This window comes from Microbacterium sp. KNMS (assembly GCF_053851835.1).
This window is the reverse complement of the sequence record NZ_JBSQBP010000004.1, coordinates 1-202,102: the sequence shown is the minus strand read 5'-3', so window position 1 is coordinate 202,102 and position 202,102 is coordinate 1. Positions and strand designations below refer to the sequence as shown.

Below are 202,102 nucleotides of genomic sequence, written 5' to 3'. Positions count from 1 at the left end.
GTCCGTGATGACATCTCGCGACACGACTCAAGAATCACCCAAAGGCTCCACACCCACATTCAGCAACACGGCCTAGCCTGTGGGCATGAGCAGGCATGACGGGCAGGATCCGCCCACGCCGCGTCCCTCCGCCGCACTCCAGCGCTGGGAGGCACTGGGCCTTGTGGAACATGCCGCGCTCGATCTCGCGGCGTTCGACCACATCGGCGTCGTGCACACAAGCTCGACCGCCGAGGAGATCATCGCTGATCTCAGGGGCGAATCGTGAGGGTCCGCCGCTCCTGCCCGAGCTGAGCGCGCTCAGCGGTCCGCGCGGACGAGCAGGTCCCCGATCTCGCAGTCGAGGGCCTGGCAGATGGCGATGAGGGTCGAGAAGCGGATGGCCCGGGCCTTGTCGTTTTTGAGGATCGACAGGTTGACGATGCTCACGCCGACGATCTCGCTCAGTCGTGTGAGTGTCATCTCCCGTTGGGCGAGGAGTTCGTCGAGTCGGCAGTGGACGCCGGTCTCCTCGTCGTCAGCAGCGGGCGTCACACGAGGCCTTCCGTGTCGCGCTGAAGCCGCTCGCCGACGGCGAAGGCGCGGGCGACCGCACCGAGCCCGAAGAAGAGGAACAGCTTCAGGAAGTCCATCGGCTCGTTGGCCGCGACGTATGCACCGTCACTGATCTGCTCGGTGGCGGCGGCTGTGATGTACGAGCGCAGGAACGACCCGGCGACGAGGTCGAGGCCGATGGCTCCCGCCATCACCACCAGCAGGACCGTGTTGTCGCGTGTGAAGGCCCTGCCGCGCGCGAGATTGAGGACGACGAATGCCGCGCATGCGAGCGCGCCGAGCAGGCTCAGCGCGTGGATCGATACCTCTGCGATCAGCGCTGAGTATGGCGCCGGCGGGAGCCCGCTCAGGGAGAGGATCGCGCGGTCCACCGAGACATCGACACCGGAGCCGCCGGGACCGAGCGGCAGCGTTGCGACTTCGCCGCTCAGCCGCACGGTGATCGGCACCTCTGAATTGGGGATGATCTGCGAGAGCCGGAGCACGGCGTCCACGACGACGCCGCATGCAAGTACGACGGCGAAGACGATGATCCACAGGAACGTCCAGCGATCGCTCTGCGGGAAGAGCTCAGGACGCGAGGTCGAGGCGCTCCTCACACGAGTCCTTCCGTATCGCGCTGAAGCCGCGCGCCGATCGTGAGTGCGGCAGCGAGGAGGAACAACAACGTCGGGGTCACCAGGGCGCCGGCGGGGAACTCGAACATGAGGATCGCGAAGCCGAAGTTGTGGAGCCCGAGTGCCTCGGTCGCGGCTGCCGCCGCGAGGCCGCGCAGGAGCGGCGTCAACAGGGCCGCCGCGAAGGACAGCAGTGCGGCGACGAGGGCGACAGTCGCCGTTCCGGGCAAGAGCGGGCGGTGGGAAGCGAAGCGCCGGCCAAGGATGAAGATGAGCACGCAGATCGCCAGAGCGGAGCTGGCCGAGAGAAGGACGCCGAGCGCGAGGGGGACGCGCACGGACCATGGGGCCCCGACGACCGTGACCTCAGCCTCCGTGAAGATCGAAGACGGCACCTGCTTGAGTCCGTCCTCGAAGAAGACCGCGTCGTCCGTGATCGGGACGTGCACCGGGATGGCGCGTGCAAAGACACCGTTCACAAGCTGCCAGATCGTCCAGACGATCGTGAGCGCGAGCGCACCCAAACTCAGCCAGGCGACCAACGAGATGGCCCGACGGTCTCCGCGCGTGATCGGAGAATGCGAGTTCGACGGCATTCTGACTTCCCCTCGTAACGAAAATCGATAACAACGATAGTCGTTAAGGTGGGTGGGATGTGCCAGAGGCGCGGCGTCATCGTGACCGTTCTGTGATGAGGGAGGGGCGGCATTTCGTCTCGGTCGCTTCGCTCCCTCGCTCAATGACCGGGAGAGGAGAGGCGCTCACTGGCGCAATGGCCGGGAGGTAAGAGACGCTCCCTCGCTCAATGCCCGGGAGAGGAGGGGCGCTCCTTCGCGCAATGACCGGGAGGTTGGTCAAGGCGCTATGCCCAGGGCGAACACGGCTCCTCGAGCGACGGGCGCTCGTTACGGTGGAACCACGACGCGTCGACCGTCCTTTATCGACGCGTCCTGGCCTCGGCCCTGAGGAGTGACATGTTCGAGAGATTCACCGACCGTGCCCGTCGTGTGGTCGTCCTCGCCCAAGAAGAGGCGAAGATGCTCAACCACAACTACATCGGCACCGAGCACATCCTGCTCGGGCTCATCCACGAGGGTGAGGGCGTCGCTGCCAAGGCGCTCGAATCGCTCGGCATCTCGCTCGACGCTGTGCGCGAGCAGGTGCAGGACATCATCGGCCAGGGGCAGCAGCAGCCGACGGGGCACATCCCGTTCACGCCGCGCGCCAAGAAGGTGCTCGAGCTGTCCCTGCGAGAGGCGCTGCAGCTCGGCCACAACTACATCGGCACCGAGCACATCCTTCTCGGCCTCATCCGCGAGGGCGAGGGCGTCGCGGCCCAGGTGCTCGTGAAGCTCGGTGCCGACCTCAACAAGGTGCGCCAGCAGGTCATCCAGCTGCTCTCCGGCTACCAGGGCAAGGAGCCCGTGGGCGTCGCGCCGAGCGGCCAGGAGTCGCAGCAGGCGGCACAGGGCGGCTCGCAGGTGCTCGACCAGTTCGGCCGCAACCTCACGCAGGCCGCGCGCGAGAACAAGCTCGACCCGGTCATCGGGCGCGAGAAGGAGATCGAGCGCGTCATGCAGATCCTGTCGCGCCGCTCGAAGAACAACCCCGTCCTCATCGGCGAGCCCGGCGTCGGCAAGACCGCCGTCGTCGAGGGCCTCGCGCAGGCGATCGTCAAGGGCGATGTGCCCGAGACGCTCAAGGACAAGCAGCTGTACTCGCTCGACCTCGGCTCGCTCATCGCCGGCTCGCGCTACCGCGGCGACTTCGAGGAGCGCCTGAAGAAGGTCACCAAGGAGATCCGCACGCGCGGCGACATCATCGTCTTCATCGACGAGATCCACACCCTCGTGGGTGCGGGCGCCGCCGAGGGCGCGATCGATGCGGCCTCGATCCTCAAGCCTCTCCTCGCACGCGGCGAGCTGCAGACGATCGGCGCCACGACGCTCGACGAGTACCGCAAGCACTTCGAGAAGGACGCGGCCCTCGAGCGTCGCTTCCAGCCCATCCAGGTCGCCGAGCCCTCGCTGCCGCACGCGATCAACATCCTCAAGGGCCTGCGCGACCGCTACGAGGCGCACCACAAGGTACAGATCACGGATGGCGCGATCGTCGCGGCCGCGAACCTCGCGGACCGCTACGTGAGCGACCGCTTCCTCCCGGACAAGGCCATCGACCTGATCGACGAGGCCGGCGCCCGCCTGCGCCTGTCGATCCTGTCGTCGCCGCCCGCTCTGCGCGAGTTCGACGAGAAGATCGCGAAGGTCCGCGAGGCCAAGGAGGCCGCGTCGGAGGAGCAGGACTTCGAGAAGGCCGCCGCCCTGCGCGACGAGGAGAAGGCGCTCCTGGGCGAGCGCCTGCGCCTCGAGAAGCAGTGGCGCTCGGGTGACGTCGCCGCGCACGCGGTCGTCGACGAGGGCCTGATCGCCGAGGTGCTGGCCCAGGCCACGGGCATCCCGGTGTTCAAGCTCACCGAGGAGGAGACCAGCCGCCTCGTCTTCATGGAGAAGGCGCTGCACCAGCGCGTCATCGGCCAGGAGGAGGCGATCGCGGCGCTGTCGAAGACCATCCGCCGTCAGCGCGCCGGCCTCAAGGACCCGAAGCGCCCCTCGGGCTCGTTCATCTTCGCCGGCCCCACGGGCGTCGGGAAGACCGAGCTCGCGAAGGCGCTCGCGGAGTTCCTCTTCGACGACGAGGGCGCGCTCATCTCGCTCGACATGTCGGAGTTCGGCGAGAAGCACACCGTCTCGCGTCTGTTCGGCGCCCCTCCCGGGTTCGTCGGCTTCGAGGAGGGCGGCCAGCTCACCGAGAAGGTCCGTCGCAAGCCGTTCTCGGTCGTGCTCTTCGACGAGATCGAGAAGGCGCACCCCGACATCTTCAACTCGCTCCTCCAGATCCTCGAGGAGGGACGTCTGACGGATGGCCAGGGCCGGGTCGTCGACTTCAAGAACACCGTGATCATCATGACGACGAACCTCGGCTCGTCGGCGATCGCAGGCGGTCCGGTCGGCTTCCAGGTCGAGGGCAACACCCAGACGACCTACGAGCGGATGAAGGGCAAGGTCGACGAGGAGCTCAAGCGCCACTTCAAGCCCGAGTTCCTCAACCGCGTCGACGACATCATCGTCTTCCCGCAGCTGTCGAAGGACGAGCTCATCCAGATCGTGGACCTGTTCACGAAGCGTCTGGCGGAGCGCCTGCTCGACCGCGACATGACGATCGAGCTGTCGCAGGCGGCCAAGGAGCGTCTCATCGAGGTCGGCTTCGACCCGGCGCTCGGCGCCCGTCCGCTGCGTCGCGCCATGCAGCGCGAGGTCGAGGACCGGCTGTCGGAGCAGCTGCTCAACGGCCAGCTCGAGTCGGGCCACCACATCAAGGTGGACCTCGTCGACGGTCAGTTCACGTTCCACAGTGCACCCCGCGGCGAGAAGGTCGCGGTCGGCGTGAACACGGGCGGCGACATCTCGGCCACGCCCGACCTCGCGGCGCTCGGCGACTGACGGAGACGACAAGGGGCGGAGCCTTCGGGCTCCGCCCCTTTCGCGTGCCCGCGGCGCGCTCAGCGGAGCCTGAGGTGCGCCGTCCTAGGGTGGGAGGATGACCGAGTTCACGGTGCGCGCGGCGCGAGCGGCCGACATGGAGCAGGTGCACCGGATGCTCGAGCCGTACGTCATGCGGCGGATCCTGCTCGGCAAGGACCTCGTCGTGCTCTACGAGGCGACGCAGGAGTTCCTCGTCGCGGAGGACGCGAGCGGGCGGGTCATCGGCTGCGGTGCACTCCACGTCATGTGGGAGGACCTCGGCGAGATCCGCACCCTCCTCGTGGAGGACGGATGGCTGCACCACGGCGTCGGCCGCGCCATCGTCGACGGGCTCGAGCGCAAGGCGCGCGAACTCGGCCTCACGCGCCTGTTCTGCCTGACCTTCGAGGTCGACTTCTTCCGCCGGCGCGGCTTCGAGCCGATCGGCGAGCAGGTCGTCTCGCCCGACGTGTACTCGCAGCTCGTGCGCAGCCCCGACGAGGGCGTCGCCGAGTTCCTCGACCTCGCCCATGTGAAGCCGAACACGCTCGGCAACACCCGGATGCTCAAGCACCTCTGAGAGGATGCACCCGTGAGCCAGCGTCGCCGCCCCTCGAAGGCCGTCTACCGACGGCGTCGTCTCATGGTGCTGCTGCTGGCCGTGCTCGTGATCGGCGGGATCGTCTGGTTCGCGATCGCGCAGCCCTGGCAGGCGCTGTTCGCGGGCCCCGCGGCGACTCCCGCCCCCGCGGCGACGACCGAGGCGCCCGCCGCCGCGACCGAGCCGAGCGAGGAGCCCACGCCGACATCGACGCCCACGCCGACCGAGCCCGCGGCACCGGGGGAGTGCGATCCTGCCAAGCTCGAGGTCGTCGGGCTCGCCGACCAGGGCGAGTACGCGGCCGACCAGCAGCCCCGCTTCTCGATCGAGCTCACGAACACGGGCGACGTCGACTGCGTGCTCAACGTCGGCACCACCACGCAGCGCTTCACGGTGACAAGCGGCGCCGACACGTGGTGGACCTCGACCGACTGCCAGAGCGAGCCGAGCGACATGGAGGTCACGCTCGCCGCGGGCCAGACGGTGACGAGCGCCGAGCCGGTCGTGTGGGACCGCACGCGGTCGAGCGTCGACACGTGCGACAGCGACGAGCGGCCGGCCGCTCCGGGCGGCGGCGCGTCGTACCACCTCGAGGTCGAGATCGCCGGAGTGACGTCGAAGCAGACGACCCAGTTCCTGCTGCGCTGAGGGTCTCGGGCGGACACGCCCGAGGCGCGGTGTCCCCCGAAAGGGGGACATACAGGACGAAGCGCGCCGCGTAAAGTCGTACGTGACTCCGAAGATGATCCCAGAGCTGTCCCCAGCAGCTCGCCGCACATCGTGTCCCCAGCACGGCGGCATCGAATATCGGAGGGATCAGGGCCCCTCACCTCCCGGAACCCCGGAGGCGAGGGGCCCCTCATTTACCCTCTCACGGCGCGGCTCCGTAGGGTGGAGGGCATGGCCTCCTCGAAGCGCAAGAAGTCCGTCGCGGCCGACCCCTCGGCGTTCCGCTCCGAGGCGCTCGCGCAGGCTCTCGAGAAGCAGGACATGGCGGCGGTCGCCCTCGCCCTCCGCAACGGCAACACCGTCGTGCCGCTGCTCTCGCCAGGGCCGAAGGACGACCCGCTCGACGGCGGCGAGGTGTGGACGTACCGCGACGCCAGCACGGGCCAGGTCGCGCTGCTGCTCTTCAGCGACGCCCGCCACAAGCCCGCGAACCTGCCGCCCGCGGTCGGCGTCTACTCGCCCGCCTGGCTGCGCGCGTTCCTCACGCAGCACCGCCGCACGATCACGTCGGTGTTCCTCGACATCGCGGGCCCGCACCCCATGCAGGCGACCCCCGACGACCTGCTCGCGGCTCTCGAGGCCTGAGCGGATGGCGCGGCGCGCCTGATCAGAAGTCGGCGAATCCCGTGTGCTGCGGGACGAGGTGCAGCGACCGCATGTCGTTGAGCGCCGACGTGAGCTTGCCCGAGCGGTCGTCGACCACGCGCGTGTAGCCGAGACGCGCCGCCTCGGCACGCCGCTGCGCGCCCTGCGTGACCGGACGCACGTCGCCCGCGAGGCTGAGCTCGCCGACGGCGGCCACGTTGCGGGCGATCGCATGGTTCCGCACCGATCCGGCCACGGCGATCGCGATCGCGAGATCGGCGGCGGGCTCGGTGAACTTCACACCGCCGACGGTCGACACGTACACGTCGAGCTCGCTCGTCTTGATGCCGGCGCGGCGCTCGAGCACGGCGAGCACCATGGCCACGCGCGACGGATCGACGCCGTGCACCACGCGACGCGGGTTGTTCGCCGACGTCGGAACGGTGAGCGCCTGCACCTCGACGGGGAGCGCCCGCCGCCCCTCGAGGGCGATCGAGATGCACGTGCCGGGCTCGGGGCTGCCCTGCGAGAGGAACAGCGCACTGGGATCGGGCACCTCCACGATGCCGTCGCCCGCCATCTCGAAGCACCCGACCTCGTCGGCCGCGCCGAAGCGGTTCTTGAGCGCGCGGATGAACCGCAGGCTCGTCTGCCGGTCGCCCTCGAAGTGGCACACGACGTCGACGAGGTGCTCGAGGAGGCGCGGGCCGGCGACCTGGCCGTCTTTCGTGACGTGCCCGACGAGGATGACGGGGAGGTCGCGCTCCTTCGCGACGCGGATGAGCGTCGACGCGACCTCGCGCACCTGCCCCGGCATGCCCGCCGCGCCGTCCGACAGGGACGACGAGATCGTCTGCACCGAGTCGATGATGACGAGCGCGGGCTGGACCGCGTCGATGTGCCCGAGGATCCGCGCGAGATCGGTCTCGCTCGCGAGGAACAGCTCGTCGTGCAGCGCACGGGTCCGCTCGGCGCGCAGGCGCACCTGCCCGGGCGACTCCTCGGCACTCACGTAGAGCACGCGGCGCCCCTCGCGCGCCGACTGCGCCGCGACCTCGAGCAGCAGGGTCGACTTGCCGACGCCGGGCTCGCCGGAGAGCAGGATGGCCGCGCCCGGCACGATGCCGCCGCCGAGCACGCGGTCGAACTCGCCGACGCCGCTCGCGCGGCGCGGCGTCTCGGCCGTGCTGATCGACGTGATCGGGCGCGCGGACGCGGTGGGGATCATCGGCGCGACGCGGCGGCCCGCGTCGGCGGGCGCCGCCGCCTCGGACACGGTGTTCCACTGCTGGCACTCGCCGCAGCGCCCGACCCACTTGGGGCTCGTCCAGCCGCACTCGCTGCAGACGTAGGCGGGCGGGGCGGGGCGCTTCGAGACCATGCTCCTCAGCGTACGAGGGGGCACCGACATCCGATCGATCGGCGCGTGCGGGAATCCCTACCGGATCGACAGACTTTACGCTGCATGAAGCGCGTCAGCGCCCATCGGCTCCGCCTGTGGTGGACTGGATCCATCGGCCCCCGAGCCGATGCCCTTGCCCTGTCCCGAGGAGACTCCCATGTCCCGATTCCCCCGCGCCGCGCTCGCCGCGGCATCCGTCGTCACGGCAGCAGCGCTTCTCGCCGGCTGCTCGGGCGGCACGGCCCCCACGGAGTCCGCCGGCTCTGGCGAGCCCCAGCAGGGCGGCACGCTCACGTACCTCGAGCCGCAGACGTGGCTCACCCTCTACCCGCCGGCCGGAGGCTTCTACCCCAACGGCGGCATCATCAACAACATCACCGACCGCCTGCTCTACCAGAACCCCGAGACGCTCGAGCTCGAGCCGTGGATCGCGGAGGACTGGGAGGTCAACGAGGACGCGACCGAGTACACCTTCACCCTGCGCGAGGGCGTGACGTACTCCGACGGTTCGCCGCTCGACGCCGAGAACGTCGTGCGCAACATCGACCTCTTCGGAAAGGGCGACCCCGACCGCGCCCTCACCGTGTCGGAGGCCATCAACAACTACGACCGCGGAGAGGTCGTCGACGAGCGCACGGTGAAGTTCCACTTCACGGCGCCCTCGCCCGGCTTCGCGCAGGCGGTCTCGACGATCAACTCGGGCCTGCTCTCGAACGAGACGCTCGAGCGCACGGGCGAGGAGTTCGGCCCGGGCAACGCGACCGAGATCATCGGCAGCGGCCCCTTCGTCGTCGCCGACGAGGAGATCGGCACCGAGATCTCGCTCGAGGCGCGCGAGGACTACGACTGGGCGCCTCCGTCGCTCGAGCACCAGGGCCGCGCGTACCTCGACGGCATCGACTACCTCGTCGTGCCCGAGGACAGCGTGCGCGTCGGCACCGTGACGGCTCAGCAGGCGCACATCGCCCGTCAGATCGAGGCGCCCGACGAGCCGCAGTTCGCCGCCGACGGCCTCTCGCTGCACGCCGCCGCGACGAACGGCGTCAACAACGGCCTCAGCTTCCGCTTCCGCGACCCGCTCCTCGAGGACATCCGCGTCCGCCAGGCGCTCATCGCGGGCATCGACCGCGAGGAGATCGTCGAGACGCTCTTCACGGACAGCTACCCGCTCGCGACCGGCGCGCTCGCCGAGACCGCGCTCGGCTACACCGACACCTCGGAGTACTACGAGTACGACCCCGAGAAGGCCGCCGACCTGCTCGACGAGGCGGGCTGGGAGCTCGGCTCCGACGGCGTCCGCGAGAACGACGGCGAGAAGCTCAGCCTCACGTTCAACGAGGCGCTCCCGCAGCCGCGCTCGAAGGAGGTCGTCACGCTCATCCAGCAGCAGCTGGGCGAGCTCGGCGTCGAGGTGAACCTCCTGCCGGGAGACCAGGCAGCGCAGGACGCCGCTCGCGGCGAGGTCGGCACGCTGCAGGTGTACCACTCGATGGTCGGCCGCGCCGACTTCGACGTCCTGAAGTCGCAGTACCACTCGGGCAACCGCAACACGCTGCTGAACGGCTACCCCGACGGCTCGGTCGGCGACGAGGAGCTCGACGCGCTCCTGCAGGAGATCGCCTCGAGCCCCACCGAGGAGGGCCGCGCCGAGGCGTCGGCCGCGGCGCAGCAGCGGATGGCCGAGCAGGCCTACATCCTGCCGATCTTCGAGGAGCCGCAGGTGTTCGGCTACGTCGACGCCGTGCAGGGCTTCCGCACCGAGTCGGTCGGGCGTCCGCTGTTCTACGACACGTGGCTCAGCAAGTAGTCCCTTGCTGACCTACGTCCTGCGACGCGCCGGGCAGGCGCTGCTGGTGCTCGTGCTCGCCTACACGGCGGCGTACGTGCTCCTCGCGGCCCTGCCCGGCGACGCCGTGCTCGCCCGGTACGGCAACCCCGACCTCGGCCTCACGCCCGAGCAGCTCGAGCAGATCCGCGCCGCGTACGGCGTGGACCGCCCGCTCGTCGTGCGCTACCTCGAGTCGGCCGCGGGCTTCCTCCGCGGCGACTTCGGCTTCTCGGTGCAGAGCGGCGCCGCCGTGTCCGACCTCATCGCCGTGAACCTGCCCGCGACGCTGACCCTCGCGGTGCTCGGGCTCGGCGCGGCCATCTTCCTCGCCGTCACGATCGCGTTCACGGCGACGTACGGCGGATGGCGGTGGCTGCGTCGCGCGTTCCGCTCGATCCCGCCGTTGTTCGTCTCGCTGCCGGTCTTCTGGGTGGGCATCATCCTCATCCAGATCTTCTCGTTCCAGCTCCGGCTCATCCCCGCGATCGGCGCCGACCCCGTCCAGTCGCTCATCCTGCCTGTCGCGACCCTCGCCATCCCGATCGCCGCGCCCCTCGCGCAGGTGCTCATGCGCAGCATCGACGAGGTGCGCGAGCGCCCGTTCGTGGCGGTGGTCCGCGCACGCGGGGCGAGCACGTCGTGGCTGCTCTGGCGCAACGTCGCCCGCAACGCGCTCCTGCCGACCCTCACGATGGCGGGGCTGCTGTTCGGCGAGCTCGTCGGCGGCGCGGTCGTCACCGAGACCGTGTTCGCCCGCAACGGCATCGGCCAGATCACGGCGCAGGCCGTCGCGAACCGCGACACCCCCGTCCTCCTCGCGGTCGTCGTCATCTCGACGGTCACGTTCGTCGTGATCAACCTCGTCGTCGACCTGCTGTACCCCGTGCTCGATGCGCGGCTGCGCACGCGCGCGTCGGCGCGCCCCGCGCGGAAGGGAGCCGTCCGATGACCGCCATCGCCCCCGGCCGCGCGCGCCGCGGCCTCGGCCGGTCGCTCGCGCGCCCCGGCTTCATCATCCCCGTCGTCGTCCTCGTCGTCGCGCTCGCCTGGGCGATCGCGCCCGGCCTCTTCACGGGCATCAGCCCGACCGACACGGTCGCACCGTCGCTGCAGGCGCCGAGCGCCGCGCACTGGTTCGGCACCGACGCCACGGGGCGGGATGTCTTCGCGCGCGTCGTGCACGGCGCCTCCCAGTCGATCAGCGGCGCGCTCATCGCGGTGCTCGTCGGCCTCGTCGTCGGCACCGCCCTCGGCGTCACCGCCGGCGCGACCGGCGGCGTCGTCGACGAGGTGCTCATGCGCATCGTCGACGTGCTGCTCGCCATCCCCGCGCTCCTGCTCTCGCTGAGCGTCGTCATCCTGCTCGGCTTCGGCACGACGAACGCCGCGATCGCCGTCGGCGTGACCTCGATCGCCGTGTTCGCGCGCCTCGCGCGGTCGGAGGTCGTGAGCGTGCGCGTGAGCGAGTTCGTCGAGGCCGCGTACGGCTCGGGCGGGACCTTCCTCAGCGTGCTGTGGCGGCACATCCTGCCCAACTCGCTCACGCCCGTGATCGCCCTCGCCGCGCTCCAGCTCGGCTCGGCCATCCTGCAGATCTCGACCCTCGGCTTCCTCGGGTACGGCGCCCCGCCGCCCACGCCCGAATGGGGTCTCCTCATCGCAGAGGGCCGCGACTACGTCGCGACCGCGTGGTGGCTGACCGTCCTGCCGGGCGCCGTCGTCGTCGCGGTCGTGCTCGCGACGAACCGGCTGAGCCAGGCCATCCGAGGAGGCGAGCCGGCATGACCGAACCGCTGCTGTCCATCCGCGACCTCGCCGTGCAGTACCGCACGGCGCACGGCCCGGTCGACGCCGTCCGCGGCGTCTCGTTCGACGTCGAGGCCGGCAAGGTCACGGCCCTCGTCGGCGAGTCGGGCTCGGGCAAGACGACCGTCGCCCAGTCGGTGATCGGCCTGCTCGCCTCGAACGGGCACGTCTCGCGCGGGAGCATCCGCCTCGCCGAGCGGTCGGAGGGCCCCACCGAGCTCGTCGGGCTGAGCGAGCGTCGGTGGCGCCATCTCCGCGGCCGCTGCATCGGGCTCATCCCGCAGGACCCGGGCAACTCGCTCAACCCCGTCGCGACGATCGGCGCGAGCGTCGGCGAGGCGCTGCGGATCCACGGCTGGCGCGACCGCCGCAAGATCGAGGCGCGCGTGCTCGACCTGCTCGAGCGCGTCGACATCGACGACCCGGAGACGCGTGCGCGCCAGTACCCGCATGAGCTGTCGGGAGGGATGCGCCAGCGCGTGCTCATCGCCGCCGCGCTCGCGCTCGAGCCCGAGCTCGTGATCGCCGACGAGCCGACGAGCGCGCTCGACGTGACCGTCCAGCGCACCGTCCTCGACCTGCTCGACCGTCTCCGGGAGGAGACGGGAACGGGCATCCTCTTCATCACGCACGACCTCGCCGTCGCGGCCGACCGCTCCGACGACATCGTCGTCATGCGCGGGGGAGAGGTGCAGGAGGAGGGGCCGTCGGCAGCCGTGCTCACGGCGCCGCAGTCGCCGTACACGCGCACGCTGCTCGCCGACGCGCCGTCGCTCGCGCAGGTCGTCGAGCGCACGCCGCCCGCGGTCGACCCCGGAGCGCGTCCGCTCGTCGAGGTGACCGGTCTCCGCCAGGAGTTCGCCCGCGGGGCGGGGCGGGCGCCGCTCGTCGCCGTCGACGACGTGTCGTTCGCGATCCCGAAGGGGACGACGCACGCGCTCGTCGGCGAGTCCGGGTCGGGCAAGACGACCACGGGGCGCAGCATCGCCGGCTTCAACCGCCCGACCGCGGGGACCATCCGCGTGGGCGACGTCGACGTGACCGCACTGCGGTCGGCGCGGGAGTTCCGCCGCACGACCCAGCTCGTCTACCAGAACCCGTACGGCTCGCTCGATCCGCGCCAGACGATCGCGAGCATCCTCGCCGAGCCGCTCGAGAACTTCGGCCTGGGCGACCGGGCGGAGCGCGCGGACCGCGTCGCGCACCACCTCGAGCTCGTCTCGCTCGCGCCGGAGATCGGACGCCGCCGGCCGCGCGAGCTCTCGGGCGGGCAGCGGCAGCGCATCGCGATCGCCAGGGCGCTCATCCTCGAGCCGGAGCTCGTCGTGCTCGACGAGGCCGTCTCAGCGCTCGATGTGACGGTGCAGGCGCAGATCCTGCGCCTGCTCGCGCGCCTGCAGAGCGAGCTCGGGCTCACCTACGTCTTCATCTCGCACGACCTCGCTGTCGTGCGGCAGATCGCCGACACCGTGTCGGTGCTGCAGCGGGGCCGGCAGGTCGAGCACGGCACGGCCCAGCAGGTGTTCGACGACCCGCAGGACCCGTACACACGGCAGCTGCTCGCCGCGATCCCCGGGACGACGTTCCGCGAGGCCGACGGGCACGCGCAGGAGGGAGCACGATGACCGGACCGCGTCTGGGATTCTTCTCGCGCCTTCTCGAGGAGGCGCCGGCGGCGGACCGCTATCGGTTCGCGCTCGAGCAGATCGCGCAGGCCGAGGAGTCCGGCTTCGCGTCGGCGTGGGTCGCGCAGCACCACTTCGGCGAGCACGAGGGCGGGCTCCCATCGCCGTTCGTTCTCCTCGCGGCGGCGGCCGAGCGCACGACGCGCATCGGCCTCGGCACGGCCGTCCTCACCCTGCCGATCGACGACCCGGTGCGCGCCGCCGAGGACGCGGCCGTGCTCGACCGTCTGAGCGACGGGCGCGTGCAGCTCGGCGTCGCCTCGGGCGGCACTCCGTCGTCGTTCGCCGCGTTCGGGCAGAACGCCGCGCGCCGCCGCGAGATCTTCGCGGACCACTTCGCCGTCCTCCTCGATGCGCTCGAGGGGCGCGGCATCCGCGGCACCGCGTCGCGCATGTACCCCGACGGCGGCGATCTCGCACGGCGCCTGTGGCAGGCGACGTTCTCGGTCGACGGAGGGCGCCGTGCCGGCGAGCGCGGCGACGGGCTCATGCTCTCGCGCACGCAGCCGCGCCCCGAGGGAGCGGCCGACGCGCCCCTGCACACGGTGCAGCTGCCGATCATCGAGGCGCACCGAGACGCGCTTCCCGACGGCGCGCCCGCGCGCGTCCTCGCGTCGCGCACGGCGGTCGTCGTCGACCCCGAGAACCGCACGCGCGTGCTCGAGCTCGCGCAGGATGGCCTGCGTCGGCTCGCCGAGACCATGTTCGGCCTCGACGCCGACCGGCTCGGGATCGACGAGCTCGTGCGCATCACCGACACCCACATCGGCACGGTCGACGAGGTCGTCGCGACGCTCGCGGCCGACGCGGCGATCTCCGCCGCGACCGATGTGTCGTTCCAGGTGCACTCGGTCGCGGCGCCCCACGAGCTCACGCTCCGCTCCCTCGAGCTGCTGGCGACCGAGGTCGCCCCGCGGCTCGGGTACGCGACCGGCGCCGACGCGGCGTCGTCGCTGCGCACCGCGCACCATCCGCTCGTCCCCGCAACCGAAGGAGCCTCATGAGCCAGAACGCGGACATCATCGATCTGCTCGCGGGCGTCGCCCCGGGCAGCGCGCTGTCGGCCATCCGAGACCAGCGCCCCCAGGCGCGCGAGAACGCGCAGCGCAGCTTCGAGGCGCTCCTCGAGCCGGCCGACCCCGGCGCGTTCCCGCTCTCAGAGCGCTACGCGGTCGCCGCCTTCGTCGCCCGCCTGCACGGCTTCGACGCCGCGACCGACTTCTACGCCGATGTGCTCGGCGACGAGGCGCCCGAGCTCGTCGCGCCGGTCGACGCGGCCGCCGCGAGCGGTGCGACGACGGGTCCGTACGGGGTCTACCGCGAGCCCGGTCTCGCTGGCGAGAGCCGCGAGGGGCTCGTCTGGACGGCCGACGCCGGAGCACTCGGCGAGCGGCTCGCCGCCGCGCTCACGCACGCGCACCTGCTCGTCTTCCGCCCGCGCGAGGCGCGGCCGGAGGCGCTCCAGGCGCTCGTCGACGCGGGCTGGAGCGCAGACGACATCGTCACGCTCTCGCAGCTCGTCGCCTTCCTGTCCTTCCAGCTCCGCGCGGCCTGGGGCCTGCGCGTCCTGGCCGCCCACCCCGCAGAAGGGAGCGTCGCATGAGCGAGCTCGTCACCGCGTACCCCGACCTCGCCCGCCCCGAGGCGTTCACGCAGCAGGGCCTCGGCTGGGTGCCGTGGCTCCTGCCCGTCGCCGAGGACGAGCTGACCGACGCGCAGCGTGAGGCGCTCATCGAGCCGGCGCGCGCGAAGATGCCCTACTTCCGGCTGCTTGCGCGCGATCCCGAGGCGCTCAGGGCCCGCACGCTGACCGACCTCGACATCTTCTTCAACGTCTCGAGCGGCGTCGGCCGAGCCGAGCGCGAGCTCGCGGCGGCCGCCACGTCGCGGCACAACGGCTGCGTGTTCTGCGCGCACGTGCACGCGGCAGCGGCGACGCGCGAGTCGGGCCGGGAGGACGACGTGCAGCGCCTCCTCGACGAGGGCGTCGGAGCCGATCTCGGCGACGACCCCTGGAACGCGATCGTCGCGTCGTCGGTCGCGCTCGCCGAGACGCCGCTCGCGTTCGACGGCGACGACGTCGCCCGCCTCCGCGAGGCCGGCCTCGACGACGCCGAGATCGTCGACGTGATCAACGGCGCCGCGTTCTTCAACTGGGCGAACCGGCTCATGCTGTCGCTCGGCGAGCCCGAGGTGCCGGCCCGACGTCGCGGCGGCGCATGAGCATCCCGCGGCTCCTCGACCACGTCGTGATCGCAGGACCCGATCTCGACGCGCTCGTGCGGTGGTTCGCGCAGGAGACCGGGGTGAGCGCCGCGCCCGGCGGTGTGCATCCCACGGGCACCGCGAACGCGCTCGTCGCCCTCACGGTCGCCGGAGAGCGCGGCCCGCAGTACATCGAGCTCATCGGCCCCGACCCCGATCGGAAGGACGCGGCGCTCCCGACGAAGTTCGGCATCGCGGGCCTCACCGCGCCGAGCGTGCAGACGTACGCCGTGCACCCCGACGACCTCGACGCGACGGTCGCCGCGGCGCGCGAGCGGGGGTACGACCCGGGCCCGATCGAGCCGCTGTCGCGGCGCACACCCGACGGGGAGCTCCTCGAATGGCGCCTCACGCGCGGCGAGGACGTCCGGCTGGACGTGCCGTTCCTCATCGACTGGGGCGCGACCGCGCAGCCCGGACTGTCGGCCATCCCCGCGATCGAGCTCGTCTCGCTCGTGCGCGTGGAGCCCGACCCCGCGCCCCTGCGCCGTGAGCTCGACGCCCTCGGCCTGGGCGATGGCGTCGCGGAGGTCGAGGAGGGCGCTCCTGCCGGCTATCGCCTCACGCTGCGCCGCGACGACGGGCGCGTGGTCGTTCTGTAGCGGGTGGTCCGCCGGGTTTCCCTCTCGCGCTGTGCGCCATAGTTTGTAAGACTATGGAACTAAGTACAGCGCTCCGCCGAGTGGGCGCCCGAGGCGAAGGAGCCGCATGACCGTCATCCCGCTGTCCGAATCCTGGACCGTGACCGCCCTCTCCGGCCCCGCGCCCGAGGGCGTCGCCGGCCGGGCCATCCCCGCGACCGTTCCGGGGTCGGTGCACCTCGATCTGCTGCGCGCGGGTCTCATCGACGAGCCGTTCGACGGCGACAACGAGACGACGCAGCAGTGGATCGGCGATGTCGACTGGCGCTTCGAGACGACGTTCCGGTGGCATGAGGACGGCTCGGAGCGCCGCGACCTCGTCGCCGAGGGTCTCGACACGCTCGCGACGATCACGCTCAACGGCGTCGAGATCGGCCGCACCGAGAACCAGCACCGCAGCTACCGCTTCGACATCGGCGCCGCGCTCGTCGAGGGCGAGAACGCGCTCCGGATCGACTTCGACGCGCCCGTGCCCGCCGCGCACGAGCGCTCGGAGCGGCACGGGGCACGCCCGCACGTGAACCACCATCCCTACAACGCGCTACGCAAGATGGGCAGCAGCTTCGGGTGGGACTGGGGCATCGACGTCGCGGCGTCCGGCATCTGGAAGCCGATCCGGATCGAGACGTGGGCGACCGCGCGCATCGCGTCCGTGCGCCCGCTCGTCGACGTCGAGGGCACGACCGGCGTGCTCGAGGCCCACGTCGCGATCGAGCGGGCCGACGGTCTCCGCCGTGGCCCGCTGCGGGTCGAGGTCGAGATCGCCGACCGCGTCGAGCAGGTCGAGGTCGCGCCGGGGGAGACCTCCGCACGCGTCCGCGTCGAGGTGCCCGACGCCGACCTGTGGTGGCCCCGCGGCCACGGCGCGCAGCCGCTCTACGACGTCGCCGTGCGCCTCGCGGATGTCGACGCGTGGCAGGGCCGGGTCGGCTTCCGCACCGTGCACGTCGACATCGCTCCCGATGAGGACGGCAGCCCGTTCGCCCTCCACGTGAACGGCCGGCTCATCCACGTGCGCGGCGCGAACTGGATCCCCGATCACGCGTTCCTCACCGAGGTCGACCGGGACCGGTACGCGCGCCGCATCGCCGACGCCACCGAGGCCAACATGAACCTCCTGCGGGTGTGGGGCGGCGGGATCTACGAGTCCGACGACTTCTACGACCTCTGCGACGAGCAGGGCGTGCTCGTCTGGCAGGACTTCCTCCTCGCGTGCGCCGCGTACGCCGAGGAGGAGTGGCTCTCGCGCGAGATCGAGGCAGAGGCGCGCGAGGCCATCACGCGCCTCTCGCCCCATCCGTCGCTCGTCATCTGGAACGGCAACAACGAGAACATCGTCGCCTACGCCGACTGGGGGTGGCGCTCGAAGCTCGGCGGACTCACGTGGGGCGAGGCGTACTACCGCCGGATGTTCCCCGCGCTCCTCGCGGAGCTCGACCCGACGCGCTTCTACTCCGCGGGCAGCCCGTACTCGTTCTCGTCGTACCTCAGCCCGAACCTCGACCAGTACGGCACCGTGCACATCTGGGACGTGTGGAACACCAAGGACTACGCCGCGTACCGCGAGTGGAAGCCGCGCTTCGTCGCCGAGTTCGGGTTCCAGGGTCCGCCCGCGTGGACGACGCTCACGGATGTCGTGCACGACGCGCCGCTCGACCCCCAGGGGGAGCAGATGCTCGTGCACCAGAAGGCGTGGCAGGGCAACATCAACCTCGAGCGCGGGTACGGGCCGCACCTGCCGGCCCCGAAGACGATCGACGACTGGCACTGGGCGACGCAGCTGAACCAGGCGGCCGCGCTGCGGTTCGGCATCTCGTACTTCCGGTCGCTCGCGCCGTACAACACCGGGACGATCGTGTGGCAGCTGAACGACGACTGGCCCGTCATCTCGTGGGCCGCCGTCGACTTCGCCGAGCGGCGCAAGCCGCTCTGGTACGCGCTCAAGGCCGTGTACGCGCCGCGGTTCGCCACGATCCAGCCGGCTGAAGACGGGCTCGCGGCGGTGCTCCTCAACGACGCCGACGAGGCGTGGAGCGGCGACCTCGTCGTGCGCCGGCTCGCGTTCGACGGCACCGTGCGGGCCGAGGCGGTCATCGCCGCCGAGGTCGAGGCGCGCGGTGCCGCCACGGTCGCCCTGCCGGCCGAGGTCGCGGCAGCGGACGACCCGACCGGCGAGGTGCTCGTCGTCGATGCGCCCGGCTTCGGGCGCGCGCTGCACGACTTCGCGGAGGTGGTGGAGCAGTCGCTCGATCGCGCGCCACTCGAGGTGCGCGCCGAGCGGGCGGATGGCGCGGTGCGGGTGCGCGTGACGGCCCGCTCGTACGTGCGCGACGTCTTCCTCCTGGCCGATCGCGGCCACCGCGATGCCGCCGTCGACACGGGGCTCGTGAGCCTGCTCCCCGGCGAGGAGCACGTCTTCACCGTGACCGGAGCGCCCGAGGATGTCGACCCGTCGGCGTTCACCGCTCCGCTCGTCCTCCGGCACGCGGGCGACCTCAGGGTCTGACACCGCGCCATCCCTCGCCCGCCCACGCCGCAGCTCCGCGGCGTGGGCGGGCTCTTTGTTCCATTCGTTACGAAACGCCCTTGACCGAGTTCGTTTCAGTGCGTAACAATGGTCGCAACGGGAGCCCGCCTCCCGGAACCCTGGTCTCCAGGGCTCGTCGACGCCGACGGCCTCCGCCGCGGCGTGAGGAAAGGACAACGATGTTTCTTCGCACAGCACGCGGACGCCGCGCCTCCCTGGCGCTCGCCGCAGGGGCCGCCGCCCTCGGCCTCGCCCTCACCGCCTGCGCGCCCTCGGGCGGCGCCTCGGGCTCCAACGGCGGCTCCGGCTCCGCCGACACCCTCGTCGCCTACACCGGCCAGTCCGGCGACTACCAGATCAACTTCAACCCGTTCTCGCCCTCGAAGATCGGCGGCCTCGGCACGATCTACGAATCCCTGTTCTTCGTCACCAACGCGAACACGAACGACTACGTGCCGCTGCTCGCGACCGAGTACGCCTGGAACGAGGACGGCACGCAGCTCGACATCACCCTCCGCGACGGCGTGACCTGGACCGACGGCGAGGCGTTCGACGCCGACGACGTCGTCTTCACCTTCGAGCTCATCCGCGACAACCCGGCGCTCAACACGGGCGGCTTCAACGGCGAGGTCACCAAGGTCGACACGACGCACGTCTCGATCGCGTTCCCCGAGCCCGCGTTCGTCACCGGCCCGGAGGTGCTCGGCAAGACCTTCATCGTGCCCGAGCACCTGTGGGGCGACGTCGACCCCACGACCGACGTCATGGCCGAGCCGGTCGGCACGGGGCCGTACGTCCTCGGCGAGTTCAAGCCGCAGGCGTTCACGCTCTCGGCCAACGAGGACTACTGGGGCGGCGCTCCCGCCGTGAAGAACGTCCGCTACCTTTCGCTGTCGGGCAACACGGCCGGCGCCGACGCGCTCGCCGCGGGCACGATCGACTGGCAGACGGGCCCCGTGCCCGACATCGAGAACGTGTCGGAGAACTACCCCGGCTACGAGGCGATCACGGTGCCCATGAACCAGATGGCGCTCCTGTCGTGCTCGAACGCCGACCTCGGCTGCGAGGGCCCGCAGACCGATCCGGCCGTCCGTCAGGCCATCTACTACGCCATGGACCGCGACCAGCTCAACGCCCTCGCGTTCCAGGGCACGGCGAGCGAGATGTCGCCGACGTTCGCCCTGCTTCCGGCGCAGGAGCAGTTCATCTCGGGGGAGATCGAGGAGAAGGTCGCGCCCGCGAAGGCCGACCTCGACAAGGTCGACGAGATCCTCACCGGCGCCGGCTACGAGAAGGGCTCGGACGGCATCTACGCGAAGGACGGCGTCAAGCTCGAGCTCACCGTCGAGGTCGTGACGGGCTGGACCGACTACATCACGGCGATCGACACGATGTCGCAGCAGCTGAAGGCGGCCGGCATCGGCCTCTCGGCCTCGCAGTCCTCGTGGAACGAGTGGACCGACAAGAAGAGCAAGGGCACGTACCAGCTCGCGATCGACTCGCTCGGCCAGGGCGCGGTGAGCGACCCGTACTACCTCTACAACAACTTCCTCTCCTCGGCGAACACCGCCGAGGTCGGCCAGGCGGCTCCCGTCAACGTGGCGCGCTTCAGCGACCCGGCCGTCGACGAGGCGCTCGCCGTCCTCAAGCGCACGAACCCGGACGACACCGCGACGCGGCAGGAGCAGTTCGACGTCATCCAGGCGGCGATCGTCGAGGACATGCCCTACATCCCGATCCTGACCGGCGGCACGACGAGCGAGTACAACGTCGAGAAGTTCAGCGGATGGCCGACCGAGGACGACCTGTACGCGTTCCCGGCCGTGTGGGCATCGCCCGACAACGCCGAGGTCTTCAAGGCCCTCGAGCCGACGGGCAAGTGACCGTGGCCGAGGAGGAGTTCGAGACGGGAGGCGCGACCTCATGAGCTATTTCCTGCGCAAGCTGGGCTTCTACCTCGTCGCCCTGTGGGCGGCGCTGACGCTCAACTTCCTCATCCCGAGGCTGCTCCCGGGCAACCCCGTCGACATCCTGCTCGCCAAGCTCCAGCAGCGCGGCGGCACGGTGACGGCGGAGACCCGGGCGGCCTACGAGCTCCTCCTCGGCGGCAACACGTCGGAGCCGCTCATCGTGCAGTACGGGAGCTACCTCGTGAACGTGCTGCGCGGCGACCTCGGCCTGTCGGTGACCTACTTCCCGGCGCCGGTCACGGAGGTCATCGGGCAGTCCCTGCCGTGGACGATCGCCCTCATCGGCATCGCGACGGTGCTCTCGTTCGTCATCGGCGTCGGCCTCGGCGCCCTCGTCGGGTGGAAGCCCGGCACGTGGCTCGACTCCCTCGTGCCGGCGACCACCCTGCTGGCCGCGGTGCCCTACTTCTGGCTCGCGCTCATCCTCGTCTACTTCTTCGCGACCCTGCTCGGGATGTTCCCCTCGCAGGGCGGGTACGACGTGGCGCTCAACCCGGGGTGGAGCGCCGAGTTCATCGGCTCCGCCGTCTACTACGGCTTCCTGCCGGCGCTGACGATCGTCATCGCCTCGCTGGGCGGATGGCTGCTGGGCATGCGCAACATGATGGTCTCGACCCTCTCGGAGGACTACATCCTCACGGCCCACGCGAAGGGCCTGCCGGCGTCGCGCATCCTGCGCAGCTACGCGGCGCGCAACGCCGTGCTGCCGTCGATCGCGGGCTTCGCGATCTCGCTCGGGTTCGTCGTCGGCGGGTCCGTCGTCACCGAGCAGGTGTTCTCGTACCCCGGGATCGGATCGAAGCTCCTGTCGGCGGTCACGAACAACGACTACGCGCTCATGCAGGGGCTGTTCCTCTTCATCACCCTCGCGGTGCTCGGCGCGAACCTCGTCGTGGACCTCTTCTACGGCCTCATCGACCCCCGCACGCGGGCCCGGAGCTGACATGACCAACATCGCCCCCAGGACAGAGCCCTCCGTCGCCGAGGCGACCGAGGCGATCGTCTCGCGCACCGCGCGCGAGCAGCGCGCCGACCGCGTGCGCCGCTCGCGCTCGGCGCTGCGGCAGATGCTCCCCACGATGACGCCCTGGCTCGCGCTCGGGCTCGCGCTCATCGGCGGCATCACCCTGTTCGGCCTCATCGCCCCCTTCTTCGTGGGCGACCCGAGCGCCATCCGCGACATCGGGCTCGCGCCGCCGTCGGCGGAGTTCCTCCTCGGCACGACCCAGACCGGCCAGGACGTCTTCGCCCAGCTCGCGATCGCGACGCGCGGGTCGCTCGAGATCGGCCTCATCGTCGGCGTGCTGGCGACCGTGCTGTCGGCCTTCTTCGGCATCCTCGGCGCGTACATCGGCGGGTTCGCCGACGAGGCCTTCTCGCTCTTCTCGAACGTGTTCCTCGTCATCCCCGGCCTCCCGCTCGTGATCGTCATCTCGGGCTTCGTGCCCGCCGAGGCGCGCGGCCTCTGGACGATCGCGGTCGTCCTCGCCGTGACGAGCTGGGCGGGGTCGGCGCGCGTCCTGCGGGCGCAGACCCTGTCCATCCGCAGTCGCGACTACGTCGCGGCGTCGAAGGTGGCCGGCGAGCGGGCGTGGCGCGTGATCGCGGTCGAGATCCTCCCGAACCTCCTGCCCGTGCTCGCGTCGCAATTCGTCTTCGCCGTCATCGCGGCGATCCTCGGCGAGGCCGGCCTGTCGTTCCTCGGCCTGGGCGCTTCGAACTCGTCGACGCTCGGCACCATGCTCTTCTACGCGCAGAACGGGTTCGCCCTGCCGCTGGGCGCCTGGTGGTGGTTCGTTCCGCCGGGCCTCGTCATCGCGCTGTTCGGGATGGGCCTGTCGCTCGTGAACTTCTCGATCGACGAGATCATCAACCCCAAGCTCAAGAACGTGCGCCTCCACGCGCGTCGCGAGCGTCGCGCGCGCCGTGAGGCCCGCAGGAAGGAGCGTGCGGCATGAGCGCGACGACAGCGCGCCGGCCCGTCCTCACCATCGACGACCTCTCGGTCGTGTACGAGGTGGAGCAGCCCGTGACGGCCGTGAAGGGCGCGTCGTTCGAGCTCGCGGCGGGGGAGATCCTCGGCCTCGCGGGCGAGTCGGGCTGCGGCAAGACGACCCTCGCGTACGCCGTGAACCGGCTGCACAAGCCGCCCGCCCGCATCGCGAGCGGCAGCATCGTCTTCCACGATCGCGAGGGCGGCGACGTCGATCTGCTCGCCCTCGCCGACGAGGAGCTGCGCGCCTTCCGCTGGTCGAAGCTCTCCATGGTGTTCCAGGGCGCGATGAACGCGCTCAACCCGGTCATCAGCATCCGCGCGCAGCTCGAGGACGTGCTCGTCGCGCACCGACCGCGGATGTCGAAGGCCGAGCGGCGCGAGCGCGCGGCGGATGTCCTGCGCCGCGTGGGCGTGGATCCGTCGCGCCTGACGTCGTTCCCGCACGAGCTCTCCGGCGGCATGCGCCAGCGGGTCATGATCGCGATGGCGATGATCCTCGAGCCCCAGGTCATGATCATGGACGAGCCCACGACGGCGCTCGACGTGGTCGTGCAGCGCGACATCCTGCGCGAGATCGTGCGCCTGCGCGACGAGCTGGGCTTCGCGGTGATCTTCATCACGCACGACCTGCCGCTGCTGCTCGAGATCAGCGACCGCATCGCGGTCATGCTGCGCGGGGAGATCGTCGAGCTGCGCGCGGCGGACGACATGTACCGCGATCCTCACCACGAGTACACGAGGAAGCTCCTCGGCTCGTTCCCCAGCCTCAGCGGGTCGCGCGGGGCGTTCATCCGATCCGGCGTCGACGAGTCGCCGGTCGCCGACGGAGCGGAGGCTCGAGCATGACCACGGTGCGCGTCACGGACCTCGTGAAGGAGTTCAGCGTGAGGGAGGGCCTGCGCCGCAGGCGGTTCCGCGCGGTCGACCGGGTCTCGTTCGAGCTCGTGCCCGGACGCACGGTCGCGCTCGTGGGGGAGTCGGGGTCGGGCAAGTCGACGATCGCGCGGATCCTCTCGAAGCTCGAGCACCCGACGTCGGGCGAGATCGACGTGCGGCAGGCGGATGGCCGACCGGTCGCCCCGGCCGAGTACCGGCGCCACGTGCAGATGGTCTTCCAGGATCCGTTCGCGTCGCTCAACCCGTTCCACTCGATCGAGCACCACATCGCGCGGCCGCTGCGGATCCACCGGCGCACGCGCGGCGCCGACGAGACGCACGAGCGCGTGATCGAGATGCTCGAGCGCGTGAACCTCGATGCGTCGTTCGCATCGCGTCGCCCGCACGAGCTCTCGGGCGGACAGCGGCAGCGCGTGGCGATCGCGCGGGCGCTGGCGCCCGGGGCGCAGGTCGTGCTCGCCGACGAGCCGGTGTCGATGCTCGACGTGTCGATCCGGCTCGGGGTGCTGAACCTCCTCGGCCGGCTGCAGCGCGAGGACGACCTCGCGGTGCTCTACATCACGCATGACCTCGCGACCGCACGGCACTTCTCCGACGAGATCCTCGTGCTGTACAAGGGGCGCGTCGTGGAGCGCGGCCCGGCCGACGCGGTCATCCTCGACCCGCAGCACGACTACACGCGCCTGCTCGCGATGGCCGCGCCCGACCCCGAGCGGGTGGGCAAGGTCGTGAGCGGCGAGGCGGCGCCCGACCGGGCGAAGCTCGACAACTCCGTGTGCTTCAACCACTTCACGGGCGAGTGGGAGGGCGCGCGCACCGCTCCCGCTAACGCGGCCTGATCCCGCCAGCATGTCTCGCTTTCCCTGGCTTTCCCGACCGGATGGCCGCGGCAAGCAGGCGGGGGCTAGGCGATCCAGACCTCGAGGACGCGCGCGGAGGGCTCGGACGTCGGGGCCGTCATCTCGAGGACGCCGGTCTCGGCATCCCAGGTCCACGACCATCCGCCCTCGCCCGACGGGAAGAACGGCGCGACCTCGAGGGCGCGTCCGCGCGCCCAGGGCAGCGACAGCCCTGCCGACGCGTCGCCGCGCCGCCGCCACACCGAGACGTAGGCGTGGCCGTCGAGCGCGAGGCCGAGGGAGACCCAGTCATCCTCCCACGCCGGGAGGCCGAGCGGCCAGATCGGCCGCCGCGACCGGATGTCGCCGAGCACGGCCTTGTGCGCCGCGACCGCATCGCGGACCGCCGCGCGCTCGTGCGGGGCCATCCGGTTGAGGTAGCCCGACAGGTACATGCGGCCGAGCACTCCGTTCACCAGCGCGAACGTGCGCTCCTCATCGGTCATCCCGGCCTGCGGGTAGGCCCAGTTGCCGGCCTGCTCGGGGAGGATGGATGCGGGCGCCGCCGCGGCGATCGACGCGTACGCCACGGGGTCCTGCTGGTCGGAGGTCGACTGCAGGTGCAGGCGCGAGAGCATCGCGTAGTCCATCCGCATGGCGCCCGACGCGCAGTTCTCGATGAGGAGATCCGGATGGCGCGCCTGCACGCCGTCGATCCAGTCGAGAACGGCGCGCGCGTGCTCGAGCAGTCCGTGCCCGGGCGCGAGGCCGTCGCGGTCGGTGCCGGGGCCCGTCATCGTGTTCTCGTCCATCTTGATGAACGCGACGCCGTACTCCCCGACGAGGCGGTCGACGACCGCGTCGAGGTGCGCGCGGGCGGCGGGGTGTCGCAGATCGAGCAGGTGCCGCCCGTGCTCGGCGATGCGCACGCCGCCGCGCGAGAAGAACGCGGCGTCGGGCAGCGTCTGCGCGAGCGGCGACCGCACGCCGATCACCTCGGGCTCGAGCCACAGGCCGGGGGTCATCCCGCGCGAGCGGATGTACGCGGTCGCCTCGCCGATGCCGCCCGGGAAGCGCGCGGTCGACGGCTCCCACGCGCCGACGCCGTCCCACCAGTGCCCGTCGGCGTACCAGCCGGCGTCGATGCAGAACGTGTCGGCTCCGGCCTCGGCCGCGGCGTCGATGAGCGGCAGGAGCTTCTCGGTCGTCGGGTCGCCCATGAGCGTGTTCATGTAGTCGTTGAAGACGAGGGGCAGCGCATCGTCGGCGTCGCGCGGGCGGCGGATGGCGCGGCGCTGGTCGGTGAGCGCCCGCAGCGCCGCCTCCACGCCGCCCTCGGCGACCGCGATCGACACCGGCGCGGAGGTGAACGTCTCCCCGTCGCGCAGCCGCACGGACCACTGGTGCTCCTGGTCCGTCGGGCCGGACAGCAGCAGGTAGGCGCCGTGCCCGTTCTCGCCGAGCTCGGCGACCCACGGTCCGTTGTGCTCGATCTGCCACGCGAGCGCGTAGTCATCGCGCGCGGACGCGATGACCCCCGTGGGCGCCTTCTCGCCGCTCGACCACGACCCGCGGTTGCCGAGCGCGAGGCGCGTGCGGGGCGGCTGGTGGTTGTGCGCGGCGCGGCCCACGTCGACGAGGCCCGCCTCGCGCAGCGGCTGCACGCGCCACCTGCTCTCGGCGATCCAGTCGCTGTCGGCGTGCGCGACGACGATGTCGTCGACGGATGCCGTGCGCGCGTCGGCGAGGAACGAGCCCGTCGCGAAGCTCGACACGAAGTCGACGACGAGGTCGCCGTCGACCGCGACCTCGGTCCACGCGCGCAGCGCCGGTGCGGACGCATGCGCCGCGAGCACGCTCGTGACGCGGAGCCCCCGCGACGCGTCCTCCTGTCGCACGCGCAGCTCGCGCCATCCGTCCTGCTCCGACTCCTCGTGGCCGACGTAGCGCAGCGCGCGCCCGATCACGGTGTCGACGTGACGGAAGCTGCCGGGGAACCGGCCGTGGCCGAACGCCGACAGCTCGACGAGAGGCTGCTCGCCGTGCCCCTCGGGCAGCACGGGAGCGGGCGCCGGAGACCCGGATGGCCGGATCGCGAGCACCGAGACGGGCCCGTCCTCGGGCAGGGCGAGGGCGACCTGGACGCGCTCGGCGCGCCAGTGCAGGGTCTCGGGCACGACGGATCCTCCGTGATCTCGGGTGTCGCGGCGGGGCGCTGCCGCGTGTGTACTGTGATCTTTCCAGCGCGGGTGGCCGAGCACAAGCGAGTATGTTCAGAAGGGTGACAAACATGGACGTCGAGGACACGGCGCTCGCGGGCGGCGAGATCGGCGAGATGTCGCCGGCGATGCGGGCGGCGCTTCTCGAGGTGCTCATCCACGGCGAGCTCCCGCGTGCCGAGATCGCGCGCCGCCTCCACCTCTCCCGCGCGAGTCTCACCCGTATCACGCGCTCCCTCGTCGACGCCGGGCTGCTCACGGAGGGCGGCACGCGCCTCATGGCGCAGACGGGGCGCCCGTCCGAGATGCTGCATCTGCGCGCGTCGGCTCGCCACTTCCTCGGGATCAAGCTCACCGGCGACACGCTCTACGCGGTCGTCACCGACCTCTCGGCGTCCGCCGTCGAGAGCACCGAGCGTCCGCTCGCATCGCGCGAGCCCGCGGATGTCGTCGCCGAGATCGCTGACGTGGCGCGCGGATACGCCGCGGACTACCCGACGCTGACGTCGGTGGGGATCGCGATCGCGGGCCGCGTGAGCCAGGCCGCGGACGGAGCGCTCGTCGAGCGGTCGTTCTTCCTCGACTGGACCGACGTGCCGCTCGGGGCGCTCGTGCGCGACGCGACCGGGCTTCCGTGCGCCGTGGAGAACGACGTGCAGGCGCTCACGGCGACCGAGCACTGGTTCGGGGCGGGCGCGGGCATCGACGACATGGTGCTCATCACGGTCGGCGCGGGGATCGGCTGCGGGCTGGTCGTGAACGGCCGGCCGGTCGACGGCGCGCACAATCGCGCGGGCCAGATCAGCCACCTCATCGTCGACGAGGCCGGGCCGCGGTGCGGCCTCGGCCACCGCGGCTGCGCGTCGAGCCTGCTCGTGAACAGCGCGATCGTGAACGCCTACCGACGCCCGGGTGTCGAGTACGAGGGTGTGGTCGAGGCCGCGCGCGCGGGCGACGAGCTCGCGCTCGCGGCGTTCGCCGACGCGGGTCGCGCGCTCGGCGTCATGATCGCGACGGTGGCGAGCCTCGTCGACCCCCAGAAGGTCGTCGTCACAGGAGACGGCATCGCCGTGGTCGAGCTCGCGGGCGACGCCCTGCGCGCCGCGCTTGACGAGAGGCTCGACAAGGACGCCGCTCCGGTCGATCTCGACGTGCGGACGTGGGACTTCTCGGAGTGGGCGCGCGCGGGGGCCGGGCTGGCCATCCGCGCACTTCTCGCGTGAGTGTTTGTTTCAGCATTTGACAAAGTGATCCCCACGCGGGAACCTGGTCTCTGACGATGCCGTCGAGACGGAGGCCCGCATGACCATCACCTCAGCTCCCGTGAGCGCACCCCCGCGCACGACCACGCTGTTCCGCGCCGCGGGCGCGGCGCTCATCGTGGCGTTCCGCGGCGAGGATCTTCCCGAGGTCCTCCACTGGGGCGCGGATCCGGGAGCGGTGGACGGGGCCGCGCTCGCCGCGCTGGACGCGGCGTCCGCACGTCAGATCACGGCGAGCGCACTCGACGAGGCGTGGCCGCTCACGGTGCTCCCGACCGAGCGCGACGGATGGCAGGGGCGCCCGGGCATCGCGGGCACGGTCGACGGCGCGCCGCTCCTGCCCGGGTGGCGCGTCGAGTCGGTCGAGAGCGATGACCGCGGCTTCGCGCTGCGCGCGCACGCCGACGGCCTCGTGCTCGAGAGCTCCCTGCGGTTCGACGCCGCGGGCATCCTGCGCGTCGACCACCGCGTCGAGAACGCGGGCGACGCCGTCGTCCAGCTGTCGGCCCTCGACGCGACGCTGCCGGTTCCCGCGCGAGCGAGCGAGCTGCTCGACCTCGCCGGCCGCTGGACGCGCGAGCGCTCGCCGCAGCGCCGCCCGGTCGCCATGGGCTCGCACGCCCGCGACTCGCGCCGCGGGCGGACCGGGCATGACGCCCCGACGCTGACCGTCGTGGGGACGCCCAGCTTCGACGACCGCACGGGCGAGGCGTGGGCCGTGCACCTGGCCTGGAGCGGCGACGCGGTGTACCGCACAGACCGCCTCGCCGAGGGGCGGAACGTGCTCGGAGCGGGCGAGCTGCTCCGCACGGGCGAGATCGTGCTCTCGGCGGGCGAGGCGTTCGCCGCGCCGACGGCCTGGTTCGCGTGGAGCGACCGCGGGCTCGACGGGATCTCCTCGCGCTTCCACCGCTCGCTGCGCGCGCGCCCCGGCCATCCGCGCGCGCCGCGACCGGTCGTGCTCAACACGTGGGAGGCGGTCTACTTCGACCACGAGCTCGAGCCGCTCATCGCGCTCGCGGATGCCGCTGCCGAGGTCGGCGTCGAGCGGTTCGTCCTCGACGACGGCTGGTTCCTGGCTCGGCGCAGCGACGGTGCGGGGCTCGGCGACTGGGCGGTCGATCCGGCCGTCTGGCCCGAGGGCCTGCACGCGCTCGTCGACCACGTGCGCGCTCGCGGCATGGGCTTCGGGCTGTGGGTCGAGCCCGAGATGGTCAACCCCGACTCCGATCTCGCCCGCGCGCACCCCGAGTGGGTGCTCGCGCCATCCGATCGCGCGACGCGCACCTGGCGTCACCAGCACGTGCTCGACGTCGCGCGCCCCGAGGTGGCCGAGTGGCTGCTCGCGACCCTCGGGGCCCTCCTCGACGAGTACCCGATCGAGTACCTCAAGTGGGATCACAACCGCGACCTGCTCGAGGCCGTGCACGCGGGGCGCGCGGGCGTCGACGCGCAGACGCGCGCCGTCTACGCGCTCCTCGACGAGCTGCGACGCCGCCATCCGCACGTCGAGATCGAGTCGTGCTCGTCGGGCGGCGCGCGCGTCGACCTCGGCATCATCGAGCGGACCGATCGCGTGTGGGCGTCGGACACGAACGACCCGCTCGAGCGCACGCGCATCCAGCGCTGGACCGAGCTGCTCTTGCCGCCCGAGCTCATCGGCAGCCACGTCGGCCCGACGCAGGCGCACACGACCGACCGCGTCACCGACCTGCGGTTCCGGATCGCGACGACGCTCTTCGCCTCGGCGGGCATCGAGGCCGACATCACGCGATTCACGGTCGACGAGCGCGCGCAGCTCGCCGAGTGGATCGCGGAGTACAAGCGCCTCCGCTCCCTCATGCACACGGGCGAGCTGCTGCACGACGCCGTCGCCGATGAGGGGGCCGCGCTCACGGGGGTCGTGTCGGAGGACCGCGCGCACGCGCTCTACCGCCTCACCCGCGAGGCGACGGGGGAGTGGGCCGTGCCGCCCGCACTGCGCCTCCCGGGTCTCGACCCGTCGCGGACCTATCGCGTCGAGGTCGTCCGCGCGCTCACGACGGGCCACCTGCTCGACATGCGGCCCGTGCCGTGGATCGCGGAGGGCTCGGTGACGCTGCCGGGCTCGCTGCTGTCGACGGTCGGCGTGCGCACGCCGCTGCTCGCCCCCGCGTCGGCGCTCGTGCTCGAGGCGACCGCGGTCGCGTGAGGCGCGCGGGAGGGGGAGCGGGTGGAGCGCGCGTCGCGGGTACGGTGAGCGGATGACCCGTGCGGAGATCGAGCGGCTGCGCGAGCGTGCGCGGGCGCTGCTTCCCGCGCACGTGCTCGACTACGTCGCGGCGACGGCGGATGGCTCGAGCGAGGCCGAGGCGGATCGCTGGGATGCCGTGCGGTTTCGTCCGACCGCACTGCGCGGCGAGCTGGATGCGCGGGTCGCGACGACCGTTCTCGGAACGCCTCTCGACCATCCGATCCTCGTCGCGCCGATGGCGCAGCAGGTCGCGGCGCATCCCGACGGCGAGATCGAGATGGCGCGCGCGGCCGCGGCGTCGGGCACCCTGATCGGCGTCTCGACGAACACGGCGATCCCGTTCGCGCGCATCGCCGCGCAGGGGGCGCCGTGGTGGTTCCAGACGTACCTGCTCGCCGAGCCCGCTCTGACCTGGGCGCTCGCCGAGCGCGCGGCGGAGGCCGGGGCCGCGGCGATCCTGCTCACCGTCGAGCTCACGGCGCTGCGCGTCGAGCCGCACGTCGAGCCGGCGAACTGGCCGGAGGGGCCGGCCCGCGCGCGGCTCGCGAACCTCACGGCTGACGAGCGTGCCCTGCTCGGCGACCGCCCAGCGCGCATTCCGGGCCTCGATGACATCGCTCGACTGCGCGACGTGACCGGCCTGCCCGTCGTCGTGAAGGGCGTGCTGCGCGGCGACGACGCGCGTCGTGCGGTCGACGCGGGCGCGGCGGGCGTCGTCGTCTCGACCCACGGGCACCGGCGACTCGCCGGCTCGATCTCGGCGGTCGACGCGCTCGGCGAGGTGGTCGAAGCGGTCGGCGCGGACGCCGAGGTGTCCGTCGACAGCGGCATCCGCGATGGGCGTCACGTGCTGGCGGCCCTGGCTCTCGGTGCGCGGGCCGTCTTCATCGGGCGCCCGGCCTGGTGGGCACTCGCGGCGGACGGGGCGGATGGCGTCGCGCGGCTGCTCGACGGGATGGCCGACGAGCTGCGGCTCGCGCTGCTCCAGGCCGGGGTTGCGACGGGTGCCGAGGCGAACGCCGCGCGACTCGCCCGGGTGACGGGATGGTGAACGCTCGATTCGCGTCTGGGGCGCAGTTGTCCTAAGCTTGTCCGCGGTGACGTGTCCGAGCGGCCGAAGGTGCAACTCTCGAAAAGTTGTGTAGGGTAACCCCCTACCGTGGGTTCAAATCCCACCGTCACCGCCATGCACAAGGCCCCGACTCCCCTGGAAGACACTAGGGGGTCGGGGCCTTTCGCTTGCCTGGGGCTCAAATGCGGGGGCTATCGGCCAAAAAGAGTGGATGGGTCGGGTGTGTCATCCGCGTCCTGCCCAGCCGGAGCGTCGCAGCGCTCGGCCGGGTCAGGCCTGCTGCAGTGCCGCGGGGACTCCGGAGCCGCCGTCGGAGGCGAGGGCCCCCGGGGCGGGGACCCGGGCGAGCCCCAGGTCGGTGACCTCGACCGTGCTGTGCTGGCTCTTCAAGGCGCACTGCAGAGCGGTGTCGAACTCGTCTTGGTCGCGAGAGGCGCAGTGCGCCATGTTGAAGCCGAGGTTCTCCCATGCCGTCACGGAGCGACCGGCACGGGCCCGTGGGACTCCCGGAGTGTCAGCACCGCGTCGAACTCCTGAGACGACACCGACATGCCGTCGATGAGCCTCAGCGCGGCCTTCGCGGCGGTGACACCGACGTCGTAGATCGGGTGGGTGATGCCGGTGAGCGGGGGATCGCTGATCCTCGCCCAAGGGGAATCGTCGAAGGCGATGACCGACAGATCGTGGGGCACGCGCAGTCCGCGCGCGCGCAGCGCGATCAGCACGTTGAGGGCGACGGTCGCGTCCGAGGCCAGCAGAGCCGTGGGCGGGTCGGCGAGGCCCAGGAGTTCGCCGACGATCGCGTCGGTGTCGGCCTCGCTGACCGCGTGGTAGCGGATCAGGTCGGGGTCGACAGGGATGCCGTTGGCCTGCAACGCGCCGACGAGGCCCGAGAGGCGGTCCGAGACCGACGAGACTGCAGTGTCGAGTCCGTTGAAGCGGTCGCCGTCGGTGGTCAGGGCCGAGATGAATGCGATGCGGCGGTGCCCGTGACCGATCAGCAGCTCGGCGGCCTGAGCCGCAGCCGGCGCGATGCGCACACGCACGCCGACCGACTCCAGGTCGTCGGCCCGGCGGTCGAGGAGCACCAGCGGTCGTGCGGCGTCGAGAACCGCGCGAAGGTGCTCGGTGTCGTACCCGGACGCGGGAGACACGATCATCGCATCGACGCGCTTGTCGAGGAAGAATCGCACGGCGTCGCGCTCGTCGTCCAACCGCTCGGAGGTGTTCGCCAGAACCACGTCGTAGCCAGCGGCCCTGGCCGTGTCGGAGATCCCGCGCAGCGCCACGCTGAAGTACGGGTTCTCGACATCGCCGACGACGACGCCGATCGTGCGCGACCGCCCCGTGTTCATGCTTCGGGCCAGTTCGTTCGGGCGGTAGCCGAGTTCCTCGGCTGCCGAGAGTACGCGATCCCGCACCTCGTCGCTCACGGCGCCGTACCCGCCGAGGGCGCGGGATGCCGTCGATTTGCCGACTCCTGCGCGGCGCGCCACGTCGGCGACCGTGGCCTGTCGGCGAAGCGGGATCGGTGTGGTCATGTGCCTTCCTCCGAAGCGCGATTGACAAGAAGTCAACCATACGATTACGGTCGTTGGGTCCGGTCCCAACGTAGCAGGTGGGTCCGGACCCAACGCCTCGATCGTGACCCGTGCGGTCAGGGGATCAGTTCAGAGAGGAACTTCATGAGCGCTTTCGGAATCCGGCGCGGCGCCCTCGCCGCAGCTGCCTTCATCATCGCCGTCGTCCTGACCGCGTGCTCTCCGAGCGCCGGCCCCGAAGGCGCATCGACCAAGGGGGGTGACGACAACCCGTACGGTCTGATCACTCCGGGACAGATCCGCGTCGCCAGCGTCGGCGACCTCAAGCCGTACGCCTTCACCGACGCGAACGGCGAGTTCACCGGCTTCGACGTCGAGCTCTTCACTGACGTCGCCGAGCGCATCGGATACGACGACGTCGTGTTCACCGGACAAGACTTCGCGGCGATCCTCCCGGCTGTCGCGAACGGCCAGTTCGACGTCGGCGTCGCGGCGATCGGCATCACCGACGAGCGCAAGGACACCGTCGACTTCTCCGACGGCTATCTCGCCGGGTTCCTCACAGTGCTCACCAAGCCCGACTCGGGGATCAAGGATGAGGGTGATCTCGCGGGCAGGCGCCTCGGCGTCGTGCAGGGCACGCTGCAGGAGGCATACGCCGTGAAGAACTTCCCCGACACCGAGCTCGTGCGCTTCCCCGACAACAACGCCGGTGTCTCCGGAGTTAACACAGGCAGCGTCGACGCGCACTTCCTCGACTACGAGTCGGCGAAGTCCTACGCCGAGCAGTACGGCCTCGAGGGTGTGATCGACATCCCGTCGTTCGATGCGCCGGCCGGCTTCGCCATCGCGCCGGGCAACGATGAGCTCCGTGAGGCGCTGAACGAGGCGCTGCGTGCGGCGATGGAGGACGGCACATGGAAGGAACTGCACGAGAAGTGGTTCCCGGGCTCGCCGATGCCCGAGCAGTACCTGCCCAGCGACGAGCAGGGCGAGGGCGAGTAAGCGCCCGACCCGGGTGCGGGGTCTCGCACACCGCAGACCCGGCACCCCGAATAGGAGACCCTCATGGACTGGCTCGACAACATCATCAAGACGTTCCTCGATTTCGACGCGATGCTGCAGGTGCTGCCGCAGCTGCTCGGAACGGGGCTGGTGAACACCCTGTTCATCTCGGTGTTCGCGACAGCGCTCGGCATCGTGATCGGCATGATCCTCGCCGTGATGGGCGTCGCCCGCACCGCATGGCTGCGCGTTCCCGCGCGCATCTACACCGATATCTTCCGCGGCCTGCCCGCGATCCTCACCATCCTGCTCATCGGCCAGGGCTTCGCCCGGATGAGCCAGCAGCTCTTCGGCCCGTCCCCGTATCCGCTCGGCATCCTGGCACTCAGCCTGATCGCCGGCGCCTACATCGGCGAGATCTTCCGTGCCGGCATCCAGGCTGTCGAGCGCGGCCAGCTCGAGGCCTGCCGCGCACTCGGCATGACCTACGGCTCCGCGATGCGACTCGTCGTGATTCCTCAGGGCGTCCGCCGGGTCCTTCCCGCACTGGTGAACCAGTTCATCGCGATCGTGAAGGACTCCTCGCTGGTGTACTTCCTCGGCCTGCTGGTGTCGGAGCGGGAACTCTTCCGCGTCGGCCAAGACGCCGCGGTACTCACCGGCAACCTCTCGCCGCTGGTCCTGGCAGGCGTCTTCTACCTGGTGATCACGGTTCCGCTGACGCACCTGGTCAACTACTTCGACAATCGGTTCCGCACCGGCCGCCGCAAGCCCACCCCGCCCAAGAGCGGCCTCGAAGAGGTCGCGGAGCAGTCCCTCAGCCCGGTCTACACCCGAGGAGAGAACACATGACGTACACCTCCCCCCAGCCCGTCACCGAGGGTCGCTTCTACGAGGGCTCTCGCCTGCAGGTCGAGAACCTCCAGATGGCGTACGGCGAGGTCGACGTCATCAAGGACGTGTCGATCTCGGTCGAGCCCGGCACGACCACCTGCATCATCGGACCCTCCGGCTCCGGCAAGTCCACGCTCCTGCGCGGCGTGAACCGTCTGCACGAGCCCAAGGGCGGCCGCGTGCTGCTCGCCGCCGACGACGCTCTCGCCCTCAAGCCCGACGTGCTGCGCCGCCGGGTCGGGCTCGTCTTCCAGCACTTCAACCTGTTCCCCGACCACACCGCCCTGCAGAACGTGGCGCTCGCACTGCGCAACGTGAAGCGGATGCCGAAGGGCGAGGCCGAGCGCATCGCACTCGCGCGACTCACCGAGGTGGGTCTGGCCGAACGCGCCGACCACCGCCCGCGGGACCTCTCTGGCGGCCAGCAGCAGCGTGTCGCGATCGCCCGCGCACTCGCCATGGAACCCGAGGTGATGCTCTTCGACGAGGCCACCAGTGCCCTCGACCCGGAGCTCGTCAAGGGCGTGCTCAATCTGATGGCCGAACTCGCGCAGCGAGGCATGACCATGCTCGTCGTCACACACGAGATGGGATTCGCCCGAAAGGTCGCCGACCAGGTCGTCTTCATGGACGAGGGGCGCGTCATCGAGGCCGGCACCCCTGAGCAGATCTTCGACGACCCGCAGAGCGACCGTCTGCGGCTGTTCCTCTCCGAGGTGCTCTGATGGCGGATGCCGTGAACACCCCGATCCGTACCGCGGTCGTCGGCTTCGGAGTGTCCGGACGGGTCTTCCACAGCCCGTTCCTGCAGGCCGACCCGGACTATTCACTGGACGTCATCGTCACCGGCGATGCAGACAGAGCGGCGGATGCCGCGGCACGCCACCCATCGGCATCCGTCGCCGCCTCCGTCGACGACATGCTCGAGCGCGCCTGCGACCTCGACCTCGTCGTGATCGGCACGCCGCCCGCGACCCATGCCGCCATCGCCACCGCGGCGCTGGACGCCGGCCTCGACGTCGTCGTGGACAAGCCGTTCACCGTGAGCTCCGACGAGGGGCGTGCGCTCATCGCGCACGCCGAACGCCTTGGCCGGCGGATCACGGTGTTCCAGAACCGGCGCTGGGACGGCGACTTCCGTACCGTGCGCGAGCTCGTCGAGACCGGGCGACTGGGGGCGGTGCGGCGGTTCGAGTCGCGCTTCGAGTGGTACAAGCCGGAGATCCGCGCCAGCTGGAAGGCTGAGGCGACTGCGGCTGAGGGCGGCGGCATCCTCCTCGACCTCGGAACGCACCTGATCGATCAGGCCGTGCAGCTGTTCGGCCCGGTCGCCGAGGCACGCGCCGAACTCGCCGTGAACCGGCCGGGCGGGCTCGCCGATGACGACGCGTTCGTCGCGCTGCGCCACGAGTCGGGCACGATCTCGCACCTGTGGATGAACTCCCTCGCGCCCCAGTTCGGCCCGCGGTTCCACGTGCTCGGATCCATGGGGGGATACACCACCCGCAGCCTGGACGGCCAGGAGGCGGCGCTGGCCGCGGGGGTCTCGCCAGACGACGACGGCTACGGTGTCACGCCCGCCGAGCGCTGGGGTGTCTTCGGCATCGAGGGATTCCTCGAGCCGCTGCCCACTCTCCGTGGCGACTACGGCGCGTTCTACCGCGCCCTCGCCGGCGGCATCCGACGAGGCGGGCCGCTGCCGGTCGACGCGGCCGACGCCGTCGCGGTGCTCGAGCTCATCGAGCGCCTGCATGCTCAGACGCCACTGCGACGTCCCGCACACACCGACACGAACGAAGGACAACGATGACCAGCCCGCAGCCTCTCCACGTCGCCGTCATCGGCGCCGGGATCCTCGGCACCTCGACCGCCGCGCACCTCGCACGCCACGGCGCACGCGTGACCCTCGTCACCGCGGGGAAACCGGCGGACGGAGCCTCGGGTCGCTCGATCGCCTGGCTGAACTCGTCCGGGGCGCGTTCGACCGAGTACCGTTACCTGCGCCTGCTGGGCCTGGACCGCTACCGCACCTGGCGCGAGCGGCATCCCGAGAGCAGCCGTTATCTGCGCTTCGACGGCGCCCTCAAATGGGGAGGCGAGGGCGAGAGCTTCCGCGACACCTTCGACTACGAGCGCGCCGGCGGCTACGACTCCGTCTGGCTCTCGCGCGAGCAGGTCACCGCACAGATCCCCGAGGTCAACGCGGATGCCGTGTCGGCGGAGGGCGCGATCTACAACAGGGGAGAGGGATGGGTGAACCTGCCCGACCTCATCGCCGACCTCCTCACCCAGGCGGTCGCCGACGGCACCGAGCTCATCGAGGACGCAGGCGACGTGCGCGTCGACGTGCAGGACGGCGTCGCGGTCGGCGTGATCCTGGGCAACGGGGCGCGGCTCGCCGCCGATCGCGTCGTGCTGGCCACGGGAGGCGACGTGCCCGCTCACCTCGCCGCGCTCGGCGTCGTGGTGCCGGATGCCACGCCGGCCGCCTTCGTCGTCATCACCGAGCCGGTAGAGCCTCGCGTCCGCACAGTGCTGAACACGCCCCGCGTGGCCGTGCGGCCGATGCCCGACGGCCGTCTGGTGCTCGACGCCGACTGGGCCGAGAAGTCGATCATCGTCGGCGAGGACGGCGCCCTGACCGTGCCCGAGGAGTCGGTGCAGGGCCTTCTCGACGAGGGGTCGCGGGTGCTCGCCGGAAACCCGACCCTGATCGCGCACCGCGTCGCCGCCGGGCTGAAGCCCATTCCCGGAGACGGCGAGCCGGTCGTTGGTGCGGTGCCGGCGATCGACGCACTCTCGGTGCTATTCACGCACTCCGGCGCGACCCTCGGGCTGATCCTGGGCGAGCTCCTCGCCGAAGAGGTGCTGACCGGCAGGCCGTCCCCCGTGCTGGACGTGTTCCGCCTCGATCGCTTCGACGCGGATGCCGAGCCCACCGAGGTCGGCATCGGCGCGTGGGCTCCCGTGACGAGCGCCCCCGCGGTCGCCGCGGAGAAGCCGTGAGCCCGGTCGTCAGCATCGCCGGCTTCGGCGACAACGTCGTCGACTGTTACGCGTCGGCCGGAACCATGTTCCCCGGAGGCAACACCCTCAACGTTGCGGCCTTCGCCGCCCGAGCGGGGGCGCGGGCCGCGTACTTCGGCCAGGTGGCGAAGGATGCCGCGGGCGAGCACATCGCCCGTTCGCTGGCCGCAGAGGGAGTCGACACGACGTGGCTGCGCCGTGCGGCGGGCCGGACGGCGCACTGCATGATCGGCCACGACGCGCACGGAGACCGCGTCTTCCTGTCGTTCGATCTCGGGGTGTCGCGATTCGCCCCCACGTCGGACGACCTCGACGCCCTCCGGGGGTTCGACGCCGTGCACGTCGGTTCGTCCAGCGGCCTCGACGGGCATCTCGAGGCGTTCGCGAGCCGGACCCGCCTGTCGTACGACTTCGCGACGACCTCGGATGCCGAACACATGGAGCACGTCGGCGGGTTCTGCTTCCTCGCCGTCCACTCCGGTGGCGACCTGGACGATGCGGCAGCAGCCGACCTGCTCGCGGCGAGCGAGGCTTCCGGCGCGCGATGGAGCCTGCTCACGCGCGGCACCAGGGGAGCCGTGCTCAGCCACCAGGGCCGGCGATGGACGGGCGAGGCCCGCACCGATCGCCCGGCCGTTGACACCCTCGGCGCCGGCGACAGCTTCGCGGCGCGGGTGCTCGTCGGCATCCTGCGCTCCGAAGACCCGGCGTCGCTGCTCGCCGCCGCCGCCGACGTCGCCGCCGACACCTGCCAACGACTCGGCGCCTTCGGTCCGGGCATCCCGATCGACCCGACCGTGCTCGCCGGAAGTGGCGCGGCGCACACCCTCGAACCCACCATGATGAAGGAGCACCGATGACCGACGGCACCTATGTCGGACCCACCCCCGTCAAGCCCATCCCCCAGGGCATCCGCCCCTCGCAGAAGCACGCGCTAGCCCGCTGGGACGAGATCCGCGACTTCGTCGCCGGCCTCTCGGCTCTCGACCGCGTCTATCTCGTCGGAGCGGGAGGCTCGTTCTCCGGCCTGCAGGCCGCGCACTACGTGCTCGATCGCGAGTCGGCCATTCCCGTGGTCTCAGTCAACTCCGACGAGTTCTACCACCGCGCTTCCCCCGGTGTGGGCCCGGGCGCGTTCGTCGTGGCCCTGTCGGCGGCGGGCACCACCGCCGAGACCGTGCGCGCCGCGTCCTGGGCGCAGGAGCGGGGCGCGGCGGCGGTCGCGGTCACCCTCAAGGCCGACGGCCCGCTGGCGCAGGCCGTGGCCACGAGCTTCATCTCGCAGAATGGCGACGGCAACCAGATCGTGCTGCAGTTGCTCGCCCTCGCAGTGCTCGCCCGTGAGGGGCGCGACGTGAGCGCGAAGCTGGACGCCCTCGCGGCTCTGCCGGACGCGACCGAGGCCGCGCTTCGCGGGTTCGAGCCGCTGGCCGCCGCAATCGCCCAGGACATGAAGGACGTCCCCGTGACGTATCTGATCGCCTCAGGCCCCCTGCAGGGGATGGGCAGCACCTTCACGGCCTGCTTCCTGCAGGAGATGCAGTGGATGCACGCGTCGACCATCAACGCCAACGAGTTCTTCCAAGGGCCGTTCGAGGTGTTCGACAAGCAGACCAGGAGCATCCTGTTCCTTGGTGAGGACGAGACCCGCCCGATGGCGGAGCGGGCCGAGCGCTTCCTCGACGAGTACAGCGGCACCACGCACAAGATCGACAGCCGTGACCTGGACCTGCCGGGCGTTCCGGAGGACCAGCGCGGAATCATCGCGCCGCTGGTGTTCTACCCCATGATGTTCCGCCTGGCGGAGAACTACGCGGCCGTGCGCGGCTACGCACTCGAAGGCCGCCGCTACATGTGGCAGTTCGCGTACTGAGAACGCAAGCGGGGCCCGGCCGTCCCGGCCGGGCCCCGCTTCGCTCTGCATTCCGGCGGAGCCGACGCGACAGGATCGACGGCTGGGGACCCACGTCGATCCAACAGGGCGAGATGGGTTCGAATCCCACCGTCACCGCCATCCGAAACCCCTCCTTGCGAGGGGGTTTCGTCGTTCACTGCATGGCTATCTGGATGCGCCGGTCGAGGTCGTCGAGCTCCGCGAGCAGCTCGGACGCCGCCCAGACGCGGTCTCGCTTGCGACCGGTGATCTCCTCGATGAAGCCCGCCTGCGTGAGGCGCGCGATCGCCTTGTAGGTCTGCTGCTCTGAGGAACCCGATCGGCGTTCGATCTCGGCGGCGCCCATGATGGGGTGGTCGTAGAACGCGGGGATCAACGCGGCCACGGCGGAGCCCGCGCGAGGGCGCAACTCCTCAGCCCATTCGCCCGGCATCGCCTTGATCCGCGCGATCGATTCGCGAGAGCAGATGGCCGCGGCGTGGGCCGATCGTGCGAAGAGGTCGATGAGCGGGGCCGGGCTTCCACGACGGTACTCGCCCAGTGCGGCGAAGTAGTCGTCTCGCTTTGCGAGCAGGCCGCTCGCGAGCGGAACCACGGCATTGCGCGTCACACCGCGCCGGCGGAAGACCGCGGAGACCAAGGCCCGTCCGATTCGTCCGTTGCCGTCTGTGAAGGGATGGATGGACTCGAATTGGGCATGCCCGATCGCGGCCTGCACGAGCACGGGCAGGTCGTCGCGGTTGAGGAAGTCGATCAGGTCGTCCATAAGATCCGGAACACGTTCTGGCACCGGCGGCACGTGAAGCGCGCCGCGAGGAGAGTGATCGCTGCCGCCGATCCAGTTCTGCATGTCACGCAGGCGGCCCGCGTAATCGGCTTCGTGCGGATCGTCGTGCATGAGCGCGCGGTGCGCGACGAGGAGGTCGTCGAGGCCGAAACAGCCACGCGCCGCGACGTCGGCGATGAGTCGGTGCAACGCGGTGCTCGCGGCGACCATGCTGGAGGCCGACGAGTTCGACCGACTGCCGGCGAGCGCGCGCGCATAGTCCACCGCGCTCGCGGTGATGCGCTCGATCTTGGACGAAGCCACCGACTCCGTCCAGATCATGAAGCGGCTGAGCGCGGCTGAGTGTCCTTCGGCGTCCGTGTCGGCCTGCGCGACCGCGAGCAGAGCCTGTTCGGACGTGACAAGCGTCGCGATGGGCGGGACATAGTCGAGCGCCGCGATCCTCGGCGGGACACTCGCGTCCACCGAGGTGAGCATGCGGTCAGCGCGTGTGCCCCCGCGGACGGTCTGTCTCCAAGGCACCGTCTCGAGTTGGTGACCGGGCCACGAATCAGGCTCGCCGTCGATCCGCATCGCGTTCACAACCCGAGTATCCAGCGCGTTACTCGTCTTTAGTAACCCTAAAAGCGAGTTTCATCGCACCTGCTCAGCCCTCTCCGCTCACACGATGACGTCCTCCCGCGAGCCCAGCGCGCGCCATCCGCTCGCCCGCACCTCGGGGCGGTCGAGCACGTCGACCGTCGGCAGCACCCCGAGATCGAGCCCCGCGAGCTCGGCGATGTCGGCGATCGGCACCTGGAACGTGCGGAAGGCGCCGAGCGGCGGCGTCGCGAACCGCCCGCCCGTCGTGTCGACGAGGTCGGCCTGGTCGAGCACGAATCCGGCCGCCGCGAGCCCGCTGTCCGTGCGCCACGCGGCGATCTTCCAGAAGCGCAGCGGCACCTGGATGCCGCGATAGGGCGGGTCGTCGTCCTCGAGCACCGGAGCGGTGAAGACCGACACGCGCTGATCGGTCGCATCGGCGTACTCGAGTACATGATCCTCGAGACCGAGCCACAGCTCCTTCGACTGGTTGAAGCCGGCGGCCTGCGGCGCGGCGTTCGTGTAGAAGAACGTCGCCTCCATCGCGGCGCGCGCGTCGTTCACCGATCCCCAGCCCGGGTCTCGGCGGCGGACGAGGTGCCCGCGATCGAGGTCGTTGCCGGCATACACCGCGGGCCCGGTCTGCTCACGCTCGGGCACACGCGGATCGAGGCGCCACTCGCCGCTGCGGCGCAGATCCTGCAGCTGAGCGCCGTCGATGTTCACGGCGGTGGCCGCCGCGAGCCGGCGATCGGTGTCGAGGAGGACGGAGAACCGCGGATAGGCCAGCTCGCGGATGGCGCGGGCCGGGCCGGGCGCGGGAAGGGGGAGATCGATGTCGAGGAAGTCGGACGCATAGCCGTCTGAGGTCACGCGAGCAGTCTCGCGCGAACCTCGGACACTGTCGACGCCTGCGTCACGCCGGATGCTCGAGGCGGGCTCCTCCCTCGCGCTAATTGTGGCTATTGACAACGTTTCACGCCCGCCCTACTCTTCAGAAAGTCTCGAAGTAGCTTCCGAAAGTTTCGGGGCCGCGAGCACAGCAGCCGATCTCGAAGAGGAGAATCATGATTCGTTCCACGCGCCGGACAACGTGGATCCGCGCAGTCGCAGCAGCGGGGGTGGTGGCCGGCCTCGTCGCGACGAGCGCCTGCACGGCAGAGGGCGGAGACGCCGCCGAGGTCGACGTCGATGCGCAGTCGGTCGGGGCGATGGAGGACTTCGCTGCCGACGAGCAGTTCACGGCGACGGAGCCGTTCGACCTCTCGATGCTCTGGACCGACTGGCCCGAGGTGCCGGTCACCGACGACTGGCAGATCTTCGACGTCATCGAGGAGCGGACAGGCGTCTCGATCGACCTCACCCACATCCCCTTCAGCGACGCGACCGAGAAGCGCAGTCTGCTCATCTCGGCCGGCGACGCCCCCACGGTCATCCCGCTCGTCTACACGGGCGAGGAGGAGCCGTTCGTCTCGTCGGGCGCCGTCCTCCCCATCAGCGATTACGTCGAGTACATGCCGAACTTCCAGAAGTACGTCGAGGAGTGGGACCTCGGCGCGATGGTCGAGCGGCTCAAGCAGTCCGACGGCAAGTACTACATGCTGCCGGGCCTGCAGGAGGTCTCGGTCCCGGTCTTCACGCTCATCATCCGCAAGGACGTGTTCGACGAGGTCGGCGCTCCGGCGCCCGAGACCTGGGAGGACCTCCGCACGGGCCTCGAGCTCATCAAGGAGAAGTACCCCGACTCGAAGCCCCTGGCCGACGGCTTCGAGGGCCAGTCGATGCTCAACTACGCGGCCCACGCGTTCGGCACGCAGGCCGGATGGGGCTTCGGCGACGGCACGATCTGGAACGAGGAGAAGGGCGAGCTCGAGTACGCCGGCACGTCCGAGGGCTACCGCTCGATGGTCGAGTACTTCCACGGGCTCGTCGAGGCCGACCTGCTCGACACCGAGTCGTTCACGGCAGCCGATGCGGGCGGCGGCGCGGCGAACGTCGCGGAGAAGATCGCGAACAACCAGGTCTTCGCCGCCTCCGGCTCGAACGGCACGGTGAACGAGTTCGCGGCGGCCCTCGACGCGGCCGGCGTGACCGACTACGAGCTGGTCCAGCTCGCGCCCCCTGGCGGAGAGGCGGGCATGGTCGTCGAGCCGCGCAACTTCTGGAACGGGTTCATGCTGAGCGCCGACATCGCGGAGTCGCCGAACTTCATCGCGACGCTGCAGTTCCTCGACTGGCTCTACTACAACCCTGAGGCGCGCGAGCTGCTCCGCTGGGGCGTCGAGGGAGAGACCTACGACAAGGCGGCCGACGGCACGATCACCCTGAAGCCCGAGTTCTCGTACGACGACTTCAACATCAACCCCGACGGCGCGACCGACATCAAGAAGGATCTCGGATGGGGCAACGATGTGCTCGCGGGATCAACCGAGTCGCGAGAGCTCAAGGAGTCGTACAACGCACCGCAGTTCGTCGAGTACATCGACACCGTCCTGTCGACGCGGACACCGCGCGACCCGAACCCGCCTGCCCCGCTCGACGAGGCCGAGCTCGAGCAGGCGTCGCTCCTGTCGACGCCGCTCTCTGACGCGGTCCGCACCGCGACGCTGCAGTTCATCCTCGGAGACCGCGACCTCTCCGAATGGGACGCGTACGTCGCGGAGCTGGAGGCCGCCGGCCTGCAGACCTATGTCGATCTCATCGACGGTGCGCGCGAGCGCTTCGCGGAGCAGAACGGCTGACGCACTCCGGTTAGCCGCCGTTCGCGGGGTGGCGACCCGGAACCCGTCGAAGGGATGACGACATGACCTCCACGACCACGGGTGCGGCGCTCGCCGCAGACCCGTCCTCCGCTCCGCCGGGCGCGACGACGACCCGCGTGATCACGACCGCGGGCGGGCCCCGCGGCCGCTCAGGGCGACGCGGCCGGACGCCGTGGCGCACCGCGCTGCGGCGGGACTGGCAGCTCTACGCCCTCGCCCTGCTGCCCCTGATCTTCTTCGCGATCTTCCGCTACGGTCCCATGATCGGCAACGTCATCGCGTTCCGCCGGTTCCGCCCCGGCGGGAGCATCCTCGGCGAGGAGTGGGTGGGCTTCCGCTACGTCGAGATGTTCATCAAGGACCCGGCCTTCTGGCAGGTGTTCGCGAACACGGCCATCCTCGGCGGCCTCACCCTCCTCGTGTGCTTCCCGCTGCCGATCATCCTCGCCCTCATGCTCAACGAGGTGCGCAAGCGCGCGTTCAAGCGCGTCGTGCAGTCGATCTCGTACCTGCCGCACTTCCTGTCGGTCGTGATCGTCGTCGGCATGGTGATGCAGCTGCTGTCGCTGCAGGGCACGGTCAACCAGATCATCACCGCGATGGGCGGCGAGGCCATCCCGTTCCTGCAGCGGCCGGAGTGGTTCCGCGCCGTCTACGTCGGGTCCGAGGCGTGGCAGACCGTCGGATGGGGGACCATCCTCTACCTCGCGGCGCTCACGACGATCGACGAGTCGCTCTATGAGGCCGCGCGCATCGACGGCGCGAACCGGCTGCAGCAGATCTGGCACGTGACGCTCCCGGGCATCCGGCCGACGATGATCACGCTGCTCATCCTCAACATCGGGTCGTTCCTCAACGTCGGGTTCGAGAAGGTGCTGCTCCTCTACAACCCGCTGACGTACTCGACGGGAGACGTCATCTCGACGTACCTGTACCGCGTCGGCCTCGTGTCGAACAACCTCAGCTACGCCGCCGCGATCGGACTGTTCCAGGCCCTCATCGGCCTCGTGATGGTCCTCGGCGCGAACTACCTGTCCCGGCGAATGGTGGGAACGAGCCTGTGGTGACTCTTGCTCAGCGGGCGCCGTCCCGCACTGTCGGCAATCGCGACTCCGTCGGGTACCGCGTGTTCACGGTCGTGAACACGGGCCTGCTCATCCTCGTGTGCCTCGCGATGCTCTATCCGTTCATCACGGTGCTCGCGCAGTCGTTCAGCTCGTCGGGCGCGATCAAGGCCGGGCAGGTGAGCTTCTGGCCCGTCGACTTCAACGTCGACACCTACACGGCCGTGATCGGCAACGGGATGTTCTGGCGCAACTACGGCAACACCGTGCTCTACACGGTCGTCGGCACGGCGATCGCGATGGCGCTGACGACGTCGTACGCGTACGTCCTCTCGAAGCACCACCTCCGCGGGCGCCGTCTGCTCATCGGCATCGCCGTGTTCACGATGTTCTTCAACGGCGGCCTCGTGCCGAACTACGTGCTCATCTCGTCGCTCGGCATGAAGAACACGATGTGGGCGATCGTGCTCCCCGGCGCGATCTCGGTGTTCAACCTGCTCGTGATGAAGTCGTTCTTCGAGAACCTCCCGCACGAGCTCGAGGAGGCCGCGCAGATCGACGGGCTCGGATGGTTCGGGATCTTCACGCGCATCGTCCTGCCGCTGTCGAAGGCCGTGATCGCGACGATGATCCTGTTCTACTCGGTCGCGTTCTGGAACGACTGGTTCAGCGCGTTCCTGTATCTCGACAAGAACGAGCTCTTCCCGGTCACGCTGTTCCTGCGGAACCTCATCGCGGGCGCCTCCACGACCGCGAGCGAGAGCGCGGCCGTGGGCAGCACCGCGGCCGACCTCAACGCGAACATCCAGTCGGTCACGATGATCCTCACGGTCATCCCGATCCTCTGCGTGTACCCGTTCGTGCAGCGCTACTTCGTCTCGGGCGTCATGCTCGGCTCGGTGAAGGGCTGACGGATGGCCGCCGAGCTCGTCGACGAGGTGGGCACCGGGGTCCTCTCCAGGGCCACGGCCGTCGTGTACCGCTGGATCGTCCTCGCGGCGTTCCTCGCGCTGCTGGGCGCGCCGACCCTGCTCGCGTGGATGGCGCTCGGCCTCGCCGACGGCGTCTCGCCGGCGCTCTACGTCGTGGCGCTCCTCCCGGTCGCGCCGGCTCTCTCGGCGGCGCTCTACGCGCAGCGCGCGTGGGCGGAGGCGCCCGACCTCCGCCCCGCGCGCGCCCTGTGGCGCGGGCTCGCGCGGAACGCGAAGGACGTCGCGCTCTGGTGGGCGCCCGTCCTCGCGGCGGCCGCGATCCTCGTCGTGAACGCGACCGGAGCGGATGCCGCGCCCGGCGGCGCCGTGCTGCGTCCGGTCGCGATCGTGCTGCTCGCGGTGCTCGTGCTCTGGTCGGGGCACCTGCTCGTCGTGACCGCGTACTTCTCGTTCCGCACGCGCGACGCCCTCCGGATCGCGGCGGCCGAGCTCTTCTCCCAGTGGCGCGCCACCCTCGGGTTCGCGTCGCTCGCGATCGTCGCGGCCGCGGTCGTGGCGCTCGCGTCCGAAGCCGTCCTCCTGCTGTGCGCGTGGGCCTTCGCGCTCCTCCTGCGCAGCGTCTCCCGTCCTGTCGAAGCCGATGTGAAAGCGAGATTCACCCGATGACCGATGTCCTCACCTCCTCCCGATACCGCCACCGCGAGGCGGACGCGAGCGTGCTCGTGCGCGGCGCCGACGGGGAGCCCCTTCGCGAGCACGACGTGACCGTGGCGCAGCTGCGCCACGAGATCGGGTTCGGATGCACGGCTCCCGGTGTGCCGGGGGAGGGGCCGCTCGCGCGCTGGCTCGACCTGTTCGACACGGCGACCCTGCAGTTCTACTGGGGGCGCTACGAGCCGGAGCCCGGGCAGACGAAGGAGGCCGAGCTGACGCGGCAGGCGCGCGCGCTGAGCGGGCACGGGGTGCGGCTCAAGGGCCATCCGCTCGTCTGGCACACGGTCAAGGCGCCCTGGGTCGACGCCCTCCCGCTGGATGAGGCCGAGGCGGCCCTGCGCGGCCGCATCCGCCGCGAGGTGAGCGCGTTCGCGGGGCTCGTCGACACGTGGGACGTCGTCAACGAGGCCGTGATCATGCCCCGCTTCGAGAACGAGCCCGACGGCATCCGCAACGCCATCACGCGCCTGTGTGAGAAGCACGGACGCGTGGAGTTCATCCGGATGGCCGTCGACGAGGCGCGCGCGGTCAACCCCGACGCGGTGCTCGTCCTCAACGACTTCGATCTCGGGCCCGACTACGAGCGGCTCATCGAGGAGGTGCTCGACGCGGGCGTGCGCATCGACGCGATCGGCCTGCAGTCGCACATGCACCAGGGCTTCCGCGGCGAGGAGCAGGTGCACGCCATCTGCGAGCGCTTCGCGCGCTTCGGGCTGCCCCTGCACTGGACCGAGACGTCCCTCGTCTCGGGCGACCTCATGCCGAAGCACATCGACGACCTCAACGACTACGTCGTCGAGGACTGGCCGTCGACCCCGGAAGGGGAGGAGCGGCAGGCCGACGAGATCGTGCGGCACTACCGCACACTCGTCGAGCATCCGTCGGTCGCGGCCATCACCTACTGGGGCTTCGACGACGCCACGGCGTGGCTGAACGCGCCGAGCGGCCTCATCCGCCGCGACGGCTCGCCGAAGCCCGCGTACGACGCGCTGCGCGATCTGGTCCGCGGCGAGTGGTGGCTCGAGCCGACGACTGTTCGGACCGACGCCGACGGGCGGCTTCCGCTGCGGGCGTTCGCGGGCGAGTTCGAGGTGACCGCCGCCGGGCGGCGCGGCGTGCTCTCGGCGGCCGCGGGCGTCTCGGACGCCGAGGTCGAGCTGCGCTGATCCGAGGGTGCCGGGGCCTGCGAGCCCCGGCACCCTCGGGCATAGGATGTTCCGGAAGTCTCGGCGGGGAGGGTGCGGATGCCACGAGGCGGCGCGACGATCGCGACGATCGCCCGAGAGGTCGGCGTCTCGGTGCCCACGGTCTCGCGCGTGCTCAACGGGCGCAGCGACGTCGCCCCCGCGACGCGTCGCCGCGTCGAGGAGGCCCTCGCGCGGCACGACTACCGCAAGCCGGTCGGGCCGGCGTCCCCCACGAAGACCGCGGGGCTCCTCGACCTCGTGTTCCACGAGTTCGGCAGCTCGTGGGCGCAGGAGATCATCGTCGGCGTCGAGAAGGCGGCGGCGCCGCGCCGCGTCGGCGTCGTGCTCAGCGAGCTCGGCGGCTCCCACCGTCCGCCGCAGGAGTGGATCGACAGCATCACGGCCCGCGGCACGCGCGGCGTGCTCCTCGTGCTCTCGCGCCTCGACGACACGCAGCAGCGGCAGCTCATGGCCCGGTCGATCCCCTTCGTCGTGCTCGACACCGACGGCGAGACTCCCGCCGGCGTGCCCACCGTGGGGTCGAACAACTGGAGCGGCGGCCTCGCGGCCACGCGGCACCTCATCGAGCTCGGGCATCGCCGCGTCGCCATCATCTCGGGGCCGGAGAACGTGCTGTGCTCGCGCGCCCGTGTCGACGGCTTCCGCAGCGCGCACACCGAGATCGGGCTCGACGTCGACCCGTCGCTCGTCCGCTGGGGCACCTTCGAGGTCGAGGGCGGCTATGAGCACGGGCTCGAGCTTCTGCGCCGCCCGGATCGGCCGACCGCGGTGTTCGCGGGGTCCGACGTGCAGGCACTCGGGTTCATCCGCGCGGCGCACGAGCTCGGCCTGCGGGTGCCCGAGGACGTCTCGGTCGTCGGCTACGACGACCTGCCCCTCGCGTCGTGGCTCGCGCCGTCGCTCACGACCGTGCGCCAGCCGCTCGCCGAGATGGCCGCGCTCGCGACGCAGATGCTCATCGCGCTCTCGGATGGCGAGCCCCTCGCGTCGCAGAAGGTCGAGCTCGGGACCGAGCTCATCATCCGGGAGTCGACCGCTCCGCCGGCGTGAGGTCCGCGAGGGAGAGCGCTCGAGCTCGCGCCGCGCGATCAGCCGACCGTGCCGAGCGCGAACGCCTGGATGGCGAGGACTGCAGCGCCTCGCGCCCACTCCACGTTGTCGCCCGAGGCGAGATCGATCGGCGGAAGACGCGTTGAGTCGGGGCGAAGACGCTGCGCGGCCTCTCTCATGACCGCTTCGCCGACGGCGGCCAGGCGCACGGCCTCTCCGGCGATCACGATCCGCTGGGGGAGCGTGAGGTTGCAGACTGCGGCGACGAGTGCCCCCAGCCCGCGTGCGGCGTCGCTGATGATCCGCTTCGCGGCCGGCTGTCCGTCCTCGGCGAGTCGCACGACCTCGTCGAACGTGACGTCGCGTCCGAGCGCATCGCTGGCGTGCCGCTCGATCGCGTCGGAGTTCAGCAGCGCTGCCGCGCAGCCTCGGTGCCCCTGAGGGCACAGCGGCCCGAAGGGATCCATCGGCCAGTGGCCGACGAGTCCTCTTCCGTAGCCGTCGCCCACGACGGGTCTGCCGTTCACCACGAGTCCGAACCCGGTGCCCACGCCGAGCGTGATCACTGCGAACCGCTCATCGTGGCGGGCCGAGCCGAACCAGCCCTCGTACTCGCACAGGGCCACGACGTCGTTCTCGACGAGCACCGCTGCGCCGGTCGCGTTCTCGACCAGCTCCGCGAGCGGGACGCCGCGCCAGCCGAGGAACTCCGCGTGCACGACGCTCCGTCGCGAGCTCACCTCTCCGCCGATGCCGATCCCGATCCCCGCGATGGGGCGGGAGCCGGACAGCGACGCGTGCAGATCTCGGACCTGCTCGACGACCGCCCGCTCTGAGCGGTCGCCGATGGGGAGCTGCACGTGGTCCCTCACGTCGCCCCGCAGATCGGTGACCGCCGCGACGATCTCGTTCGCGCTGATCTTGACTCCGAGGAAATGGTGCGACGAGGCGTCGACGTCGAGCAGGCGAGAGGGACGTCCGGCTCGCCCGCTGCTGCGCTCGCCCGCATCGATGAGAATGCCGCGCTCGATGAGCGGCGCGCTCAAGCGACTCAAGGACGCGTGCGACAGCCCGAGCCGACGGCCGATCTCGGCGCGTGAGACGGGACCTCGACGCAGGACCTCGACCGCGACGGGCAGCGCCGCGCCGGGAAGCGCGTCCCACGGGTGTTCGAACCGAACGCTCATGGCTCCACTTTATGCACGGATCGAGCGAAACCTGGCCGACGAGTCGAGATCCGAACATCGTTGACGCGCGAATTATGTTCGTAGTAGAAATAATGCCGAGCCCGACGACGGGTCGAGCCGAAGACCAAAGGAGGTCGATGTGTGGAGCATTCGGATGCGCACCCGGTGGGCGAGCGCAGTCGCCGTCGCGGTCGCGCTGTCATCGTGGGCGACCGGCGCGGCGCCCGCGTCATCGGCTGCCGCCGTCGATACGACGGGAGGAGCGGCGGGACCTGTCGACTCGCCGGACCTGACGACGTGGTGGCACGACGAGGGCGTCGCGACCTCTGAGCCCATCGCCGATGGACAGGTGCGTCGATCTGAGTTCTACGACGTGTCGGTCGCGACGGCGGCGGCGCCGGAGGACCTTCGAGACTCCTTCGTATACATGAGCGTTCCCCGGAGCGGACGCGAAAAGGCGGGATACACGGATGAGGACGGCGCTGAGTTCGCGGCGGCGTCGGATCTGACGATGAGCTGGTCGAGCTTCGAGTACGCGACCGACGTCTGGGTCGACGTGAAGCTCAAGACGGGCGAGCCGATCGCGTCGGTCGACGACGTGACGATCCGGCCGACGGACCTCGGCCTCGAGAAGCAGCTCGTCGACGAGTCGACGGTGCGCGTGCACGTGCCCTACCGTGCAGAGGGCCTCCGGTTCTCGGTGGAGTTCGATTCCCAGCTCGTGACGTCGTACAACGATCTCAGCGGGGCGAGCGGAGTGCTCACGACGGAGCCAGAGGGGAACAGGGCCATCCACACCGAGCCTCGCAACGCGATGCTGATCTTCGCGAACCCGAAGCTCTCGGGCGCGGAGGCGGAGCGCACCATCCCCACCGATGTATCCGGCACCATCCACCGCCCCGCTCCGGGGCGCGTGGGCGATCTCAGCGACGTCGATTCCGAGATCGTGTACTTCGAGCCGGGGGTCTACGAGATGGGCTCCGACAGACATGCGGTCCTCCCGGAGAACGTGACCTGGGTGTACCTCGCTCCGGGCGCCTACGTGAAGGGCGCGTTCCGCTTCGCGCACGAGACGCCAGAGCGCTTCAGGGTGACCGGGCGCGGTGTGCTCTCGGGGGAGCAGTACGTCTACGAAGCCGATACGGCCAACGGGTACCAGCGCAGCGTGGCCGACAACTGCCACGTGACGTGCGTGAAGATGCTCCAGTTCGAGTCGTCACCCGACGCGCAGACGCTCGAGATCGAAGGGGTGACGATCAACGAGCCGCCGTATCACTCGTTCGTGGTGTACGCGCACGAGGATGGCGCCGAGGTGGGAGTCGAACGGTTCCGCATGGACGTGCGGAACTACAAGCAGGTCGGAAGCTGGTACTGGCAGACCGACGGCATCGAGCTGTACGCCGGCGGGCGGATGCAAGACACGTTCTTCCATGCCAACGACGACGTGCTGAAGCTCTACCACAGCGACGTGGAGATCGATCGCACCGTGATCTGGAAGAACGAGAACGGTCCCGTGTTCCAGTGGGGATGGACGCCGCGCGAGATCGATGGAGTCCGCGTGTCCGCCACCGACATCATCCACAACCGGATGGCATGGAAGGACGCGAAGTACAACACCTGCGTCTTCAACTCCTCCACGCACTGGGAGGACATGGGCGCCGATGATCGTGCGGACCCCGACATGACCGTCCGGAACATGACATTCACGGACACCCGGGTGGAGGGTGCCGTGAACTGCGGCATCCGCATCTTCGCCCTATCGAGGACCGGGAATCTCCTCATCGACGGCTTCGAGGTCGAGTCGTGGAACGGCCTCGACGCGTCCTCGCAGGTGAGCCTTCTCACGCGCCACGCGGATGGCGACGGCGAGCGGGTCGTGATCGGCAATGAGGTCACGGACGGGAACGGGATACGTCTTCACAACTACACGGTCGCTGGCGAGAGCATCCTCAAGGCGGAGGACAACTGGGCTGCTGACGAACCCGGCCGCCTCGGCTTCGACGCCGACACCTGGGAAAGCTGGGACGCCACGAGTGACAACCAGCCGACCGGGCGGGCTCCTCAGCTCACGCTGGATGGGCTCGACGATGGGATGATCGCGCCTTCCCGCGACATCACGATCTCCGGGTCGACGGATGCTCCGCGTGTCACGGTCCGCGTGGCCGGAGTCGAGACCGAGGTCCCCGTCGCAGGAGGCGCGTTCTCGTTCGAAACCGCGCTCCCCGACATCTCGAACCGCATCGTCGTGAGCGCCGTCGGCGAGAACGGGGTCATGGCGGTGGAACGGCGCACGATCATCGCCTACGGAACGGAGGTCGGTGCGCTCTCCGACCCCGCGGGCGACGATCGCGGACCCGGGACGTACACCTATCCGACGGACAGCGCCTTTAACCCGGGAAGCTTCGACCTGCGCGAGTTCGCCGTGTACCAGGACGGCGACATGGCGCGATTCGTCGCGACGACCGAGGGGGAGATCCGGAATCCCTGGGGTGGTGACGGGATGAGCACTCAGCGCCTCAACATCTACCTCCGCACGAGTCCGTCGAAGGCGCCGACGCCGCTGCTGCCGGGCACTGCGACGTCTGCTGCCGGTCCGTGGGTCTTCGCGATCGTGGCGGACGGTCGGTATCCGACGGCGCGGTTCGGGGCGGGGGTGTTTGGCGAGGATCTCAAGCGGGTGGCGGAGGTCGAGCTCGACGTCGATCCTCGAGGACGCATCGTCGTCTCGGTCCCCGCAGCGGTGTTCGACGGCGTCGATCTGAGTCGCGTCGGCTACCAGGTGTCGATCTTCAGCGGCGCCGAGGAGTCGGAAGGCCAGGGCGGCGTACGTCCCGTCTACAGCGCGGAGTGCGCACAAGGGGTCGGCTGCCCCTCGTTCGTCGGGCCGTATCGATTCGGTGGCGGCGCAGGGGAGTGGACCGACGCGACCGAGACGCGGGACACCGACACACGCGATTCGAACGCCATCGACATCCTCTCGGGGCGCTCGCCGCAGAGCCGTGTCCTGGACTGGGGTCGTGGTCCCGTTGTCGTGCCGTACCTCTTCTTGAGCCGGAGATGAGTACGCGCGCGGGGCCGCCGCAAGGGCGGTCTCGCGCGCGTGACCGTGAGGGGGAGCGCTCGCGCCCGCATCCGCGCGATGATGGGAGCGAGCCGCTTCTCGGCTCCGATCGCGGGAGAGCGATGACCACACGGGCGGGCGACATCGCCGCGGACGCCGGGCACAGGCGACGCGCGGCGGGAGCCGGCGCGGCCGCCGTGATCCTCGGCGCCGGCCTCGGCGAGCTCATCGCCGCATGGTGGGCTCCGGCGTCGCGGCCGACCGCGGTCGTCGGCGCGGCGCTCATCGATCTCGCGCCGCCGTGGGCCAAGGACCTCGCGATCGCGCTGTTCGGCACCGCCGACAAGATCGCCCTGCTCGTCGGCATCGCGGTCGTGCTCGCCGCGGTCGGCGCCGGCGCCGGGCTGCTGCAGCGCGCGCGGCCGCCCTGGGGCGCCGTCGCCCTCCTCGCGGTCGGGCTGGTCGGGGTCGCGGCCGCCCTCACACGCGCCGACGCCGACGCGCTCTCCGCGGTCCCGTCCGCCGTCGCGGGGATCCTGTCCGCGGCGGCCGTCGCCATCCTGGTGCCGGCGCGCCGCGGCGGCCCGCGCGGCGACGGGCTCTCGCGGCGGCGATTCCTCCTGCTCACCGTGTCCGCGGCCGTCGTGGGTGCTGCGGCCGCGGTCGCCTCGACGACGAGCCGCGTCGCGAGCAGCGCGATCGCGGCCATCCGCGACGCCCTCGTGCTGCCGCGCGCGTCGACGCGCGCGACGGTGCCCGCGTCGGCGTCCCTCGACATCGAGGGGATCGCGCCCGTGATCACCCCGAACGACGCGTTCTACCGCATCGACACGGCCCTCGTCGTGCCCGAGCTCGCCCCCGCCGACTGGAGGCTCCGCATCCACGGCCTCGTCGACCATCCGTACGAGCTCACCTGGGACGACCTCATGGCCCTGCCGCTCGAGGAATCGGTCACGACGCTCGCGTGCGTGTCGAACCCCGTCGGCGGCGACCTCATCGGCAACGCCGTCTGGCTGGGATATCCCGTGCGCGAGCTCCTCGCGCGGGCGGCGCCGCAGCCCGATGCCGACATGGTGCTGTCGCGCTCGGTCGACGGCTTCACGGCGGGGACACCGCTCGAGGCGCTCACCGACGCGCGGAACGCGATCCTCGCGGTCGGGATGAACGGCGAGCCCCTCCCGCTCGCGCACGGCTTCCCCGCGCGGCTCGTCGTGCCCGGCCTCTACGGCTACGTGTCCGCCACGAAGTGGGTGGTCGAGCTGGAGGTCACGCGCTTCGATCGCGCGCGGGCGTACTGGACGGATCGCGGATGGTCCGAGCGTGGCCCGATCAAGCTGCAGTCGCGCATCGACGTGCCGCGCAGCGGCGCCGTCGCGGCGGGCCGGGTCGTCATCGCGGGCGTCGCGTGGCAGCAGCATGTGGGCGTCGCGCGCGTCGAGGTGAGCATCGACGACGGCGCATGGCTAGACGCCGAGCTCGCGACGGCGATCTCCGACGACACGTGGGTGCAGTGGTCCGCCGCGGCCGATCTCGCTCCCGGGGAGCACACCATCCGCTGCCGCGCCGTGAGCGCGGACGGCGAGGTGCAGACGGGGGAGGCCGCGCCGGTCGTCCCCGACGGCGCGACCGGCTGGCACGCGGTGCGCGTCACGGCGCGCTGACCCCGCCTACTCCTTGACGAGCCACATCGTCTGATGCGACGTGATGCGGTTGACGGCGGGCAGGCGCGAGAGCTTCGGCAGGGTCTCGAGCGCGTACTGGTCCTGATCCGCGACGAGGATGCGCAGGTAGTAGTCGGGCTGCCCGAACATGCGGCGCAGCTCGAACACCTCGGGCACGGCGCTCGCGGCGGCCTCGAAGTCCTCGATCGTCTGGCCGTCGTTGACGGCGATGTCGATCGACGCGATCACCTCGAAGCCGCGGCCCGCGGCCTTCGGGTCGAGCACGGCACGGTACCCGCGGATGACTCCGGTCGCCTCGAGGCGCTGCACGCGGCGCAGGCACGGGGCCGGCGTGAGGCCGACGCGGCGGGCGAGCTCGAGGTTCGTCAGACGCGCGTCCGCCGTGAGCTCGCGGATGATTGCGTGGTCGATGTCATCCAGCTCGTGTTTATTGCGCACGACTCGATTATGCCGCGTGATCTCGCAAGCACTGTGCGCGCTGATTTCCTTACGATTGCGGTGTGACCACATCCGTCCGCTCCCCGCGCGCGACCGGCGACATCCGGGCCGGCGCGCGCACGGTCGCCCCGGCCTGCCTCGCGGTGATCCCGCTCGGGCTCGCGCTCGGCGTCCTCGTCGTGCAGTCGGGGCTCGACTGGTGGTGGGGGCCCGTCATCGCGGCGTTCGTGTTCGCCGGGTCGCTCGAGTTCCTCCTCGTGGGGATGATCGCGGCCGCCGCGCCGCTCGCGCAGATCGCGGTGAGCGCCCTGCTCGTGAACTTCCGTCACGTGTTCTATGCGCTCTCCTTCCCGCTGCACCGCGTGCGCGGGCGCGGCGCGCGGGCCTACAGCACGTTCGCGCTCACCGACGAGGCCTATGCCCTCACCGCGACGCCGGAGTCCGCGGGCTGGAGCGGTGCGCGCATCCTCGCGATCCAGGGACTCTTCCACGGCTCCTGGGTGGCGAGCGTCGCGGCGGGCTCGGCGCTCGGCGTGCTCATCCCGCCGCAGGTCGTGGGGCTCGACTTCGCCGTGACGGCGCTGTTCGTGGTCCTGAGCATCGATGCGTACCGCATCCGGCGGTCCATCCCGGTCGCCGTGGTCGCCCTGCTCTGCGCGCTCATCGCCGCGGTCGTGACGCCGCACGACATGCTGCTCACGGCCATGGGCCTGTTCCTCGCGGCGCTCGTCGGCCGGTTCCTCATCGAGCGGAAGGGGCCGCGCCGTGGATGAGCGGTACATCGCCGCGGCGATCGCGATCTCGGGGCTCATCACGTGGGCGCTGCGCGCGGTGCCCTTCGCCCTCCTGCGTCCGCTGCGCGACAGCGAGCTGCTCGCCTACGTGGGCGAGCGGATGCCCCTCGGCGTGATGGTCATCCTCGCGGTCTACACGCTGCACGACGTCCGCCCGGAGATGGAGTCGGCGCTGCCGCCCCTCGTCGCGCTGGCGGTCACGGTCGCCCTGCATCTGTGGCGCGGCAACGCCGTGCTGAGCCTCTTCGCCGGCACGGTCGTGTGCACCGCGCTCGCCTCGACGCTCGCCGCCTGGGTCTGACCGCGGGGTCGGCGGCCGATAGGCTCGGTCTCCATGGCCATCGGCGCGACGATCCACACCTTCACGGTCCAGCTGGCGGACGTCGACCGCGGCGTCTACGACGAGCTCGTCCTCCGCGTCGCGCGCCATCCGTCCGAGACGGACGCGTACATGGCCACACGGGTGCTGGCGTACTGCCTCGAGCACGCGGAGGGGATCGCGTTCGGCGAGGGGGTCTCGTCGACGGATGAGCCCGCCGTGCTCGTGCGCGATCTCACCGGCGCGATCACCGCGTGGATCGAGGTCGGCGCGCCCGACGCCGAGCGGCTCCACTTCGCGAGCAAGCTCGCCGAGCGCACCGCGGTGTACACCCACCGCGATCCCGCGAAGGTCGTCGCGGCGCTCGCGGGCAAGACGATTCACCGGGCCGACGACATCGTCGTGCACAGCTTCGACCCGGGATTCATCGACGATCTCGTGCGCGTGCTCGAGCGGCGCAACACGATGACCGTCTCGGTCTCCGACCGGCACCTCTACGTCGACCTCAACGGGTCGAGCTTCAGCTCCGCCGTCCACGATCACGCGATCGCCTGACGCGAAGAGCCCCGTCCCGTCCGAATGTGGTCGGACGAGACGGGGCTCGGGTGCGGTCGGGGCGGCGTCCGCGCCTCACGTGAAGCGGCGACGGTATACGGCCAGGGACGCGAGGTACGCGACGACGAGGATCCCGATGCACCACGCGAGCGCGACCCACAGGTCGGCGCCCACGGGCTGCGCCGCGAGCAGGCTCCGGATGCTGTTCACGATCGACGTCACGGGCTGGTTCTCGGCGAACCAGCGCACGGGCCCCGGCATCGACTCCGTGGGGACGAACGCTGAGCTGATGAACGGCAGGAAGATGAGCGGGTACGAGAACGCACTCGCGCCATCCACCGTCTTGGCCGAGAGGCCGGCGATCACGGCGACCCACGTGAGGGCGAGGGTGAAGACCGTGACGATCCCGGCGACCCCGAGCCAGGCGCCGAATCCCGCGGGCGAGCGGAAGCCCATCAGCAGGGCCACGAGCACGACCACGAGCACCGACACGAGGTTCGCGACGACCGAGGTCGCCACGTGGGCCCACAGCACGGCCGAGCGCGCGATCGGCATCGACTGGAACCGCTCGAGGATGCCGCCCTGCAGATCCATGAAGAGCCGGTACGCCGTGTAGGCGATGCCCGACGCCACGGTGATGAGCAGGATGCCCGGCAGCAGGTAGTCGACGTACGATCCCGCTCCCGTCTCGATCGCGCCGCCGAGGACGAAGACGAACAGCAGCATGAGCGCGATCGGCGTGACGACCGTCGTGATGATGGTGTCGGGGCTCCGCCCGATGTGCCGCAGCGAGCGCCCGGTGAGGACGGCCGTGTCGGCGAGGACATGAGCGGTCATGCCGCTTCTCCTTCCGTGTCGCCCACGAGCGCGAGGAACACGTCCTCGAGGCTGGGCTGCTTCTCGATGTACTCCACCTCGGCCGGCGGCAGCAGCCGCTTGAGCTCGGCGAGCGTGCCGTTCACGATGATCCGGCCGCGGTGCAGGATGGCGATGCGGTCGGCGAGCTGCTCGGCCTCGTCGAGATACTGCGTCGTGAGCAGGACGGTCGTGCCGCCGGCCGCGAGCTCCCTGACCGTCTCCCACACCTCGATGCGCGCCTCGGGGTCGAGGCCTGTGGTCGGCTCGTCGAGGAAGATGATCGACGGATCTCCGATCAGGCTCATCGCGATGTCGAGGCGGCGGCGCATGCCGCCCGAGTACTCGCCCGCCTTGCGGTCGCCCGCGGCCGTGAGCGAGAAGCGCTCGAGCAGCTCGTCCGCGACGGCACGCGGGTTCGCCAGGTGACGCAGCCGCGCCACGAGCACGAGGTTCTCGCGGCCCGTCAGCACCTCGTCGACTGCCGCGAACTGGCCCGTGAGGCTGATCGCCTCGCGAACTTTCCCGGCCTGCGTCGCGACGTCGAGCCCCGCGACCTGCGCGCGGCCGGCGTCGGCCGCGAGCAGGGTCGAGAGGATCCTCACGAGCGTCGTCTTGCCGGCGCCGTTCGACCCGAGCAGCGCGAAGATGCTGCCGCGCGCCACCTCGAAGTCGACGCCGCGCAGGACGGCGAGGTCCTTGTAGGACTTCTCGATCCCCTGCACGCGGATGGCCGGCGCGGTCATGATCGCCCTCCCGTCGCGTCGTCGACGGCCTTGCGGAGGCGCTCGCGCTCCCGATCGATCCACTGGCGGCTCCGGTAGGAGCGCACGAAGTCGTCCGCGAACTCGACCGGGTCGTCGCCCACGATCTCGCGCACGGCCATCCCGTCGACCGCCGCGCGCTCGAAGAGGTCGGCGAGGTCGCCGAGCATCGTGATCATCGTGTCGCCGTCGGTGATGCCGCCCTGGTACATGAGGTAGCGGTCGACTGCCTGCGCGACCGTGCGGTGCGGCTCGGGGAGCTCCTCGATCCGCGCCTTGTACTGCCGGTACTGCTTCTTCTGCTCGAGCGAGCCCGTGAGGGCTTCGATCCACTTCGCTGCCATGGTCACCTCTCCTTGTCGTCGTGGAGCTGTTCGATGCGCTCTGCGAGGAAGCTCCACGTCCTCCAGAACTCGGCAAGCTGCTCGCGCCCCTGCGGGTTGAGCGAGTACACCTTGCGCGGCGGGCCCTTCTCCGACGGGACCTTCTCGACGTCGACGAACCCCTTCTGCTCGATCCGGACGAGCAGGGCGTAGACGGTGCCCTCGACGAGGTCCGTGAACCCCTGCTCGCGCAGCCGCGCCGTGATCTCGTAGCCGTACGCGGGCCGCTCGGCCAGGAGCGCGAGCACGATGCCCTCGAGCGTGCCCTTGAGCATCTCGGTCATCTGATTGCCCATCGCTCACCTCCTCTACTCTGTGATGCTGACTACCACTAGACGGTAACACTGAGTACCGGTACCTGGCAACACTGAATACCGAATCCTGCGGAACACGCCGTGAGCGTTCACGGAACCCTTGACCTCACCGCGCGATGTGCCTATCGTGGTGCACGCCGTGAACGTTCACGGCCTCCGATCGAAAGGACGATGGTGACCTCTCCTCAGCTGGCTTCCGCAGACCCCTCGACGCGACCGACCACGGGCGGATGGGCGGTGCTCGGCCCCGGGCAGATCGCGCGACGGTTCCTCGGCGAGCTCTCCGAGAACGGCGGCGGCCTCGTCGCCGTCGGCAGCTCCGACAGCGGCCGTGCCCGCGCGTTCGCCGACGAGGCGGAGGAGCGCGGGGCGACGGATGTGACCGCGGGCACGTACGAGGAGGCGCTCGCCGACCCGCGTGTCGCGGCGGTCTACGTCTCCGCCGTGCACACCGCGCACCCGGCGCTCGTCGTCGCCGCGCTCGACGCGGGGAAGGCCGTGCTGTGCGAGAAGCCGCTCTCGGTGAACCACGGCACGACGATGGCCCTCGTCGACGCGGCCCGCGAGGCCGGCGTGCCGCTCGTCGAGGCGTACATGTACCGGTTCCACCCGCAGACCCGCGCGGTGCTCGACCTCGTCCGGGAGGGCGCGATCGGCCGGGTCGTGCACGTCGACGCGTCGTTCGCGTTCCGCGTCCCGCAGCGTGGGGGCCGCCTCTTCGATCCGGCGGTGGCCGGCGGCGGCATCCTCGACGTCGGCGGATACCCCGCGACGATGGTCTCCGCGATCGTCGATGCGGCCGAGGGCGCGCACGCGTCGGAGCCGGTCGACCTCTCGGCGACGGGCGTCGTCGGCCCCACGGGGGTCGACGAGTGGACGGTCGCGCGCGCGACCTATCGCGGCGGCATCACGGCGACGCTCTCTGCCGGCGTCCGGGCCACCGCGCCGAACGACGTCACGATCCTCGGCGAGAAGGGGCGCATCCGCATCCCGGAGCCCTGGGTGCCCACGGGCGCGACGACGATCGAGCTCACGACCGTCGACGAGGGCGAGCGCGTCATCGAGATCGACGCGGCGCCGGCCTACGCGCTCGAGGCGCAGGCCACGCTCGCGGCCCTGCGCGACGGCGCTCTCGAGGCGGCCGAGATGACGTCGGCCGAGACCCTCGCGACCGCGCGCACCCTCGACCGCTGGCGTGCGGCCATCCGCCTCCGCTACCCCTTCGAGGCGGAGACCGCCGACATCCCGCCCGTGCGCCCGCTCGTCGTCTCGGACGCGGCGATGCGGTACGGCGAGATCCCGGGCGTCGGCAAGCGCGTCTCGCGCCTCGTGATGGGCGTCGACAACCAGCCCGACCTCGCCCACGCGTCGGCGATGTTCGACCACTACTTCGCGCACGGAGGCAACGCGTTCGACACGGCGTACATCTACGGCGACGGCGCGCTGGAGGGGCGCCTGGGGCGGTGGATCGCGAACCGCGGGGTGCGCGAGGACGTCGTCGTCATCACGAAGGGCGGCCACACGCCGCACTGCGACCCCGAGTCGGTGTCGCGTCAGCTGCTCGAGAGCCTCGAGCGGCAGGGCACGGACTACGCCGACATCTACATGCTGCACCGCGACAATCCCGACGTGCCGGTGGGCGAGTTCGTCGATGTGCTGGACGAGCACTTCCGCGCCGGGCGCATCCGCGTGTACGGCGGCTCGAACTGGACCCCCGCGCGCATCGACGAGGCGAACGCCTACGCGCGCGCGAACGGGCGCCAGGGCTTCACCGTGGTGAGCAACCACTTCGGGCTCGCCGAGGCGCTCGACGTCCCGTGGGAGGGCTGCGTGCACGCGACCGACGCCGCATCCAAGCGCTGGCTCGCCGAGCGCGGCATCCCGCTGCTGCCGTGGTCGTCGCAGGCCCGCGGGTTCTTCACGGGGCGTGCGCGGCCCGACGACCTCAGCGACCCCGAGCTCGTGCGCTGCTACTACAGCGACGAGAACTTCGAGCGGCTGCGTCGCGCCGAGCAGCTGGGCGCTGACCGGGGCGTGCCCGCCACCGCCATCGCGCTCGCGTACGTGCTCGCGCAGCCCTTCCCGACGTTCCCCCTCTTCGGCCCGCGTACGATCGAGGAGGCCCGGTCGTCGATGCGGGGCCTGTCCATCGAGCTCACGGCCGAAGAGGTGGCATGGCTGGACCTTCGCAGCTGACGGGAGCGGACGACCCCGCGCCCGCGGGGTCGTCCGCCGCCGGGCGCCGACGCGCGACGATCCTCGACGTGGCCGCTGCCGCCGGAGTCTCGCGGCAGACCGTGACGCGCGCCATGAACGACATGAGCGGCATCAGCGCCGAGACCAAACGGCGGGTCATGGAGGCTGCGCGCGAGCTGTCGTACCGGCCGTCGCGCTTCGGCCGAGGCCTTGTGACAGGCGGCGCGCGGCAGCTGGGTCTCGTCGTCAACGACCTGCGCAACCCGTACTCTCCCGAGCTCGCGGCGGCCGTCGTGCGGCTCGCGGCGGACGAGGGATGGAACGTGATGCTCGTCGACATCGGTCTCGCGAGCGACGCGGATCGCCTCCTCGCGTCGCTGCGCGAGCAGGCGGATGTCGTCGTCGGCTATCTCGGGGAGTGGTCGGCCGGGTGGGGGAGCGGCCTCGCGACGACGCCGCTCATCCAGCTGGATGCGGGCGAGACCACCGAGCACGCGGGCGTGCGGCTCGACCCCGTCGCCGCGATCGGCGATCTCGTCGCGCACCTCGTGGCGGTGGGCGTGCGGCGCCCCGTCGTGCTCGACGCCTCGGCGCCGCGCGAGCCCAGCGCGCGCGGCGCGGCGATGGCGGCGGCATTCCGCGAGCACGGCGTGGAGGCCGAGGTCGTGCACGCGGCGTCGTCGAGCGCCGAGCACGCGTCCGCCGTCACCGCGCAGATCGTGCGGCGGGCAGCGCCTCCCGACGCGCTCCTGGCGTTCAACGACCTGATGGCGCTCGGCGCGCTGTCGGCCTGCCGCCATGCGGGCCTCGATGTGCCGCGCGACATCCGCGTGGCGGGGGTCGACGGTCTCACGATCGGGACCCTCGTCGCGCCGACCCTCACGACGCTGGCCGTCGACTTCGACGAGGTCGCCCGCCACACCCTCGAGCTCGCCGTCGCGCTCCGCGACGGCGACGCCGACGTCGATCGCTTCCGCGTCGTGCCGCATCGTCTCGTCCTGCGCGAGTCGGCGTAGCGAGGGCGGGGCCGCGGCCCCGCCCTCGCCTCAGTCGCCCTTCACGTTCACGAGCTGGCGCAGCGTGTGCCGCACCGAGACGAGATCGGCCGCGTCGGCCATCACCTGATCGATCGGCTTGTACGCCTGCGGGATCTCGTCGATGAACGCCTCGGTGTCGCGGTACTCGATGCCGGCCATCGCCTCGCGCAGCTGCTCGCGCGTGAACGTGCGGCGCGCAGCCGACCGCGAGTACTCGCGGCCGGCGCCGTGCGGCGAGGAGTTCAGCGCGAGGGCGTTCCCCCTGCCCTCGACGACGTACGACGCGGTCCCCATGGATCCCGGGATGAGCCCGGGGCGACCGGCGTCCGCCAGGATCGCTCCCTTGCGGGACACCCAGACGCACTCGCCGAAGTGCATCTCCGACTCCGTGAAGTTGTGGTGGCAGTTGATGCGCTCGAGCTCGTCGACCTCGGCGTCGAGGAAGCGGCCGAGCTGGTGCGCGACGCGGTCCATCATCTCCTCGCGGTTGAGCAGCGCGAACCGCTGCGCCCACCGCAGCTCCCTGATATAGCGGTCGAACTCGTCCGTTCCCTCGACGAGGTACGCCAGGTCGATGTGCGGCAGGTCGAGCTCGTCGCGCCGGGCCAGGCTCTTGGCGACGGCGATGTGATGCTGCGCGATCCGGTTCCCGACCCCGCGTGAGCCGGAGTGCAGGAACATCCACACGGCATCCGTCTCGTCGACCGAGACCTCGATGAAGTGGTTGCCGCTGCCGAGCGATCCGAGCTGCAGCCGCCATCTCCTCGCCCGCTTCGCGGGATCGAAGCCCGCCTCGGCGGCGAGCTGCTCGAGCTCGGCCACCCGCGGCTCGGCTGTGGCGACGACCTTGCGGTTGTCGTGCCCAGCCGAGAGCGGGATGGCGCGCTCGATCTGCTCGCGGAGCTCGCGCAGATCGCGCGAGACGAGATCCGCGCGCGTGAACGGCGTGCGCACTGCGATCATCCCGCAGCCGATGTCGACGCCGACCGCGGCCGGCATGATCGCGCCGCGTGTCGGGATGACCGATCCGACGGTCGCGCCGAGCCCGAGATGCGCGTCCGGCATGAGCGCCACGTGGGGGTGGATGAACGGCATGCGCGAGGACGTGCGCGCCTGCTCGACCGTCTGCTCGTCGATCAGGCTCGCCCACGACAGCAGGCGTTCCGAGAGCCTCTCCATGATTCCTTTCCTTCGATCCGCGGGTCCTGGTCCCCGGACCTCCTCCGCGTGACGGAAAGGAGACGCCCCGGACCTGTGCGGTGCGGGGTGTGATGCGAGCGGGTGCTGCTACACGGCCGGCGCCGGAGGGGTCGACGAAGAGCGGTTCTGGGGCTTGCTGCCCAGGACCGCCCGGCGAAGCTCCCGTCGCGGGCTCATCGCGTCGTCCTCTCGACTCGCTGCGTGTGCCGGTCGGCACAGCCTTGCGACCCTACCGGCGGGCCGTGTCGGCGCGCAAGGGGCCGCCTCGGAATCGCGAACCGATGCGAACGGATGTCCGCACGTGAGTTATCCACAGATCGAGATTCTTCGGTGGAATGTCCGAGGCGGTCGGTACTCTGGAGGCATGTCGAAGACGACGTCGCCGAGCGGGTTCTCGAGCGTTCCGTGGGAGTTCACGGACGACGAGATCGCGTCGACCCGCGCGCTGTGCGGGCGCCTGGAGACCTCGCGGCGACTGCGCGCGCAGGCCGATGCGATGGAGATCGAGGCGCTTGCCGAGGCCGCACGGATTGCTCGGGCGCAGCGGGAGCGCGCGGGCGGACCCTCGTCGTACGACTTCCCGTTCCGCTCGATGGCGAGCGAGACCGCGGGCGTGCTGCACGAGTCGAAGTCGCGGATGATGACGAAGCTCGCAGACGCGGAGGTGCTGGTCGAGCGGTACCCCGCGACGGTTCAGGCGCTGGCTGAAGGCCGGATCACCGTGCGGCACGTCGACGTGATCCGGCGGGCGGGGGAGCGGCTGCCCGAAGAGCTCGACCAGGAGTACGAGGAGGCGGCGATCGGGTTCGCCGAGACCGCCTCGCCCGGCCAGTTGCGGGCCTTCGCGATCGAGCTCGCTGAGCGACTGTGCCCGACGCCGATCGCCGACCGGCATGCCGCCGCACGCGCGCGTCGACGGGTCCGCGTGGATGACCTCGAAGACGGCGTGAGCAGATTCGAGCTGATCACCTCCACAGCCGAGGTCCACGCGGCGCGGGACCGCATCCGGAGCATGGCCCGAGCGATCGTCGCCGAGAACCGCCGCGCGCGGAAGGCGGCGGAAGCGGAAGGCGGGCCGGAGGCGGCAGCGGAGGTCGACCCGCGCACGCAGTCGCAGATCGAGGCGGACCTGTGGATGGACCTGGCGCTGACGGGCCGGCCGTCCGCGCACGCGCTCCGTGAAGGCGGCGCGCTCGACGCGATCCAGGCGAACGTGCAGATCGTCATCCCCGTCGAGACGCTGGTGGGGCTCGACGACGAGGCCGCCTTCGTCGCCGGGCACGGTCCGGTCGACCCCGAGACGGCGCGGCGCCTGGCCGGACACGCGGCGGGGTGGGACCGGGTGTTCCTGCGTCCTGACACCGGAGCCCTCCTCACGGTGGACCGATACGCCCCCACCGCGGCGCAGCGCCGGTTCCTCCTCGCGCGGGACGAAACGTGCCGTGGCCCGGGGTGCGAGAACCGAGCCGCGACGGCGGATCTCGACCATACGATCCCGTATCTGCGCGGCGGGGAGACGTGCGTGGGCAATCTGGAGTGCCTGTGCGAGGGATGTCATCTCGACAAGCACCACTCGCCGTGGACCGTCCGCCAGATCAGCCCCGGGGTGCTCGAGTGGGTCAGCCCGATCGGGCGGACCTCGGTCGACCGCCCGAGACCCCAGGTACGGTTCGAGTCCCTCCCGGAGCCGAGGGCGAGATCCGGCGCCGCGCCGCCGGGGGAGTGGCCGTCTCTCGAACACGAGGTTGAGGTCGAGATCGATGCTGACCTCGAGGTCGACGTCCCGATCCCCGATGTGCTGCCGGACGCGCCTCCGTTCGATGAGGCCTGGCAGCAGCTGCTCTACGACGAATGGGTTGCCGAGATCGAGGCGGATGAGTTCGACCTGCTCGTCAGCGAGTCGAGCGGCGCGGTCGGGAGTGCGATCCATCCCTCGGTCTGAGCCGCGGGGCGCAGCTCGTCGGGTACGGGGAGGGTGTGCCCGAGCGCGTGGGCGCGCGCGTTGAGCGACGCCGCGAGCGCGTCGAGTGCGTCGTCGGAACGGCCGAGCAGATCGCGCTGACCGTCGTCGACGTCGAGCCACGGGGCGAGGCCGAGGAGCGACTCCGCGGCCCGCATCCGCGCGTCCGGCTGGGTCTTGTAGCCGGCTGTCTGCACACCCCAGAGTCGCAGGGCCGCGGCGGGGTAGACCTCGACCAGCCTTCCCGCGCCCGAGCGGTCGATGCGCTCGCCTGCCGCCTCGAAGGCGGCGAGCAGCTCCGCGCAGTGCATGGCGGTCATCCCGAGTCGGTCCGTCGAGACGCTGAGCGGCCACCGCCCGGTCACCTCCCGCACCGCCCGATCGGTGTGACGATAGGCGAGCCGACGGCGCCAGTCCCTCCCGGAGAGCGATCGCGGCGACATCTCACCGCGCTCGTGCGCGGAGACGAAGGCGACGAACTCGGCCGGCCAGCCGAATGCGCAGTCGATCGCGACGACGTCCGCCCCCTGCGCGAGCGCGACGATCTGCACATCGTCGATCCCGACGGCGAGGCTCGTGAGCCGAGCGGAGCCATCCGTCCACTCGATCCCGGCCGCGGCCGTCCGCTGGGCCTCCGCTGCGAGGTCGACGCCGATCGTGAGCACGCCCCCACCCTATGGGCGCCAGAGCCCCCCTATCGCGGCGTCGGCACGGCGAACCGCAGGACGGCGGCGAGCGGGGCGCCGTCGGTGAGATCCTCGCGTCGGACAGCGCGGACCTCGCCGCCCGATTCGAGGACGCGCGCGATGACGTCCTCGATGAGGGCCGCATCCTCGCCGTCCTCCACGACGCGGCCGAACTCGTCGAGCTTCCCGGGCAGATCGGCCGCGTGGTCGAATCGCAGCTCCGCGATCGCCGCCGCCGCTGCGGCGGCCGCGACCTCCTCGAGGCGCGACGTCGCGAGGCCCTGCGAGCGCAGCTCGCCGAAGCGCTCCTTCCACTGCTCGGTCGCAGCCCGGCGGCGCTCCGCGAGGATGGCGCGAGCCTCGTCGCCGAGCCGACGATCGTCGAGCGAATCGGGATGCGCGGGGATCGCGGTCTCGAGCAGCGCATCGTGGGTGTTCTGCGCACGGTAAGCCGTTGCGAGATCGTCGGAGATCGAGAGGATGAGCGGGACGCCGCGCGGGACGATGCGGACCACCTCGTCCTGCACGGCGCGACAGAATCGCTCGCGCTCGTTCTGATCTCCGTCGGCTCCGCGAGCGCGGTCGCGGTCGAGCTGCCCGTCGTTGTCGGCGCGCGCGAACACGAGGTCGAGATCGTCGGGGAGCTCGAGCGGGTGCTCGACGAGCGATCCGTCGGCCTGCAGCTCGGTCAGGCGCGCGCGGTGCTTCGACAGCTGCAGCACGAATGCGCACGGATGGTGGTCGCGCGTGCGCAGGAGCGCGCGGATCGCGAAGCGCGAGCCCACACGGACCTGATCCTGCACGGGGAACGGCAGCCGGAACGCCTCGCGCCGATCAGGCGAGGCGAGCAGGAGGAGGGAGCGGGACTGGTGCTCCCAGAACCCGTCGTCGTCGAGCGTCTCCCGGAGGCGGCGGGTCACGGCGCGCTGCTCCTCGGTCGGGATCCCGCGCTGCGCGAGACGATCGGCGACCTGGTCGATCGCATCGCGCAGCGCGATCCGCACGCGCTCATGATCCGCCGGAACCGGGGACGACTCCAGGGCGATGGTCGCGCTCGCGGGGTGACGATGCGCGAGGAGGTCGAGCAGTCGGTCGTCGTCGGGGATGTCCACGGTGAGCATGGGGCGACGATAGGCAGAGCCCCCGGGGAGGACGGGAGGGGGTTGCGGATCCGCCCGGGGCGGGTTAGGCGGCGTCGGCCCGCTTCGCCCGGCGCGCGCGGATCTCGTACGCCGCGAGCAGGACGCCGATCCAGACCGGCCCGATGACGACCGCCGTGCGGTACTGCGGCGAGAACGCCATGAGCACGACGACGCCTGCGAGGAAGGCGAGGACGATCCACGGCGCGACCCGCGCGAACGGAAGCGGGAAGGCGAGCGCGGCCGCGGCATCCGGCCCGATCCGCCGGCGGAACCTCATCTGCGTGATGACGATCATGGCCCAGTTGATGATCGCGGCGATGAGCGCGATCGACAGCAGGTACTGGAACGCGAACTCGGGCCACAGGAACACGACGACGACCGCGATCACCGTGACGGCCGACGAGGTGAGCACTCCGGCGACGGGCGCGCCGCGGCGGGAGAGCCGGCCGAGATACGCGGGCGCGCTGCCCCGCTGCGCGAGCGAGTAGAGCATGCGCCCGTTCGAATAGAGACCCGAGTTGTAGACCGACACGACCGCCGTGAGCACGACGAGGTTGAGGATGTGCGCGGCGCCCGGGATGCCCACGCGGTCGAAGATCTGCACGAACGGGCTCGTCTCGCCGTCGAGGAGCGACCACGGCACGACCGACATGATCACCGCGAGCGCGCCGATGTAGAAGATGAGGATCCGCAGGACGACCTGGTTCACGGCCTTCGGGATGGTGCGCTCCGGGTCTGCCGCCTCGCCCGCGGTCACGGCGACGAGCTCGGTGCCGCCGAACGAGAACGCGACGATCGCGAGCGAGGCGATGGTGCCGCTCACGCCGAGGGGGAAGAAGCCTCCGTCATCGACGAGATGGGCGAAGCTCGGCGTCGGCAGGTCGGGGCTGCTGTTGATCCCGAGCACCACGACGACGACGCCGAGGACGATCATCGCGATCACGGCCGCGACCTTGATGATCGCGAACCAGAACTCGAACTCGCCGAACGCGCGCACGCCGATGAGGTTCACGCCCGTGATGAGCACGAGCACGATCGCCGCCGAGACCCACGTCGGAACGGCGGGGAGCCAGTAGTTGATGAACGATCCGACGACCGAGAGCTCGACCATCGCGACCGCGATGTAGTTGAACCAGTAGTTCCAGCCCGACACGAAGCCCGCGCGCGGGCTCCAGTTGCGGTGCGCGTAGTGGCTGAAGGCTCCCGAGACGGGCTCGTCGACCGACATCTCGCCGAGCGCGCGGATGATGAGGAAGATCACGGCGCCCACGACGAGGTACGCCAGGAGGACGGATGGCCCCGCGACGCCGATCGCGTCGGATGAGCCGTAGAAGAGCCCCGTCCCGATCGCCCCGCCCAGCGCGATCATCTGGATGTGGCGGCTGCGCAGCTCGCGCTTCAGGCCGCCGTCGCCGCTGCCGACGGCGCGTGAGGCCGCAGGGATCCTTCGGGTGCTCATCCCTCCATCCTCGCGGATGCGGGCGCTCAGCCCTCGCGCGCCTGGAGTCCGACGACGACCGCGTGCACGGTGGCGGCCACGAGGGAGCGGTCGAGCGGGCGGTGCTCGAACGTGCGGTGCATGGGCCAGCCCTCGACGAGCGCGTCGAGGGCGCGCGCGACGTCGGGCGAGAAGTGGAGGGTGAGGCTGTCGCGGCTGCGCAGGAGCCACGTGCGCGCGAGCTCGGCGACGGCGGCGTTGTGGTTGCCGTACGCGTACATCTCGAAGAGCAGGACCATCTCGCGCGGCACCGCGTACTCCGCGCCGCAGATGAGGTCGACGACGGCGGCCTCCGCCTCGGCAGGGCCGGCTGCCTCCTCGAGGCTGCGCCGGTAGCGCGCCGACATCTCGACGGACAGGCTCTCGAACGCCTGCTCGAGGATGTCCTCGAGGCTCGAGAAGTAGTACGTGAGCGACCCGAGGGGCACCTCGGCGCGCGCCGCGATGCGCCGGTGCGTGGTCTTGTGCACCCCGACCTCGGCGATGACGTCGAGGGCGGCCTCGAGGATGCGCGACCGGCGGTCGGGGTCGTTCGGAACCTGCCTGCGGCTGCCGCTCATGCCGACCAATCTCTCATGTCCGTGGACCCGGCCCCTCCCGCGCCTGAGTGTGTACCATCGTACAAGTGACCCCTGCCATCCGTCAGCGCCGGAACGCGCTCTTCGTGATGTTCCTCCTCCCCGGCATCGGCATCTCGTCCTGGGTGACGCGGACGCCCGACGTGCAGCGGCTGCTCGGCGCGCGCATCGACGAGATGGGGTTCATCCTCTTCGGGCTCTCGGTCGGATCGATGATCGGCATCCTGTCCTCGGGCGCGCTCGTCGCCCGGTTCGGGACGCGCCCCGTGATCGCCGTCGGGACGCTCTCGAGCGCGACCGGCGTGGCGGTCGTGGGGCTCGGGGCGGCCCTCGGGATCGCGCCGCTCGTCGCGGTCGGGCTCGGTCTGTTCGGGCTCGGGATGGGCGGCGCCGAGGTGGCGCTGAACGTCGAGGGTGCCGAGGTCGAGCAGGCGATCGGCCGCTCCGTCATGCCGCTCATGCACGGCTTCTTCAGCCTCGGCACGGTCGTCGGGGCGGTCGCGGGCATGCTGCTCACGGCCGCGGCGTTCCCCGTCGCCGTGCATCTCGCCGTCGTCGCCGCGCTCATCGCGGTCGTGCTCGCCGCGGCCATCCGCAATGTCCCGAGCGGCATCGGCCGCCGCGCGACGCCGCGCGAGCGCGGTCGACGCGCCCCGCGCGCCGCGGTCTGGCGGGACCCCGGCCTCCTCCTCGTGAGCGGCATCATCCTCGCCCTCGCGATGGCGGAGGGGACAGCGGGCGACTGGCTGCCGATCCTCATGGTCGAGGGGCACGGCGTCGATGCGGCGCTCGGGTCGGGTGTCTACGCGATCTTCGCGGTCTCGATGACCATCGGCCGCTTCGCCGGCGGGCGCTTCGTCGACCGCTTCGGGCGTCCGACGGTGCTCGCCGCGAGCGCGCTGCTCGGGGCGATCGGCCTCGCGGTCGTCATCTTCGTCGACAGCCAGGCGGCCGCTGCGGCCGCGGTCGTGCTGTGGGGTCTCGGCACGTCGCTGGGCTTCCCGCTCGCGCTCTCGGTCGCGGGCGACTCGGGCGAGGACACGGCCGCGCGCGTCTCGTTCGCGGCGACGATCGGCTACGTCGCGTTCCTCGTCGGGCCGCCCGTGCTCGGCCTGCTCGGCGAGCACTTCGGGCTGCGCGCGGCCCTCATCGTGGTGCTCGCGCTCGTCGCGGTCGCGATCTTCCTCGCACCGGGCGCGCGCACCCCGGCCGAGCGCGAGCTCGCGCGCCGCTGAGGGCGGCTCCGCACGTCGGGTTCGCGTGCGCGCCTCGGACGCGGGATACTGGCGATCGCGCGAATGTGAGCGCGCACATCCGATGAGGGAGCGAAATGACCACGCACGCCGATGTCTCGGGCGTTCAGCACATCCTGCGAGCGGGCGGATATGAGGCCGCCGTCGCGAGCGTGGGGGCCACGCTCCGCGCGCTGACCTTCGAGGGGCGCGACCTCGTCGTGCCGTTCCGCGCGGACGAGGTGCGTCCGGCGTATCGCGGCACGACGCTCGCGCCGTGGCCGAACCGCGTGGTCGACGGGCGCTACCGCTTCGACGGCGTCGAGTACCAGCTCGCCCTCACGGAGCCGTCGCGCGGCCACGCGCTGCACGGGCTCCTCTCCTGGGCCGGTTTCCGCATCGTCGAGGAGAGCGGCGCCCACGTGACGCTCGCCGCGACGATCGAGCCGCAGGAGGCGTACCCGTGGCGCGTCACGGTCACCACGACCTACGCGCTCGACCCCGACTTCGGTCTCACGCAGACCGTCTCGGCGGTCAACGAGAGCGCTGCGCGCGCCCCGTTCGGCACGGGCCCGCACCCGTATCTCGTCGGCGGCGCCGGCACGGTCGACGACTGGACGCTCTCCCTCCCGGCCGACACCGTGCTGAACGTCACGGAGGACCGGCTGTCGCCGACGGGGCTCGCCCCCGTGACCGACGACGCCGAGCGCTTCGACTTCCGCGACGCGCGCCGCATCGGCGCCGTCGAGATCGACCACGCCTACACGGACCTCGCGCGGCAGGGGGCGCTGGCCGTCGTCTCGCTGACGGATGGTGAGGGCTCGGGCGTGCGGATGTCCTGGGACGAGCGCTGCCCGTGGGTGCAGATCCACACCGCCGACCTGCCCGGCCGCGGCGCGGGGCACCGCGCCGGTCTCGCGGTCGAGCCGATGACGTGCCCGCCCGACGCCTTCAACTCGGGCACGGACCTCGTCCTCCTCGAGCCGGGAGCGCCCGTCGAGGTCGCGTCCTGGACGATCGCCGCGATCTGAGCTCCGCGCTCAGTCGTCCTCGCCCTCGGCCTGCGAGGGATGCCCGAACTCGATCGGATCGCTCGACGACTCGATCTCGTCGGGGTCCTCGCCCTCGGCCTGGGAGGGGTGACGGTGCTCGGGGTCCGAGGGACGTGAGGGCTGGTCGGGGAACGTGCTCATGTCGCACCTCTCTCTTCGGATGAGGCCAGTCTCCCGCGCGGCGCGCCCGTTCGGAAGGCCTTGACAGCGCAGCGCCCCCTCCGTCGATGGAGGGGGCGCTGCCGCGCGTCGTCGCGGGAGGTGCGGGGGAGGATCAGTCGTCCTCGCCCTCCGCCTGCGACGGGTGGCGGTCGAACCACGCCGGAACCGCGGCGAAGTCGAAGGCGTCGGTGTCGTACTCGAGGGCCGGAGCGTTCATGGTGTTCTCCTTCTGTCGGCGATCTGGGGCGGTCGGTGCCGCGTCGAGTCCAGGATGCGCCTCCCGCAAGGGGCGCAGGAGAAGAAATCTCGCGAAGAAAACGCCGTTCTTTAGAGTTTCCGCAAGATGACGCGCCGCTCGACGCCGGAATCGTGCGTAGGAAAGCGCTTGCCGCTCATTCGTCCCAGCGGCGCAGCAGAGCGGCGATCGCCTGGCCGCCGCCGATGCAGAGCGTGACGACCGCGAACTCGAGGTCGCGGCGGCGCAGATCGAGAGCCGCGCGCACCGCGAGGATGGCTCCGGTCGCGCCGACGGGATGACCTAGGGCGATCGCGCCGCCGTACGGGTTCGTCCGGGCGGGGTCGAGGCCGGCGTCGCGGATGACCGCGACGGCCTGCGCGGCGAACGCCTCGTTCACCTCGAAGACGTCGACGTCCTGCGGCGCCAGCCCCGTCCGCTCGAAGAGGCGGGCCAGCGCGATGACGGGCGCGTACCCCATGAGGGCGGGCTCGATGCCCGCGGTCGCGACCGCCTCGATCGTCGCGAGCGCGTCGAGCCCGCGCGCGCGGACATCCGATGCGCGCAGGAGCACGGTCGCGGCCGCGCCGTCGTTGATCCCTGACGCGTTGCCGGCCGTGACCGTGCCGCCCTCCTGGAAGGCGGGCCGCAGGCGCGAGAGCGCCTCGAGGGTCGTGTCGGGGCGCGGATGCTCGTCCTGCGACACCTCGACCGGCGTGCGCCCGGCCGTCGTCACGGGCACGATCTCCTCCGCGAAGGCCGCGCGCGCGGCGTCGCTCGCGGCCCGCCGCTGGCTCTCGAGCGCGAACGCGTCCTGCTCGGCCCGGGACACGCCGTACCGCTCGGCGACGGTCTCGGCCGTCGTGCCCATGTGGCGGCCGCTGAACGGGTCGGTGAGGATCGCGAGGGTCCCGTCGCGCAGGACGCGGTCGCCGAAGCGCGCGTTGCCGCGGGCGTCGTCGACGAGGAAGGGCGTGCGCGACATGCTCTCGTCGCCGCCCGCGACGACGACGTCGACGTCGCCCCAGAGGAGCTCCTGCGCGCCCGACCAGATCGCCTGCAGGCCCGAGCCGCAGAGCCGGTTCACGGTGAGGGCGGGCACGCTCGGGGCGAGCCCGGCCGCGAGCGCGACACGGCGCGCGTTGTACGCGTCGGCTCCGTACTGCGCGACGCAGCCCATCACGACCTCGCCGACCTCCGCGCCGTCGACGGCGGCGCGGCGCAGCGCCTCGCTCACCGCGGCGGCGCCGAGCAGATGCGCGTCGGTGTCGCGGAACGCTCCCGCGAACGACCCGACGGGCGTGCGCGCTCCCGACACGATCGCGACCCTCTCGGACATCCGGACCTCCTCGTCCTGGCGTCGGCCGGGTGTCAGGCCGACTCCTCCGCGCGCTCGGCGATCTCGCGGTCGATCTCGTCGGGCTCGTAGCCGGGCACCCGGCGCTGGGCGGGGCCGGTGTACGCCGAGAGCGGGCGGATGAGGGCGTTCGACGCGGCCTGCTCCATGATGTGCGCGGTCCACCCCGTCACGCGCGCCGCGACGAAGAGCGGCGTGAAGGTCAGCGTGTCGAAGCCGATGAGGCTGTACGCCGGGCCCGACGGGTAGTCGAGGTTCGGGTAGATGCCCTTGCGGTTCACGAACTCGGTCTCGAGCGCCGTGTAGAGCTCGAGCACCTCGGGCCGGTCGTAGTGCGCGACGAGCGACTCGAGCGCGGCGCGCATGGTCGGAACGCGCGAGTCGCCGCGCTTGTACACGCGGTGCCCGAAGCCCATGATCTTGCGCTTCTGCGCGAGCGCGTCGTCGAGCCACGGCACGACGTTCGACGCCTCGCCGATCTCGTCGAAGATGTCGAGCACGGCCTCGTTCGCGCCGCCGTGCAGCGGGCCCTTGAGCGCGCCGATCGCCGCCGTGACCGCGGAGTACAGGTCACTGAGCGTCGACGTCACGACGCGCGCGGTGAACGTCGAGGCGTTGAAGGAGTGCTCGGCGTACAGGATCATCGAGCGGTTGAACGCGTCGACGACGACGGGGTGCGGCTCCTCGCCGAAGGTCATCCACAGGAGGTTCGCCGCGTAGTCGAGGTCGTCGCGCGGAGGGATGGCCTCGAGCCCGCGGCGGCGGCGCTGGCCGTACGCGACGATCGCAGGGAGGGCCGCGAAGAGGCGCAGGCTGCGGTCGAGGTTCTGCTCGGCCGTGCCGCCCGAGGCCACGGCGCTCAGGCCGCCGAGCTCAGCGGCACCGAGGGCGCTCACCGCGGTGCGGACCTCGTCCATGGGGTGCGCGGCTGTCGGGACGAGGTCGATGACGGCCTTGACCTCGGGCGCGAGCGCGCGATGGCGCCGCTCCTCGGCCCGCAGGGTCGCGAGCTCGTCGTCGGTCGGCAGCTCGCCGTGCCACAGCAGGTGGGCGACCGCCTCGAACGGCTGCGTCGCGGCGAGCTCCTGCACGGGGTAGCCGCGGTAGAGCAGGCTGTTCGTCTCGGGGTCGACCTTCGACACGGCCGTCTCGTCGACGACGACGCCCACGAGCCCCTTCTTGATGTCCGTCATGTTCGCGCTCCTGTCACTTCTCGATCGTGAAGTCGTAGACGCCGGCGTCGAACCGGCTGTATCCGGAGTAGTCGATGAGCTCGTAGAGGTCGGCGCGGTGCTGCATCGCGCCGACCTGGGCGTCCAGGCTGCCGTCCGCGTTCAGGGTGTCGAGGGCGCGCTCGGCCGCGCCCATGGCCATCCGCAGCAGCGAGACGGGCCAGATGACCATCCGCACGCCCGCGTCGCGCAGCTGGTCGACGGTGAACAGGTCGCTCTTGCCGAACTCGGTCATGTTCGCGAGCACCGGCACGTCGAGGGCCGACGCGACCGCCTCGAACTCGCGGAGGTCCTTCATCGCCTCGGGGAAGATCGCGTCCGCACCCGCGTCGACGAGGGCCTTCGCGCGGTCGATCGCGGCGTCGAGGCCGGCGATCGCGCGGATGTCGGTGCGCGCCATGATGAGGAGGTTCCCGTCGCGGCGGGCGTCGGCGGCGGCGCGGATGCGCTGGGTCGCGGTCGAGAGGTCGACGACCTCCTTGCCATCGAGGTGGCCGCATCGCTTGGGGTTCACCTGGTCCTCGATGTGGAGGCCCGCGACGCCCGCGTCCTCGAGGGTCTGGACGGTGCGCGCGACGTTCATCGGCTCGCCGAAGCCCGTGTCGGCGTCGACGATCGCGGGCAGCTCGGTCATCCGCGCGATCTGACCCGCGCGCTGCGCGACCTCGGTCAGCGTCGTGAGCCCGATGTCGGGCAGCCCGAGATCGGCCGATAGCACGGCGCCCGAGATGTACACGCCGTCGAACCCCTTGCGCTCGATGAGGCGCCCGGAGAGCGGGTTGAAGGCGCCGGGGAAGCGGAGCAGCTCGCCCGACGCGAGCCGCTCGCGGAGCAGGCGGCGCTTCTCGTGCGCCGGCGTCTGCGCGTACAGCATCAGAAGAGTCCCTTCGGCAGGGCGACGGCCTCGAGCACGCCCGCGCGCGCGACGATCGTGAGCTGGGCGACCTCGGCGGGGCTGAGCTCGGGCAGGCGCTGCGCGAGGTCGAGGAACCGCTCGATCTCGATGTCGTCGAGCACGGGCTCGGCGAGCGTGCGGAACTTGCGCACGTAGTCCGCGCGCGCGAACGGACGTGCTCCGAGCGGGTGCGCGTCGGCGACCGCGATCTCGTCGACGACGGTCGTGCCGTCCGCGAGGACGATCTCGACCCGCCCGCCGAACGCCTTCTCGTCGGGATCCTCGGAGTGGTAGCGGCGGGTCCACTCCGGGTCCTCGGTCGTGGTGATCTTGCGCCAGAGCGCGACGGTGTCGCCGCGCGCGGCTCGCTCGGGCGCATACGAGTCGACGTGGTGCCACCCGCCGTCCTGCAGCGCGACCGCGAAGATGTAGGGGATCGAGTGGTCGAGCGTCTCGCGCGACGCCGTCGGGTCGTACTTCTGCGGGTCGCCCGAGCCCGAGCCGATGACGACGTGCGTGTGGTGCGACGTGTGCAGCACGATCGAGCGGATGTTCTCGGGATCGCGCAGCTCGGGGCGCGCGGAGCCGAGGCGTCGCGCGAGGTCGATCCACGCCTGCGCCTGGTACTCGGCCGAGTGCTCCTTCGTGTACGAGTCGAGGATGGCGCGCTTCGGCTCCCCGGGGGCGGGCAGGGGCACCTCGTAGCGGCCCTCTGGTCCGTCGAGGAGCCACGCGATCACGCCGTCCTCGCCCTCGTAGATGGGGGAGGGCGAGGTCTGCCCGCGCATGGCGCGGTCGACCGCCTCGACGGCCATCTTGCCGGCGAAGGCGGGCGCATGCGCCTTCCACGTCGAGATCTCGCCCTTGCGGGACTGCCGCGTGGCGGTCGTCGTGTGGAGCGCCTGCGACACAGCCTGGAAGACGACCTCTGGCGCGAGGCCGAGCAGCGTCCCGATGCCCGCGGCGGCCGACGGTCCGAGGTGCGCCACGTGGTCGATCTTGTGCTTGTGGAGGCTGATCGCGCGCACGAGGTCCATCTGGATCTCGTAGCCGGTCGCGATCCCGCGGACGAGCGCGCGGCCGTCCGCGCCCACATGCTGGGCGACCGCGACGAGCGGCGGGATGTTGTCGCCGGGGTGCGAGTACTCGGCGGCGAGGAACGTGTCGTGGTAGTCGAGCTCGCGCACGGCGACGCCGTTCGCCCACGCCGCCCACTCGGGGCTCGTGTGCTCGTCGAGCGCGCAGCCGAACACCGTCGCGCCCGCTCCGCCGCGGGAGACCGGATGGTCGAGCGCCTGCGCACGGGCCGCGACGACGGGGCCGCGCGTGAGCGATGCGGCAGCGACCGCGGCGTTGTCGATCACGCGGTTGATCACCATGTCGACGACGTCGTCCTCGACCTCCACGGGGTCCGCGGCGACCTCTGCGATCCGCCAGGCCAGCTGCTGCTCGCGGGGGAGCGGCTCCTCGCTGCGGTACGTGCGGACGGGGTGGATGACGGTCATCGGCAGGCCTCCGTGGTCGTGAAGCGGATGTCTCCAGGGTGCCACGGCGCGGGGCGACCGGGCGCGGGGGCCGCGATCACCGCGGGGGCATGCGGATCGCGCCGTCGAGGCGGATCGTCTCGCCGTTGATCATGGCGTTCTCGACGATGTGCGCCGCGAGCGCCGCGAACTCCTCGGGGCGCCCGAGGCGCGCCGGGTGCGGCACAGCGGCGGCGAGCGACGCGCGCACCTCGTCGGGCAGCGACGCGAGCATGGGCGTGTCGAACGTGCCGGGGGCGATGGTCGCGACGCGGATGAGCTTCGACGCGAGATCGCGCGCGGCGACGAGGGTCATGCCAGCGACGCCCGCCTTCGACGCCGTGTAGGGGATCTGGCCGATCTGCCCCTCGAACGCCGCGACCGACGCCGTGAGCACGCACACGCCGCGCTCGCCGTCCTGCGGCTCGTTGCGGGCCATCCGCGCGGCCGCGAGGCGGAGCACGTTGAACGTGCCCACGAGGTTCACGCGCACGACCTGCTCGAACGCCTCGAGCGATCCGGGTGAGCCGTCGCGCTCGACCAGCCGGACGGGCGTGATGCGCCCGGCGCAGTGCACAAGCGCGCGCAGGGGGCCGCGGGCCTCAGCGGCGTCGAGGGCGGTGTCCACCTGGGCGGCGTCGACGACATCGGCCGGCGCGAACGTGCCGCCGATCTGGGCTGCCGCCGCCTCTCCGGGCGCGCCAGGAAGGTCGACGACGACGACGTGCGCCCCCGCCTGCGCGAGACGCCGCGCGGTCGCGAGACCGAGCCCCGACGCGCCTCCCGTCACCACCGCCGATGCGCCAGCGAGCTCCATCGCCCCACCCCGCTCTGTCTCGTCCGAGCGCCTGCGGCGCCGTCGTCTGCCTGGCTCGACGCTACCGGCGAAGCGCGCGGGCGGGAAGGGCGGGCCGGATGTCCGTGGCAGGATGGCCGGGGCCGCGTCGCCGAGGACGCGGGAGGGAGGAAGCCGATGGACGCCGTGCTGCTCGAGGTCGCCGATGCCGTCGCGACGATCACGCTGAACCGGCCGGAGCGGCTCAACGTGCTCGACATCGGGATCGCCGAGGCGCTCGCGGACGCCGCGCAGCGCGCCGCCGCCTCCGACGCCGAGGTCGTCGTGGTCACCGGCACGGGCCGCGCGTTCACGGCGGGCGGAGACGTGCAGGCGATGGCCGCGGCCGACGACCGCTCCGCCTACATGCTCGACCTCGTCGGGGCGGCCAACCGCGCGATGACGGCGCTGCGGGCGGTGCGGCAGCCCGTGGTCGCGCGCGTGAACGGCATCGTCGCGGGCGCCGGGATCGGCATCGTGCTCGCCGCCGACGTCGCGGTCGCCGTCGACACGGCCACGTTCACCCCGGCGTACGGCGCGATCGGCCTCGTGCCCGACTGCGGCGCGACCGCTCTGCTGCCGCGCGCCATCGGGGATCGGCGTGCGCGCGACCTCCTCCTCACCGGTCGCCGGATCGACGCCGCGACGGCGCTCGAGTGGGGGCTCCTCACCCGGGTGGCGACCACCGAGGAGCTCGACGCATCCGTCGCCGACGTGCTCTCGGCCATCCGGAGCGCGGGTCCGACCGCGCCGTCCGCGACGAAGGAGCTCCTCGATCTCGACGGATCGTACGCCGACGCGCTCGCCGCGGAGCGCGAGGCGATCGCGCGCGAGGCCGCGACGCCGTTCGCCGCCGCGCGCCTGGAGGCGTTCGCCCGACGCGGCTAGCACCGTCGGGGAAGCCCTGTCAATCGGATGGAAGCCCCCGGCCCCGCGGATCTACCGTTCGATCACCGACGGAAGGAGCTGTCATGGCCGACGAACTGCCTCCCATCCGGGAGTGGTGGTCGCACCTCGCGGCCGAGGCGAAGGAGTTCCTCCTGGAGTACCCGGCGGCGCCGCTGGTCGGCACCGTCCGGCAGGAGGTCTCGAACGCATCGGGCGTGCTGGTCGAGGACGGGACGAAGCTCAGCGATGAGGACGTCCAGTTCATCCGCAGCGAGGCGGGCGCCGCAGCCTGACGGCAGCGCTCGCCTGAGGAGGCGCCCGGCGGCCGAGGCCGCCGGGCGCCTCCGCGCGTCACCCCTTCACACCGCCGGCGACGACGCCCTCCACGATGTGCCGCTGGGCGAGGAAGAAGAGGATGATCATCGGCACCGTCGTGATGACGCTCGCCGTGACGAGGATCTCCCAGTGCCACTCGCCGCCGAAGCCGAAGGCGTCGACGAGCGCCTTGAGACCTCGCGGGATGGTGAAGGTCGCCGAGTCGCGGAGGTAGATGAGGGCGCGCATGAGGTCGGTCCACACCGCCTGCACCTCGAAGACCAGCGTGACCGCGATGGCGGGGCGCGACAGCGGCATCGCGATGCGCCAGAACAGCTGCCACGCGTTCGCCCCGTCGACGCGAGCGGCGTCGAAGAGATCGCGCGGGAGCGACAGCATGAACTGGCGCAGGAGGAAGATGTAGAACGCGCTGCCGAACAGATTGTGCGCCCACATCGGGGTGAGCGTGCCGACCTGCCCGAGCGCGTTCCAGATGAGGAACGTCGGGATCATCGTCACCGCCCCGGGGAGCATCATCGAGCCGAGGACGAGTGCGAAGAGCACGCCGCGGCCGCGGAAGCGGTAGTACGCGAAGCCCCACGCGACCATCGCGCTCGAGAGCGTCACCGCCGTCGCCGCGAGCACCGTGACGACCGCGGTGTTGAGCAGCCACAGCGCGACCGGCGCCTCCTGCCAGACCTGCACGTAGTTGTCCCACGTGAAGGTCCGGGGGATGAGCCGGTTGTCGAACACCTCGCCGCGCGGCTTGAACGACGCGCTCACGAGCCACGCGAAGGGGTAGGCGAACACGATCCCGGCCGCGACGAGCGCGATCCAGGTCGCCCAGCGCCCGACGCGGACCCGGAGCCCGGCGGTCATCGCGCACCTCCCTCGTAGTACACGAGGCGGCGCGAGACGATCACCTGGACGGCCGTCACCACCATGACGATGAGGAACAGCAGCCACGCGAGCGCCGACGCGTATCCCATGTGGAGGAACTCGAACGCCTGCTGGAACAGGTAGATGACGTAGAACAGCGCGGCATCGTTGGCGTAGGTCGTGTTGCCCGCGCCGAAGAACGCCGTGTACGCCTCGTCGAAGGTCTGCAGCCCCGCGATCGTGTTCACGACGACGACGAAGAACAGCGCGGGACTGATCATCGGCAGGGTCACGCTCGTGAGCCTGCGCCACGCGCCCGCCCCGTCGAGCCGCGCCGACTCGTACAGCTCCTCGGGGACGCCGCGCAGCGCCGCGAGCAGGATGAGCACCGACGAGCCGACGGTCCACAGGCTCATGATGACGAGGCCCGGCTTCACCCACGAGCCGTCCGTCGTCCACGACGGCCCGTCGATGCCGACGGCGCCGAGCGCGGAGTTGAACAGCCCGCTCTGCCCGTTGAAGAGCAGGAGGAACAGGATGCCCACGGCGACCGGAGGGGTCATCTTCGGGAGGAAGAAGACCGTGCGAAAGAAGCCGGATGCCCGCCCCGCGCGCTGCAGCAGGACGGCGAGCACGAGCGACACGATCACGTAGGCCGGCACCTGGACGGCCGTGAAGAACAGCGTGTTGCCGAGCGCGAGCGAGACCTTCGGGTCGGAGAACAGCTCGGCGTAGTTGTCGAACCCGACGAACGACGGATCGTTGATGACGTCGTAGTCCGTCAGCGACAGGTAGGCGCTGTAGAGGATGGGCCAGGCGGTGAAGACGGCGAAGCCGATGATCCAGGGACTGAGGAAGAACAGAGCCGCGCGCGTCTCGCGCGCCCTCACGACCCCTCCTCGACCTTGGCCCAGGCCTCGTCGAGCGCCTCTTGGGCGGTCTCCTGGGCGCGGGCGAGCGCATCGGCCGCCTCTGCGTCGCCCGACAGCACGTCGTTGATCGCGTCGTTGAGCGCGGCCTCGAACTCCGCGTCGGCGGGGTTCGCCGGCAGGGTGAAGGTGTGCTCGTTGGCCTCGTAGACGGCCTCGACCGCGCTGTCCCACGGCTCCCCGCCCGAGGTCACCATCTCGCGGATCTGCTCGTCGGCCTCGGCATTGCCGGTGAGGATGCCCGTGAACGGCTTGCCCTCCTCCTCGCGGAGGTCGAGGCGAGCCTCGGCAGCCGCGATCCAGGCGTCGACCGACGTCATGGCGCGCGCCCAGCGGCACGCGGCCTCGGGGTTCTCGGCGCCGGACGGGATCGCCCAGGCAGAGCCGGACGCGTAGGCGATCGGCTCGCCCTCGTGGTCGCGGACCGTGTCGAAGACCATCGGCGCGTCCGGGGAGACGTCGTTGAGCACGTTGACGTACCACTGCTCCATCGGCATCGCGCCGAGGACGCCCGTCGCGAACTGGTTGCCCTCGCCGAAGAAGTCGGCGGAGTCGCGCAGCGCCTTGACGTCGCCGAAGCCGCCCTGCGCGTCGTAGATGCCGACGGCCCACTCGAGCGCCTCGATCGCCGCGGGATCGTCGAGGTTCGCCTCGCGGCCATCCTCGCTGAGCAGCTCGACGCCGTTGGCACGCGCCCACAGCGGGAAGAACTCGGGCAGCTTGCTGTCGACGCCGATCACCGAGAGCGAGCCGTCGCGCTGCATGAGCGCCTCGTTGGCGGCGGACATGGACTCCCAGTCCGAGCCGTTCACGTCGTCGACCGACAGCCCCGCCTCCTCGAGGAGGTCGGCGTTCGCCATCGTGATCTGCACGGTGTTGAACTCGGGCACGCCGTAGACCTCGCCGCCCAGCGTCACCTGCTCGAGCGCGGGCTCGACGAACGCGTCGGCGTCGATGCCCTCGCCGTCGAAGCAGCTGCCGAGGGGGAGGATGGCGCCGCGCGCGGCGAGCGATCCGATCTGGTCACGGTTGGCGTAGATGAGGTCGGGCGGGGACCCCGTCGCGGCGGCGGACAGGAACTGCTGCAGGTCGAGCTCGCCCTCCGTGAGCTTCACCTCGACGCCGTCCCCGAGCTGCTGCTCGGCGAAGTCCATGCGCGAGGTCGCGACCTCGTCGACGCCCGAGAAGCCCATGACCGAGAGCTCGCCGTCGAGGGTCGCGTCGGAGGAGTACTCGGCGTCGTCGGCGCCGCTCTGGCCGCCCGTGCCGACGGCGCATCCCGAGAGCGTCACGAGCGCCGCCGCGCCCACGGCGGTCGTGACGAGAAGCGGATGGGCGTGCCTTCGTGTGCACATGATGCGGCTCCTTCGCGATCGGCCCGGTCGGGGCCACTTCCTCCTCGGGTGCTGCGGCACCCGGACGGTGCCGAGGCTAGGAGCGGGCCGGGGCGCGGGGTAGCGGCTTGACAGAAGCGCTTCCATGGCGTTGACCGCGCATCGCGCGCATTAGCAGGGCGCGAGGTGCCCTGGCAAGCGGCTGGGCGGGAGCGGCGACCGCCCCTAGCGTCGAAGGCAGCCGGCGCAGGCCGGTCGTCGACAGAAGGAGGACGCATGAGCCAGGTCAACCTCGAGACCCCCGAGGACCTGCTGCGGCTGCAGCTGCGCACCGCGCTGACGATGGAGGACGACTCGCTTGCCGCACTCGGCGAGCTCGCGGAGGCCGCGGCGTCGCCCGATGTGAAGAAGCTGTTCCGGCATCACGCCGACGAGACGAAGCAGCAGATCGAGAACCTGAAGAAGGTCTTCCAGTTGCTCGAGGTGCCGGAGTCGACCGCCGCGTCCCCCAGCACGAAGGGCATCAGCAAGCAGGCCGAGTCGCTCATCGCGAAGACGGCGAAGCCGCTGCGCGACCAGGTGACCCTCTCGGCCGCGCTCGGCAACGAGCACTACGAGATGGCCGCCTACCAGTCGCTCATCATCCCCGTGACCGCGCTCGGTGCATCCGACGCGCTCAAGCTGCTCGAGGAGAACCGGGAGCAGGAGGTGCACACGAGCGAGGAGCTCGCGACGCGCCTCAAGGAGCTCGTGTCCTGAGAGCGTGAGGGGCGCGGGCGCCGGACGGCTGTGTGAGAGCCTCCGGCGCCCGTCGCCGTCTTCGCGGGGTCACCGCTCGGTGACGACGCCCGCCTCGACGTGCCAGCGCCGCTCGGTGCGCACGTTCTCGAGCATCCGACGATCGTGCGTGACGAGGAGCAGGGTGCCCTCGTACCCGTCCAGCGCGTGCTCGAGCTGCTCGATCGCGGGCAGGTCGAGGTGGTTGGTCGGCTCGTCGAGGACGAGGAGGTTCACGCCGACCGCCTGGAGCACGGCGAGGCCGGCGCGGGTGCGCTCGCCGGGGGACAGATCCCCGACGGGCCGCGACACGTGGTCGGCGCGCAGACCGAACTTCGCCAGCAGGGTGCGCACCTCGGCCGGGGTGAGCGCGGGGACGATCTCCTCGAAGCGCCGAGCGAGCGGCGTCGCCCCGGCCAGTAGCGAGCGCGCCTGGTCGATCTCGCCGATCCGGACGCTCGCGCCGAGGCTCGCCGAGCCCTCGTCGGGAGCGATCCTCCCGAGCAGCGCGGCGAGGAGCGTCGACTTGCCCGCGCCGTTCGGCCCGGTGATGCCGATGCGGTCGCCCGCGTCGACCTGCAGCGACACGGGACCGAGGGCGAAGTCGCCGCGCCGGAACACGGCTCCGGTCAGCGTCGAGACGACCGTGCTCGAGCGCGGCGCGGCGCCGATCGTGAACTGCAGCTGCCATTCCTTGCGCGGCTCCTCGACCTCCTCGAGTCGCGCGATCCGGCTCTCCATCTGGCGCACCTTCTGCGCCTGCTTCTCCGACGACTCCGTCGACGCCCTGCGACGCAGCTTGTCGCTGTCGGGCGCCTTCCGGAGCGCGTTCCGCACGCCCTGGCTCGACCACTCCCGCTGCACGCGCGCGCGGGCGACGAGGTCGGCCTTCTTCTCGGCGAACTCGTCGTACGCCTCGCGGGCATGACGGCGCGCGACCTCGCGCTCCTCGAGGTAGGCGTCGTACCCGCCGCCGAACACGCGGTTCGACGACTGCGCGAGGTCGAGCTCGAGCACGCGCGTGACGCAGCGGGAGAGGAACTCGCGGTCGTGGCTCACGAGGACGACGCCCCCGCGGACCCCCTTCACGAACGCCTCGAGACGCGCGAGGCCGTCGAGATCGAGATCGTTCGTCGGCTCGTCGAGCAGCACGAGGTCGAAGCGCGAGAGCAGGAGCGCCCCGAGACCCACCCGCGCGGCCTGACCGCCGGAGAGGGAGGTCATCGGGGTGCGGCCGGCAGCCTCGCCGTCCAGCTCGAGACCGAGGTCGGCGAGGACTGCGGGGATGCGCTCGTCGAGGTCGGCCGCCCCGCTCGCGAGCCAGGGATCGAGCGCCGATGCGTACGCGTCTGCGGGGTCGACGCCCGCGGGATGGGCGACCGGATCGGCGAGCGCCGCCGCCGCGGCCTCGAGCTCCGCGCTCGCCGCCTGGCACCCCGTGCGCCGCGCGAGGTACGCCGCGACGCTCTCGCCGTCGACGCGCTCGTGCTCCTGCGGCAGGTAGCCCACGAACGCGTCGGCGGGCGAGAGCGACACCGTGCCGGCCTGCGGCTCGAGCACGCCGCCGAGGATGCGCAGCAGGGTCGACTTGCCCGCTCCGTTGACGCCGACGACCCCGACCACATCGCCCGGGGACACCGTGAGGTCCACCCCCGAGAAGAGCGTGCGGTGGCCGTATCCGCCGGCGATCCCGCCGGCCACGAGGGTCGCGGTCATCCGGCCATCCTCTCAGACCGCGCTCGCACGGCCCTCGGAGGAGCGCGTCACTCCGACTCGATCGACGACTCCGCGTGCGGCGCTCCGACGGGCTTCGACTCGGCGGACCCGCGCTGGCGGAGGTAGATGGAGAAGGCGACCATGCAGCCGACCGCGAGGAACTCGGACTGCCAGTTCTGCAGCGTCCGGTTCCAGAACTCCGGCCCCGCGACGTACGCGAGCCAGGTCATCGCGGGCTCGCCGTGCTGCGCGGCCTCGTCGTTCGCGACCACGAGCCCGCCGAGCGACTGCGCGAACCAGGAGAGCACGAAGATCGCGCCCATGACGATGAGCATGGAGTTGCCGTACAGCGTCTGGCGCCAGTCACGCAGCTTCGCCCAGGCGGGGGAGTCGGCTCGAGCGTGCTCGCCCACGAGCTGCTCCTCGTCGGAGCCGGGGCCCTCGTCGTCGATGCGCTTGGACTCGGGCGAGCCGCGCTGGATGAGCCACACGGTCGCGAGGATGAAGAGGAAGAACTGCAGGAACTCGCTCTGCCAGTTCTCGGCGACGTCGACGAGGAACGCCGACGACGTGACGAACTCGCCGAGCGGGATCTCGGGCTGGCCGTGGCGGACGAGCTCCTCGTTGTTGTTCGCGTGGCCCACGAACGCCTGCCCGACGAGGGTCGCGACGAAGATCGCGAGGAAGAAGAGCGACAGCGCGTTGTCGCGGATGAAGCGCGGCATGGACCCTCCTCAGCGCCCGGTCAGCGGAAGGACGATCATGATCGCGAGTCCGACCGCGACGATCGAGAACCAGGACCAGAACACGACGCGCATCCCGACGGTCTCGTCGTCATCGGATGCGCCCTTGACCTGTGCTGCCATGCCGTCACCCTATGGCGCTTCTCCGCCGCGCGGGAGAGGTTGACGGCGCGCGACGCGCCCGGCCAGGACAGGGTGGGTGCCGCGCACCCAGCCGATACATCGCGAGCCCCGTCGCGTCAACCCGGGTGCCTGGTCAGGAGGCCCTGCCTAGCCTGGCTAGCGACGGGGCGGCGACCTGGGGACGGAACCGCCGGGAGGAGGCACCATGGCCACATCGCTGACGGCCGAGATCGACGTGGAGGCGCCGCTCGAAGAGGTGTACAACCAGTGGACGCAGATCGAGACGTTCCCGGAGTACCTCGGTGCGGTGAGATCCGTGCGCCAGATCGACGAGGTCCGCTCGCGCTGGTCGGTCACGATCGGCGGATTCACGGAGGATTTCTACGCCGACATCGTCGATCAGGTGCCGGACGACCACATCGTCTGGCAGAGCACCGACGGGATCTTCCATGTCGGGCGGGTCGACTTCGCGCGCGTCGAGAACGGCACGCGTGTGACGCTCCGCATGGTCTGGGAGCCGGAGGGGATGCTCGAGTCGTTCGGCGCCGCCATCGGCGTCGACTCCGCGCAGGCGCAGCGGGACCTCGAGCGGTTCAAGGAGTACATGGAGGCGCGCGGCACCGCGACGGGCGCGTGGCGCGGGGAGGTGCACCGGAATCGGCCCGGGCCAGCCGACGCGATCTGACTCCCCGTGACGAAGCCGTGATTTTCGACGCCTGTACCGGTTAGAGTCGCTTCGTGGGCAAATTCATCTACGGACTGGGCGGGGATTCCGTCGAAATGGACGACCGTACCCTTGCGCATCTGCGCATCGTGGTCATGAACAAGCTCCGCCGTTCCGAGCCCTTCATGTTCGACGCGTCCCTGGGCGAGGGCACGGGGCGTCGCAGCTTCTGGCTGCACCCCGCGGTGCCCCTGCAGTTCCAGTTCTCGGGCGGGCGCTCGCCGCGGCTCAACCGCGTGTGGCTGGATGAGCTCATGAAGGCCGCGAGCGGGCCGTCGGGGCTCACGATCATGCCCGAGCCGGCGGAGCCGGCCGAGGCGCCCGGCGGCGACCCGCTCTGACCCGTCAGCCGCGCGTCGGCGGCTCCTCGACGAGCTGGACGCCGCCGAGCGCGTTGGCCGAGACGGCGAGGTCCTCGAGCCACTGACGGTCGAGCTCGGGGGCGACGGGCTCCTCGAACTCGAAGCGCAGCGGGATCGCAGGGTGCACCCAGATGGTGCTGCGGCCCTCGGGCTCGCCCTCGCGGTGGCGCCACGAGACGGAGAAGCTCTCGTCGCGGCGCAGCTTGCTGATGATCACGACCTTGAGGTGAGCGAGAGCACGGTCTTCGACGGAGATCGGCGTCGCGGATGCGCCGTAGTAGAGAGTGCCCATGGCCCCAGGCTAACGCCGCGCCCGGGTGCTCCAGGCGGATCTCACAGGGATCCCATAGCGCGCGACCCTAGCGTGGGGCTCATGAGCTCGATCCCCGTCGACGAGGACATGCTGGAGCACGCTCGCTCGCTCCGCGATGAGATGCAGCGCTTCCTCAACGAGTATCGCTTCGGGATGCGCGAGATCGAGACGAAGCTCTCCATCCTCCGCGAGGACTTCGAGCACCAGCACGCCTACAACCCGATCGAGCACGTCTCGAGCCGCCTCAAGTCGATGGACAGCATCGCCGAGAAGGCCGACCGCAAGGGCATCGAGCCGACGATCGAGGCCATCCGCGCGAGCATCCTCGACATCGCGGGTGTCCGCGTCACCTGCAGCTTCGTGACCGACGCGTACCGGCTCTTCGAGCTGCTCGTGAGCCAGGACGACATCAGCGTGCGCGAGGTCAAGGACTACATCGCCCACCCGAAGGCGAACGGCTACAAGAGCCTCCACGCGATCGTCGAGGTGCCGGTGTTCCTGTCGACGGGCATGGTGTCGGTTCCCGTCGAGGTGCAGTTCCGCACGATCGCGATGGACTTCTGGGCGAGCCTCGAGCACAAGATCTACTACAAGTACGACAAGCAGGTGCCGGCGCGGCTCATCGACAGCCTGCGTGACGCGGCCGTCACGGCCGCCGAGCTCGACGACCGGATGGAGCGCCTGCACCGTGAGCTGCACGGCGAGCGCCCGGCCCCGATCGCGCCGCTGTCGATCCTCCCGCGCTCCGGCGGCGACGGGCCGACCGCCGCGTAGCGGACTATCGTGGGGCGGATGGACGACCTCCGCTCGCTGCTCGCCGACGCGCGCGACCGTCTTCGCGGCATCCCCCGCGAGGGTCTCGGGCAGCTGCGCGAGCCGGGGCGCCTGCGCGGAGCGCTCGGCGCGCGCCCGCGGATCGTGCGGGTCGGCGAAGGATGGCATCTCGGCGTCCTCCTGCTGACCGGCGACGGGCTCATCGCGACGGGCGAGATCCTGCGCGCCGCCGAGGAGGTGCGCCGCGGCTACGCGGCCGAGTCGCAGCGGCGGCGCGCGGAGCTGCGGGCGATGGCGTTCCGCGGCGGGTTCGCCGAGGGGGAGACGCTCCACCTCGGATGGTCCGCGATCGACGTCGACGCGGTCGCCGACGGCGGGGCGGATGGCCCGCTGTCGTGGCAGGACGGCGTGCTCAGCGTGCGCTGGTCGCCCGCGGGCTTCCTCCGCCCGCTGGCTCCCTACCTCGATGAGCAGATCGACCTGCTCACGGCGCCTCGCACCTGACCCGGGGTCTGTCAACCCCCGGAATCGGGGTCGGAGCGCTCGTTAGCGTGGGCAGATGACCCCCTCGTCTCCCGCACACGCGAACCGCAGCGACGTCGTCCGCCAGGTCGCCGTCGTGGCCGCGACGTGCCTCATGATCGCCGCGGCGATGGTCGGCGCAGGGCTCTTCGGCGGGACGCCCGTCCAGGATCTCCAGGGCGGCGCGCTCGATGTGGACGGCTCGTACCTCGCCCCCGCGCGCCCGGCGTTCTCCATCTGGTCGGCGATCTACATCGGCCTCGTCGCGTATGCCGCGTGGCAGGCGCTTCCGCAGCAGCGGGCAGACGTCCGCCAGCGTGCGATGGGCTGGTGGGTCGCGGCGTCGGAGGTGCTCAACGGGCTGTGGCTGCTCGCGGCGCAGTTCGCCGACCTGCCCACGACTGTCGCGGTGATCTTCGCGCTCGCGGGAGTGCTCGCCCTGGCCTTCCATCGCGCCGTCCGCACAGCGCGGGAGGGCCTGCTGCCCGCGCTTCTCATCGACGGCGTCACGGGCCTCCACCTCGGCTGGGTCACGATCGCAGCGGTCGCGAACACGGCCGCGTGGCTCACCCGGACGGCACCGGAGGAGTGGGCCGACGCGGCCGCCGTCGCGGGCGTCGTCGCGCTCGCGGTGATCGCGATCATCGCCGTCGGCATCGGGTGGCGGGGCCGCGGCCGCCTGGCGCCCGCCCTCGCGCTCGCCTGGGGGCTCTCGTGGCTCGCCGTCGCACGGCTCTCGGGCGAGCCGGCGAGCACCGCGATCGGCGTGACGGCAGCCGCAGTCGCGGTGATCGCGCTCGGCGCGACGCTCGCCTTCCGGTTCTCGCGGAGGGCGGCGTCGTGACGACCTCAGCGGGAGGAGTTCGCCGTGCGCCCGCGGATGATGCCGACGAAGTCCTGGATGTCCGCGGAGTCGCGGTCGCGCCGCCACGCGAAGACGACCGACGAGACCGGGCCGCCGACGAGCGGCCGGTACGTCACGTCGCGCCGGTGGTGCAGCCGGGCGAGGGACATCGGCACGATCGCGATGCCGACGCCCGTGGCGACCGTCGCGATCGCATCCGCGGTCGTCTCGATCGTGTCGAAGCGCGGGGGCACGGTGGCGGGGAGGTCGAACGGGCCGAGCACATCGTCGCCCGGCACGATGAGCACCGAGCCGTCGAGGTCGGACGCCTCGAGCTCGTCGACCACCGTGAGGTCGGACTCGCTCGACATGACGACGACCGGCACCTCGTCGTACAGCGCGATGACGTGGAGGCCGTCGTCATCGATCGGGCGTCGCGCGATCGCGGCGTCGACGCGGCCGTCGTCGAGAGCCGTGCGCTGCTCCGCGACCTCGAGCGGCACGAGCTCGAGGGCGACCTCGGGCCGGCGGCTGCTCCAGCGGTCCACCCAGCGACCGGGAGTCGCGCCGGGCACGGCGCCGAGACGGAAGGTGCGGGGCGCTTCCGGCTCCGGGGCGGGCGCCGTCTTCGGGGCGGGGGGCGTGCGCCCGGGAGCGCGTCCGCCTGTGGACCGGCCGCGCGCACCGCCGCGGGCGGCGCCGCCGCGGCGAGGTGCCGATCCCTTCCCGTGCGCCATGCCGCAAGCCTACGCGGGCCGACCCCGCGAGGCGATCTGACCATCCGATTCCGCCGATCAACACCAGAATGCCCCCGTCGAGCCGGGTGCATCGAGCAGCAGCGAAAGCGTCCATTCAGGGGAATACCTGCCGGGACGCGGGCGTTGTCGCAGATGTCCGGCCTCGCCCGGGGCCGCAGAAGGGCATCGTGGGAAAGAACTACGTCGACATCGAGAATGACCACGGCGAACTGCTGCGCTATCGCAAGCACGTGAACGGACGTGGACTGATCGCCACAGGAGCGAAGGTCCATCCGGACGCGCGTGTGGAAGCGGGCGCTTATGTCGAACCGGGGGCGCGGATCTCCGCGGGTGCGCGCGTCGCGCGCGGCGCGTGGATCGACGCCAACGCGCTCATCGGGCCGAAGGCGACGATCGAGGTCGGGGCGCACATCGGCCCCGGCGCCATGATCGGCGCGAACGCCCACATCGGCGTGCGCACGACCGTGGGAGAGGGTGCGCGTGTCGCGCCCGGCTCCCGCATCGGCGACGACGAGAGCATCCGGGACGGCGCAGCCGTCGCCACCGACCGCAAGGGCTTCCTGCTCGCCGCATGAGGCCGCACGGCCCCGGCTCAGCCGGGGCCGTCTCGCTGTCAGCAGGCGCAGGACGGCGCGGCGACCGGCGCGACGAGCGGATCGGCCGCGCGGACGACCGGGCCGTCGGCGCTCTCGACGGGATAGCCCTCGCGCGACCAGTACTCGAAGCCGCCGATCATGAGGCGCACGTCGTAGCCGAGCTGCGCGAACGCGAGAGCGGCCTTGTCTCCGCCGTTGCAGCCCGGGCTCCAGCAGTACACGACGACCGGAGTGCCGTGCGGGATCTCGGCCGAAGCTCGCGCGGCGATCTCGCGCGTGGGCAGGTGGATCGCGCCGACCGCATGACCCTGATCCCAGGCGGCCTGCGAGCGCGTGTCGACGAGGGCGAACGCGGTGCCCTCCTGCTGGTCGGCGAAGACGTCGGACGGGTCGGTCTCGAAGGAGAGCTTCGCGCGGAAGTGGGCGGCGGCTGCGGAGTTCGTCATGGCACGCACGCTATCGGCGAGCCGGATGGCCGCCGCGCGATCCGCTCGCATCTGGCAGGATCACGCCGCTGATCCGCCGTCATCGGCCTCGGGCTGGCAGCGCGGGCACCAGTACACGCGGCGCTCGCGGGTGGGGTCGGGCCCCATCGCGGTCTTGCGGATGGGCGTCCCGCAGCGACGGCACGGCTGCCGGTCGCGCCCGTAGACCCACATCGCCCGGCCGGGGCGCGCGTCTCCCGTGAACGAGCGCGTGCGCTGATCGACGTTGCGCCGGATGGTCCGTGCGCCGAGCGCGACGAGGGCCGCGGTGTCGACCTCGGACATCGGGCGCGTGGGGGCGATGCCGCGCAGGAAGAGCAGCTCGTTCACGTACTCCGTGCCGAACCCGGCGACGTTGCGCTGGTCGAGGAGCGCGACGTGCGCCGCGCGTCTGTCGGCGGCGAGGCGCCGCGCGGCCTCGTCCGGGTCCCAGTCGGGGGCGAGCGGGTCGGGTCCGAGGTATCCGACCGCCGCCTCCTCGTCGCGCGTGAGCAGCAGCTCGACGATGCCGAGCTCGAATCCGACCGTCTCGACGCCGGGTGCCGAGACGATCGCGCGCGCCTGGTAGGCCGGGCGGCGCCAGCGGGCGCCCTGTGCGTACACATGCCACTCGCCCTCCATTCGCAGGTGCGTGTGCAGCGTGTGCTCGCCGATGCGGTGGAGGAGGTGCTTGCCGCGCGCGACGACCTCGTGCACGATCTCGCCGCGCAGGTCGGCGGTCGCCGCCTGCGGCACACGGAGGTCGAACCGCGTGACCACGCGGCCGGCGAGGGCGGCGTGCAGTCGACGCGCCGCGCGGTGGACGGTATCGCCCTCGGGCATCAGCCGCGTTCCCGGCGCAGCGTGAGGCCCTTCGTCGACTCGACGAACCCCGCCGCGCGCAGAGCCCGGCCGAGCGTCGTCCCGAAGACGAACTCGCCGTTGACCTGCTCGACGGTGAGGGTCTCCAGCCGCCGCGATCGTGCGGTCGCGACGAGGTCGCGGCACGCCGCGGCGAGGACTTCCTCGTCGTCGGCGAACTGGAGCACCGTGCGTCCGCCGCGCTCGAGGTACAGGACGAGGGCGCCGTCGACGAGCACGACGAGGCCGCCCGCCTTGCGGCCCGGGCGGTGCTTGACGGCCTCGAGCGCGGGCCAACCGAGTGCCGCGCCGTAGGGGTTCGCGGGGTCGGTCGCCGCGAGCGTGAGCGCGCGCAGGGGAGCGGGCTCGGGCACGGCGGCGAACTGGCGCAGCCGGTCGATCGTCGAGGACGCCGCGAACTGCGCCGCGCCGAGCTGCTCGATGAGGTAGCCGCGTCGGCAGTGGCCGGCCTGCTCGAAGCCGGCGAGGATGCGGTAGACCTGCGCGAAGCCGCCCGGCACCTGCTCGCTCTGCACCGATCCGCGCGTGACGACGCCGTAGCGGTCGAGGAGGAGCGACGCGCTCGCGGTGGCCCGCGCCGCGGCATCCGGCTCGGGCCGGGGGACGAGCGACCAGCGTCCGCCGAGCGCGGGCGGCCGCGGCGGCGCCGAGGTCGTCGGGCGGAAGGTCGCTCCTCGGTACATCCGCGCGCGAGGGGTGCGGCGCGCGACCTTGTGGCTCTGCGAGCCGCCGCCGAGGAGCGTGCGCAGCGGCGCGAACGTGTCGTTCGTCACGCGCCCCGTCCAGACGAGGTTCCAGAGCGCCTCCACGACCGACTGCTCGTTCTCGGCTCCCGTCGCCTCGCGCAGCTGGCTCGCGAAGTAGGCGCCTCCGCCCGCGAGCGCCGCGACGAGCTGCGCCTCGAGCGAGCCCTCGGCGAGCTCGCCGTCGACGTCGGGGACCGTGAACGAGGCCGCGTCTGCGGGGTGCAGCGCGATCCATCCGTCTCGCCCCGGCAGGGATCCGTGCCCCGACCAGACGACCTCTCCGGTCGCGGTGAGCTCGTCGAGCATGGACGGCGCGTAGTCGCGCACCCGCGAGGGCAGGACGAGCGATTCCCAGGCGCTCGCCGGGATCGGGACGCCGGCGAGCTGGTCGACGACCGCGACCACGCCGTCGATCCCCTCGAGCGGGCGCACGATGTGCTGCCAGTCGGGGAGGAAGCGCGCGTAGGCGTCGGGCGCGACCGGCTCGACGCTTCCGCGCAGCGCCGCGAGCGAGCGCATCCGGATGCGCCGCAGCGCCTCCGCATCGCACCACTCCACCTCGTCGGAGAGCGGCACGCCGTCGCGCTCGGGCAGGAAGAACCCGCTGGACAGCCGACCCTGCGCCTCGAGTCGCTGCAGCGTGTGGCGCGCGACCGCAGCGCCGACACCGAGACGCGTCGCGACGGCGTCGGTCGTGAACGGCCCGTGGGTGCGTGCGTACCGCGACACGAGGTCGGCGAGCGGATCGGCGACCGGCTCGAGGAAGGCGACCGGGATGCCGACGGGGAGCGCGGTGCCCAGCCCGTCGCGGAGGCGCCCCGCGTCCTCGATCGCCGCGAAGCGGTCGGCTCCCGCGATCTGCACGCGGATGGCGCGCCGCGCGTCGACGAGGGCGGCGAGGTGCGCGGGCGCGTCGGCGGCGTCCTCGAGGCGCGCGGCGACCTCGTCCGCCGCGAGCGGGCCCAGCACGCGCAGCAGGTCGGCCGTGCCCTCGACGCCGCGCGCGCGGCGGTCGGGCGCGAGCCGCTGCGCCTCGGCCTCGTACTGCGCGAGCACGTCGGGGTCGAGCAGCTCGCGCATCTCGACCTTGCCGAGGAGCTCGCTCAGGAGCGCGGGGTCGACGGACAGGGCGGCGGCGCGCCGCTCGGCGAGCGGGGAGTCGCCCTCGTACATGAACGCGCCGACGTAGCCGAAGAGCAGATCGCGCGCGAAGGGCGACGGCTGCGACGGCTCGGTCTCGATGAGCCGGATGCGCCGCTCGCCGATCCCGCGCGCGACGCGGAGCAGCGCGGGCAGGTCGTAGACATCCTGGAGGACCTCGCGGAGGGTCTCGAGGATGATCGGGAAGGTCGGGTGGCGCTTGGCCACCTCGAGCAGGGCCGCGGAGCGCTGGCGCTGCTGCCACAGGGGCATGCGCTTGCCCGGGTTGAGGCGCGGCATGAGGAGGGCGCGGGCCGCGCACTCGCGGAACCGCGACGCGAAGAGGGCGGAGCCGCCGACCTCGTCGGTGACGATCTGCTCGAGCTCGTCGGGATCGAACACGAACAACTCGGCGCCGGGCGGCTCGGACTCGGTGTCGGGGATGCGCGCGATGATGCCGTCGTCGCTCGCGACGGCGGATCCCTCCACGCCGAGGCGCTCGCGGATGCGCGCGTTGACGGCAAGGGCCCACGGCGAGTGCACGTGCATGCCGTAGGGGGAATGCAGGATGATCCGCCAGTCGCCGACCTCGTCGCGCCCGCGCTCGACGGTCAGCGTGCGGTCGGTCGGCAGCGTGCCGGTCGCCTCGCGCTGCTCGGCGAGGTACGCGAGGAGGTTGCCGCGCGCCTTCTCGTCGAGGCCGGCCTCGACGAGGCGCTGCTCCGCGCGGTCGGCGGGAGCGCTCGTGATCTCGCGCGAGAAGCGGCCGAGGGCCTCGCCGAGCTCGGCGGGGCGGCCCAGCCCGTCTCCGTGCCAGAACGGGACCTTGCCCGGCTGGCCGAACGCGGGCAGCACGTTGACGCGATCGTGCGTGATCTCGACGATGCGCCAGCTCGTCGTGCCCAGCGTGAAGACGTCGTTCACACGCGACTCGTAGACCATCTCCTCGTCGAGCTCGCCGACGCGCGCGTTGCGAGTCTCGCCCGCGATGAAGACCCCGAACAGGCCGCGGTCGGGGATCGTCCCGCCGCTCGTGACGGCGAGGCGCTGCGAGCCGGGGCGCCCGGCGATCGTGCCGGCGTCGCGGTCCCACACGACGCGGGGCCGCAGCTCGGCGAACTCATCGGAGGGGTAGCGGCCGGCGAGCAGGTCGAGCGTCGCCTCGAAGGCGCTGCGCGGCAGGGTGCGGAACGGGGCGCTGCGCCGGACGATCTCGTACCACCGCTCGACCTCGATCTCGCCGAGCGCGGAGGCCGCGACAGTCTGCTGGGCGAGGATGTCGAGCGGGTTCTGCGGGACGGCGATCGCCTCGATCTGGCCATGGAGCATCCGCTCGGTGACGATCGCGGTGTGCAGCACGTCGCCGCGATGCTTCGGGAACAGCGCGGCGCGGCTGATCTCGCCGACCTGGTGGCCCGCGCGGCCGACCCGCTGGAGGCCGCTCGCGGCGCTCGGCGGCGCCTCGACCTGGATGACGAGGTCGACCGCGCCCATGTCGATGCCGAGCTCGAGGCTGCTCGTCGCGACGACGCACCGCAGCGCACCCGACTTGAGCTCCTCCTCGACGACGGCGCGCTGCTCCTTCGAGACGGATCCGTGGTGCGCCTTGGCGAGCACGGGCTCGGCGCCCGCCGTCTGGCCGGCCTGGGCCATCATCGCGGCGGGGACGGCGGGATCGGGCAGGTCGAGGCCCAGCCGCTCGGCGTAGATCTCGTTGAGGCGGCCCGTCAGGCGCTCGGCGAGACGCCGCGAGTTGGCGAACACGATCGTCGAGCGGTGCGCGAGCACGCGGTCGACGATCGCCTCCTCGACGTGCGGCCACACCGACCCGGTGATTTCGGTGGTCTCGGGAAGGAACCAGTCCTCGCCGTCCTCGCCCTGCTCGGCGCCGGAGGGCGGCGCGCTGCCCGCGGCCGGCGGCGGGTTCTGCATGTCGTCGATCGGCACCGTCACCGACAGCTCGAAGGTCTTCGACGCCTTCGGCGCGACGATCTCGACGGGGGCCGAACCGCCGAGGAACCGCGCGACCTCGTCGATGGGGCGCACGGTCGCCGACAGCCCGATGCGCTGCGCCGGCCGCTCGAGCAGCTCGTCGAGACGCTCGAGGCTCACCGCGAGGTGCGCGCCGCGCTTGGTCGCCGCGACGGCGTGGACCTCGTCGACGATCACGGTGTGCACGCCGCGCAGGGTCTCCCGCGCCTGGCTCGTGAGCATGAGGTAGAGCGACTCGGGCGTGGTGATGAGGATGTCCGGCGGGTGCCGGACGAGCCGCTGCCGGTCGGCCGACGGGGTGTCGCCCGAGCGCACCCCCACGCTCACGGTCGGCGCCTCGATCCCGAGACGCCGCGCCGCCTGCGCGATGCCGACGAGCGGCGAGCGCAGGTTGCGCTCGACGTCGACGCCGAGGGCCTTGAGCGGCGAGACGTAGAGGGTGCGCGTGCGCTCGGCGTCGTCCTGCGCCTTCTCGCGGAACACCTGGTCGATCGCCCACAGGAACGACGACAGGGTCTTGCCGGAGCCCGTGGGCGCGACGACGAGGGCATGGCGGCCCTTCGAGACGGCATCCCACGCGCCGCGCTGGGCGTCGGTCGGCGCCGCGAACGCGCCGCGGAACCACTCCCGCGTCGCCTCGCCGAACCGATCGAGCACATCCACGCAACCATCCTCTCCCGGACCGCCGACATCCGGCTCGGTCGATCGCGGTCTGGTTCACCCGACCCGGAGCAGGAGGAACCGCCCATCGCAGGACGGCTCCTGACGGATCGTCCTTCTCTCGGCGGATTCTCCTGCTCCCACGGCGACGCGGCCCGCGCAGCATGTGGGATATCGGTGTCATCGGAATTGCGCGGTGTCGGCGGACACCGATATGTCTAAGGAGCGCGACCGCGCACCACCAGGGGGGAATCACATGACCATGAACGACCATCCGCCGTCCTCGGACGACGTCCAGCCCGAGCCGCCGGTTCCGCCGGTCGAGCCGGAGCCCATCCCGCCGGTCGAGCCGGAGCCCGCGCCGCCGGTCGAGCCGGAGCCCGCGCCGGCCCCGCCCGTTGAACCGGCTCCCGAGCCGCCGGTCGAGCCCGGCCAGCCCGAGCCGCCCGCCGAACCCGGCCCGCCCCATCCGCCGGCGCCGCCCGTCCCGCCGCTCCCGCCTCAGCCCGGACCGCCGGAGCCGCCGCAGGCCGCGTCGCCCGACGGCGCCGCGCCCGCCGTACCCGCGGCGGTCCTCCCGTCGCTGCGCCCGACGCAGCTGCCGCGGACCCTGCTCATCGGCGCGCTCACGACCGCGGGGATCGCCCTCGGCACGACGATCGTCGCCGGCCTCCTGCTCGCCCTCGCCGCGATCGCGCCCCTCGCCGAGGCGCTCGAGAGCATGGGCGGCTCGAGCGCCTCGCCGGACGCCGGCGCGGGCGTGCTCATCGGCTTCGTCTTCGTGTGCGCCGGACTCGTCCTGGGCGGCGAGATCAGCGTGCAGCTGGGCGGCTCCGCCGGCATGTTCAGCGCGTCCGGCGGCGGATCCGCGTGGGTCTTCCCGCTCGTCCTCACCCTCGCGGTCCTCGTCGTCACCGCGTGGTGGTCGTGGCGTCTCGAACGCCGCGATCCGCAGCAGACCGTGTGGCATCGGCTCATCGCGAGCGCCGCGGCGGGACTCGCCGCATCGCTCGTCCTGCTCCTGCTCGTCGCGATCCTGTCCCCGCGCGTCGAGGAGGCGGGATCATCCTTCCTGCTCACGAGCGCGGGCTTCCGGCTCGTCGCGGTCGGCACGCTCCTCCTCACCGCGGCCGGCTTCCTCGGTCGCGAGCTCGGGCACCGCACGGCGCAGGGCGAAGGTCTGGTGGCGGCCATCCGCCGGAACGTCGAGGCGCTTCCGGCGATCGTCCGCGAGCCGCTCGTGGTCGCGACGATCTTCGCGGTGGTGTTCACCCCGCTCGCGATCATCGGCGGCGCGATCGGGCTCGTCCAGCAGGACATGGCCGGCGCCATCCCGCTCCTTCTCGTCCTCTGCCTGAACGTCGCCGCGGCCCTCGCGGTGATCGCCCAGCTCGGCGGCATCGAGGCGAGCGCGGGCACGAGCGGCTTCGGCGGCGTGAGCGAGCTCTTCACGGTGTTCGGCGCGGGGCAGTGGTGGCTGTGGCTCGCCGTGCTCGTCGCGCTCGTCACGGCGGTTCTCGCCGCGGTGCGCATCGGAGTGCGACGGCCGCGCGGCGCGCAGGTCGACCTCGCGCGGATGTGGCAGCTGCCCGCGGGCGCGCTGATCGGATGGATCGTGTTCGCGCTGCTGCTGTTCGGTGCGTCGGCCGCGGGCGCAGGCAGCATGATGTTCTTCTCCGGCGAGGGGACGGTCGCTCTGTCGATCGCGTGGTGGTCGCTGCTCGTCCTCCTCGTATGGGCCGCCGCGATCTCGTTCGGTGCGCAGGTGCTGCCGGCGCTCGTGTACGGGCTCTCGCCTCGCCTGCTGGAGGTCATCGGCGGGCGCGCGGCTGTCGCGACCTGGCTCTCCGGCGGCGCGCCGGCGCCGGTCGCGGGCGGCGCTGCCGGCGAGGCCGCGGTGACGGCTCCGGCCGCGCCGCCGGCACCGCCCGCTCCGATGAGCCCGCGCACGAAGAAGGCGCTCGCGTGGACGGGCGGGGCCGTGGCCCTGGTGGCGGTGCTCGGCGTCGGCGCGGCCGTCACGCTGTCGGTCGTGAACGCCGGCCGGGGGCCCGCCGCCGCTGTCGCGCAGTACGTCGGCCTCATCGCCGACGGACAGGCGGAGGCCGCGAGTGCGCTCGTCGACCCGAATGTCTCGAACGCCGAGCGCGCGTTCCTCACCGACGAGGTGCTGTCGGCCGCGGCGGAGCGCATCTCCGACGTCGAGGTCGCGGACGGTGCGGGCGAGGGAGACGTGCGATACATCGACGTGACCTACCGTCTCGACGGCGTCGAGCAGAGCGCGTCGCTGGAGGTGGAGCGTCTCGACAACGAGTGGCTCGTGCTCGAGCGCTGGCGCGTCGCGACACCGCTGCTGACCGAGGTCTTCGTGTACGCCGACGGCGGCGGAGCGCGGATCGGCGGCGTGGACGTGCCGTTCGACGAGTCGGGCCAGGCGACCGTCGCGGTGTATCCGGGCGCCTACGACGTCGAGCCCGCCTCGTCGGCGTTCTTCGAGGCCGATCCGGTCCGCGTGATCGCGGCAGGTCCGGCGGGCTTCGAGGGCGGGGCCGCCGAGATCGACTTCCGCCCGACGTCGGCGCTGCAGGACGAGGTCGACGCGCAGGTGAAGGCCCTCCTCGACGGATGCGCCGAGCAGGCCGTCGGGCAGCCCGAGGACTGCCCGTTCCAGGTGTACGTGTATCCGGACGACACCCCGGTGACGTGGAGCATCGCGTCGTACCCGTCGATCGAGATCGCGGAGGACGGCACGTACTTCACCGCCTCGGAGGGCGTCGCCGAGGCGACCTACATCGACTCCGGATTCTTCTCGGACGACGAGGAGGTCACGCAGGAGCGCGACATCTCCTTCAGCGGCGGCATCGAGATCGACGGCGACGCCGTGACGGTCACCTCCGACGGCTACTGGTGGTGACCGGGTGACGGCGGCGGCATGTGCCGCCGCCGTCACCTCTCCGGTCGCCCGTCAGGCGACCGGGGCCAGCTCGCGCTCCGACAGCCGCCCGTCGCGCAGCTCGAGCACCGCATCGGGAGCGAGCCGCGCGAGGAAGGATTCGTCGTGGCTCACGATGAGCACCGCGCCCCGGTAGGCGCGGAGCGCGTCGAGCAGCTGCTCGGCCGTGTCGATGTCGAGGTTGTTGGTCGGCTCGTCGAGCACGAGCAGCTGCGGCGGCGGGTCGGCCAGCAGCAGCCGCGCGAGCGCCACGCGGAAGCGCTCGCCGCCCGAGAGGCTCCCCACCGGGCGCTCGACGGTCGCTCCGCGAAGGAGGAACCGCGCGAGGCGGTTCCGCAGCTCGCGGTCCGGCGTGTCCGGCGCGGCCGCGCGCACGGCGTCGAGCACCGACGCCTCCTCGACGAGACCGTCGACCCGCTGCGGCAGGTACCCGACGTGCTCGACGTGGAGCTCGGCGTGCAGGCCCGCGACGAGCGGTGCCTGCTCGGCGTCCCGCGTCGGAACGGCGTCGTCGCACCACGCGACCGGAAGGCCGAGCAGCCTCCGCAGCAGCGTCGACTTGCCCGCGCCGTTCGGCCCGGTCAGGGCGATGCGCTCGGGACCCTGCACGACCCACGAGCGCTCGCCGTCGCCGATCGTCGCGACGCGGCGCCCGGCGGCCACACCCGGATCGGGCAGGTCGATGCGCACCGCGTCGTCGTCGCGCAGGCGCCGTTCCGCGGCCTCGTGCGCCTCCCGGGCCGCCGACTCCTTCTCGCGCATCTCGGTGCTGAGACGACCTGCTGACACCTCGGCGGCCATCCGCCGGCCGTGCGAGACGATCTTCGGGACGCGCTTCTCGGCCTCGGCCTTCCGCGCGGTGCGTGCGCGGCGGGCGAGCTTGACCTCGGACTCGATGCGCTGGCGCTTCTCCTTCCTGAGCGCCTTGTCCGCGTCGCGCTCGGCCTGCGCGGCGGCCTCCTGCTCCGCGTCGAGCCACGCTCGCCACGCGGAGTAGGGCCCGCCGAACACGCTGAGCTCGTCGCGGTACAGCTCGGCGGTGTCGTCCATGAGCTCGAGCAGCTCGAGATCGTGCGACACGACGACGAGCGCGCCGCGCCATCCCCGCACCATGTCGTGCAGCCGGAGGCGCGCGTCGCGGTCGAGGTTGTTGGTCGGCTCGTCGAGCAGGGTGATCGCGGCGGAGCGCAGGCGGATGCCCGCGATCGCCACGAGGACGGCCTCGCCTCCCGAGAGGCTCCCGACCGTGCGGTCGAGCGCCTCGGGCGGGAGCCCCGCGTCGGCGAGCGCGGCGTGCGCGCGCGACTCGATGTCCCAGTCGTCTCCGACGGCGTCGAAGTGGGCCGGGTCGATGTCGCCCGACTCGATCGCGCGCAGCGCGGCGAGCGGACGGGCGATGCCGAGGAGCTCGGCGACCGGGCGGTCGACATCGAGTGTGAGCCGCTGCGGGAGGTAGGCGATGTCCCCGGTGCGGACGATGTGGCCGCTGGTCGGGGTCAGCTCGCCGGCCGCGAGCCGCAGCAGCGTGGACTTGCCGGATCCGTTCCGGCCGACGAGGCCCGTGCGTCCGTCGCCGAACGTGCCGGACACGTCCGACAGGGCGACCGAGCCGTCAGGCCAGATGAAGGAAAGGTGATCGAGAGTGAGAGCGGGCATGAGGGACCTCCGGTGTGCGAGTGTGCGGATGCACTGACACCGGACGCTCGCCGAAGGACTTCGGCGGACGGCTCTAGGCGGGTCCGAGAGAAGGACCGGCCCGGTTGTTCCGAGGGAGAACGGCGAGCGTCGACGGTTCAGCGCGTGAGCGCGTGAGCGTCGATCAGCTTCAACGGATTCTCCAGACCTCGGGGACAGGACCCGACCACTGTACACACTCCGTCGCGGGCGCGCCAGGGTCGGCGTCAGATCCGCTTCTCGAGGAACACCCTCAGGTCGTCGAGCTCGGCCGGCGACACGGCGTGGCCGAGGCCGGGGTAGATGCGCCCGGCGAGGTCGGCGTGCGCGGGCAGCCAGTCGGTCGTGTGCACGATCAGCCCCTCGGGGATGACGGTGTCGTGCGTCCCGCGGCCCCAGAAGACGGGAGGGCGCCGCTCGGCGAGCGCCGCGTCTCCCTCGAGCTCGCCCGGGGTGACGTAGCCGGAGAGATTCGCGCAGAACGCGAAGCGCTCGGGTGCGAGCCGCATGGCCTGCAGCGAGATCGCGCCGCCCTGCGAGAAGCCGATGAGGCCCACGACGGCATCCGGGCCGAGCGCCGCGTCCACCCACTCGAGGAAGCGGCGGGCGGCCTCGGTCGTGCGCTCGGGCGAGCGGCCCTCGAGGCCCTCGATCGGGTACCAGGAGTAGCCCGGCTGCGGCCACGGCATCCCGAGCGGGGCGCGGACCGCCGCGTACACGAAGGCGTCGGGCAGCATCGTCGAGAGCCCGAAGAGGTCGCTCTCGTCGGCGCCGTAGCCGTGCAGCAGCACGATCACGGGCCGGCCGTCGGGCTCTCCTGACCAGCGCACGACGGCGTCGTCCAGAGCAGGCGTCGCTTCCATGGTCTCCATCGTGACGCACGTCGGCGACATCCGGGGTAGAAAGGACGCATGCCGGTCCGCACGCCTGACCCCGATCCCGAAGAGCTCCCCGAGGAGCCGCAGCTGCCATCCGACCTGGGTGCGAGCGGGATCGGCGCGGTGCCGGGAGGCTCGTCGAACCCGGGCTGGCTGAGTGAGTTCGAGCTCGAGGCCGTGCGCCGCCGCCTTCCGATGCTCTACGTCGAGGCCATCCCGGTGCGCACGGATGGCGTGGGCCAGGTGACCGACGTCGGGATCCTCCTGCGGGCCTCGAGCATGGGCGAGATCAAGCGCACGATCGTCTCCGGTCGCGTCCGCTACGGCGAGACGGTGCGCGACGCGCTGTTCCGCCATCTCGAGAACGACCTCGGGCCGATGGCGTTCCCGCTGCTGCCGCCGCAGCCGACGCCGTTCACGGTCGCGGAGTACTTCCCGATCCCGGGCGTGACGGCGTTCCACGACGACCGCCAGCACGCCGTGTCGCTCGCGTTCGTCGTGCCCGTGACGGGCACGTGCGAGCCGCGTCAGGACGCGCTCGAGGTGACGTGGCTCACACCCGACGAGGCGGCGTCGGATGCGCTCGCCGCGGAGATGGAGGGCGGGCGCGGCTCGCTCATCCGGATGGCCCTGGCGTCGGTCGGCGCCCTCCGCTGAGCCCCGCGGCGACCGGATGTGTCGCCGTATGACGCGCTGTGTTACGGCCGTGCGTAATGTCCTACCTCGACGGTGGGGAAAGCCCCTAGCGTCGTCGGCATGCAGACACTCGTGCTCCTCGCCCTGATCGGCCTCGCAGGCTTCGCAGCTCAGCTCGTCGACGGCGCCCTGGGCATGGCGTACGGGGTCACGTCCACGACCCTGCTGCTCACGATCGGCACAGCGCCCGCCGCGGCCAGCGCCTCGGTGCACCTCGCGGAGATCGGCACGACGCTCGCGTCGGGCATCTCGCACTGGCGCTTCGGCAACGTCGACTGGAAGACCGTCTTCAAGATCGGCGTGCCCGGCGCGCTCGGCGCCTTCGCGGGCGCGACCTTCCTCTCGGGCCTGTCGACCGAGGCGGCCGCGCCGCTCACGTCGGGCATCCTCCTGGCCCTCGGCACCTACATCCTCATCCGCTTCACCGTGCAGGGCCTTCCGAAGCGCCGCAGCGACAAGCCGCTCCCGCTCGCGTTCCTCGCGCCGCTCGGCATCGTCGGCGGCTTCCTCGACGCCTCGGGCGGCGGCGGATGGGGCCCGGTCGGCACGCCGGCGCTCCTCTCGAGCGGCCGCCTCGAGCCGCGCAAGGTCATCGGCACGATCGACACGAGCGAGTTCCTCGTCGCGATCGCAGCATCGCTCGGCTTCCTCCTCGGCCTCGGCTCCGCGGGCTTCGATTTCGGCTGGGTGCTCGCGCTCCTCGCGGGCGGCGTCGCGGCCGCGCCCCTCGCCGCGTGGCTCGTGCGCAAGCTGCCGCCGCGCATCCTCGGGTCCCTCGTCGGCGGGATCATCGTCCTGACCAACACCCGGACCATCCTGCGCAGCCTTGAGGTGGGCGACGCGACGGTGAACCTCGCGCTCGTCGGGATCGCCGTCGTGTGGGCCGCGGCGGTCGCCTGGTCGGTGCGCGCTCACCTCATCGCGCGTCGCGCCGAGAGGGCCGACGCGGAGGCGCCGGCCGCGCAGCCCGCGCTCGTCGCCGACTAGACCGGATCTCTAGGGGCTCTGCCAGGCGGCCGGGTCCTCGGTCAGCGCGGCGACGTCGGCCGGCAGCCGGTCGTCGGCGAGGTCGGCGAGGCTCGTCCCCTCGAGCACGCTGCGCACGTTCGCGCGCAGCGCGACCCACAGCTGCAGGAGCGCGCCCTCCTCGGCCATGTCGGATGGCCGCTGATCGCGGACGAAGACGAGCGGGCCATCCACGGCGCGGATGACGTCGGCCACGGTCAACTCGGCCGCCGGGCGGGCCAGCTCGTAGCCGCCGCCGGCGCCGCGACGGCTCGACACGATCCCGGCCCGCACGAGGGACGTCAGGATGCCCTCGAGGAACTTCGCGGGGATGCCCTCGTCCGATGCGATCGTCGGCGAGGCGAGGCGCTCGGTCGCGCGTGCGAGCAGCACGCACGCGCGCACGGCGTATTCGGCACGAGCGGAGATGCGCATCCCTCGATCATGGCACGGGGTCCGGTGCTCTCTGTTCGGTGTCGCCGGTGGCGGTGGTGGGGCGGCGTCGTTCGGCGGTGGCCGTGGGTGGTGGTGTGGCTGTTCGGGTCGCAGTTGGCGTCGGTATTCGGCCGTTTGGGGCCGCGACGTGCGACTTGGCCGTGCCGGTGGTGTGGGCGTTCGGTTGCGGTGGGTGTCGGGGGTGGCCGTGGCCGTTCGGGTCGCAGTTGGCGTCCGTATTTGGCCGTTTGGCGCCGCGAAGTGCGACCTGGCCACCGGGGGAGTGCCACCGGGGGCGGCAGCCTGGCCACCAGGAGGCGACCCGGCCACCAGGGGGCGACCCGGCCACCACGGGCCAGCGACCCGGCCACCGGCGGCGCGTCGTGGCACGGCGAAGGCCCCGGGCCGAAGCCCGGGGCCTTCGCGGATGGCCTACTCGCCCTGGGGCGGGAGGGCGGCGATGAGGGGGTGGTCCTTCTCGATCACGCCGACCTTCGACGCGCCGCCGGGCGAGCCGATGTCGTCGAAGAACTCCACGTTCGCCTTGTAGTAGTCCTGCCACTCGTCGGGCAGGTCGTCCTCGTAGTAGATCGCCTCCACCGGGCACACCGGCTCGCACGCACCGCAGTCGACGCACTCGTCCGGATGGATGTACAGCGACCGCTCGCCCTCGTAGATGCAGTCGACCGGGCACTCATCGATGCAGGCGCGGTCCTTGACATCGACGCAGGGGAGCGCGATGACGTACGTCACGAGCGTGCGAGCGCGTCGGCGCGCGAGATCTCGACCTGCTCCTCGCGGGGCACGACCTTGACGCGCTCCCGCTGGTGGCGGTGCGTCTCGCCGAGCGTGCGCTCGTGCGCGTCGAGGGCGAGCCATCCCTGCCAGGTGGTGTACTCGACGTCGCGCTCGTCGAGGAGCGCGACGACGTCGTCGGCCGTGGGGGCCGTGAGCGATCCGGCGGCCGCGTCCTCGACGAGGTGCTCGACCGTCTCCATCGCGTCGGACTTCGTGTGGCCGATGAGGCCGACGGGCCCGCGCTTGATCCATCCCGTGGCGTACAGGCCCGGAACGCCGTCGACACGGCCCTCGACGTTCGGGATGACGCCGCGGGAGGCGTCGAACGGCGCGCCCTCGACGCGCGTGCCGTAGTAGCCGACGGCGCGGTACACGGCCTGCAGCGGGTAATCGACGAACGCGCCCGTGCCGACGACCCGGTCGCCCTCGACGCGCGTGCGCTCGAACCGCATGCCCTCGACGCGCTCGTCGCCGAGCACCTCGGCGGGCGCGTGCCAGAAGTGGAGGTGCAGGCGGCGGGGAGCACCGGTGAGCTCGCGTCCGCGCCACGAGTTCAGCGTGCGGAGCATGATCTTCATCTGGTTGTTCGGCGCCGCGGCCGGGTCGACGCCCTCGAAGTCGGCGTCGTCGAGCACGATGTCGACGCCGCGCACCTCGCCGAGCTCGCGCAGCTCGATCGGCGTGAACTTGATGTCGGCGGGTCCGCGACGGCCGAACACGTGCACATCCGTCACCGCCGAGCCCTCGAGGCCCTCGAGGACGTTGTCGGGCACCTCGGTCGAGCGGAGGTCCTCGGGCAGCTTCGCGAGCACGCGGGCGACGTCGAGCGCGACGTTGCCGTTGCCGATGACCGCCACCTGCTGCGCGTCGAGCGGCCACGTGCGCGGCACATCCGGGTGGCCGTCGAACCACGCGACGAAGTCGGCGGCGCCGTACGACCCCGCCTTGTCGATGCCGGGGATGTCGAGGGCCGCGTCGCGGATGGCTCCGGTCGCGAGGATGACGGCGTGGTACCGCTCCTGGAGCTCCTCGAGCGACACGTCGCGGCCGACCTCGATGTTGCCGAGGAAGCGGATGCGGCCCGAGTCGAGCATCTCGTGCAGCGAGTTGACGATGCCCTTGATGCGCGGATGGTCGGGGGCGACTCCGTAGCGGATGAGTCCGTAGGGCGCGGGGAGCGACTCCAGCAGGTCGATCGAGACCGATCCGCCCGCCTCCTCGACGGCGTTCGCGAGGAGGTTGCCGGCGTAGATCCCGGCAGGGCCCGCGCCGACGATCGCGACGCGCAGGTTGTCGAGGCTCACAGGGCTGCCTTTCGTTCGGAGTCGCGACGCACCGCGTCGACGAGCTCGGATGGTGCATAGGGGCTGAGGGTGACCACGTCGCCGATGACGACGACGGCCGGGTTGCGCACCTTCCGCTGAGCGGCCTGGTGCGCGATGGTCTGCAGGGTGCCGAAGGTGACGCGCTGCCGGGGCCCGTATCCATCCTCCACGATCGCGACCGGGCAGTCGCCGCCGCGACGGCCGGCTCCCAGCACATGCGCGGAATGGGGGAGGGTGCCCACGCCCATGAGCAGCACGACCGTGTGGTCGCGGCCGCCGCCGACCTCGTCGATCTGGTCGTGCCCGGAGACGACCGTGAAGGAGGTCGCGAGGCCGCGGTGCGTGAGGGGGATGCTCGCGATCGCCGGCACGGCGCTCGCGCTCGTGACGCCCGGCACGACCTCGACGTGGAGGCCGGCCTCGCGGCAGCGGAACAGCTCCTCGCCGCCGCGGCCGAACACGAAGGGGTCGCCGCCCTTGAGCCGCACGACGTCGCGCCCGGAGAGGGCGATCTCGACGAGGAGCTCCGAGATGGCCTCCTGCGGGATCGGATGGTGGCCCGGCGTCTTCCCGACGTCGATGACCTCCGCACGGAGCTCGATGCCCTCGGCTGCGAGGCCGTCGAGCACGCCGCGCGCGCCCAGGCGGTCGGCGACGATGACGTCGGCGCTCTCGAGCGCGCGGAGGCCGCGCACGGTGAGGAGGCCGGCGTCGCCCGGACCCGCTCCGACGAGGGTGACGCGCCCCTCGCGGCGCGCGGTCTCAGTCACGGACGGTGCCGGCGGCGATCGTGTGGCCGTCGGCGGGCCGGATGACGAGGAACGAGCCCGAGTGGCGGGACACGCTGTACGGCTCGAGGGGGAGCGCCTCGGCGAGGCGGATCCGCGCGCGGCCGATCTCGTTCGCGCCGAGCTGGTCGGCCGGCACGTGCGCGAGGGAGTCGAGGTCGCGGCGCTCGACGATCTCGTCGACGATCGCCTGCACGGTCTTCGTGCCGTGCTTGACGAGCACGCGGGCACCCTGCGTGAGGGGGCGCTCGTCGAGGAGGAACAGCTGCGCGTCGATCTCGCGCGAGAGCTGCGGCGGGGCGTCCTCCGCCACGATCACGCTGCCGCGCGCGGCGTCGACGTCGTCGGCGAGGCGCACGGCGACCGACTGCGGTGCGGCCGCCTCGTCGACCTCGATGCCCGCGATCTCGACCGCGGTGACGGTGGTCGAGATGCCTGCGGGCAGCACGCGCACGCGGTCTCCCGCGCGCACGGTTCCCGACGCGATGCGGCCGGCCGACGCGCGATAGTCGCGAAGGCGCTCGACGGCGTCGGGGTCGGCCGCGGCGATCTCGGGCGAGACGCCGCCCTGCGGGCGCAGGACGATCTGCACGGGAAGCCGGAACGGCTCGAGCTCGCGCTCCTCGGCGTCGGCGGCCGGCAGCTGCTCGAGGAGCTCGAGGAGCGACGGGCCCGTGTACCAGGGCGTGCGCGCCGAGCGCTCGACGATGTTGTCGCCCTCGAGGGCGGAGACGGGGAGCACGTGCACATCGGCGACGCCGAGCTCGTCGGTGACCTCGCGCACCTGGTGCTCGACGGGTGCGAAGGCGTCCTCCGCGAAGCCGAGGAGGTCGATCTTGTTGACCGCCACGATGACGTGCGGGACGCGCAGGAGCGCCGTCACGGCGAGGTGCCGGCGGGTCTGCTCGAGCACGCCCTTGCGGCCGTCGATGAGCACGACGACGGCGTCGGCCGTCGTGGCGCCCGTGACCATGTTGCGCGTGTACTGCACGTGGCCGGGGCAGTCGGCGAGGATGAAGCTGCGCTCGGCGGTCGCGAAGTAGCGGTAGGCGACGTCGATCGTGATGCCCTGCTCGCGCTCGGCGCGCAGGCCGTCGGTGAGCAGCGCGAAGTCGATGCCGTCGGCGCCCGCGAAGCCGCGCTCGCGCGAGGTGCGCGCGACCTGCTCGAGCTGGTCCGCGAGGATGGCCTTGGAGTCGTGGAGCAGCCGTCCCACGAGCGTGGACTTGCCGTCGTCGACCGACCCGGCGGTCGCGAACCGGAAGAGGGTGGAGGGGGCGAGCGTGCTCATCAGAAGTAGCCGTCCTTCTTGCGGTCTTCCATCGCCGCTTCGCTGATCCGGTCGTCGGCGCGGGTCGCGCCGCGCTCGGTGAGGGTCGACACCGCCACCTCGGCGACGATGTCCGAGATGCCCGAGGCGGCCGACTCGACGGCGCCCGTGCAGCTCATGTCGCCGACCGTGCGGTAGCGCACCGTGCGGGTCTCGACCGTCTCGTCGGCGCGGGGCTCGGAGAAAGGGCCCACGGCCATCCACATGCCGTCGCGACGGTAGACCTCGCGCTCGTGCGCGAAGTAGAGGGGCGGCAGGGCGATGCCCTCGCGCTCGATGTAGCGCCAGATGTCGAGCTCGGTCCAGTTCGAGATCGGGAAGACGCGCACGTGCTGGCCGGGCGTGTGGCGGCCGTTGTAGAGGCTCCAGAGCTCGGGGCGCTGGTTGCGCGGGTCCCACTGGCCGAACTCGTCGCGGAGGGAGAAGATGCGCTCCTTGGCGCGCGCCTTGTCCTCGTCGCGGCGCGCGCCGCCGAAGACCGCGTCGTGCTTGCCGGCCGCGATGGCGTCGAGCAGCGGCTGCGTCTGCAGCGGATTGCGGGTGCCGTCGGCGCGCTCGAGGAGGCGCCCGTCGTCGATGTAGTCCTGCACGCTCGCGACCTCGAGCGTGAGGCCGAGGCGCTCGACGGTCTCGTCGCGGAAGCGGATGACCTCGGGGAAGTTGTGCCCCGTGTCGACGTGCAGCACGGGGAACGGCACGCGGCCGGGCAGGAACGCCTTGGCGGCGAGGTGCAGCACGACGACGGAGTCCTTGCCGCCCGAGAAGAGCAGCACGGGGCGCTCGAACTCGGCGACGACCTCGCGGATGACGTGGATGGCCTCCGCTTCGAGCAGGTCGAGCGTGCTCAGGCGCGTGGCCGGCGCGGCGGCGGTCGCGGTCAGGGTGTCGCTCATGTGTGGAGTCCGCATTCGGTCTTGTCGAGTCCGGCCCAGCGGCCGGAGCGGGGGTCTTCGCCCGGGGCGACGGGCTTGGTGCAGGGGCGGCATCCGATCGAGGGATAGCCGAAGTTCAGCAGGAGGTTCATCGGCACCTGGTGGAGCGAGGCGTAGGCCTGCAGGTCGTCCCACGTCCATGCGGCGACCGGGTTCACCTTGACGAGGCCGTTCTTCGCGTCCCACGTGACGAGCGGCGTGTTGACGCGCGTGGGCGCCTCCTCGCGGCGCACGCCCGTGAACCACACCTCGTAGCCCTGCAGGGCGTCGTGGAGCGGCGCGACCTTGCGCAGCGCGCAGCACTGGGCGGGGTCGCGTGCGAAGAGGTCCTTGCCGTGTGCGGCGTCCTGCTCGGCGACGGTCTGCTCGGGGAGCACGTCGACGACGCGGACGTCGAGGCGGCGCTCGACCTCGTCGCGCGTCGCGACGGTCTCGACGAAGTGGTAGCCCGTGTCGAGGAAGAGCACGTCGACACCGGGCAGCTGCTCGGCGACGAGGTGCGGAAGGGCGGCGTCGGCCATCGAGCACGCGACGGCGACGGCGCCGAGGCCGAAGTTGCGCGCGACCCAGTCGACGACCTGCGCGGGCGTGGCCTCGTGGTCGGTGAGGCTGCCGAGCTCGGCGGCGCCGGCCTCGGCGAGGGCCTCGAGCTCGGCGGCGGAGCGGCGCGTCTGCAGACGCGGCGCGAGGCTGACGGTCATCGCAGGACCTCCTCATCGACGCGGTGGGCCCACTGCGCGAAGCTCTCGTCGCCCTCGCGGCTCTCCGCATAGCGGGTCGCGATGCGCTCGACGTAGTCGGCGATGCCGGTGGCCTCGACCTTGAGCCCGCGCACAGTGCGGCCGAGGCCGGCCTCCTCGCGGTCGTGCGCGGTGAGCCCGCCGCCGAGGTGCACCTGGTAGCCCGGGACCTTGTTGCCGTCGTCATCCGTGATGATCTGGCCCTTGAGCCCGATGTCGGCGGTCTGGATGCGCGCGCACGAGTTGGGGCAGCCGTTGATGTGCAGGCTGAGGGGCGCGGGGAGGTCGACCCCCGCGAGCCGCTTCTCGAGCTCGAGGACGGCGATCCGCGCGTTCTCCTTCGTCTCGACGATCGCGAGCTTGCAGAACTCGATGCCCGTGCACGCGATCGTGCCGCGGCGGATGAGGCTCGGTCGCGCGCTGAGGCCGAGCTCGTCGAGGCCCGCGATGAGCGACTCGACGCGGTCCTCGGCGATGTCGAGGAAGACGAGCTTCTGGTGCGGGGTCGTGCGCAGCCGCGTCGAGCCGTGCGCCTCGAGCAGGTCGGCGAGAGCCGCGAGCTGCGTGCCGGACGAGCGCCCGACGATGGGCGTCGCGCCCACGTAGAAGAGGCCGTCCTTCTGGCGGTGCACGCCGATGTGGTCGCCGGGGGTCGGCGGCTTCGGAGCGGCGGGCCCGTCGGCGAGGCGGTAGCCGAGGTACTCGGTCTCGAGGACCTCGCGGAACTTCTCCACGCCCCAGTCGGCGAGGAGGAACTTCAGGCGCGCCTTGTTGCGGAGGCGACGGTAGCCGTAGTCGCGGAAGATGCGCGCGACGCCGTACCAGACCTCGGCGACCTGCTCGGGGGACGCCCATGCGCCGAGACGCTCGCCGAGGCGAGGCACGGTCGACAGCGCGCCGCCGACCCATACGTCGTAGCCGACCCCGTGCTCGGGGTGCTCGACGGCGACGAACGCGACGTCGTTGATCTCGTGGACGACGTCCTGGCTCGGATGGCCGGTGAGCGCGGTCTTGAACTTGCGCGGGAGGTTGGCGAGCTCGGGGTCGCCGATGAACCGGCGCGTGATCTCGTCGATCTGCGGGGTCGGGTCGATGAGCTCGTCGGCGGCGATGCCCGCGACGGGAGAGCCGAGGACGACGCGGGGGACGTCGCCGCAGGCCTCGGTGGTCGACAGGCCGACGCTCTCGAGGCGGCGCCAGATCTCCGGCATGTCCTCGACCTGCACCCAGTGCAGCTGGATGTTCTGACGGTCGGTGAGGTCGGCCGTGCCGCGCGCGAAGTCGTTGGAGATGCCCGCGATCACGCGCAGCTGCTCGGTCGTGAGCTGGCCGCCGTCGATGCGGACCCGCAGCATGAAGTACTCGTCCTCGAGCTCGTGCGGCTCGAGGGTCGCGGTCTTGCCGCCGTCGATCCCGGGCTTGCGCTGGGTGTAGAGACCCCACCAGCGGAAGCGGCCGTGCAGGTCGGTCGGGTTGATCGAGGAGAAGCCGCCCTGCGCGTAGACGGTCTCGATGCGCTCGCGCACGTTGAGGCCGTTGTCCTCCTGCTTGAACTGCTCGTTGGCGTTCAGCGGCTCGGTGCCGTCGATCTTCCACTGCCCGTTCGGCTTGCTCGACGGGCGAGGCGGACGGATGCGCGCCCCGCGCGCCGCCGCCGGTGCGGCCTGCGTGCCGGTCTCGCTCAAGGTCATGCTCGTCTCCCGCTCGCTCGATGTGGGTCGAGCTTAGGGAGCGGAGGGTGAGGGGCTCGCGCGCATGCGCAACAGACCGTCACACGCGGCGAAACAGAGCGTCACATGACGCAACGCAGGTCGTCCTCGGGGCCGCAGCGCGGCCATCCGCTCAGCCGTGCGACTCGCGACGGATGGCGGATACGCCGCACGGCGGATGCCGCGCCGCGCGCCGGCCCGTACCGTGGAGGGGGTGGACGGCGCCGGAACGAGCACGAGCACGCCCCTGCGCACACGGTGGCGGGGGCTCTTCCGACGCGTGTCGGCGGCGCAGTGGATCCTCGACGGCTTCACGGGCGCGTTCTTCCTCCTCTTCGCGGCCGTGCTGCTGCCGACCTACGACGACGGCTTCTCGTGGATCGGGGGCGCCGCGACGCTCGCGCTCATGACGACCGCGCTCATGCTGAGCCGCTGCGCACCGGCGCTGTCGCTCGCGGTCGCGTGGATCGGCGCGTTCGTGCAGATGGGCACGGGTCAGCAGCCGATGGCGGCGAACGTCGCGATCTTCGTCGTGCTCTTCGCGGTCGCCGCCTACGGCTCGCGCGTCGTCTTCTGGGTGGGCTTCGCCTCGGCGTGCGCGGGGGCGCTCTGCGTCGCGCTGTACCTGTTCGTCTTCGGCCCCGCGATCGCGGGCATCGGCTACGTCGGATACGTCGGGGGAGCGAGCTCGCCGCTGCAGGCGGTGCTGTCGCTCATGCTCGTGTTCGGCGCGGCGCTCTTCAGCCTGCTTCTGGCCTGGACGCTCGGCGCCCTCTTCCGCGTCGTCATCCGAAACCGCGAGACACGGCGCGCGCAGCTGCTCGCCGAGGAGCGGGCCACGGCGGAGGAGGAGCGCGGGCGCATCGCGCGCGACATGCACGACGTCGTCGCGCACTCGCTCGCGGTGGTCATCGCGCAGGCCGATGGCGCCCGGTACGCGGCCGCCGCGGACCCCGAGGCCGCGACCCAGGCGCTCGCGACGATCAGTCAGACCGCGCGCTCCGCGCTGTCGGATGTGCGGATGCTCCTGACCCAGCTGCGGCATCGGCAGGCCGAGGGGCCGCAGCCGACGATCGCCGACCTCGAGCAGCTCTACGCGCACGTGCGCGCCGCGGGCGTCGACCTCCGGGTGACGGTCGACCCCGCTCCGCCCGGCGAGCCGCCGGCGTCCGTGCAGCTCGCGGTGTACCGGATCCTGCAGGAGGCGACGACGAACGCGATGCGGCACGGCGACGGCGGGCCCGTGCACGTCCATCTCGCGTGGCTGCCGGGCAGCGTCGCGCTGTCGGTGCGCAACCGGAGGGTCTCGTCGGACACGCGTCCGGTGCCGGTCACGACGGCGCGGACGAAGGTGCTCCACGCTCCGCCTGTGCAGTCGGCGGGCCACGGCCTCATCGGCATGCGCGAGCGCGCCGAGCTCGTCGGCGGCCGGTTCGATGCCGGCCCGCAGGGCGCCGACTGGGTCGTGCAGGCGACGCTCCCCGTATGACCCGCCCGCCCCGGCGCGCCCCGATCCTGCATGTCTCGTTTCGTGCGGGTATGGCGCCGGAAAAGCCGGGGAAAGTGAGACACGTGCGGGTGCGTGAAAGAGTGGAGCGACGAAGGGGAGACGGATGATCAGGGTCGTGCTCGTGGATGACCAGGCGCTGTTCCGCGCCGGGATCCGGATGGTCGTGGCGTCGCAGCCCGACCTCGAGGTCGTCGGCGAGGCGGGCGACGGGCAGGAGGCGATCGCCGTGGTGCGCGCGACCCGTCCCGATGTCGTCCTCATGGACATCCGCATGCCCGTCATGGACGGCCTCGCCGCGACCTCGCACCTCCTCGCCGAGCCCGACCCGCCCAAGGTCGTCATGCTCACGACATTCGACCTCGACGAGGCCGCGGCGCGCGCGATCCGGGAAGGGGCGAGCGGCTTCCTGCTGAAGGACGCCGACCCCGAGTTCCTCCTCGCGGCGATCCGCACGGTCCACGCCGGGTCGTCGGTCATCGCGGCATCCGCGACGCGGGAGCTCTTCGCGCACTTCGCGGAGGCGCCCCGACCGGCGCCGCCGGCGTTCGGCGAGCTGACCGACCGCGAGAAGGAGATCTTCGCGCTCGCCGCCCGGGGGCTCAGCAACGCCGAGATCGCCCAGCGGGAGTTCCTCAGCGAGGCGACCGTGAAGACGCACATCAGCCGCATCCTCACGAAGCTCGCCCTGCGCGACCGCGTGCAGCTCGTCGTCTTCGCGTTCGAGCACGGCCTGGCCTGAAGCCGCCCCTACAGCGACTCGCGCCGCACGAGGGACGTCGACAGGGTCTGGATCCTCTCGGCGGGCAGCCCGCGGATGGTCGCCAGAAGGGTCTCGGCGGCGGCTCTCCCCATCGCCTCGAGCGGCTGGCGGATGGTCGTGAGCGGCGGATCCGAGGTGGCGGCGAGCAGGACGTCGTCGAATCCGACGACGGAGACGTCGGCGGGCACCCTGCGCCCCGCGGCCTGCAGCGCCCTGAGCGCCCCCGCGGCCATGAGGTCCGACGCGGCGAAGACCCCGTCGAGATCGGGCTCTCTGCGGAGGAGTCGCGCCATCGCGGCCGTGCCGCTGTCGAGACTGAAGTCGCCGTGCACGATCGGCCCGGGGACGATCCCGTGCCGTGCGAGCTCGTCCGTCCATCCGCGGGTGCGCTCGCGAGCCTGCTCGAGGTCGAGCGGCCCCGTGATGATCCCGATGGAGCGGCGGCCGGCCTCGACGAGCGCGCGCGCCGCGAGCACGCCGCCGCCGTAGTTGTCGGAGTCGACGATGATGGGCTCCGGCCCGATGTCGGCGTGCGGGCGTCCGACCCAGGCGATCGGCACGGGGGAGTCCGCCAGGCGCTCGACGAGGTGCGAGATCTCGTGCTGGAGGATCACGATCGCGCCGTCCAGCGCCCCCGAGCGCAGGAAGCGCGGGACGCGCTCGATGTCCTCCTGGTCGGCCGGCAGGAGGACGGGCTGCACCTCGCCGACCGACAGGGCCTTCGCGGCCCCCTTCATCACAGCAGCGAAGAATGTGCCGCTCAGACCCCCGAGCTCCTCGAACGCGACGACGAGCCCCACCGCCCCCGCTCGTCCGCCGCGGAGGGCACGGGCCGCGACGTTCGTCTCGTACCCCAGCCGCTGCGCCTCGCGCTCGACCGCGCTGGTCATCACCGGGTCGACGTTCGTCGCGCCGGCGAGCACCCGTGCCGCCGTGGCGCGTGAGACGCCCGCCGCCCGGGCGACGTCGACGATGGTGGGTCGGACCATGGCTCCTCCACGGAGTTCATCCCCTCGAAGATCGATCTCTCCGACAGGCTGATCATTGCACGTTCTCTGCGTGGCCGAGGCGAGGCCGCTGGCCGTGCGCAACCCCCATGTTACGGATGGGGTGGGCGCGTGGCGGATCCAGGGAATCGCGCGCCTCGCAGGACGCGGGTTGCCCCCGTCTCGGATGTGGATTACTGTGACCGCGAACGAGAGAACGATCTCTCATGCGGGTTCTCTCGAGACGCCCCGCCATCCCCGAAGAAGAGGAGCTGTTGTGAATCGTCGCAGTCTGGCGTTGCCCATCGCGGCAATCGGTGCTCTCGCCCTGGCGCTGTCCGGGTGCACGTCGGGAGGATCAGGATCGGCCTCGGATGACCCGAACGCGGAGTTCGAGTTCTGGTCGTTCACCGGGATCGGGCAGAAGGACTCGGTCGACCGCTACCTCGAGCAGAATCCCGACGCGAAGGTCAAGCTGACCGAGGTCGGCAGCACGACGGAGACGGCCACCGCCCTGACCGCCGCGCTCGCCGGGGGCAAGGTTCCCGACCTCGTGATGATCCAGAACGACGACCTGCCGAAGTTCGTGGAGAACCCGGGCAACTTCGTCGACCTGCGCACGCTCGGCGGAGACGACATCGGCGAGGGGTACCTCGACTGGGCCGTCGAGGGGGCGACCGCGGAGGACGGCTCGATCATCGGGATCCCGACGGACGTCGGCGGCCTGGCCTTCGCCTATCGCGCCGACCTCTTCGAGGCCGCGGGGCTGCCGACCGATCCAGACGAGGTCGCGCAGATGTGGGCGACCTGGGACGACTTCATCGCGATGGGCGAGAAGTACACCGAGGCGACAGGGGAGCCGTTCGTCGACAACGTCGAGACGAGCGTCTTCTTCTCGACGGTGAACCAGGTCACCGAGAAGTACTACTCCGACGACGGCGAGCTCATCTACGACTCGAATCCGCAGGTCGAGGAGGCCTTCGACGTCGCGGTCCGCACCTACGAGGCCGGCATCAGCGCGGGCATCGCCGCCTGGTCCTCGGGGTGGGGGCCGGGCAAGGCGAACGGGTCCTTCGCGGTGACGACCGCTCCGTCGTGGATCCTGTCCGGTCTCAAGACGGACGCCCCCGACACCGAGGGCAAGTGGCGCATCGCCTCGATCCCCGGCACCGGCGGCAACTGGGGCGGAAGCGTCATCGCGATCCCTGCCCGCGCGGACAACCCCGCCGCCGCGTGGCAGTACATCGAGACGATGCTCTCTCCGGAGGGGCAGACCGAGCACTTCTCCGTCACGGGCACGTTCCCGGCGGCCAAGGCCGCGCTCGAGAGCGACGAGGTACGTCAGTACACCGACCCGTTCTTCGGCGACTCGCCGATCGGCGAGATCATGAGCGAGTCCGTGACCCAGTTCAACTCGTTCTACAACGGGCCGGACACGAGTGCGATCGGCGCGGCCCTCCTGAACGCGCTCGTCGACATGGAAGCCGGCAACGTCCCGCCCGACGAGGCCTGGCAGACCGGCCTCGACAGCGTCAGGGCCGCGCTGGGCGGCTGACCCACCGTTCGATCGACGGCGACCCGCCTGTCGGGCGGGTCGCCGTCCTCACCGAGGCAGGACCCATGACCGCCACTGCGACCGCCATCCGCGCACCGCGGATCAGCCCCGAGCGGGCATCCGCTCGCCCCATCAGACAGCCGCTCGCCGAGCGCATCGCGCCGTACCTCTACATCGCGCCGTTCTTCGTGATCTTCGCGATCTTCGGGCTCTTCCCGCTCCTGTTCACCTTCTACGTGGCGCTGTTCGACTGGAATCCGGTCGGCGAGCAGACGTTCGTCGGCCTCGCCAACTTCGAGCGCCTCTTCCAGGATCCGCGGTTCTGGAACGCGTTCGTCAACACGTTCGGCATCTTCCTCATCTCGACCATCCCGCAGCTCCTCCTGGCGCTCGGGCTCGCGCACCTGCTCAACCACGCCGCGCTGAAGTTCGCGAACTTCTTCCGCATGGCGCTCCTCGTGCCGTACATCACCTCCGTCGCGGCGACGGCGCTCGTCTTCGCGCAGATCTTCGACAAGAACTTCGGACTCATCAACTGGATCCTCGATCTCGTCGGGGCGCCGGCGGTGAACTTCCTGTCGTCTCAGGTCGGATCCTGGATCGTCATCTCGTCCATGGTGATGTGGCGCTGGTTCGGGTACAACGCACTCCTCTATCTCGCCGGGCTGCAGGCGCTTCCGCGCGAGATGTACGAGGCCGCCTCGGTCGACGGCGCATCCGGATGGCAGCAGTTCATCCACCTCACGATCCCGTCGCTGCGTCCGATCATCATCTTCACCGTGATCATGTCGACGATCGGCGGACTCCAGATCTTCACCGAGCCGCTCCTCGTGGCGCCCGAGTCGGGCCTCACCTGCGGCGGCGGCCGGCAGTGCCAGACCCTCGCGCTGTTCCTCTACGAGCAGGGCTTCGGGCAGTTCGAGTTCGGCTACGGGTCGGCGATCGGGGTGGCGCTGTTCGTCATCGTCGTCGTCGCGTCGCTGATCAACTTCTTCCTCACGACCCGCACCAGGAGGGCACGCTGATGTCGCAGCTGACAGACGAGGGAGCGCTCGCCGCGCCGCGCACGGAGGCGATCGTCACGGGCCGCCGCACGCGCAACGGGGGCCGCATCGGCCGGGTCGGATGGCCGGTGTACGCGCTGCTGATCGTCGCGGTCCTGATCAGCGTGTTCCCGCTGTACTACATGTTCGTGATCGCGTCGGTCGGCGCGACGGCCGTCACGTCGAGCCCTCCGCGGCTCTACCCGGGCTTCAACTTCTTCGACATCGCGGCCAAGGTGTTCGAGACGGTGCCCTTCTTCCAGTCCCTGCTCAACAGCGTGTTCGTCTCGCTCGTGGTGGCCGTCGCCACGGCGCTGCTGTGCGCGCTGGCCGGCTTCGCCTTCGCGAAGCTGACCTTCCCCGGGCGGAACGTGCTGTTCCTCATCGTGCTGCTGACGATGACGGTGCCGGCACAGCTGAGCGTGATCCCGCAGTACCTGATCATCTCGTGGCTGTCGTGGGTCGATACGCTCCAGGCCATCATCGTGCCCGGGCTCGCGAGCGCCTTCGGCATCTTCTGGATGCGGCAGCACCTCGCGACGACGCTGAACGACGAGCTGATGGCCGCCGCGCGCATCGACGGTGCGAGCAGCTGGCAGATCTTCTGGCGCATCGGGTTCCCGATCGTCCGACCGGCGGCGTTCGTGCTGGGTCTCATCACCTTCACGGGCGTGTGGAACGACTTCATGTGGCCGTTCATCGTGCTCAAGTCGCCCGAGCTCTTCACCGTGCAGATCGCCCTCAAGCAGCTTCAGGCGAACCGGACCATCGACCTCGCGCTGACCATGGGCGGCTCGTTCATGGCCACCCTCCCGCTGCTCATCGTGTTCTTCTTCGTCGGACGCCGCATGGTGGCGGGGATCATGGACGGCGCGTTCAAGGGCTGAGGCCGGCTCGCCCCGCGCGTCGGGTCGACGCGCGCTCGACGAGCTCGGTCGGCATGACGATCGGCTCCGTGCTGAGATCCTCGCCCGCGGCCGCGCGGGCGAGGATCCGCACCGCCTCCGACGCGGCCTCGCGGATGGGCTGTCGGATGGTCGTGAGCGGCGGGTGAAGCCAGCGCGCGCTGCGCACGTCGTCGAAGCCCACCACGAGGACGTCGTGCGGGATGCTCCGCCCGCTCTGGGCGACCGCGCGGTAGACGCCGGCGGCCATCTCGTCCGAGCACGAGAAGACGCCGATGGGGCCGTCGCCGCCCAGCTCGCCGAGCTCGGCGAGCGCCCGCGTGCACGCGCGCTGCGCGTCCCACGCGCTCCAGTCGGCGCTCGTGCGCACGTACGGGGCACCCGGCGCGGCGTCCTCGAGGGCGCGCGTGAACCCGTCGACGCGGGCGCGGCCGTACCGATACGACGGGGCTCCGCCGATCGCGATGAAGCGGCGTGCGCCGTTCTGCACGAGGTGCCGCGCGGCAGCCTCGCCACCCGCGGCATCCGTGATGCGCAGGCTCGGGAGCGGGCGCGAGGCCTCGGATGGCGGCTCCATGAGCACGAGCGGGATGCCCGCCGCGCGCATGGTCGCGATCTGGGTGCTGGTCGGGACGATGAGCCCGATGATGACTCCCGCCGAGCCGCGCGACCGGATCCGCTCCGGCCAGTCATCCGCGGGATCGTCGCGCTCCGTCGTCAGCACGAGGTCGTAGCCGAGCGCGGACGCCGTCGTGCGGGCGCCGGCCGTGATCTCCTGCGTGTAGGGATCGTGGAAGTGCCCGAGCACGAGGTCGATCAGGGAGGTGCCGCGCCGCGGGCGGCCTCGTCGCCGGCCCACGGCCGAGTAGCCGAGCTCCGCGGCGGCGCGTGCGATCCGCGCACGGGTGTCGTCTGACATCTCCCCGCTCCCTCGCAGCGCGCGGGAGGCCGTCGCCACGCTCACGCCGGCTCGCTCGGCGACGGACGTCAGGGTCACATCCGGCGTGAGGCGCATGCCGACATTTTTGCGCAAACCCGCCCGCTCGACCACCGCCCGGTGGCAGGGTTTCCCCACGCGTACATCCCGTCGAGGTGGAAGGGACGAGTCCATGACGACGACAGGACCGACAGCGATGATCGAGAGCCGAGCCGACCTGCGGCCCGCCGGTTCCGGGAAGGCGGGCGTATGAGGGCCCGCCGGGCGCTCATCGTCCGCGGCGGCGGGGAGGGACATCGCCCCGTCGAGGCGACGGACCTCTTCGTGCCGTTCCTCGCGGAGAGCGGGTTCGAGGTGCGCATCGCGGAGTCGAGCGAGATCTACGCCGACCAGGCGGAGATGGAGCGCACCGACCTCATCGTGCAGTGCGTCACGGCGTCCGAGATCTCCCCTGAGGCCCTGGTCGGGCTGCGCGGTGCCGTCGCGCGCGGCACGGGTCTCGCGGGCTGGCACGGCGGCATCGTCGACTCGTATCCGGGCAGTGCGGGCTACCGGCAGCTGATCGGGGCGCGCGCGGTGGCGCACCCCGCCCGACGGGGCGACGGCCGCCGAGACGACGCGCACGACGACGTGCTCTGCTACACCGTGGACATCGCCGATCGCGGCCGCTCGCACGAGATCATGACCGGTCTCGAGGACTTCACGCTGCGCACCGAGCAGTACTGGGTGCTCGCCGACGACGGCAACGACGTCCTGGCGACGACGACCTACCCGGCGCTGCCCTCGCGCTCGTGGCAGCGCACGGCGACCGCGCCGGCGGTCTGGACGCGGCGCTGGGGCAGAGGCCGTGTCTTCGTCGCGACGCCCGGCCACAGTCTCCTCGTGCTCCGGGACGTCAGCGTGCGCACGATCATCGAGCGCGGGATGCTGTGGGCGAGTCGCCCGATGACGGAGGAGCCCGCCGAGCCGATCCTCCGAGAGGCGCGCGGGATCATCCTCGCGATGTAGCGGGATGAGCCGGGCGGGCGATGACCGCGACGGGGGTCGGTTCCTAGCGTCGTAGGCATGGAGATCACGACCACCGACATGGGGCTCGCCGCGCGCGTGCAGCAGCTCACCAAGCAGTACGGCGCCGGCGAGAACGGCGTCCGTGCTCTCGACGGCGTCAGCGTCGGCATCCGACGCGGCCAGTTCACCGCCATCATGGGGCCGTCCGGCTCGGGCAAGTCCACGCTCATGCACATCATGGCGGGGCTCGACGCGCCGTCGAGCGGACGCGTCTGGATCGGCGACACCGAGATCACGGGGATGCGCGACGAGGAGCTGACGATCCTCCGTCGGCGCCGCGTGGGATTCGTCTTCCAGGCGTTCAACCTCGTGCCGACGCTCGATGTGCAGGCCAACATCCAGCTCCCGTTCGACCTGGATGGCCGCAAGCCGTCGAGCGCCGAGCGCGCGCGCATCGACGGGCTCATCGAGACGCTCGGCCTCGCGCCGCGCCTGCGCCACAAGCCGCACGAGCTGAGCGGCGGGCAGCAGCAGCGCGTCGCGATCGCGCGGGCGCTCGCGACGGCCCCCGACCTGCTCTTCGCCGACGAGCCCACCGGCAACCTCGACTCCCGCACGGGACGCGAGGTGCTCGCCCTGCTTGCCGCCGCGAGCCGCGAGCACGGCCAGAGCATCGCGATGGTGACGCACGATCCGTTCGCCGCGAGCTACGCCGACCGCGTGCTCTTCCTCGGCGACGGCCGCATCGTCGCCGACAAGCCGCGGCAGACGCCCGAGCAGATCTCGGCGCACATGCTCGCGGCGGAGACCGCTCCCGCGACGTCGGCCATCCCCACGGCGGGAGCCGCGCGATGACCGCGGTCGCCGCGGCACCTGACCGGATGGCCGCTGTCCGGCCATCCGCTCGACTCGCCTTCCTGCGCGAGCGCGGCATGGGGGCGAGCGTGCTCGTCGCTGCGCTGTCGGCGGCGTTCGGCGTGACGCTCGTGACGACGACCGGCTACATCGGCGCCGTCCTGCAGAACGACCCGTACATCGGCGACTCCGAGACGCTCGCGATCGTCGTCGCCATCCTCAGCGTGCTCCTCACCGCGGTCGCGATGTACGTCGCCGCGGTCGTGACGGCCAACACGTTCTCGACGATCGTCGCGGGTCGCGTGCGCCGGATCGCCCTCATGCGCCTGATCGGCGCGTCCGCGCGCTCGCAGCGCTCCGAGGTCGGCCGCCAGGGCCTCGTCGTCGGCGCGATCGGCGCCCTCATCGGGCTGGCTGCGGGCGTGGGGCTCTCCTACGCGGGAACGGCGCTGGGCGATCGGCTGCTCGGCGTCGCGGGGCACGGCTACGTCGTCGCGCAGCCCGTGCTCGTGCTCCCCGCGGCGATCGTCGTGCTCACGACGTGGGCGGCCGCGTGGGTCGGCTCGCGTCGCGTGCTCACCGTCACGCCGCTCCAGGCGCTCGGCGGCTCCGTCGAGCGGTCGCACGACGCGGTCTCGCAGCGCCCCGCGCGCAACGTGATCGCGATCGTGCTCTTCGCGATCGGCGCCGTGCTCCTCGGGGTCGGCGTCGTGGGCGGCTTCGTGACGCCGCTCGGCGTCCTCCCGGCCTTCGCAGGCGGGCTCCTGTCGTTCACGGGACTCGTCCTCGGCGCGACGACGGTCATGCCTCCCGTGCTCCGGATGGTCGGGCGCTGGTTCGGCAGGTCCGCGACCGCGGTGCTCGCGTCCGAGAACGCACTGCGTCATCCGGAGCGCTCGAGCCGCATGTCGATCGGCGTGGTCATGGGCGTGACGCTCGTGACGATGTTCGCCGTCGCGACCGAGACCGCCAAGGCGGTGCTCACGGCGAATGCGGGCGGCGAGCTCGACAGCGAGTTCTCGGTGATCATGGACACCTTCGCGAACATCATGATGGGGCTCGTCGCGGTGTCGGCCGTCATCGCGGCGGTCGGTCTCGTGAACCTCCTCACGATCGGCGTCGTGCAGCGGCGTCGCGAGCTCGGCCTGCTGCGCTCGCTCGGCCTCTCCGGGCGCCAGGTGCGCGCGATGGTGCTCCTCGAGGCGACGCACATCACGCTCGCCTCGCTCGTCACGGGCCTCGTGCTCGGGATCGCCTACGGATGGGCCGGGGCGCAGTCGCTGCTCGGGTCGGTGCCGGCGTACCCTGGCGGCCCGGCCGGCTCGCTCGTCCTGCCCGCTGTGCCGTGGGCGCCCGTGCTCGCGATCGTCGCCGCGATGGCCGTGCTCACCGTGGTCGCGGCGGTCACGCCGACGCGACTGGCCACGAGCATCGCACCCGTCGAGGCGCTGGCCGCCGACTGACGGGAGCTCAGCCGGCCTCGGCCGCGTCCGCCTCGGGATCGAACGCCCACGTGCGGGCGAGCTTCCGCAGGCGGACGCCGCGCACCTGCCACATGGCCCACAGCGGCAGCCAGAGCAGGGGAGCGGTCGGACCGCCGATCGTGAGCCGCTCGCGCCACAGCGTCCGGCCATCCGCCGTCGCCGAGACCGCCATCTGGTGGTCCCAGACGTCGAGCGACCCGAGGGGACCGGTGAGCGGCATCCCCACGTCGCGGAGGATTCGGACGGCGCCGCCCTCCTTCTCGCGGTCGACGGTCGCGATGAGCTGAGAGCCGAGCGGGATGGCCCCCGTGTCGAGCTGGACGGCCGCGTCCGACCCCGACTCCCACTGGAGCGGCATCGGATCGGCGCCGAGCGGCCGCATGCGCACGATCGGGCCGTAGAGCTCCGCGAGCACGGCGGGCGAGTGCAGCGCACGCCAGGCGGCGTCGGCGTCGCAGTCGAGGACGAGCTTCTGCAGGATCCGCATGCTCCAGTGTCACACCACGGCGCCGCGGCGGCGGAGGCTAGACGAGTCCGAGTTCGCGGGCGCGCACGCCGGCCTGGAAGCGCGACTCCGCGCCGAGCGCCTCCATGAGCTCGGCCACGCGACGGCGGTAGGTGCGCACGCTGAGCCCGAGGGCGCGCGCGGCCGACTCGTCCTTCACACCCTGGCTGAGCAGGTCCAGCACCTGCGGGGCGAGCTCGCGGATCTCGGCGCTCGCCGCATCGTGCACATCGAGGTCGGTTGAAGCGCGCCACGCGGCCTCGAACAGCGACGTCACCCCCTGCACCGCGTCGCGCTGCGTGAGGATGCTGTAGCTGCGCACCCCGGCGCGCCGGTCTCCCGCGAGGATGGCCACGCGCCGGTCGAGGATGATCGTCTCGTTCACCTCGTCGGATGTCACGCGGATCGACACAGCGGGGTGGTGCCGGATCGCGGCCATCCGCTGCGCCCAGCCCGGGTCGAGGAGGGCGCCGCTGCGGAAGACCTTCCGCACCCTCGCATCGCGAGCCGGCTCGGGCATCGCGGCGGGACCATCCGCCTCCCAGCGCCAGCTCGCGAGCTCGTTGGCGGCGCACGTGATCTCGCGCGCGGTCGCGAACAGGTGGGCGGTCCGGCGCATCACCTCGGCCTCGCCGCGCACGACGGTCACGCTCTCGTCGGTCCGGGTCATGGTCGGCATGCCCTCCATGCTCGTCAGCGGCCGCGTGCCGCAGCCTCTCGTGGCAACAACCTGCCACGGGAGCGGATTCCCGTCGCGGCCGTCGCACGCTGAGGGCATGACCGCACAGAATGACACCCTCGCCCCCTCCGCAGCTCTCTCCGGCACCTGGCAGCTCGGCGACCGCGCGGTCAACCGCCTCGGCTTCGGCGCGATGCGCCTGACCGGCATGCCGTGGGACCCGAAGCCGCGCGACCGCTCGGACGCCATCGCGGTGCTGCGCCGCGCCGTCGAGCTCGGCGTGAACCACATCGACACGGCGGCCTTCTACTTCTTCGCGACGCGATCCGCCAACGAGCTGATCGCGACGGCGCTCCAGCCGTACGGCGACGAGCTCGTCCTCGCGACGAAGGTCGGAGCCTCCCGCAGCCGCGAGGGCGAGTTCGAGCCCTACGCGCGACCCGACCAGCTCCGCGCGCAGGTCGAGGAGAACATCCGCCAGCTGGGGGTCGAGCAGCTCGACCTCGTCAACCTGCGCTGGGGCGCCGGCCTGGGGAAGGAGGAGGGGTCCCTCGCCGACCACCTCGGCGCCCTCGTCGAGCTGCAGGGCGCGGGTCTGCTCCGCAGCATCGGCGTCTCGAACGTCACGGCCGGGCAGCTGCGCGAGGCCCTGGGGGTCGCGCCGGTCGTCTGCGTGCAGAACCGCTACGGGCTCGCCGATCGGGCAGACGACGACGTGCTCGAGCTCGCGCGTGAGCGCGGTGTCGCGTTCGTCCCGTTCTTCGCGATGGGGGCGGCGGTGCCGGGTGCGCTGCCGGGCGGCGGCCACGACGACACCGGCGCCGCCGAGGTCACGGCGGTGGCGGAGGCGCACGGCGCGACCCCCGCGCAGATCCGGCTCGCCTGGACGCTCCACCGCGCGCCGAACGTCCTCGCGATCCCGGGCACGGGCGACCTCCGGCACGTCGAGGAGAACGTCGCGGCCGGCGCCATCCGCCTCGCCGACGACGAGCTCGCGCTCCTCGACGGCGTCACCTCCGGGCGCTGACGTCCGATCCGGCGTTCCTGGCCATCCGCAGCTCGGGGAGCGGCGTGCCGTCGGCCGCGTCCTCGACGCGCTCGACGCCGTCGAGCGCGAAGCCGTGCTTCTCGTAGAAGCGGATGGCCCGGGCGTTGCCCGCGAGCACCCACAGGTAGGCGGGGCGGTCGCCGATCGCCTCGCGGATCAGCGCGTCGGCGACGCCCGAGCCGTGGCGATCGGGGTCGAGGTAGAGCGCGTACAGCTCGCGCTCGGCGGGCGGCTCGGGATCGCGGGCGGGGCCCGACGAAGCGAACCCGAGCACGCGCGCCCCCTCGAGCGCGACCCAGGTCGGATTGCGGTTCTGCCGGAGGATGCGCTCCCACCGCCGAGCCCGTGCAGGCACCGACAGACGCGAGAGCGTCTCGGCCGGCAGGAGGTGGGCGTAGGCGATGCGCCAGGTGCGGATGTGCACCTCCGCGAGCCCTCGGGCGTCGTCGGGTCGCGCTCGCCGGATCTCGATCGTCGTCTCCACCTCAGCACGATGCCGCATCCGGCCGCGCCCGCGCCAGGGGCTTGCGCGGAGCACTCGGGACGGCCGGGGAGAATCGAGGGATGGCCTCCGCGTTCGATCAGTCCTCGTATCAGGTGCGCTTCGACTGGGGAGTCGACGGGCTGCGGCGCCTCGCGCCCGCCGACGTCGTGATCGTGGTCGACGTCATCCGCTTCACCTCGAACGTCGCCGCCGCGGTCGCTCGCGGCGAGCAGGTCGCGCTGGCCGACGCGCACGCCGTCTCGATCAACGGCGCCGCGGTCGCGCAGGCCGCCGCTGGCCTGGAGCACGCACCGGTCGTGCTCGCCGGGGCGCTGCGCAACGCGGCGGCCGTCGCCCGCGCCGTGCTCGCCGAGCAGGAGCGCCGCGGCGCCCGAACGAGCATCGCCGTCATCGCGGCGGGCGAGAGGGATGGCGCCGGGCTGCGGTTCGCGGTCGAGGACCAGCTCGGCGCGGGCGCCGTGATCGCCGCGCTGTCGGACCTCGGCATCGACCACTCCTCGCCCGAGGCCGTGGTGCCGGCCGAGTCGTTCCGGGCGCTCCGTCGCGCGGTGAAGCACCTGCTGACCGCGAGCGGCTCGGGCCGGGAGCTCGAGGGCGACCCACGGCACGCCGACGTGAAGCCCGCCGCGGCGATCGACGACCTCGACGTCGTGCCCGTGCTGCGGGACGGGGTGTTCACGGCCCTGGGTTGAGGGGCGCGGCCCTGTTCAGGTCGCAGTTTCGGCCGCTATTCGGCCGTTTTGGGGACGGTTTTTGCGACCTGGGCGGGGTGGGTGGGGGTCGACGGGGCTCGGTTGAGGGGCTGGCCCTGTTCAGGTCGCGGTTCCGGCCGCTATTGGGCCGTTTGGGGACGGTTTTTGCGACCTGGGCGGGCGGGGCCGGGCCCTGTTCAGGTCGCAGTTTCGGCCGCTATTGGGCCGTTTGGGGACGGTTTTTGCGACCTGGGCGGGCGGGGCCCTGTTCAGGTCGCAGTTCCGGCCGCTATTCGGCCGTTTGGGGACGGTTACTGCGACCTGGGCACGGTGGGTGGGGCTCGGCGGCGCTCGGTTGAGGGGCTGGCCCTGTTCAGGTCGCGGTTTCGGCCGCAACGGGCCGAATCGGCCGAACCCGTCCGACCCGCCTACGCCACAGGCGTCGCTGTGCTGCGTGCGCCTCGGTACGTGAGGGCGCGGAGCGCCCACTCCGCGGGTCCGCGGCGCCCCGCCCGGTCGAGCGCGACCGCGAAGGCGACCGAGACCAGCCACACCGCGATGGCGATGAGCGTCGCCTGCCACTGCGTGACGACGGCGCCGAGCCCGAGCCCCCAGGCCGAGAGCAGTGGAGTGAGCAGCACCGACTGGAGCAGGTAGCACGAGAGCGACCGCTTGCCGACGGCGGTGAGTGCGCGGACGACGCCGCGGCGTGCGCCGTCGGCTGACACGCGCGACGCGAGGAGCGCGAACACGGCCGCGTAGCCGAGCGCGGCGAACAGCCCCGTCGCGGAGTGGAGCTCGCTCGCGGTCCAGCTCGGCACATCCCACGCGCCGAAGTGGATGAGGACCGAGGGGATGGCCCCGAGCCATCCGATCGCGATGCCGACGAGGGCGGTCCGCACGAGGAGCGCGCGGTGCAGAGCGGGTTCCTCGAGCATGCGCCGGCGTGCGCAGACGATCGCGAGGAGCACCGCGATCGGCACGACGAGCCCGATGACGCCCTGGCCGAACACGAGCGGCAGCCAGAAGAGCAGGCGGGGCCCGATCGAGGCGGGGTAGGGCTCGACGGCGGCGAGCTGCGGCAGCGCGACCTCGGTCATGGCCACGTACTCGGCCGGGATGGTCAGCCCGCCGACGACCATGAGCCCCGCGAGGACGACGAGCACCGACAGGAGGACGACGCACCAGACGAGGAGCGTCCGGTCACGGCGGCGCAGGAAGAGCCACACGACGAGCAGCCCGATGAGGCCGTATGCGCCGAGCACGTCGCCGTACCAGAGCAGTGCGGCGTGCACGGCGCCGAAGACGATCATCCACGCGTGGCGGATCTGCAGCAGTCGTCGGGCGGCCTTCTCATCGCGGCCGAGCGCCTGCTGGCGTGTGTAGAGCTGCCAGATGCCGTACCCGAAGAGGAATGCGAAGAGCGGGTAGCTGCGCCCGTCGACCGCGATGATCGCGATCGCCTGCCACGCCGCGTCGAGCCCGGTGGCGCCCGTGCGGTGTGCGCTCGTCGACGCGGTCTCGGCGCCGTACAGCGACCACGGCGCGTTCGCGACGGCGATGAGCAGCAGCATGAGGCCGCGCGCGAGGTCGGGCGCGACGGCGCGCGCGGTCGTGCGGGTGTCCTGGATCGTCATGAGCGCCCCCTCGTCTCCGCCTCCCCGGGGCGAGCCTACGGATGGCGCGGGCGCGGCGGCATCCCCCGCACGGGTGAGATGCGGTGGGGCTCAGATGCGGCCGCGCCGGGCGCGTGCGGCGAAGGCGTCGAGAGCGTCGAGGACGTCGGGTGCCTGCCAGATCCGGTAGCGGGCCTTGCCCGAGGCCTTCGTAAGGATCCCGGCGTCGGCGAGGCGTGAGATCGCGGAGGCCGCTGCGACGTCGCTGATCCTCAGGATGGTCGCGAGAACGCGGGTCGTGACGACGGGCTGCATGAGCAGCGCGTCCAGCGCACGATGGACCGAGGAGCCGATCGTAACCGAAGGCTGTCGCCTTAGCCTTTTGTCAGAGCGCGGGACTTCCGCGCACGACGCGGCCCCGGCCATCCGACCGGGGCCGCGTCGCAGCGGATGAGCGGGACTACCGCCCGGCGCGCACCTCGTCGGTGCGGATCACGCGCGAGATGGGCGACGGGCCCTGGCCGTCCTCGGGGAGCTCCGGCAGGTTCGAGAAGTCGGGCTCGTCGTGGTCGTCGGTCATCGTCTCCTCGTCGAACGGCCGCTCGCCGCGGAGCACCTGGCGCGCCTGGTCGCGGTCGAACTCGCGCGTCCACGTCGCGATGACGATGGACGCCACGGCGTTGCCCGTGAAGTTCGTGAGCGCGCGGGCCTCCGACATGAAGCGGTCGATTCCCGTGATGATGCCGACGCCGTCGACGAGGTCGGGGCGGTAGGTCTGCAGGCCGCCCGCGAGGGTGGCGAGGCCCGCGCCGGTGACGCCCGCGGCGCCCTTCGACGCGATGATCATGAAGACGAGCAGCCCGATCTGCTCCGAGATCGACAGCGGCGTGCCCATCGCGGTGGCGATGAACAGCGACGCCATCGTGAGGTAGATCGCGGTGCCGTCGAGGTTGAACGAGTAGCCGGTGGGCACCGTGATGCCCGCGACGGGCTTCGAGACGCCGAGGTGCTCCATCTTGGCGATGAGGCGGGGCAGGGCCGACTCCGACGACGACGTGCTCACGATGAGGAGGTACTCGCGGGCGAGGTACTTCATCACGGAGAAGATGTTGATGCGCGCGGTGAACCACAGCACGGCGGCGAGCACGACGCCGATGAAGAGGATGCACGTGACGTAGAAGCCGATCATCAGCGTCCCGAGCGCGAGCACGGCGCCCCATCCGGTCGAGCCGACGACGCCGGCGATCGCGCCGAAGGCGCCGATCGGGGCGACCCAGAGGATCATCGTCAGCACGCGGAAGACGACGGCCTGCACGAGGCGGATGCCCTCGAGGATGCGCTCGCCCTTCGCCCCGAGGCGCTGGATGGCGAAGCCGACGAGCAGCGAGACGAAGAGCACCTGCAGGACCGACTCGCCCGTGAGCGGCGAGAAGAGCGTCGCGGGGATGATGCCCATGAGGAAGTCGGTCGTCGACTCGGCCTCGCCCTCGACCTCGTAGCCCGGGTTGCTGAGCTGGAGCCCCTCGCCGGGGTGGATGAGGTTGCCGACCACGAGGCCGATGAACAGCGCGAAGGTCGACATCACGAGGAAGTAGCCGAGCGCGAGCCCGCCGACCTTGCCGACGGTCGCGGCCTTCGCGATGGAGCCGATGCCGAGCACGATCGTGCAGAAGATCACCGGCGCGATCATCATCTTGATGAGGCCGACGAAGGCCTTGCCGATCCAGGCGAGCGATGCGCCGAAGTCGGGCCAGATGAGTCCGACCGCGATGCCCGCGACCACGGCGATGATGACCGCGATGTAGAGCCAGTGCTGCTTGTCGATGCCGCGCCTGCGCTGCGCGGCCTGTGGCGTCGTCGCCATGGTGCGTCCTCTCCTTCGGGGCACCGGAGCCTCGGGTTCGCGGTCCGGCGTGCGGGGTTCATCCTGTTCCGGGGCGGATGGCCCGGACGACTTGCGTGCATAGTGTTCGCGTCGAGAGGCGGATGGCGAGGGCGCGCGGCCGACACAATGGGGGGATGGCACGACGAGGCGCCGGGATCAGCGCGCGCGGACGACGACGCAGCGTGGCGGCGTGGGTGCTCGGCGTGCAGACGGCCGTGCTGCTCGCCGGCGGGGCGATCGTGTTCGGCGTGCTCGCGTGGGATGCGCAGACCTCGGCGCACGCGGACGCCGAGGAGCGCTCGACGAGCCTCGTGCTCACCCTCGCGAGCGAGCCGACGGTGATCGAGGTCGTCTCCGCCGCTCACGCGCGCATCGGCGCCGACCCGGAGGGCGCCGTCGCGACGGCGTCGGCCGAGCTGCAGCCGTACGTCGAGCGGATCATCGCCGCGACGGGCGTCTCGTACGTGACGATCATGGACACCGATCGCACCCGCTACACGCACGCCGACCCCGCGCGGATCGGCGGCGCGTTCATCGGCACGATCGCGCCCGCCCTCGAGGGGGAGACGTTCACCGAGGTGTACTCCGGCACGCTCGGGCCCTCGGTGCGCGCGGTCGCTCCCGTCGCGGACGACGGCGAGATCGTCGGCCTCGTCTCGGCCGGCGTGACGCTCGAGAACGTGACCGGGTCCATCCTGCTGCGTCTGCAGCTCGTCGGCCTCGCGACGCTCGCGGTCGTGGGGCTGGGAGCGCTCGCGACCATCCTGCTGTTCCGCCGCCTCTACCGCGTGACCGACGGCCGCGATCCCGACGAGCTCGCGCGGCTCTTCGCCGCGCACGAGGCGGTGCTCCACTCCCTCGAGGAGGGCCTGCTGCTCGTCGAGCGCCCGCGATCGGATGGCGCGGCGCGCGTCGTGCTCGCGAACGACCAGGCGGGCGTGCTGCTCGGGATCGCGGAGGAGCCGCCGTTCGCGGTCGACGATCCGGCCCTCCCGGCCGAGGTGCGCGACGTGCTCACCGGGCGAGACGGCGGAGCCGTCGTGCGGGTGGGTGCGCGCGAGCTCGTCGTCGACCGGTCGGAGATCGAGCTCGGCGGCCGTCGCGCGGAGATCCTCGCGCTCCGCGATCGCACCGAGCTGCGGCGGATGGCCGGCGAGCTGTCGTCGGTCAAGACGATCTCCGATGCGCTGCGCGCGCAGGCGCACGAGTTCGACAACCGCCTGCACGCGATCGCGTCGCTCATCGAGCTCGGGCGCCCCGACGAGGCGCTCGCGTTCGCGGCGTCGGAGCGCGACCTCGGGCAGCGGCTGGCCGACCGCGTGCTGCACGCCGTGGACGAGCCGGTCATCGCGGCGCTCGTGCTCGGCAAGGTCGCGCAGGCGCATGAGCGGGCCGTGGAGATGCACTTCGAGACCCACCTCGCCCCAGGAACGCATGGCCTCCCGCCGGCCGACGTCGTGACCATCCTGGGCAATCTCATCGACAACGCGATCGAGGCGTCGGCGAGGCGGGCGGCGCGCACGGGCGTCCGCGATGCGTGGGTGGAGGTGTATCTCGGCGAGACGGAGGACGATGCGCTCGTGTTCCAGGTGACCGACAGCGGAGACGGCGTCGCGGCGGCCGACCGCGAGCGCATCTTCGAGCGCGGGTTCTCGACGAAGGCCGACGACGCGCAGGGCCACGGCTACGGTCTCGCGCTCGCGCGTCAGGCCGCGCGCGGGCTGGGCGGCGACATCGAGGTCGCCGACGCTCCGGGCGGGGGAGCCGTCTTCACGGCGACGCTGCCGCGGCCGGATGGCGCGGGAGCCGCGGGGGAGCGGTCATGACGCCGATCCGCGTCCTCGTCGTGGAGGACGACCCCCGCGCGGCGCAGGCGCACGGCGCGTACCTGGCCCGCCTCGACGGGTTCGCGCTCGTCGGGACCGCGCACACCGCGGCATCCGCGCGCCGGGCCATCCGCGATGCCTACGCGACAGACGATCGCATCCATCTCGTGCTGCTCGACCTCAACCTGCCGGATGGTCACGGGCTCGAGCTGTGCCGAGAGCTGCGGGCGGCGGGGATCGCGATCGACGTGATCGCCGTCACGGCCGTGCGCGAGCTCGGCGCGGTGCGGCAGGCGGTCGCCGTCGGCGTCGTGCAGTACCTCATCAAGCCGTTCACGTTCGACGTGTTCGCGGCGAAGCTGCGGGCGTACCGCGAGTACTTCGAGCGGATGCGGTCGCCCGTGTCGGCGCTCAGCCAGCGCGAGGTGGACACGGCGTTCGCGGCGCTGCGGACGACGAACCTGCCCGGGCTGCCTAAGGGCCTCTCTCAGGAGACGCTCGACGCGGTCACGGAGCTCATCGCGGCCGAGGGGCTCTCGGCATCCGAGGTGGCCGACGTGCTCGGACTGTCGCGGGTGACGGCGCGCCGGTACCTGGAGTTCCTCGCCGACGGGGGCGTCGTGGCGCGCTCGCCGCGTCACGGCGGCCGCGGGCGCCCCGAGCTGGAGTACCGGCGCGTCGAGTGAACGCCGCCTGGGGTCTTACCGCGGCGTCATCGCGGCGACGCGGTCAGCGCGCGTGATCTCGCGGCGTTCCCACGTGAAGAGGAAGCGCCGGTCGAACGTCGGCGCGCACTTCACGCACGACGACGCCCGCGCCGGACGCCGATGACGGTACACCGTGTGGCCGCCCGGGCACGTGCCGACCCAGGGCGCGAGCTCGGTCGCCGTCTCGCCGTCGTGTGTCGTGCCGCCGACGTAGCCGAGGTCGCGGGCGATGCGCTTCCAGGCCTTGCCGTGCCCCGCGGCGCGCCCCGCGAGGGCGTGCGCGACCTCGTGCAGCAGGGTCTGGTGGTTCGTGTCGTCGTCGTACCGTGCGGCGAGGTAGCGCGAGACGGTGATCCGCTTGCGTGAGAAGTCGCACTGGCCGGCCCGGCGCTTGGCGTTGTCGAAGGCGAAGCTCCAGCTCTCGTCGAGGTGCTGGGCGATGAGGGCTTCGGCCCATCGGGTGACGCGCTGCAGATCCGACACGCTTCGAGGCTAAGCGCCCCCGCCGACAACGCGGCCCAGCGCTCGCCGCCGGGTGGGCGTGTGTCGCGCGCGGCGCGGGGGGCGGAGGCGTGGGGCGCGGGGGCGAGGGCGGGGCGGAGGGCGTGGGTGCGCGGGGCGTGGGCTTCCATGTCTCACTCGGCGCGGCCATCCGCCGGTCTTTCTGGTCCGCCGTGAGACACGCGTGGTTCGCCGGGGTCACCTGCCTCGGCACACGGCACGTCGTGTCTCACTTGGTGCGGGTATCCCGTGGCTTATCTCGATGGGGGTGAGACATGTGTCGTCGGCAGGGCCACCGTGTCTCGGTCAGTGCGGGTATCGGCCGGTCTTTCCCGCCGTGGGTGAGACATGCAAGGCGCGCCAAGAGCCCGTGTCTCGCCCGCCGCGGTTATCCGCCGGTCTTTCCCGCCGAAAGTGAGACACGCAACGCCCCCCAACCGCCCGTGTCTCGCCCGCTGCGGCTATCGGCCCGTCTTTCCCGCCGGAACTGAGACACGCAACGCCCCCACCCCCCCGTGTCTCACGCCCCACCGCCATCCGCTCGTCTTTCCCGCCGAGAGTGAGACATGCATAGACTGGGGCGCATGGGGACTCTGTGCAGCGCGCTGACGGCGTGCGTTTACGTCCGCGACCGCCGCGCCTGACGGCGCGTTCGCAGGTCGACCTTCTCCGCGCCGTCGTTCCGGATGCCATCGCGCCCGGACGCGCGTCCTCGCTCACGCCCGACGTGCCCGGGTGCTCCGAATCCTTCCCTGGAGCGCTCGCATGCGACCCCGATCCATCCATGGCGGACGCCATGAACTCGGACAGAACTTCCTCATCCACCAGCCCACCATCGACCGGCTCGTCGCGCTCGTCGCCGACACCACCGGCTCGGTGCTCGAGATCGGCGCGGGAGACGGCGCCCTCACCCGCCGCCTCGCGACGCTGCCGCGCGACTTCACGGCGCTCGAGATCGACGAGACGCGGGTGCGCGGGCTCCGCCGACGCCTGCCCGGCGTCCGGATCGTCCGCGCCGACGCGCTCGGCCATCCGCTCGACGCCGACGTCGTCGTGGGCAACCTGCCGTTCCACCTGACGACGCCCCTGCTGCGTCACCTCCTCGCCGCGCGACGCTGGACCGACGCCGTGCTCCTCACCCAGTGGGAGGTCGCGCGCAAGCGGGCGGGCGTCGGCGGCGCGACCCTCATGACGGCGCAGGCCGCGCCGTGGTTCGCCTTCGCGCTGCACGGGCGCGTCCCGGCGCGGGGCTTCCGCCCGGTGCCGGGCGTCGACGGCGGCATCCTGACGATCTCGCGCCGGCCGACCCCGCTCGTCCCGACCCGGGAGCGGCGCGGCTACGAGCGCTTCGTGCGCTCCGCCTTCACCGGCCAGGGGCGCGGGATGGCCGAGATCCTGCGCCGCGCGACGGGTGCGGATGGCCGCAGCGTGCGTCGTGCGCTCGCGGCGTGCGGCATCGACGCGGCGCGTCTCCCGCGCGATCTCCAGCCCGAGGACTGGGCGGCGCTGTGGCGGGAGGTGTCGCGGCGGTAGCCGTCAGCTCGCGACGGCGGAGCGGGGGCGACGGCGCTCGGCGGCCTCGATTGCCGACATCGTCGCCTCGAGCTGCTGCTCGGGGGCGCCCATCTCCTGGCGCAGGAAGAGCACGCGCTTGAAGTCCTGCCGGGCGCCCTCGAAGTCGCCCGCGTCGAAGCGCGTCTTGCCGCGGTGCTGGAGCGCGAAGGCGGCGATGCCCGCCCACTCCTGACCCTCGGCCTCCTCGATGCAGGTCGACAGCTCGTACTCGGCGGCCGCGTACGCGCCGCGGAACTGCTGCACCGTCGCGTGCAGCACACGGGCGCGCAGGAGGTCCTTGCGGGTTCCGGCCATCCGCGCGACGCGGACGGCCTGCTCCGAGATCGAGAGGGCCTCGTCGAGCTCGCCGAGCACCTTCAGCAGCCACACCCGCTCGAGCAGAGCGGGGAGGCTCCGCTGGGGGCCGATCTCCGCGAGGCGCTCGCGGCACTCGGCGGGGTCGACGACCTCACGAAGGGTCTCCGGATCGTATCCGTGGATGTAGCTCAATTCCCACTCCCTTCCGCGCAGTCGCCTGTCCAGTGTGCAACGCGTCCGCGCATCCGCCGGGCAGGCACACCGGGCCGGGTCGGATCGATCGCGGATCGGAAGAAACGCGCCCGCGTCAGCGCTCGAAGAGCGACGCGGACGGCTTGGGCGAGGCCGTCGCATCCGCGTCGGTCGCGGGGATGGCGCCGCGCACGAACTCGTCGATCTCGCGGCCCTCGGCGACCTTCGCGGGATGCGGCCCGGCCGCCATGAGCCGCGGCAGCCACTCTGTCGGGAGCGGTGCGGCCGATGCCGCGACGACGAGATTGCCGAAGCGCCGGCCCTTGAGCACCTGCACCTCGGCGAGCACGACGACGTGCGGCAGCACGTCGCGGATGGTCGCCACCTGCCTCCGCGCGAACGCGAGGCCCGCGCCATCCGCGACGTTGACGAGCAGCACGCCGTGCGGCGCGAGGAGGGCGGCGGCCGCGCGGTAGAACTCGACCGTCGTGAGGTGCGCGGGTGTCTGCGCGCCCGAGTACACGTCGGAGACGAGCAGGTCGACCTGCCCCGTCAGGGCGGAGGGGAGTCGTCCGAGGCCCTCGCGCGCATCGCCGATCCGGATGCGGATGGCCGCGCCGCGGGGGAGCGGGAGCTGCGCGCGGACGAGGTCGACGAGCGCCTGCTCGAGCTCGACGACCTGCTGCCGCGACCCCGGCCGCGTCGCGTCGATGTACCGCGGGATCGTGAGGCCCCCGCCGCCGAGGTGCACGGCCGTGAGCGGGCCGGGCGGCAGCTGGTCGATGACCGCGCCCATCCGCGCGACGTACTCGAAGTGAAGGTGCGTCGGGTCGTCGAGGTCGACGTGCGACTGCGGGGTGCCGTCGACGATCAGCTCCCAGCCCGAGCCGAACTCGCTCGGCGCGATCCGCGCGATCGACCCGTCCGACAGACGCGCCTGCGGCTCGTCGCGCTCGTCTCTCCGCTGGCGTCCCATGCGTCCATCCTCTCGCGGGGCGGTGCGTCTCGTGCTGCAGGGCTCTCGCGGGGTCAAGGGCGATGCGCGTCGGCGAGCCAGCGCAGGTACCGGTGCCACGGATCGCCGTCGGCGAGCGAGGCGATGTGCGCGAGCAGCTCGGGCGCGGCCGTGAACCACTCGCCGCCCTCGCGCAGATGCGCGAACTGCGCGTGGCGGGCCTGCTCGACCGGCCTCCCGCCCTGCTCAAACGCGAGCAGCTCCTCGTGGCGGATGGCCCGGAGCCGGCGGCGGGGATCGGCCGACGTGCCGATCTTCACGCGCTCGGCGTAGCGGAGGTAGTAGACGACCTCGACGCGCGGCGGGGCGAGGTCCGCGTCGGGAGCGTCGCCGACGATCCATCCGCACCGTGCGCACCGCGGCCATCCGCCGACGCGCTCGCCCTCGCGCCCTCCGCAGAAGGCGCACGGGTCGGCCAGTGTCGTCACCCGCCGAGGCTACGCCGGGGCGCCGACACCAGCCGCGGCGCCGCCGGGCGCGCATTTATACCGGACAGTCCGAGCGAGGTCAAGGACTCCGCTTGCCACGGCGCGTCAGAGGGTCTATGCTTGAGATTTGCGCTCTTATGGGTCATCCATGCCTTCATATGGTGGTCGGCTGGCTCCCGTGATCCCCGCAGATAGCGGCGTGCGAATCACAGGATAGACCCGAAGCGCACCTCACCTGTCGACAAGGAATCTAGCGGCCCCGCACGCGGGGCTCATGGAGGTTTTCCCCTTGGCTGCTGCGCGCAACGCATCCACCACCACCCCGAAGAACGGACGCGGAGCATCCCGCCTCTCGTTCGCCAAGATCTCCGACACGCTCACGGTCCCCGACCTGCTGGCGCTGCAGACCGAGTCGTTCGACTGGCTGGTCGGCAACGAGGCCTGGAAGGCCCGCGTCGCCGAGGCGAAGGCCGCCGGACGCACCGACGTGCCCGAGCGGAGCGGTCTCGACGAGATCTTCGAGGAGATCTCGCCCATCGAGGACCTGAGCGAGACGATGCAGCTCTCGTTCACCAACCCCTACCTCGAGCCCGAGAAGTACACGATCGAGGAGTGCAAGGACCGCGGCAAGACCTACGCGGCCCCGCTCTACGTCGAGGCCGAGTTCATGAACCACCAGACCGGTGAGATCAAGACTCAGACGGTCTTCATGGGCGACTTCCCGCTGCAGACCGACAAGGGCACGTTCATCATCAACGGCACCGAGCGTGTCGTGGTGTCGCAGCTCGTCCGCTCGCCCGGCGTCTACTTCGACAAGACCCCCGACAAGACGTCCGACAAGGACATCGTGTCGGCGCGCGTCATCCCCAGCCGCGGCGCCTGGCTCGAGTTCGAGATCGACAAGCGCGACCAGGTCGGCGTCCGCATCGACCGCAAGCGCAAGCAGTCGGTCACGGTGTTCCTCAAGGCCCTCGGCCTCTCGAGCGACGACATCCTCGCCGAGTTCGCCGGCATCTCCTCGATCGAGGAGACCCTCGCGAAGGACACGATCCTCACGCAGGAGGAGGCGCTCCGCGACATCTACCGCAAGCTGCGTCCGGGCGAGCAGGTCGCCGCCGAGGCCGCGCGCTCGCTGCTCGACAACTTCTACTTCAACCCGAAGCGCTACGACCTCGCCAAGGTCGGCCGCTACAAGCTGAACCAGAAGCTCGGTCTCGACAAGCCGCTCACCGACTCGGTGCTCACGGTCGAGGACATCGTCGCGACGATCAAGTACCTCGTCCGCCTGCACCGCGGCGACGAGACCTTCGAGGGCGTCCGCAAGGGCGGCGAGGTCGTCGACCTCCGCATCGAGGTCGACGACATCGACAACTTCGGCAACCGTCGTATCCGCGCGGTGGGCGAGCTCATCCAGAACCAGGTCCGCACCGGTCTGTCGCGCATGGAGCGCGTCGTCCGCGAGCGCATGACCACGCAGGACATCGAGGCGATCACGCCGCAGACCCTGATCAACGTGCGCCCCGTCGTCGCCGCGATCAAGGAGTTCTTCGGAACGTCGCAGCTGTCGCAGTTCATGGACCAGAACAACCCGCTCGCGGGTCTGACCCACAAGCGCCGCCTGTCGGCGCTGGGCCCCGGCGGTCTTTCGCGCGACCGCGCGGGCGTCGAGGTCCGTGACGTCCACCCGTCGCACTACGGCCGCATGTGCCCGATCGAGACGCCGGAAGGCCCGAACATCGGCCTCATCGGCTCGCTCGCGTCGTTCGCGCGCATCAACGCGTTCGGCTTCATCGAGACGCCGTACCGCCGCGTCGTCGACGGCCGCGTGACGAACGAGATCGACTACCTCACCGCCGCTGAGGAGACGCGCTTCAACGTCGCCCAGGCCAACGCGGTGCTCAACGAGGATGGCACGTTCGCCGACGAGCGCGTCCTCGCGCGTCAGCGCGGCAACGAGGTCGACCTCGTGCCCGCCGACGAGGTGTCGTACATGGACGTCTCGCCGCGCCAGATGGTGTCGGTCGGAACGTCGCTCATCCCGTTCCTCGAGCACGACGACGCGAACCGCGCGCTCATGGGCGCCAACATGCAGCGTCAGGCCGTTCCGCTCCTCGTCGCCGAGTCGCCGCTGGTCGGCACGGGCATGGAGGGCTACGCGGCCATCGACGCGGGCGACTCGATCATCGCCGACAAGGCGGGCGTCGTCACCGACGTCACGAGCGACTACGTCTCGGTGCAGCTCGACGAGGGCGGCCGCCGCGACTACTTCCTGCGCAAGTTCGACCGCTCGAACCAGGGCAACTGCTACAACCAGCGTGCGATCGTGACCGCGGGCGAGCGCGTCGAGGTCGGCGAGGTCATCGCGGATGGCCCGGCGACGGAGAACGGCGAGCTCGCGCTCGGCAAGAACCTGCTCGTCGGGTTCATGTCGTGGGAGGGCCACAACTTCGAGGACGCGATCATCCTCAGCCAGAACCTCGTGAAGGACGACACCCTCACCTCGATCCACATCGAGGAGTACGAGGTCGACGCCCGCGACACGAAGCTCGGGAAGGAGGAGATCACCCGCGACCTCCCCAACGTGAGCCCCGAGCTCCTGAAGGACCTCGACGAGCGCGGCATCATCCGCATCGGCGCCGAGGTCCGCCCCGGCGACATCCTCGTCGGCAAGGTCACGCCCAAGGGCGAGACCGAGCTCTCGGCCGAGGAGCGCCTGCTCCGCGCGATCTTCAACGAGAAGAGCCGCGAGGTCCGCGACACGTCGCTCAAGGTGCCGCACGGTGAGCAGGGCACGATCATCGCGGTCAAGGAGTTCAACGCCGAGGAGGGCGACGACGAGCTCGGCTCGGGCGTCAACCGCCGCGTCGTGGTCTACATCGCCCAGAAGCGCAAGATCACCGAGGGCGACAAGCTCGCCGGCCGTCACGGCAACAAGGGCGTCATCGCGAAGATCCTCCCCGTCGAGGACATGCCGTTCCTCGCGGACGGAACGCCGCTCGACGTCGTGCTGAACCCGATGGGCATCCCCGGCCGAATGAACTTCGGCCAGGTCCTCGAGACGCACCTCGGCTGGATCGCCAAGCAGGGCTGGAAGATCGAGGGCGAGCCCGAGTGGGCCGTGCACATCCCCGAGGACGCCCGCGAGGTCGACCCCGGCACGAAGGTCGCGACCCCCGTGTTCGACGGCGCCTACGAGTCCGAGATCGCGGGTCTGCTCGACTCGACGCTCCCGACGCGCGACGGCGACCGCCTCATCGACCGCTCGGGCAAGGCGCAGCTCTTCGACGGCCGCACCGGCGAGCCCTACCCGGCTCCGATCTCGGTCGGCTACATGTACATCCTGAAGCTGCACCACCTCGTCGACGACAAGATCCACGCGCGCTCGACGGGCCCGTACTCGATGATCACCCAGCAGCCGCTCGGTGGTAAGGCGCAGTTCGGCGGTCAGCGCTTCGGCGAGATGGAGGTGTGGGCCCTCGAGGCCTACGGCGCCGCTTACGCGCTGCAGGAGCTCCTTACGGTCAAGTCCGACGACATCCTCGGCCGCGTCAAGGTGTACGAGGCCATCGTCAAGGGCGAGAACATCCCCGAGCCCGGCATCCCCGAGTCCTTCAAGGTGCTCATGAAGGAGATGCAGTCGCTCTGCCTGAACGTCGAGGTCCTCTCGTCCGACGGCACGGCGGTCAACCTCCGCGACACCGACGACGAGGCCTTCCGCGCTGCGGAGGAGCTCGGCATCAACATCTCCAGCCGATTCGAGTCCGCCTCGATCGACGAGATCTGATCCGGCCAGCCGATTTAGAGATTTCCGAATACAGGAGAACTAGTGCTCGACGCAACAACTTTCGATGAGCTTCGCATCGGCCTGGCCACCGCCGACGACATCCGTCGCTGGTCCTTCGGCGAGGTCAAGAAGCCCGAGACCATCAACTACCGCACGCTGAAGCCGGAGAAGGACGGCCTCTTCGGAGAGCAGATCTTCGGTCCTAGCCGCGACTGGGAGTGCGCCTGCGGCAAGTACAAGCGCGTCCGCTTCAAGGGCATCGTCTGCGAGCGCTGCGGCGTGGAGGTCACCAAGAGCTCCGTCCGCCGTGAGCGCATGGGCCACATCGAGCTCGCCGCGCCCGTGACGCACATCTGGTACTTCAAGGGCGTCCCGTCGCGCCTCGGGTACCTGCTCGACATGGCGCCGAAGGACCTCGAGAAGGTCATCTACTTCGCCGCCTACATGGTCATCTCGGTCGACGAGGAGGCGCGTCACCGCGACATGCCGACTCACGAGAACAACCTGCGTCTCGAGATCAAGAACCTGAACGACCGTCGTGACTCGCGCATCGCGGCTCGCCTCCAGAAGCTGGAGGAGGAGCTCGCGGCTCTCGAGGCCGAGGACGCCAAGGCAGACCAGAAGAAGAAGGTCCGCGACGCCGCCGAGAAGGAGATGGCGACCATCCGCAAGCGCGCGGACGAGTCCATCGCCAAGCTCGAGCGGATGTGGGAGGAGTTCCGCTCCCTCAAGGTCGGCGAGCTCAAGGCGGAGGACGACGTCTTCCAGGAGCTCCAGGACCGCTTCGGCCAGTACTTCGAGGCGCACATGGGCGCCGAGGCGATCCAGCGTCGCCTCGCGGAGTTCGACCTGGAGGCCGAGGCCGAGTCGCTGCGCAACCAGATCGCCGAGGGCAAGGGCCAGCGCAAGATCCGTGCGATCAAGCGCCTCAAGGTCGTCAACTCGTTCATCTCGACCGGCATGACGCCGGCCGCGATGGTGCTCGACGTCGTCCCGGTCATCCCGCCGGAGCTGCGCCCGATGGTCCAGCTCGACGGCGGGCGCTTCGCCACGAGCGACCTGAACGACCTCTACCGTCGTGTGATCAACCGCAACAACCGTCTGCGCCGCCTTCTCGACCTCGGGGCTCCCGAGATCATCGTGAACAACGAGAAGCGCATGCTGCAGGAGGCCGTCGACGCGCTGTTCGACAACGGCCGCCGCGGTCGCCCCGTCACCGGCACCGGCAACCGCGCCCTGAAGTCCCTGAGCGACATGCTCAAGGGCAAGCAGGGTCGCTTCCGCCAGAACCTGCTCGGAAAGCGCGTCGACTACTCGGGCCGTTCGGTCATCGTCGTCGGCCCGCAGCTCAAGCTGCACCAGTGCGGTCTGCCCAAGCAGATGGCGCTCGAGCTGTTCAAGCCGTTCGTCATCAAGCGCCTGATCGACCTCGGTCACTCGCAGAACATCAAGGCCGCCAAGCGCGCGGTCGAGCGCACGCGTCCCGAGGTGTGGGATGTGCTCGAGGAGATCATCCGCGAGCGCCCGGTTCTCCTGAACCGCGCCCCCACGCTGCACCGTCTGGGCATCCAGGCGTTCGAGCCGCAGCTCGTCGAGGGCAAGGCCATCCAGCTGCACCCGCTCGTCTGCGCGGCGTTCAACGCCGACTTCGACGGCGACCAGATGGCCGTCCACCTTCCGCTGTCGGTCGAGGCCCAGGCCGAGGCGCGCATCCTCATGCTCGCGTCGAACAACATCCTGAAGCCGTCGGACGGCCGTCCGGTGACCCTGCCCTCGCAGGACATGATCATCGGCCTGCACCACCTGACCACGCTCAAGGACGGCGCGACCGGCGAGGGCCGCGTGTTCGGCTCGGTGTGGGAGGCGCAGCTCGCCAAGGAGGAGGGCACGCTCGACCTCCAGGCGAAGGTCCGCATCCGCATCCCGGGTCTCGAGTTCCTCGAGGGCCAGGCTCCGGAGGGCTACGACAAGCACGGCCTCGTCGACACCTCGCTCGGCCAGGCGATCTTCAACGACCAGCTGCCGAAGGGCTACCCCTTCGTGCGCGAGCAGGCCGACAAGGGCAAGCTCTCGCAGATCGTGAACAAGCTGGCCGAGGAGTACCCGAAGGTCGTCGTGGCGGAGACGCTCGACAAGATCAAGGACGCGGGCTTCTACTGGGCCACGCGCTCGGGTGTCACGGTCGCGCTCAGCGACGTGCTCACGCCGCCGAACAAGGCCGAGATCGTCGCGCGCTACGAGCAGCAGGCCGCGAAGGTCACCGCTCAGTACGAGAAGGGCCTCACGACCGACGAGGAGCGCCGCACCGAGCTGGTCCGCATCTGGACCGAGGCGACGGACGAGATCCAGAAGGAGATGCGCGCCAACTTCCCGGCCGACAACACCATCAACCGCATGGTGTCGTCGGGCGCCCGTGGTAACTGGCTGCAGATCCGGAACATCGCGGGTATCCGCGGTCTGGTGAACAACCCGAAGGGCGAGATCATCCCCCGCCCGATCATCTCCTCGTACCGCGAGGGCCTGTCGGTGGCGGAGTACTTCATCGCCACGCACGGTGCCCGCAAGGGTCTCGCCGACACGGCTCTCCGTACGGCCGACTCGGGCTACCTCACGCGTCGTCTCGTCGACGTCTCGCAGGATGTCATCATCCGCGAGGAGGACTGCGGCACGTCGAAGGGCCTCGAGTACCCGATCGCCGCGGCCGACGCGTCGGGCGTGCTCGTGCGCGACGCGAACGTCGAGAACTCGGTGTTCGCCCGCAGCCTCGCGGTCGACGTGGTCGGGGAGGACGGCACCGTCCTCGCGCAGGCCGGCCAGGACGTCGGCGACGTGCTGATCGACCAGCTCGTGGAGTCGGGCGTCACCTCCATCAAGGTGCGCTCGGTGCTCACGTGCGACTCGGCGGTCGGCGTCTGCGCCCGCTGCTACGGCCGCTCGCTCGCGACCGGCAACCTGGTCGACATCGGCGAGGCCGTCGGCATCATCGCGGCCCAGTCGATCGGCGAGCCCGGCACGCAGCTCACGATGCGCACGTTCCACACCGGTGGATCGGCGTCGGCAGACGACATCACGCAGGGTCTTCCCCGCGTGCAGGAGCTGTTCGAGGCCCGCACCCCGAAGGGCGCTTCGCCCATCGCGGAGGCGGATGGCCGCATCACGATCGAGGAGACCGAGAAGCAGAAGAAGGTCATCCTCACGCCCGACAACGGCGACGAGCCGCACGTCTACCCGGTGCTGAAGCGCGCGACGCTTCTCGTCGAGGACGGCCAGCACGTCAAGGTCGGCGACCCGCTTCAGGTCGGCACGCTCGACCCGAAGGAGATCATGCGCGTGCAGGGTGCCCGCGAGGTGCAGAAGTACCTCGTCGGCGGCGTGCAGGGCGTGTACCGCTCGCAGGGTGTGCCGATCCACGACAAGCACATCGAGGTCATCGTGCGCCAGATGCTGCGGAAGGTCACCGTGGTCGACCACGGCGAGACCGACCTGCTGCCGGGCGAGATGGTCGACATGCGCCGCTACCAGGACATCAACCGCGCGGCGATCGCCGAGGGCAAGCGCCCCGCGTCGGGTCGTCCCGAGCTGATGGGTATCACGAAGGCGTCGCTCGCGACGGAGTCGTGGCTGTCGGCCGCGTCGTTCCAGGAGACGACGCGCGTGCTCACCGAGGCCGCCATGCAGGGCAAGCGCGACCCGCTGATCGGTCTCAAGGAGAACGTCATCATCGGAAAGCTCATCCCCGCGGGGACGGGCCTGTCGAAGTACCGCGATGTCGTGGTCGAGGCGACGGAGGAGGCGAAGAGCGAGCGGTACCCCAACCGCATCTTCGCGTCGGACGGCGCCTACGCCGAGGGCGACTACTCGTTCGTCGACTTCGACGCGTTCTCGACCGACGACTTCACGCCCGGGACGTACAACTGATCCGGCTGTGAAGCATTGAGGAGGCCCCGGGGTTCGCCCCGGGGCCTCCTTCGTCGTCCGGGGCCGGATGGCCCTCGCGGCAGACGCGTGTCGCGCGCGGGCGCCGGGTGCGGGCTCTACCCTGGTGCCATGGCGATCGGGGGACGCAATCTCGCAGCCACGTGGATCGCGGGGCTGCTCATCGTGGGGATCATCGGCGCGATCCTGTGGGTCGCGTTCCCGTCGCTGCACATCGTCGGCGACTGGGTCGTCGCGGCGGTCGACTTCTTCTTCGACTGGCTCCGCTCGATCACGCCGACACGCCCGTAGAGCCCGACATTCCGCGGCGAGGCTCCGGCGACACGCCGCGCCGCGTAGGTATTCTCGCGGGCAGGGGAGAGTCCCCGTCGTGAGGAGTGCTTCTGATGAGCGACGCCCAGGGTTCGAACGGCGGACCGCGCAACGGCGATCCCATCGAGGAGTCGGCACCCGCCGACGCGCCCGAGACCGCTGTGCCCGAGTACGACGACGCCCGCGCCGCCGAGGCGTGGTCGCCCGCGGATGGCCAGGGCGCGGAGAGCGCTGAGGTGGCGAACTCGGACGAGCGCGTCGCGGGCACCTTCACGGAGTCCGCGGAGCCCGCCCCCGCGGCGCCCGCGTCGAGCGAGGCCCCGGCGGACGACTCCGAGGCAGGCCCTGCCGACGCGGCCATCCCGGCGGCGTCCTCGGACGAGCCCCACGTGCCGGCCGCTCCCGAGGACGACGCCACGGCCGCCGCTGCGCCCGTCGCGGACACTCCCGCCGATGCAGCCGCGTCCACGCACATCCCGCCGGTCGACAACGACCACGACGGCGAGCCCGACTACGCGGCCCTGGCCGCCGAGCTCGAGGAGTTCGAGCGCCGCAACGCGGACGCGAGCGACTCCTTCTCCGCACCGGGCGCCGCAGGGCCCACGGCCGCGGGCGTCGCAGCCGCGGGTGCCGCCGACGCGCAGGACAAGCGGAACGACCCGTGGTTCGAGCCGGCCAAGACCGAGACGTTCTCGGCCTCGGAGCCGGCCGTCACGGCATCCGAGCCCGTGGTCGAGCCGCAGACGACGGCTGCCCCGGTCGCACCCCAGCCGATCTTCGTGCAGGCGCCCGAGCCGCCGAAGGTCCGCGGCAACCGGGGCGCGGCCGGCCTCATCGGCCTCGTCGCCGCGATCGTCTTCGCCATCCTCTACTTCGCCGCGACCCTCGGCTGGCGCCTGCTCGCAGGCGAGGCCGAGCTCGCGACCATCGCCGAGCCGGCCCTCGCGCTCCTCACGAGCTTCGAGTTCTGGGTTCCCGTGGTCGTGTTCTGGCTCGGCTTCTGGCTGCTCGGCGCTCTCGTGAACCGCGCTCGCTGGGGCAAGTGGGTCATCTTCGGCCTCCTCGTGGGCGTGATCTCCTACGGCGGGCACCTCCTCGGCCAGCTGTTCCAGGCGCCGTTCTGGATGCTCACGCCGTCGCAGGGGTCGGAGCTCGTCACCGAGAGCCTGCTGTCGCCGGTCGCGATCGTCGCGTTCATCCTCGGCCGCGAGATCACGATCTGGTTCGGAGCCTGGGCCGCCCGCCGCGGCGCCAAGGTCACGGCGCAGAACGCCGAGGCTCAGGCCGAGTACGAGCGCACGCTCGAGGCAGGTCCGCAGCTCTCGCAGTGACCGCACCTCTTCGCGAAGGCGAGGGGCTTCCCGCAGGGACGCTCCTCGCCTTCGCTGTCGCTGCCGACGGCGCGCTCGTCGTCTGCGGGCTCGGCTTCGGCAGCCTCCTCACGGGCAGCGATGTCATCGAGACGCCGGGCATCGGGATCGTCCCGGCCGCTCTCGCGGTCGTGGTGAGCATCGCGGTGTTCGGCCTCGCGCTGTGGCCCGCGCTGCGCATCCCTCGCCCGAGCTTCGTCCGCGTGATCGGGGTGCTGTTCGCATCCGCCGCGGCCTACGGCGCGGCGCTCTGGCTGCTCGCGCTCGCGTTCGGCGCGGGGATCGCGTCGGCGACGGCCGCGGTCGCCGACGTGACGATCGGATGGCCGGTGCCGGTCATCGCGGGCGCCGCGGCGGTCGCGGCCTGGGGCGCGATCGCCGTGCGGCGCACGCGCGCGCGGCGCCCTCTCTGGCCGTGGGAGCGCCACGATGACGACGAGTAGCCGAGAGTCCGCACCGCGAGAGCCCGGGCGTCATACCCTGTGATCATGGAGCGCGCGCTCGACTCGCAGGTGGCGCAGGCGGTGGATGCCTGGCTCCGCTGGCTGCCGCGCTGGCAGCCTGCGACGCACCGCGGTCGATCCGCGCCCTGCCGCCGCTGCTTCGGCTCGCCCGTGCTCTCCGCCGCGGGGGTCGGATCGGATGTCCCGCACGGCGTCCAGCACGGCCTGTCGACCCGGATGAAGAAGATCGTCGACCTCGCGGTCGCCGAGTACACCGCCCGGAACCTGCCGCTTCTCCAGCTCGAGCTCGACCAGCAGGCGGCGCGGAATCAGGCGCGCTCGTATCGTCCGGGGGAGGACCTCGCGCCGGAGTACGAGGGGCTGCCGCTCGATCCGGACCCTGTGCCGGGCGCCCCGTTCCTCTTCACGATCGAGGGGCTCGCGAGCGAGGCCGACGCCGAGGTGCCGAGCCTGCCGCCGCTCTCCGACGAGGCCAAGGAGGCTCTCCGCCGCGAGGTCGGCCTGGCGGACGAGTATGCGAACCTCGTCGGGCGGGAGATCTGCTCGCTGCTCCTGGGGCACCGACTGCGGATCCAGGCCGCGATCGTGGAGTTCGTCGAGCCCCAGGTCGAGGCCATGCTGGCCGAGCTGACGCGCTCCCTCGACACGCCGTTCGGCCCCGACGACTTCCTCTCCGGGCCGGGCAAGACCCCCTGAAACGCGACATCCCCGCCTCCGAGGAGACGGGGATGTGTCCATTTCGATGGGCAGTTGTACCCATCGAAATCGTCGAATCAGCTCTCGCGAGCGAGCGATCCGAGCGGCTCGCCGGTCTTGTCGAAGACCTCGAGAGTGGTCTCTCCGACCGTGATCGTCTTGACCTTCGAGAGCCACGTGTCGACCCCGGGGCAGCCCTTCAGCGTGCTCGCCGCGAACGTCACGGTGACGGTGTCGCCGTCCTGCTCGTAGCGGCCGCCGATGCCGTTGCACCCGTCGTTTCCCTGGAATTTCCCGTCCTCCGAGAAGGTCAGGTACGGCTCGTTCTCCTCGCTGCTCTGCCAGGTTCCGACAACCGAGTTCACGTCTTCCACCCCTTCTCCGCTGGTCGCGTTCGACGCGCAGCCGGCGAGCGCGAATCCCGCGAGCATCATCGCCGCTGCGGCCGTGATCCGCTTCCTGACCATGTCGTCCCCCGTTCATGTCGGCGAATGTGGACTTGCGTTTCATAGTAGGTGTGCGGATACTCTGGGTTCGCTGTGTCTCTCCCGAGAGACCCAAGCTTCCGGGGGCTGTGGGCCGAACCATGCCTGGACCCCTGTTCCGAGAAGTTCGCACAAACGAGATCTGGGGGACTGGGTTTGAAGTCTTCAATTACGCGCGTCGCGCGTCTGGGAGCGCTGGGCGTCGCATCGGCGCTGGCGTTCGGCGGTGTCGCCGCGACGTCGGCGACCGCCGCCGAGGGCGCGGTCGCGCCGACCGAGGGAGAGGCCTTCGAGGCGCTCGCGCTCGACCTGTTCAAGGACGAGGCCGTCACGGGCGTCCTCCACGACGGCGCGGGCAACGTCGTCGTGCAGCGCCTCGAGGAGACCGCGGGCTCCGCCTCGGCCAAGATCGACGCGTCCGCCGCGGCTGCGGAGATCGCCGGCGCGTACGAGAACGTGAAGATCGTCCCGGTCACCGAGGACGAGCTCGCCAAGCCGACCGCCGCGACCGACGTCGTCGGCGGCTACGGCATCGGCCTGTTCGACAACTCCGGCAGCGGCGGCGTCTGCTCGGTCGGCTTCCCCGCGTGGACGCCCGACGGCAAGCCCGCCGTGCTCACCGCCGGCCACTGCACGGGCGATGGCGCCTACAACAACGTGTACCTCACCGACCCCAAGGGCGACACGGCCGGTGGCGGCGCGGAGGACCTCTCGACGGTCACGCCGACGCACGAGGTCGGCCAGGTCGGCTTCAACCAGTTCGGCGGCTCGGGCAACACCGCCGGTGAGCCCGGCAACGCGACCGACATCGCCGCGATCGACGTCACGAACGCCGACCTCGACCTCATCGCCGCGATGACGGACTGGACGAACACCGACGACCTGTCGGCATCGCTCGCGTCGAACATCACGGGCGTCGGCACGGCCGAGGTGGGCCAGACGGTTCAGCGCTCGGGCCGCACGACGGGCTACTCGTCGGGCGTCGTCGACACCGACCAGATCAACCCCTACGTCGACTACGAGGGCTACATCGAGGTCGACGGCCGCCTGGTCAAGGGCTTCTCGGCCGCGACCGAGGTCATCCCGGGCGACTCGGGTGGCACCATCCTCCAGGGCAGCACCGCGGTGGGCGTCGTGACGGCCACGTTCGAGTTCAACGGCGAGCCGCACATGTGGGGCGCCGACCTCAAGACGGGCCTCGAGGCCGCGGCCGGCTACACGGTCAAGCTCGACCTGCCCGAGGCGAAGGTCACCTCGGTCAAGGACGGCGCGAACGTCTCGTGGAACGCCGAGCTCTCGGGCACGGCCGGCGCGAACGCCGAGGTCGAGTACGCGTTCGTGAAGCAGGGCGCGAAGGCGTCCTGGGAGAACAGCGCGAAGACGAAGGCCGACGGCGAGGGCAAGTGGACGCTCACCGGTCCCGCGACCCCCGGCGACTACACGATCTACGCCCGCTCGACGAGCGGCTTCAACACGTCCGACGTCACGTCGATCGACGTGCAGGTCTTCCCGACCGCTCCCGGCATCACCTCGCCCGAGAACGGCAAGACCTACACCGACCCGGTGACGAAGATCACGGGCAACGCGGCGCCGAACACCGAGGTCACGCTCTCGGGTGACGTCAACGCCAAGGTCACGTCGGACGCCGACGGCAACTGGTCGCACAGCGTCGACCTCGCCGACCGCCGCGAGTACACCGTCAGCGCGCAGCAGACGATCAACGGCAAGACCTCGGACCGCACCACGGTGACCTTCACGGTCGGCGCGGCTGCTCCTGCGGCGCCGGAGTTCATCAACCCGGTCGACGGCGGCTCGTACGTCGAGGGCCAGGTTCCGACGACGATCACCGGCACCGGCACGAACGGCGCCACGGTCGAGCTCCGCGTGGGCGACAAGGTCGTCGGCACGGGCACGGTCGACGCCAACGTGTGGTCGATCAAGATCGAGCAGCTGCCGGTCGGCGAGCACAAGCTCGCTGCTCGCCAGATCGTCGACGGCGTGGCCAGCACCGACGCCGTGATCACCATCACGGTGACGGCCGCTCCGCAGGAGCCGCAGCAGCCTGAGCAGCCGCAGGGCGAGGAGAGCCCGACCCCGGCTCCCCAGGACCCGCAGCAGCCCCAGAAGCCCGAGCAGGAGAAGGACGGCAAGCTCGCTCCCACGGGCGCGGAGTTCAACGCCACGGCTCCGATCGCCATGGGCCTCGGCCTCGCGGTCGTCGCCGGCGGTGTCCTCCTCATCGCGCGTCGGCGTCAGCTGAACTCGGAGCGCTGAGCACGAGTTAGCGCATAGCGCAGAAGGGGCGTCCCGTACGGGGCGCCCCTTCTTCGTGCGTGCGGTACCACGGACCGCGCCGCGGCCATCCGATCGCCGTTTGACCGCGTGTCGCGCGACCCGTATCATGGGACGGGTGTGCGTACACGCGTCTGCGTGCGTGCCCACGATCGGGATGGGCCTGCGAACAGGTCACCCCCACGGCATATCCACCAGAAGTCTCTCGCTCTTTCGGCGTGGGGGTGGGTTTTCGTGAAACATCACGCGCTGTCACCGTGCAGCAACGAACAAGGAGAAACGTGCCAACTATTCAGCAGTTGGTTCGCAAGGGCCGTTCGCCGAAGGTCTCGAAGACCAAGGCTCCGGCGCTGAAGGCGAACCCGCAGCAGGCGGGTGTCTGCACCCGCGTCTACACGACCACGCCCAAGAAGCCGAACTCGGCGATGCGCAAGGTCGCCCGTGTCAAGCTGCGCAACGGCACCGAGGTCACCGCCTACATCCCCGGTGAGGGTCACAACCTTCAGGAGCACTCGCTCGTGCTCGTCCGCGGTGGTCGTGTGAAGGACCTCCCCGGTGTGCGCTACAAGATCGTCCGCGGTGCGCTCGACACCCAGGCCGTCAAGAACCGTAAGCAGGCGCGCAGCCGCTACGGCGCGAAGAAGGGTTGAGTTAGATGCCTCGTAAGGGTCCGGCCCCCAAGCGCCCCGTCGTCAACGACCCGGTCTACGGCGCCCCGATCGTCACGCAGCTGGTCAACAAGATCCTCGTCGACGGCAAGAAGTCCATCGCCGAGCACATCGTCTACACCGCTCTCGAGGGTGTGGCCGCGAAGAACGGCCAGGACGCTGTCGCCACGCTGAAGAAGGCGCTCGACAACGTGCGCCCGACGCTCGAGGTCCGCAGCCGCCGCGTCGGCGGCTCGACGTACCAGGTTCCGGTCGAGGTCAAGCCTCACCGTGCCAACACGCTCGCTCTGCGCTGGCTCGTGAGCTACGCGAAGGGTCGCCGCGAGAAGACGATGACCGAGCGTCTCATGAACGAGATCCTCGACGCGTCGAACGGCCTCGGTGCCGCGGTCAAGCGCCGCGAGGACACCCACAAGATGGCCGAGTCGAACCGCGCCTTCGCGCACTACCGCTGGTAGGAAGCGCCCCGAGCCGGTCCCGGATCGCTCCCCGGGGCATCCGGGGCCGGCTTCCTGCTTCATTCCCTCTCCACACGTAAGGAAGAACGCAAGTGGCACAAGACGTGCTCACCGACCTCAAGAAGGTCCGCAACATCGGCATCATGGCGCACATCGATGCCGGTAAGACCACGACGACCGAGCGCATCCTGTTCTACACGGGCGTCAACCACAAGATCGGCGAGACCCACGACGGTGGCGCGACCACCGACTGGATGGAGCAGGAGCAGGAGCGTGGTATCACCATCACCTCCGCCGCTGTGACGTGCTTCTGGGACAAGAACCAGATCAACATCATCGACACCCCCGGTCACGTCGACTTCACCGTCGAGGTGGAGCGCTCGCTCCGCGTCCTCGACGGCGCGGTCGCCGTGTTCGACGGCAAGGAGGGCGTCGAGCCCCAGTCCGAGACGGTGTGGCGTCAGGCCGACAAGTACAACGTCCCCCGCATCTGCTTCGTCAACAAGATGGACAAGCTGGGCGCGGACTTCTACTTCACGGTCGACACGATCATCAACCGCCTGAAGGCGAAGCCGCTCGTGCTGCAGCTTCCCATCGGTGCCGAGAACGACTTCGTCGGCGTCGTCGACCTCGTCAACATGCGCGCACTCACGTGGCCCGGCGACGCCAAGGGCGACGTGACCATGGGCGCCAAGTACGAGATCGGCGAGATCCCCGCCGACCTCGCCGACAAGGCTGCCGAGTACCGCGAGAAGCTCCTCGAGACCGTCGCCGAGAGCGACGACGTGCTGCTCGAGAAGTACTTCGGCGGCGAGGAGCTCACGGTCGACGAGATCAAGGGCGCCATCCGCAAGATGACGATCGCCAGCGAGGTCTACCCGGTCCTCTGCGGCTCGGCGTTCAAGAACCGCGGCGTGCAGCCCATGCTCGACGCGGTCGTGGACTACCTCCCCTCGCCCCTCGACGTGCCGGCCATCGAGGCCCACGACCCGAAGGACGAAGAGAAGATCATCGAGCGTCACGCCGACCGTGACGAGCCCTTCGCGGCTCTCGCGTTCAAGGTCGTCTCGCACCCGTTCTTCGGCCGTCTGACCTACATCCGCGTCTACTCGGGTCACCTCGAGTCGGGTGCGCAGGTCGTCAACTCGACCAAGGGCAAGAAGGAGCGCATCGGGAAGATCTTCCAGATGCACGCCAACAAGGAGAACCCGGTCGAGTCGGTCACCGCGGGCCACATCTACGCGGTCATCGGCCTCAAGGACACGACCACGGGCGACACGCTCAGCGACCCGAACAACCAGGTCGTCCTCGAGTCGATGACGTTCCCGGAGCCGGTCATCGAGGTCGCGATCGAGCCCAAGACGAAGGCCGACCAGGAGAAGCTGGGTCTCGCGATCCAGAAGCTCGCGGAAGAGGACCCGACGTTCCGCGTCGAGAACAACGCCGAGACCGGTCAGACCGTCGTCAAGGGCATGGGCGAGCTGCACCTCGACATCCTCGTGGACCGCATGAAGCGCGAGTTCAAGGTCGAGGCCAACGTCGGCAAGCCGCAGGTGGCGTACCGCGAGACGATCCGCAAGGTCGTCGAGCGTCACGACTACACGCACAAGAAGCAGACCGGTGGCTCGGGTCAGTTCGCGAAGATCCAGTTCAAGCTGGAGCCGCTCGAGGTGACCGCCGACAAGACCTACGAGTTCGTCAACGAGGTCACCGGTGGCCGCATCCCGCGCGAGTACATCGAGCCGACGAACCAGGGCTTCCAGGACGCGATGAACACCGGCGTGCTCGCCGGCTACCCGATGGTCGGCGTGAAGGCGACCCTCGTGGACGGCGCATCGCACGACGTCGACTCCTCGGAGATGGCGTTCAAGATCGCCGGTTCGATGGGCTTCAAGGAGGCCGTCCGCAAGGCGAACCCGGTCATCCTCGAGCCGCTCATGGCCGTCGAGGTCCGTACGCCCGAGGAGTACATGGGCGACGTCATCGGCGACCTGAACTCGCGTCGTGGCCAGGTCCAGTCGATGGAGGACGCTCAGGGTGTGAAGGTCGTCAAGGCCCTCGTCCCGCTCTCGAGCATGTTCGGCTACATCGGCGACCTGCGTTCGAAGACGTCGGGCCGTGCTGTCTACTCGATGGAGTTCGACAGCTACGCCGAGGTCCCGAAGGCTGTCGCCGACGAGATCATCCAGAAGGGCAAGGGCGAGTAATTCGCCCGAGCCTCATGGCTCGCCGGGGCCGGCTGCGTGGCCGGCCCCGGCACCTCAAAACTTCATAACGAGTCTCTACTAGACTGTGAAACATCCCCGTAGAGGCCCGGTCGCAATCCGGCGACCGTGATCTCTGCACGACCGTCCTGAGGAGGACCCAGTGGCTAAGGCCAAGTTCGAGCGCACCAAGCCGCACGTGAACATCGGAACGATCGGTCACGTCGACCACGGCAAGACGACGCTCACCGCGGCGATCTCGAAGGTGCTCGCTGACAAGTTCCCGTCGGCGACCAACGTGCAGCGCGACTTCTCGTCGATCGACTCCGCTCCTGAGGAGCGCCAGCGCGGCATCACGATCAACATCTCGCACGTCGAGTACGAGACGCCGAAGCGTCACTACGCTCACGTCGACGCCCCGGGTCACGCCGACTACATCAAGAACATGATCACCGGTGCCGCCCAGATGGACGGCGCGATCCTCGTGGTCGCCGCGACCGACGGTCCCATGGCTCAGACCCGTGAGCACGTTCTGCTCGCCAAGCAGGTCGGCGTTCCCTACCTGCTCGTCGCGCTGAACAAGGCCGACATGGTCGACGACGAGGAGATCCTGGAGCTCGTCGAGCTCGAGGTCCGCGAGCTCCTCTCGTCGCAGGACTTCGACGGCGACAACGCTCCCGTCGTCCGCGTCTCGGGCCTCAAGGCTCTCGAGGGCGACGAGAAGTGGACGCAGTCGATCCTCGACCTCATGGAGGCCGTCGACGAGTCCATCCCCGACCCGGTGCGTGACAAGGACAAGCCGTTCCTCATGCCCATCGAGGACGTCTTCACGATCACCGGTCGTGGCACCGTCGTCACGGGCCGCGCCGAGCGTGGCACGCTCGCCATCAACTCCGAGGTCGAGATCGTCGGCATCCGCCCGACGCAGAAGACCACGGTCACGGGTATCGAGATGTTCCACAAGCAGCTCGACGAGGCGTGGGCCGGCGAGAACTGCGGTCTTCTCCTCCGTGGCCTCAAGCGCGAGGACGTCGAGCGCGGCCAGGTCGTCGTGAAGCCGGGCTCGGTCACCCCTCACACCAACTTCGAGGGCACCGCGTACATCCTCTCGAAGGACGAGGGTGGCCGTCACAACCCCTTCTACACGAACTACCGCCCGCAGTTCTACTTCCGCACCACGGACGTCACCGGCGTCATCACGCTGCCTGAGGGCACCGAGATGGTCATGCCCGGCGACACCACGGACATGACGGTGGAGCTCATCCAGCCCATCGCCATGGAAGAGGGCCTCGGCTTCGCGATCCGTGAGGGTGGCCGCACCGTCGGCGCCGGCACGGTGACCAAGATCATCAAGTAAGTTCTTCCGAACCTGCTTCGTCAGCGGGGTCGCCCTTCGGGGCGGCCCCGCTTTCGTGTGTCCGGGGTTCTGTCGCGTCCACGTGCGGGCATTGCACGAGCGGATGGCCCTGCCCCGGTCGTTGAGCGAGCGGAGCGAGTCGAAACGTGGTGACCTCTCGAAGGAGGGCCGCGGCGTTTCGTCTCGGTCGCTGGCGCTCCCTCCCTCAACGACCGGGGGTGAGCGGATGGCCCTGCCCCGGTCGTTGAGCGAGCGGATGGCCCCGCCCGGTCGTTGAGCGAGCGGAGCGAGTCGAAACGTGGTGACCTTTCGGGGTACGGTCGCGTCGTTTCGTCGCGGTCGCGGGCGCTCCCTCGCTCAACGCCCGGCGGTGAGCGGATGGCCGCTTCCGGCCGTTGAGCGAGCGGAGCGAGTCGAAACGTGGCGACCTCTCGAAGGAGGGCCGGTCGCGTCGTTTCGTCTCGGTCGCTGGCGCTCCCTCGCTCAACGACCGGGGGTGAGCGGATGACCCTGGTTCGGTCGTTGAGCGAGCGGAGCGAGTCGAAACGCGGTGACGTTTCGAGGGCCGGTCGGGGCGTTTCGTCTCGGTCGCTGGCGCTCCCTCGCTCAACGACCGGGGGTGAGCGGATGGCCCTGCCCCGGTCGTTGAGCGAGCGGAGCGAGTCGAAACGTGGCGACCTCTCGAGGGCCGGTCGCGTCGTTTCGGGCGCTCCCTCGCTCAACGACCGGCCCTGTGGACAACTTCCACGGCGCCGCACGACCGGTGGCTACTGTGCCGACATGCCATACGTCTACATCCTGGAGTGCGCTGACGGCACCTACTACGTCGGAAGCACCCGCGACCTCAACAGGCGGTTCTTCGAGCACCAGGAGGGGCTCGGCGCCGCGTACACCCGGCGCCCCGGCCGGCGTCCGGTCACGATGGTCTGGCACAACGAGTTCGAGCGGATGGACGACGCCTTCCGTTGGGAGAAGCAGATCCAGGGATGGAGCCACGCGAAGCGCAAGCTCCTGATCGAGGAAGGGCTCGGCGCAGTCATCGGCTGGAGCAAGCGGCAGCGCGATGCGGCGAAGCGCCGTCCGGATGTCGACACGTGAGGCCACGAGGCACGGTCGCGTCGTTTCGTCTCGGTCGCTGGCGCTCCCTCGCTCAACGACCGGGGGTGGGCGGATGGGCACCTTCCGGTCGTTGAGCGAGCGGATGGCCCCGTCCGGTCGTTGAGCGAGCGCAGCGAGTCGAAACGTGGTGACCTTTCGAGGGTCGGCCGGGGCGTTTCGTCTCGGTCGCTGGCGCTCCCTCGCTCAACGACCGGGAGGCGGCGTTTCGTCTCGGTCGCTGGCGCTCCCTCGCTCAACGACCGAGCGGGCCGCGGCGTTTCGTCTCGGTCGCTGGCGCTCCCTCGCTCAACGACCGGGAGGCGAAGCTCCCTCGCCCGCCGAATCGCAAGAACCCCCGCCACGGTGTCAAGCCGCTCGCGCCATCCGCCGTCGCCGTCTAGGAAAGACGCATGACCATCCCCACCTGGACTGCACATGGCGGGCTCGAGCTGCCCGTCCTCGGATTCGGCACCTACCGCCTCAAGGGATCGGATGGCGCGGATGGCGTCGCGCGCGCGATCGAGAAGGGCTACCGGCTCATCGACTCGGCCTTCAACTACGAGAACGAGGGCACGGTCGGCGCGGGTGTGCGGCGGGCCGGGATCGATCGCGACGAGGTCATCGTCACGTCGAAGCTCCCGGGTCGGCATCACGCGTACGACGAGGCGCTGGAGACGATCGAGGAGAGCGTGTTCCGGTCTGGGCTCGGCGATCTCGACCTCTATCTCATCCACTGGCCCAACCCGAAGACCGACCGGTACGTCGAGGCGTGGGAGGCGCTCATCGAGGCGCGCGAGCGCGGGCTCGTGAAGGCGATCGGGGTGTGCAACTTCCTGCCCGAGCACCTCGAGCGGCTCGAGCGCGAGACCGGCGTGCTGCCCGAGGTGAACCAGATCGAGATGCACCCGTACTTCCCGCAGGAGGAGCTGCTGCGGTTCGACGCGGAGCACGGCATCCTCACCGAGGCGTGGAGCCCGCTCGGGCGCGGCAACGACCTGCTCGAGAACGAGGTCATCGTCGACATAGCCCGCAAGCACGGCGCGACACCCGGCCAGACGGTGCTCGCGTGGGCGATCGCCCGGGTGTCGATCCCGATTCCGAAGGCGGCGAGCGACGAGCGGCAGCTCGAGAACCTCGGCGCGCTCGAGGTGGAGCTCGACGAGGAGGACATCGCGGCGATCACGGCGCTCGGGCGCGCGGATGGCCGACTCGCCGACCAGGATCCCGCCGAGTACGAGGAGTTCTAGGTCGCGCGGCGAGCTCGTGCGCGCAGCACGTGCTCGCCCGCCTCGACGTACGACGTGAACAGCTCGGTCACGTCGCGCAGTCGGTCTGCGGTCTCGGGCGTCTCGGTGAGGCTCTCGGCGGCCTGCAGCGTACGGATGAACGCGCGTGCGCGCTCATGGCTCGCCGCGAGCAGGCTCTCGAATCCTCCCGCCGCCTCGACGAGGAGGCGCCGGCTGCCCGGCTGGGGGATGGTGCGGGCGAGCCCCCACGCCACGAGTTCGCGGACGGCGGTGCTCACGGCTCCGGCACTGAGCGAGAGCTCGGCGCGCAGCTCCTCTGCGCGGGACGGCTCATCCTGGAGCAGGAGATAGCCGTAGACCCGGCCGGTTGCGCGAGGGAGGTTCCACGCGGCGAGTCTGTCGCCCATCGCGTCGATGAACTGCTCGCGGTCCGCGCTCATCAGCGGCGCCCTGCGCGGCCGGGCTCCGCGGCACGCCACTCGTCGAGGATCTCGCACAGCGTGCGAGACGTCTCCGCGGGCGCATCCCAGGTGAGGATATGCCCGGCGCCGGGGATGACCCGTTCGCGCACGTCCTCGGCCGCCGCCCACCGCGCCATCGCCGACGCGATGTTCCCCGTTCGATCCTCCGCGCCGCGCACGAGGGCGAGCGGCACGGGGGAGAGGTAGGTGGGATCCGGCTGCACGAACGAGGTCGTCGCCCGCCAGACGTCGAGGAAGACGCGCTTGGGCATCCGCGCGAACACCGACTCGGCTCGAGTCACCGCCTCCGGCCGCACAGCCGACGCACGGGCCATCAGGCGCGCCATGGTCCGCGCCGGCATCGCCGCGAGCGCAGGCGCGGCGAGCCGGAGGCCGAGCCGCTCCATCGCGGACAGAGGGCCGGTGTTCCACGTCGACCCGAGCACGATCAGACCGCTCACGCGATCAGGGTGCGCACGCGTGAAGGCCTGGGCGAGGTTGCCGCCGAGCGAATGCCCCACGAGCACCGGCGACGGATGGCCGCAGGCCGAGAGAAGAGCGTCGAGATCCCGCAGCGCGTCCTGCGCGGCGAAGCGCGTGCCCGCCTCCATCGCGGATTCTCCGTGCCCGCGCAGATCGCAGACGATGACGCGGATGCCGCGCTCGATCAGGGCGCCGGCCTGGTCGTCGAACATCGTGTGGTCGAGGCCCGCCCCGTGGAGCAAGACGACGGCCTGCTCGCCGCTGCCTGCGTCCTCGTACGCGAGCTGCGCGTCCCCTCTCTCGAGCCGCTTCGTCAAATTCACCACTTTCTGAAAATAACCCATCGGACACGACGCGGCCACCCACCCCCGGTCACCCAACCGTTACCCGAGGCACCGATGATTGCCAGGTGACACCGCCTATCGTCGAGGGCATCATCTGCTCCAGAGGAGGCACCGCATGACCGACGTCCTCGGACCGAAGCCGCCCCGCAGTCGCGCTCGCCTGTGGGTCGCCACGCTCCTTCTTCTCGTCTACGCGGGCTTCGTCGCTCTCGTCACGCTCTGGCCCAACCCGAGCGACCTCGAGTTCGGCGGCATCGCCGACCGCGTGCTGAACGTGCTGTACCGCTTCGGCGTGCCCGAGTCGTTCGGCTTCGACGAGCTCGAGTTCACGGCGAACATCGGCATGTTCGTGCCTCTCGGCTTCTTCCTCGGTCTCGCGCTGCCGCGGCGCGGATGGTGGCTCGCGCTGTTCCTCGTGCCCGGCTACTCCGGTTTCATCGAGTTCACGCAGGCGACGGCCCTCGAGTCGCGCGTCTCGAGCATTCTCGACGTCTTCGCGAACACGACCGGCGGCTACATCGGCCTCCTCTTCGCGATGACGATGCGCGCCATGATCTACGCGCGCGACCGGCGCATCATCGCGCGTGCCATCTGGGAGCGCGACGCGGAGATCATCCGCGCCCGGCAGCATCTGCTTCCGCAGCAGCGCGTGACGCAGCGGGAGCCCGACCCGGCGACGCGGATCTTCGAGCAGCAGCCCGCCTGGCGCGACCCTCAGGACGCGCCGACCGAGCGGCTCCCGTTCTGAAACCGAAAGTTAACTTGGCTAATCGCTTCCATGTCTAGTAACCTCCGAAGAGTGGGCAGACGCTCACGGGTCGACGAACGAGGGGGCACGTCATGGGCAGGATCTTCTACGGCACGAGCGACCAGGCGATCGAGATCGAGGACCGGCTCCTCGCGCACGTCCAGGCCGTCGTGATCACCAAGCTGCGGCGCGGGGAGTCCTTCTCCCTCACGTGCCGCGCGGCGGATGGCTCGCGCGAGACGATGTGGGTCAACTCCGCGATCCCGATCCGCATCGTCCTCGACGAGGAGACGGATGGCCGACTCGACCGGGAGCTGCTCGTGCAGCTCGTCGAGGCGGCGAACTCGAACCGTGGGCTCGACGTGACCGAGCTCATGGCCGAGTCGGCGTCTGCACGACGCCGGGATCTGCCGCGCGCCGCCTGAAGGGGCAGGCACCTGCATCCGGTGGGGGAGCCGGGCACAGGGGATGACGCGCAGCGAATATGACCGAGAGGAGACGGGCCGAACGTCGGGGGACGTTCGGCCCGCTTCGCATGTCCGGATGGTGCGGGCTCAGGAGGCGCTCGTCCCGGTCGTCGAGCGAGGGAGCCCGAGCGCACTCGTCCCGGTCGTCGAGCGAGGGAGCGCGAGCGCACGCATTCCGGCCGTTGAGCGGGGAGCGCGAGCGCACTCTCCCCGGTCGTTGAGCGAGGGAGCGCCAGGGCACTCTCCCCGGTCGTTGAGCGAGGGAACGCCAGCGACCGAGTCGAAACGCGGTGACCGTTCCTCCACAGCTCACCCCGTTTCGTCTCCCTTCGCGCGCTCAATGACCAGAAGGCGCGCCGCCCGCCGCCCGCTGGAGTCGCGCGGCGAGCCGTGCGAGCGCCGCGACGACTTCGTCGCCCTCGAGCACCTCGATGTCCGCGCCGAGCTGCGTCAGCGAGAGCGCGAGCCGGTCGGGGTCGTTCGAGCCGAGTTCGAAGCGGCACGTGCTCTCGTCGATCTCCTCGATCTCGATCGGGATGGGGATCCGCGCGGCGACCTCGGCGGCCGGTGCATGCACGACCACGCGCGCGCGGTACGTCCAGGTCGACCGCGCGACGCGGCGCACGACGAAGTTAACGACCTCCTCCTCGGGGATGACCCGCGGTCGGAACCGCGCGCCCGTCGGCGCGTGCGGCACCATCCGATCGACGCGGAAGATGCGCCAGTCGTCGCGGGCGAGATCCCACGCGAGCAGGTACCAGAGCGGCCCCCAGTTCACGAGCCGCTGCGGCTCGACGTGGCGCGGCTCGGTGCGGCCGTCGTGCGTCGTGTACCCGAAGCGCAGCCGCTCATGGCTGCGGATGGCCGCCGCGACTGCGCCGAGCACGGGGAGCTCGACCGGGCCGCCCGGATCGGGCACGGCGCTCGTCGCCGCGCGCACGGCCTCGACGCGCCGGCGCAGATGCGAAGGCAGCACCTGCTCGAGCTTCGCGAGGGCGGTGAGGGATGTCTCCTCGACGCCGACGCCTCGGGTCGCGATCGCGCCGAGCCCGAGCGCGACGGCGACCGCCTCGTCGTCGTCGAGGAGGAGCGGCGGCATCGCCGTGCCGGCGGCGAGGCGGTACCCGCCCGAGACGCCCGGGCGCGCGTCGACCGGATAGCCGAGCGCGCGCAGGCGGCCGATGTCGGCGCGCACGGTCCGCGTGCTCACGCCGAGGCGCTCCGAGAGCGCCGAGCTCGTCCAGTCGCGTCGCGCCTGAAGGAGTGAGAGCAGCTCGAGCAGGCGGGCCGAGGTCTCCAGCATGCCTCGATCATCCTCCGAATCGCGGAAGCTCATCGTCCGCATTGCCTGGAAGCGTCGACGTCATGACCGAAAGCACAGCTCTCACCCCCTTCCGCATCGACATCCCGCAGGCCGGCCTCGACGATCTGCGTGATCGGCTCGCGCGCACGCGCTGGCCGCACCCGGTGCCGGGTCGCGACGACCCGCGAGACTTCAGCCGGGGCATCCCTCTCCCGTACCTCCGCGAGCTCGCGGAGTACTGGCGCGACGGGTTCGACTGGCGTGCGCAGGAGGCTCGGCTCAACGAGCTCGAGCAGCTGACGACCGTCGTCGACGGCCAGACCCTCCACGTCGTGCACGTGCGGTCGTCCGACCCCGCCGCCACGCCGCTGCTCCTGAATCACGGATGGCCGGGCTCGTTCATCGAGTACGAGCGGATCATCCCGATGCTCGCCGACGACTTCCACCTCGTGATCGTCTCGCCGCCCGGGTTCGGCTTCTCGACTCCGCTCTCGGGCACCGGATGGGAGCTCGCGCGGACGACGGATGCCTTCGCCGAGATCATGACGCGGCTCGGCTACGAGCGGTTCGCGGTCCACGGCACCGACATCGGCTCCGGCGTCGCCGGCCGTCTCGCCGCGGTCTACCCCGAGCGCGTGATCGGCATGCACCTCGGCATCGATCGAGCGGTGCTCGGGCTCGTGGGGGCGGTCTTCCCGCGACCCGACGGACTGTCGGAGGCCGAGGCGGCCGAGCTCGACGCGATCCTGGCGGCGAGCGCCGCCGAGCGCGGCTACCTCGAGATGCACAACCACCGCCCCGACACGATCGGTGCGGCGCTGACCGACTCGCCCGCGGGGCTCCTCGCGTGGATCGGGGAGAAGTTCAAGGTGCGGTCAGGCGACGGGTACGGCGCGCCCGTGGTGGATCGCGACCAGCTCCTCGCCGATGTGAGCCTGTACTGGTTCACCCGCAGCGGCGCTTCGAGCGCGCAGTTCTACTACGAGGGCGCGCACTCCGGGGTGATGCCGCTCATGGGCGGCCCGGTGCCCTCGGCCTGGGCGGCGTTCGACACGCACCCGCTGCTGCGTCGCACGATGGATCCGGCGAACCGCATCGAGCACTGGAGCGACTTCACTGAGGGTGGTCACTTCCCCGCGATGGATGCGCCGGAGCTGCTCGCCGCGGACCTGCGGGGCTTCCTCCGCGGGCTCAGCTGAGGGTTGCTCGACCGCACCAGGGGGTGTCCCTCGGCCGCACCGGGGGTTGCTCGGCCGCACCTGGCTGTTCAGGTCGCAGTTTCGGCCCTCAAACGCCGGGTTAGGGGACGGCTTTTGCGACCTGGGCGTCCGGCGGGGTGTTCAGGTCGCAGTTTCCGCCCCGAAACATCGGGTTAGGGGCCGGTTTCTGCGACCTGGGCAGTTGGGCGTGTGTTCGGGTCGCAGTTTCGGCCCTTAAACACCGGGTTAGGGGACGGTTTCTGCGACCTGGGCACCCACCCCCTCCACATCCCGAAGCGGCACTCACCCCACAACCCCTTACGGGCACCGCCGCCGCCCTCACCCGCGCGGGGGAGGCGCGGCGGTGCCGGGGCGCGGCACGATGGAGCCGTGACCGCAACCGACGCCGACCGTCGCGGGCCGCTCGTCGCGGCGGCGCTCCTGTGCGCGATCGCCCTGCCGATGACGATCGCGATGCTCGTGCAGCTCGTCGCGCCCGTGCAGGGCGGGGCGTGGGCGACGTGGATCGGCGCGCTCGCTGTCGTGCTCCACGCGGCCGCCTTCGCATCGCCGTGGTTCCCGCGCATGGCGTTCGCCGTCGGAGCCGCGGTGATGCTCGCACTCGCTCTCATGGCCGACGCCGGCACCTCGAGCGCCGCCCTCGTGCCGTCGGCGGTGGCGTTCCTCCTGCTCGAGTGGCAGGTCGCGTCGACCCAGGGGCGTGCGACGGCCGTCGCGGCGCTGGCCGTCGGCATTATCGGCGCGTTCGTCATCACGGGCGTCGACGTCGTCTCGACGCGGCAGGCCGACCCGGCGCTCATCGCCTTCGAGGTCATCGCGCTCGCCGCGGTCGTGGGCGCGGCGTGGGCCCTCGGAAGGTCGGCGCGGCGACGCCGCATCGCAATGGCCGAGCGCGAGCGGCAGCAGGTGCGGGATGCTCTCGCCGCCGAGCGTGCGCGGATCGGGCGCGACCTGCACGACGTCGTGTCGCACTCGCTCACGGTCATGATCGCCCAGGCCGAGGCCGCGCGCGTGCTCACGAGCGAGCCGCGTGCGGCGGATGCCCTCGCCCGCGTGGCCGACACCGGGCGCTCGGCGATGCAGGGGCTGCGCGGGATGCTCCGCGTGCTCGACGAGGCGGATGCCGGTAGAAGCGCGCTCGACGAGACCGCGCCCGCGCCGGATCTCGCGTCGCTCGCCGCTCTCGTGGCCGGCGCGGGATCATCCGATCACCGCCTCTCGTTCATCGAGACCGGGCATCCGCGCCCGCTCGCGCCCGACGCCCAGCTCGCGCTGTACCGCGCCGCGCAGGAGTCGATCACCAACGCCGTGCGCCACGTGCGCCCGCCGGTCGAGGTGAGCGTCGAGCTCGCATGGGGAGACCGGGATGTGCGCCTCGCCGTTGCGGATGACGGCGGCGCCGGCCCGCGCGACGATCCGGGCGGCGGCACGGGACTCATCGGGATGGCCGAGCGTGTGCGCCAGGCGGGCGGCGCGCTCGAGGTGCACAGGGGAGCGGGATGGATGGTGCAGGTGACGATGCCCGTGGAGCAGGGCGCATGATCCGGGTGCTGCTCGCCGATGATCAGGAGCTCCTGCGCGACGCGCTCACGACCATCCTCGGCGCGGACGCGCGCCTCGAGATCGTCGGGGGAGTGGCGGATGGCGCGGCCGCGGTCGAGTACGTGCGCGCGCACGACGTCGACGTGGTGCTGATGGATGTGCGGATGCCCGGGATGGACGGGATCCGCGCGACCGAGGAGGTGCGGCGGGTACGGCCGTCGACGCGCGTGCTCGTGCTGACGACGTTCGACGTCGACGAGTACGTGTTCGGCGCTATCCGGGCAGGAGCGAGCGGGTTCCTCACGAAGGACGCGCGCCCCGACGCGCTCGTCGACGCGATCCTGAGGGTGGCCGCGGGTGATGCCGTCATGGCGCCGCGGGCCACGGCGCTCCTGCTGCAGCACGTGCGGAGGCAGGCGGCTCCGGCAGGCGGCGACCCGCTTGCCGTGCTCAGCCCGCGCGAGCGCGAGGTCGCCTTGCTGCTCGCTCGCGGGGCGTCGAACGACGACATCGGGCGCGCGCTGTACCTCACCGGCAACACGGTCAAGACGCACGTGAAGGCGATCCTCGCGAAGCTCGGCCTCGCCGATCGGATCCAGGTCGTCATCTGGGCGTACGAGCACGGCGTCGTCGAGCCGGGCGCTCTCGGGCGCTCGGTGCACTAGGCGAGGCGGTCGCGCATCGGCCTGGTGTTGTTGCGACGGGGATGCAAAACTATTCCTCAGAAGGAAGGGTTTTGCGAAGATGGACGTGACCACGGACGAGGCCGCAATCCGGCTCGGTGTATCGCGACGACGCGTCATCGAGATGCTGCATGCGGGGGACCTCGCCGGCCGGCAGGTGCACCGCACATGGCTTGTGGATCTCGCCTCGGTGAGGGACCGACAACTGATCGGGTCCAGCGGAGGACGCCCGCTCAGTCAGACCTCCGCGCGCGACGTGATCGACTTCCTCTCCTTCGGAGCCCGCACGAGCGGGGCATCGCGGAAAGCGCGGAACAGCGCGGTGCACCGTTCCACGGCCGGCCTCGTTGCCGTGCTCAGCCAGGCCGTGGTCGTCAGACGGTACGACTCGCGGCACTCCGCGCAGCTCGCGGAGCACCTCCATCTGACGGGGGAGAGCGCCCTCGACCAGATCATCGAAGCGCCGGGTGCCAACCTCATCGGGCGGACCCGCGCCATCCAGGGATATCCCCGTGGCACGACTCTTGAGGAGTTGACGGATGAGTTTCTGCTGATCCCCGACTCCGATGGGGAGATCGCCATACATGCGTTTCGCGACGGCGAGTTCCCGTGGGCGAGCACTCCTCCCGCTTTGATCGCGGTCGATGCCGCACGGTCGCCGCGCGCGCGAGTACGCGAAGCAGGCCTGCGTGCTCTGGAGGAGATGAGAGAGCGATGGGCAAGCAGGGTCATCTGATCGAGGTGCCGGGGACCCTGCCACCTTGGTCCCTCGCCTTCGAGCTTGCGGAGAGCATGCCTGAGAGGAGCTGGGCTCTCGTCGGTGGACTCATGGTCCAGGCGCATGCGTTGCGAGCGGGAATCGAAGAGATCCGGCCGACTTCTGATCTGGACATGCTGCTCAATCTCGCGTCGGCGTCGGTCGGCACGATCGGAGCGTCGCTGCGGAGCCTCGGATTCTCTGCGTTGGATTCGTCCGAGGGCAGTCCTCTCCACCGATTCGTGAGAGACGAGGATGTCGTCGACGTGATGGTCGCTCGGAACGCGTCGCGCGCTGTCTGGTCGCTGAGGCCCGTGCTTCGTGCGCCCGGGACCGCGCAAGTGCTCTCGCGGCTTGATCGCTACACGTTTGCCGACGGCGCGAGGCGGGTCGAGATCGACGTCCCGAATCCACTCGGCGCGCTCATCGTCAAGTCCGCCGCCTTTGTCGTCGACTCACGGAATCCTGAGCGTCACGTCGAGGACCTGGCGGTGTTGTCGGCCGCGGCTGGCCCAATACGTCGCCTCGGCCTGGAAGAACTGTCGAGGAAGGACCGGCGCCATCTCAGCCGAGTCCTTCCGTTGATGCGCGATGAGACGCACCCGGCGTGGAGCGTACTCGGCAGGCTCGACCGACAGGTCGGTCAGCGGGTTTGGGCAGCGATCGAAGAAGCCGTCCCGCCGGGAGGCTCTCGCAGAAGGCGCCCTGAGAATTAGCGCTCAGCCTCACCCGCGCGGGTGATCCGCTCCCGCTCTCGCGGGCGAAGCGCGGCACGGGGTCTCCGCGCGACCGTGGAGCCATGGACATTCGCACGCAGATTCCGAACCCGGCTCCGACCATCCGCCCGCCCGCGTCGCGGCCGCTCGCGTGGGTCGGCGTCGCGCTCGCGACCGTGGCGCTCGCCGCCGCGGGGGTGTGGCTCGTCGCTCCCGACGCCGGCCCGTTCGCGGCGGGCGGCACTCCGCTCGAGCAGCTGCTCGGCGGGCCCGGGCCGTTCGCGTCCTTCGCGGCGGGCGCCATCCTCGCGCTCGCGGGAGTGCTCGCGCTCGCCGCGGGGCTCGCCTCGCTCGCCGGATGGCGGTCGCTCGACCGCGCGGCACCCGCGCTCGCGCTCATCGCGTCGCTCGCTGTCGCACTCGGCCTCGTCGGATTCGACGGCATCGTCATCGCGGGGTACACGCTCGCGACCCTCGTGCCGATCGGCGTCGTCGTGGTGATCGCTCTGCTCGCGCGGCGGCGTCCGCTCGCGGCGGTCGCCCTCGCGGTGCCGGTCGTGGCTGTCGTCGTGCTCGCCGTGACGGGTCTGTTCCCGGTCGGGATGTTCTACGGCCGGTTCACCGAGACCGTCCTCGACGATCCGGTCCGCTTCGTCGGGGCGCTCGGGCTTACTCTCTTCGCCGGAGTCTGGATGGTCTGGGCCGCGACCTCGACGGCGGCCGCGCTCCCGCGCATGGGGGCGTTCGTGCAGCGGCATCGCGTGGCGATCACGGTGCTCGCGGCGCTGTGCCCCGCGCCGTACGTCGTCGCGCGTCTGACGTGGCTCACGCCGTGGCCGCTCTTCGGAGGCGACCTCGAAGCCTTCGCGGAGCACCCCGACATGTTCGTGACGGGGCTGCTGCTCGGGGCGGCGATGCTGCTCGGAGCCGTGCTCACGCTCGGCCTCGTGCTGCCGTGGGGCGAGCGCGCGCCGCGGTGGGTGCCCGGCATCGGCGGGCGGCCGGTGCCGATCGCGCTCGCCGTCGTGCCGGCGCTCTCGGTCGCGGTGCTCTTCACCGCCGGTGGCGTGCAGGAGTTGGGGCTGATCGTCTCGGGGCAGCTGCACGGCGCGAGCGCGCTCGTGCTGCCGTTCTGGGCGTGGGGTCCGCTGCTCGCGCTCGCGACGTGGGGGTATGCGCGGAAGCGGATGGCCGAGGTGCCGTGCGCGGGGGCGTCGGCGTCCTGCCCCGGTCGTTGAGCGAGGGGCGTGGCTGTCTTCTCCCGGTCGTTGAGCGAGGGAGTGCCGGTACCTCCCCTCGGTCGTTGAGCGAGGGAGCGCCAGCGACCGAGACGAAACGTGGTGACCGTTCTTCGGCAGCGTTTCGTCTCGCTTCGCTCGCTCAACGCCCGGGAGGGGCTTCGTTCGCTCAACCTCCCGAGCGGGAGTGCCGCTACCTCCCCTCGGTCGTTGAGCGAGGGAGCGCCAGCGACCGAGGCGAAACGTGGTGACCGTTCTTCGGCGGCGTTTCGTCTCGCTTCGCTCGCTCAACGCCCGGGAGGGGCTTCGTTCGCTCAACCTCCCGAGCGGGAGTGCCGCTGCCTCCCCCTCGGTCGTTGAGCGAGGGAGCGCCAGCGACCGAGACGAAACGTCGTGACCGTTCTTCGGCGGCGTTTCGTCTCGCTTCGCTCGCTCAACGACCGGAAGGGGCACCAGCTCGCTCAACGCCCGGAAGGGGCACCAGCTCGCTCAACGCCCGGAAGGGGCACCAGCGCGCTCAATGCCCGGAAGGAGCGCCGACGTCGCCGGAGGTGCATCCAGTCTGCTGCGGGCAAGGGAGCTCCCGCGTCACCGGTACTCCGGCGCCGCCGGGAGCCCGAAGAACGCCTCGAGCGAGTGGTACCCGCCGTCGTGGTAGACCCGCGCGAGGTCGGCGCCGATGTACCGCAGGTGCCACGGCTCGGCGTTGTATCCGGTCGTGCCGGTCTGGCCCGACTCGTAGCGCACGATCCACCCGTAGCGCCAGGAGTTCTCGCGCACCCAGCGCTCCTGCGCGGTGCCGGCGAAGCTGTACAGCGAGCCGCATCCGCCGCCGCACGAGACGACATCCGCGGCGAGGCCGAGCTGGTGCTCGCTGTAGCCCGGCCGGGCCGCGAGGCGCTCGCCCTGCTCCTGGCCGAGCGTCTCGACCTGGTAGCGATGGATGCGCGCCTGGGTGCCGTACGAGCGGTAGCCGCTCGTCAGCGCGATGCGGCCGGCGCCCGATGCGGCGACGTCGCGCTGCAGCTGCTCGAACGATCCGACGGCGTCGGAGCGGATGCCGCCGTCGACGAGAGAGCCGGATGGCACGGTGAGCGACGAGGGGACGTAGTCGAGCGGAGTCACGGGGCGCTGCTTGTTCACGACGACCCACGGCAGCGCCGGGTCGTCGAGCGGCACGCACGCCGCGCGGCCGTCGGCGATCGCGTCGCGCAGCGCGCCCGCCCCGCCGAAGAGCTGCGTGATGCGCCCTGCGTCGTGGGCTGCGAGCGCCGCGGGCATGTCGGGCGACTGACAGCCGACGCGCGGTGCTGGCTGGCCCGTGATCGGAGGCGACGCCGCCCCCGAGGTGGGCGCGTACATGGCGACGCCCTCGTACGTCCAGTTGCGGTCGCTCGAGCGCAGCTTCTGGGCTTCGTCGGCGTTGGCGGTGTAGAAGTGCTTCTCGAAGCCCGGGCTCCAGAACCGATGGACCGCGACCGTCCCCTCGGTCTGCTGCGCCGCGGCGCAGAACCGCACGCCCTCGTAGGTCCAGTTGCGGTCGGTGCGGCGCACCTCGTCGGCCTCGGCCGCGTTCATCGTGTAGAAGTGCGACGTGTAGGCGGATGACCAGAATCGGTGCACGGGCGAGGTTCCGGCCGGGCAGGCGCCCGACGCGAGCGGCCAGACCCGGAAGTCCGTTCCCTCGTACGTCCAGTTGCCGTCGTTGCTGTGCAGGCCCTGCGCCTCGGAGTGGTCGAGCGTGTAGAAGTGGGCGTTCTCGTACCCCTGGCTCCAGAACCGGTAGATCGGGCGGCTCGAGCTCGGGTCGGGCGAGGCGCTCGCGGCGGCGGCGGGCGCGACCGTCACGCTCGGCGCGACCATCCCGCCGAGCAGGATGGCGGCCGCGAGTCTGCTCGCGAGCCTGCGGATCACGGAACCCGGCTTCCGCCCTCGTGCACGTGCTCGCCCCCGCGCTGCGCGCGCCATCCCCCCGGAAGTCATGATCCCGATCGTATCGACGGGCCGATGGCGGAGGGGAACGGAGCGACCCGGGCACCCGAGCGGATGGCGCGGGCCGGCTGCGGCGCTACGGTGCGCCTTCCTCCACCGCGGGACGGCAGTCGGCGAAGGCCGCGGGCAGGAAGAACTCCTGCAGGTGCGTCGCCACCTCGGCGCCGTCGCCCGCCTCGAACGCGCGCTTCAGCTGCGAGATGGTGGGAGCCACGTCGATGTCGTGGCTCGGCCCCGTGCGCACGACGTGCCCGACGTGGAACAGCAGCGTGATGCGGGCGGCGTTCCACGCTTCGAGAAGGTGCTCGTTCTCGGCGGCGCGCGCGAGCGCGCTGACGAAGCGGGTCGAGCTCAGGAGCAGGTCGCGCGGTTCGGCCGCTGCGACCAGGGCCGCCAGCTCGGCGGACGCAGCCGCGTGCATCGTCGTGCCGGCGAGCTTCGGGATGGCGACCCGCGCGACGCCGCCCGCGAGATAGGCGGCGAACTCCGCCGCCGCCTTCGTCGATGCCGTCGTGACCGGGGCGACGCGCGTCCAGCGGCTCGCTTCGACGTCGACGAGTCCGAGGGGAACGAGGCGTCGGATGGCCTCGCGCACGGGCATGCGCGAGATGTCGAGCTCCTGCGCGATCTCCGCGAGCTCGAGGGCCTCGCCGGGGGAGTAGCGCCCCTCGCAGATCTCACGCGCGAGATGCTGGAACACGCTGTCGGTCAGGGACTCCGTGTGGGCGCGGATACGCGGCTGCATCACATCGACTCCTTCGCAGTCGCACTCGGGTATGCGACTGAAGGTACGGCCCCTGCGACACTTCGCGCACGGGGTTGTTAGGGTACGAACATATTGGCATAATCCCGGCGCGTGGCGCCGGATCTGTCGGGTTTCTGTCGCGTTGCCCGCTCAGATTGGCCGATAGGGCGCCTCCTGCACGGCGTGTGCCAACACGAGCTTCAGCGCGAGCATGACGGGAAGCCACCCCCACAGATCCGGACTCGGGATGTATGCGGCGGCCATCGCGACGAGTGCGCACCACGACAGCGCGACGGGACGCTCGAGGTACAGCGGTGCGGTTCTGACGAGAGCCACTCCCGCCAGCACGGCGAGATACCACCCGAGCCCCCACCACCACATGTGCGGAGGGAAGAGGACACCGACCACGATGGGCTGAACATGCAGCGCGGCGAAGGAGATGGGGGCGTTCACGATGCTGCTGAGCCGCGACCGCCGGCCAGCCGGCGGCGGGCCGAAGTGGTCTCGCTTGGCCGAGTTCAAGCCGTTCGCCACGACGCCGCCGACGATGTCGAGGGCGATGATCGCGGCGAGGGCATCGTGTCCGATGGTCCAACCGGCGTCCGCGGTATGGGCTGCGAGCACGAGAACGATGGCTCCCAGCGCGCCGACGACAATCGGCAGCGTCTTCTCGGAGCGGGTCGCGCCTGAGCCGAACAACGCGTCGCGTCCGCCGGACGGCGCCGACCAGTCGATGCGTGCGCTCTTCTTCTCATCGGGCATCGGATACCTCCGGACTGTTCGACAGACTCGCGTTGATCCTCGCGCGGGGAGGCTCATCTCCTGTCCCGCGGTCGGCTTCGGTCTCCGGCCTCGCCGCGCAGGGTCATGAGGGAGCTCTCCGCGATGGCGATGACGCGCTCGCTGTCGTCGACGATCTCGCAGCGATAGTGGGCGATCGTCTGCCCGGCGTGAACGGACGCGGCGGATGCCGTGAGTGTCGCTGTCCACACAGGACGCAGGAACCGTACGGTGAGTTCGATCGTCGCGAAGGACTCGCCGGGTTCGATCACCGTCGAATGCGCGGTGCCGATCGCCGCGTCGGCGAGCTCCGCGATGGTTCCGCCGTGGACGGTCCCCTGCTGATTGCCGTGGATGAGGGGATCCACCGTCATGCGCACCGCCGCTTCCCGAACGCCCGCGCGCACAACATGGAGTCCCAGCAGTTGCGAGATCGCCGTCGGGTGACGCAGGTGCGTTCGGTCAGCGACGGTGAGTCGGCCGTCGATGTCGCGCTCAAGGTATTCGAGGAAGGGAAGGAGCGCGTCGGCGTCTTCTGGCACGCTCACCACTTGGCCCCGCGGAGTGCGGCGGTTCGCGCCCGGTATGCGCTGATGACGGCGACAATGTCATCGTTGCCGTGGCCGAGCGCGGAGGCCTCGGAGAACAGCCGTGCGCAGTCGTTCAGCAGGACGGCTTCGATCCCCTTCCCTGCCGCGGACGCCGTGACGAGCTCCGCGTTCTTGAGCACATCCGCGACCGCGGCCTGCGCGGAGAAGTCGCGTTTGAGCAGCTTCCCGGACTTCATCTCCGACACCGCCGACGACATCGGCCCTGAAGCAAGGATCGACCCGAGCAGCTCGACGTCGAGCCCGTGCCCCTCGGCGAAATGGAACGACTCGGCGAGGCCCGTGACGAGGGCGATGAGGAAGACGTTCACGGCGAGTTTCATCTGCATCGCCTCAGGAGGCGTTCCGCATCGATAGACGCTCCCGCACGCCGGTCGCAGCATCTCAGCGACCTCGCCTATCGCCTCCGGATCTCCGGCGAGGAGGCCAACGAGTTGCCCGGACAACGCCGGCTGTCGCGATCCGGACACCGGTGCCTCCACGTATCGGCCGCCGGCCCTCTTCACCCGGTCGTTCAAAGCGGCGGAGTGCGCCGGCGAGACGGTGCTCATCTGCACCAGGGTGCGTTCGCGGAGCCGACCCTCGTCGAATCTGAGGATGTCGTCTGTCGCGCCTTCGTCGGTGACCATCATGAAGACCGTGCGGCATCGGGCGAACACGTCGGCCGCGGTGCGCGCGACCTCGGCGCCCGCCGCCGCCAGGGGTTCGCATGCGGCGGGAGTGCGGTTCCACACGACGAGGGGCTGTGCCGTGAGCAGTCGCGATGCGATCGCCGAGCCCATGAGGCCGAGGCCGATGAATCCCGCCGCTTCAGATGCCGTTTCCGCCATCGACTGTCCCTCCGCGTTCGCTCCGTGTCGATGCATGAAGCACACGACATCTGGCATGTGCGCCGCGAGGGCCAATTTCAGAAGCTGGACTCGCTCGAAGACCAAGGACTCGCGAGCGCGTGGCCGGTCCACGAGGTCGATATTGGACGTCGGGTTCGTACCAGCGCGATCAGTAGCCTGCGTGTCATGTGCGCAGACGTCGTGATCTCCTCACTCGCCAGTTCAGAGGATGCCCTCGCGTTCCGGAGCTTGAACGAGGAGTGGATCTCCCGTCTCTTCACGATCACCGAGGAGGACCGACGAGTGCTCCGGGGGCCGGTCGAGCGCATCATCCGCCCCGGAGGGGATGTGCTCCTCGCCCGCTCGTCCGCGTCCCCGGAGATCGTCGGGTGCGTGGCCGTCGTGCCGCACGGGGGAGGCGTCTTCGAGCTCGCCAAGATGGCGGTCGCGCCGCCTGCGCAGGGGGCCGGGTTGGGTCACCGACTCGTCGAACGTGCGCTCGCCCGCGCCAGGGAGCTCGGTGGGACGCGCGTCTTCCTCGGGACGAGCACGCGTCTCGCCACTGCCGTTCGCATCTACGAGGCAGCGGGATTCGAGCGGATCTCGCGAGACGACCTTCCCCTAGACGACTACTACGAGAGGGCGGACCTTCTGATGCAGCTGGAGCTCGAGCGGAGAGATCACGCCGACGCCGGCGAAGGCACGGCCGACCGCTCAGACGACGGACGGCTGCCGTAGCGTTCCTGCGTTCACCGCCTCGTGGGAGACGAGCTGGCTCCACGCCTCGGCGAGCATCTGCACTCCCTCCGACAGATCGGCGATCGGGGAGGTGAACGGCAGTCTGAGATTGCGCTCGAACGCCCCATCGATGGAGAACTTCGGACCGGCGACGAGTGCAAGCCCGCGAGCGTCGCAGAGGCTGGCCAGCGCCGAGCTCACCGGCCGGTCGAACTGCACCCAGAGGGAGAGACCGCCGTGCGGGTGCGGGATCGTCCACTCGGGGAGATGCTCCGTCAGGAGCCGCGTCAGCACGGCACGGTGCTCGACGAGGAGGGCACGTCGGTGCTCGAGCAGCTCGGGCATGGCCGTCACGATCTCCCGGCCGAGCAGCTGCTCCATCTGCGGCGTCCCCAGGTCACCCGCGGGGCGAGCCTGCGCGAGACGCCGGATCATGGCGGTGTCGGCCCGGATCCAGCCGAGTCGGAGTCCACCCCAGATCGACTTGCTCAGCGAGCCCACGGTGATGATGCCGGAGCCGTCCGACGATGAGTGGCGTTGCGCGTGCCGGGCGAACGGACCGTCATCCCATCCCCGGTCGATGTCGAGATCGGCGGTCGTCTCGTCGATGACGAGAGTGGTCCCGAACGTCCTGGCTGTCTTCGCGATGATCTCCCTGGCGTCCGGCGGCAGAGAGGCGCCGGTCGGGTTCTGGAAGTCCGGCACCACGTACGCGAGTGCTGGTCGGGCGGCCGCGAGGGTGTCCAGCAGGTGCGCGACATCCCATCCCTCCGTCGTTACGGGCGTCGTGACGAGTCGGGACCCCGCTCGTCGAAGCGCATCGTAGGCGTGCGGGTAGGTCGGAGCCTCGATGAGCGCGATATCGGCTCGCGCGAGCACGGTGTTCGCGATCAGGGAGAGGGCGTGCTGACCGCCCATCGTCACCATGATCTGCTCGGGACTGGTCGGGAGCCCACGTCGCGCATAACGCTCTGCAATCGCCTCGCGGAGCGCGAGGTTGCCCAGGAGGTCGAAGCCGGGTCCCTCCAGTGCGTCGACCATCCTCTGACCAACACGGGCGAGGATGTCGCGCAGCCCGTCGACGGGCGGTGGCACGGCCCGCGCGAAGTCGATGGTGCGGGCTGTCGCGGTCGCTGTGCTGCCCGGGAGGACGGCGCGGCTGCCTGAGCCGCGCTGGCTGATGACATAGCCGGCTTCTCGAAGAGCCTGGTACGCCGCGACGATGGTGGTGCGGCTCCTTCCCGTCTGCGCGGCGAGGTCCCGTTCGGAGGGGAGGCGTGTTCCGACCGTGATGCGGCCGTCCGTGATGAGAAGCCGGATGCGCTCGGCCAGAGCGTCGTACGCGGGCCGCGAAGGATCGAGGTCGCCGAGCATGCCGATGAGGCTGTGCGCAGAGAGCCGATGCGCGACGTGACCTGTCATCGGTCCAGTTTACGAAAGTGGCGCTTCTTCTCGATCGAATGCTGTCGATTGGATTGATCCCCATCGGATGCCGAACGAGGAGCGGTCATGAACGGACGACATCTCGCGACGTTGCAGGAGCTTCCTGGCCTGCTCGAGCGCTTCTGCATCGCGTGCATCTGCAGGGAGGAGATCCGCGGCACGGGAAGCTGCTCGGGGGTCGGGACGGAGCAGACCGCGATCGAACTCCTCGTGTCGCCGTCAGCCGTGATCACCTTGATCCTCGTCGTCGGAGTGGCGCTCGCGATCGGGGCTCGCTCGTGGCGTGGCAGGACGCGCGGCGCCGCTCAGCGTTCGGCGACGTCGACCCGTGTGGACGGATCCAAGACGTGACGCGGCAGCCGGACTCCCCGCACGATCCCGTTGGCGGGCGTCGCGCCATCCATCACGTCGGGAGCGAGGTCGCACGCGTGCTTGGTCTCCGTGCGGAAGAGCTCGCGACGATCGACCGCGTGCGGGGAACGGCGTCTTGGGAATCGCGGTTGAGAGTCGACGAGCTGGCGTATGACAGCGTGGCGCTCGCCTCCCTGGCGATCGCGCTCGTCGGCGTCGAGCGCGGCAGTGTTCGACGCGAGGGTGCTCTTGTCGCACTTGACGCTGCGCGGGTGCGCGCGTCGTTCGGCAGCGAGAAGGTCTTCGCCGTCGACGGTGAAGCCCCGACGATCTGGGCGCCGCTCTCTGGGTTCTGGAGAGCCGCCGACGGGTGGGTGCGGACGCACGGCAACTACGGGCATCATGCCGAGCGCCTCGCGCGGCTGCTCGGGCTGGGGCGGGTCGACGACCGAGTCGGAGCGGCCTCGGCGATACGGTCGTGGTCGCGCTTCGAGATCGAGAGCCGCGCGAACGAAGCGGGAGCGCTCGCTGTCGCCGTGCGCGATGTGGCGGAGTGGCACGATCACCCTCACTTTCCGACCGTTCACGACCGCCCCATCATCCGATTCGAATCACGGGGAGCGGCGGCACCTCGTGCATGGAGCGACCGTGCGCGGCGACCGCTCTCGGGCGTTCGCGTGCTGGATCTGACGCGCGTGATCGCGGGCCCGGTTGCCACGCGCGACCTCGCGCTCGCCGGCGCCGAGGTTCTCCGCATCGACTCGCCTCGACTTCCCGAAGCGGCATGGCAGCACCTGGACACGGGGCACGAGAAGCGCTCCGCGCTTCTCGACTTCCACGAGGCGGCCGACTTATTGCGGCTCGAGCGTCTGCTGGCGGACGCGGACGTCGTCGTTCACGGCTACCGTCCTTCCGCGCTCGATCAGTTCGGTCTTGATGCCGAGAGCCTGCACCGCCGGTTTCCTGGACTCGTCGTCGCGCAGCTCTCGGCATGGGGAGCGGACGGCCCGTGGGGGAGAAGACGCGGATTCGACAGCCTCGTGCAGGCCGCGACCGGAATCGCGATGCTCGAAAGCGCGGATGGCGTGACGCCCGGCGCTCTTCCGGTCCAAGCCCTCGACCACGCGACGGGTCACTTTCTCGCGGCCTCCGTGGCCACAGCGGTGCGGGCACAGCGCTCTTCGGGCGGATCGTTCGAGGTTCACATCAGCCTTGCCCGGATCGCGCAGGAGCTCGTCGCCTCCGGGGCTGCGGATGGCGGCGCGCCACGGGCGCCGTCGCAGCCCCTGAGCTCCGTGCAGGTTCCGCTCGCCGCCTCATCCGAAGCCGCAGCGGCAATCGTCACCTGCGCGCCGCCGGTGCTCGGGTTCCCCGGCGCTCCCAGAGAGTATCGCTCGCCTCTGCATGCCTGGGGAGGAGATGCTCCGCGTTGGGTGGATCATCTCCTCCCCAGGAAGGGAAGACAACGTGCACTCTCACAATGACGAAGCGACGTTCATGGTCGCCGCTGCGCTCCGCGCGGGCGGCGGCGTGACCCACGGCTGGACGGCGATGAAGGCGATCGCCGAGGGGGACTGAGGTGCCGCAGCACGACGACTGTTCGGATTCTCCGTTCGGCTGACGAACGAGCTTCAGGACGCCACTCCGTCACTAGCTTGAAGACAGGGCGCTCGGGCTGGGGAGCCGAGCGCCCTTGATCTGCCGACGCACAGCAGGAATTGCGAGACGGGAACGAGGCCGAGACATGCGACGAAACAGGAATCTGGTCCTGGCCGGAGCCGTAGGCGCCGCGATCATGACTCTGGCGTCATGCGCCGCGCAGCCGGAGCCCCCGGCGACCGCGGTCTACATCGAGGGCGATTGGCAGTGCGTGACGGGCGCCGACAGCGAGGTAGCCCAGGACAAGTACACCTATCACCTGCGTGTTGAGCCGTCGTCGATCTCCGTCGGCGCAGCTCCGACCGGTGAACCGCTGACCTGGAGCCACTACGACTACTCTCTGAGCAAGGACGGCACGCTCACGACCTCTCCGCAGGAGGGCGGCTCGGGATGGGCCATCTACCTGCCCGAGGAGCTCTCATACGATTCCGTGAACACCACGCGCATCGTCGAGGGCTGGTCGGAGAACCTGGAGATCGCGCTCAGCCCCTCGGAGGCGTCTTGGACGACCAGCACCGGTCTCGAGTGGGTGTGCAGCAGGGGGACGTTCGAGGATGACGGCAACACGTTCGTCCCGGAGGAAGGGTGAACCGAACCCAGCCGTGAGATCGGCGCAGAACGGTCCGCAGACGGATGATCAGCGAGGCCCTGCGTTGATCATCGCTGCGACAGTTCGCGTCAGCCATTCGTACGCGGGCAATCGGTCGGCGGTGTACTCGGTGCCGTCTGTGTGGACGAGCAGATTCTCTGCGTAGTCGACGACCAGCGGATAGAAGGCCGATTCCTCGGTGAGGTGTCGTTGGACCTCTACGACTGGTTGTCCCTTCGTGACCCCTCCGAGGAATCGGGGCAGGAGAGACCCTCGGTGGCTGGTCGTCGTCGAGCATGGGCGCACAACGTCGTCGTACAGCGCGAGTCGGCCGATGGGGAGAACTCGCGTGCGGTGGACCTTGTCGATCAACTCCACGCCGTGATGACCCGCTCCGTAACCATGGCTCAGGGTCACCACCGGCAGAGTTTGGAATCCTCGCTCGTGGAGCAGATGCAGCGCGGAGCGGAACTGAGCGCGGAACTCAGCATGGAGCGCACGCCGCTGTTCAGACCGTCGTAGGTCGAGAGCACGAGAATGATCAGCCTGGTCCGCGAAGCCTTTCAGATGCCGGGAGACGTCGTCTTCGAAAGCCGCCGGCGACATGTCAGCCCTGCATCTCGATCGAGAAGACGCAACGCTTGTTGACGACACCCACCCGATAGGCCGCCCACTCTCCGTCGCCCGGACCGGTGAAAACCACGTAGAAGTCGGGGATGGCGGCGTCCTCTTCGACGGGTTCCTCCCGCACTTCCCAGCTCCATCCGTCCTGAGAGGCGAGTGACTCGATCGCCACGTCGAGATCGCTGCTGGAGATGTTCCCGTCGCAGTACCACGCCGACTCGGTTGCGTAGGAGGGGAATCCCGCCTCACCCCAATCCCGCAGGAACTCGGGTCCCGAGTCCGCTTCGCTCACGACCACAGGTTCGGCGAACTCGACCCGAGCGGCGAGTTCGGCCGCGATCGCATGCAGGGCGTCGTACGCAGCCTGATCCGTGAACGAAGAGGGGAGCACGGGAGTGCACTCGGTCGAGATGTCGCACGACGTCTTGAGCTGCAGGTCGAAGTACGGAACCGAAGCCCAGACGCCGTTGTATCGGGTGTCGCCGAGGAGCGATCCGCCGCCGCACCCGCCCTCCGGCTCGAAGACAGCAAGCGCGTCCGCTGTCGTGCTGAGACCGGGGCCCGCGCAGTAGTTCGCGATGCGCTCCGGGGCCGCATTCTTCTCGAAGTCGACGTGCACGATCACATCGAGCTCGGTGCTGAGATCGTCGAGCTGCGGAAACAGCGTGTCGAGCGGGATGTCCGACCACGCGCACGCGATCTCGCTCTCTCCCTCGGTGCGTGAGGTATTCAGGTAGAGCCCCGCGGAGAAGGGCTCGATCAGCCCCTCGATCGACGCGCAGTCGAACCCGTCGGGGAACCCGACCGGAACGAGACCATCCGCTGAGCTGCCCTGCGCGGACTCAGCTGAGCCGCCCTGCGCCGGCTCGGCTGCCCCGCTCTGCTCCGGAGCGGCGTCGGTCGACTCCTCGGCCACGGGAGCCGTCCGCGGCGCGCAGCCGATGACCGTGGCGCCGGCGCACAGGAGAGCGACGACCGAGATCACCGGCCGGACGCGACCCGCCGACGCCGCGATCGACGGAACGGGCCACGCCCGAGGGCGCGACGGCTCCGGCGATGCGTGCCGGGTGCTGATCAGTTCGCTTTCCATGCGGCGTCCATCCGTCAGCGACGGGCGCCGCGCGCTCGCATGCCCAGGCGGATGGCCGTCGCACCCACGGCGACCGCGACCGTCGCGAGGAACGCCAGCCACGGCTGCTGCGCGCCGCCTGTCGGGGCGAGCGGACGGTCCTGCTCCTCTGCCTTCGGATCGCGGGGCCCGTCGGCGCCGCTGTCTGCATTCCCCTCCGGAGCGGTCGGAGGCGTCGACGGCTTCTGCTCGGGCTCGGTGAGCTGCTCGGGCTCGGCGGACTGCTCGGGCTCGGCGGGCTGCTCGGGCTCGGTGGGCTGCTCAGGCTCCGAAGGCTGCTCAGGCTCCGAAGGCCGCTCGGGCTCGACCGGCTGCTCGGGGGCCGCGAACGTGAAGGCCCACTGGGTCTCGGCCTCCGACGGGAACGCGTAGCCCTCTTGCGGAACCGCCGTGATGATCACGTCCTCGGTCAGCGTGAGCGTTCCCGGAGCGACGAGCTCACCATCCGAGTCGCCGGACCGCACGATGTAGTCGACGCCCGGGACATCCGGGATCGTGACCGAGTTGCCGTCCTGAGACGGTGCGGGCGGAGTGACGAGCGTGACCGGCGGCTCCGCCGGCGTGTAGGTGAACTGCCAGCTCTGCTGCGACCCCTCCGCGAACGCGTACCCCGCGGTGGGCACCGCGACGACGGTCAGATCCTGCTCGAGGACGAGGTCTCCCGGCTCGAGCGCGTTGCCCTTCTCGTCCTGATATTCCACGCCCTCGGCCTGCGGGATCGTCACGACGTTTCCCTGTTGCGTCGGGGCAGGCGGCGTGATGACGACGATCTCGTGGTCGTAGGTCCAGTGCGTCGGGACGGGCTCGTTACGGATCCCGAAGTCGAAGACCTTCCGCTCATCCGTGAACGACAGCACCCGCATGCCGCCTTCGGGAATCTCCACGACCCCTGAGGAGGGCGTCAATGCGAGATCGCGGCCTTCGTGGTCCCAGCACCCGACGAAGTGGCCCATGTCGATGAAGCATCCGACCTCGTGACCGTCGATCAGCCGGGGCACAGCGAAGTACGACACGCCCTCCAGAGCGGGCAGCGTCAGCTCGTTGCCCTCGCGGGTCGGCTCGGTCGGCGGCACCTGGCAGTGCGCTGTTTGCGTCCAACTGTCGGTGTACCCGTCCGTGTCGATGAGGAGCGCGACACCGCGATCGTCGATGGGGACCGCGATCTCACCCCAGGTGCCGGGCGTCACATTCAGAGAGCCGGTCCAGATGACGATGGCGGGGTCGAGCGCGTCGAGGCTGCTCGGGGTGTCGGCGAGGGCGACGGCGGTGACCGCCACCTCCCCGCCGCCCACGAAGTCGTCGGACAGAGCCACGGTGAGCGTGGCCACTCCCGTGCCGTCGACCCCGCACACGACATGACCGGGAAGGTCGGTCCACGTCGTCGGGCCGGACTCGAAGGGGTCGAACGGCAGGCCAGGCGGGACGCCCGGCTCAGCAGCATGTGCGGGAGCGCCGCTGACGAGAACGGCGAGAGCCGCGGTGACGGCAACGCCGAGCGCGGTGCGGGCAGAGGTCTTCACGGTGGGTTCATCCTCGGATTCGGGGGACGATGAGCGTCTCGGTGGCCGGATGGCCGGAGGCGACTGCCGAGAAAGCTACTTGCGAGGGCCGACCCGGGAGAACGAGTTCGGCCGGATCGGGAAATTCCGGCCACGCGAACAGCCGTCGACCGTGCCGACGGCCGCGTTCGCAGCGTTGCCGGTGCGTTCGGATGCGTACGGACGGAAAATCCGGACGGCGTCCGACACCCCATGGGCGCGACGTGTGAGCGCTCTCGTGCGTCACACGTCACATCGCCGCCTGCGGCATGCGCCAGAATGATGCCCATATACCGGGGGAGCTCTGCACGGGCACCCCCTTGACACGGCACATCCGATGGCAGACGGAGTCGCGATGAACCCCACACCCTCCGACACAGGCCCAGTGCATAGCGTCGACGTCGATTCCGTCGCGGCGTTCGCGAGCGACCTGAAGTCGTTCAAGGAATCCGCGGTCGGGGCCGAGCCGCTGCGCGCGCTGAGCGCGAAGACCGGCATCTCGACGAGCGTGCTGTCTGAAGCGTTCGCAGGGCGCAAGCTGCCGACAGAGAACACCGTGCGCCGCATCGTGGATGCGCTCGGCGGCGACCGCGCCGAGTGGGTCGAGCGACGCGCGCGTCTCGATCCCCGCCGCGGCGCCGGCCGGGAGGAGGCGATGGAGACGCCATCCGCTCCCGACGCGCCGACCCGGCCCGCTCTGCTCAAGCGCCCCGTGTCCTTGGGTGCGCTGCTGCTCGCAATGGCTCTGACAGCCGTCATCGCGGTCGCCGGGTCGCTCTCCATCGCGTCGCTGATCCTTCCCCAGGCCTCGACGGCGCAAGCGGAGCCCGGGCCAGAGGCCACCTATCTTCCGATCGAGAACGGAGTCGACCCGATGCAGACGGTCTGCAAGGAGGACGCGGTGCTCGCCGGGGGAGACGAGTTCCTCGACGGCGCCGTGCTGGTCGAGATGATGTACTCGACGCACTGCATGGCCGTCTGGGGTCGCGTCACGCGCTACGACGGTCTCGCCTCGGGCAACTCGATCTCGCTGACCATCTACCCGCGCGACGACCCCGAGAGCGATCGCAATCAGACGCGCACCGACTCCGACCTCCAGTCCCTCTACACGACGATGCTCATCGAGCCCGATGTCGAGGCGCGGGTCTGCGGTGTGGCGACGGTGACCGTGGACGGCGAGGAGTTCGTTCAGCCGAACCCGGTCTGCATCTGACATGCCCGTCCGGCCGTCTGCGCGCGGTGCTCCCTCGAGGGCGCATGGGGCTCCGCCGCGCGCCGACAGCCTCGAGGCGTTCGCCTCCGATCTCCGGGAACTGCGCTACGAGGCGGGGTATCCCACGCTGCAGGCGATCGCGCGCCGAGCCCATGTCTCGAAGAGCGTCGTGTCAGACGCTCTCGCGGGGGCGAAGCCGCCGACCGCCAACACGGTCGAGCGTCTTGCCGTCGCGCTGGGCGCCGACCCGGCGCCGTGGGTGGCGCGGCTCGACGCGCTTCGCGCATCGCGGCTGCGCTCGCCGGGCACGGCGACCCATGAGGCCGTCGGCAGCCCGGGGCGTTGGCGTCCCATCCTGATCGGGCTCACGGTGTCGGTTGCGCTGCTCGTCGCCGCGAGCGGATGGATGGCGCAGCGAACGGCGTCCGGCGCGCCGGCGATGCGCGAGGTCACCGAGGTCCTGCCCCTCAACGGAGGCTCTGCGCACCTCAGCGGCTGCGACGAAGACGGCGAGGTCGTCTCCTCAGCCGCGCGAGCCGACGGGGCGGTCCGTGTCGAGCTTCTCCGTTCGCCGCGGTGCAGCGCGATCTGGGGGCGCGCGACGATCTCGGAGAAGCAGGTGGGGGAGCTGCGCATGGAGGTCTACCCGGAGGGTGACCGCTACGGAGGGCTCACCCAGCATTCGTCCGCGCAAGAAGACGGCACCGTCGCGACGACACTGCTCGTCCGGTTCGTCAAGGAGACGGCCGCGTGCGGCATCGCGACCCTCATCGAGCCCGACGGGCGGCGCACCGCCCTGAATCCCCCGCTCTGCCTGGAGGGTGAGGAATGAGCGGCATCTCACTGCCGCAGGAAGCACAGCGCGCGCCTGGCGCACAGCCCCGCACGAGCGGCGGACGCGAACCGAGCCACCCCCGCCGCGACGTCCAGGGTCTGCGCGCCGTCGCAGTGCTCGCCGTCATCGCGAATCACGCCGTCGGATGGCCCGCGGGCGGGTTCCTCGGGGTCGACGTCTTCTTCGTCATCTCGGGCTTCATCATCACGGCGCTGCTGCTGCGCGAGAGCGACCGCACAGGCCGCATCTCACTCGCCGAGTTCTATCGGCGTCGCGTCCGCCGGATCATGCCGGCGTCGGTTCTCGTGCTCGTCGTCACCGTCGGCGCAAGCTGGGTGCTCCTCGGCGGTGAGCAGGCACGGTCGATCACCCTCGACGCGCTCGCTGCGGTCTTCTTCGTGAGCAACTGGCGATTCGCGGCCGAGGGCACCGACTACTGGGCCGACACCGGCGCCGTCTCGCCGCTCCAGCACTACTGGTCGCTCGGCGTCGAGGAGCAGTTCTACCTCGTCTGGCCGGCCATCCTCATCCTCTGCCTTCTGCTCGCGGCCCGTCGTCGTATGCCCAGCCGTCGCGTCCTGGCGATCGCGCTCGGCGCCATCCTCGTCGGGTCGCTCGCGTGGGGTGCGCTCGAGACGCTGCAGCGGCCCGGCGTCGCGTACTTCTCGTCCCTCACGCGCGCGTGGGAGCTTGCGCTCGGCGCGCTCGTGGCGGTCGGCGCGCCGCTGCTGGCTCGATTGCGCGACGCGTGGCGCCCGCGGATCGTCTGGGTGGGTCTCGCCGCCCTCGCGTTCGCGCTCCTCACCAGCGGCAGCGAGGGAATGCCCATGCCCGGCGCGCTGCTCGCCGTGGTCGCGACGGCCATCGTCATCGCCGGCGGGACCGGCGGAAGAGAGCCCGAGATCTGGCCCCTCACGAATCGCGCTTCCACGTATGTCGGAGACCTCTCGTTCTCGCTCTACCTGTGGCACTTCCCGGTCGTGGTGTTCCTCGCGCCGCGGTTCGATGCGCACGAGCGGAAGTTCCTCGTGGTCGTGCTCGTGGTCACGCTCGTCCTCGCGGTCGTCACATATCACCTGGTCGAGAACCCCGTACGGCGGTCGGCATGGCTCGCGCGAGGCAGCGGGCGGATGGTCTGGGTCGCGACGATCGGGGGAGTCGCGCTGCTGATCGCGGGGCTTGTCGCCGCGGGAGCGGTGCGACCTCCTGCACCGGCGGCCGCCGCGGCGGAGCCTACGGCGATCACCTCGCGGGCCCAACTTGACGGACTGCTTCGCGACGCGCTCGCCGCAACCGCGTGGCCCGCTCTCGACCCGGCCCCGGCTGACGTCGCGGTGCAGGGGATGCCGGAAGAGGACGGCGCCGGCTGCTCGAACGTGGATCTCGCCGACCCGTCGGCGTGCTGGTTCCCCCACGAGGGGGCAGAGCGCACGGCTGTCGTCATGGGCGACTCGACGGGCATCGTGCTGCTGCCGATGATCCGCGCCGCGCTCGGAGAGGGCTGGAACGTCAAGGCGCTGACCATGGCCGCCTGCTATCAGGTCGACATCCCGCGCTGGTATGACAACGCGGAGCACGAGCGGACGTGCGAGGAGCATCAGGCAGGAGCCCTCGCCGAGGTCGAGCGCCTCTCGCCCGATCTCATCTTCGTCAGCAACCTGTACACCGGGGTGTGGCATCTCGAGCCGGCGGTCGACGCGCTGGATGGCGGCGGCGTGTATCAGTGGGCGCTCGAGACCGAGCGTCTCGCGGAGCAGCTGAAGAAGGTGACCGACGACGTCGTCTTCGTGCAGTCGCCCCCGCGCCGGGAGGCGCTCGGGGAGTGCGCGGGCGCCGGGTCAGTGCCAGCTGATTGCATCCACGAGCTCGACGCGCTCTACCGCGAGGTGGCGGAGGGCGAGATGGCAGCGGTGCGGTCTGCCGGCGCGGCGTACGTCACCGTCGAGGAGTGGTTCTGTGCGGATGGTCGCTGCCCGGCTTTCGTGGGCACGACGCCGACGATGCGCGACGAGATGCACGTCACACGGCAGTACGCGGAGATGCTGGCGCCGCTGCTGCGGGAGAAGCTGGAATCTGCCGGCGTACTCGCCCTCCTCTAGAGGTGTGAAGCAAGGGCCGAGCAGCGCAGACTCAGGCGCTACTGAGGACTGCGCTTCATGCAGTCGCAGTTAGGGCCGCCGGGTTCGCAGATCGAGCTACCAGACCGCTCCCTCACCTCAGGAAGGCGCTGACAGGGGGGAGCGCCTTCCTGAGGTGAGCCGTCTAACGAGCCGACGCGACCGTGCCCGACATGGCGGATGGAATCACTTAATGACCGTTGGGCTGATCGCAGAGAGCGTCGATTCCGTCGCAGGAATCCAAACTCGATACGAGAACTTCGAACTCGTCTTGTAACGAAGTGTGGCGACCCCGTTGCGCATCTCGCCGGCGACCACCGATTTCCAAACGTCTCCGATCTTTACCTGCAGCACGATCTTCGGTACCGAGTAAGCCACCCAGGAAGGATAGACGGTTGGGTCGTACCGAGTGCCCTTGATGGACGCGATCGTGTACCCGTTGCTCCTCGTCAGCGAGGAGATTGAGGCTTTCGCCTTGGTGCGGACGTAGAATGCTGAAGACGTCGTATCGATGCCTGAGTAGTAGTTCCAGTCACCCTCGACAGTCGAATTCCATTCCGAGGGGCCTACGGTGAATTTTCCGTAACCCTGACTCGGGCAATAGAGGTGGCGATCCTGCTTGACGTCGCTACTGCCCCCGAAGAAGAGACTCCCCACGACGCCCGCGCCCTTCGTGACGTCGGTCGTCGCGGACCAGTAGTCCGTTCCAGGGCGAAGGCTGACAGCGATGGAAACGGTGACGTACTGGCAATCCGGCGTCGACACGTTGACATTGCGTGGCGCGATCTTGGTTATGTCTACGTACGGGGACGTGGAGGCCGCCACGCCTTCCGCTGGTTCATGGATTGGTCCTGCCGGGGCCGCTGAGGCGCTTGAAGAGAACCCGAGTGGTGCTGCAAGGAGTATGGCCGCCATGGCCGTCGCGAAGCGATTTCTAAGACGCATTGAGAACTTTCGTGCTGAACGGAGAGGGTCCGGGGCATTCCATGCTGGTCTGCGCCCGTGCGAGCCTAGATTAGCGAAGGGCGCTCGCTGTCTGTGCTTGCGGTTCCAGCACCCAGGTGTCGCCTCACCCCGGCACGCGTCAAGAACGGGTGAGGAACACATCGCGTCCCCAGTGCAGCGAATCCGCACTGGGGACGCGCGGATCGGGCTCGATCACCCGACCCCAAGGTGACGCATTATGGCTGGCCGGAGCAGAGTACCCGCGCATTTCCGAAGACGGCCAGGCTGTCCGCCTCTGAGCCTGTGTCCGCTCCGTACTCGAGGTGCAGCCGGAATGCGCCGTTGGTCTTGATCGCTACACGCTGCAGCGAGCCGATGCCGACCGACCCGAAGTTGTAATTCGTCGAGTCGACGCGAGCGGAGAATGGCCTGCGGGCGCCGGACTCTGAGGAATCATCGAGACCGAGGAACGCTTCGAATCGGATGCACCGGTAGCTGAGGTTGTAGTCGGCGTGGCCGAACCGACTGGCGGGCGCGGGGTCGCCCCACCAAACTTCAGTTCCGACAGATTCAGGCATCGATTTGCCTGCGACCGTATATGGATCCTCATCGTTCCACCGATCCTCACTCACCGGCTCGATTCCGCTCAGGTTGAACCAGCCAAATACGGTCACCTTCTGCGTGTTGCTGTAGGCCTGCTCCGTGTTCGCAGTGGGGCCGGCCACGACACGATAGCTACGTGAACCGACGTCGCGTGCGGTCGCTGGAATATAGAAAGTTCGCGAGCTCGGCACCTTCGTGGTGGCGACCTGCCTCCACGCGCCGTTCGTATAGGTCTGGAGCGCCACCGTCTTCCCGACGAGGCCGGGTGAGGTGCGGCCGGTGAACGTCATCTTTTGGCCGACTGTGGGTGTGAGAGTCGAGACCGCGGTGATCTTGACGATCGGCTTCACCTTGACGACAGTCGTGTTGCTCGTCGAAGCTCCGTACCTGCTCGTACCCGTGTAAACCGCGCGGAATTCTCGATTGCGCTGGAGTTGTCCGACGCGGAGCGTCGCGAGTCCCTTGTAGTTCGTCGACACAGTTGCCGCGGTCCGCCACGTGCTGGCTCCAACTTCGCGCTGTTGGATCTGCACCTGCTGATTTGCAAGGGCCTTTCCGCCGGACGTGGTTAGTACTGCCTTAACGTTCGTGGCGCGTCCCGCATCGACCGGGGAGTGGGATACCCCGGCTGTCAACTTCGTCGCGAAGGTCGCGGCTTGCTCCCCATCGGGTGCTGCCGCGGTGCTCAGGACGGACTCGATCGCGACGGTGGTCGACGGTGTCGCGGCCGCAATCGCAGGAGCAGGCGCGAGCGCGAGTGTAAGTGACGCGATCGCCACCGCTACCGGGAACACTCGTGTCGGGGTGGCCGGACGCATGACAGAGCGACGAGCTTTCATGGCGGACCAAGCGTGGTTTCTCAAGCGCAGAAGCCTTCTCATACTGTTCCTTCAAGCAGCGCGGCTAGAACGGCCGCGGACGTTCGGGGTATCGCTGGCGCGACATGACGAGGCTATTGGGGCGAGTCCCGCGCGAGCCCACTGATCCGTTGTTCGAGCTGTTCGGCTTCTCCGGATGTATCCGGTACAGCGCTGCGTGGCCGGCGCATCCGAGCGGGATCGCTCCCGACCGATGGGCCTGACCCGCCTGCCGACCACCCGTCTCTTGTGTTCCGCCGACGTCTCCCCCATGAGATGAAGTCCTGTGCGCCTGGACCCGCCGTCGATCATGGCGTCCATGAAGCGCTCAGAAGGCTCTGGCCATGTCCCGCTAGAGTTGCGGAGTGACAGGAGACACAATCTCGCGTGGGCTTCGCGGTGGTGGAGCTACCGCGCTGTCTCAGGTGGTAGGGGTCGTCATCCAGATGGCGAGCGTCGTCATCCTCTCGCGAATGCTCGCGCCGACCGACTTCGGGCTCATCGCGATGGTCGCCGTGTTCGTTTCAATCGGTGAGTTGGTGCGAGACTTCGGTCTGCCGACAGCGGCACTCCAAGCCCGAGAGCTCAGCCATGCTCAAGCGAGCAATATGTTCTGGGGAAACGTCGTGCTCGGTGCCTCCGCAGCCGCATTGTTGGTGCTGTCGGGCCCGGCGCTAGTTCTCTTCTATAACGAACCGCGGCTCGGAGCGATCGTGCCCGCGATGGCCGGTGTCTTGTTCCTGAACGGCCTCCAGGCGCAGACTCAGGTCCATCTCGCCCGCGCCATGAGGTTCGGAACGCTTGCCTTGACCAGCGTCGGCGCAAGCCTGGTCGGCTTGGCCTTCGCTGTCGTGGCGGCCGCCCTGGGGTGGGGGTACTGGGCTCTTGTCATTCAGCTGGTCGCGGCATCAGCAGCGCTCTTGGTCGCCCGCTGGATAGCTTCACGTTGGATTCCAGGTCTCCCTCACCGGGGGCATGGTACGAAGGCCCTTCTGCAAGTCGGAGGGAACTTCGGTGCGGCCCAACTGCTCACTCGGATTGCGACGAACATCGACACAATAGCGATCGGTGCACAATGGGGCGCATCGGACCTGGGTTACTATAATCGCGCGTTTCAGCTCCTAAATATTCCAATTTCCCGGGTTCTGGGACCTCTGACCCAGGTTGTGGTGCCTACTCTGAACCGCGCGCGCCGCGAGGGACAGTCTCCGATGGGCTTGTTGCTGAAGATTCAGTTCGCGCTCGGCAGCGCCTTAGTGTGGGTGTTCCTCGTCACTGCCGCAACCGCAGAATCGCTCATTCCGCTTGTTCTCGGAAGCCAGTGGACGCCTGCGGTCGTCTATTTTCAAATACTCGCCATCGGTGGTTGCTTCAACGTGCTCTCGTTTGTCAGCTACTGGGTGTTCATTGTGGAGGATCAGAGCCGAGAACTCCTCCTTTACAACCTGGTCACGAAAACGCTCGTAATTGTTCTCGTGATCGCCGCATCATTCTGGGGGGTCGAATATGTGGCGTGGGCATATTCAGTCGGCCTCGGCTTGAGCTGGCCGATCAACCTCATGTGGCTATCGAAGACAGCGAAGATGGATGGTTGGTCATTCTTCCGAAACGGACTTCGAATGCTCTTCGCTGGACTTGGGGCGTACGTCGTGACCAGCGTCGTGCTGGCAGGAGTGGACGGCGCCAACGACTGGCTGTCGCTGATTCTCGGGGCGACCACCGCGACGGCGAGCTACGTTCTTCTCCTACTCGTTGTGCCTGGGGGAAGGCGGGAATCCGCGCAGTCGATCCGCGTCCTGAAGAGGATGGTGCGTAAGTGATGGGGTTGATCGATGCTTGATGAAAGGATGCGGTGCGAGGTGCCCCTCGTGAGCGTCGTCGTGCCGTTGTTCAATAAGGAACGGGTCGTGGGGCGCGCACTCGACTCGATAGTCCGGCAGACGATCTCTCAATGGGAAGTGATCATCGTCGATGACGGGTCGACGGACGCTTCGCGCGATGTGGTGCGGGATTTTCTCAAAGACGACCGCGTGACATATGTTCATCAAGCGAATGCAGGGCCCGGAGCCGCTCGCAATCATGGAATGAAACTGGCTCGAGCCGATTTCGTCGCGTTCCTCGACGCGGATGATGAGTGGAAACCGCAGTTCCTTGAGGAGGCGCTACAGGTTGTCGCTTCCGATCCCGGTGTGAGCGTTGTGGTAGCCGGATGGTATCGGCCAAGCGATGGCGTGGAGTCGCGCTTCGACCTGCAGTCCCGCGGTGTACTTCCCGGAGCCTGGGGCCTGCGCGAAGGCATGCCGCCATCGAGCTTGCTCAAACGAATGATTGATGCGCTCCATAGCAGCGCCTGCCTGGTGCGCACGGAGACCGCGCGGGAGCTGGGCGGGTTCTATGCGCAAGAGCACTGTACCTTTGGGGAGGACGCCTTCCTGTGGGGGCGCCTGATCTTCTCCGATCGAGTGGTTCATTATCTCGACAAGACTCTTGTCGTGTTTCACACCGATGCGAGCTCGCTCAGCCACGGTCGGGCGGGCGCGTACCCAGTGCCTCCGCTACTGACAAGAAGCGATTTGGTGATCGCAGAAGCACCCCGGGAGCTGCGAGCTGGCATCCGTGCTTACCTTCGCTGGTACGCGGCGTGGGTAGGGCGACGCGCGCTTCAGCAGCGGGCCCCATCGGTCGCGATCGGTGCGGGATTGAGCTGGATCAAGCTGTCCCTCAGATTTCGTGGCGGAAAGGGTGCGTGGAAAGGAGCGAGGGGTGTGAGGTACGCGGAGGAGAACGTCCTCGTCCGGACGTTGCCGCTCGGGAACGCGAATTACGGTGGGATCATCCAGGCCTACGCGCTTCAGCAGGTGATCCGCGAGCTCGGCGGGCGCCCCTGGACAGATCGTACGCGCGCCGACTCTCATGGATTGGTCACCGCGTGGATCCGCCGCCAGCTTGGCAGGCCCTGGGCGTTGCGGATTCCGGCGCGGATTGTTGGAAAGGCGCGACACAGACAGTGGGAGCGAGAGTCCATTCATGGAGTGGTCGCGGCGCCACTGCTTGAATTCGTCAAGTCCGATATTGACACTGTCCGCTTGTATCGAGGTGGGCGACCGCGGAACAAGGTCGCGCGAAGCTTCCGTCGATTCGTCGTGGGGAGCGACCAAGTCTGGCGTCGAGCATACGGGGACGTGCGCTCGTACCTCTTTGACTTCGTCCACGGGTCTGATGTTCGAATCGTTTCTTACGCCGCGTCCTTCGGACACGACAATCTTGACGAGTATGGTCCGGAGCTAATCCGGCAGTCGGGTGCGCTGGCGAGGAGGTTCGACGCCATCTCGGTGCGTGAGGACTCGGCGGTCGACCTTTGTGAACGCGAGTGGGGCGTCTCCGCACAGCACCACGTTGACCCGACGATGCTGCTTCCCAAAGCGCACTACGATCGACTGGCGCTGAGGGCTCGACGCGAACGTGTCTCGATCGAGCTCTTGGCGTACGTTCTAGATCAGAGTGAGGCGATGCAGGACAGCGTCAGCGCCGCTGCGGACTGTCTCGGGGCCGCGATCACGCCTCTCATGCCGCCTGCACCGAGCAGCTACCGAGAGCTGTCCGTGAACCCTGAACCGTATCTGCGACCGACAATGGAGGACTGGCTCAGTTGCTTCCAGGACGCTCGCTTCGTTATCACGGACTCCTTCCACGGGACTGTATTCGCAATCCTGAACGAGAAGCCGTTCATTACGGTTGCGAACGCGAAGCGCGGTGCAACCCGAATGGAATCGCTCTTGCGGACCTTTGGGCTTGAAGATCGCCTGCTTGTTGACCCCAGCCGAGAGTCGGTCGCGCCCATCGTGGATAAGCCGATCGACTGGCCTGAGGTCCGTCGTCGTTTGCAGATCGAAGCGGCGCGCGGCCGCGATTATCTGGCTGATACCCTCATGCTTTCAGGCAAGAGCGTCAACAATAGGTGACGGCTCGTATAGGAGAGAAACATGAAGTCCCTTTTGAAGCAGAAATTGCCGAGTTCGTGGGTGGCGGTGTTGCGACGTGCAAAGCGTCCCCTTCTGCTGGCCAAGATGCGCCACGAGGTTCGTCGCGAATTCCGTTTGGATGCGCGGCGGTATCTGGAGCACATGGCGCCGGCAGACTGGCTCATCGGGGCTGACGCACGAGGGAAACACCTCGAGGCGCAGCTGACGAAAGACTATCACCGCGTCGAAAAGGGGCTTGCGCTCAAAAATCCGAAGCGACCATTCGGCGCAGACGTCGAGCGCCGCCTCCGCATGTTGCTTCCGCAAGCGGAGCCGACTGCGCCGTATGTGGATCATGTTTCATCAGCTATCGACGCGCTGGCCGAATGGAATGAAGGCGGGGGAGTCGATTCTGACGTCAGCCCCGTGCGCGAACCGCGCGCACGCGGGATCGAGGACGCCGCAACCTTCTTTGAGACACGCCACAGTGTCCGTGATTTCTCAGATCGGCCAGTGGACCCCGCTCTTCTGCACCGCGCAGTAGAACTGGCAATCAATACGCCTTCAGTTTGCAACCGCCAGGCGTGGAAGATTCGTCTCTTCGAGGGAGCGGACGTCGTGCGAGCGCTCGCGTTCCAGAACGGCAACCGTGGTTTCCGCGAACAGATCCCGGCGCTTGCTCTCGTGACCGTCGACACAAGGTACTTCGCGGCGGCGAGCGAGCGTAACCAGGCGTGGATTGAAGGCGGCCTCTTCTCTATGAGCTTCGTCTGGGCTCTTCATGCGCTGGGCCTGGACTCATGCATGCTGAACCTCAGCGTTCTGAATCGGACTGCTGCCGGTCTACGGGAACGCTTCTCTATCGAGGACGCCGAACTGCCGATCATGATGATTGCGATAGGCCACGGATCGGAAGGACACCGGCGCGCCCGTTCGCCCCGGCGTCTGGTGGAGGAGGTACTGGACCAGCCAGTCGAGTGAGTTGAGTAAGCACGACCGCGCGCCGCGAATGCGGCACTTGCTCGGCATTGCTGACAGTGCACTTCGCAAGGACGGAACCGGCAGGGCGGGCGAGCTTTTGTCCGTACTGTCTCACCGGGGACGCTACGAGCCGGTTAGTGAACCCTCGAGCGTCGCCGGACGTGACGGCTGACAGAATGTCCGGGACATCGATCTGGAGGAAGCATGGAGCCTGGGGAAGCTGTCGTGGTCCCGATCGTACCCATGAGCGTGGCGCCGAGCACCGAAGCTTTGCTCCGGATGCTGCTCGACCGTGAGGCGTTGCTCATCACGCGCTCGGCGTCCCCGACTACAAGTAAGGCGTCGGGCATGGTCGCACCGACCGCTGGGGCGTTCGCGAAGGCGATCGAGCTAGCCGTCGGGAAGATCGACCGCGCGGGGCATGCTGGCGAGGTGCTCTATCGGCTCGTGCTGCCGACGGGCGCGGCAGCACGAGACCTGGTGCCTGCGGTTGGCGGCGGATTCCGAGGTATGGTTCGTGCCGCTGGATCGACAAAGTTCGCGGGGCAGGCGCGTCTCGTCCCTGTCGCAACGGGGGGCGCTGGCGCCATGGCCGCGGCCGGCCCGCTGATCGCGACGGTGGGTCTTGCAATGGCCGCTGAAATGCTCGCACAGCACCAGACGAACATGAAGCTCGACGCAATAAAGAACGCCGTTGTGGGGGTACAGCTGCACCTCGACAAGCAGGAACGCGCGGTACTGACGACGGCAGAGAAGCAGGCGCGAAAGGTCGCGGGCTATCTGCTCGACCAGGCGACGCTTCCTGTTCTCAACACGGCGAATCACGCGTTCGGAGAACTCGACTCCCTAACCAACTCCTACATCGAGCGGCTCGACGGCTGGCTGGAGATCGCCGCAATGTATGCGGACGCAGACCGCGTCTACGGGCCCGACCTGATGAAGGCACTCGTTAGTAATCGTGAGAATCCGATCCAGGCGTTCGAGCGGATGGTCGGACAGACGTACGAAGCGCTCGCGCTCCGAGCCCGTGTGGTCGTTCTGGAGAAGATCGCGGCGGAGTTCTCCAACCCCGATCGTTCCCTGCCGCACGTCGAGAACGTCCTTCGTGCGGAACTGTCCGGCCTGGCCGAGAGGCAGTCGCAGTTGGTAGGGCTGATCGACGACCTCAGCACGCTGCAGCTGGATGCGAGCAAGGTCCCGGTGGCCTTCGCGGGCCAGCGCACACTGAGTGCACGCACGAGCTTCGCTCGGCTGGCGCGGGCGCTCCACTCCGCTCCCAGCGGGCTCCCTCTCTTCACGGACTCCGACCAGACCATGCTGGAACTGGCACCGTCAGCGCAGGGATTGTCGGTCCTGGAGCCAGCCGCGCTCTAGGTGTACCGCCCAGGGAGGTTGTTTGATCTGGCTTCCCTGATGTGACGACAACCTCCCGGCAGAGTGGAGCTGCTACCGCATCCGCTCTGAACCCGCCTTGTCCAGAAGGTCGTCGACGAGGGATGGACGATCGCCGCAGCAGCGGACTACTTCCACGTGTCCTGGCCCACCGCGAAGAAGTGGGTTCTGCGCAACCTCGAGCTCGGCGACGAGGGCATGGTCGACCGCTCCTCCCGGCCGCACACGCATCCGAACCGGACCGCGCAGCATCTGGTGAAGAAGATCGTGCACTTGCGGATCCGCAAGCGCCTCGGCCCGGTCAAGCTCGCGGGCCGGTTGGAGATGGCGTCGTCAACCGTTCATGCGGTGCTGAAGCACTGCCGGCTGAACCAGCTCTCCCACATCGACGTGCAGACCGGTGAGCCCGCGCGTCGCTACGAACGCGAGACTCCAGGAGCTCGGCCCCATGTCGACGTGAAGAAGCTCGGCAACATCTCCGAGGGCGGCGGCTGGCGCTACGTCGGACGGTTCCAGGGCGACCGCAACCGAGCAGTCACGGCCAAGCGCACCGGAAGCGAGGCATCGCCGGCGTTACGTTCACACCGTCGTCGACGACCGCTCCCGCGTCGCTTACGCCGAGATCCACGACGACGAGCGCGCCGAGACCGCGATCGGCGTCCTGCAACGGGCCGTGTCCTGGTTCGCCGACCGCGGCGTCCGTGTCGAACGGGTCCTCTCCGACAACGGCCCCGCGTACCGCTCCCACGCCTGGCGACGCGACTGCGCCGCAGACGAACGGGAAGATCGAGCGATTCCATCGCACCGTGGCCGACGGCTGGGCCTACGTGAAGCACTACAGCAGCGAATCACCCCACCGCGCAGCTCTGCCAGCCTAGCTGCACTCTCCAGTCATCACAGGCCCCACACCGCGATCGGGAAGCTCCCGCCCATCAGCCGGATCTCAAACAACCTCGCTACATCTAGGTCGTGTTGCTAAAGGTGCTGGTGAGCCAGTGGAGTGTCGCGCCAAGGCAGAGGCCGGCGTGGTAGTTCTGAATCGGCCTGGCTTTGGTTCCTATCCGGTTTCCTGTCCGGCGGTTGCCGGGAGGCCTGATTCGTGGTCAGCGTAGTACGCGTTCTCGACTTCGACGGGGGTGCGCATGTCGAGCTCGCCGTGGAGGCGGGCGTTGTTCCACCACCACACCCATTCCAGGGTCGCCAGTTCGACTTGCTCGACCGTCCGCCAGGGGCCGCGCTGACGGATCAGCTCGGTCTTGTAGAGGTTGTTGATCGCTTCCGCCATCGCGTTGTCAAAGCTGTCGCCGACGGTCCCGGTGGAGGGGATCGCGCCGAGTTCGACGATCCGGTCGGTGTAGACCATCGCGGTGTAGTTCGAGCCGTGATCGGCGTGATGGATCAGCCCATCGAGCCGGCCGCCGGCGCCCCACGCGGCCATCTCCAGCGCCTGCAGCGGCAGGATCTCCGACCGCAGCGTCGCCGCAACGTTCCACCCCACGATCCGGCGGGAGTAGACGTCGGTGACGAACGCGACGTACGCGAACCCGGACCAGGTGGCGACGTAGGTGATGTCGCAGACCCAGAGCCGCCGGGGCGCGTCGGCCCGGAACCGGCGGTTGACCAGATCGCCGGGCAGCGCCGCGGTCTTGTCGGCGCGGGTGGTGAACACCCGCTTCGACTTGCGCACGCCGCATACTCCTGCGAGCTTCATCAGCCGTGCGGTCTGGTCGCGGCCGATGTCCCAGCCCTGCCGTCGCAGCAGTGCGTGCATCTTCCGGCGCCCGTAGACGCCGTAGTTCTCCGCATGCAGCCTGGCGATCTCCGGCACCAGCAGTTCGTCGCGCAACTGCCGTGCCGATGGGACGCGGGCCTTGGCGGCGCGATAGCCGCGCGAGGTGATAAACCCTCGCACTGCCGGGCGCAGCACCCGGCAGATGAGCTCGACCCCGAAACGATCCCGATACTGGTCGATGAACCGGATCATCTCGTCGAGGGCCGGTCGAGCTCCTTCGCGAAAAACACACTCGCCGCCTTGAGGACCTCGTTCGCCTTGCGCAGCTCAGCGTTCTCCCGCCGCAACCGCCGGTTCTCCTCGAGCACGTCGGAGGGGGTGCCCGGCACCCGCCCCGCGTCGACCTCGACCTTCCGCGCCCACGTCCGCAGCGTCTCCGCGCTCATCCCGAGCAGCCCAGCCACATGCTGCACCGCCGCCGTCTTGGTCTTGTAATCGGGCATCGCTTCGGCCAGCATCCGCAACGCCCGCTCCCGCATCTGCGGGTCATACTTCTTCGGCATCGTCACCCATCCTGAAATAGAGGACGGAACCAAAGCCAGGCCGATTCAGTTCCGTGCGGTCTTGTCCGAGCGCATCGCGATCCCGCGCCACTGCGTGAGCTTGTTGAAGCACCGCTCGACGACGTTGCGACCGCGGTAGCGGGTCCGCTGCTGGTCGCCGAAGTCGATCGGTCGTCCGCGGCGCTTGCGGCGGTGGGCGATCTGATCGTCGCGTTCGGGGATCGTCGCGGCGATTCCGCGTTCGCGCAACCAGGCCCGGTTCGCCCTGGACGAGTACCCCTTGTCCGCGATCACCCGGTCCGGCCTCGACCGTGGCCTGCCCCTCGCGCCCGAGACGCGGATCTCGCTCAGCGTCGCGGTCAGCACGCTGGTGTCCGCCGCCTGCCCGGGCGTGAGGATGAAAGCGAGGGCTCGGCCCTTCCCGTCGCAGGGGGCGCTTTCGCGGTGTTCTGGCAGGACTATGCTGTATTCGAGCTGCACGGCGAAGTGGTGGTGGCGGGTGAAGGGTTCGGGGTTCGACGTCGATGCCGGGTTGCGGCGATACCCGTGGGTGTCGAGGGCCATGAACGCGGAGGCCGTTTACGGCACCGTTCTGACCGCTGGGCTGATCTCCGCGTTCTCTCTCTACAACCCGGGACTGCCGGTCCTGATCGCGCGCACCATCGGCACCGTCCTGGTGTTCTGGGGTGCACACGTCTACGCCGAGATCGTCGGCAACCGCGCAATGAGCTGGCGAGAAGCGGTCCGCGAAGGCCTGCAACGCTCCGCCGGACTCCTGTGGGCACTCATCGTCCCGGTCGCCTGCCTGACCGCGGCCGCGCTCCTCGGACTATCGATGGATGCCGCCGTAGACATCTCCTTGTGGGGAGGCGTCGTCACCCTCGCCATATTGGGATGGTGGGCGGCCCGGCAACGCAACGACCCCGCCCTGGTGAAGGTGGTCACCGCCGCCGCGACGGCAGGCATGGGACTCGCGCTGATCGCTCTCAAAGCACTCGTGCACTGACCGCGCCCCGGCATCCGCTGAGCCGAGCGGTAACGCGCGTGTCTTAGTGGATGTCCAGTAACGCGCGGATGAGGTCGCCCACGGTATGCGCGGCGTTCGCAGGATGCCGCAACGGACGGTCCTGGTACAACACGTAGTGGTTGCGCCGACCGCGCTTCTCCCGCTCCAGGTATCCGGCGTCCTCGAGATCGCCACCCGCCTCGGCTTCCCCACCAAGGCGTCATCGTGCAAGCCCACCACGACCTGTTCAGGAAACACGGCGAGGACATGCATACTTGGAAGTCCAAGGGGAGTACTCCGCCACAGTCGGCTCGTCATTACGGATGCACGCCGCATCCCGGGCCACCGGTCCTCGATCACGAGGATGGAGAAGACCTTGGCACTGATCCGCTCACTCCACGGTTAGGCCCCGCTGTGAACATCCCCCCGCTCGTCTGGATCATCACGATCGCAGTCACGATCGCGTTCTTCGTCTACGAGTTCTACACGCACGTGCGCAAGCCCCACGAGCCGACCATAGGCGAATCCGCCCGCTGGTCGGCCTTCTACATCGGTCTCGCGCTGCTGTTCGGCGTCGGCATCGGAATGGTGTCAGGCTGGACGTACGGCGGTGAGTACTTCGCCGGGTATCTGACCGAGAAGGCGCTGTCGATCGACAACCTCTTCGTCTTCCTCATCGTGATGACAAGCTTTGCCGTGCCGAAGATCTATCAGCAGAAGGTGCTGATGATCGGCATCGTGATCGCACTGATCCTCCGCGGCATCTTCATCGCCGTCGGCGCGACGCTCATCGAGAACTTTTCGTGGGTGTTCTACGGATTCGGCGCACTGCTGCTCTTCCTCGCCTACCGGCAGGCTTTCACACACGGCGACTCCAACCCCGCCGACGGCAGGTTCATGCGCTTCGTGCGCCGCCATATGCGCGTGACCGACGAGTACCACGGCGACCGCCTCACGATCGTGCAGCAGGGGCGCCGCTGGGCCACGCCGATGCTGCTCACCATCATCGCGATCGGCTTCGTCGACCTCATCTTCGCGGTCGACTCGATCCCGGCGATCTACGGGCTGACCGAAGAGGCGTACATCGTCTTCACCGCCAACGCGTTCGCGCTCATGGGCTTACGCCAGCTGTTCTTCTTGATCGGCGGCCTGCTGGAGCGGCTGGTCTACCTCGCGCAGGGGCTCGCTGTCATCCTGGCCTTCATCGGCGTGAAGCTGCTCATCCACGCCCTGCACAAGAACGAGTTGCCGTTCATCAACGGCGGCGAGCCGATCACGGTGATCCCCGAGATCCCGATCTGGCTCTCGCTACTCTTCATCGCCGGGACGATCGCGGTGGCGACCATCGCCAGCCTCATCAAGACCCGCGGCGACCGCCGCCGATGAGCACGAAGGCGATGAACGGCGACCTCATCCTGAACATCGCGCTGGTCATCGCCTTCGTGCTCATCGGCGGCGTCTTCGCACGCACCGAGATGGCGCTGGTCACCCTCCGCGAGAGCCAGGTCAACGCGATCGCCGCGCGCGGCCGGCGTGGTGAGCGCGCCGCCGCGCTGGCACGCAACCCCAACACGTTCCTGTCGGCGGTGCAGATCGGTGTGACCGTCGCAGGGATTCGCTTCGGCCGCCTACGGTGCGACCTCCATCGCACCGTCTGTCGCTCCGCTGTGATGCATCAGACCAGACATTGATGCAAATGCCCTGCCGAGGTTCCCGATCTCGGGGCCAACCTCTTTCAGCAACGCCACAAGTACCCACTTCTCGCTGCGGCGTGGGCTCGACCTTGCTCTCTTTCATGATGCATCAGACGGCAATATTGCTCGCTTCCGCGATCTTCGGATGCGACCGGGTCAGCATCCGCACCACCTCATGGAACTGGGCGAACACGTGCTCCGTGTCGGGCTGGGCGAAGATCGTGCGGATGATCGACGCGACCATCGGCCCGGACGCTTTCGGGACGTTCGAGAGGACGTTGCGCATGAAATGGACACGGCAGCGTTGCCAGGCGGTGCCGGCGAACACGGTCTCGATCGCGGAGATCAGCCCGGTGTGCGCATCGCTGATGACGAGCTTCACCCCGCCGAGTCCGCGGGCCTTGAGTGAGCGGGGGAAGCTGGTCCAGAACGGCTGCGACTCGGTCTCCCCGACCTCGAACCCGAGGACCTCGCGGCGTCCGTCGGCGGCGACGCCGATCGCGACGACGACCGCTTGGGAGACGACGCGTCGGCCGACTCTGGCTTTGCAGTAGGTCGCGTCGAGAAACACATACGGATACGTCGTGTCCGCCAGTGGCCGGTCGCGGAACGCGGCGACATCCTCATCGAGGTTCGCGCAGATCCGGGAGACCTCGGACTTGGAGATCCCGGTATCCGCGCCGAGCGCTTTCACCAGGTCGTCGACTTTGCGTGTGGAGACGCCGTGGACATAGGCCTCCATCACCACCGCGAACAGTGCCTGATCGACACGACGGCGCCGTTCCAACAACGACGGGAAGAAGGACCCCTGCCGCAGCTTCGGGAGGCGCAGTTCAAGGTCTCCGGCTGTCGTGGTCAGGGTGCGAGGACGAGTGCCGTTGCGTTGCGTGACACGCTCCGGGGACCGTTCGAACGGGGCTGCGCCGATGAACGCGGCAGCCTCCGCATCGATCAGCTCCTGATACTGCATCAACTTCAGTGGAGGAAGCTCGTCGTCATCAGGCGTACCGCCACCGCGCTGCCGTGCAATTGGTGCAGTTCGCGTACATCAATCCCCACACCCGCGCACTAGGCCGTGTTGCTGAATGTGGGTGTGGAGCCTTTGGGTGATTCTTGAGTCGTGTCGCGAGATGTCATCACGGACGAGGTCTGGGAGCTGATCCGGGACGTGTTCCCGCCGGCGAGGACACGGGGCCGTCCTCCGGTGGATCGGCGCACAGTGGTCGAGGCGACCGCGTGGCGGTTCCGGACGGGATCGGCGTGGCGAGACCTACCCGACCGGTTCGGGAGCTGGAACACGGTCTATAAGAACTTCCGCCGGTGGGCGACGGACGGCGTCTGGGAGGACCTGCTCACCCACGTACAGAAGCGGGCGTCGCTCGCTGGCGAGATCGACTGGGTCGTGTCGGTGGACTCCTCGATCGCGCGCGTCCACCAGCATGGCGCGACCCTGCCCCGCGACACGGGGGGCTCCGTCGAACTACAAGAAGTCCGGGCCAGAGCCTCCTGACCACGCGATCGGCCGGTCACGGGGTGGTTTGACGACGAAGATCCACCTCGTCTGCGACGGGCAAGCCCGAGCGCTCGCGTTCGTCCTCACCGGCGGGCAGGTCGCAGACACGAGCATGTTCACCGAGGTGCTCGACGAGATCCACGTTCCCGGTCGAGGGCCTGCGCGCACGAGACCGGACAGGGTGCTCGCGGACAAGGGCTACCCGTCAAAGAAGAACCGGGCCTGGCTGCGCGAGCGCGGCATCAAGGCCACGATCCCCGAACGCGACGACCAGATCGCCCACCGGCGCAAGCGACAGGGGCGTCCGATCGACTTCGGCGATGACCAACGGGAGCGCTACAAGGGCCGCAACGTCGTCGAGCGGTGCTTCAACTTCGTGAAGCAGTGGCGCGGACTCGCTTCCCGCTACGACAAGACCGCCCGGTCATACGCGGCAGGGATCTGCCTCTCCGCCGCTCTGCAATGGATTTAGCAACACGTCCTAGTCCTCTTCTGGGGAAGACTGCCTGAGGCCGCCTGGGACGTCTCTCGCGCCCTCGATCGCGGAGGTGTCCAGTCCGTAATACATCCGAGGGGCTCCATCGAGTTGCACGACAGCGTAACCCTGCCGTGCGGGGATTGAGCGACGCCGACCGATCGAATCGATCTCGGTCACCATTTTTGCTTTTGCCTTGACTCGGACTTTCGTTTTTGTCCGCCATGTCTCGACCCAAGCCTCGGGACTCGGATAGAAGCTGCCGTCGCGCTCTTGCTCAGAATTTAGTTCGTACCCGTCAGCGCGGGTCCACAATACCGCGAGAGCGCCTCGTGGAGTGCTGAATTCGAGGCCGAATACGGTGTCCTGGTCGAAAGCAAGCCAACGCTTGAACTGGGCGCCGTCGAAGTGCTCCGTTGCCGCCGCGAAAGCGAGAAGGGACGGCTTCGGGCTTAAATCTCGAAGTACAAGCCCGAAGTGGTGCTCTCGATCATCTGCGCGCGCCCCGTAACGATCCGACGCCGTATTGTCGTATAGCTGGAACCAGAGAAGCTTCGTTACGCCAACAGTGAGTGCCAGTGCAGCGCTTAGGATGATGTTCTCCGCCGCGTGCCGGTACGAATCGTCCCACCAGGCGTTCGGTCGGGTGCAGGCGTAGACCTCCGTCAGCCAGAGTTCCATGTCTGGCGCGTACTCGTCGATGAGGCCGCGCGCCTCCTTCAGCGCGGCATAGTAGCTCCACGAACGGTCGGCACCGCTGCTGACTCGACGCCAGTCTGGCGCCCAGTCAGGCGTGACGTTCTGGCGACCGGGATGCAAGTTGAATGCATCCGCATACTGAGAAAGCCCGGCGCGGAACATGGCGCGTGCGTACCGCACGTCCATCCCCGCGAGACCGGCGGCGACAAGCTTGAGGTCGCTACCACGCCGACGCAGGCCCCGGCGGAATGCGCGCACCCAGGTCCGCGTATACAAGTCCGCGCCGTCGCCCGTGTACGGTCCGTCTCCCCACCGATTGAGCTCGTTTCCAAGTTCATAAGCAATCGCATGTCGCGCTTCAGCTGTGTCGAGTTCCGATTCGACGTAGGCGTCGAGTCCTTTGGAGTCCCCTTCGTGCTCGTGAAGCGAGGGCATGGTGCGCAGTCTGTGCTGCGTGAACCCGTACTCCCGAAGTTGCTCCGCAGTAAAAAAGGTGTGTCGGCTGTGACGGACGCCGAGCCGTCGTAGGAGATCTCGCTCGGCACTGTTATTGATCACATAACCGGGGGCGATTCCGAAGATGCTCGAACCTCGGTCCGTGAACTCGTGAGGTGGGAGAACGGCGAGATTGGTCCGAGCGTAGTGGAGATCGCTGCCCGACCGCGCGGTGACCTCGAGGAACGCGATCCCTCTCGTCTGGAGTGAGACCTCGATTTCGACTGTCCCAATAGCTCCCGCATCAAGATGAAGCGCGGCCGAGCCAGAGGCGACGGTGGTACCGTCGTAATCATGCGCGACCCAGGATGCTTGTACCTCACGTGCGCGTCCTCCATTGAAGAGCGTCGCCTTCGCGAGGATCGGCCCGTCTAAGGACTCCCAGATATTGAAGGGTGCGTCCGTAGTGAGATCGACACTCAATGGGCGGGATCGCGCCATGGCGGCGATGACGGTTGGAGTCGCGAATCGGTCGATGACTACGGAGCACGTGGCGGCGTAGACTCCATCCTGGTTCAAGCTCGGAACGAGATGGAGCGAGCGGTTATCACGCCACTGCGCGCGAGAGTTCGCGGCGACGATCCCGACCTTCAGCTGCGAGTGATCCTGCACGTACACGAAGGTTCCGTCATCTTGGACCGGTATCCCTCCCCGGGGATCCCGACGCCAGTCGAATACTCCGTGCACCGTTTCGACCACGGGAGACCTGGTGTATGTCTCGCGAAGAAGCATGCCATCTTCGGGGTCGAGTCCATCGAGCGAGTCGAAGCGGAATTCGAGGTCAACGCACGGGCCTCGGGGTGTGAAGACGCAGGTAGCGCCGGCAGCAGCCCCGTTTGGAGTCAAGTACTCGACGATCAACGAGGCTGGGCCCGCGTCAGTAGCGTGCAGGCGCACTGAACCCGCGGTAAAAGACGTATCGCGGAAACGAAACCCCCTAAAGCGTTGAAGTGGTTCGCCAGATTCAGTGCACAACAGGACCGAACCCGACTTACCTTCAGCGCGCAGAACATAGCCAGTCCCTGCAACCTTCAGCGCAGCACCAGGGTTTTGCTCAGGCTGCACTAAAGCGCGCTCAGTCGATTCTTGAGCGACTCCGTACAGGACCACGGAGCCGCCGAGGACGCTGGCTGCGCCAGCGATCAGAAGATGACGTCGCGTAAGGCGTCGATCCACGGTACGGCCGCTGTCTTGAGCCGCGCGGTCGGGGCGGTCGCTGGCGGTGATCTGTATCGCTCGCTTTCGGTCGGACTACTTTACGGGAAGCGAATCTCAATCCTTCGGAAGTACTATTCGAGGGTCTTGCCGAACGTCGTCACTGCGGGTCACTGTCCTTTCGAGGCGTAGAAGGCTTCGACGTGGTCTTTGGCGGGTGCCCACCAGGTCTCGTTCTCGCGGTACCAGTCGATGGTCGCGGCGAGTCCTGCTTCGAAGTCCTGGTATTGGGGGGTCCAGCCGAGTTCGGTGCGGAGCTTGGTGGAGTCGATCGCGTAGCGCAGGTCGTGGCCGGGGCGGTCGGCG

182 protein-coding genes, 1 tRNA gene and 4 pseudogenes are annotated in these 202,102 nt (G+C 70.3%); 109 read left to right on the top strand and 78 right to left on the bottom strand.

The features are described 5' to 3' along the window. Window positions 1-85: 85 nt before the first annotated feature. Complete coding sequence (locus ACWXWW_RS04485; protein ID WP_455968964.1) at window positions 86-268, top strand: hypothetical protein; 183 nt, start codon at window positions 86-88, stop codon at window positions 266-268. Window positions 269-300: 32 nt separating this feature from the next. Here ACWXWW_RS04485 and ACWXWW_RS04480 read toward each other — a convergent pair whose 3' ends face one another. From ACWXWW_RS04480 to ACWXWW_RS04470, 3 genes are all read right to left on the bottom strand, one after another. Next, the gene (locus ACWXWW_RS04480) at window positions 301-534 is read right to left on the bottom strand and encodes a helix-turn-helix domain-containing protein (protein WP_455968963.1); all 234 of its coding nucleotides are present in this window, start codon (window positions 532-534) and stop codon (window positions 301-303) included. Next, window positions 531-1,049 (bottom strand): hypothetical protein, encoded by a 519-nt coding sequence (locus tag ACWXWW_RS04475; protein ID WP_455968961.1) that lies wholly within the window; start codon window positions 1,047-1,049, stop codon window positions 531-533. Before ACWXWW_RS04475 ends, ACWXWW_RS04480 begins: the two co-directional genes overlap by 4 nt. 101 nt (window positions 1,050-1,150) lie before the next feature. Further along, a complete protein-coding gene (locus ACWXWW_RS04470) occupies window positions 1,151-1,768 on the bottom strand; it encodes a hypothetical protein (protein WP_455968959.1) in 618 nt (205 codons plus the stop codon). Window positions 1,769-2,146: 378 nt separating this feature from the next. Here ACWXWW_RS04470 and ACWXWW_RS04465 point away from each other — a divergent pair, with 378 nt between their 5' ends. The 4 genes from ACWXWW_RS04465 (at window position 2,147) to ACWXWW_RS04450 (ending at window position 6,608) form a co-directional block, all read left to right on the top strand. After that, the gene (locus ACWXWW_RS04465; RefSeq protein WP_271173147.1) at window positions 2,147-4,672 is read left to right on the top strand and encodes an ATP-dependent Clp protease ATP-binding subunit; all 2,526 of its coding nucleotides are present in this window, start codon (window positions 2,147-2,149) and stop codon (window positions 4,670-4,672) included. 97 nt (window positions 4,673-4,769) lie between these two features. Further along, window positions 4,770-5,273: an amino-acid N-acetyltransferase gene (locus ACWXWW_RS04460; RefSeq protein ID WP_282979004.1), complete on the top strand. Its 504-nt coding sequence runs from the start codon at window positions 4,770-4,772 to the stop codon at window positions 5,271-5,273. Between the two features lie 12 nt (window positions 5,274-5,285). Further along, a complete protein-coding gene (locus ACWXWW_RS04455) occupies window positions 5,286-5,942 on the top strand; it encodes a hypothetical protein (RefSeq protein WP_455968957.1) in 657 nt (218 codons plus the stop codon). Window positions 5,943-6,194: 252 nt separating this feature from the next. Further along, window positions 6,195-6,608 (top strand): dehydrogenase, encoded by a 414-nt coding sequence (locus tag ACWXWW_RS04450; protein WP_324012509.1) that lies wholly within the window; start codon window positions 6,195-6,197, stop codon window positions 6,606-6,608. A 22-nt stretch (window positions 6,609-6,630) separates the two neighbouring features. Here the strand turns inward: ACWXWW_RS04450 and radA are convergent, their stop codons facing one another. Next, the gene (radA, locus tag ACWXWW_RS04445) at window positions 6,631-7,989 is read right to left on the bottom strand and encodes a DNA repair protein RadA (protein WP_271173143.1); all 1,359 of its coding nucleotides are present in this window, start codon (window positions 7,987-7,989) and stop codon (window positions 6,631-6,633) included. A 178-nt stretch (window positions 7,990-8,167) separates the two neighbouring features. Here radA and ACWXWW_RS04440 point away from each other — a divergent pair, with 178 nt between their 5' ends. From ACWXWW_RS04440 to ACWXWW_RS04375, 14 genes are all read left to right on the top strand, one after another. After that, window positions 8,168-9,817, top strand: coding sequence for a TIGR04028 family ABC transporter substrate-binding protein (locus ACWXWW_RS04440; protein ID WP_455968955.1), 1,650 nt, complete (start codon window positions 8,168-8,170; stop codon window positions 9,815-9,817). Between the two features lie 7 nt (window positions 9,818-9,824). Beyond that, window positions 9,825-10,787, top strand: coding sequence for an ABC transporter permease (locus ACWXWW_RS04435; RefSeq protein WP_455968972.1), 963 nt, complete (start codon window positions 9,825-9,827; stop codon window positions 10,785-10,787). Next, complete coding sequence (locus tag ACWXWW_RS04430; RefSeq protein WP_271173141.1) at window positions 10,784-11,623, top strand: ABC transporter permease; 840 nt, start codon at window positions 10,784-10,786, stop codon at window positions 11,621-11,623. The genes ACWXWW_RS04435 and ACWXWW_RS04430 overlap by 4 nt, the downstream gene beginning before the upstream one ends. Then, window positions 11,620-13,269, top strand: a complete 1,650-nt coding sequence (locus tag ACWXWW_RS04425) for a dipeptide ABC transporter ATP-binding protein (protein WP_455968953.1) — start codon at window positions 11,620-11,622, stop codon at window positions 13,267-13,269. Before ACWXWW_RS04430 ends, ACWXWW_RS04425 begins: the two co-directional genes overlap by 4 nt. Continuing rightward, window positions 13,266-14,333, top strand: coding sequence for a putative FMN-dependent luciferase-like monooxygenase (locus ACWXWW_RS04420; RefSeq protein ID WP_455968952.1), 1,068 nt, complete (start codon window positions 13,266-13,268; stop codon window positions 14,331-14,333). Before ACWXWW_RS04425 ends, ACWXWW_RS04420 begins: the two co-directional genes overlap by 4 nt. Next, window positions 14,330-14,932 carry a CMD domain protein gene (locus ACWXWW_RS04415; protein WP_455968950.1) on the top strand — a complete coding sequence of 201 codons (603 nt, stop codon included), beginning with the start codon at window positions 14,330-14,332 and terminating at the stop codon, window positions 14,930-14,932. The genes ACWXWW_RS04420 and ACWXWW_RS04415 overlap by 4 nt, the downstream gene beginning before the upstream one ends. Next, window positions 14,929-15,552, top strand: coding sequence for an alkylhydroperoxidase domain protein (locus ACWXWW_RS04410; RefSeq protein WP_455968949.1), 624 nt, complete (start codon window positions 14,929-14,931; stop codon window positions 15,550-15,552). Before ACWXWW_RS04415 ends, ACWXWW_RS04410 begins: the two co-directional genes overlap by 4 nt. Continuing rightward, complete coding sequence (locus tag ACWXWW_RS04405) at window positions 15,549-16,196, top strand: VOC family protein (protein ID WP_455968947.1); 648 nt, start codon at window positions 15,549-15,551, stop codon at window positions 16,194-16,196. The genes ACWXWW_RS04410 and ACWXWW_RS04405 overlap by 4 nt, the downstream gene beginning before the upstream one ends. A gap of 106 nt (window positions 16,197-16,302) precedes the next feature. Beyond that, window positions 16,303-18,741, top strand: a complete 2,439-nt coding sequence (locus tag ACWXWW_RS04400; RefSeq protein WP_455968946.1) for a glycoside hydrolase family 2 protein — start codon at window positions 16,303-16,305, stop codon at window positions 18,739-18,741. Window positions 18,742-18,941: 200 nt separating this feature from the next. After that, window positions 18,942-20,645, top strand: a complete 1,704-nt coding sequence (locus ACWXWW_RS04395; protein ID WP_455968945.1) for an ABC transporter substrate-binding protein — start codon at window positions 18,942-18,944, stop codon at window positions 20,643-20,645. A gap of 40 nt (window positions 20,646-20,685) precedes the next feature. Next, entirely contained in the window at window positions 20,686-21,675 is a 990-nt protein-coding gene (locus ACWXWW_RS04390; RefSeq protein ID WP_324012499.1) for an ABC transporter permease, read from the top strand. Between the two features lies 1 nt (window position 21,676). After that, window positions 21,677-22,690, top strand: a complete 1,014-nt coding sequence (locus ACWXWW_RS04385) for an ABC transporter permease (RefSeq protein WP_421074598.1) — start codon at window positions 21,677-21,679, stop codon at window positions 22,688-22,690. Next, entirely contained in the window at window positions 22,687-23,574 is an 888-nt protein-coding gene (locus tag ACWXWW_RS04380; RefSeq protein WP_271173131.1) for an ABC transporter ATP-binding protein, read from the top strand. The genes ACWXWW_RS04385 and ACWXWW_RS04380 overlap by 4 nt, the downstream gene beginning before the upstream one ends. Beyond that, window positions 23,571-24,464 carry an ABC transporter ATP-binding protein gene (locus ACWXWW_RS04375; RefSeq protein WP_282978989.1) on the top strand — a complete coding sequence of 298 codons (894 nt, stop codon included), beginning with the start codon at window positions 23,571-23,573 and terminating at the stop codon, window positions 24,462-24,464. The genes ACWXWW_RS04380 and ACWXWW_RS04375 overlap by 4 nt, the downstream gene beginning before the upstream one ends. Window positions 24,465-24,529: 65 nt before the next feature. Here the strand turns inward: ACWXWW_RS04375 and ACWXWW_RS04370 are convergent, their stop codons facing one another. Continuing rightward, window positions 24,530-26,641 carry a glycoside hydrolase family 36 protein gene (locus ACWXWW_RS04370; protein ID WP_455968944.1) on the bottom strand — a complete coding sequence of 704 codons (2,112 nt, stop codon included), beginning with the start codon at window positions 26,639-26,641 and terminating at the stop codon, window positions 24,530-24,532. 113 nt (window positions 26,642-26,754) lie between these two features. On the opposite strand from ACWXWW_RS04370, the gene ACWXWW_RS04365 reads away from it, so the two are divergent. The 4 genes from ACWXWW_RS04365 to ACWXWW_RS04350 all read left to right on the top strand — a co-directional run bounded on the left by ACWXWW_RS04365 (window position 26,755) and on the right by ACWXWW_RS04350 (window position 31,365). Then, the gene (locus ACWXWW_RS04365; RefSeq protein WP_282978987.1) at window positions 26,755-27,906 is read left to right on the top strand and encodes an ROK family transcriptional regulator; all 1,152 of its coding nucleotides are present in this window, start codon (window positions 26,755-26,757) and stop codon (window positions 27,904-27,906) included. A 79-nt stretch (window positions 27,907-27,985) separates the two neighbouring features. Next, complete coding sequence (locus ACWXWW_RS04360; RefSeq protein ID WP_455968943.1) at window positions 27,986-30,136, top strand: alpha-galactosidase; 2,151 nt, start codon at window positions 27,986-27,988, stop codon at window positions 30,134-30,136. Between the two features lie 52 nt (window positions 30,137-30,188). Beyond that, on the top strand, window positions 30,189-31,229 hold the full coding sequence (locus ACWXWW_RS04355) for an alpha-hydroxy acid oxidase (RefSeq protein ID WP_455968941.1): 1,041 nt from the start codon (window positions 30,189-30,191) through the stop codon (window positions 31,227-31,229). A 45-nt stretch (window positions 31,230-31,274) separates the two neighbouring features. Then, window positions 31,275-31,365 (top strand) — tRNA-Ser (locus tag ACWXWW_RS04350). 155 nt (window positions 31,366-31,520) lie between these two features. Here ACWXWW_RS04350 and ACWXWW_RS04345 read toward each other — a convergent pair. Then, window positions 31,521-31,727 carry a hypothetical protein gene (locus ACWXWW_RS04345; protein WP_455968939.1) on the bottom strand — a complete coding sequence of 69 codons (207 nt, stop codon included), beginning with the start codon at window positions 31,725-31,727 and terminating at the stop codon, window positions 31,521-31,523. Next, window positions 31,724-32,791: a LacI family DNA-binding transcriptional regulator gene (locus tag ACWXWW_RS04340; protein ID WP_455968938.1), complete on the bottom strand. Its 1,068-nt coding sequence runs from the start codon at window positions 32,789-32,791 to the stop codon at window positions 31,724-31,726. The genes ACWXWW_RS04345 and ACWXWW_RS04340 overlap by 4 nt, the downstream gene beginning before the upstream one ends. Window positions 32,792-32,935: 144 nt before the next feature. Between ACWXWW_RS04340 and ACWXWW_RS04335 the strand changes: the two genes are divergently transcribed. The 7 genes from ACWXWW_RS04335 to ACWXWW_RS04305 all read left to right on the top strand — a co-directional run bounded on the left by ACWXWW_RS04335 (window position 32,936) and on the right by ACWXWW_RS04305 (window position 39,590). Then, window positions 32,936-33,796, top strand: a complete 861-nt coding sequence (locus ACWXWW_RS04335) for an ABC transporter substrate-binding protein (protein ID WP_455968936.1) — start codon at window positions 32,936-32,938, stop codon at window positions 33,794-33,796. Window positions 33,797-33,859: 63 nt separating this feature from the next. Continuing rightward, entirely contained in the window at window positions 33,860-34,648 is a 789-nt protein-coding gene (locus ACWXWW_RS04330; RefSeq protein ID WP_455968935.1) for an amino acid ABC transporter permease, read from the top strand. Beyond that, window positions 34,645-35,415, top strand: coding sequence for an amino acid ABC transporter ATP-binding protein (locus ACWXWW_RS04325; RefSeq protein WP_455968934.1), 771 nt, complete (start codon window positions 34,645-34,647; stop codon window positions 35,413-35,415). The genes ACWXWW_RS04330 and ACWXWW_RS04325 overlap by 4 nt, the downstream gene beginning before the upstream one ends. Next, window positions 35,415-36,500, top strand: coding sequence for a Gfo/Idh/MocA family protein (locus ACWXWW_RS04320; RefSeq protein ID WP_455968932.1), 1,086 nt, complete (start codon window positions 35,415-35,417; stop codon window positions 36,498-36,500). The genes ACWXWW_RS04325 and ACWXWW_RS04320 overlap by 1 nt, the downstream gene beginning before the upstream one ends. After that, window positions 36,497-37,696, top strand: coding sequence for an NAD(P)/FAD-dependent oxidoreductase (locus ACWXWW_RS04315; protein ID WP_455968931.1), 1,200 nt, complete (start codon window positions 36,497-36,499; stop codon window positions 37,694-37,696). The genes ACWXWW_RS04320 and ACWXWW_RS04315 overlap by 4 nt, the downstream gene beginning before the upstream one ends. Continuing rightward, on the top strand, window positions 37,693-38,577 hold the full coding sequence (locus ACWXWW_RS04310; RefSeq protein ID WP_455968930.1) for a PfkB family carbohydrate kinase: 885 nt from the start codon (window positions 37,693-37,695) through the stop codon (window positions 38,575-38,577). The genes ACWXWW_RS04315 and ACWXWW_RS04310 overlap by 4 nt, the downstream gene beginning before the upstream one ends. Then, the gene (locus tag ACWXWW_RS04305; protein WP_455968929.1) at window positions 38,574-39,590 is read left to right on the top strand and encodes an SIS domain-containing protein; all 1,017 of its coding nucleotides are present in this window, start codon (window positions 38,574-38,576) and stop codon (window positions 39,588-39,590) included. Before ACWXWW_RS04310 ends, ACWXWW_RS04305 begins: the two co-directional genes overlap by 4 nt. A 175-nt stretch (window positions 39,591-39,765) precedes the next feature. Here the strand turns inward: ACWXWW_RS04305 and ACWXWW_RS04300 are convergent, their stop codons facing one another. Together ACWXWW_RS04300 and ACWXWW_RS04295 are read right to left on the bottom strand one after the other, a co-directional pair. Beyond that, a complete protein-coding gene (locus tag ACWXWW_RS04300) occupies window positions 39,766-40,875 on the bottom strand; it encodes a Fic family protein (RefSeq protein ID WP_455968927.1) in 1,110 nt (369 codons plus the stop codon). Between the two features lie 183 nt (window positions 40,876-41,058). Next, entirely contained in the window at window positions 41,059-41,853 is a 795-nt protein-coding gene (locus ACWXWW_RS04295) for a DNA/RNA non-specific endonuclease (protein ID WP_455968925.1), read from the bottom strand. 248 nt (window positions 41,854-42,101) lie between these two features. Here ACWXWW_RS04295 and ACWXWW_RS04290 point away from each other — a divergent pair, with 248 nt between their 5' ends. The 6 genes from ACWXWW_RS04290 to ACWXWW_RS04265 all read left to right on the top strand — a co-directional run bounded on the left by ACWXWW_RS04290 (window position 42,102) and on the right by ACWXWW_RS04265 (window position 48,710). Beyond that, entirely contained in the window at window positions 42,102-43,721 is a 1,620-nt protein-coding gene (locus ACWXWW_RS04290) for an ABC transporter substrate-binding protein (protein WP_271173109.1), read from the top strand. Between the two features lie 62 nt (window positions 43,722-43,783). Then, window positions 43,784-44,809: an ABC transporter permease gene (locus tag ACWXWW_RS04285; protein WP_271173108.1), complete on the top strand. Its 1,026-nt coding sequence runs from the start codon at window positions 43,784-43,786 to the stop codon at window positions 44,807-44,809. Beyond that, the gene (locus ACWXWW_RS04280; RefSeq protein WP_374727765.1) at window positions 44,803-45,717 is read left to right on the top strand and encodes a carbohydrate ABC transporter permease; all 915 of its coding nucleotides are present in this window, start codon (window positions 44,803-44,805) and stop codon (window positions 45,715-45,717) included. The genes ACWXWW_RS04285 and ACWXWW_RS04280 overlap by 7 nt, the downstream gene beginning before the upstream one ends. 3 nt (window positions 45,718-45,720) lie before the next feature. Further along, entirely contained in the window at window positions 45,721-46,404 is a 684-nt protein-coding gene (locus tag ACWXWW_RS04275; protein ID WP_282978968.1) for a hypothetical protein, read from the top strand. Beyond that, a complete protein-coding gene (locus ACWXWW_RS04270; RefSeq protein ID WP_282978966.1) occupies window positions 46,401-47,618 on the top strand; it encodes an endo-1,4-beta-xylanase in 1,218 nt (405 codons plus the stop codon). The genes ACWXWW_RS04275 and ACWXWW_RS04270 overlap by 4 nt, the downstream gene beginning before the upstream one ends. Before the next feature lie 78 nt (window positions 47,619-47,696). Further along, window positions 47,697-48,710: a LacI family DNA-binding transcriptional regulator gene (locus ACWXWW_RS04265; protein WP_282978964.1), complete on the top strand. Its 1,014-nt coding sequence runs from the start codon at window positions 47,697-47,699 to the stop codon at window positions 48,708-48,710. Between the two features lie 38 nt (window positions 48,711-48,748). Here the strand turns inward: ACWXWW_RS04265 and ACWXWW_RS04260 are convergent, their stop codons facing one another. Further along, on the bottom strand, window positions 48,749-49,897 hold the full coding sequence (locus tag ACWXWW_RS04260; protein ID WP_455968924.1) for an ROK family transcriptional regulator: 1,149 nt from the start codon (window positions 49,895-49,897) through the stop codon (window positions 48,749-48,751). A 154-nt stretch (window positions 49,898-50,051) separates the two neighbouring features. Here ACWXWW_RS04260 and ACWXWW_RS04255 point away from each other — a divergent pair, with 154 nt between their 5' ends. Both ACWXWW_RS04255 and ACWXWW_RS04250 read left to right on the top strand, forming a co-directional pair. Further along, complete coding sequence (locus tag ACWXWW_RS04255; RefSeq protein WP_455968923.1) at window positions 50,052-52,958, top strand: glucodextranase DOMON-like domain-containing protein; 2,907 nt, start codon at window positions 50,052-50,054, stop codon at window positions 52,956-52,958. A gap of 122 nt (window positions 52,959-53,080) precedes the next feature. After that, on the top strand, window positions 53,081-54,619 hold the full coding sequence (locus ACWXWW_RS04250; protein ID WP_282978963.1) for a molybdopterin-dependent oxidoreductase: 1,539 nt from the start codon (window positions 53,081-53,083) through the stop codon (window positions 54,617-54,619). Between the two features lie 6 nt (window positions 54,620-54,625). Here ACWXWW_RS04250 and ACWXWW_RS04245 read toward each other — a convergent pair whose 3' ends face one another. Then, complete coding sequence (locus tag ACWXWW_RS04245) at window positions 54,626-55,078, bottom strand: Lrp/AsnC family transcriptional regulator (RefSeq protein WP_282978961.1); 453 nt, start codon at window positions 55,076-55,078, stop codon at window positions 54,626-54,628. A gap of 62 nt (window positions 55,079-55,140) precedes the next feature. Between ACWXWW_RS04245 and ACWXWW_RS04240 the strand changes: the two genes are divergently transcribed. The 3 genes from ACWXWW_RS04240 to ACWXWW_RS04230 are packed head-to-tail and all read left to right on the top strand — an operon-like array spanning window position 55,141 to window position 56,746. After that, window positions 55,141-55,851 (top strand): AzlC family ABC transporter permease, encoded by a 711-nt coding sequence (locus ACWXWW_RS04240; protein WP_282978960.1) that lies wholly within the window; start codon window positions 55,141-55,143, stop codon window positions 55,849-55,851. Continuing rightward, complete coding sequence (locus tag ACWXWW_RS04235; protein ID WP_282978959.1) at window positions 55,844-56,173, top strand: branched-chain amino acid transporter permease; 330 nt, start codon at window positions 55,844-55,846, stop codon at window positions 56,171-56,173. The genes ACWXWW_RS04240 and ACWXWW_RS04235 overlap by 8 nt, the downstream gene beginning before the upstream one ends. Window positions 56,174-56,206: 33 nt before the next feature. After that, a complete protein-coding gene (locus ACWXWW_RS04230; RefSeq protein WP_271173099.1) occupies window positions 56,207-56,746 on the top strand; it encodes a YaeQ family protein in 540 nt (179 codons plus the stop codon). 75 nt (window positions 56,747-56,821) lie between these two features. Here ACWXWW_RS04230 and ACWXWW_RS04225 read toward each other — a convergent pair whose 3' ends face one another. From ACWXWW_RS04225 to ACWXWW_RS04210, 4 genes are read right to left on the bottom strand one after another with little or no spacing between them, the layout of a single operon-like run. Next, complete coding sequence (locus ACWXWW_RS04225) at window positions 56,822-57,583, bottom strand: ABC transporter permease (RefSeq protein ID WP_455968922.1); 762 nt, start codon at window positions 57,581-57,583, stop codon at window positions 56,822-56,824. Beyond that, complete coding sequence (locus ACWXWW_RS04220) at window positions 57,580-58,347, bottom strand: ABC transporter ATP-binding protein (protein WP_282978957.1); 768 nt, start codon at window positions 58,345-58,347, stop codon at window positions 57,580-57,582. The genes ACWXWW_RS04225 and ACWXWW_RS04220 overlap by 4 nt, the downstream gene beginning before the upstream one ends. Beyond that, entirely contained in the window at window positions 58,344-58,709 is a 366-nt protein-coding gene (locus tag ACWXWW_RS04215; RefSeq protein WP_282978956.1) for a DUF1048 domain-containing protein, read from the bottom strand. The genes ACWXWW_RS04220 and ACWXWW_RS04215 overlap by 4 nt, the downstream gene beginning before the upstream one ends. A gap of 2 nt (window positions 58,710-58,711) precedes the next feature. After that, entirely contained in the window at window positions 58,712-59,044 is a 333-nt protein-coding gene (locus tag ACWXWW_RS04210; RefSeq protein WP_282978954.1) for a PadR family transcriptional regulator, read from the bottom strand. A 192-nt stretch (window positions 59,045-59,236) separates the two neighbouring features. On the opposite strand from ACWXWW_RS04210, the gene ACWXWW_RS04205 reads away from it, so the two are divergent. Together ACWXWW_RS04205 and ACWXWW_RS04200 are read left to right on the top strand one after the other, a co-directional pair. Further along, window positions 59,237-61,258, top strand: a complete 2,022-nt coding sequence (locus ACWXWW_RS04205) for an aldo/keto reductase (RefSeq protein ID WP_455968921.1) — start codon at window positions 59,237-59,239, stop codon at window positions 61,256-61,258. After that, window positions 61,237-62,274 (top strand): LacI family DNA-binding transcriptional regulator, encoded by a 1,038-nt coding sequence (locus tag ACWXWW_RS04200; RefSeq protein WP_282978952.1) that lies wholly within the window; start codon window positions 61,237-61,239, stop codon window positions 62,272-62,274. Before ACWXWW_RS04205 ends, ACWXWW_RS04200 begins: the two co-directional genes overlap by 22 nt. 30 nt (window positions 62,275-62,304) lie before the next feature. Here the strand turns inward: ACWXWW_RS04200 and ACWXWW_RS04195 are convergent, their stop codons facing one another. Then, window positions 62,305-63,474, bottom strand: coding sequence for an RtcB family protein (locus ACWXWW_RS04195; protein WP_455968919.1), 1,170 nt, complete (start codon window positions 63,472-63,474; stop codon window positions 62,305-62,307). A gap of 385 nt (window positions 63,475-63,859) precedes the next feature. Here ACWXWW_RS04195 and ACWXWW_RS04190 point away from each other — a divergent pair, with 385 nt between their 5' ends. Beyond that, entirely contained in the window at window positions 63,860-65,437 is a 1,578-nt protein-coding gene (locus ACWXWW_RS04190) for a DUF222 domain-containing protein (RefSeq protein ID WP_455968918.1), read from the top strand. Here the strand turns inward: ACWXWW_RS04190 and ACWXWW_RS04185 are convergent. The 4 genes from ACWXWW_RS04185 to ACWXWW_RS04170 form a co-directional block, all read right to left on the bottom strand. Further along, a complete protein-coding gene (locus ACWXWW_RS04185) occupies window positions 65,338-66,120 on the bottom strand; it encodes a DUF429 domain-containing protein (RefSeq protein ID WP_421074627.1) in 783 nt (260 codons plus the stop codon). The genes ACWXWW_RS04190 and ACWXWW_RS04185 overlap by 100 nt on opposite strands. A gap of 29 nt (window positions 66,121-66,149) precedes the next feature. Continuing rightward, window positions 66,150-67,262, bottom strand: a complete 1,113-nt coding sequence (locus ACWXWW_RS04180) for a baeRF11 domain-containing protein (protein ID WP_455968916.1) — start codon at window positions 67,260-67,262, stop codon at window positions 66,150-66,152. A 64-nt stretch (window positions 67,263-67,326) separates the two neighbouring features. Further along, window positions 67,327-68,742 carry an amino acid permease gene (locus ACWXWW_RS04175; protein ID WP_455968915.1) on the bottom strand — a complete coding sequence of 472 codons (1,416 nt, stop codon included), beginning with the start codon at window positions 68,740-68,742 and terminating at the stop codon, window positions 67,327-67,329. 26 nt (window positions 68,743-68,768) lie between these two features. Next, window positions 68,769-69,341, bottom strand: a complete 573-nt coding sequence (locus ACWXWW_RS04170; RefSeq protein WP_282978941.1) for a TetR/AcrR family transcriptional regulator — start codon at window positions 69,339-69,341, stop codon at window positions 68,769-68,771. A gap of 65 nt (window positions 69,342-69,406) precedes the next feature. On the opposite strand from ACWXWW_RS04170, the gene ACWXWW_RS04165 reads away from it, so the two are divergent. Together ACWXWW_RS04165 and ACWXWW_RS04160 are read left to right on the top strand one after the other, a co-directional pair. Continuing rightward, window positions 69,407-70,594: an MFS transporter gene (locus ACWXWW_RS04165; RefSeq protein WP_455968913.1), complete on the top strand. Its 1,188-nt coding sequence runs from the start codon at window positions 69,407-69,409 to the stop codon at window positions 70,592-70,594. A gap of 95 nt (window positions 70,595-70,689) precedes the next feature. Continuing rightward, a complete protein-coding gene (locus tag ACWXWW_RS04160) occupies window positions 70,690-71,622 on the top strand; it encodes an aldose 1-epimerase family protein (RefSeq protein WP_455968911.1) in 933 nt (310 codons plus the stop codon). A gap of 9 nt (window positions 71,623-71,631) precedes the next feature. Here ACWXWW_RS04160 and ACWXWW_RS04155 read toward each other — a convergent pair whose 3' ends face one another. The 6 genes from ACWXWW_RS04155 to ACWXWW_RS04130 all read right to left on the bottom strand — a co-directional run bounded on the left by ACWXWW_RS04155 (window position 71,632) and on the right by ACWXWW_RS04130 (window position 77,864). Continuing rightward, a complete protein-coding gene (locus ACWXWW_RS04155; protein ID WP_271173085.1) occupies window positions 71,632-71,784 on the bottom strand; it encodes a hypothetical protein in 153 nt (50 codons plus the stop codon). A 413-nt stretch (window positions 71,785-72,197) separates the two neighbouring features. Then, the gene (locus ACWXWW_RS04150; protein ID WP_282978937.1) at window positions 72,198-73,379 is read right to left on the bottom strand and encodes a thiolase family protein; all 1,182 of its coding nucleotides are present in this window, start codon (window positions 73,377-73,379) and stop codon (window positions 72,198-72,200) included. A 32-nt stretch (window positions 73,380-73,411) separates the two neighbouring features. After that, window positions 73,412-74,590: a bifunctional 2-methylcitrate synthase/citrate synthase gene (locus tag ACWXWW_RS04145; RefSeq protein ID WP_271173083.1), complete on the bottom strand. Its 1,179-nt coding sequence runs from the start codon at window positions 74,588-74,590 to the stop codon at window positions 73,412-73,414. 13 nt (window positions 74,591-74,603) lie between these two features. Then, on the bottom strand, window positions 74,604-75,503 hold the full coding sequence (prpB, locus tag ACWXWW_RS04140) for a methylisocitrate lyase (protein WP_282978936.1): 900 nt from the start codon (window positions 75,501-75,503) through the stop codon (window positions 74,604-74,606). Continuing rightward, window positions 75,503-77,029, bottom strand: coding sequence for an MmgE/PrpD family protein (locus ACWXWW_RS04135; protein ID WP_455968909.1), 1,527 nt, complete (start codon window positions 77,027-77,029; stop codon window positions 75,503-75,505). Before ACWXWW_RS04135 ends, prpB begins: the two co-directional genes overlap by 1 nt. Before the next feature lie 76 nt (window positions 77,030-77,105). Next, complete coding sequence (locus ACWXWW_RS04130; protein ID WP_455968907.1) at window positions 77,106-77,864, bottom strand: SDR family NAD(P)-dependent oxidoreductase; 759 nt, start codon at window positions 77,862-77,864, stop codon at window positions 77,106-77,108. A gap of 156 nt (window positions 77,865-78,020) precedes the next feature. Here ACWXWW_RS04130 and ACWXWW_RS04125 point away from each other — a divergent pair, with 156 nt between their 5' ends. Together ACWXWW_RS04125 and ACWXWW_RS04120 are read left to right on the top strand one after the other, a co-directional pair. Next, a complete protein-coding gene (locus tag ACWXWW_RS04125; protein WP_455968906.1) occupies window positions 78,021-78,770 on the top strand; it encodes an enoyl-CoA hydratase/isomerase family protein in 750 nt (249 codons plus the stop codon). Between the two features lie 83 nt (window positions 78,771-78,853). Beyond that, window positions 78,854-79,063: a hypothetical protein gene (locus tag ACWXWW_RS04120; protein WP_271174728.1), complete on the top strand. Its 210-nt coding sequence runs from the start codon at window positions 78,854-78,856 to the stop codon at window positions 79,061-79,063. Between the two features lie 58 nt (window positions 79,064-79,121). Here ACWXWW_RS04120 and ACWXWW_RS04115 read toward each other — a convergent pair whose 3' ends face one another. Genes ACWXWW_RS04115 through ACWXWW_RS04105 form a run of 3 tightly spaced genes read right to left on the bottom strand, consistent with a single transcriptional unit; the run spans window position 79,122 to window position 82,248 of the window. Further along, entirely contained in the window at window positions 79,122-79,964 is an 843-nt protein-coding gene (locus ACWXWW_RS04115) for a carbohydrate ABC transporter permease (RefSeq protein ID WP_271174729.1), read from the bottom strand. Beyond that, window positions 79,961-80,854 carry a carbohydrate ABC transporter permease gene (locus ACWXWW_RS04110; RefSeq protein WP_282980503.1) on the bottom strand — a complete coding sequence of 298 codons (894 nt, stop codon included), beginning with the start codon at window positions 80,852-80,854 and terminating at the stop codon, window positions 79,961-79,963. Before ACWXWW_RS04110 ends, ACWXWW_RS04115 begins: the two co-directional genes overlap by 4 nt. Continuing rightward, complete coding sequence (locus ACWXWW_RS04105; RefSeq protein WP_455968905.1) at window positions 80,851-82,248, bottom strand: ABC transporter substrate-binding protein; 1,398 nt, start codon at window positions 82,246-82,248, stop codon at window positions 80,851-80,853. The genes ACWXWW_RS04110 and ACWXWW_RS04105 overlap by 4 nt, the downstream gene beginning before the upstream one ends. Before the next feature lie 255 nt (window positions 82,249-82,503). Here ACWXWW_RS04105 and ACWXWW_RS04100 point away from each other — a divergent pair, with 255 nt between their 5' ends. Next, window positions 82,504-82,986, top strand: coding sequence for a YciE/YciF ferroxidase family protein (locus tag ACWXWW_RS04100; protein WP_271174732.1), 483 nt, complete (start codon window positions 82,504-82,506; stop codon window positions 82,984-82,986). Window positions 82,987-83,055: 69 nt separating this feature from the next. Here ACWXWW_RS04100 and ACWXWW_RS04095 read toward each other — a convergent pair whose 3' ends face one another. The 3 genes from ACWXWW_RS04095 to ACWXWW_RS04085 are packed head-to-tail and all read right to left on the bottom strand — an operon-like array spanning window position 83,056 to window position 85,586. Continuing rightward, window positions 83,056-84,720, bottom strand: a complete 1,665-nt coding sequence (locus tag ACWXWW_RS04095) for an ABC-F family ATP-binding cassette domain-containing protein (protein WP_455968904.1) — start codon at window positions 84,718-84,720, stop codon at window positions 83,056-83,058. Between the two features lie 47 nt (window positions 84,721-84,767). Continuing rightward, the gene (locus ACWXWW_RS04090; RefSeq protein WP_455968902.1) at window positions 84,768-85,445 is read right to left on the bottom strand and encodes a DUF6766 family protein; all 678 of its coding nucleotides are present in this window, start codon (window positions 85,443-85,445) and stop codon (window positions 84,768-84,770) included. A gap of 9 nt (window positions 85,446-85,454) precedes the next feature. Further along, window positions 85,455-85,586 (bottom strand): hypothetical protein, encoded by a 132-nt coding sequence (locus ACWXWW_RS04085; protein WP_324012404.1) that lies wholly within the window; start codon window positions 85,584-85,586, stop codon window positions 85,455-85,457. Between the two features lie 205 nt (window positions 85,587-85,791). Between ACWXWW_RS04085 and ACWXWW_RS04080 the strand changes: the two genes are divergently transcribed. Both ACWXWW_RS04080 and ACWXWW_RS04075 read left to right on the top strand, forming a co-directional pair. Beyond that, on the top strand, window positions 85,792-86,271 hold the full coding sequence (locus ACWXWW_RS04080; protein ID WP_455968900.1) for an SRPBCC family protein: 480 nt from the start codon (window positions 85,792-85,794) through the stop codon (window positions 86,269-86,271). Window positions 86,272-86,324: 53 nt separating this feature from the next. Next, entirely contained in the window at window positions 86,325-86,651 is a 327-nt protein-coding gene (locus ACWXWW_RS04075) for a DUF7882 family protein (RefSeq protein ID WP_271174737.1), read from the top strand. Window positions 86,652-86,655: 4 nt separating this feature from the next. On the opposite strand, the gene ACWXWW_RS04070 is transcribed toward ACWXWW_RS04075, so the two are convergent. After that, complete coding sequence (locus tag ACWXWW_RS04070; RefSeq protein ID WP_455968899.1) at window positions 86,656-86,964, bottom strand: DUF7882 family protein; 309 nt, start codon at window positions 86,962-86,964, stop codon at window positions 86,656-86,658. An 81-nt stretch (window positions 86,965-87,045) separates the two neighbouring features. Between ACWXWW_RS04070 and ACWXWW_RS04065 the strand changes: the two genes are divergently transcribed. Genes ACWXWW_RS04065 through ACWXWW_RS04055 form a run of 3 tightly spaced genes read left to right on the top strand, consistent with a single transcriptional unit; the run spans window position 87,046 to window position 89,125 of the window. Then, window positions 87,046-87,759 carry a GTP pyrophosphokinase gene (locus tag ACWXWW_RS04065; protein ID WP_271174739.1) on the top strand — a complete coding sequence of 238 codons (714 nt, stop codon included), beginning with the start codon at window positions 87,046-87,048 and terminating at the stop codon, window positions 87,757-87,759. A gap of 18 nt (window positions 87,760-87,777) precedes the next feature. After that, on the top strand, window positions 87,778-88,263 hold the full coding sequence (locus ACWXWW_RS04060; protein WP_271174740.1) for a glutaminase: 486 nt from the start codon (window positions 87,778-87,780) through the stop codon (window positions 88,261-88,263). A 55-nt stretch (window positions 88,264-88,318) separates the two neighbouring features. Then, window positions 88,319-89,125, top strand: coding sequence for a tryptophan-rich sensory protein (locus ACWXWW_RS04055; RefSeq protein WP_271174741.1), 807 nt, complete (start codon window positions 88,319-88,321; stop codon window positions 89,123-89,125). A gap of 5 nt (window positions 89,126-89,130) precedes the next feature. Here ACWXWW_RS04055 and ACWXWW_RS04050 read toward each other — a convergent pair whose 3' ends face one another. Further along, window positions 89,131-89,862 carry a LysR family substrate-binding domain-containing protein gene (locus tag ACWXWW_RS04050; RefSeq protein ID WP_455968897.1) on the bottom strand — a complete coding sequence of 244 codons (732 nt, stop codon included), beginning with the start codon at window positions 89,860-89,862 and terminating at the stop codon, window positions 89,131-89,133. 188 nt (window positions 89,863-90,050) lie between these two features. On the opposite strand from ACWXWW_RS04050, the gene ACWXWW_RS04045 reads away from it, so the two are divergent. Continuing rightward, on the top strand, window positions 90,051-90,458 hold the full coding sequence (locus ACWXWW_RS04045) for a transferase (RefSeq protein WP_455968895.1): 408 nt from the start codon (window positions 90,051-90,053) through the stop codon (window positions 90,456-90,458). Window positions 90,459-90,496: 38 nt separating this feature from the next. On the opposite strand, the gene ACWXWW_RS04040 is transcribed toward ACWXWW_RS04045, so the two are convergent. The 3 genes from ACWXWW_RS04040 to ACWXWW_RS04030 are packed head-to-tail and all read right to left on the bottom strand — an operon-like array spanning window position 90,497 to window position 96,366. Next, complete coding sequence (locus tag ACWXWW_RS04040; protein ID WP_455968893.1) at window positions 90,497-90,925, bottom strand: rhodanese-like domain-containing protein; 429 nt, start codon at window positions 90,923-90,925, stop codon at window positions 90,497-90,499. A gap of 60 nt (window positions 90,926-90,985) precedes the next feature. Beyond that, window positions 90,986-91,786, bottom strand: coding sequence for a DNA-formamidopyrimidine glycosylase family protein (locus tag ACWXWW_RS04035; RefSeq protein ID WP_455968891.1), 801 nt, complete (start codon window positions 91,784-91,786; stop codon window positions 90,986-90,988). Continuing rightward, complete coding sequence (locus ACWXWW_RS04030) at window positions 91,786-96,366, bottom strand: ATP-dependent helicase (protein ID WP_455968890.1); 4,581 nt, start codon at window positions 96,364-96,366, stop codon at window positions 91,786-91,788. The genes ACWXWW_RS04035 and ACWXWW_RS04030 overlap by 1 nt, the downstream gene beginning before the upstream one ends. A gap of 253 nt (window positions 96,367-96,619) precedes the next feature. Between ACWXWW_RS04030 and ACWXWW_RS04025 the strand changes: the two genes are divergently transcribed. Beyond that, window positions 96,620-99,277, top strand: a complete 2,658-nt coding sequence (locus ACWXWW_RS04025; RefSeq protein WP_455968888.1) for a hypothetical protein — start codon at window positions 96,620-96,622, stop codon at window positions 99,275-99,277. Window positions 99,278-99,328: 51 nt separating this feature from the next. On the opposite strand, the gene ACWXWW_RS04020 is transcribed toward ACWXWW_RS04025, so the two are convergent. Both ACWXWW_RS04020 and ACWXWW_RS04015 read right to left on the bottom strand, forming a co-directional pair. Further along, window positions 99,329-100,972: an ABC-F family ATP-binding cassette domain-containing protein gene (locus ACWXWW_RS04020; RefSeq protein WP_455968886.1), complete on the bottom strand. Its 1,644-nt coding sequence runs from the start codon at window positions 100,970-100,972 to the stop codon at window positions 99,329-99,331. Between the two features lie 245 nt (window positions 100,973-101,217). Next, window positions 101,218-101,853, bottom strand: a complete 636-nt coding sequence (locus ACWXWW_RS04015; RefSeq protein WP_455968885.1) for an alpha/beta hydrolase — start codon at window positions 101,851-101,853, stop codon at window positions 101,218-101,220. Window positions 101,854-101,901: 48 nt separating this feature from the next. Between ACWXWW_RS04015 and ACWXWW_RS04010 the strand changes: the two genes are divergently transcribed. Both ACWXWW_RS04010 and ACWXWW_RS04005 read left to right on the top strand, forming a co-directional pair. Next, window positions 101,902-102,525 (top strand): NUDIX hydrolase family protein, encoded by a 624-nt coding sequence (locus tag ACWXWW_RS04010; RefSeq protein WP_271174750.1) that lies wholly within the window; start codon window positions 101,902-101,904, stop codon window positions 102,523-102,525. Window positions 102,526-102,624: 99 nt separating this feature from the next. Then, complete coding sequence (locus tag ACWXWW_RS04005) at window positions 102,625-103,551, top strand: sulfite exporter TauE/SafE family protein (protein WP_282980526.1); 927 nt, start codon at window positions 102,625-102,627, stop codon at window positions 103,549-103,551. A gap of 9 nt (window positions 103,552-103,560) precedes the next feature. On the opposite strand, the gene ACWXWW_RS04000 is transcribed toward ACWXWW_RS04005, so the two are convergent. From ACWXWW_RS04000 to ACWXWW_RS03965, 8 genes are all read right to left on the bottom strand, one after another. Continuing rightward, on the bottom strand, window positions 103,561-104,004 hold the full coding sequence (locus tag ACWXWW_RS04000) for an RrF2 family transcriptional regulator (protein ID WP_455968884.1): 444 nt from the start codon (window positions 104,002-104,004) through the stop codon (window positions 103,561-103,563). 432 nt (window positions 104,005-104,436) lie between these two features. Next, window positions 104,437-104,757 carry a ferredoxin gene (gene fdxA, locus ACWXWW_RS03995; protein WP_271172157.1) on the bottom strand — a complete coding sequence of 107 codons (321 nt, stop codon included), beginning with the start codon at window positions 104,755-104,757 and terminating at the stop codon, window positions 104,437-104,439. Next, window positions 104,754-106,106 carry an FAD-dependent oxidoreductase gene (locus ACWXWW_RS03990; protein WP_455968882.1) on the bottom strand — a complete coding sequence of 451 codons (1,353 nt, stop codon included), beginning with the start codon at window positions 106,104-106,106 and terminating at the stop codon, window positions 104,754-104,756. The genes fdxA and ACWXWW_RS03990 overlap by 4 nt, the downstream gene beginning before the upstream one ends. Beyond that, window positions 106,103-106,897, bottom strand: coding sequence for a uroporphyrinogen-III C-methyltransferase (gene cobA, locus ACWXWW_RS03985; protein WP_309299977.1), 795 nt, complete (start codon window positions 106,895-106,897; stop codon window positions 106,103-106,105). Before cobA ends, ACWXWW_RS03990 begins: the two co-directional genes overlap by 4 nt. After that, on the bottom strand, window positions 106,890-108,206 hold the full coding sequence (locus tag ACWXWW_RS03980; protein WP_455968881.1) for a sulfate adenylyltransferase subunit 1: 1,317 nt from the start codon (window positions 108,204-108,206) through the stop codon (window positions 106,890-106,892). Before ACWXWW_RS03980 ends, cobA begins: the two co-directional genes overlap by 8 nt. Further along, a complete protein-coding gene (gene cysD / locus ACWXWW_RS03975) occupies window positions 108,206-109,138 on the bottom strand; it encodes a sulfate adenylyltransferase subunit CysD (RefSeq protein ID WP_271174429.1) in 933 nt (310 codons plus the stop codon). The genes ACWXWW_RS03980 and cysD overlap by 1 nt, the downstream gene beginning before the upstream one ends. After that, window positions 109,135-109,878, bottom strand: coding sequence for a phosphoadenylyl-sulfate reductase (locus tag ACWXWW_RS03970; protein ID WP_455968879.1), 744 nt, complete (start codon window positions 109,876-109,878; stop codon window positions 109,135-109,137). Before ACWXWW_RS03970 ends, cysD begins: the two co-directional genes overlap by 4 nt. Beyond that, on the bottom strand, window positions 109,875-111,608 hold the full coding sequence (locus ACWXWW_RS03965) for a nitrite/sulfite reductase (RefSeq protein ID WP_455968878.1): 1,734 nt from the start codon (window positions 111,606-111,608) through the stop codon (window positions 109,875-109,877). Before ACWXWW_RS03965 ends, ACWXWW_RS03970 begins: the two co-directional genes overlap by 4 nt. A gap of 232 nt (window positions 111,609-111,840) precedes the next feature. Here ACWXWW_RS03965 and ACWXWW_RS03960 point away from each other — a divergent pair, with 232 nt between their 5' ends. Both ACWXWW_RS03960 and ACWXWW_RS03955 read left to right on the top strand, forming a co-directional pair. After that, window positions 111,841-113,115: a sensor histidine kinase gene (locus ACWXWW_RS03960; protein ID WP_282980193.1), complete on the top strand. Its 1,275-nt coding sequence runs from the start codon at window positions 111,841-111,843 to the stop codon at window positions 113,113-113,115. Between the two features lie 124 nt (window positions 113,116-113,239). Then, the gene (locus ACWXWW_RS03955) at window positions 113,240-113,875 is read left to right on the top strand and encodes a response regulator (protein WP_271174433.1); all 636 of its coding nucleotides are present in this window, start codon (window positions 113,240-113,242) and stop codon (window positions 113,873-113,875) included. An 8-nt stretch (window positions 113,876-113,883) separates the two neighbouring features. Here ACWXWW_RS03955 and ACWXWW_RS03950 read toward each other — a convergent pair whose 3' ends face one another. Continuing rightward, window positions 113,884-114,885, bottom strand: coding sequence for a LacI family DNA-binding transcriptional regulator (locus ACWXWW_RS03950; RefSeq protein ID WP_455968877.1), 1,002 nt, complete (start codon window positions 114,883-114,885; stop codon window positions 113,884-113,886). Between the two features lie 295 nt (window positions 114,886-115,180). Between ACWXWW_RS03950 and ACWXWW_RS03945 the strand changes: the two genes are divergently transcribed. The 3 genes from ACWXWW_RS03945 (at window position 115,181) to ACWXWW_RS03935 (ending at window position 118,367) form a co-directional block, all read left to right on the top strand. Continuing rightward, window positions 115,181-116,437, top strand: a complete 1,257-nt coding sequence (locus ACWXWW_RS03945) for an ABC transporter substrate-binding protein (RefSeq protein ID WP_324012375.1) — start codon at window positions 115,181-115,183, stop codon at window positions 116,435-116,437. Between the two features lie 65 nt (window positions 116,438-116,502). Continuing rightward, window positions 116,503-117,462, top strand: coding sequence for a carbohydrate ABC transporter permease (locus tag ACWXWW_RS03940; protein ID WP_324012373.1), 960 nt, complete (start codon window positions 116,503-116,505; stop codon window positions 117,460-117,462). Further along, window positions 117,462-118,367, top strand: coding sequence for a carbohydrate ABC transporter permease (locus tag ACWXWW_RS03935; protein WP_455968875.1), 906 nt, complete (start codon window positions 117,462-117,464; stop codon window positions 118,365-118,367). Before ACWXWW_RS03940 ends, ACWXWW_RS03935 begins: the two co-directional genes overlap by 1 nt. Here ACWXWW_RS03935 and ACWXWW_RS03930 read toward each other — a convergent pair. Further along, window positions 118,357-119,400 carry a LacI family DNA-binding transcriptional regulator gene (locus ACWXWW_RS03930; RefSeq protein WP_324012371.1) on the bottom strand — a complete coding sequence of 348 codons (1,044 nt, stop codon included), beginning with the start codon at window positions 119,398-119,400 and terminating at the stop codon, window positions 118,357-118,359. The genes ACWXWW_RS03935 and ACWXWW_RS03930 overlap by 11 nt on opposite strands. Before the next feature lie 171 nt (window positions 119,401-119,571). Here ACWXWW_RS03930 and ACWXWW_RS03925 point away from each other — a divergent pair, with 171 nt between their 5' ends. The 3 genes from ACWXWW_RS03925 to ACWXWW_RS03915 are packed head-to-tail and all read left to right on the top strand — an operon-like array spanning window position 119,572 to window position 122,648. Further along, window positions 119,572-120,330, top strand: coding sequence for a ThuA domain-containing protein (locus ACWXWW_RS03925; RefSeq protein ID WP_455968873.1), 759 nt, complete (start codon window positions 119,572-119,574; stop codon window positions 120,328-120,330). A gap of 57 nt (window positions 120,331-120,387) precedes the next feature. Next, window positions 120,388-121,185 carry an ABC transporter ATP-binding protein gene (locus tag ACWXWW_RS03920; protein ID WP_324012369.1) on the top strand — a complete coding sequence of 266 codons (798 nt, stop codon included), beginning with the start codon at window positions 120,388-120,390 and terminating at the stop codon, window positions 121,183-121,185. Continuing rightward, on the top strand, window positions 121,182-122,648 hold the full coding sequence (locus ACWXWW_RS03915) for an FtsX-like permease family protein (protein WP_455968871.1): 1,467 nt from the start codon (window positions 121,182-121,184) through the stop codon (window positions 122,646-122,648). Before ACWXWW_RS03920 ends, ACWXWW_RS03915 begins: the two co-directional genes overlap by 4 nt. A gap of 7 nt (window positions 122,649-122,655) precedes the next feature. Here the strand turns inward: ACWXWW_RS03915 and ACWXWW_RS03910 are convergent, their stop codons facing one another. Together ACWXWW_RS03910 and ACWXWW_RS03905 are read right to left on the bottom strand one after the other, a co-directional pair. Then, the gene (locus ACWXWW_RS03910; RefSeq protein WP_271174438.1) at window positions 122,656-123,156 is read right to left on the bottom strand and encodes a hypothetical protein; all 501 of its coding nucleotides are present in this window, start codon (window positions 123,154-123,156) and stop codon (window positions 122,656-122,658) included. A 37-nt stretch (window positions 123,157-123,193) separates the two neighbouring features. Then, window positions 123,194-123,853 carry a DNA-binding response regulator gene (locus ACWXWW_RS03905; RefSeq protein ID WP_455968869.1) on the bottom strand — a complete coding sequence of 220 codons (660 nt, stop codon included), beginning with the start codon at window positions 123,851-123,853 and terminating at the stop codon, window positions 123,194-123,196. A gap of 97 nt (window positions 123,854-123,950) precedes the next feature. Between ACWXWW_RS03905 and ACWXWW_RS03900 the strand changes: the two genes are divergently transcribed. Beyond that, window positions 123,951-124,880 (top strand): oxidoreductase, encoded by a 930-nt coding sequence (locus ACWXWW_RS03900; protein ID WP_455968867.1) that lies wholly within the window; start codon window positions 123,951-123,953, stop codon window positions 124,878-124,880. On the opposite strand, the gene ACWXWW_RS03895 is transcribed toward ACWXWW_RS03900, so the two are convergent. After that, the gene (locus tag ACWXWW_RS03895) at window positions 124,864-125,385 is read right to left on the bottom strand and encodes an N-acetyltransferase family protein (RefSeq protein ID WP_455968865.1); all 522 of its coding nucleotides are present in this window, start codon (window positions 125,383-125,385) and stop codon (window positions 124,864-124,866) included. The two genes, ACWXWW_RS03900 and ACWXWW_RS03895, sit on opposite strands and share 17 nt — an antisense overlap. 80 nt (window positions 125,386-125,465) lie before the next feature. Between ACWXWW_RS03895 and ACWXWW_RS03890 the strand changes: the two genes are divergently transcribed. Continuing rightward, entirely contained in the window at window positions 125,466-126,098 is a 633-nt protein-coding gene (locus tag ACWXWW_RS03890) for a 2-phosphosulfolactate phosphatase (RefSeq protein ID WP_455968864.1), read from the top strand. A gap of 428 nt (window positions 126,099-126,526) precedes the next feature. On the opposite strand, the gene ACWXWW_RS03885 is transcribed toward ACWXWW_RS03890, so the two are convergent. From ACWXWW_RS03885 to ACWXWW_RS03875, 3 genes are all read right to left on the bottom strand, one after another. Then, window positions 126,527-127,735 carry a DUF418 domain-containing protein gene (locus ACWXWW_RS03885; protein WP_455968862.1) on the bottom strand — a complete coding sequence of 403 codons (1,209 nt, stop codon included), beginning with the start codon at window positions 127,733-127,735 and terminating at the stop codon, window positions 126,527-126,529. Window positions 127,736-127,825: 90 nt separating this feature from the next. Then, complete coding sequence (locus ACWXWW_RS03880) at window positions 127,826-128,029, bottom strand: hypothetical protein (protein ID WP_455968860.1); 204 nt, start codon at window positions 128,027-128,029, stop codon at window positions 127,826-127,828. A 145-nt stretch (window positions 128,030-128,174) separates the two neighbouring features. Beyond that, complete coding sequence (locus ACWXWW_RS03875; protein ID WP_455968859.1) at window positions 128,175-129,578, bottom strand: cation:dicarboxylate symporter family transporter; 1,404 nt, start codon at window positions 129,576-129,578, stop codon at window positions 128,175-128,177. 155 nt (window positions 129,579-129,733) lie between these two features. Here ACWXWW_RS03875 and ACWXWW_RS03870 point away from each other — a divergent pair, with 155 nt between their 5' ends. Together ACWXWW_RS03870 and ACWXWW_RS03865 are read left to right on the top strand one after the other, a co-directional pair. Continuing rightward, window positions 129,734-131,425: an ATP-binding protein gene (locus ACWXWW_RS03870; RefSeq protein ID WP_455968858.1), complete on the top strand. Its 1,692-nt coding sequence runs from the start codon at window positions 129,734-129,736 to the stop codon at window positions 131,423-131,425. Continuing rightward, a complete protein-coding gene (locus ACWXWW_RS03865; protein WP_421074665.1) occupies window positions 131,422-132,111 on the top strand; it encodes a response regulator in 690 nt (229 codons plus the stop codon). The genes ACWXWW_RS03870 and ACWXWW_RS03865 overlap by 4 nt, the downstream gene beginning before the upstream one ends. A gap of 15 nt (window positions 132,112-132,126) precedes the next feature. Here ACWXWW_RS03865 and ACWXWW_RS03860 read toward each other — a convergent pair whose 3' ends face one another. Next, window positions 132,127-132,615 carry a SprT-like domain-containing protein gene (locus ACWXWW_RS03860; protein WP_271174452.1) on the bottom strand — a complete coding sequence of 163 codons (489 nt, stop codon included), beginning with the start codon at window positions 132,613-132,615 and terminating at the stop codon, window positions 132,127-132,129. Window positions 132,616-133,398: 783 nt separating this feature from the next. Between ACWXWW_RS03860 and erm the strand changes: the two genes are divergently transcribed. After that, a complete protein-coding gene (gene erm / locus ACWXWW_RS03855; protein WP_455968857.1) occupies window positions 133,399-134,166 on the top strand; it encodes a 23S ribosomal RNA methyltransferase Erm in 768 nt (255 codons plus the stop codon). 3 nt (window positions 134,167-134,169) lie between these two features. Here the strand turns inward: erm and ACWXWW_RS03850 are convergent, their stop codons facing one another. From ACWXWW_RS03850 to ACWXWW_RS03840, 3 genes are all read right to left on the bottom strand, one after another. After that, the gene (locus ACWXWW_RS03850) at window positions 134,170-134,697 is read right to left on the bottom strand and encodes a hypothetical protein (protein WP_271174454.1); all 528 of its coding nucleotides are present in this window, start codon (window positions 134,695-134,697) and stop codon (window positions 134,170-134,172) included. Between the two features lie 115 nt (window positions 134,698-134,812). Next, complete coding sequence (locus ACWXWW_RS03845; RefSeq protein ID WP_455968856.1) at window positions 134,813-135,673, bottom strand: spermidine synthase; 861 nt, start codon at window positions 135,671-135,673, stop codon at window positions 134,813-134,815. A 53-nt stretch (window positions 135,674-135,726) separates the two neighbouring features. Beyond that, on the bottom strand, window positions 135,727-136,140 hold the full coding sequence (locus tag ACWXWW_RS03840) for a GIY-YIG nuclease family protein (protein ID WP_455968855.1): 414 nt from the start codon (window positions 136,138-136,140) through the stop codon (window positions 135,727-135,729). Window positions 136,141-136,429: 289 nt separating this feature from the next. Between ACWXWW_RS03840 and rpoB the strand changes: the two genes are divergently transcribed. The 6 genes from rpoB to ACWXWW_RS03810 all read left to right on the top strand — a co-directional run bounded on the left by rpoB (window position 136,430) and on the right by ACWXWW_RS03810 (window position 146,702). Continuing rightward, a complete protein-coding gene (gene rpoB, locus ACWXWW_RS03835; RefSeq protein ID WP_282980220.1) occupies window positions 136,430-139,924 on the top strand; it encodes a DNA-directed RNA polymerase subunit beta in 3,495 nt (1,164 codons plus the stop codon). 42 nt (window positions 139,925-139,966) lie between these two features. Beyond that, complete coding sequence (rpoC, locus tag ACWXWW_RS03830; protein WP_271174458.1) at window positions 139,967-143,842, top strand: DNA-directed RNA polymerase subunit beta'; 3,876 nt, start codon at window positions 139,967-139,969, stop codon at window positions 143,840-143,842. A 129-nt stretch (window positions 143,843-143,971) separates the two neighbouring features. Beyond that, entirely contained in the window at window positions 143,972-144,151 is a 180-nt protein-coding gene (locus tag ACWXWW_RS03825) for a hypothetical protein (protein ID WP_271174459.1), read from the top strand. A 95-nt stretch (window positions 144,152-144,246) separates the two neighbouring features. Continuing rightward, complete coding sequence (locus ACWXWW_RS03820; RefSeq protein WP_455968853.1) at window positions 144,247-145,503, top strand: ABC transporter; 1,257 nt, start codon at window positions 144,247-144,249, stop codon at window positions 145,501-145,503. Next, window positions 145,500-145,985 carry a hypothetical protein gene (locus tag ACWXWW_RS03815; protein ID WP_455968851.1) on the top strand — a complete coding sequence of 162 codons (486 nt, stop codon included), beginning with the start codon at window positions 145,500-145,502 and terminating at the stop codon, window positions 145,983-145,985. The genes ACWXWW_RS03820 and ACWXWW_RS03815 overlap by 4 nt, the downstream gene beginning before the upstream one ends. A 45-nt stretch (window positions 145,986-146,030) precedes the next feature. Further along, window positions 146,031-146,702, top strand: a complete 672-nt coding sequence (locus ACWXWW_RS03810) for a spermidine/putrescine ABC transporter substrate-binding protein (protein WP_282980224.1) — start codon at window positions 146,031-146,033, stop codon at window positions 146,700-146,702. A 77-nt stretch (window positions 146,703-146,779) separates the two neighbouring features. On the opposite strand, the gene ACWXWW_RS03805 is transcribed toward ACWXWW_RS03810, so the two are convergent. Continuing rightward, window positions 146,780-147,169 carry an META domain-containing protein gene (locus tag ACWXWW_RS03805; RefSeq protein WP_271174463.1) on the bottom strand — a complete coding sequence of 130 codons (390 nt, stop codon included), beginning with the start codon at window positions 147,167-147,169 and terminating at the stop codon, window positions 146,780-146,782. A 174-nt stretch (window positions 147,170-147,343) separates the two neighbouring features. Between ACWXWW_RS03805 and ACWXWW_RS03800 the strand changes: the two genes are divergently transcribed. The 7 genes from ACWXWW_RS03800 (at window position 147,344) to ACWXWW_RS03770 (ending at window position 156,511) form a co-directional block, all read left to right on the top strand. Continuing rightward, window positions 147,344-149,461 carry a hypothetical protein gene (locus ACWXWW_RS03800; RefSeq protein ID WP_455968849.1) on the top strand — a complete coding sequence of 706 codons (2,118 nt, stop codon included), beginning with the start codon at window positions 147,344-147,346 and terminating at the stop codon, window positions 149,459-149,461. A gap of 299 nt (window positions 149,462-149,760) precedes the next feature. Then, window positions 149,761-150,129, top strand: a complete 369-nt coding sequence (gene rpsL, locus ACWXWW_RS03795; RefSeq protein ID WP_018171438.1) for a 30S ribosomal protein S12 — start codon at window positions 149,761-149,763, stop codon at window positions 150,127-150,129. A 5-nt stretch (window positions 150,130-150,134) separates the two neighbouring features. Beyond that, entirely contained in the window at window positions 150,135-150,605 is a 471-nt protein-coding gene (rpsG, locus tag ACWXWW_RS03790) for a 30S ribosomal protein S7 (RefSeq protein ID WP_271174465.1), read from the top strand. A 92-nt stretch (window positions 150,606-150,697) separates the two neighbouring features. Continuing rightward, window positions 150,698-152,812 carry an elongation factor G gene (gene fusA, locus ACWXWW_RS03785; protein WP_282980231.1) on the top strand — a complete coding sequence of 705 codons (2,115 nt, stop codon included), beginning with the start codon at window positions 150,698-150,700 and terminating at the stop codon, window positions 152,810-152,812. A gap of 160 nt (window positions 152,813-152,972) precedes the next feature. Further along, window positions 152,973-154,166, top strand: coding sequence for an elongation factor Tu (gene tuf, locus ACWXWW_RS03780; protein ID WP_271174467.1), 1,194 nt, complete (start codon window positions 152,973-152,975; stop codon window positions 154,164-154,166). A 780-nt stretch (window positions 154,167-154,946) separates the two neighbouring features. Continuing rightward, a complete protein-coding gene (locus ACWXWW_RS03775; protein ID WP_455968846.1) occupies window positions 154,947-155,264 on the top strand; it encodes a GIY-YIG nuclease family protein in 318 nt (105 codons plus the stop codon). Window positions 155,265-155,674: 410 nt separating this feature from the next. Beyond that, entirely contained in the window at window positions 155,675-156,511 is an 837-nt protein-coding gene (locus ACWXWW_RS03770) for an aldo/keto reductase (RefSeq protein WP_455968844.1), read from the top strand. Here ACWXWW_RS03770 and ACWXWW_RS03765 read toward each other — a convergent pair. Together ACWXWW_RS03765 and ACWXWW_RS03760 are read right to left on the bottom strand one after the other, a co-directional pair. Next, a complete protein-coding gene (locus ACWXWW_RS03765) occupies window positions 156,508-156,951 on the bottom strand; it encodes a GbsR/MarR family transcriptional regulator (protein WP_455968843.1) in 444 nt (147 codons plus the stop codon). The two genes, ACWXWW_RS03770 and ACWXWW_RS03765, sit on opposite strands and share 4 nt — an antisense overlap. Further along, window positions 156,951-157,778 carry an alpha/beta fold hydrolase gene (locus ACWXWW_RS03760; protein ID WP_455968970.1) on the bottom strand — a complete coding sequence of 276 codons (828 nt, stop codon included), beginning with the start codon at window positions 157,776-157,778 and terminating at the stop codon, window positions 156,951-156,953. Before ACWXWW_RS03760 ends, ACWXWW_RS03765 begins: the two co-directional genes overlap by 1 nt. A gap of 136 nt (window positions 157,779-157,914) precedes the next feature. On the opposite strand from ACWXWW_RS03760, the gene ACWXWW_RS03755 reads away from it, so the two are divergent. After that, window positions 157,915-158,547: a VanZ family protein gene (locus ACWXWW_RS03755; RefSeq protein ID WP_455968841.1), complete on the top strand. Its 633-nt coding sequence runs from the start codon at window positions 157,915-157,917 to the stop codon at window positions 158,545-158,547. Between the two features lie 92 nt (window positions 158,548-158,639). Further along, entirely contained in the window at window positions 158,640-158,972 is a 333-nt protein-coding gene (locus tag ACWXWW_RS03750) for a DUF7882 family protein (protein WP_271174472.1), read from the top strand. Window positions 158,973-159,351: 379 nt separating this feature from the next. On the opposite strand, the gene ACWXWW_RS03745 is transcribed toward ACWXWW_RS03750, so the two are convergent. After that, on the bottom strand, window positions 159,352-160,317 hold the full coding sequence (locus ACWXWW_RS03745) for a helix-turn-helix transcriptional regulator (RefSeq protein ID WP_455968839.1): 966 nt from the start codon (window positions 160,315-160,317) through the stop codon (window positions 159,352-159,354). Window positions 160,318-160,379: 62 nt separating this feature from the next. Here ACWXWW_RS03745 and ACWXWW_RS03740 point away from each other — a divergent pair, with 62 nt between their 5' ends. The 6 genes from ACWXWW_RS03740 to ACWXWW_RS03715 all read left to right on the top strand — a co-directional run bounded on the left by ACWXWW_RS03740 (window position 160,380) and on the right by ACWXWW_RS03715 (window position 166,473). Next, the gene (locus ACWXWW_RS03740) at window positions 160,380-161,516 is read left to right on the top strand and encodes an epoxide hydrolase family protein (protein WP_455968838.1); all 1,137 of its coding nucleotides are present in this window, start codon (window positions 160,380-160,382) and stop codon (window positions 161,514-161,516) included. 390 nt (window positions 161,517-161,906) lie between these two features. Beyond that, entirely contained in the window at window positions 161,907-163,079 is a 1,173-nt protein-coding gene (locus tag ACWXWW_RS03735) for a sensor histidine kinase (protein ID WP_455968836.1), read from the top strand. Then, window positions 163,076-163,744, top strand: coding sequence for a response regulator (locus ACWXWW_RS03730; protein ID WP_455968834.1), 669 nt, complete (start codon window positions 163,076-163,078; stop codon window positions 163,742-163,744). The genes ACWXWW_RS03735 and ACWXWW_RS03730 overlap by 4 nt, the downstream gene beginning before the upstream one ends. 79 nt (window positions 163,745-163,823) lie before the next feature. Next, the gene (locus ACWXWW_RS03725; protein WP_455968833.1) at window positions 163,824-164,498 is read left to right on the top strand and encodes a helix-turn-helix domain-containing protein; all 675 of its coding nucleotides are present in this window, start codon (window positions 163,824-163,826) and stop codon (window positions 164,496-164,498) included. Continuing rightward, complete coding sequence (locus ACWXWW_RS03720) at window positions 164,477-165,235, top strand: hypothetical protein (RefSeq protein ID WP_455968832.1); 759 nt, start codon at window positions 164,477-164,479, stop codon at window positions 165,233-165,235. Before ACWXWW_RS03725 ends, ACWXWW_RS03720 begins: the two co-directional genes overlap by 22 nt. 83 nt (window positions 165,236-165,318) lie before the next feature. After that, a complete protein-coding gene (locus tag ACWXWW_RS03715; RefSeq protein WP_455968830.1) occupies window positions 165,319-166,473 on the top strand; it encodes a hypothetical protein in 1,155 nt (384 codons plus the stop codon). A gap of 588 nt (window positions 166,474-167,061) precedes the next feature. On the opposite strand, the gene ACWXWW_RS03710 is transcribed toward ACWXWW_RS03715, so the two are convergent. The 5 genes from ACWXWW_RS03710 to ACWXWW_RS03690 form a co-directional block, all read right to left on the bottom strand. Continuing rightward, window positions 167,062-168,387: a D-alanyl-D-alanine carboxypeptidase family protein gene (locus ACWXWW_RS03710; protein WP_455968828.1), complete on the bottom strand. Its 1,326-nt coding sequence runs from the start codon at window positions 168,385-168,387 to the stop codon at window positions 167,062-167,064. Between the two features lie 154 nt (window positions 168,388-168,541). Then, window positions 168,542-169,210 (bottom strand): GntR family transcriptional regulator, encoded by a 669-nt coding sequence (locus tag ACWXWW_RS03705; RefSeq protein ID WP_455968968.1) that lies wholly within the window; start codon window positions 169,208-169,210, stop codon window positions 168,542-168,544. 150 nt (window positions 169,211-169,360) lie between these two features. Beyond that, window positions 169,361-169,972 carry a hypothetical protein gene (locus tag ACWXWW_RS03700; protein WP_455968826.1) on the bottom strand — a complete coding sequence of 204 codons (612 nt, stop codon included), beginning with the start codon at window positions 169,970-169,972 and terminating at the stop codon, window positions 169,361-169,363. A gap of 53 nt (window positions 169,973-170,025) precedes the next feature. After that, window positions 170,026-170,538, bottom strand: a complete 513-nt coding sequence (locus ACWXWW_RS03695) for a PaaI family thioesterase (protein ID WP_455968824.1) — start codon at window positions 170,536-170,538, stop codon at window positions 170,026-170,028. Beyond that, window positions 170,535-171,560: an NAD(P)-dependent oxidoreductase gene (locus ACWXWW_RS03690; RefSeq protein WP_455968822.1), complete on the bottom strand. Its 1,026-nt coding sequence runs from the start codon at window positions 171,558-171,560 to the stop codon at window positions 170,535-170,537. Before ACWXWW_RS03690 ends, ACWXWW_RS03695 begins: the two co-directional genes overlap by 4 nt. A 54-nt stretch (window positions 171,561-171,614) precedes the next feature. On the opposite strand from ACWXWW_RS03690, the gene ACWXWW_RS03685 reads away from it, so the two are divergent. Further along, complete coding sequence (locus tag ACWXWW_RS03685; protein WP_455968820.1) at window positions 171,615-172,166, top strand: GNAT family N-acetyltransferase; 552 nt, start codon at window positions 171,615-171,617, stop codon at window positions 172,164-172,166. On the opposite strand, the gene yczR is transcribed toward ACWXWW_RS03685, so the two are convergent. Then, window positions 172,143-173,588, bottom strand: coding sequence for a MocR-like transcription factor YczR (gene yczR, locus ACWXWW_RS03680; RefSeq protein WP_455968819.1), 1,446 nt, complete (start codon window positions 173,586-173,588; stop codon window positions 172,143-172,145). The genes ACWXWW_RS03685 and yczR overlap by 24 nt on opposite strands. An 87-nt stretch (window positions 173,589-173,675) precedes the next feature. On the opposite strand from yczR, the gene ACWXWW_RS03675 reads away from it, so the two are divergent. The 4 genes from ACWXWW_RS03675 (at window position 173,676) to ACWXWW_RS03660 (ending at window position 176,730) form a co-directional block, all read left to right on the top strand. After that, a complete protein-coding gene (locus ACWXWW_RS03675) occupies window positions 173,676-173,960 on the top strand; it encodes a hypothetical protein (protein ID WP_455968818.1) in 285 nt (94 codons plus the stop codon). Continuing rightward, window positions 173,957-175,444, top strand: a complete 1,488-nt coding sequence (locus ACWXWW_RS03670; RefSeq protein ID WP_455968817.1) for a CoA transferase — start codon at window positions 173,957-173,959, stop codon at window positions 175,442-175,444. The genes ACWXWW_RS03675 and ACWXWW_RS03670 overlap by 4 nt, the downstream gene beginning before the upstream one ends. Window positions 175,445-175,755: 311 nt before the next feature. Continuing rightward, window positions 175,756-176,208: a hypothetical protein gene (locus ACWXWW_RS03665; protein ID WP_455968815.1), complete on the top strand. Its 453-nt coding sequence runs from the start codon at window positions 175,756-175,758 to the stop codon at window positions 176,206-176,208. 141 nt (window positions 176,209-176,349) lie between these two features. Beyond that, on the top strand, window positions 176,350-176,730 hold the full coding sequence (locus tag ACWXWW_RS03660; protein WP_455968814.1) for a hypothetical protein: 381 nt from the start codon (window positions 176,350-176,352) through the stop codon (window positions 176,728-176,730). An 85-nt stretch (window positions 176,731-176,815) separates the two neighbouring features. On the opposite strand, the gene ACWXWW_RS03655 is transcribed toward ACWXWW_RS03660, so the two are convergent. Next, complete coding sequence (locus ACWXWW_RS03655; RefSeq protein WP_455968813.1) at window positions 176,816-177,922, bottom strand: hypothetical protein; 1,107 nt, start codon at window positions 177,920-177,922, stop codon at window positions 176,816-176,818. A gap of 14 nt (window positions 177,923-177,936) precedes the next feature. Next, window positions 177,937-179,481 (bottom strand): hypothetical protein, encoded by a 1,545-nt coding sequence (locus ACWXWW_RS03650; RefSeq protein WP_455968811.1) that lies wholly within the window; start codon window positions 179,479-179,481, stop codon window positions 177,937-177,939. Between the two features lie 403 nt (window positions 179,482-179,884). Between ACWXWW_RS03650 and ACWXWW_RS03645 the strand changes: the two genes are divergently transcribed. The 3 genes from ACWXWW_RS03645 to ACWXWW_RS03635 are packed head-to-tail and all read left to right on the top strand — an operon-like array spanning window position 179,885 to window position 183,646. Continuing rightward, window positions 179,885-180,712 carry a helix-turn-helix domain-containing protein gene (locus ACWXWW_RS03645; RefSeq protein ID WP_455968810.1) on the top strand — a complete coding sequence of 276 codons (828 nt, stop codon included), beginning with the start codon at window positions 179,885-179,887 and terminating at the stop codon, window positions 180,710-180,712. Between the two features lies 1 nt (window position 180,713). Then, window positions 180,714-181,544: a helix-turn-helix domain-containing protein gene (locus tag ACWXWW_RS03640; RefSeq protein ID WP_455968809.1), complete on the top strand. Its 831-nt coding sequence runs from the start codon at window positions 180,714-180,716 to the stop codon at window positions 181,542-181,544. Continuing rightward, window positions 181,541-183,646, top strand: a complete 2,106-nt coding sequence (locus ACWXWW_RS03635; RefSeq protein ID WP_455968807.1) for an acyltransferase family protein — start codon at window positions 181,541-181,543, stop codon at window positions 183,644-183,646. The genes ACWXWW_RS03640 and ACWXWW_RS03635 overlap by 4 nt, the downstream gene beginning before the upstream one ends. A gap of 204 nt (window positions 183,647-183,850) precedes the next feature. Here the strand turns inward: ACWXWW_RS03635 and ACWXWW_RS03630 are convergent, their stop codons facing one another. Both ACWXWW_RS03630 and ACWXWW_RS03625 read right to left on the bottom strand, forming a co-directional pair. Further along, window positions 183,851-184,429, bottom strand: a complete 579-nt coding sequence (locus tag ACWXWW_RS03630; RefSeq protein ID WP_455968806.1) for a hypothetical protein — start codon at window positions 184,427-184,429, stop codon at window positions 183,851-183,853. Window positions 184,430-184,845: 416 nt separating this feature from the next. Further along, entirely contained in the window at window positions 184,846-185,991 is a 1,146-nt protein-coding gene (locus ACWXWW_RS03625; RefSeq protein ID WP_455968805.1) for an NPCBM/NEW2 domain-containing protein, read from the bottom strand. A 443-nt stretch (window positions 185,992-186,434) separates the two neighbouring features. Between ACWXWW_RS03625 and ACWXWW_RS03620 the strand changes: the two genes are divergently transcribed. The 5 genes and pseudogenes from ACWXWW_RS03620 to ACWXWW_RS03600 all read left to right on the top strand — a co-directional run. Further along, window positions 186,435-187,889: a lipopolysaccharide biosynthesis protein gene (locus ACWXWW_RS03620; protein WP_455968804.1), complete on the top strand. Its 1,455-nt coding sequence runs from the start codon at window positions 186,435-186,437 to the stop codon at window positions 187,887-187,889. 48 nt (window positions 187,890-187,937) lie between these two features. After that, window positions 187,938-190,031, top strand: coding sequence for a glycosyltransferase (locus tag ACWXWW_RS03615; protein WP_455968803.1), 2,094 nt, complete (start codon window positions 187,938-187,940; stop codon window positions 190,029-190,031). Window positions 190,032-190,052: 21 nt separating this feature from the next. Beyond that, window positions 190,053-191,012, top strand: coding sequence for a nitroreductase family protein (locus ACWXWW_RS03610; protein ID WP_455968801.1), 960 nt, complete (start codon window positions 190,053-190,055; stop codon window positions 191,010-191,012). Window positions 191,013-191,360: 348 nt separating this feature from the next. After that, complete coding sequence (locus ACWXWW_RS03605) at window positions 191,361-192,386, top strand: hypothetical protein (RefSeq protein ID WP_455968799.1); 1,026 nt, start codon at window positions 191,361-191,363, stop codon at window positions 192,384-192,386. A gap of 93 nt (window positions 192,387-192,479) precedes the next feature. Continuing rightward, window positions 192,480-193,383, top strand: a pseudogene (locus tag ACWXWW_RS03600) (IS481 family transposase); the annotation flags it as partial. A gap of 78 nt (window positions 193,384-193,461) precedes the next feature. Here the strand turns inward: ACWXWW_RS03600 and ACWXWW_RS03595 are convergent. After that, a protein-coding gene (locus tag ACWXWW_RS03595; protein WP_455968798.1) for an IS3 family transposase occupies window positions 193,462-194,699 on the bottom strand; the annotation gives its coding sequence in 2 pieces (ribosomal slippage) (window positions 193,462-194,420 and window positions 194,420-194,699; 1,239 coding nt in all). Between the two features lie 45 nt (window positions 194,700-194,744). Next, a complete protein-coding gene (locus ACWXWW_RS03590; protein WP_455968797.1) occupies window positions 194,745-195,263 on the bottom strand; it encodes a transposase in 519 nt (172 codons plus the stop codon). Between ACWXWW_RS03590 and ACWXWW_RS03585 the strand changes: the two genes are divergently transcribed. The 3 genes and pseudogenes from ACWXWW_RS03585 to ACWXWW_RS03575 form a co-directional block, all read left to right on the top strand. After that, window positions 195,262-195,705, top strand: a complete 444-nt coding sequence (locus tag ACWXWW_RS03585) for a hypothetical protein (protein ID WP_147040074.1) — start codon at window positions 195,262-195,264, stop codon at window positions 195,703-195,705. The two genes, ACWXWW_RS03590 and ACWXWW_RS03585, sit on opposite strands and share 2 nt — an antisense overlap. Window positions 195,706-196,119: 414 nt before the next feature. Then, window positions 196,120-197,091 (top strand): TerC family protein, encoded by a 972-nt coding sequence (locus tag ACWXWW_RS03580; protein WP_455968966.1) that lies wholly within the window; start codon window positions 196,120-196,122, stop codon window positions 197,089-197,091. Between the two features lie 11 nt (window positions 197,092-197,102). Then, window positions 197,103-197,373: pseudogene (locus ACWXWW_RS03575) on the top strand (CNNM domain-containing protein); the annotation flags it as partial. 159 nt (window positions 197,374-197,532) lie between these two features. Here the strand turns inward: ACWXWW_RS03575 and ACWXWW_RS03570 are convergent. After that, window positions 197,533-198,429 (bottom strand): annotated as a pseudogene (locus ACWXWW_RS03570) (IS256 family transposase); the annotation flags it as partial. A gap of 90 nt (window positions 198,430-198,519) precedes the next feature. Between ACWXWW_RS03570 and ACWXWW_RS03565 the strand changes: the two are divergent. Beyond that, window positions 198,520-199,384 (top strand): IS5 family transposase gene (locus ACWXWW_RS03565; RefSeq protein ID WP_455968795.1). Its coding sequence is split into 2 segments (ribosomal slippage): window positions 198,520-198,864 and window positions 198,866-199,384, totalling 864 coding nucleotides; the frame shifts between segments, so codons are not numbered across the junction. 9 nt (window positions 199,385-199,393) lie between these two features. Here ACWXWW_RS03565 and ACWXWW_RS03560 read toward each other — a convergent pair. Both ACWXWW_RS03560 and ACWXWW_RS03555 read right to left on the bottom strand, forming a co-directional pair. After that, window positions 199,394-201,199: a hypothetical protein gene (locus ACWXWW_RS03560; RefSeq protein WP_455968794.1), complete on the bottom strand. Its 1,806-nt coding sequence runs from the start codon at window positions 201,197-201,199 to the stop codon at window positions 199,394-199,396. A 707-nt stretch (window positions 201,200-201,906) separates the two neighbouring features. Next, a pseudogene (locus ACWXWW_RS03555) lies at window positions 201,907-202,102 on the bottom strand (dTDP-glucose 4,6-dehydratase); the annotation flags it as partial.

What these genes read in the sequence shown, in the direction of transcription:
- ACWXWW_RS04485 (WP_455968964.1), top strand. Translation starts at nt 86, where the DNA reads ATGAGCAGGCATGACGGGCAGGATCCGCCCACGCCGCGTCCCTCCGCC.
- ACWXWW_RS04470 (WP_455968959.1), bottom strand. Translation starts at nt 1,768, where the DNA reads ATGCCGTCGAACTCGCATTCTCCGATCACGCGCGGAGACCGTCGGGCC.
- ACWXWW_RS04465 (WP_271173147.1), top strand. Translation starts at nt 2,147, where the DNA reads ATGTTCGAGAGATTCACCGACCGTGCCCGTCGTGTGGTCGTCCTCGCC.
- ACWXWW_RS04460 (WP_282979004.1), top strand. Translation starts at nt 4,770, where the DNA reads ATGACCGAGTTCACGGTGCGCGCGGCGCGAGCGGCCGACATGGAGCAG.
- ACWXWW_RS04450 (WP_324012509.1), top strand. Translation starts at nt 6,195, where the DNA reads ATGGCCTCCTCGAAGCGCAAGAAGTCCGTCGCGGCCGACCCCTCGGCG.
- radA (WP_271173143.1), bottom strand. Translation starts at nt 7,989, where the DNA reads ATGGTCTCGAAGCGCCCCGCCCCGCCCGCCTACGTCTGCAGCGAGTGC.
- ACWXWW_RS04440 (WP_455968955.1), top strand. Translation starts at nt 8,168, where the DNA reads ATGTCCCGATTCCCCCGCGCCGCGCTCGCCGCGGCATCCGTCGTCACG.
- ACWXWW_RS04430 (WP_271173141.1), top strand. Translation starts at nt 10,784, where the DNA reads ATGACCGCCATCGCCCCCGGCCGCGCGCGCCGCGGCCTCGGCCGGTCG.
- ACWXWW_RS04425 (WP_455968953.1), top strand. Translation starts at nt 11,620, where the DNA reads ATGACCGAACCGCTGCTGTCCATCCGCGACCTCGCCGTGCAGTACCGC.
- ACWXWW_RS04420 (WP_455968952.1), top strand. Translation starts at nt 13,266, where the DNA reads ATGACCGGACCGCGTCTGGGATTCTTCTCGCGCCTTCTCGAGGAGGCG.
- ACWXWW_RS04415 (WP_455968950.1), top strand. Translation starts at nt 14,330, where the DNA reads ATGAGCCAGAACGCGGACATCATCGATCTGCTCGCGGGCGTCGCCCCG.
- ACWXWW_RS04410 (WP_455968949.1), top strand. Translation starts at nt 14,929, where the DNA reads ATGAGCGAGCTCGTCACCGCGTACCCCGACCTCGCCCGCCCCGAGGCG.
- ACWXWW_RS04405 (WP_455968947.1), top strand. Translation starts at nt 15,549, where the DNA reads ATGAGCATCCCGCGGCTCCTCGACCACGTCGTGATCGCAGGACCCGAT.
- ACWXWW_RS04400 (WP_455968946.1), top strand. Translation starts at nt 16,303, where the DNA reads ATGACCGTCATCCCGCTGTCCGAATCCTGGACCGTGACCGCCCTCTCC.
- ACWXWW_RS04395 (WP_455968945.1), top strand. Translation starts at nt 18,942, where the DNA reads ATGTTTCTTCGCACAGCACGCGGACGCCGCGCCTCCCTGGCGCTCGCC.
- ACWXWW_RS04390 (WP_324012499.1), top strand. Translation starts at nt 20,686, where the DNA reads ATGAGCTATTTCCTGCGCAAGCTGGGCTTCTACCTCGTCGCCCTGTGG.
- ACWXWW_RS04385 (WP_421074598.1), top strand. Translation starts at nt 21,677, where the DNA reads ATGACCAACATCGCCCCCAGGACAGAGCCCTCCGTCGCCGAGGCGACC.
- ACWXWW_RS04380 (WP_271173131.1), top strand. Translation starts at nt 22,687, where the DNA reads ATGAGCGCGACGACAGCGCGCCGGCCCGTCCTCACCATCGACGACCTC.
- ACWXWW_RS04375 (WP_282978989.1), top strand. Translation starts at nt 23,571, where the DNA reads ATGACCACGGTGCGCGTCACGGACCTCGTGAAGGAGTTCAGCGTGAGG.
- ACWXWW_RS04365 (WP_282978987.1), top strand. Translation starts at nt 26,755, where the DNA reads ATGGACGTCGAGGACACGGCGCTCGCGGGCGGCGAGATCGGCGAGATG.
- ACWXWW_RS04360 (WP_455968943.1), top strand. Translation starts at nt 27,986, where the DNA reads ATGACCATCACCTCAGCTCCCGTGAGCGCACCCCCGCGCACGACCACG.
- ACWXWW_RS04355 (WP_455968941.1), top strand. Translation starts at nt 30,189, where the DNA reads ATGACCCGTGCGGAGATCGAGCGGCTGCGCGAGCGTGCGCGGGCGCTG.
- ACWXWW_RS04340 (WP_455968938.1), bottom strand. Translation starts at nt 32,791, where the DNA reads ATGACCACACCGATCCCGCTTCGCCGACAGGCCACGGTCGCCGACGTG.
- ACWXWW_RS04335 (WP_455968936.1), top strand. Translation starts at nt 32,936, where the DNA reads ATGAGCGCTTTCGGAATCCGGCGCGGCGCCCTCGCCGCAGCTGCCTTC.
- ACWXWW_RS04330 (WP_455968935.1), top strand. Translation starts at nt 33,860, where the DNA reads ATGGACTGGCTCGACAACATCATCAAGACGTTCCTCGATTTCGACGCG.
- ACWXWW_RS04325 (WP_455968934.1), top strand. Translation starts at nt 34,645, where the DNA reads ATGACGTACACCTCCCCCCAGCCCGTCACCGAGGGTCGCTTCTACGAG.
- ACWXWW_RS04320 (WP_455968932.1), top strand. Translation starts at nt 35,415, where the DNA reads ATGGCGGATGCCGTGAACACCCCGATCCGTACCGCGGTCGTCGGCTTC.
- ACWXWW_RS04315 (WP_455968931.1), top strand. Translation starts at nt 36,497, where the DNA reads ATGACCAGCCCGCAGCCTCTCCACGTCGCCGTCATCGGCGCCGGGATC.
- ACWXWW_RS04305 (WP_455968929.1), top strand. Translation starts at nt 38,574, where the DNA reads ATGACCGACGGCACCTATGTCGGACCCACCCCCGTCAAGCCCATCCCC.
- ACWXWW_RS04300 (WP_455968927.1), bottom strand. Translation starts at nt 40,875, where the DNA reads ATGCTCACCTCGGTGGACGCGAGTGTCCCGCCGAGGATCGCGGCGCTC.
- ACWXWW_RS04285 (WP_271173108.1), top strand. Translation starts at nt 43,784, where the DNA reads ATGACCTCCACGACCACGGGTGCGGCGCTCGCCGCAGACCCGTCCTCC.
- ACWXWW_RS04275 (WP_282978968.1), top strand. Translation starts at nt 45,721, where the DNA reads ATGGCCGCCGAGCTCGTCGACGAGGTGGGCACCGGGGTCCTCTCCAGG.
- ACWXWW_RS04270 (WP_282978966.1), top strand. Translation starts at nt 46,401, where the DNA reads ATGACCGATGTCCTCACCTCCTCCCGATACCGCCACCGCGAGGCGGAC.
- ACWXWW_RS04265 (WP_282978964.1), top strand. Translation starts at nt 47,697, where the DNA reads ATGCCACGAGGCGGCGCGACGATCGCGACGATCGCCCGAGAGGTCGGC.
- ACWXWW_RS04260 (WP_455968924.1), bottom strand. Translation starts at nt 49,897, where the DNA reads ATGAGCGTTCGGTTCGAACACCCGTGGGACGCGCTTCCCGGCGCGGCG.
- ACWXWW_RS04255 (WP_455968923.1), top strand. Translation starts at nt 50,052, where the DNA reads ATGCGCACCCGGTGGGCGAGCGCAGTCGCCGTCGCGGTCGCGCTGTCA.
- ACWXWW_RS04250 (WP_282978963.1), top strand. Translation starts at nt 53,081, where the DNA reads ATGACCACACGGGCGGGCGACATCGCCGCGGACGCCGGGCACAGGCGA.
- ACWXWW_RS04230 (WP_271173099.1), top strand. Translation starts at nt 56,207, where the DNA reads ATGGCCATCGGCGCGACGATCCACACCTTCACGGTCCAGCTGGCGGAC.
- ACWXWW_RS04225 (WP_455968922.1), bottom strand. Translation starts at nt 57,583, where the DNA reads ATGACCGCTCATGTCCTCGCCGACACGGCCGTCCTCACCGGGCGCTCG.
- ACWXWW_RS04220 (WP_282978957.1), bottom strand. Translation starts at nt 58,347, where the DNA reads ATGACCGCGCCGGCCATCCGCGTGCAGGGGATCGAGAAGTCCTACAAG.
- ACWXWW_RS04215 (WP_282978956.1), bottom strand. Translation starts at nt 58,709, where the DNA reads ATGGCAGCGAAGTGGATCGAAGCCCTCACGGGCTCGCTCGAGCAGAAG.
- ACWXWW_RS04210 (WP_282978954.1), bottom strand. Translation starts at nt 59,044, where the DNA reads ATGGGCAATCAGATGACCGAGATGCTCAAGGGCACGCTCGAGGGCATC.
- ACWXWW_RS04200 (WP_282978952.1), top strand. Translation starts at nt 61,237, where the DNA reads ATGGCTGGACCTTCGCAGCTGACGGGAGCGGACGACCCCGCGCCCGCG.
- ACWXWW_RS04195 (WP_455968919.1), bottom strand. Translation starts at nt 63,474, where the DNA reads ATGGAGAGGCTCTCGGAACGCCTGCTGTCGTGGGCGAGCCTGATCGAC.
- ACWXWW_RS04190 (WP_455968918.1), top strand. Translation starts at nt 63,860, where the DNA reads ATGTCGAAGACGACGTCGCCGAGCGGGTTCTCGAGCGTTCCGTGGGAG.
- ACWXWW_RS04180 (WP_455968916.1), bottom strand. Translation starts at nt 67,262, where the DNA reads ATGCTCACCGTGGACATCCCCGACGACGACCGACTGCTCGACCTCCTC.
- ACWXWW_RS04175 (WP_455968915.1), bottom strand. Translation starts at nt 68,742, where the DNA reads ATGAGCACCCGAAGGATCCCTGCGGCCTCACGCGCCGTCGGCAGCGGC.
- ACWXWW_RS04170 (WP_282978941.1), bottom strand. Translation starts at nt 69,341, where the DNA reads ATGAGCGGCAGCCGCAGGCAGGTTCCGAACGACCCCGACCGCCGGTCG.
- ACWXWW_RS04160 (WP_455968911.1), top strand. Translation starts at nt 70,690, where the DNA reads ATGACCACGCACGCCGATGTCTCGGGCGTTCAGCACATCCTGCGAGCG.
- ACWXWW_RS04155 (WP_271173085.1), bottom strand. Translation starts at nt 71,784, where the DNA reads ATGAGCACGTTCCCCGACCAGCCCTCACGTCCCTCGGACCCCGAGCAC.
- ACWXWW_RS04150 (WP_282978937.1), bottom strand. Translation starts at nt 73,379, where the DNA reads ATGTCCGAGAGGGTCGCGATCGTGTCGGGAGCGCGCACGCCCGTCGGG.
- ACWXWW_RS04145 (WP_271173083.1), bottom strand. Translation starts at nt 74,590, where the DNA reads ATGACGGACATCAAGAAGGGGCTCGTGGGCGTCGTCGTCGACGAGACG.
- prpB (WP_282978936.1), bottom strand. Translation starts at nt 75,503, where the DNA reads ATGCTGTACGCGCAGACGCCGGCGCACGAGAAGCGCCGCCTGCTCCGC.
- ACWXWW_RS04135 (WP_455968909.1), bottom strand. Translation starts at nt 77,029, where the DNA reads ATGACCGTCATCCACCCCGTCCGCACGTACCGCAGCGAGGAGCCGCTC.
- ACWXWW_RS04130 (WP_455968907.1), bottom strand. Translation starts at nt 77,864, where the DNA reads ATGGAGCTCGCTGGCGCATCGGCGGTGGTGACGGGAGGCGCGTCGGGG.
- ACWXWW_RS04125 (WP_455968906.1), top strand. Translation starts at nt 78,021, where the DNA reads ATGGACGCCGTGCTGCTCGAGGTCGCCGATGCCGTCGCGACGATCACG.
- ACWXWW_RS04120 (WP_271174728.1), top strand. Translation starts at nt 78,854, where the DNA reads ATGGCCGACGAACTGCCTCCCATCCGGGAGTGGTGGTCGCACCTCGCG.
- ACWXWW_RS04115 (WP_271174729.1), bottom strand. Translation starts at nt 79,964, where the DNA reads ATGACCGCCGGGCTCCGGGTCCGCGTCGGGCGCTGGGCGACCTGGATC.
- ACWXWW_RS04105 (WP_455968905.1), bottom strand. Translation starts at nt 82,248, where the DNA reads ATGTGCACACGAAGGCACGCCCATCCGCTTCTCGTCACGACCGCCGTG.
- ACWXWW_RS04100 (WP_271174732.1), top strand. Translation starts at nt 82,504, where the DNA reads ATGAGCCAGGTCAACCTCGAGACCCCCGAGGACCTGCTGCGGCTGCAG.
- ACWXWW_RS04095 (WP_455968904.1), bottom strand. Translation starts at nt 84,720, where the DNA reads ATGACCGCGACCCTCGTGGCCGGCGGGATCGCCGGCGGATACGGCCAC.
- ACWXWW_RS04090 (WP_455968902.1), bottom strand. Translation starts at nt 85,445, where the DNA reads ATGCCGCGCTTCATCCGCGACAACGCGCTGTCGCTCTTCTTCCTCGCG.
- ACWXWW_RS04085 (WP_324012404.1), bottom strand. Translation starts at nt 85,586, where the DNA reads ATGGCAGCACAGGTCAAGGGCGCATCCGATGACGACGAGACCGTCGGG.
- ACWXWW_RS04080 (WP_455968900.1), top strand. Translation starts at nt 85,792, where the DNA reads ATGGCCACATCGCTGACGGCCGAGATCGACGTGGAGGCGCCGCTCGAA.
- ACWXWW_RS04070 (WP_455968899.1), bottom strand. Translation starts at nt 86,964, where the DNA reads ATGGGCACTCTCTACTACGGCGCATCCGCGACGCCGATCTCCGTCGAA.
- ACWXWW_RS04065 (WP_271174739.1), top strand. Translation starts at nt 87,046, where the DNA reads ATGAGCTCGATCCCCGTCGACGAGGACATGCTGGAGCACGCTCGCTCG.
- ACWXWW_RS04060 (WP_271174740.1), top strand. Translation starts at nt 87,778, where the DNA reads ATGGACGACCTCCGCTCGCTGCTCGCCGACGCGCGCGACCGTCTTCGC.
- ACWXWW_RS04055 (WP_271174741.1), top strand. Translation starts at nt 88,319, where the DNA reads ATGACCCCCTCGTCTCCCGCACACGCGAACCGCAGCGACGTCGTCCGC.
- ACWXWW_RS04050 (WP_455968897.1), bottom strand. Translation starts at nt 89,862, where the DNA reads ATGGCGCACGGGAAGGGATCGGCACCTCGCCGCGGCGGCGCCGCCCGC.
- ACWXWW_RS04040 (WP_455968893.1), bottom strand. Translation starts at nt 90,925, where the DNA reads ATGACGAACTCCGCAGCCGCCGCCCACTTCCGCGCGAAGCTCTCCTTC.
- ACWXWW_RS04035 (WP_455968891.1), bottom strand. Translation starts at nt 91,786, where the DNA reads ATGCCCGAGGGCGATACCGTCCACCGCGCGGCGCGTCGACTGCACGCC.
- ACWXWW_RS04025 (WP_455968888.1), top strand. Translation starts at nt 96,620, where the DNA reads ATGACCATGAACGACCATCCGCCGTCCTCGGACGACGTCCAGCCCGAG.
- ACWXWW_RS04020 (WP_455968886.1), bottom strand. Translation starts at nt 100,972, where the DNA reads ATGCCCGCTCTCACTCTCGATCACCTTTCCTTCATCTGGCCTGACGGC.
- ACWXWW_RS04015 (WP_455968885.1), bottom strand. Translation starts at nt 101,853, where the DNA reads ATGGAAGCGACGCCTGCTCTGGACGACGCCGTCGTGCGCTGGTCAGGA.
- ACWXWW_RS04010 (WP_271174750.1), top strand. Translation starts at nt 101,902, where the DNA reads ATGCCGGTCCGCACGCCTGACCCCGATCCCGAAGAGCTCCCCGAGGAG.
- ACWXWW_RS04005 (WP_282980526.1), top strand. Translation starts at nt 102,625, where the DNA reads ATGCAGACACTCGTGCTCCTCGCCCTGATCGGCCTCGCAGGCTTCGCA.
- ACWXWW_RS04000 (WP_455968884.1), bottom strand. Translation starts at nt 104,004, where the DNA reads ATGCGCATCTCCGCTCGTGCCGAATACGCCGTGCGCGCGTGCGTGCTG.
- ACWXWW_RS03980 (WP_455968881.1), bottom strand. Translation starts at nt 108,206, where the DNA reads ATGAGCACGCTCGCCCCCTCCACCCTCTTCCGGTTCGCGACCGCCGGG.
- cysD (WP_271174429.1), bottom strand. Translation starts at nt 109,138, where the DNA reads ATGAGCGACACCCTGACCGCGACCGCCGCCGCGCCGGCCACGCGCCTG.
- ACWXWW_RS03970 (WP_455968879.1), bottom strand. Translation starts at nt 109,878, where the DNA reads ATGACCGTCAGCCTCGCGCCGCGTCTGCAGACGCGCCGCTCCGCCGCC.
- ACWXWW_RS03965 (WP_455968878.1), bottom strand. Translation starts at nt 111,608, where the DNA reads ATGACCTTGAGCGAGACCGGCACGCAGGCCGCACCGGCGGCGGCGCGC.
- ACWXWW_RS03955 (WP_271174433.1), top strand. Translation starts at nt 113,240, where the DNA reads ATGATCAGGGTCGTGCTCGTGGATGACCAGGCGCTGTTCCGCGCCGGG.
- ACWXWW_RS03950 (WP_455968877.1), bottom strand. Translation starts at nt 114,885, where the DNA reads ATGGTCCGACCCACCATCGTCGACGTCGCCCGGGCGGCGGGCGTCTCA.
- ACWXWW_RS03940 (WP_324012373.1), top strand. Translation starts at nt 116,503, where the DNA reads ATGACCGCCACTGCGACCGCCATCCGCGCACCGCGGATCAGCCCCGAG.
- ACWXWW_RS03935 (WP_455968875.1), top strand. Translation starts at nt 117,462, where the DNA reads ATGTCGCAGCTGACAGACGAGGGAGCGCTCGCCGCGCCGCGCACGGAG.
- ACWXWW_RS03930 (WP_324012371.1), bottom strand. Translation starts at nt 119,400, where the DNA reads ATGCGCCTCACGCCGGATGTGACCCTGACGTCCGTCGCCGAGCGAGCC.
- ACWXWW_RS03925 (WP_455968873.1), top strand. Translation starts at nt 119,572, where the DNA reads ATGAGGGCCCGCCGGGCGCTCATCGTCCGCGGCGGCGGGGAGGGACAT.
- ACWXWW_RS03920 (WP_324012369.1), top strand. Translation starts at nt 120,388, where the DNA reads ATGGAGATCACGACCACCGACATGGGGCTCGCCGCGCGCGTGCAGCAG.
- ACWXWW_RS03915 (WP_455968871.1), top strand. Translation starts at nt 121,182, where the DNA reads ATGACCGCGGTCGCCGCGGCACCTGACCGGATGGCCGCTGTCCGGCCA.
- ACWXWW_RS03910 (WP_271174438.1), bottom strand. Translation starts at nt 123,156, where the DNA reads ATGCGGATCCTGCAGAAGCTCGTCCTCGACTGCGACGCCGACGCCGCC.
- ACWXWW_RS03905 (WP_455968869.1), bottom strand. Translation starts at nt 123,853, where the DNA reads ATGCCGACCATGACCCGGACCGACGAGAGCGTGACCGTCGTGCGCGGC.
- ACWXWW_RS03900 (WP_455968867.1), top strand. Translation starts at nt 123,951, where the DNA reads ATGACCGCACAGAATGACACCCTCGCCCCCTCCGCAGCTCTCTCCGGC.
- ACWXWW_RS03890 (WP_455968864.1), top strand. Translation starts at nt 125,466, where the DNA reads ATGGCCTCCGCGTTCGATCAGTCCTCGTATCAGGTGCGCTTCGACTGG.
- ACWXWW_RS03885 (WP_455968862.1), bottom strand. Translation starts at nt 127,735, where the DNA reads ATGACGATCCAGGACACCCGCACGACCGCGCGCGCCGTCGCGCCCGAC.
- ACWXWW_RS03880 (WP_455968860.1), bottom strand. Translation starts at nt 128,029, where the DNA reads ATGCAGCCCGTCGTCACGACCCGCGTTCTCGCGACCATCCTGAGGATC.
- ACWXWW_RS03875 (WP_455968859.1), bottom strand. Translation starts at nt 129,578, where the DNA reads ATGGCGACGACGCCACAGGCCGCGCAGCGCAGGCGCGGCATCGACAAG.
- ACWXWW_RS03870 (WP_455968858.1), top strand. Translation starts at nt 129,734, where the DNA reads ATGGCACGACGAGGCGCCGGGATCAGCGCGCGCGGACGACGACGCAGC.
- ACWXWW_RS03865 (WP_421074665.1), top strand. Translation starts at nt 131,422, where the DNA reads ATGACGCCGATCCGCGTCCTCGTCGTGGAGGACGACCCCCGCGCGGCG.
- erm (WP_455968857.1), top strand. Translation starts at nt 133,399, where the DNA reads ATGCGACCCCGATCCATCCATGGCGGACGCCATGAACTCGGACAGAAC.
- ACWXWW_RS03845 (WP_455968856.1), bottom strand. Translation starts at nt 135,673, where the DNA reads ATGGGACGCCAGCGGAGAGACGAGCGCGACGAGCCGCAGGCGCGTCTG.
- ACWXWW_RS03825 (WP_271174459.1), top strand. Translation starts at nt 143,972, where the DNA reads ATGGCGATCGGGGGACGCAATCTCGCAGCCACGTGGATCGCGGGGCTG.
- ACWXWW_RS03820 (WP_455968853.1), top strand. Translation starts at nt 144,247, where the DNA reads ATGAGCGACGCCCAGGGTTCGAACGGCGGACCGCGCAACGGCGATCCC.
- ACWXWW_RS03810 (WP_282980224.1), top strand. Translation starts at nt 146,031, where the DNA reads ATGGAGCGCGCGCTCGACTCGCAGGTGGCGCAGGCGGTGGATGCCTGG.
- ACWXWW_RS03805 (WP_271174463.1), bottom strand. Translation starts at nt 147,169, where the DNA reads ATGGTCAGGAAGCGGATCACGGCCGCAGCGGCGATGATGCTCGCGGGA.
- rpsG (WP_271174465.1), top strand. Translation starts at nt 150,135, where the DNA reads ATGCCTCGTAAGGGTCCGGCCCCCAAGCGCCCCGTCGTCAACGACCCG.
- ACWXWW_RS03775 (WP_455968846.1), top strand. Translation starts at nt 154,947, where the DNA reads ATGCCATACGTCTACATCCTGGAGTGCGCTGACGGCACCTACTACGTC.
- ACWXWW_RS03770 (WP_455968844.1), top strand. Translation starts at nt 155,675, where the DNA reads ATGACCATCCCCACCTGGACTGCACATGGCGGGCTCGAGCTGCCCGTC.
- ACWXWW_RS03765 (WP_455968843.1), bottom strand. Translation starts at nt 156,951, where the DNA reads ATGAGCGCGGACCGCGAGCAGTTCATCGACGCGATGGGCGACAGACTC.
- ACWXWW_RS03755 (WP_455968841.1), top strand. Translation starts at nt 157,915, where the DNA reads ATGACCGACGTCCTCGGACCGAAGCCGCCCCGCAGTCGCGCTCGCCTG.
- ACWXWW_RS03750 (WP_271174472.1), top strand. Translation starts at nt 158,640, where the DNA reads ATGGGCAGGATCTTCTACGGCACGAGCGACCAGGCGATCGAGATCGAG.
- ACWXWW_RS03745 (WP_455968839.1), bottom strand. Translation starts at nt 160,317, where the DNA reads ATGCTGGAGACCTCGGCCCGCCTGCTCGAGCTGCTCTCACTCCTTCAG.
- ACWXWW_RS03740 (WP_455968838.1), top strand. Translation starts at nt 160,380, where the DNA reads ATGACCGAAAGCACAGCTCTCACCCCCTTCCGCATCGACATCCCGCAG.
- ACWXWW_RS03730 (WP_455968834.1), top strand. Translation starts at nt 163,076, where the DNA reads ATGATCCGGGTGCTGCTCGCCGATGATCAGGAGCTCCTGCGCGACGCG.
- ACWXWW_RS03725 (WP_455968833.1), top strand. Translation starts at nt 163,824, where the DNA reads ATGGACGTGACCACGGACGAGGCCGCAATCCGGCTCGGTGTATCGCGA.
- ACWXWW_RS03720 (WP_455968832.1), top strand. Translation starts at nt 164,477, where the DNA reads ATGGGCAAGCAGGGTCATCTGATCGAGGTGCCGGGGACCCTGCCACCT.
- ACWXWW_RS03715 (WP_455968830.1), top strand. Translation starts at nt 165,319, where the DNA reads ATGGACATTCGCACGCAGATTCCGAACCCGGCTCCGACCATCCGCCCG.
- ACWXWW_RS03705 (WP_455968968.1), bottom strand. Translation starts at nt 169,210, where the DNA reads ATGCAGCCGCGTATCCGCGCCCACACGGAGTCCCTGACCGACAGCGTG.
- ACWXWW_RS03700 (WP_455968826.1), bottom strand. Translation starts at nt 169,972, where the DNA reads ATGCCCGATGAGAAGAAGAGCGCACGCATCGACTGGTCGGCGCCGTCC.
- ACWXWW_RS03685 (WP_455968820.1), top strand. Translation starts at nt 171,615, where the DNA reads ATGTGCGCAGACGTCGTGATCTCCTCACTCGCCAGTTCAGAGGATGCC.
- yczR (WP_455968819.1), bottom strand. Translation starts at nt 173,588, where the DNA reads ATGACAGGTCACGTCGCGCATCGGCTCTCTGCGCACAGCCTCATCGGC.
- ACWXWW_RS03675 (WP_455968818.1), top strand. Translation starts at nt 173,676, where the DNA reads ATGAACGGACGACATCTCGCGACGTTGCAGGAGCTTCCTGGCCTGCTC.
- ACWXWW_RS03665 (WP_455968815.1), top strand. Translation starts at nt 175,756, where the DNA reads ATGACTCTGGCGTCATGCGCCGCGCAGCCGGAGCCCCCGGCGACCGCG.
- ACWXWW_RS03655 (WP_455968813.1), bottom strand. Translation starts at nt 177,922, where the DNA reads ATGGAAAGCGAACTGATCAGCACCCGGCACGCATCGCCGGAGCCGTCG.
- ACWXWW_RS03640 (WP_455968809.1), top strand. Translation starts at nt 180,714, where the DNA reads ATGCCCGTCCGGCCGTCTGCGCGCGGTGCTCCCTCGAGGGCGCATGGG.
- ACWXWW_RS03635 (WP_455968807.1), top strand. Translation starts at nt 181,541, where the DNA reads ATGAGCGGCATCTCACTGCCGCAGGAAGCACAGCGCGCGCCTGGCGCA.
- ACWXWW_RS03610 (WP_455968801.1), top strand. Translation starts at nt 190,053, where the DNA reads ATGAAGTCCCTTTTGAAGCAGAAATTGCCGAGTTCGTGGGTGGCGGTG.
- ACWXWW_RS03605 (WP_455968799.1), top strand. Translation starts at nt 191,361, where the DNA reads ATGGTCGCACCGACCGCTGGGGCGTTCGCGAAGGCGATCGAGCTAGCC.
- ACWXWW_RS03585 (WP_147040074.1), top strand. Translation starts at nt 195,262, where the DNA reads ATGAACGCGGAGGCCGTTTACGGCACCGTTCTGACCGCTGGGCTGATC.
- ACWXWW_RS03590 (WP_455968797.1), bottom strand. Translation starts at nt 195,263, where the DNA reads ATGGCCCTCGACACCCACGGGTATCGCCGCAACCCGGCATCGACGTCG.